Raw genomic sequence first — 230,686 nt, 5'->3', positions numbered from 1 at the left:
GTTCGACGAGGGCGCGGTCGAGCTGGCCCGGATGCAGAACGGCGGCTGCCACCCGGTCGAGGGCTGCTACGAGAAGGGCAAGAAGTTCCCGGGCGCCGACTTCCCGTATCTCGCGGCCAACGTGACCAGCGAGAAGACCGGCAAGCCGATCCTCAAGCCGTACACGGTCTGGAAGAAGAACGGCGTCAAGATCGGCTTCATCGGCGTGACCCTGGAGGGCACCCCGAACGTCGTGACCGCCTCCGGCGTCAAGGGCCTGAAGTTCCGCGACGAGATCGAGACGATCAACAAGTACGCCAAGGAGCTCGACCGGCAGGGCGTGAAGTCCATCGTCGCCCTGATCCACGAGGGCGGGATGCCGGCGACCAACGCGTACAACTACGACTGCGACTCCGCCGGTCCCGGCAGCGGTCTGTCCGGCCCGATCGTCGACATCGCCAAGGGCATCACGCCCAAGGTGGACGCGCTGGTCACCGGCCACACCCACCAGGCCTACGCCTGCACCATCCCGGACCCGGCGGGCAACCCGCGCATGGTCACCTCGGCGGCCTCCTACGGCAAGCTCTTCACCGAGACCACGCTCACCTACGACAAGCGGACCAAGGACATCGTCCGGACCGCCGTGAAGTCGCCGAAGTCGGTGAACCGCATCGTCCGCCGCGACCAGGCCAAGGCGCAGGACATCACCGACCTGATCGCCCGCTGGAACAAGCTGGCCGCGCCGATCGCGGGCCGCCCGCAGGGCTACGTCTCCGCCGACATCAACGGCCGCGGCTCCGAGGCGCCCGAGAAGCCGCTCGGCGACCTGATCGCGGACGCGCAGCTCGCCGGGCTCTCCCCGGCCGACAAGGGCGGCGCCCAGCTCGCCTTCATGAACCCGGGCGGTATCCGCTCCGACCTCGTCCACAAGGCGAGCGGCAGCGAGGGCGACGGGGTCGTCACCTACGGGGAGGCGTTCACCGTCCAGCCGTTCACCAACATGATGAACGTCGTCGACCTGACCGGCGCCCAGATCATCCAGGGCCTCCAGCAGCAGGTCAGCGGCGGCAACACGGCCTCCCCGAAGATCCTCCAGGTCTCCAAGGGCTTCACCTACACCCTCGACATGACCAAGACGGGCGCGGACCGCGTCCTCGTCGACACGGTCAAGCTGAACGGTGCCGCCCTCGACCCGGCGAAGACCTACCGCGTCGCCATGAACGAGTTCCTCGCGGGCGGCGGCGACGGCTTCGCGGCGCTCGGCCAGGGCAAGAACAAGCTGGTCGGCGCCTCCGACCTGGACGTCTTCGACGCCTACCTGTCCGCGAACTCGTCGGCGTCCGCCCCGCTCGCGCCGCCGACCGGCGGCCGGATCACGGTCGTGGGGAAGGTGACGGGCGAGTAATCCCGTCTTATACGTAGGTGGGGCGCCGGAGCGTTTCCGGCGCCCCACTTCGCCTTTAGGGGCGCGGGGCTGTGACATTTGCGGCTCCGCCGCGTGGGCGCGACCAGCCCCAGACGGCCCGCAGCCGAGAGACAAGCGCATCCAGCGGCGCGCTCACGCGTCCGGGGTGTCCGGCGGCGGGGTAGGGGCGCCCGGCAGGCGAATCGTGGCTACCGTGCCGTTGCCGTCCCCCGCCGCACCGAGCGTAATCGTGCCGCCCGCGCGCTGAACCGTACGGGCCACGATGGACAGACCGAGCCCCGAGCCCGGCAGCGAGCGAGCCGAGGGCGAGCGCCAGAACCGCTCGAAGACGTGCGGCAGTTCGTCGGCGGGGATGCCGGGGCCCTGGTCGCGCACGGTCAGCGTGCCCCGGTCGAGGGTGACCTCGACGGTGCCGTACGGCGGGCTGAACTTCACCGCGTTGTCCAGCACGTTGACGATCGCCCGCTCCAGGGAGGCCGCCTCGGCCCGTACGTACCAGGGGGCCAGCTCCGCCCTGATCTCCAGCTCGGGCCCGCGCAGCCGGGCGCGGTCGAGCGCGGCCCTGGCGATGTCGTGGAAGGCGACCACCTCAAGGGGCCCCTCGCGGACCGCGTCCGGCCGGGACAGCTCCTGCAAGTCGCCGATCAGCGCGGCGAGTTCGGTCATCTGGGCCTTGACCGACGCCATCAGCGCCTTGCGGTCGGCGGGCGGGATGGCCCGCCCGGTCTCCTCGCTCCTGGCCAGCAGCTCGATGTTCGTACGGAGCGAGGTGAGCGGGGTGCGCAGCTCGTGCCCCGCGTCCGCGATCAGCTGCGACTGCCGGTCGCGTGAGGAGGCGAGGGCGGCGGTCATCGCGTTGAAGGACCGGGACAGCCGGGCGATCTCGTCCTCGCCCTCGACCGGGATGCGGACGGTGAGGTCCTCGGTGCGGGCCACGTGCTCGACCGTGCCGGTCAGCTCGTCCACGGGACGCAGCCCCGTACGCGCGACCCAGAGTCCGGCGGCGCCCGCCCCGATGACTCCGATGCCGGAGACGATCAGCAGGACGATCGCCAGCTTGTTGAGCGGCGTCGTCACGTCGGACATCGGCACCGCGATGGAGACGGCGGCCCGGCTCTGTTGGCCGGGGCCGGTGATGCGGGCGGCCTTGGTGTAGACGCGGCGCTCGACCCCGGCGCTGTCCGTCGTGGTGTGCAGGACGTCGGGGCGCAGCCCGCTCGCGACCTCCACGTCCGAGCGCTCCACCCGGAGGTCGGCGGACCGGAGGTTGACGCACACCCTGCCGTCCGGGAAGACCACCTGGGTCAGCGGGGTGTTGCCCGGCAGTCGGATCGGCTCGGGGTTGGGGCTCTGGCAGGTCCGGATCAGGACGTTGGCGTACTCCTCGCTGGCCGAGCTCGCCGCCTGGTTGCGCAGCCGGTTGTCGAGCTGGCTGGTGAGCACCCCCTGGGTGATGAACCAGCACGCGGCGGCCACCGCGGCCACGGCCACCGTCACGGCCGTCGCGACCAGCAGCGCGAGCCGGGACCTGAGCGGCAGTTCACGGAACCACCGCAGCGCTCTTCTCACTCCGCGCCGCCCGAACGCAGGGCGTACCCCACCCCCCGCACCGTGTGCACCACGCGCGGCTCGCCGCCCGCCTCGGTCTTGCGGCGCAGATACATGACGTACACGTCGAGGGAGTTGGACGACGGCTCGAAGTCGAAGCCCCAGACCGCCTTGAGGATCTGCTCGCGGGTCAGCACCTGCCGGGGGTGGGCCAGGAACATCTCCAGGAGCGTGAACTCCGTACGCGTCAGCTCCACCACCCGCTCGCCCCGCGTCACCTCACGGGTCGCCAGGTCCATCCGCAGATCACCGAAAGTGAGGACGTTCTCGTCGGGCTGCTCGCCGCCCGCCGTCGCGGCGTACGAGCTGCGGCGCAGCAGCGCGCGGATCCGGGCGAACAGCTCGTCCAGCTCGAACGGCTTGACCAGGTAGTCGTCCGCGCCCGCGTCGAGCCCGGTGACGCGGTCACCGACCGTGTCGCGCGCGGTGAGCATCAGTACGGGGGTGGTGGACCCGGCGCCGCGCAGCCGCCGGGCGGCGGTGAGCCCGTCCATCCGGGGCATCTGGATGTCGAGGACGATCAGATCCGGCCGGTACGCCTCCGCCTTGGCCAGCGCGTCCAGACCGTCGACGGCGACCTCCGTCCCGTACCCCTCGAAGGCGAGGCTGCGCTGGAGCGCCTCCCGCACGGCGGGCTCGTCGTCGACGATCAGGATGCGCTGGATGTCGTCCTCGGCGGGTGCGGGGCTCATCGGTCTCGGGTCTTCCTCGGGGTGTGGTCCGGCGGTGGTTCGGCGTGGTTCGGCGTGGTCCGGGTCGGGTGCTGTCCAGCGTCGCATGCCGCGCCTGTGCCTGCCGTGAGGATCAGCTGTTGCTGCTGTTGCCGCCGTCGTTGCTGCCGCTGCCGGAGCGCAGGGAGGCGAGGTCGGCCTTGACGGTGTTGACCGGGATGGCGAACCCGAGCCCGACGCTGCCCGCCGAGGAGGAGGACTGGCTCGCGGAACTGGGGCTGTACATCGCGGAGTTGATGCCGATGATGTTGCCGTTCATGTCGATCAGCGCGCCGCCGGAGTTGCCCGGGTTGAGCGAGGCATCCGTCTGGATGGCCTTGTACGTGGTCTTCGACGAGCCGGTGTCGCCGTTGAACTGCTGCCCGCCGAACTCGAACGGCCAGCCGCCGCGCCCGCCGCCCTGCTGCCCCTGCCCCTGGCCTTGTCCCTGGCCCTGCTCCTTCGCGACGGTGACGTCGCGGTTGAGGGCGGAGACGATGCCGCTGGTGACGGTGCCGGTCAGGCCCTCGGGGGAGCCGATGGCGACGACCTGGTCGCCGACCTTGAGGTTGTCGGAGTTGCCGAGACTCGCGGGCTTGAGCCCGCCGGCGCCCTGCACCTTGATGAGCGCGAGGTCCTTGTCGGGGTCGGTGCCGACGACGCTCGCGGTGTACGTCTTGCCGTCGCTCATCCGGACCTTGACCTGGTCGGCCCCGGCGATCACGTGGTTGTTCGTGACGATCTCACCGCCTGAGGTGATGATCACCCCGGACCCGGTGGACTCGCCGGAGGCGGAGGTCGCGCTGATCTCCACGATGCTGGGCGAGACGGCCTGGGCCACGCCCGCGACGGTCCCGTTGGTGTTCTTGGCGGCGTTCGTCCCCACGATGCCGGGCGCGCTGGCGCTGGTGTCGCCCCCGGCCCACCGCTCCACGAGCGTGGCGGTCCCGCCGCCCACGGCCGCGGCGGCGAGCGCGACGGCGGCGAGGAGGCCGACGGAACGGCGGGCGCGGCGGTGGGAGGTGGGTGCGGGGGTGCCGGGTGCGCCGGTGTACCCAGGGTCACCGGGGATGCCCCCGTCGGCCCCGTTGCCGTTCGACGGCCAGATGGTGGTCCCGGGCCCGGCGTGCACGGGACGGCTCGGCTCGTACGGGGGCGGCGGGGGGTAGGCCCCGGACGCCTGCGGATACGGCTGCGGCTGCTTCGGCTGCTCCTCGGGGAAGGTCATGTGCATTACCTTCGCGGCGCTGGATGAGAGCCGTCTGAGTACGGGGTGAGAAGCCCGGCAGAAGGGTGTTTGCCCGAAATAAAGGTGCGCGGTGTGGCCCGGGCGGATGGGCCCCCACCCCGCCCCTTCCCTAAACCCTCCGGGGGTGTCCGGGGGTGGGGGAGGGGGAGGGTGGAGGGAGGTGGGTTTCCCCGGGGGCTCCGCCCCCTGCACCCCGGGCCGGGTCTGGCGTCCCTGTACCCCCTGGCGGGCCTGCGGCCCTGCACCCCCAGCGGGGCTGCGCCCCTCTGCATCTCCTCGCGGGGCCTGCGGCCCCTGTGCCCCGGGCCCCGTTCGTCTGCGGGTTGTCTGTGGCTGGTCGCGCAGTTCCCCGCGCCCCTAAAAAGCGGATGCCGCGCAGCGGCATTTAAGGGGCGCGGGGAACTGCGCGAGCAACCCAGCACGGTCCGCAGACAAACACCGGCCCAAGAAGGGGCGCGGGGAACTGCGCGACCAGCCCCCACCGGCCCGCAGACGAACCGGGGGTCCGGGGCGAAGCCCCGGGAAGGGGACGGTCGGCCGGTGCCGGGGAAGGGGGCTGGGGCGCAGCCACAGAGAGAGGGCGCGGCGCGAAGTGGGTGGTCTCGAACACGCGCGCGTCAGGGGATAGCCTCCGGCCATGCCCAATGGTCAGTGGTACCCGCCGGAATGGCCCGACCGCATCCGCGCCCTAGCCCACGGCGAACTCACCCCCGTGCAGCCCCGGCGCGCCGCCACCGTCATGTTGCTGCGCGGCGGGCCGCTCGCCGTGCACATGCTGCGCCGCCGCACCTCCATGGCCTTCGCCGGCGGTGCTTACGCCTACCCCGGCGGCGGCGTCGACCCCCGGGACGACGCCCGTCGGATCGGGTGGGCCGGGCCCACCCGGGAGACCTGGGCGGCCCGCCTGGGCGTGGGCGCGGACGACGCCCAGGCCATCGTCTGCGCGGCCGTCCGCGAGACGTACGAGGAGGCCGGAGTCCTCCTCGCCGGGCCCGACGCCGACAGCGTCGTGGGCGACACCACCGGCGACGACTGGGAGGCCGACCGCCAGGCCCTGGTCGCCCGCGACCTCTCCTTCGCCGAGTTCCTCGACCGCCGGGGCCTGGTCCTGCGCTCGGACCTGCTCGGCGCGTGGGCCCGCTGGATCACCCCCGAGTTCGAGCCCAAGCGGTACGACACCTGGTTCTTCGTCGCCGCGCTCCCCGAGGGCCAGCGCACCCGCAACGCCTCCACCGAGGCCGACCGGACGGTGTGGATCCGGCCCGCCGAGGCCACGGCCGGGTACGACGCGGGCGAGCTGCTCATGATGCCCCCGACCGTCTCGACCCTGCGCGCCCTCCTCCCGTACGCCACCCCCGCGGACGCCCTCGCCGCCTCGGCGGCCCACGACCTCACCCCCGTACTGGCGAAGGCGAGCCTCGGCGACGACGGTGAGATCGTGCTGAGCTGGCCCGGGCACGACGAGTTCACCAAGCGCGTCCGCACCGCCGGAGGCACTTCGTGACTCCTCCCGCCACCACGCCCCCGTTCCCCATGGAAGGTGCCCCCGCGTGACCGAAGCCGCGGCCCTCCCCGGCCAGCCCCGCGGCGGGGTGCTGTCCGGCCCCGCCACGACCCGTACCGTCAACGTCCTCGCGCCCAACCCCTCCGCGATGACCCTCGACGGCACCAACACCTGGATCGTCGCCGAGCCCGACTCCGACCTCGCCGTCGTCATCGACCCCGGACCGCTCGACGACGCCCACCTGCGGAACGTGGTCGCCACCACCGAGCGGATGGGCAAGCGGGTCGCCCTCACCCTGCTCACCCACGGCCACCCCGACCACGCCGAGGGCGCGGCCCGCTTCGCGGAGCTGACGCGTACGCACGTACGCGCGCTGGACCCGGCGTTGCGCCTCGGGGACGAGGGGCTCGGCGCCGGTGACGTGATCACCACCGGCGGCCTGGAGATGTGGGTGGTGCCCACCCCCGGCCACACCGCCGACTCCCTCTGCTTCCATCTCCCCGCCGACCGGGCCGTGCTGACGGGGGACACGGTCCTCGGGCGCGGCACCACCGTCGTGGCGCACCCCGACGGCCGCCTCGGTGACTACCTCGACTCACTGCGGCGGCTGCGCTCGCTCACGGTCGACGACGGCGTCCACACCGTGCTGCCCGGGCACGGCCCGGTCCTCGACGACGCGCAGGGTGCCATCGAGTTCTACCTCGCCCACCGCGCCCACCGGCTGGCCCAGGTGGAGACGGCGGTGGAGAACGGCTTCACCACGGCGGCGGACGTGGTGGGCCGCGTCTACGCGGACGTCGACCGCTCGCTGTGGCCGGCGGCCGAGCTCTCCGTACGAGCGCAGTTGGAGTATCTGAGCGAGCACGGGTTGATCTGACCGCTTGGGCCGATCACTCGACCTTGAGCCGATCACTCGACCCGGCCGCGTCGCCCGCTCGTAACTCGCCTTTTTCCACGGTGCACTTGTCAAGGAGCCGCGTGGTGTCTGCCACGTATCCACAGACTAGGACCGACCACTGACAACGGGGCCCGCCTCCCGAGGGAGGCGGGCCCCGTCACGTACGAACGCGCAGGTGAACGGCCGTATCAGCGCGAGCGCTTGGCGAGCCGCTCGACGTCGAGCAGGATCACCGCACGGGCTTCGAGGCGCAGCCAGCCGCGCTGCGCGAAGTCGGCGAGGGCCTTGTTCACCGTCTCGCGGGAGGCGCCGACCAGCTGGGCCAGCTCTTCCTGCGTCAGGTCGTGCACGACGTGGATGCCCTCCTCCGACTGCACGCCGAAGCGGCGCGACAGGTCGAGGAGCGCGCGGGCGACGCGGCCCGGGACGTCGGAGAAGACCAGGTCGGACATCTGGTCGTTGGTCTTGCGCAGTCGGCGGGCGACGGCGCGCAGCAGGGCGGTGGCCACCTCGGGCCGGGCGTTCAGCCAGGGCTGGAGGTCGCCGTGGCCCAGGCCCAGCAGCTTGACCTCGGTGAGCGCGGTCGCGGTGGCGGTGCGCGGGCCCGGGTCGAAGAGGGACAGCTCGCCGATGAGCTCGCCGGGGCCGAGGACCGCCAGCATGTTCTCGCGGCCGTCGGGGGAAGTGCGGTGGAGCTTGACCTTGCCCTCGGTGACCACGTAGAGGCGGTCGCCGGGGTCGCCCTCGTGGAAGAGGGCGTCGCCGCGGGCGAGCGTCACCTCACTCATCGAGGCGCGGAGCTCCGCGGCCTGCTCATCATCGAGCGCCGCGAAGAGCGGGGCGCGCCGCAGAACGTCGTCCACGAGTTCTCTCCTTGTCGACCGGTACAGGGGACCGTGCTGCCCATTTTGCCGGACGGGGTAAACAGTGCGATCAATCACACGGGTAATCACAAGGATGACGCACCGGAGCGCCGGACTGTGCGGCAGGGGGCCGTTTGGGGTGGTGATTCGCTGTGGCCGGAGCGGATGTCAGTGCGTGGCTTTAGGCTGGCCGGGTGTCCAATTCGCCGGTGAGAGCGCAGGCCAGGGGGGCCACAAGAGTGTCGGCAGGCAGTGATTCCGCTGTGGGCGAACAGCCCGCGAGTAAACCGAAAAAAGCCGCGAAAGAATCAAAATCGGCCAATCGGGCCGCGTCGGCGCCCGCGCCCGCTCCGGGCGCGTCGGCCACCCCGGGCGCGCCCGCGAAGGGCCCGGCCAGGGGGACCGCGGCCAAGGAAGCCGCGCCCGAGAAGGCGGTGAAGAAGACCGTGGCCAAGAAGGCAGCGGCCAAGAAGGCCGTGAAGGCCGCCGTGCCTGCGAAGGCGGCAGCCAAGAAGGCCCCGGCAAAGCCCGTGAAGGCCGAGAAGGCTGTGAAGACCGCCAAGGCCGCGAAGACCGCCCCCGCCCGGGCCGCCAAACCCGAGTCCCACCTCTCCATGGTCCGGCGCGCCCGCCGGATCAACCGCGAGCTGGCGGACGTGTATCCGTACGCCCACCCGGAGCTCGACTTCCGCAACCCCTTCGAGCTCCTGGTCGCGACCGTCCTGTCCGCCCAGACGACGGACCTGCGGGTCAACCAGACCACGCCCGCGCTGTTCGCCGCGTATCCGACCCCCGAGGACCTGGCCGAGGCCGACCCGGAGGCGGTCGAGCAGCTGATCCGGCCGACCGGGTTCTTCCGCGCCAAGACCAAGTCGATCATGGGGCTCGCCGCCGCCCTCCGCGACGACTTCGGAGGCAATGTCCCGGGCCGCCTCGACGACCTGGTGAAGCTCCCCGGAGTCGGCCGCAAGACGGCGAACGTGGTGCTCGGCAACGCCTTCGGCGTCCCCGGCATCACCGTCGACACGCACTTCGGGCGCCTGGTCCGCCGCTGGAAATGGACGGACGAGGAGGACCCGGTCAAGGTCGAGGCCGTCGTCGCCGAGATCTTCCCGAAGAGCGAGTGGACGATGCTCTCGCACCGCGTCGTCTTCCACGGCCGCCGCATCTGCCACTCCCGCAAGCCCGCCTGCGGCGCCTGCCCCATCGCCCCGCTCTGCCCGGCGTACGGAGAGGGCGAGACGGACCCGGAGAAGGCGAAGAAGCTCCTGAAGTACGAGAAGGGCGGCTTCCCGGGCCAGCGGCTCTCCCCGCCCCCGGACTACCCGGGGCTCCCGGCCCCGCCGCTGGGGGCCGGATGACGGATCGCGGATGACCGGACGGAACGAACGCGACCGTCCCGGACGTTGTGACCGGTGGACGACGGGGGTGCCTATGACGCACGCGAGTGACACCAGCAAGACGAGTGACACCAGCAGGACGTACGAGAGGTACGAGAGCGGTGCGGGCGGCGCGGCCGTGCCCGACGGCCACCGGGGCCAGGGCGGCGGCCCCCAGGGCCTCCACGGCCCCGCCGTGAGCCGTGACGGCCTGCCCGCGTGGCTCGACCCCGTCGCGCGCGCGGCCGACCGGATCGAGCCGCTCCAGCTCAGCCGGTTCCTGCCGCCCGAGAGCGGCGCCGGGCGCCAGTCCGCCGTGCTGATCCTCTTCGGTGACGGCCCGGCCGGGCCCGAGCTGCTGCTGATGGAGCGCGCCAGCCAGCTGCGCTCGCACGGCGGCCAGCCCTCCTTCCCGGGCGGCGCCCTCGACCCCGAGGACGGCGACCCGCAGACCACCGGCCCGCTGCGCGCCGCCCTGCGCGAGGCCGAGGAGGAGACCGGCCTCGACCCCGAAGGGGTACAGATCTTCGGCGTGCTGCCCCGGCTGTACATCCCGGTGAGCGGTTTCGTGGTGACCCCCGTCCTGGGCTGGTGGCGCGAGCCGACGGCCGTGCGGGCGGTGGACGCGGCGGAGACCGCCCGGGTCTTCACCGTCCCCGTGGCGGATCTCACGGACCCGGCCAACCGGGCCACCGCGGTCCATCCGCGGGGCCACGCAGGCCCGGCCTTTCTGGTCGAATCCGCCCTCGTGTGGGGCTTCACGGCCGGTGTGATCGACCGGTTGCTGCACTTCGCGGGCTGGGAGCGCCCCTGGGATCGCACCAGGCGGGTCCCGCTCGACTGGCACGCGTGACAGGGTGGGCCCGTGAACGTGCTGGACATCCTGTTGCTGGTCGCCGCCGTGTGGTTCGCGATCGTCGGCTACCGCCAGGGCTTCGTCGTCGGCATCCTGTCGGTGATCGGCTTCCTCGGCGGCGGTCTCATCGCCGTGTATCTGCTCCCGGTCATCTGGGACCAGCTGACCGACAAGCGTGACGTGTCGACCACCGCCGCGATCATCGCGGTCGTGGTCGTGATCGTCTGCGCCTCCGTGGGCCAGGCCTTCACCACACACCTGGGCAACAAACTGCGCCAGCACATCACCTGGTCGCCCGCGCGCGCCCTGGACGCCACGGGCGGCGCGCTGGTCAACGTCGTGGCGATGCTCCTGGTCGCCTGGCTGATCGGCACCGCGCTCTCCCCGCTGGCCGACCCCCAGTCGTCGAGCAGGGGCAACGCGCTGGGACGGGCGGTCAACGACTCCCAGATCCTGCACGGCGTCGACAAGGCGATGCCCAAGCAGGCGTACACCTGGTTCTCGGACTTCTCCTCCATGCTGGCGCAGAACGGGCTGCCGCAGGTCTTCGCCCCGTTCACCAACGAGTCGATCACCAAGGTCCCGCCGCCCGACCAGGCGCTGGCGACCAGCCCCGTGGCGGCCCAGGCCAAGCGCTCGATCGTCAAGGTCACCGGCACCGCGCCGAGCTGCGGCAAGCGCCTGGAGGGCACCGGCTTCGTCTTCGCCGAGCGCCGCGTGATGACCAACGCCCACGTAGTGGGCGGCGTGGAGGACCCGAAGATCCAGATAGGCGGTCAGGGGCGGACGTACGACGCGACGGTGGTGCTCTACGACTGGCGCCGCGACATCGCGGTCCTGGACGTGCCCGACCTGAAGGCCCCGGTGCTGCGCTTCTCCTCCCAGGAGGCGCACAGCGGCAGCGGCGCGATCGTCGCGGGCTTCCCCGAGGACCAGCCGTACGACGTGCGCGCCGCGCGCGTCCGCGGCCGGATCACCCCGCCGGGCCCGGACATCTACCACCGCGGCACGGTCACCCGCGAGGTCTACTCGCTGTTCACCACGGTCCGCCCGGGCAACTCCGGCGGCCCCCTCCTCACCCCCGACGGCAAGGTCTACGGAGTGGTCTTCGCCAAGTCCCTCGACGACCCGAACACCGGATACGCGCTGACGGCCGACGAGATCCGCGAGGACATCCAACTGGGCCGCACCGCCAACCAGCAGGTCGACAGCCAGCAGTGCGCCCTGTGACCGGAACCCCGCCCCGCTGACCCCCGACTCCCCGAGAGGCCGGAATGCGACTGACGATCCTCGGCGGCGGCGGTTTCCGCGTGCCGCTCGTGTACGGCGCCCTGCTGCGCGACCGCGCGCCCGGCCGGGTCACCGAGGTCACGCTGTACGACGTGGACGCGGCACGGCTCGCGGCCATCGCCAAGGTCCTCGCCGACCAGGCCCGCGACAGCGCGGACGCGCCCGTCGTACGGGCCACCACGGACCTCGACGAGGCCCTGCGCGGCGCCGACTTCGTCTTCTCCGCGATCCGCGTCGGGGGCCTGGCGGGCCGGGCGGCCGACGAGCGGATCGCGCTCGCCGAGGGCGTCCTGGGCCAGGAGACGGTCGGCGCGGGCGGCGTCGCGTACGGACTGCGGACCGTGCCCGTGGCCGACGCGATCGCCCGCCGGATCAAGGCGGTCGCCCCCGGTGCCTGGGTCATCAACTTCACCAACCCGGCCGGTCTCGTCACCGAGGCCATGGCCCGCCACCTGGGCGAACGGGTGATCGGCATCTGCGATTCGCCGGTCGGTCTGGCCCGCCGCGTGGCCCGTACGGTCGGCGCCGACCCCGACGCCGTACGGCTGGACTACGCGGGTCTGAACCACCTGGGCTGGCTGCACGGCCTCTACGAGGGCGAGGAGAACGTGCTGCCGCGCCTGTTCGCGGACGACGCGCTGCTGACCTCCTTCGAGGAGGGCAAGCTCTTCGGCGCCGACTGGCTGCGCTCGCTCGGCTCGGTGCCCAACGAGTATCTGCACTACTACTACTTCAACCGCGAGGCCGTGGCCGCGTACCGGCAGGCGGAACTCACGCGCGGCGCCTTCCTCCTGGACCAGCAGGCGCGCTTCTACGCGACCGTGGCGGACGGCGAGCAGGCGTGGGACGCCTGGGACCGCACCCGCGCCGAGCGCGAGGCCACGTACATGTCCGAGAACCGGGAGGTCTCGGGCGCGGGCGAGCGCGCCGCCGACGACCTGGAGTCGGGCGGGTACGAGAACGTCGCCCTGGCGCTGATGCGGGCCATCGCGCGCGACGAACCGGCGACGCTCATCCTCAACGTGCGCAACGGCGCCTCACTGCACGCCCTCGACGCCGAGGCGGTCGTCGAGATCCCGTGCCACGTCGACGCGTCAGGCCCGCGCCCGCTGCCCGTGACCCAGCTGACCGGCCACGAGGCGGGCCTGGTCAGCGCGGTGAAGGCGGTCGAGCGGTGTGTCCTGGAGGCCGCCGAGGCCGGCTCGGTGCGGGCGGCGGTGAAGGCCTTCGCCCTGCACCCGCTGGTCGACTCCGTCCAGGTCGCCCGAAGGCTCCTGGACGGCTACCGGGACGCCCACTCGGGCCTCGCGTATCTGCGCCCGTAATCGCGTACGTACGCCGTCCATGCGCGGCCCGTACTACGTACGCGAATGGCGCAGCCGTGCCGAGACCCAGCGGGCCCGGCGGCGGAGGATACGCGGAATACCGAGTTGGGGATCATGGCCCTGACCTTGCGGGCCGCCCCTCTCGTGCGAAATCGGCGCGGTGGCCGAGCGGCGGTTGCGTGCTGCGTCACCGTAGTCGTGCGTCCAGCCCATACCCCGACGTCTGCCCGTGCCCCAAGGTCGGTAACCGCGTCTCGGGCGGCCAATTGGCCTATGCGCCGGGCATTTGGCTGTTCGTCAGACAAGCGTTCCCGTCCGCTTGCCGGACGGGGTCGTAGGACCACCGGCCGAACTACCGGTCGGGCTCGGGATCCTTCAGCCAGTTCACCAGCTCCGCCGAGAACGCGGCCGGGTCCTCCTCGTGGGGGAAGTGGCCCAGACCGTCGAACAGCCGCCAGCGGTAGGGCGCTTCGACGTACTCGCCGGAGCCCGCAGCACTGCGGGTGCGCATCACCGGGTCGAGCGACCCGTGCAGATGCAGTGTCGGTACCCGTACCGGCCGCTTCATACGGCGGTTGAACTGGATGCCGTCGGGCCGGGCCATCGACCGCACCATCCAGCGGTACGGCTCGATCGAGCAGTGCGCGGTCGACGGGATGGTCATCGCCCGCCGGTAGACCTCCACGGCCTCGTCCTCCGGCGCCGCCGGACCCGACCACTCCCGCACCAGCCGCCCCACCAGCGCCGCGTCGTCCGCGACGAGCTGACGCTCCGGCAGCCACGGCCGCTGGAAGCCCCAGATGTAGGAACCGGCCCGCGACTGCGAGGGGTCGGAGAGCATCGCGGAGCGCCAGCGCCGGGGATGCGGCATCGACGACACGACGAGTCGGCGTACCAGCTTGGGCCGCATCACGGCCGCCGTCCACGCCAGATAGCCGCCCAGATCATGGCCGACCAGCGCCGCGTCGGGCTCGCCCAGTGACCGTACGACCCCGGTGATGTCCAGCGCGAGGTTGGCCGGATCGTAGCCCCGGGGCGTGCGGTCGCTGCCGCCGACGCCCCGCAGGTCCATCGCGACCGCCCGGAAACCGGCGTCGGCGAGCGCGGTCAGCTGGTGCCGCCACGTCCACCAGAACTGGGGAAAGCCGTGGAGCAGCAACACCAGCGGACCGTCACCCAGCTCCGCGATGTGGAAGCGCGCACCATTGGCCGCTACGTCCCTGTGTGTCCAGGGACCATCGATGCGGACAGGGCTGCCATTGCCGCCAGGGCTGCCCGTGGCGCCGGTACCGGTATCAGGTGCGGTCATGCAGACGAGCGTGCCACAGCCGGGGCCTGGTCCGTGACCGGGCGGGGATGCGGCTTGACGCCCCCGAGCACGGCGGCGGTCTGCTTGGCCGAGGCGATGGACTTCTCCGGCGGCTTGACCTTCTTGAACTTGGCCACGGCCAGCAGCCCGAGCAGGGCCGCGAGCAGCAGGAACGCGCCGCCCACGATCAGGAACGACCAGGCCAGGCCCAGCCCCAGGTTGTGGATCCCGTACGCCGCCGCGAAGCTCAGCACCGGCAGCGAGAACAGGACGAGCACGCCCGCGGTACCGATGGCGAGGCCACCGATCGCGCCGCGCTTGACGTCCTGGCGCAGCTCCGCCTTGGCGAGCGCGATCTCGTCGTGCACCAGCGCGGACATCTCGGCGGTCGCCGAGGCGACCAGCTGGCCGAGGCTGCGGTCGGCGCCGCCGGCGGCGGTGTTGCTGGGGTCGCTCATTCGCTGACTCCCTCTTCTCTTCTCCGGTCCCGTCATCTCCCGGCCCAGATGTCCTTCTCCGGCCCAGATGTCAGATCATGCCGGACGGCCGCCCTCGTCGCTCCCCGCCCCCGCCAGTTGCGCGAGGCGGCGGTGCTCGGCGGCCTTCTCGTCGTAGATGGCGGCCATCCGCAGGTGGTAGGCCGGATTGTGCTGTTCGTACACATCCGGGATGCCGTCGTGGTCCTCGTCGCGCTCCTCCTCCTCGACGAGCGCCTGGTACCGGCGTACGCGCAGCTTCAGCAGGACGGTCGCGCACACGGCTGCGATCAGCGAGCCCATGAGCACGGCGGCCTTGATCTCGTCCGCCAGCGCGCCCTCGCCGTCGAAGGCCAGCTCGCCGATGAGCAGCGAGACGGTGAAGCCGATCCCGGCGAGCGTGGCGACGGCGAAGACGTCCGGCCAGGCCAGGTCGTCGTTGAGCTCCGCCCGGGTGAACCGGGCCGCGCACCAGGTGCCGCCGAAGATGCCGACCGCCTTGCCGACCACCAGGCCGAGGACCACACCGAGCGTCTCGGGCTGGGTGAAGACGTCCGCGAGCGCCCCGCCGCTGACGCCGACACCGGCCGACATCAGCGCGAAGAGCGGCACGGCGAGCCCGGCGGAGAGCGGCCGCACCAGGTGCTCGATGTGCTCGCCGGGGGAGTGCTCCTCGCCCTCCTGGCGGGTGCAGCGCAGCATCAGGCCCATGGCGACGCCCGCGATGGTGGCGTGGACGCCGCTGTTGTACATCAGCCCCCAGATGACCAGCGCGAGCGGTACGTACACGTACCAGCCGCGCACGCCCTTGCGCAGCAGCAGCCAGAAGACCGCGAGGCCGACGACGGAGCCGCCGAGGGCGGCGAAGTCGATCTCCTTGGTGAAGAAGACGGCGATGATCAGAATGGCGAAGAGATCGTCGACGACGGCGAGCGTCAGCAGGAACGCGCGCAGGGCGGACGGCAGCGAGGTCCCGATGACCGCGAGCACGGCAAGGGCGAAGGCGATGTCGGTGGCCGTCGGCACGGCCCATCCGTCCATCGCGCCGCCGCCGACGGTGTTGACCAGCGCGTATACGAGCGCGGGCACGGCCATTCCGCAGATCGCGGCGATCACCGGCAGCGCGGCGGCCTTGGGGTCGCGCAGCTCACCGGCCACGAGCTCGCGCTTGAGCTCGATCCCGGCGACGAAGAAGAAGATCGCGAGGAGCCCGTCGGCGGCCCAGTGCTGGAGCGAGAGATCGAGCCCGAGGGCCTTGATGCCGACGTGGAACCCGCGTACGTCGGCGTAGCTGCCGCCAAGAGTGTTGGCCCAGATCAACGCCACGATCGCGGCCACGAGCAGCAGCACACCGCCGACGGTCTCGGCACGCAGCGCATCCGCGACGAAGTTCCGCTCGGGCAGGGAGAGCCGCCCGAGGAACTTCCGGTTGCTGCTGCTCTTGCTGCTGTCCTTGGGGGTTACGGGCGCGGCCACGGGGGACGACCTCCGGTCGGTTCGGCGGGCATGACAAAGCACGTTGCCGACCAGACTTCCCGGCGCACCTGGGTCCCTCTTGTCGCGCCATTGACGCGACTGAAGCGATCCTTACTTTACCTAAGTCTTTACCCGGGTGCGGTGGGATGATTCCGGTGATCGTCACTTTATGCGCAAGTGGGGCGGGGGGCGCGGGGGTGCGGGGTTCGTCTGCGGACCGGGCTGGGTTGCTCGCGCAGTTCCCCGCGCCCCTTAAGGCGGAAGGGGGCGCGGGCACATTCAGGCCCCGCCCTTCAGGGGCGCAGGGAACTGCGCGACCAGCCAGCAACGGTCCGCAGACGAACGGGGCCGGGGCTCAGGGGCCGCAGGCCCCGCTCGGGGGTCCGGGGGAAACCGCCCGAGGCCCGGCCACGTACAACCCGCAGCCGGGCCCCAAGCCCCCACTCAGTCCTCGCTGGAAGCGCTCGGCAGCTTCGTCTGGATCAGATCCATCACCGAAGAGTCCGTCAGCGTCGTGACGTCACCGAGCTCCCGGTTCTCCGCTACATCCCGCAGCAACCGTCGCATGATCTTCCCCGACCGGGTCTTCGGCAGCTCCGCCACCGGCAGAACCCGCTTCGGCTTGGCGATCGGCCCCAGCGTGGCGCCCACGTGCGCCCGCAGCTCGTCCACCAGCCCGTCCGACTCCGCCGCCGAACCCCGCAGGATCACGAACGCCACGATCGCCTGCCCGGTCGTCTCGTCGGCCGCGCCGACCACCGCCGCCTCGGCCACCGACGGGTGCGACACCAGCGCCGACTCGACCTCGGTCGTCGAGATGTTGTGCCCGGACACGAGCATCACGTCGTCGACGCGCCCGAGCAGCCAGATGTCCCCGTCCTCGTCCTTCTTCGCCCCGTCACCGGCGAAGTACTTGCCCTCGAACCGCGACCAGTACGTGTCGATGAACCGCTGGTCGTCGCCCCAGATCGTGCGCAGCATCGACGGCCACGGCTCGGTGAGGACGAGGTACCCGCCGCCCCCGTTCGGCACCTCGTGCGCCTCGTCGTCCACGACGGTCGCCGAGATGCCCGGCAGCGCCCGCTGCGCGGACCCGGGCTTGGTCTCCGTCACACCCGGCAGCGGCGAGATCATCATCGCGCCGGTCTCCGTCTGCCACCACGTGTCCACGATCGGGCACTTGTCCGCCCCGATGTGCTTGCGGTACCAGATCCACGCCTCGGGGTTGATGGGCTCGCCCACCGACCCCAGCACCCGCAGCGACGACAGGTCGAACTTCGCGGGGATGTCGTCGCCCCACTTCATGAACGTACGGATCGCCGTCGGCGCCGTGTAGAGGATCGTCACCCCGTACTTCTGGACGATCTCCCAGAACCGCCCCTGGTGCGGGGTGTCCGGCGTGCCCTCGTACATGACCTGTGTCGCACCGTTGGCCAGCGGCCCGTACACGATGTACGAGTGACCGGTCACCCAGCCGATGTCGGCGGTGCACCAGTACACATCGGTCTCGGGCTTGAGGTCGAAGACCGCGTGGTGCGTGTACGCGGCCTGCGTCAGATAGCCGCCGGAGGTGTGCAGGATGCCCTTCGGCTTACCCGTCGTCCCCGAGGTGTAGAGGATGAACAGCGGGTGCTCGGCGTCGAACGCCTGCGGGGTGTGCTCGGCCGACTGACGGCCGACGATGTCGTCCCACCAGACGTCCCGGCCCTCGGTGAAGGCGGTCTCCTGACCCGTACGCCGCACCACCAGGACGTGCTCGACCTGCGGGCACTTCGTCACGGCCTCGTCGATCGCGGGCTTGAGCGCGGACGGCTTGCCGCGCCGGTACCCGCCGTCCGCCGTGATGACCAGCTTCGCGTCGGCGTCCTGGATACGGGAGGCGACGGCGTCGGCCGAGAACCCGCCGAACACCACCGAGTGCGCCGCGCCGATACGGGCGCAGGCGAGCATCGCGACGGCCGCCTCGGGGATCATCGGCAGGTACACCGCGACCCGGTCACCGGCCCGGACGCCCAGCTCCGTAAGGGCGTTGGCGGCCCGCGAGACCTCGTCCTTCAGCTCCGCGTAGGTGATCGCGCGGCTGTCGCCGGGCTCGCCCTCGAAGTGAATGGCGACCCGGTCACCGTTCCCGGCCTCGACATGCCGGTCCACGCAGTTGTACGCGACGTTGAGCTGCCCGTCGGCGAACCACTTCGCGAACGGCGGGTTCGACCAGTCGAGCGTCTCGGTCGGTTCGGTGGCCCAGGTGAGGCGCCGGGCCTGCTCGGCCCAGAAGCCCAGCCTGTCCGCCTTGGCCTGCTCGTACGCCTCCGCCGTCACGTTGGCGGCGGCAGCCAGCTCGGCAGGAGGAGCGAACCGGCGCTCCTCCTTCAAGAGGTTGGCCAGGCTTTCGTTGCTCACGACATCTCCCTTTCCCAGGGCGTCCTATGTGCCTATGTGTCCCGGGCCATAGCTCATCAGGCCAATCGCCGGGTGACAAGAGTCTCCCGAAAATTGGTTTAGACCTGTAAAGGATCCGGGTCATCGGCGTGTCATCAGACGGTCTCACGGACAAGGTCCGCCCCGGGTTCAGGGATGCGCGGGAGGCGCGGCGCCGCACCACATCAGGTGGGGGACACCTCAAGGGCGGTGGGCCCCACCCCCTCGAACACCTCCTCGCAGTCGTCGGACGCCAGCAAGTACGCCTGGGCCTCGCCCACATGGAAGTACATCCCGTGCAGTGCCAGCGTGCCCTCGGCCAGCCGCCGCGCCACCGACTCGTGGCGCCTCAGGTGGTCCAGCTGCTGCACCACATTGGTGAGGCAGAGCTGCTCGACGGCGTCGGCGGGCAGCCGCCCGGAGATCCGCGCCCAGGCGTGCTTGCGGCTCGCCATCCGCTCCAGGCTGGGCGTCCCGTGCCGCAGCCACCGCTGCAGGGGCGTCTGCGGGGCGTCCGGCTTGCTGTTCAGCAGCGCCTGCATCGCCCCGCAGCCGGAGTGTCCGCAGACGGTGATGGACTCGACCCGCAGCACCTCGACCGCGTACTCGATCGCCGCCGCCACCGAGTCGTCGCCGCACTCCGCACCGGGCGGGGGCACCAGATTGCCGACGTTGCGCACGGTGAACAGATCGCCCGGGCCGCTCGACGTGATCATGCTGGTGACCAGCCGGGAGTCCGCGCAGGTGAGGAAGAGCTGGGACGGCTGCTGCCCCTCGCGCGCCAGCCGCGCCAGCTCGTCCCGCACCAGCGGCGCGGTGTTGCGCTGGAACGAGCTGAGCCCGCTGGCCAGTTGATGCCCGTGCCGCCTGGGCGCCGGCGCCTTGTCGTGGCAGTGGTGGTTGCGCCAGGGAGTCCAGGGCCGGCAGCAGCTCTGCGGGCTGGAGGCGGGCTCGGCGATCCGCCCGCCGGACCGGCCGGTGATCCGCACCTTGCCACCGTGCGCGGTGTGCGTGTCCTGCCAGCTCTGCAGTGCCTCGTACGCCGCGTGGTCCATGAACGAGCCGTCCAACTCCACGACGGTGCTCGCCCCTTGGGGAACCTGGTTCAGTGCCCGGGTCAGCCGTGGCACGGCGAGGAACGTCAACTGCCCGCGCGCCCGCACCAGATACGACAGGTCGTCCTGGCACTGCACCGTGATCCGGGTGCGCGCCACCCGGCGCAGCGCGACCGCGACGGCCACGGCGATCCCGATGACCACGCCCTGGAGCACCCCGAACAGGAGCACCCCGGCCACTGTCGCCACGTACACCAGGAACTCGCGGTGCTTGTGGACGTTGCGGATGTGGGCGAACGACACCATCTGGATGCCGACCATCATCACCAGCGCGGCCAGCGCCGCCAGCGGGATCCACTCCAGGACGGCCACGAGCAGCCCGGCGGCGAGCAGCACCCACACCCCGTGCAGCACGGTGGAGGCACGGCCGGTCGCCCCCGCCCGTACGTTGGCGCTGCCGCGCACCGCGCCGCCGGAGACCGGCATTCCGCCGAGCAGCCCGGAGACGGCGTTGGCGATGCCCTGTCCGCGCAACTCCCGGTCGAGGTCGGCCCGGGCGGGTGCGGCGGCCCCCGGCCGCTCGGCGGCCAGCTTGTCCATGGCGACGGCGGAGAGCAGCGACTCCAGACTGGCCACCAGCGTCACCGTGAGCACGGCGGCGACCAGCCCGGCCACCGGCCCGTGCGGCAGCTCCGGCAGGACGTGGGCGTCCCAGGAGGGCAGGTCGACCCGGGCGATGCCGGGCGCGGCCACGGCGGCCACACCGGTGGCGATCACCACACAGGCGAGCGCGGCCGGGATGCGGCGCAGCGCCTTTCCGACGCGTCCGGGGAGGCGGGGCCACGTCATGAGCACGGCGATGGTGAGTGCCCCGATGAGGGGTGCGGCAGGGCCGACCTTGGCCAGTTGGCCTGGGAGAGCTTGGGCGTTGTCCACGGCCGAGCTCTGTGGGGAGCCGCCCAGGACGATGTGGAGCTGGGCGAGCGCGATGGCGGCGCCGATGCCGGCGAGGGTGCCGTGCACGATGGCGGGGCTCACGGCGAGCGCGGAGCGCGCGGTCTTGAGTGAGCCGAGTGCGATCTGGAGCAGACCCGCGAGAACGGTGATGGCGCAGGTGGTGCGCCAGCCGTAACTCTGGATCAACTCGGCCGATACCACCGTGAGTCCGGCGGAGGGGCCACTGACAAGGAGCGGTGAGCCGCCGAGCAGCCCGGCGACGATGCCGCCGACTCCGGCGGCGATGAGGCCGGCTTCCAGCGGGGCGTCGATGGCGACGGCGAGGCCGAGCGACATCGGCACGGCGAGCAGGAAGACGGTGACGGATGCGGACAGATCGGCTCCGGCGATCCGGAAGCGGCGGCCTCCTTTCCTGGGCGGTGGGGCGTGCGAGTGCTGCTGACTGTCGGGGTGAGTGAGGGGCTGGGTGCGAGTGGGGACGCAGGCAGACATATTTCCCGTCTCCTCCGGGGCAGCGCGGTCGCGGATGTGGGGTCGCGGCCGTGGGTCACGGCGTGCAGCGGCGGGATTCTCAACTCTCGGTAAACGAATCGTAATGCAGAGTAAAGGTCAGCGCTTCGCATTTAGGGCAAATAGGTCAGCGATTCACTCTTGGTGGTGAATAAGCAGCTTTTCGTGCGGCCTGTCGCGCCCCCTTCCTTCATGCTGCGTGTCACTTTTGCGGCGATTTGATGACATTCAGTACGAGAGATCTTCGGATCTACTGATCTGCGAGGAAGAGGGTGGGCGGATGATGGCCGCCACGAAGAGGATCGCCACCGGGGCCGTCGTCGCCGCACTGGTCGCGGGCGCCGCCGGATGTTCGGTGGGCAACGGGACCAACGAGACCAAGGCGGCCGTGCCTGGCCCCGGAGCGGCCGGAGCCGCTGCCCCCAAGTCGGCCGTGCGCCTGATCGGCGACGGCTCCACCGCCTTCACCGGACTCCAGCCCCATCTGCTGAAGCCGCGCAAACTGGCGCCCGGTCAGCAGCCCCCGCAGTTCGTCGTGTTCTCCTGGGACGGTGCGGGAGAGGACAGTCAGCAGCTGTTCTCCCACTTCCGCGAGGTCGGCAAGAAGTACAACGCGACGATGACGTACTTCCTCAGCGGTGTGTACATGCTCCCGGAGGAGAAGCGCGAGCGGTACACCGCGCCCAAGCATTCGCCGGGCAGCAGTGACATCGGGTTCAACGACCTGAAGGGCATCAAGGACACGGTCACCCAGCTGCGATCTGCCTGGCAGGAGGGCAACGAGGTCGGCACCCACTTCAACGGCCACTTCTGCGGGAACGACGGCGGCGTCGGCACCTGGTCGGTGGACGAGTGGAAGAGCGAGATCGCCCAGGCCAAGTCGTTCGTGAAGAACTGGAAGTCGAACTCCGGGCTCACGGCGGAGGCACCGCTTCCGTTCGACTACGACAAGGAGCTCATCGGCGGCCGCACGCCCTGCCTGGAGGGCCGCAAGAACTTCGTGCAGGCGGCCGGCCAGCTCGGCTGGCGCTATGACACCAGCGGCGTCAACGACCAGGTGTGGCCGAAGAAGAACGACAACGGCGTCTGGGACCTGTCCATGCAGCTGGTACCGGTCCCGGGCCGCGCCTTCCAGACGCTGTCCATGGACTACAACTTCTACATGAACCAGTCGGGCGCCGTGACGGGCGACGCCGACCAGCACGAGTACTGGGGCAACCAGATGCGCGACGGCCTGCTCCAGGCCTTCGACCGCTCGTACAACGGCAACCGCGCGCCGCTGATCATCGGCAACCACTTCGAGTCCTGGAACGGCGGCACGTATATGCGGGCCATCGAGGACACGATCAAGATGGTCTGCGTCAAGCGCGAGGTGCACTGCGTGTCGTTCCGTCAGCTCGCCGACTGGCTGGACGCGCAGGACCCGTCGACACTCGACAAGTTCCGTCAGTTGAAGGTCGGAGAGGCCCCGAAGGGCGGCTGGACGGCCTTCCTGGCCGCCCAGCCCGCCGTGCCGGTCCAGCCGGTCAAGCCGCTCCCGCAGCCCGGCCTCAAGCAGGCCGCCGTGCGCTGACCCCTTCCGCGAGCCGCGCTCGCGAGATCAGCTCGGCTGCGGAACGGCGAGTTCCTCCCGCAGCACGAAGGCGGGGTCGACCTGGGCCGCCAGGTCGGCGCCCGTCTTCGCGTTCCCCCAGCTCTCCGCGTTCTTCAGATGGAAGTGGACCATCTGCCGGGTGTAGCGCTCCCAGTCGCGCGCCTCGTACGAGTCGTCCGCCGCGTCCTGCAGGGCCTGGAGGGCGAGCCGGTTGTCCGCCTCCAGGAGCTCGAAGCGCGGCGGGCGCCCCTTCTCCATCGCGCGCACCCAGTCGGAGTGGCCGACCGTGACCAGCAGGTCCTCGCCGACTTCGGCCCGCAGGAAGTCCAGGTCGTCCTGGCCCTGCACCTTGTTGCCGACGACCTTGAGGGCGACCCCGAAGTCCCGTGCGTACTCCTTGTACTGGCGGTAGACCGACACGCCCTTGAGGGTCGGCTCGGCCACCAGGAACGTCATGTCGAAGCGCGTGAACATGCCGGAGGCGAACGAGTCCGACCCGGCCGTCATGTCGACGACGACGTACTCGTCCGGCCCGTCCACCAGGTGGTTCAGACACAGCTCCACCGCCCCGACCTTCGAGTGGTAGCAGGCCACGCCCAGGTCGGACTCGTTGAACGGGCCGGTCGCCATCAGCCGGATATCCCCGTCGTCGAGCACCACCCGCCGCGCGCACGCCTCGTACACCGGATTCGACTCGCGGATCCGCAGCAGCCGGGAGCCCCGGCCCGGAGGTGTCGTCTTGATCATCGTCTCGGCGGAGGCGATCCGGGGGTTGGTGCCGCGCAGATAGTCCTTGATCATCGGCAGCTGCGCGCCCAGTGCGGGCAGCGCGGCGGCCTCCGCCTCGTCGAGCCCGAGCGCGGCCCCCAGGTGCTGGTTGATGTCGGCGTCGACCGCGAGCACGGCGGCCTCGTTGGCGGTGAGGTGGCGGATGAAGAGCGAGGACAACGTGGTCTTGCCGCTGCCGCCCTTGCCTACGAAAGCGATCTTCATGTTCACCAACGGTAATCGCGCGACAGCGCGATGTAGGGGTGGCGAGTGAAGAAGACCACTCGAAGGTGGGGTGTGGCCCGGGGGCGCGTAGCCTCCCTACTTATGAGTACGAACGCCTCGTCGGCCGCCGATCCGCTTGTCGCCCTTGGCTTGCTGCCGGGTGTCCCGGACGCCGTGGACTCCGTACGCAAAGCCGTCGACCGGGTCTACGGGCACCGGGTCATGCGGCGGCGCAGCAACGAGATCACCTCTGAGGCGGCGCTGCGCGGGGCGCGCGGCAGTGCGGCGCTCTCCGGCGCCGACTGGGCCCTTGAGGAGGTGCGGCGGCGCACCGACTTCGGTTCCGAGGCCGAGGCGCGCACGGTCGGCGCGGCCCTGCGGCTGACCGCCGAGGCGGGCCAGCTGCTCTCCATCTGGCGGCAGTCGCCGCTCCGGGTGCTCGCCCGGCTGCACCTGGTCGCGGCCGCCGACTCCGCCGACACGGTGGGGCGCCCCCGTCAGCACGGCGAGCCGGTGGACGAGCCGCTGATCGAGCTGCCGCTGCCGGACGCGGACGAGGTGGCGGGCCGCCTGGAGGGGCTCTCCCAGCTGATCATCGCGGGCTCATCGGCCCCGGCCCTGGTCACGGCTGCGGTGGTGCACGGTGAACTGCTCGCCCTGCGTCCGTTCGGCTCGTACAACGGACTTGTGGCGCGGGCCGCCGAGCGCATCGTGCTGATCGGCAGCGGCCTCGACCCCAAGTCGATCTGCCCGGCCGAGGTCGGCCATGCGGAGCAGGGGCGCGCGGCGTACGCGGCGGCGCTCGACGGCTATGCCTCGGGGACGCCGGAGGGCGTGGCGGCCTGGATCGCCCACTGCGGGCGCTCGATCGAGCTCGGAGTGCGGGAGTCGACGGCCGTCTGCGAGGCGCTTCAGCGCGGAGCGGCGTAGGCGGTACTGCGCTGGAAGGCGGGGCCGGAAGGCAAAGGCGCCGGAAAAGGGTTGCGGCGGTACCGGATCGGTACCGCCGCTGGCATGTTCACCGTGTTACCAAGCGTCCTCGAATGTTGCCCATCAGGTCGGGAACTTCTGCCCGTCACCTGGTGCGGCTGGCCCGTAATCGACGGGTCGACGTCGCGTGGGTGCTCGATGTTCATGCTCGGTCCGTGGGGCCGTGTTGCGTAGAAGGTGATCCTCTCGGATGTCCCAGGTCTCGCGGGCCGTTGCCTTATTTGTACTCCAGGCCGGGGTGAAGCGGAACCCCTGACTGCACTTCTTTACTTTTAGGTTCAAACAGGACAGAACGGTCAGTGCTGATCGGAGGGCCCTCGTGAGCGGTGCCTCTCGGTCAGCTCGCGGCCGCGGCGCGCCGCCGGCTCGCGTACCAGACGAGCCCGGCCGTGGCCGCCGCGGCGCCCACGGCCGCCGCCGCGACCAGTGCCGGGCGGGGCGGCATGGAGAGGGCGGGCAGCCGCTGCTTGAGCCGGACGGGTCGGTTGAAGACGAGAACCGGCCAATCTCGGATGGCCGCTTCGCGCCGGAGTGCCCGATCCGGGTTGACCGCGAAGGGATGGCCCACCGCCTCCAGCATGGGGACGTCGGTCGCCGAGTCGCTGTACGCGTAGCAGCGGGCCAGGTCGTAGCCCTCGGACGCGGCGAGCTCCTTGACGGCCTCCGCCTTGGTGGGGCCGTAGGCGTAGTACTCGATGTCGCCCGTGAAGCAGCCGTCGGGGCCCACGACCATCCGGGTGGCCACCACGCGGTCGGCCCCGAGGAGCTCGCCGATCGGCTCGACCACCTCGGCGCCCGAGGTCGAGACGATCACGACGTCACGGCCCGCGGTGTGGTGCTCCTCGATGAGGGAGGCGGCCTCGTCGTAGATGATCGGATCGATCAGATCGTGGAGCGTCTCGGCGACGATCTCCTTCACCTGCTGGACGTTCCAGCCCTTGCAGAGCGCCGACAGATACTCGCGCATCCGCTCGATCTGATCATGGTCAGCGCCGCCCGCGAGGAACACGAACTGTGCGTAGGCCGTACGCAGCACGGCCCGGCGGTTGATGAGTCCCCCTTGATAGAAGGACTTGCTGAACGTGAGAGTCGACGACTTGGCAATGACTGTCTTGTCCAAGTCGAAGAAGGCGGCGGTCCGCGGCAGGGAGTGGTTTTCCACGAGGGCGAGCATAGGCGCCCACCATTCGGCGTACGCTGGGGCGTGTGGGTTTGCCTGAGAAGGCTCTCGGGTACACCATGGAAGTCACGGATCGTTCGCGACCGTGCTAACCCGGTCCGGCTCCTCCCCCCCCCGAGTCGGCCGGAGAGACGACCCCCGCTCTCCCCCCCGGCGGGGGTCGTCGCATGTCCGGATGCATTTTCGGGCCTCGCACACGATCCTTCTCCCCTCCCTCGGGCCGCTTCGGCTCCTCCCTCTGCCTGTCCAGACTCGTCACGGAGCGTAATGGTTCCGGTGCGCTCTGGAAGTCACCGGTATAGGTGAACGGAATATTCACAACCGGCGAGTTGTCCACAGCTTTTGACCAAGATCCACTTAATTTCCGGAACCGCTCCACCGTGATTCCAGTTCGCGAGATCCGCGGACGCCAGGAATCGCAGTGAGAGGGGGCGGAGATCGTGGACGGACCCATGGCTTCCGACCGGTCGGCGGGTGCTCAGGGGCGGCGCGCGGGGCCGCTGATCGTCACCGAGGACGAGGCGTTGCTCGACGATCTGCTGCGGCTGTGCGCCGCCGCCGGAGCCGAGCCGGAGGTGCACCACTCGGTGCCCGAGCGCCGGTCCGGCTGGGAGAGCGCACCGCTGATCCTGGTCGGCGACGACGCGGCCGTCCGGGTGCGCGGCGCCGCGCGAAGGCGCGGAGTGCTGCTCGTCGGGCGGGACCAGGACGACCCGGGGGTGTGGCAGCGCGCGGTGGAGATCGGCGCCGACCACGTGCTGCGGCTGCCCGACGCGGAGCAGTGGCTGGTCGACCGGATCGCGGACGCCGCGGAGGGCGTGGGCCGCCAGGCGCTCACCGTCGGAGTCGTCGGCGGGCGGGGCGGAGCCGGTGCGTCGACGCTGGCCTGCGCCCTGGCGGTGACCGCGGCGAGGGCCGGTCGGCGCACCATGCTCATCGACGGCGACCCCTTGGGAGGCGGCCTCGACGTGCTGCTCGGGGGCGAACAGGCCGAGGGCAGACGGTGGCCGGATTTCGCCGCTTCGCGCGGCCGGGTCGCCGGGGGCGCGCTGGAGGAGTCGCTGCCGCATCTGCACGCGCTGCGCGTGCTCAGCTGGGACCGGGGCGACTCGGTGGCGATTCCGGCGGAGGCGATGCGGGCGGTCCTCGCGGCCGCGCGCAGACGCGGCGGCGTCGTGGTCGTCGACCTGCCCAGGCGCGTGGACGACGCGGTGGCGGAGGCGCTGGCCCAGCTCGACCTGGGGCTGCTGGTCGTCCCCGCCGAACTGCGGGCGGTCGCGGCGGCCAACCGGGTCGCCTCCTCGGTCGGCATGGTGCTGCGGGACCTGCGGGCGGTGGTGCGCGGTCCGTACGCGGCGGGGCTAGACGAGCAGTGGGTGGCGGCCGCCCTGGGACTCCCCCTGGCCGGTGAACTCCCGGTGGAGTACGGCCTGCTGGAGGCCCAGGAGAAGGGGTCCCCACCGGGCAGCGAAGTGCGCGGTCCCCTCTCCCGCTTCTGCACGGCCTTCTGGGAGCAGGCGCTGATGGGGGGTGCGGTCGCATGAGTACGGGTCACGCGCGTACGGGTCGCATGAGTGCGGGACGTGTGGATACGGGGCGCATGAGCGCGGGTGCGGGGATGCCTCCGGGTGGTGCGCCTCCCGGTGAGCCGGGTCCGGCCGGGGTTGCGCCGAGGCCGCTGCTCGACGCGGTGCGCCAACAGCTCGCGGAGAGCGGGGCCGAGCCCACCCCGGCCCGGGTCGCGGCGGCGCTGCGGGCCCAGGGCAGGCTCCTGGGGGACGCGGAAGTCCTGGGCGGCGCGGAGGAGTTGCGCTCCGAGCTGGTCGGCACGGGCCCGCTGGAGCCGCTGCTCGCCGATCCCGCGGTGACGGACGTCCTGGTGTCGGCCCCGGACCGGGTCTGGGTGGACCGGGGCGCCGGGCTCGAACTCACCGGGGTCCGTTTCAGCGACACGGCCGCGGTGCGCCGACTGGCCCAACGGCTGGCGGCGGTCGCCGGGCGGCGCCTCGACGACGCCCGGCCGTGGGTGGACGCCCGGTTGCCGGACGGGACCCGGATGCACGCGGTGCTGGCACCGGTCGCGGTCGGGGCGGACTGCCTGTCGCTGCGGGTGGTGCGGCCGAGGGCGTTCTCGCTGGACGAACTGGTCGCGGCCGGGACGGTGCCGCCGGGTGGCGACGGGGTGCTGCGGGCGCTGATCGGTGCCCGGGTCTCGTTCCTGGTGAGCGGTGGCACGGGCTCCGGCAAGACCACTCTTCCTATGTACCCCCGCTAGTGTTCCTGACCTTCCACCATGCACGCAAGCCGCAGCACGAAGCCCCTGCCAGCCGGAGACGCTGACAGGGGCCGATGGGGGCGGTTCAGGTGCAGGCAGGGTGCCGGGCGTTCGGCGGAAGTGCTGTCGGCACGACCCCCTGATACGGGGGCCCGATGTAACGGCAGTGCGGACAGATCCAGTGCCCAGCCTGCACCTGCATACCGCCTCCACAGTTCGGGCATTGCATGGGGACGTCACGTCCTCTCTGGTCGTGGGTAGTGCTCTGCGTTGAGCTGTTTCGTGAAGGCGACAGCGTCAGCCTGGTCGGCGAAGAACGCCGCTACCTGGTGCCCGTCGCGCTCAATATGGGCGAGGTGCCCATCAGGCGTGTGGATGACGTACCAACCGCGCGTGGGATGCTCCCGGGCCTCAAACATGGTGCCGGTGTACCACGTCTCGTCAGCGGTGCACACGGCGGTTCAGCGCCCGAAGCCCTTGTGTGCTTCGGCTGTGCTTGGCCAGGGCTCGGAGCTGGATCAGCTCCCTGTCGTTGGCGACGCGTACAGCCACGGCGCGCGTGTCCCAGCGAAGCCCTGAGGGGCGTTCCAGGGTCAGCCAGCCGCCTCGCTGCTCCTTCACCACTCCGACCATCTGACTGCCCCTGTCGAACACAGCCGTTCCGGCGTCCCACTCCGTCGCCTGTCTCATCACATCCGCCTCTTCTCACTGTCTCGCAAGCTGAGTACAACGTTCCGACAGGCCGCGTACGCTCACCAGTAGGGACGGCTGGACAACGCCAACTGTCCATGATCACAAGAGGGTTGGATGAATGACTGCCGAGACGGACGGCACGGACCCGGCCGACCCCACGTCGTCGGCGCTTGCGCACTTCGGGAACGAAGCACGGCTAGAGCGTGAAGCGCTGGGCATGTCCCGCGCAGACTTCGGCAAGCAAGCCACGTGCGGCTACGACCTGGTGGCCAAGGTCGAGAAAGGGCAGCGGGTACCGCCCCGCGAGTTCGCGGAAGCCTGTGATCGGGTGTTCCCCCACGCCAACGGGCGGTTCCTCCGACTGTGGCCGCTCGCCCTCAAACTGGCGTATCCAGCGTGGTTCCGTGGCTACGTCGAGTTGGAAGCCAAAGCAACGGTCGTGCGCATGTTTCAACCGCAGCTAGTACCGGGCCTCGTCCAGACGGAGGAGTACGCGCGGGCCGTACTTCGCACTAGCCGACCGACCAATCTTGAGGATCTGGTGACCGCGCGAGTGGAACGCCAACGCATCCTGACCCGTGACAACCCCGCCCGGCTGTGGCTTGTCCTCAATGAGGCTGTGTTGCGGAATCAGGTTGGCGATGCAGCAGTGATGCGGAATCAGCTCGTTCACCTACGGCGGCTTGCCGAGACTCCAACTCACCGTGTGCAGATCATCCGTGACAACGGCCACCACCACGGTTGGGCAAGCCCGTTCGGGCTCCTGTCGTTCAGTGACGGCGCCGATGTTGCGCATGTGGATGGCTTCCCCAAGGGGTACGTCCTTGCCGACTCAGACGACGTCGCAGCCACCCAGGATGCCTATGATCTGCTCAAAGCCATGGCTGCGCCGCCGAACGAGTCGCCTGAGCTGATCGACTCCATTTCGAAGGACTGTTACTCATGATCCACGCCGACATACCAGAGCACGACTGGACCAGCTCCAGCTACAGCCAGAACAACGGGGGCGAGTGTGTCGAGTGGGCGCCGACGTATGCCGCGTCGCATGGCGTCGTCCCCGTCCGTGACAGCAAGCTGACCAACAGCCCCGTTCTGCTGATCTCCCCCAGCGCCTTCGCCGGTCTGGTGTCCTACGCCAAGCGGTCGCGCTAGCCCAGCCTGTTGAGCCCTGTCGCCTCAGCCTCTCGGGGTGTCAGGGCTCACATGCGCCCGGACGCAGCGGGACGCTTCAGCAACCCCGAAACCCGTACGCGGGCCGTGCTGCCGTCACGTTCCGGTGCCCTAACTGGGCTTAATGGGGGCATTCCCCACCCCTTCACGGGGTCGTTTTCAGCCTGCCGCGTCGGCATACTCGCAGCTCAGCACCATTGGGGGCACGGAAAAAAGGTTCACACCCAGTGTGCGTACGTCGAGCTTGGGCCGGGATCGCTGGCGGGCATGGCGTCTGAACTTTCGCAGCGCCCTGCCCCCGGACGACGGAAGGACCGCCCACCACCAGGGGCAGACGGTCCCTCAGATCAGGTCGGTCACTCGGCGTCGCCAAGTGCCCGGTACATCGTCGCCCGGGACACCTTCAGCTCCTTCGCGATGGCCGTAACGCTCATCCCCTCGGCCTGAAGTGCCTGTGCCGCAGCGAGCTTGGCCGTGTTCATGACCGGCGGCCGTCCACCGTGGCGCCCGTTGCTGGCGGCCGTCTCCAGTCCTTCGAGGGTCTTCTCCCGGATGCCTTCCCGCTCCACTTCGGCGCCAACGGCCATGACCGCGAAGACGATGGCTCCGGCGCCGTGCGGGTCATGGATGCCCTGAAGGGGGCCCGACAGGATCTCCAGTTGGATGTCGTCCGTCTGAAGCGTGGCCCCCAGCGTCATGAGTTCCACGGCACCACGGGCGAGCCGCTTCATCTCCACCACGGTCAAGATCACCGGCTGATGGGGCGACGCGGCCTTGATATCCCGCGCCAGCGTCAGAGCCGCCTCAAACTCCGGACGCGTCTTGACCCGGGTCGAGATCTTCTCGGAGAACACCTTGGTGCACTCCGCGCGGGCCAGCATGTCCAACTGGGACTGAAGCTCTTGGGCGGCCGTGGAACAGCGCGCGTAGCCGATCCGTATCGGAGCGCCCGGCGTCGCCTCGGGGGCCACCACAGGGGCACCCACGGCCGTCCACGCCTTCCCTGGGGACCGATCAGCGGGAGTCTTCACCGTGAGCTCCGCCTTTAGCGACGGGACCAGCCCGAAACGGGCCGTGTGGTAACTCGTGGCGACCTTGCCCGAGCCGGTGCGGCACGGACTCCCAGCGGGTGCGGCGCACTTGGGGCAGCCGTGGCGCTCCGTCAGGTCTGCGGAGGAAGCGGCGTTCGCGGTGGTCGTCGTCATGATCAGACCGTCTCATAAAGGAGTCTCAGAATCCAGAGTCCGGCCAGATGTTCTGAGACGGATTTAGAGACGCCCGAGCAGGGGCGAAACGGACACCCCACGACTCACGCCCCGACCGTCTCACAAACCATCGATTGTGAGACGACCCGGAGGCGCCACCAGGAGTTACGGTCGCGCAAACAGCCCCGGTTGCGGCGCGGCACCCCCGAGGGTCACGCGCTCACCCTGTCCGCAGAAACACTCAGTTGAGCCATGCAACTGTTTTCTCTCCCACACGATCCCTTGGACTAGAGAAGGGGAGTACCCCCCTGGGCCCGCCAGCGTCCCGGCCCGCCAGACCCGTACACGGGGAGCAGACCAGCACCTGAACGGTCGGCAGCCGGTCGCACGCGGGGTCATCCCCCTGGGCGGCGCTCGCCAGGGTCATCCGCCGGGGTCGGCTGTGACCGAATGACCGTGACCGAGGGTGCTCGGGAAACCTCTAGACGCTACTGGTGGCTATGAATACTTTTCTTAGATCTTGGTCACTTGAGTCACTAGGGTCATAACCCCAGTTCGGAGAGTGTTTACGGGGGTGACCGAAGGATGGCCGAGTGACCGAACATGGTCATCAGCCACCCCTCGCGCCGTCTGACGTGGACTGTCAGGCGAAGATCCCCGGTCCCGCGTCGGCCCGACGGTCATCGGCAAGCTTCAGGCCGATCAGGGTCTTGGCCTTGCTGGTCCGCCCCCGTTGTAGCGTGCTGTCCCGCTCAATGAGCGCGGAGACCAGCGTCCGGGACGACTTGAACGGCGGGATGCCCTCCGCTTCAGCCCACCACTTGTATGCCTCCCAGATGTCGGCAATGGGCGTATCCGCCGCCGGATCGGCTACGAACGTGCCGGGGAAGAACCCGGCCAGCGGATCGGAGTCCTCCCGGTACTCCGCCGTGGCCTGCACCACGCTCGGCGTCTCGCCAAGTCCGTGGCTGTACCACTCCCGGGCCCCGCGCACGGCCCAGGCGAGGATGCCCGGGAACTCGCCGCGCAGCGTCTCATCAAGGGTGCTGTCCCGCTCGGCGGCGCTGAACTTGCGCTCGAAGGGGAGCAGCTTTACGCGCCGCCACGTGCCGTGGTCCTGCTCGCGCACCTCGGGCCGGTAGTTGGTAGCCAGCAGGATCAGCGCCTCGGGCTTGAAGCTGTACGGATCGCGGTACTTCGGGTTGACGCTCATCTCCTCCCCGCCGGTCGCGTTCTTGATAGCCGCCGCGTCCAGTACGGCGCCCCGGTTGGTCTCACTGGCCAGCGCGAGACGTGCCCCGCGCAGCAGTTCGGCATCCGCCCCGCCCCGCTTGTTCCCGGTGCTGGTGAACATGTCGAACGGCACCGTCGCGGCATGCTCGGCGAACAGGGCGCGCAGCGTGTTCAGGAACACGCTCTTGCCGTTGCTGCCCTCTCCGTAGAGCACCGCGAAGACCTGTTCCGAGGTGTGGCCGGTGATGCCGTACCCGATCAGCCGCTGTACGTAGGCGGGCAGTTCCGGGTCACCGGGGAAGACTTCGCCAAGGAAGCGCATCCAGCGCGGGCACAGTGCCGCCGGGTCGTACGCGGTTGCCACGCTGCGCGTGATCATGTGGTTCGGCTCGCCGGGGTGCAGCGTGCCCGTCCGCAGGTCCACCACGCCGTTCGCGCAGGCCAGCAAATCCGGGTTCTGGTCCCATCGCTGCCCGCTGGTGAGTACGCCGGGAAGCGTGCTGAGCATGTCCACCACGGCATCCCGGCGGGCCCTGGAGCCCAGCCCCTTGGCCGCCTTCTCGTCGCTGGTCTTCTCACGCACCCGGCGCAGGTAGTTCTGCGCCTCCTGCTTGATCGGCAGACCGTTCGGGCTGATCTGCCAGGCATGCGCCCCCACGGGAAACAGCGCCCATCCGGTGGCCCTGTCGAACCGGACGTTCGTGCCCAGGTCTTCAAAGAGCGCCTGTGCCAACTCGTCGTCGCTGTACCCGCCGGGGTCTTCGTTCGCTGCCTTGACCAGCGCCATGACGGCAGCGAGCTGTTCGGGAGACAGTGCAGGCGATGCGGTCATGCGCGGTTCTCCGGTATCAGGATGTACTTGCCGCCCGGGCCGCTCTGGCAATGCGCCACGCGGGGGCCGTAGTCCGGGTTGTCGGGATTACCGGCGCCATGCTGGTGGCGCGCCCCGCAGATAGGACAGGAGATCACCAGGTAGCCGGGGCCTAGCTTCGGGTTGGCCGGTGGGACGTAGCGGGCGGGAACCTCGGGGATGTCGGTCATGTCTTCCTTTTCGTTGGTCAAGCGGGCATCTCCTTCTGCCGTAGGTCGGTAGGTCGGTACTCAGGGCGCTGCTGTAGCGGGCGTGCCGGAGGACACCCCAACGCTGTCCCCGACCCTAGGCACCCCCACTGACAACACCCCCAAGAGCCGTACACGCTGCCAGGAACACCGAACGGCCCGCCACCGGGTTTCCCCAGTAACGGGCCGCGAACGGCGCTCAGACGGGCCTACAAGCCCTCTTGATATGCAATGTCGTCCAAGAGGTCCTGCCGGATCTCCTCATGCTGTTCCGGTGTCAAGGGAACAGGCCTAGCGGGCATGGCGGCTTCGTCCTCCAGTTCAGCCGCGATTGCCGCAAGTTCAGCGGCAGCCGGGTCTTCGTGCTCGCCAATGGCGAACGTCAAGCGTTCGTAGTCGAAGCGGGCCCCCGAGCGCTTCCCGCTCGTTACCGTGATGCGTGCTCCGGCGTCCAGCAACAACCGGCGCTTGCCCTCCGTCTCCTCGTTCCTCCACATGTCGGCGAAGGTGCGCCCGGTCGGCACCCAGTGAGTAGATGGCGGACGCAACGGCATGGCCTCAAGTTCCCGCCGCTCCTTGAGTAGCGAACGCATCATGTCGTTGTATTCGGCCTCATCGTCCTCGCCGTCATACAGCCCCGCGTCCCGGTCACGACGCAGCCGCTTGATGCTCTCGCGGACGCGCTCAAGGTCGGCCGTGTGGTCTTCCCCGGGGTCGGTTACCGGGGCTTTCACCTGCATGTGTCCGAGCCGCATGAGGAACTGTTCTTCGGCCCACTTGTCCAGCGTCTCAGCCTTCACCGTGACGGAGTGTCCAGCGCCACGCTCCTTGCAGCGGTAGACGCGAATGTGCCCGCCATTGGGTACCGGCTTCCCGTTGCTGGTCGCCTTCTTGCTTGATCCGTACATGGGGCGGTTGCACACAGTCCCGTCCCTGTTGACGCCTGCACAGTAGGCGACGCGTACCAGAAGGGACCCTGCGGCGCGGAGCATGGTTTCGGGGCGCTTCTTGGTCTTCATGACCTCTTGGAGTACGGCCCATGTCTCGTCGTCCACAAGGGCAGGGCGGTCCATGCGTGGGTGACCGTTGCGGTCAAGCACGGGGCGGCCCGTCCACTTCTCCCACTCGCCACCACCCTCATACGCGCTGCGCTTCTCGGTCGCTTTTGGGTCATGCATGGTGTACCCGCGCAAGTGCTCAGACCGGAGCATGGCCGCGATGTACTGGTGATCCCACCGCTTCCGCTTCTCGGGAATCGTGCCCGTCATCCGGTGCTTCTCGCGGTCGGATGGCGTGGCAATCTCGCGCTCATCAAGGTCGTTGGCCACGGCGTAGATAGACTCACCAGCGATCACCCGGCGCACGATCTCACGGACGATCGGACCAGTCTCCGGGCACTCATCCAGCACGAAGCCGGGACCGGTGGGGTTGGGGACTACTGCCCACCCGAAAGGAACGCGTCCGCCGTGCCAGCGCCCCTCATGGCGCAGATGAGACCGAGAGCCCTTGACGCGCTCCCTGATTGCTTCTGCCTCCATCTGCGCCGCGAACGCAAGAAGCATGATGATCAGCTCAGACACGAGCGACGTGGCGCGCATGTCCAGCTCCAGCGCCGTACCGCCCGGACCCTCGGCGAAGACGAGTAGCTTGCCGTTTTTCCTTGCCCAATCGCCCAGCTTGGCCATGTCCGCCATGGACCGAACGGCACGATCCAGCCGCCAAAACACGATGGCGTCGTAGTCGTCAGGCTGCGCAAGCCACTTGCCCAACTCAGGGCGGCTGAATGGGTCTACCCGAGACGCAGAAACGTCTAGGTCGGTCGCCTCACCGATCACCGTTGCGCCGTGAGCCTTTGCCCACAGTTGCCCAGCGCGACGCTGACGAGCCGGTGACGTGGTCGTGTCCGTCACATTGGACAGTCGGACCGCTATAAGTGCTCTCACCTGGAAATCTTCCCTCACCGCGTAGCGGTGGCACTTAGCTGGGGTAGCTAAGACGACCCTGCTGTCGACGCTCCTCGGCCTAGTGGGAGAGCGCGAGCGGATCGTCCTGGCGGAGGACTCGGCCGAGTTGAGGCCCGACCACCCTCATGTGGTGCGGCTGGAGTCACGGCCGGCCAACCAGGAGGGCGCGGGCCTGGTGACCCTGCGGGACCTGGTGCGCCAGGCTTTGCGCATGCGTCCGGACCGGCTGGTCGTGGGCGAGGTGCGAGGCGCCGAGGTCACCGACCTGCTGGCCGCGCTCAACACCGGCCACGAGGGCGGCTGCGGCACGGTGCACGCGAATACCGCTGCGGACGTCCCCGCCCGTCTGGAGGCCCTGGGCACGGCGGCCGGGCTCGACCGGGCGGCCCTGCACAGCCAGTTGGCGGCGGCGCTCTCGGTGGTGCTCCATCTCGTACGGGACAGGGCGGGGCGGCGCAGGGTCGCCGAGGTCCGGGTCCTCGAACGGGACGCGGCGGGGCTTGTGGTGGCCGTTCCGGCGCTGCGCTGGGGCATGGGCGGCTTCGTCCAGGAGCGTGGCTGGGAACGGCTGCGGGTGCTGCTCGGGGGTGCGTGGTGACGGCCTGGACGGCGTCGGGGTCACCCGGGCTGCTCACCCCGGCCTCGGCGGCGGCCGTGTGCGCGTTCGCGGCGGCCTGGCTCTCGGTGGGGCGGGAGCAGGGGCTGCGCAGGGCACGGCTGATCGTCGCGGGCGGAGCGGTGGAGCCCGAGGAGCCGCCGTGGGGGCGGCTCCGGGAGCGGCTGCGCGCCAAGGCAAGGCCGGAGTGGCTGTGCCTGCCGGTCGCGGTGGTCGTGGCGGTGCTTGCGGGCTCGGTGCTGCCGCTGGCCGCCGGGGCGGTGGCGGTACCGCTGGTGGGGCGGCGGCTGCGGGCCCGTGAGCGGGAGCGGGCGAAGTGGCGCCGGGGCGATGAAGTGGTCGCCTGGTGCGGGGCGGTCGCCGGGGAGCTGCGGGCGGGCCGCCAGCCCGGCCAGGCGCTGACGCTTGCCACCCGGGACACGGAGGCACTGGGCGGCGCTGAGCCGCGGGTGCTGGCGGCGGCACGGTTCGGCGGCGATGTGCCCGGGGCCCTGCGGGAAGCGGCCAGGGAACCGGGCGCGGAAGGGCTCGCGGGAGTGGCCGCGTGCTGGCAGGTGGCGGTCGACGGCGGCGCGGGCCTCGCGGCGGGCCTGGAGCGCCTGGAGGCGGCGCTGCGGGCCGAGCGGGACCAACGGGAGGAGCTGAGGGCCCAGTTGGCCGGGCCGCGCACGACGGCCGTGCTGCTGGCCCTGCTGCCGGTCCTCGGCCTCCTGCTCGGCACGGCGATGGGTGCGAGCCCCCTGCGCGTGCTGCTGCACACCCCCGCCGGGCTCGGCTGTCTGGCACTGGCCGGGGTGCTGGAGGCGGCGGGGCTGTACTGGACGGCGCGGATCACCCGGGCGGGGGAACGGCGGTGAGCGGGCAGCTCAGGTTTGGGGGCGCGGGTGGTGAAGCACCCCGAGATGTTTTCCACAGGCTGGGGGTGATGACGGCGATCGCGGCCCTCGTCCTGTGGACAGGGCTGGAGTTGGCCCGCCGGAGGAGAGAGCGGGCGGTGCGGCGGCGTGTGGTGGACCTGCTGGCGGGGATGGATGTGGCGGCGGGGGTGATGCCCGCGCGGCATGACGGGGCGAGGGCCTGGCTGGCGGGCACTTGGCCTCGGGACACCTGGTCGTCGGTCGCCCGGCTGTTGGGCGGTGGCACGGCGCGCGGGACGTTCGTACGGGCCTGGGCCGGGCCGCTGGGGGTGTTGGCCGCGGCATACGTACTGATCGGCGGGGTGCCAGGAGCTGTGGCGGGGCTGGCGGCGGCGTACGGGGCCAGGCGCTGGGCCCGTCGCCGGAAGCCACAGCGGGCGCGCCCCGGGGCCGAGGCGGTGGACCCGGAACTGCCGCTCGCGGCCGATCTGCTGGCGGCCTGCCTGTCGGCCGGAGCGGGACCGCGCGAGGCGGCCGGAGCCGTGGGGGAGTCGCTGGACGGTCCGGTCGGGCGGCGGCTGGCCCAGATCGCCGCCGAGCTGAGGCTGGGCGGCGAACCGGCCGAGGCGTGGGGGAGGTTGGGGGCGATACCGGGCGCGGCCGGGCTGGCCCGGTGCCTGGAGCGGGCCGCGTCCTCGGGGGCGCCCGCGGCGGGTCCGGTCGGACGGGTGGCCGAGCGCTGCCGGGCCGAGCGGGCCCGGACGACAGCGGCCCGGGCCCGGCGGGCGGGCGTCCTGATCACCGGGCCGCTGGGGCTCTGCTTCCTGCCCGCGTTCCTGGCCGCCGGGGTGGCGCCGGTGGTGATCGGACTGGCGGGCGGGCTGCTCAAGCACTGATACGCGGGCCGACAACACGGGCTTTCAACAGCTCGCTCAAACACACAACAGCTCGACAGAGCAACAGCTCAGCAGGGCAGTAGCTCAACAGCGGGACTCACACATGGGGGTTGGGATGAAGACATGGATGCGGTGCGTCGCACATCGGGTGCGCGTGCGCGGGGACGCCGGGATGACGACCAGCGAGTACGCGGTCGGAACGATCGCCGCGTGCGGCTTCGCGGCGGTGCTCTACAAGGTGGTGACGAGCGGGGCCGTCTCGTCGGCGCTTCAGTCGCTGGTGGAGAGGGCGCTCGATGCGCAGTTCTGAGGGCGGCGGATCCGGGCGGGGCCGTCGGCCCATAGGGCGGGGCTTCGGGGTTGGCCGGGCCGCTGACCGGGGCTTCGTGACGGCCGAGGCGGCCGTGGTGATCCCCACGCTGGCTGCGTTCGCCCTCGCCCTGCTGTGGGGGCTGATGGCGGCCGCCGCCCAGATCGAGTGCCTGGACGCGGCTCGGGCGGGGGCCCGGGCGGCCGCGCGGTCCGAGGCCGAGCAGGCGGTGCTGGCCGCCGCCCGCTCGGCGGCCCCGGCCGGGGCGCGGGTCGAGCTCCGGCGGGACGGCGACCTGTGGCGCGTACGCGTGGAGGCCCCGACCCCGGGACCCCGCGCACTCGCCCTGACGCTGAGCGGGGACGCGGCCGCGCTGGCGGAGGACACGGTGGGGGAGCCCATGGTGGGGGAGGAGCGGTGAGGCCGAGGTCGAGGATGCGTGGTGCTCTCGCGGAAGGCCTTCGCGCCCGAGACCGGCAACTTCGTGGAGGACGAGCGAGGGGGCTCGCGTCACGCGGTGGCTCGGCGGAGGGGCACGCGGCTCACGCCCGGGACCGGGGCTCGGCGTCCGTCTGGGTGGCGGTCGCCGCCTCCGCCCTCTGCGTCGTCTTCGCGGCCGTCCTCGCCCTCGGGCAGGCCGTGGCGGCCCGGCACCGGGCGGGCGGCGCGGCGGACATGGCCGCGCTGGCCGCGGCCGACCGGGCGCTGTGGGGGACGGCCGAGGCCTGTGCTGGGGCGGCCCGGGTCGCCGGGGCGCAGGGCGGCGAGGTGGTGCGGTGCACGGTGACCGGGGAGATCGCCGACGTGACCGTACGGGCGAGGTTCGGCCCGTACGCCCCGGAGGTCAGATCCCGGGCGGGCCCGGCGGCTCCTCCCGCGTACCGCTTCCCGCCGCAGCGCCCGGGGCGGGAGCAGCCCCACGGCCCTGAGCCGTGGGCTCCCCGGCCGTCGGTTCTGTCGGGGCTTCCGGGGCCGTCACCTCCGGCGCCCCACGCAGCAGTTCCGTGAGGAGGCGGACCGCGCCCCGTTTGTGGAGCGGGTCGTTGCCGTTGCCGCACTTGGGGGACTGGACGCAGGACGGGCAGCCCGCCTCGCACTCGCAGGAGGCGATGGCCTCGCGGGTCGCGGTCAGCCACTCCCGCGCGGTGTGGAAGGCGCGCTCCGCGAACCCGGCGCCGCCCGGGTGGCCGTCGTAGACGAAGACCGTCGGCAGCAGGGTGTCCGGGTGCAGCGGGATCGAGACGCCGCCGATGTCCCAGCGGTCGCACGTGGCGAAGAGCGGCAGCATGCCGATGGAGGCGTGCTCGGCGGCGTGCAGGGCGCCCCCGAGGATCTCCGGGGTGATCCGGGCGGCGTCGAGCTGGTCCTCGGTGACCGTCCACCACACGGCCCGGGTGCGCAGGGTGCGGGGCGGCAGGTCCAGCTTGGTCTCGCCGAGCACCTCGCCGGTGATGAGTTTGCGGCGCAGGAAGGAGACGACCTGGTTGGTGACCTCGACGGAGCCGTAGCAGAGGCGGCCGGCTCCCCAGGCGATCTCGGTGTCGGTTTCGAGTACGGAGATGGAGGTGGTGTCACGGGCGACGGTCGAATAGGGCGGGTTGGCCTCCTCGACGAGGGCGACCGAGCCGTCGGGGTCGTCCAGGTCCAGACGCTTCACCAGGTACGTACGGCCCTGGTGGAGGTGGACGGCGCCGTCGTGGACGGCGGTGTGGGCGGCGGACGCGTCGACCGTGCCGAGCAGCCGTCCCGTCGACGCCTCGACGATCTGGACCGGGCGTCCCCCTTCGCCTCGGATGTCGGTGAGGTCGGCGGCCCGCTCGCGGCGGGTCCAGTGCCAGCCCGACGCCCGGCGCCGGAGCAGCTTCGCGGCCTCCAGCTGCGGCATCAGTCCCGGGCTCGCCGGACCGAAGAGCTCCAGGTCGGCCTCGGTGAGCGGCAGCTCGGCGGCGGCCGCGCACAGGTGCGGGGCGAGGACGTAGGGGTTGTCCGGGTCGAGCACGGTCGACTCGACGGGCTGCTGGAACAGCGCCTCGGGGTGGTGGACGAGGTAGGTGTCCAGCGGGTCGTCCCGGGCGACCAGGATCGCCAGGGCGCCCTCGCCCGACCGCCCGGCCCGCCCTGCCTGCTGCCACAGCGAGGCCCGGGTGCCGGGATAGCCGGAGATGATCACGGCGTCCAGGCCCGACACGTCGATGCCGAGCTCCAGGGCGGAGGTGGCGGCGAGGCCGAGCAGCTCGCCGGAGTGCAGGGCCTGCTCCAGGGCCCGGCGCTCCTCGGGGAGGTAGCCGCCCCGGTAGGCGGCGACGCGGCGGGCGAGGGCGCGGTCCACCTCGTACAGCCGTTCCTGGGCGATGACGGCGACGAGCTCGGCGCCGCGCCGGGAGCGGACGAAGGCGACCGTGCGGACGCCCTGGACGGCCAGGGCGGTGAGGAGGTCGGCGGTCTCGGCGGTGGCGGTGCGGCGGACGGGGGCGCCCTTCTCGCCGTGGAGGTCGGTGAGCGGGGGCTCCCACAGGGCGAAGACCAGTTCGCCGCGCGGGGAGGCGTCGTCGGCGACCTCGACGACGGGCAGGCCGGTCAGCCGGTGGGCGGCCACGGACGGCTGCGCCGCGGTGGCGGAGGCGAGGAGGAAGACGGGGTTCGCGCCGTAGCGGGCGCACAGCCGGCGCAGGCGCCGCAGGACCTGGGCGACGTGGGAGCCGAAGACGCCCCGGTAGGTGTGGCACTCGTCGATGACGACATAGCGCAGCGCGCGCAGGAAGGAGGACCACCTGGGGTGGGCGGGGAGTATGCCCCGGTGCAGCATGTCCGGATTGGTGAGGACGTAGTTGGCGTACTGGCGCACCCATTCGCGTTCCTCGACCGGTGTGTCGCCGTCGTAGACGGCGGGCCGGATCGCGTTGCCCAGGGGCTGGGCGAGGGCCTTCACCGAGCAGCGCTGGTCGGCCGCCAGGGCCTTGGTGGGGGCCAGGTAGAGGGCGGTGGCGCCGCGTCCGTTCGGGGCCTCGGAGCCGTCCAGGAGCGCGCTGAGGACCGGGGCGAGGTAGGCCAGGGACTTGCCGGAGGCGGTTCCGGTGGCGATCACGACGGACTCGCCGTCCAGGGCGAGCTCGGCGGCGGCCGCCTGATGGGCCCAGGGGTGCTCCACGCCGGCCCGCTGAATGGCGTTGATCACTTCCGGGCGGATGCGGTGCGGCCAGACTGCATGGCGGCCCTCGCGCGGGGGCAAGTGCTCCGTATGAGTGATGCGCGCAGCCCGGTCCGCTCCCGAGGCGAGCCGGTGCAGGACCGTGCCGGGGTCGGGTCGTTCACCCGTGCCCTTGGCGGGTGTTCTGGGGCGGAGATTCCTGGCCATCGGCACCGAGTGTGTCACTGGCGTGACGGACAATGGTCCCAAGGCGTCGTGCATGGCTGCTGGTAAGTGATTGAATGCCATCGCGGCTGGCGATCCGTTCTCTGGCTCCGCCGGGGAGACTCAGGGGGCGGCCGCTCGATAGCAAGGTGCTGGAGGATCCGTGGACCTGTCCCTGTCGACTCGCAATGTGTCCGGCCCTGGTGGCGACCGTACGGTCGTCGAGGTCGGTGGCGAGATTGATGTGTATACCGCGCCCAAGCTGCGCGAGCAGTTGGTCGAGTTGGTGAACGACGGCAGCTACCACCTGGTTGTCGACATGGAGGGCGTGGACTTCCTCGACTCCACCGGCCTCGGCGTGCTCGTGGGCGGACTCAAGCGTGTCCGTGCCCACGAGGGCTCCCTGCGGCTGGTCTGCAACCAGGAGCGCATTCTGAAGATCTTCCGGATCACCGGGCTCACCAAGGTGTTCCCGATCCACGGCTCGGTCGACGAAGCCGTCAACGCCACTGACTGACGGCTCCGGAGGAAGGACAGGGGCACCGGGTTCCTCACGGCCCGGGGCCCCTGAGAAGCACGCCCGTACGTCCGAGGGGGATCGCATGGCCACCGTTGAACTCCGCTTCAGCGCCCAGCCCGAACACGTCCGGACGGCCCGCCTGGTGGCGGCCGCCGTGGCGCGCCGAGCCGGGGTGGACGAGGCGGTCCTCGACGAGGTCAGGCTCGCCGTCGGCGAGGCGTGCAGCCGCGCTGTGGGGCTGCACCGTGCGTACGGGGTGACGGCGCCGGTGCGCGTCGCGCTGACCGAGGAGGAGAAGGCGTTCTCCATCGAGGTCGGGGACGAGGTGCCCGGTCCGGGCTCCGGGGGTGCCGCGCCGGGTGTGCGCGGTGCCACGGCCGACGAGGAGCCGGACGACGGCGGGGAGGACGGGATGGGCCTCGCGGTCATCAGCGGCCTCGTCGACGACGTGGAGGTCACTTCGGACGAGTCCGGTGGTGTCATCCGGATGACCTGGCCGATCACCGGGGCGACCGCCGAGCCCTGACCGACCCGTCGACCCCTGCTGAACAGGCCCTGCTGAGCAGGGCCTTTTTCATTTTTGGCGATTATTCTCTAGATCATCGATCAGTCGTCAATGCTTTTGCCCCATTACCGCTTTCGGGGGCCTTTTCGTGGCGCGATCATTTGCTGAGTAGCAACTGAAGGTCAATTCCGCTAACCGCGCCCTGTTTTGATCGTGTTCCGCTCCCTACAATCCGTCCACATCTTGGGCTCTGAACGTCAAGGAGGACGAATGGCGGGGCTCTTCAACCCACAAGAACTCGATCACCCCACTTCACTCGCGGCCGCGGTTCTGACCGACGACAACCGGCTGATCGTGATCGTCATCGCGGCCGTGGCCCTCGCGGCCCTGGTCGTGGCCCAACTGCTGGTCCGCCAGGTGCTGGCGGCCGGTGAGGGCACCGACTCGATGAAGAAGATCGCGGCAGCCGTACAGGAAGGCGCGAATGCCTATCTGGCCCGGCAGCTGCGCACCCTCGGCGTCTTCGCCGTCGTGGTGTTCTTCCTGCTCTTCCTGCTGCCGGCCGACAACTGGTCGCAGCGCGCGGGCCGGTCTGCCTTCTTCCTGATCGGCGCGCTCTTCTCGGCGACGACCGGATACGTCGGCATGCGACTGGCCGTACGCGCGAATGTGCGCGTGGCGGCCGCTGCCCGCGAGGCGACCCCTGCGGAAGGCGAACCTGAAAAAGATCTCACGACTGTCTCGCACACAGCCATGAAGATCGCTTTCCGTACGGGCGGCGTGGTCGGCATGTTCACGGTGGGCCTCGGCCTGCTGGGTGCCTCCTGCGTCGTCCTGGTCTACGCCGCGGATGCCCCCAAGGTGCTGGAGGGCTTCGGCCTCGGCGCCGCGCTGATCGCCATGTTCATGCGTGTCGGCGGCGGCATCTTCACCAAGGCGGCGGACGTCGGCGCCGACCTCGTCGGCAAGGTGGAACAAGGTATTCCGGAGGACGACCCGAGGAACGCCGCCACCATCGCCGACAACGTCGGCGACAACGTCGGCGACTGCGCGGGCATGGCGGCGGACCTCTTCGAGTCCTACGCCGTGACCCTGGTCGCCGCACTGATCCTCGGCAAGGCGGCCTTCGGTGACTCGGGCCTCGCCTTCCCGCTGATCGTCCCGGCGATCGGCGTGGTCACCGCGATGATCGGCATCTTCGCGGTCGCCCCGCGGCGCGCCGACCGCAGCGGGATGTCCGCCATCAACCGCGGCTTCTTCATCTCCGCGGTGATCTCCCTCACCCTGGTGGCGGCGGCGGTCTACATCTATCTGCCGTCCACGTACGCCGAGTTGGACGGGGTCACCGACGCCGCCATCAAGGCGCACGACGGCGACCCGCGGATCCTGGCGCTGGTCGCGGTGGCCATCGGCATCGTGCTCGCCGCCGTCATCCAGCAGCTGACCGGGTACTTCACCGAGACCACCCGGCGTCCCGTCCGCGACATCGGCAAGTCGTCGCTCACGGGCCCTGCGACGGTCATCCTGGCCGGTATCTCCATCGGTCTGGAGTCCGCCGTCTACACGGCCCTGCTGATCGGTCTGAGCGTCTACGGGGCCTTCCTGCTCGGCGGTACGTCGATCATGCTCGCCCTGTTCGCGGTGGCGCTGGCCGGTACCGGTCTGCTCACCACGGTCGGCGTGATCGTCGCCATGGACACCTTCGGCCCGGTCTCCGACAACGCGCAGGGCATCGCCGAGATGTCCGGCGACGTCGAGGGCGCCGGTGCCCAGGTCCTCACCGACCTGGACGCCGTCGGCAACACCACCAAGGCCATCACCAAGGGCATCGCCATCGCCACCGCGGTCCTCGCGGCGGCGGCGCTCTACGGCTCGTACCGCGACGCCATCGCCACCGCGGTGAACGACGTGGGCGCCAAGTCCAGCGAGATGACCCTCAGCATGGACATCTCGCAGCCCAACAACCTGGTGGGCCTGATGCTGGGCGCGGCGGTCGTGTTCCTCTTCTCGGGCCTCGCGATCAACGCGGTGTCCCGGTCGGCGGGCGCGGTGGTCTTCGAGGTGCGGCGGCAGTTCCGCGAGCACCCCGGGATCATGGACTACAGCGAGCAGCCGGAGTACGGCCGAGTCGTCGACATCTGTACGAAGGACGCCCTCCGGGAGCTGGCGACCCCCGGCTTGCTCGCGGTGCTGGCGCCCATCGCGGTCGGCTTCACGTTCGGCGTCGGCGCGCTCGGCTCGTACCTGGCGGGCGCGATCGGCACCGGCACGCTGATGGCCGTCTTCCTCGCCAACTCCGGTGGCGCGTGGGACAACGCCAAGAAGATGGTCGAGGACGGCAACTTCGGCGGCAAGGGCAGTGAGGCCCATGCCGCCACCGTCATCGGCGACACGGTGGGCGACCCGTTCAAGGACACCGCGGGCCCGGCCATCAACCCGCTCCTGAAGGTGATGAACCTGGTGGCGCTGCTCATCGCGCCCGCGGTGGTCAAGTTCAGCTACGGGGCGGACGCCAGCCCCGGAGTGCGCGCGGTCGTCGCGGTGCTGGCCACGGCCGTCATCGTCGGCGCGGTGTACGTCTCCAAGCGCCGCGGAGTGGCGGTGGGTGACGAAGGGAACCACGAGATGACCGCCAAGTCGCCTGACCCTGCGGTCGTTTCCTAGCGGCAGTACGACAAGGACGGGCGGGCGGTGCGGATTGACGCACCGTCCGCCCGTCGCTGCGTGGTCGTGAGCCTTCTCTCCCTTGGTGCAAATGGCTCCAAAAGCGAGCAGATCCGGCGTAGGACACGCGGTTGTCGCCCACTTGGCGTGTATGTTCCGGGGCCGAGAGCCTTGGAAGGGACCGATCCGGTGAACAAGAAGCTTGCGGCCGCACTGTCCGGCGGCGCGGTACTGGTGCTCGCACTGTCGGGTTGCAGCAGCGACGACTCGGACAAGAAGGTGAAGGACTGGGCCAAGACCTTCTGCGACCAGGCCCAGCCGCAGATCAAGAAGATCACTGACGCCAACGCGGCCATCGAGAAGCAGACGGCCGACGAGAGCAAGCCGGTTGACGTCCAGAAGACGGACTCGGCTGCCTTCCAGCAGATCTCCGACGCGTACAAGTCGCTTGCCGACAGCCTCAACAAGGCCGGTGTCCCGCCCGTCAAGGACGGCGACAAGACCCAGCAGGAGGCCGCCAAGGAGCTGACGGCGTCCTCCGCCTCGTACGCCGACCTCAAGAAGAAGGTCGACGCACTCGACACCGGCGACCAGGCGAAGTTCGCCGACGGCCTCAAGGGCGTCGCCGACCAGCTGAACACCATCAGCAAGAGCAGCGACGACGCCCTCAAGAAGCTGGAGTCCGGCGACCTCGGCAAGGCGATGCAGACGCAGCCCGGCTGCCAGAAGCAGACCGCCTCCGCGCCCTCCTCGGCGTCGCCCGCGGCCGGCGGCGACGCCTCCGAGCAGGCGTCCCCCTCGGGCTCGGCCTCCCAGGGGGCGAAGCCCTCGGGGTCCGCGAAGCCTTCCGAGTCCGGCAAGCCCTCGGAGTCGGCGAAGCCGTCCGACTCGGCCAAGCCGTCGTCGTCGGCGAGCAGCGAGTAGCCCCTACTCCGTAGGGGCACCGCCGTCGCCGCGGACGCCCTCTCGTACGGCCCGGACCCCATGTGGGTGCCGGGCCGTGGGTGTTTGTCAGTGCCAGCCGCCACAATGGCCGGGTGAGTACGACCAGTGTTTCCGCCAGTCCGCCCGCCGGCCTGCCCGTGCCCGACCGCGCCGCCGCGCTCCGCGACGCCCTGCTCGCGGCCGACTTCACCGCCGACGGCCTGCTCGACCTGCTCGGCGCGCCCGCCTACGCCGCGCTGGCCCGCAGCGAGACCGTGCCCGCCCTGCGGGCCACCCGCGGCGGCTCGCCGCTCGACACGCTCGTACGGCTGTTCCTGCTCCAGCAGCCCGTCGCGTACGAGCACGCCAGAGCGGCCCTGCCGGGCGACGAGGCCCTGGAGGACGGCTGGCTCACCCGTACGGGTGCGGAGGTGTGCGCCGCGGTTGACGTGCGTCCGTACGGCGGCCCGGAGGGCCAGGACTGGTTCATCGTCTCCGACCTCGGCTGCGCGGTCGGCGGCGCGGGCGGGGCGAGCGGCCAGGGCCGCCAGGCAGACACAGCGATGGTCCTCGGGGTCGGCGGCGCGTCCACCACGCTCGCCGGGCTCACCGTCCGCACCCCGGTGGCCTCCGCCCTGGACCTCGGTACCGGCTCCGGCATCCAGGCGCTGCACGCGGCGCAGCACGCGACCCGGGTCACCGCCACCGACCTGAACCCGCGCGCGCTCGCCTTCACCCGCCTCACCCTCGCCCTGTCCGGCGCGCCCGAGGCGGAACTGCGCGAGGGCTCGCTCTACGAGCCGGTGGGCTCCGAGACGTACGACCTGATCGTGTCCAACCCGCCGTTCGTCATCTCGCCGGGCGCCCGGCTGACGTACCGGGACGGCGGCATGGGCGGGGACGATCTGTGCCGCACGCTCGTCCAGCAGGCGGGAGCCCGGCTGAACGAGGGGGGTTACGCGCAGTTCCTCGCCAACTGGCAGCACGTGGAGGGCGAGGAGTGGCAGGAGCGGCTGCGCTCCTGGGTGCCGCGCGGCTGCGACGCCTGGATCGTGCAGCGCGAGGTCCAGGACGTCACCCAGTACGCGGAGCTGTGGCTGCGGGACGCCGGGGACCACCGCACCGGCTCCGAGGCCTACGCGGAGCGGTACGGGGCGTGGCTCGACGAGTTCGAGGCGCGCAAGACCAAGGCGATCGGCTTCGGCTGGATCACGCTGTACAAGTCGGGGTCCGAGCAGCCGTCGGTCACCGTCGAGGAGTGGCCGCACCCGGTCGAGCAGCCGCTCGGCGAGGCCATCCGGGCCCACTTCGCCCGGCAGGAGTATCTGCGGACGCACGACGACGCGGCCCTGCTCGCCGACCGGTTCCGCCTCGCCGACGAGGTGGTGCAGGAGCAGGTCGGGCTGCCGGGCGCGGAGGACCCGGAGCACGTGGTGCTGCGGCAGAACCGGGGCATGCGCCGGGCCACCACCGTGGACACGGTCGGCGCGGGCTTCGCGGGCGTCTGCGACGGCCAGTTGGACGCGGGCCGGATCCTGGACGCCATCGCGCAGCTGATCGGCGAGGACCCGGTCCAGCTGCGCGACCGCACCCCGGAGTCGATCCGGATGCTCGTCGGCCAGGGCTTCCTGGAGCCGGTCGGCGAGTGACCCGTGTGCCCCGGAGCGGCCGCCGGGACGGCTGCGCGCGAAGGGGCCGCGTACGACAGGTGAGGTAGGGGCGCTCCCGCATGCGGCGGGGGCGCTCCGGCGGCGGATGTCGGGTGCGGGGAGAGAAAACAAGGGTGTGAATTCGGCCAACCGCGACGGGCACCACACCGCACGCCGCACCCGCTCACCTCGCCCGTCCCCGGGGACGCCCCCGCCCCAACACGCCCGTCCGGCCGTCGCTGGGCCGGATGGAGGTGCGGCCGTTCACCTGGAGTTCGCCGGGACTCCTCCCGCGAGTGCCAGGATCCGCGCCATGAACGGGATGGGTGGGGCGGAGGCCGGTCCGGCCGTGTTCGCGGGGACGGTTTTCGTACTGTTCGGGGGCGCGCTGCTGCTGTGGACGGGGGTGCGCGTGCGGCACCGGGTGCCGGTGGCGGACGGGGCGGGCCTCGTGGTCTCGGCGGCGCTGGCCGCCTTCTTCGGCGCGGTGTTCCTGCTCGCCGGGGTGTGGTGCTTCACACGCCTGTGAGCCCCGGCGATCTTGTGGCGCCGTGCCGGGCCGGTCGGGCTCGTGCCCAGGTCTCCGCTGGGACGAAACGCTTTTCAGAACGTTCTGGGACGGTCCAGGCGGCAGACTCGCCGTAAGTCGGGTTACCGTTCGAGTGGCCGCTGCGGGCTTTTGCTGTTTGACACGGGGGCGGGTTGTACCGTCACACTCCGCAGCGACCGTACAGCTCGTACGTGCCACCCGAGTGCCGACCGGAGAGAAGAGCGAAGTTGTCCCCGACCAGCGAGACCGCAAAGGGCGGCCGCCGACTCGTCATCGTCGAGTCTCCTGCCAAGGCGAAGACGATCAAGGGCTACCTGGGCCCCGGTTATGTCGTCGAGGCGAGTGTCGGGCACATCCGCGACCTCCCGAACGGCGCCGCCGAGGTGCCCGACAAGTACACCGGCGAGGTGCGCCGCCTCGGCGTGGACGTCGAACACGACTTCCAGCCCATCTATGTCGTCAACGCCGACAAGAAGGCCCAGGTCAGAAAGCTCAAGGAGCTCCTTGCCGAGTCCGACGAGCTCTTCCTCGCCACCGATGAGGACCGCGAGGGCGAGGCCATCGCGTGGCACCTGCAGGAAGTCCTGAAGCCCAAGGTCCCGGTCCACCGGATGGTCTTCCACGAGATCACCAAGGACGCCATCCGGGACGCCGTCGCCAACCCGCGCGAGCTCAACCAGCGCATGGTCGACGCCCAGGAGACCCGCCGCATCCTCGACCGCCTCTACGGCTACGAGGTCTCGCCGGTCCTGTGGAAGAAGGTCATGCCGAGGCTCTCGGCGGGCCGCGTCCAGTCGGTGGCGACCAGGCTCGTGGTGGAGCGGGAACGCGAGCGCATCGCTTTTCGTTCTGCTGAGTACTGGGACCTGACCGGGACGTTCTCCACCGGCCGGGCGGGCGACGCCTCCGACCCGTCCTCGCTGGTGGCACGGCTCGCGACGGTCGACGGCCGCCGAGTGGCACAGGGCCGCGACTTCGGTCCCGACGGACAACTGAAGAGCGACGTCCTCCACCTCGACGAGGCGAACGCCAGGGCTCTGGCGGCCGCCCTCGCCGACTCGGCCTTCGCCGTGCGCTCGGTGGAGTCCAAGCCGTACCGCCGCTCGCCGTACGCCCCGTTCCGTACGACGACGCTCCAGCAGGAGGCCTCCCGCAAGCTCGGCTTCGGGGCCAAGGCCACCATGCAGGTCGCCCAGAAGCTGTACGAGAACGGCTTCATCACCTATATGCGTACGGACTCCACCACGCTCTCCGAGACCGCGGTCTCGGCGGCCCGTGCGCAGGTCACGCAGTTGTACGGCGCGGACTACCTCCCGGAGAAGCCGCGTACGTACGCCGGGAAGGTCAAGAACGCGCAGGAGGCGCACGAGGCGATCCGCCCGTCGGGTGATCGTTTCCGCACTCCGGCGGAGACCGGTCTGACCGGTGACCAGTTCCGGCTCTACGAGCTGATCTGGAAGCGGACGGTCGCGTCCCAGATGAAGGACGCGGTCGGCAACTCCGTCACCGTGAAGATCGCGGGCCGGGCGAGCGACGGGCGGGACGCGGAGTTCACCGCGTCCGGCAAGACGATCACCTTCCACGGCTTCATGAAGGCCTACGTCGAGGGCGCGGACGACCCGAACGCGGAGCTGGACGACCGCGAGCGGCGGCTGCCCCAGGTCGCCGAGGGCGACGCGCTGTCGGCCGAGGAGATCACCGCGGACGGCCACGCGACCAAGCCGCCGGCCCGGTACACCGAGGCCTCGCTGGTCAAGGAGCTGGAAGAGCGCGAGATCGGCCGTCCGTCGACGTACGCGTCGATCATCGGCACGATCCTCGACCGCGGCTACGTCTTCAAGAAGGGCACGGCGCTGGTCCCGTCGTTCCTGAGCTTCGCCGTGGTCAACCTGCTGGAGAAGCACTTCGGCCGGCTCGTCGACTACGACTTCACCGCGCGCATGGAGGACGACCTCGACCGCATCGCGCGGGGCGAGGCCCAGTCGGTGCCGTGGCTGAAGCGCTTCTACTTCGGCGAGGGCGAGGCCGGTGCGGCCTCCGACGCCGGGAACGGCGACGGGGACCACCTCGGCGGTCTGAAGGAGCTGGTCACGGACCTCGGCGCGATCGACGCGCGCGAGATCTCCTCGTTCCCCGTGGGGAACGGGATCGTGCTGCGGGTCGGCCGCTACGGGCCGTACATCGAGCGCGGTGAGAAGGACGCCGAGGGCCACCAGCGCGCCGACGTGCCGGAGGACCTGGCACCCGACGAGCTGACGGTGGAGCACGCGGAGGAGCTGCTCGCCAAGCCGAGCGGCGACTTCGAGCTGGGCGCGGACCCGGTGAGCGGCAACCAGATCGTGGCGAAGGACGGCCGGTACGGGCCGTACGTGACCGAGATCCTGCCGGAGGGCACGCCGAAGACGGGCAAGAACGCGGTGAAGCCGCGGACGGCCTCGCTCTTCAAGTCGATGGCCCTGGACACGGTCACGCTCGACGACGCCCTGAAGCTGATGTCGCTGCCGCGCGTGGTGGGCGCCGACGCCGAGGGCGTCGAGATCACCGCGCAGAACGGGCGGTACGGGCCGTACCTGAAGAAGGGCACGGACTCGCGTTCGCTGGAGTCGGAGGACCAGCTCTTCTCCATCACCCTGGAGCAGGCGCTGGCGATCTACGCGCAGCCGAAGGCGCGCGGGCGTGCGGCCGCCAAGCCGCCGCTCAAGGAGCTGGGCACCGACCCGGTCAGCGAGCGGCCGGTCGTCGTGAAGGACGGGCGCTTCGGCCCGTACGTCACGGACGGCGAGACCAACGCGACCCTGCGGACCGGGGACAGCGTGGAGGACATCACGCCGGAGCGCGGCTACGAGCTCCTCGCGGAGAAGCGCGCCAAGGGTCCCGCCAAGAAGACGGCGAAGAAGGCCCCGGCCAAGAAGGCGCCCGCCAAGAAGACCGCGGCGAAGAAGACGGCCGCGAAGAAGACGGCGGCGACGGCGAAGAAGGCTCCGGCCAAGAAGGCTGCGGCGAAGAAGACTGCGGCGGCCGAGTAGACCGGGGGTGCGGCGGGTCCGGGGTGCGTAAGTGCCCCGGGCCGGGGTGCCGCTGTGCCCACCCGTGCCGCCCTAGCGGCACGATTGCCCACAGCTAGGTAGTAGGCCGCCCGTATGTTCGGGCGGGCCCTCGGGGATCTGGGTGCTCCGGATAGGCTGGGCGGATGACGCGAGCCGAGCATCCCCAGAGCTCCGAAGGCGCAGGGGGGACCCCCACGGTCGTGAGCCCCATCTCCGACGCCCTAGCCGCAGACTCACGCGAGCGTGCCGTACGGGCCCTGTTGCGCATCCCGCCGCTGCGGCGGCTGTGGAGCGCGCAGTTCGTCGGCGGGATCGGCGACGCCCTCGCCGTACTCGTCCTCCTGCTCCTCGCCCTGCAGGTTGCGGTCTCCGAGGACGCCCTCGGCGGCGGCTACCGGGGCGCGGCCTTCGCCGTGGCCGCGGTGCTCGGTGCCCGGGTCCTCGCGACGTTCCTGTTCGGGGCGGTGCTGCTCGGACCCGTGTCGGCGCTGACCGCGCCCAGCGGTCCGCTCGACCGGCGCTGGACCATGATCGGAGCGGACGGCGTACGTGCCGCGCTGCTGATCGTGGCGCCGCTGTGGATCGACTGGACCCCCGACAACGCACTGGTCTTCCTGCTGGCCACCGCCTTCGTGGCCGGGGTCGCCGAGCGGTTCTGGACGGTGTGCAAGGAGAGCGCGGCGCCCGCGCTGCTGCCCGCGCCCCCGCTGGAGGGCGCCGCCGTGCGCCCGCTGCCGGACCATCTGGACGCGCTGCGGCGCCTGTCGCTGCGTACGGCGTTCGCGTCCGTACCGGCGGCCGCCGCCGCCCTGCTGGTGGCCGCGCTCGTGAGCAAGGGCCTCGGCAAGGGCGTCGACTGGTTCTCGCTGCACCAGGCGGCGCTCGGCTCGTACGTGGCGGCCGGTCTGTTCGCCGCGTCCGTCTCCGTCCTGGCGATGCTCGAACTTCCGGACTCCCAGACTCCGCGCGCCCGCTCGCCGCTGGAGGGCCTGCGCAGGCCCTCGACCGGCGCCGGTCCCGACAAGGGGCGTACGGGCGCGGTTCCGCTGCTCGTGCTGGCCTGCGGGGCCGTCGCGGGCGCCATCGCGTCGGCGGCCGCCGTGGCCGTGCTGCACGCGGCGGACCTCGGCGGCGGGCCCGCGGCGTTCGCGCTGCTGGTCCTCGCGCTGGTCGGCGGTACGGGCGCGGGCATCCGCACCGCGCCCAAGGTCCTCCCGGTGCTCTCCCGGCGGCGGCTGCTCGCGCTCGCCATCGCCGTCACCGGTGTCGCGCTGCTCGCCATGGGCCTGGTGCCGGACACCGCGACGGTCCTGTTCATCGCGCTGCTCGCCGGTGTCGCCGCGGGTGTCGCCGCGAACAGCGGGCACACGCTGATCGACCAGGAGACCGAGGACCACCGCAGGGCCCGCACCACCGACCACCTCCAGGCGGTCGTACGGGTCGCGATCGGCCTCGGCGCGATCCTCGCCCCGCTGGTCGCCGCCGCCATCGGCCCGCACCGCCTCGCCGGTGACGGATTCGTCTTCGCGCACGGCGGCGCCGGCTTCACGCTGATGCTGGCCGGCGCGCTGCTGCTGCCGGTCGCCGCGGTCGTCCTGGCCAAGACCGACGACCGGCAGGGCGTGCCGCTGCGGCGCGATCTGCGGGACGCGGTGCGCGGCGCCGACCCGGTGCAGGCCCCGGCCCCGACCGGCTTCTTCATCGCGCTTGAGGGCGGTGACGGCGCCGGCAAGTCCACGCAGGCGCAGGCGCTGGCCGAGTGGATCAGGGCCAAGGGCCACGAGGTCGTGGTCACCCGTGAGCCGGGCGCGACCCCGATGGGCAAGCGGCTGCGCTCGATCCTGCTCGACGTCTCCAGCGCCGGGCTCTCCAACCGCGCGGAGGCCCTGCTGTACGCGGCGGACCGCGCCGAGCACATCGACTCGCTGGTCCGCCCCGCCCTGGAGCGCGGCGCGATCGTCATCTCGGATCGCTACATCGACTCGTCCGTCGCCTACCAGGGAGCCGGACGCGATCTGTCGCCGACCGAGATCGCCCGGATCAACCGCTGGGCGACCGGCGGTCTCGTACCGAACCTGACCGTGCTGCTCGACGTGGCGCCGGAGACCGCCCGGGAGCGGTTCACGGAGGCGCCGGACCGGCTGGAGTCGGAGCCGCCCGAGTTCCACGCGCGCGTGAGGGCGGGCTTCCTCACCCTCGCGGCCGCCGACCCGTCCCGATACCTGGTGGTGGACGCGGGCCAGGAGCCCGAGGCGGTCACCACGGTCGTACGTCACCGGCTCGACCAGATGCTGCCGCTCTCCGAGGCCGAGGTGAAGGCCCAGGAGGAGGCGCGCAAGGCGGCCGAGGAGGAGGCCCGGCGCAAGGCCGAGGAGGAGGCCGCGCGCAAGGCCGAGGAGGAGCGCCTGGAGCGCGAGCGCCAGGCACAGCTCGCCAAGCTGCGCGCCGAGGAGGAGGAGCGCAAGCGGCGCGAGCTGGAGGAGGCGCGCCGCCGCGAGGAGGAGCGCCAGGCGGAGGAGGCCCGGCTGCGGGCCGAGGAGGCCAGGCGCCTCGCCGAGGAGGAGCGCGCCCGGCGCGAGGCGGAGGCCAAGGCCGCCGCGGCCGAGCAGGAACGGCTGCGCAAGCAGGCGGAGGAGCAGGCCCGGCTGCGTGCCGAGGCCGAGGAGCGCCGGCTGGAGAAGCAGCGCAAGGCCGAGGAGGCGCTGCGGCGGGCGGAGGAGGCCCGCCGTCTCGCGGAGGCGGCGACTGCTGCCGCAGCGGCTGCGGCGACGGCTTCCCCTTCGGCCGCCACGGCTTCTCCCTCCGCCCCCATGGCTTCTCCTTCCGCCCCTGCCCAGGGTGCGGAGGACACTTCGGCCACGCGCGCGAGGCGGAAGCCCGAGGCGGAGTCGGCGTCCGAGGTGACGGTGCCCACGCCCGTCGTGAAGCCCGCTGCCCAGCCTGAGGTGAGCCCCAACGAGATCACCCAGGAAGTCCGGGTGCCGGGCACGGACGCCCCCGGCCGGGCCGAGCCCGGTCCGGCCGCTGCCGAAACCACGGTCCTGCCGCAGGTCCCGGCCGAGGCCGACGAGACGACGGTGCTGCCGCCCGTACGGGACGCGGACGAGACGACCGTGCTGCCGCCCGTACGGGAAGGGGCGCGGGAGGCCGACGAGACGACGGTGCTGCCGCCCGTGCGCGACGGGGCCGGGGAGAGCGCGGCGCACCTGCCGGTGCGGGACGCGGACCGGTTCCCGCCGGGGATCTTCCGGGACGAGCAGGACCAGCCCGAGCGGCCGAACGAGCGGACGCGGGAGCTGCCGCAGGTGAACCCCGAGCAGCTGGGCGCGGAGCCCGGGGCCGGAGCGGAGCCGAAGCGGGGCCGACGGCCCAGGCGGCGTTCGGACTGGGCCGAGGAGACCCCGCTGGACGACCTGCCCACGCTCGCCGACGAACTGCTCGGGCCGCACGCCGACGACGATGACGACCGCCGGGGCCGCCGCCGCTGACCTGCGGGAAAGCCGCGCCGGACGGGATTGTCCGACCCCTCCCTCACAATGGGGTCGTAGCGGGGACGTACGGGGCGGAACAGAGCGCGGAGGCGGTGACCCATGACGGTGTGGGACGACCTGGTCGGCCAGGACCGGGTGCAGGAGCAGCTGGCCGCTGCCGCGCGCGACGCCGACGCGCAGGTGACCGCGGTCTCGGCGGGCGAGCCCGTCGCGGACGCGTCGAAGATGACGCACGCGTGGCTGTTCACCGGGCCGCCCGGCTCGGGCCGGTCCACGGCCGCGCGCGCGTTCGCCGCCGCGCTCCAGTGCGTCAGCCCGGACCGGGCGCTGGGCGGGCAGCCCGGCTGCGGGTTCTGCGACGGCTGCCACACCACGCTGGTCGGCACGCACGCGGACGTGGAGATCGTCCGCACCGACCTGCTCTCCATCGGCGTCAAGGAGACCCGCGACCTCGTCCGGCGCGCCCAGCTGTCGCCCGCCGTCGGCCGCTGGCAGGTGATCGTCCTGGAGGACGCCGACCGGCTGACCGAGGGCGCGGGCAATGTGCTCCTGAAGGCCGTGGAGGAGCCCGCGCCGCGCACGGTGTGGCTGCTGTGCGCGCCGTCGCTGGAGGACGTGCTGCCGACGATCCGTTCGCGCTGCCGCCATCTGACGCTGCGCACGCCGCCGGTCGAGGCCGTTGCCGATGTGCTGATCCGCCGTGACGGCATCCCGCCGGAGACCGCGCTCGCCGCCGCCCGCGCCACCCAGGGCCACATCGGCCGGGCCCGCCGCCTGGCCACCGACGACCGCGCGCGCGCCCGCCGCGCCGCCGTGCTCAAGGTGCCGCTCCGGGTCGAGGACGTGGGCGGCTGCCTCAAGGCCGCCCAGGAGCTGGTCGACACGGCCGCCGAAGACGCCAAGGAGCTCGCGGAAGAGGTCGACGTCAAGGAGACCGAGGACCTGAAGGCGGCCCTCGGCGCCCAGGCCGGAGGCCGTATGCCGCGCGGCACCGCCGGGGCGATGAAGGAGCTGGAAGACCGCCAGAAGCGCCGCAAGACGCGTACGCAGCGGGACAGTCTGGACCTCGCCCTCACCGAGCTCACCGGCTTCTACCGCGACGTCCTGGCGCTCCAGCTCGGCTCCCGCATCGCGCTGGCGAACGAGGAGGTACGGGACGCGGTGGACCGCATCGCGCGCGGCTCCGCGCCCGAGGGCACCCTGCGCCGGATAGAGGCGGTCCTCGCCTGCCGCGAGGCTCTGGACCGCAATGTGGCGCCGCTGCTCGCGGTGGAGGCGATGACGTTGGCGCTGCGGGCGGGCTGAGACGACCGGGACGCCCCCCGGGGGGTCCCCCGGTCCTCCCGGTTGACCGCCTCACTCGTACGAGCCGTCGTCCGCCCGCCAACGGGGCACGTGCCGTCACTACCCGGTTACGCTCCGGGGATGGACTCCAGGCGCCTGCTCCGTTCCTCCGCCCTCGCCGTCGCGACCGCCGGGCTGCTCGCCTCCGGATGCTCGTCGGGCAGCTCGTCCACCACCGCGACGGCGTCCACCACATCGGCGGCGGGGGCCCAGCAGTCGGCCGCCCTGCGCACGTACTACCAGCAGAAGCTGACCTGGCGGGCGTGCGGCGTACCGGGCTTCGAGTGCTCCACCATGAAGGCGCCGCTGGACTACGACAAGCCGTCGGGCACCTCCGTCAACCTGGCGGTCGCCCGCAAGAAGGCCACCGGCCCGGGCAAGCGGATCGGGTCGCTCCTGGTCAACCCGGGCGGCCCGGGCGGCACGGCCGTCGGCTACCTCCAGCAGTACGCGGGCCTCGGCTACCCCGCCCCGGTCCGGGCCAGGTACGACATGGTGGCCGTCGACCCGCGCGGGGTGGCCCGCAGCGAGCCCGTCGAATGCCTGACGAGCGAGCAGATGGACGCGTACACCCAGGTCGACCAGACCCCGGACGACGCCGCCGAGAAGACGGCGCTCGCGACCTCGTTCAAGAACTTCGCGAAGGGCTGCGAGACCCGCTCCGGGAAGGTGCTGCCGCACGTCTCCACGGTCGAGGCGGCCCGTGACATGGACATCCTGCGGCAGCTGCTCGGCGACGAGAAGCTGCACTACGTGGGCGCCTCCTACGGCACGTTCCTGGGCGCGACCTACGCCGAGCTGTTCCCGGACCGCACCGGGCGGCTGGTCCTCGACGGCGCGATGGACCCGTCCCTGCCGGCCCTGGAGATGAACCGCGACCAGACGGCGGGCTTCGAGACGGCGTTCCAGTCGTTCGCGGCGGACTGCGTCACGCGCAAGGAGAAGGACTGTCCGCTGGGCACGAAGTCGGTGGCGGACGCCTCGGCGCAGCTCAAGAAGTTCTTCGCCGACCTCGACGCGAAGCCGGTCGACACCGGCGAGTCCCGCAAGCTGGGCGAGGCACTCGCCACGACCGGCGTGATCGCCGCGATGTACGACGAGACGACCTGGCCCGAGCTGCGCACCGGCCTCACGCGCGCGATGCACGGCGACGGCGGGGGCCTGCTGACCCTCGCCGACTCGTACTACGAGCGGGACGCGGAGGGGAAGTACGCCAACCTGATGTCCGCCAACGCGGCCGTGAACTGCCTCGACCTGCCCCCCGCCTTCTCCGGCCCCGACGCGGTCGCCGCCGCGCTCCCCTCCTTCGAGAAGGCCTCCCCGGTCTTCGGCGAGGGCTTCGCCTGGGCGGCCCTGAACTGCGCGTACTGGCCGGTCAGGGCCACCGGCACGCCGCACCGCATCGAGGCGAAGGGTGCGGCCCCGATCGTCGTGGTCGGCACCACCCGCGACCCGGCCACCCCCTACAAGTGGGCGAAGTCCCTCGCCTCCCAGCTGACCTCCGGCCGACTCCTCACGTACGAGGGCGACGGCCACACGGCGTACGGCCGGGGCAGCGACTGCATCGACACCGCGATCAACACGTACCTCCTGGAGGGCACGGCCCCGCCGGCCGACAAGAAGTGCACCTGAGCTGCGGGAGTCCCTCGAACAGGGGTGGTCAGGAGCACCCCCGGAAACTGTGTAGACTTGGCCGCGTTGCTGATCGCACCATGGTGCGGACGGCGTGCCGCCTTAGCTCAGTTGGCCAGAGCAACGCACTCGTAATGCGTAGGTCTCGGGTTCGAATCCCGAAGGCGGCTCAGAGAAACCCCAGGTCACATAGCCCGTGACCTGGGGTTTTCTGTTGCTCGGGCATGCAAAGCCACACGACGGGGACATCCCGGGGACAGCTTGCGTGAGCGATGCGTGAGCGGAGCGCCGCCAGGACCTACTTCTCGGGCTTCCGGCGCTTGGCCCTCTGCTTGGCCGTGGCCTGGGCTTTCGCCTTGTTCTTCGGCTTACCGGCGTCGCCCTCGCGAGTCTTCTTGGCCTTCGCCTTCTTCTCCGCCTTGCGGGCCGCCTTCTCCGCCTCGGCCTTGCGCTGAAGCGGGACCAGCTTCGCCGTCGCCTCGGCGGCGCTCTTGCCGACCTGGGGCAGGACGCTCTGGTAGATGTCCCGCGTGATGCGGGTGTCACTGTGCCCGAGTGTGTCCGACACGATCTTGATGTCGATGTCGGCGGCCAGCATGAGGGTGGCCGCGCCGTGGCGCAGGTCGTGCAACCGGATCGGCGGGAGGCCGGAGGCGGCGACGAGCCGCTCGAAGAGGTCGGTCACCTTGCCCGGGTGCAGCCAGGAGCCATCCTCCTGGGTGAAGACGTGGCCGGTCTCGACCCAGGCCGAGCCCCACTCATCGCGGTCCGCGTCCTGCTGTTCGCGGTGCCGCTTCAGGACGCTGACGGTGTCGTCGTCGAGTGCGACCACGCGGTAGCCGCTGTCCGTCTTCGGGTCGGATGCCTCGATCTCCCAGCCGTCCTGCACGAGCTGGGAGGAGACGGTGAGGGAGTGGGTGTCGAGGTTCGTCTCCGACCACGGCTGCCCACATGCCTCACCACGGCGCAGGCCGCGGAAGGCGATCAGGTGCCACATCGCGTACAGCCGGTCCTCGGCGACGAAGTCGAGGAAGGCGCCGGTCTGTTGGGGCGTCCAGACCATCACGGGCGACGGCTTCTCGCCCGTCTGCTCCCACTTGGCGACCCGCTCGTCCGTCCATACCAGGGCCTTCGGCTTGCGTACGGGATCGATCTCGACGTGGGCGGCCGGGTTGAACGTGATGACCTGCTGCCCGATCGCGTCGTTCAGGGCCGCACGGAGCGTGGCCTTGACGTGCAGACGCGTAGCGGGACCGGTGACGCGACGGAAGGGCGGCATCTCGTCGATCGCGGCCTTCATCGCCTTGCGTCGGGCTCGGTTCTCCGCGCCCTTCCACGGCATGGTCGCCAGCTCATCGATCGCTGCTCGCCGCTGAGTGTTCCCCTCCAGGATCTGGGCGTTGGTATCGCGGATGTCCGTGAACATCTCGCTGAGGTGGCTCACGCGCAGCCGGTCGAGACGCTGGTTCCCGATGCGCGGCTTGAGGTGCACGCGGATGTCGGTCTCGTAGCGGCTGATGCCCGACTTGCGTATGCGCTTGCCCGCCAGCCAGCGGTCCAGCCACTCGGACACGGTCAGGCTGCCGATGAGGTCCTGGCCGGCGTTGAGGCGCCGCCTCGTCTCCTCGACGTCGGGCAGGGGAGCCTTCTCGCTGCTGACTTCCGTCAGCATGGCGGCAATCAGTTCCGTGCCCTCGGGGTCGTCCGACTCGGCCAGGCCGAGGAGGGCGCGGACGTGGTCGAGGTCGGCCTGGGCCGCTTTGCGGCTGTCGTAGCCGCCGCGAGCGAAGGACCTGCGGCTGCCGTCCTCGCGCGGCGGCAGCTCCTGGCGTATGGAGTAGGTGCAGTGGTTCCTGCTGTTGCGCTTGGGGCAGGAGGTGCCGAGTTCCTTGCCGGTCCTCGGGTCGCGGCAGGAGCAGCGGCGGTAGGTGGACCCCTTCAAAGATCATTCTCCTCAGTGGTGTTGGCGTTGCTGCCGGGTTGTGGTGGGTCGACGTCGGCGAGTTCGGGGGGCAGGTAGGGGAGGAGGCCGCGGCCGCGGCGGATGAATGAGCGGGCTACGCGGAGGCGTTGCTTGGCCTTGTCGATGCGCTCCAGGCAGGTGGCCTGGTCGCGCAGGGCCTCCGTCCGTTCTGTGGCGCTGGTTGCCAGCTCGATGGCGTACTGCGCGTAGCTCTCACTGTCCATCGCGGAGCGTGCCTCGCCGAGGGCCTCGATGTGCTCGCGCTGGTAGCCGAGCATGTCGCGGTCGGCCAGAGAGCCGCTGTCCTGAGCGATGAACCAGCACATGGCCTCCCACGGAGCGGTGCGTTGCTCGTACGGGAGCCGCTGGACCTCGGCGACGTAACCGATCGGGTAGATGAGGCAGATCGGGTTCGTGCGCAGCGCCTTGGCCAGGACCATGACGTCGACCAGGGGCAGGTTGGCGCGGCGGCCGGATTCCATATTGGCGATGACGTTGCGGGGGATCGGGTGGCCGAGCTCCTCGCACCGGTCGGCGAGGTCCTGGGCGCTCATACGCAACTCCTTCCTTCGGCGTCGGACCTCGGCGGCCACGGTGGCCATGACGTGGTCGGTCCACTCGGGGACGTCGTCCTGGTCTTCGTCCTCGTATCCAGCATCGGAATCGCGTTGTGTCATGAGGACACATTAGCTTCGCCATCCTGGATTTAGTGGCCAGGAGCCGGGCGTGATCGTCACGTTCGCCGAGGGCTCAGTCGTGGATGGAGCGCGTATGCGTGAGAACGAACCCGCCGGCCGGGCGAAGGGAATGAGTCGCGAGGAGCTGCTGGAGCTCCCCGCCGCCGTTGACCTGGAGACCGGTAACCGGGCGCTGGGGCTGGGGCGGAGCAAGGGGTACGAGCTCGCCAAGCGCGGCCAGTACCCGTGCAAGGTGCTGCGGCTGGGCAACGCCTACCGGGTGGTGACCGCCGACCTGCTGAACCTGCTGGGCCTGGCCGCATGACCGCGCGCCCGCGTAGCAAACGGTTCTGCGCTGAGCTGACGCAGAAACGCTGGACTGTGGACAGACGTGGACGTACGGTCCGTGGTCCCTCGCTGTGGCCCAGTGCCCGCGAGAAGAAGGGGGAGAGCCTCCGGCGGTGCAACGCCGGAGGCCCCGGCAACTCCCCTGCACGGCTTGATCTGAACCCATACCAACCCGGCGGCCAGGGCGTGCGAGCCCGCCACCGCCAGACGAGGAGCTGCCCAGTGCAACCCACCAACCCCGAGTCCTATTCCACCCCCGCCCAGGGGATCTGGCCCGCAACGGCCGTCCCCGGCCAGCCCGGCGCCCATCTGCGTGCCGCGCAGGCAGGCAACGCCGATCCGGACCTGGGCGACGACGCGGTCGCTCGCAGCGCCGACGAGGCGGATGCGCCGAGCGGGCTGGAGGCGATAGCCGATGCGGAGCCGACGGTCGGCTCGAAGCTGCTGGACGAACTGCGTGCGCAGATCTCCCAGTTCGTCATCCCGCCCTCATCGGAGGCGCTGGACGCGATCACCTTGTGGGTGGCGGCGACGCATCTGCAGCCCGCGTGGCAGCACGCCCCGCGCCTGGCGGTGGTGGGGCCAGCGAAGCGCTGCGGCAAGTCGCGGCTGCTGGACGTGCTGACCGAGACGGTCCACGATCCGATGCTGACCATCAACACCACACCGGCGGCGATCTTCCGCTCGATAGACGAGGGCAATCCGCCCACGCTCCTGGTGGACGAGGCGGACACCATCTTCGGCACGCCGAAGCAGGCGGAGAGGAACGAGGAGACGCGGGGCCTGCTGAATGCCGGTCACCAGCGGGGCCGGTACGTGACCCGGGTCGTCGGCAACGACCACACCCCGCACAAGTTCGCCACCTTCGCCATGGCAGCCATCGCGGGGATCGGCGACCTGCCCGACACGGTCATGGACCGGGCGGTAGTGATTCGCATGCGGCGCCGGGCCGAAGGCGAGAAGGTCAAGCCGTTCCGATCGCGGCGCGACATCCCGGCTCTGCATGATCTGCGCGACCGTATCCACGCGTGGGCCGGGCCGCTGCTGGATGAGGCCGCGGACCTGGAGCCGGACATGCCGGTCGAGGACCGCGCTGCCGACACTTGGGAGCCCCTGGTCATCGTCGCCGACCTGGCTGGCGGGCGCTGGCCCCGCTTGGCGCGGGTCGCGTGTGCGCGGATGGTCGCCGCCGAAGCGGCGGCGGAGGAGGACCACCCCAGTGGTGCGCGGATCCTGGCCGACATCCGCCGGGTCTTCGTCGCTCAGCGCGAGGTGGACAGCCTGTCCACCGAAGACCTGCTCCACCACCTGCGCCAGGACCCCGAAAGCCCGTGGGCGGAGTGGGGGCGTGGCGGGCTGACCGCCCGTGAGCTGGGCAGGATGCTGCGCGAGTTCGGCATCAAATCCGGCAACGTCCGCATGGCCGACCGGACACAGCGCAAGGGCTACATGCGCAACAAGTTCCTCGACGCCTGGCGGCGCTACTGCCCCACCGTCCACCCAGTGGACACCCCGCCTGTTCCCTCAGGGAACACCCGGCCTGCTGCCCTCGGCGAGGGCTGAGCCCCTTCCCCTGGTTGCCGTACTTGCCGTCCCTGCCGTGATCTCGCAGGTCACACGGCATAGCGGCAAGACTGCAGCCGGGGTCAAGACGGCAACGCGATCACGACATGCGTGCCGCACTCCCAGACGCTGCCTGCATCCGTCTTGTGCCGTCCTCCGCCGTCCTGCCGTATCGCCGCAGGTCACAGCCCTGCCCGCCAGGACGGAAGGCACAACGCCACCGTCCTGGCCGGACACGGCCGCCCCACGCGGGGGCTTCGGCATGACGAGCGGCCGGAGCCCCCTCGCGGCAGGCCATGACGCCGGGAGCGCCGCCAAGACGGAAGACCCACGCCGCTGCCGTACCCGCTCTGACCTGCGATTGCAACGGCAAGACGGCCAAGACGCACCACACCACCACCCAAGGAGTACGCCGCTTGACCCTCCACTTCCTCCCCCGACCACCACACCACCCTTCACCGGGCGACCGGCGTGACGAAGGACGTCCCGCGATGGCCAGGCACGATGCTGAGCGGTACGCGCTCCTCGCGGCGGGAGTCGTCATCGTGGTCCTGACCGCCGGTGCGTTCTGGCTCTCCTACGCGCACTTGGCCGAGGTCGCCGGCCAGCACGGGCTGGCCGGTTCACCAGCCCGCCGCTGGGCCTGGCCCGCCACCCTGGACGCGTTCATCGTCGCGGGCGAACTGCTCATGCTCCGCGCGGGCCTGCGCCGCGTCACCGACAGGTGGGCCATCGCCGTGACGGCCATCGGGTCACTCGGCTCCATCGCACTGAACGCGGCCGGGGTCAGCGGCGCGGGCAATATCAGTGAGGTGCCGTGGCTCGACTACGTGGTCGCCGCGGTTCCCCCGACCGCCGCGATGCTGGCCTTCGCCGTCCTGATGCGCCAGATCCACCAGCTCGTCGACCACCCCGCCGCCCGCCCGGATCCCGCACCCCGCGAGGTGCGGGAAGGCTCCGGTCAGACGCTAGATCCGGCGACCGCCACCGTCCACACCGTCGAGCCGTCGGCCGAGCGCGCCCAGCCCAAGGAGCCGCCACCCGCCGCATCCGTCCAGGCGCCGGAACCGTCTTCCGAGGTTTCGGAGAGCAAGCCGCGCGGTGGCCGCCCGCCCAAAGCAACGATCGAGGAGCTTGCGCAGATCGGCCGGACCGCCGCCTTCGAGCACCGCAGGCTGACCCGGAGCCTGCTGCGAAAGGCCGTCAAGACGAGGGAACTGACGATCAGCAGCGATCGGCAGACCGAGGTGATGGAGATCCTCCGGCCGGAACTCGAAGCCGCCGGGATCACCGTTTCCACCAGGGGCTGACGGCCCGCACCGGGTGACCGGAACCCTTCCGGTCACCCGGTCACTGTCCCGCGCGACGCCTACTTGTCCACACCTGTGGACAGGGCGGTGGCCGCCTCCTCGCCCAGGCCACGGTCCCCGCCATCTACCTGCCCCCAGCCCTGTCCGGAGAACCACCCATGACGCACGACCCGCACCACCCTGAAGACGCCCCCGACGAGCCGTTGCCGCTGACGAAGTCCCCGACGCTGAAGGAGCGCTGGCGCCGCGCGTTCGGACGGGCTGCCCCTGGCGGAGCCAGTAGTACCCCGAGTCTGACTCAAGGCCGGACTTCGGGGATCTCCGCCCCGGGGGTGGCGGAGACGGCCCAGCACCAGGGGGCGCCGGACCAGCAGGTCGGGGCCGAGGGCAGCCCCGACCCGGACGAACTCCACGCCGACCAGCGCGAGATCCTGCGCCCAGCCCACGCCTCCGAGACCGCCGCCGGCGAGCCCGCCGTGAAGAGCGTCCAGCCCACGATCCGCCGGTACACCGGCGACAAGCGAGCAGAACGCGTCGGTCCCCTGCGCTTCACCCCCGACGAGCTTGTCGGCGTCCAGAAGGCCGCCGCCGAGCACGGCTACAAGGGCGACTCCGGCTTTGCCGCCGACGTCATCCTTGCCTTCGTCACCGGCCGGTTCACCGCCAACCTGCCGTTGTCCGAGGAGCGCCGCCGCACCCACATGTTCCGCGCTCAGGTCCTGCGCCAGCTCAACCGCATCGGCGTCAACATCAACCAGATCGCCCGCGCCCTCAACAGCGACCTCACCCCACCCGACATACGCCAGGACCTCGATGAACTCCACCACCTGCTGGAGCTGATCGCCGAGGCCCTGCGAGAGCCCGCCGACCCGACGGAGGTCTGACCGGAATGATCGCCGCCATCAAGGCACCCGGGGCCAACACCCGCGGGCTGCTCTCCTACCTCTACGGCCGTGGAACCCACGACGAACACTTCGATCCGCACATCGTCGCCGCCTTCGCGATGCTCGGTATGCCCGACCCCGGGCGCGACGAGAACGCCACCCTGACCGAGCTCGGCCACTACCTGGATGAGCCCGTACGGTTGCGCAACAGCGAGTTCGGCCAGCCGGTCACCGGCCACGTCTGGCACTGCCCCGTCCGCGCAGCCCCCGAAGACCGCTACCTCTCCGATGCCGAGTGGGGCGAGATCGCGCAGCGCATCGTCGAAGCCGCCGGCATCGCCCCGCCCGGCGACGACCTGGCCTGCCGGTGGATCGCCGTACGCCACGCGGATGACCACATCCACATCCTCGCCACCACCGTCCGCGAAGACGGCCGCCGCCCCAAACTCCACAACAGCGGGACCCGCGTCGGCGACGAGTGCCGCGAGATCGAAAAGGACTACGGGCTCAGGCAGTTGAAGAAGGGCGACGGCACAGCTGCCCGACGCCCCACCCAGGCCGAGATGCACAAGGCGAAGCGCCTCGGCTGGGAACAGACCAGCCAGCAGTGGCTCGAAGAACGCATCCGCGCCGCCATCCCGCACGTCACCGACACCGAGGAACTGCTCACCTACCTTGAAGCCGACGGCGTCCTGGTGAAGGCCAAGCGCGGCCCCTCCGGGGATCTCCTCGGCTACGCCGTCGGCCGTCCCGGCGACGTCAAGAAGGGCGGCGAGCAGATCTTCAAGGCGGGCGGGAAGGTCGCCCCCGACCTCTCCCTGCCCAAGCTGAAGGCTCGCCTGGAAACCAGTACGCCAGAGGAGCACCCCACCGCCCGCCGCACCTGGCCCACCACCCCCTGGCACCAGGCCACCGACGCCCTGGACACCCTCCACACCCAGCTCACCGACACCAGCACGGGCGACGGAGCAGACGCGCGGGCCCAGGCCCACATCACCGCCCTCGGCGAACTGATCGAGGCAGCAGCACAGAAGTCTCCAGTGCACTTGCGTGCCGAACTCGCCGCCGCATCCAAGGCGTTCTTCCGCGCCCAGCGATCCCAGATCCGGGCCGAGGACCGAGCAGCCGACGCCGTACGCGTCGTCGCCCGCGACATCATCCACACCGCCACCGGTCCGGAGGGCAGCGTGCTGGCCGCTCTGCTCGCCGCCCTCGTCTGGGCGACCATCCTGTCCAGGCGCTGGCACGAGGCAAAGGAGCACGCCCACCAGGCCGACGCCGCGCACCAGACTCTCCAGTACCTCCAGGCCGCCGCCGACCAGGCTCTCGCCCCCGCGCTCGTCGCCTTGGAGCGTCGCCGGCCGAAGGAAGAGGCCCGCCGCATCCTGGCCAGTGACGTCCGTGCTGCCGTCCCCGACCACGCCGACCGCATCCTTGCCGACCCCGCCTGGCCCGCCCTGGCCGCCGTCCTCGCCGACGCCGAGGCCGGCGGCCACCAACCCCACCAGCTCCTCAAGGAGGCCGCCGCCACGCGTGAACTGACCACCGCCCGCCAGCCCGCCCGCGTCCTGATCACCCGCATCCAGCACACCAGCCGCAACCCCGCACCCAACCGCCGCGCCGAAGCCGCCCGCCGACGCTCGACCACGTGGACACCAACTGCAGGCAGTACGCCGCCACCCGCACCGCAGCCGACCACCGCTTCCACTAATCCAGGGCGCGACAGCCACCCCCGGCGGTAGCGAGCAGCAGGCAAGTGGGGCCCTGGGTTAACCGCAGGGCACCCCACCGTCGTCATCCAGCCGAGGTGTTTACCCGCAGAGCGGCGTCCAGGTGCTGCCGTACTGGCTCGTAGAGCCCGTATGGCACGTAGCTGGGGATATCGGCGAGTGTCACTCAGGCGAGCTCGTCCAGCTCGTCGGTGACCCCGACGTAGGCCGTACCGCTGACAACTGGTACTGCCCCCCTCTCCCTGGAGAGGGGGGCAGTACCAGCTCAGAGGGCCCCGCGCTACTGTCTGCGGCGCCCCGGTGTCAGCGGCCGCCGCCCACGAGGAAGGGGCCCTGGCCGAATTGGCGGGGCTCCTCGTTGTCCGAGGCGTTACGCGGTGAACTCTCCGCGCTTGGTGGCGGCCGCGAACAGACCACCGGGGTGGCCGCACCGGACGTCATCCCCGCATTTGCAGGGGTACCGTTTCGGTAACTGGCGAATTCCGGAACGGAGTTGGTTCAACCATGCCGTACGAACTGGAGGAGCAGGAAGCCATCGGCCGCCGCATCAAGCGGCGCCGCCTGGGCCTGGGCAAAACCCAGGCCGACGTGGCGGCGGCCCTCGGGAAGACGCAGGGCTGGCTCTCCCGGGTGGAGGGCGGCCGGATCGAGCTGGACCGCGCCGCGCTGATCAACCAGTTCGCGGCCGTGCTGCACTGCCACCCCAACGATCTTCTGGGCAGGCCCTACGTAGGGACGGTAGAAGAGAACCGGTGGCAGATCGCGGCGGCAGCAGTCCTTCGGGAACTGCGCCGGTACGACCTCACGCCTGTTTTCGACGGCGTTCCCCGCGGCTCTGGCGAGCTCTGGGACTGGGTACGCCGTCTGCACCGTCTGGGAGACGCGGCGGCGCACGGGGCGGCGCTGAAGGAGCTGCCCGATCTGTTCCGTGAGGCGCGTGCGCTGGCCGAGGTGTCCACGGGCCATGAGCGGGAGGAGGCGTTCGCCGTCTACGCGGTGTGCTGCAAGGCCACCCACAGTGCCGGCCACGCCCTGGGGCACCCCGAGCTGATCGCCATGGCCACCGAGCGCGCTGCCTGGTCGGCACAGCTGTCCGGCGATCCGCTGATGCCCGCGATGGCGAGTTACCTACGGGCGTGGGACATGTGGGCCACTGCCGACTGGGACGACTCCACCGCCGTCCTCGACCGGGCGCTGGCCGACTTCGAGCGGGAGACGGACCGGGGGGACCAGCTCGCGCTGCGCATGTGGGGAGGGCTCCACCTGCGCGCTGCCGTAGCGACGGCCCGCAACAGCGATCCGCAGGAGTCCACGCACCGTATCCGCCTGGCCAGGGAGGCGGCGGAGCGCGTCGAGGCGTACGAGGGGCCCTTGGTGTTCGACCGGCAGTGGGTCAGGTTCTCCAGCGGGAACGTCACGATCCACGGCGTCGCGGTCGCGGTGGAGGCGGGGGACCACGTACGGGCCCTGGAGCTCAACGCCGAGGCCGACCAGGAGCAGATCCGCGAGCTGCCGAACTCCCGGCGCGGCCACCACCATATGGACCTGGCCCGGGCCTGGCTGTGGAACGGCTACCGGGAGCAGGCCCTCGACGAGCTGCTGAAGGCCGAGCGGCTGGCGCCCCAGCTGATCCGCAACCACCCCATGGCGAGGTCCACGCTGCGGCAGATCGTGTACGCGGAACGGGCCGCGACGCGGGAGAAGCTGCGGGGCATGTCGAGCCGATTCCACCTGGATGACCAGACGGTATTCCCCTGATGCATATTGACCGCCCGGCGCGTTCGTACCGTCCCTGGCATGACGGTACGACGACGCACAGCCCAACAGTCCGCCCAGCGACGTGAGGTGGCCGATGCCGGATGGATTCCCAGGCGCGGTGACCTGGCCTACGACAAGGCCACCGACCGCACCGGCGTGATCGTGGCACTCCCCGAGGACACCGGCGCTCCCGTCTACCACCTGCGCCCCCGGCGCGGCGGCGACGGCTGGCCGGCACGCCTGGATGACCTTCAGCCCCGCGGGGACACCATCGACGACCAGGGCCTGACCACCGACGAGGCCGGCCGTCCGCCGCTCGACGGGCCGCAGGGGGTGCCGCAGTGAGTGCGCCCGCACAGGGACGGCGAGACGGCGTGGACGGCCCGGAGTACGTAGTGGACACCGCGAACGGCAACAGGGTCGGGGTGGTGGAGGAGCGTTACGAAGCGAGCGTGTTCCTGCGACCGCCGGGCGGCGGGACCCAGTGGGCCACGGCGCCGGAGTTCCTGCGCCACCTCACCCGCGAAGAGCTCGCGCAGGCGCGGGTGCTCGACACCCCGGTGGGGGGTGGGCGCTGATGTGGGCACTGCCGGTAGGAGTGCCCACGGGGCCGGAGTACGACTCCGTGCCCGTCAGCGACGTGGACCCGGGCTACGGCCTGGAGCCGGTCGGCGCACCGGGGTGCGACCTCTGCGCCGCGTGGCTTGCTGAGCGTGAGGTGGCCCGCCAGGACCGGGAGCACCGGCGGGTGCGGCAGGCGGACGCGGAGCTCGGCCGCCACCCGGGCCACCAGGGGTGGCCCGGTGGGGAGGTGTTCCGGTGAGCGTTCGGAGCATCCTGCGGGGGGTGGTCTACCGGCTGCTGCGGCATCCGGACAGCGAGGTGACACTAACGGCTCGCTGCATGTCCGGCGACGGCTGCGGGTGGGAGCTGGAGGCGACCGGCGACCTGGGCGCCGGGGGTGTCGCGATCATGTCGCACACCGCCCGGACGGGTCATGCGATCTTCACGCGCAGGCTGGAAGACATGGCGTGCGTCGTGTTGGCCAGCCTCCAGGAACAGGACCGGCGAGTCGCGGTCAACCGGCTGGAGCGGGCCGTCGGGCCGTGTGAAGCGGACATCGGAACCGAGCACGCGCGGGCCGAGACGTGAAGCGGCACAGCGAGGCCCTGGCGGTGACGGCGTGGCCCGCTGCATCGTGATCACTGCGCGCCCCGATGACCTCGGATACCACCATGAGGTGGTGCGTGATGCCTGGTCCGGCCGCTGTGTCACCCTGCGCTGCCCCGGGGCGCGTTGCTGGCGGCTCGTGTACGTCGACAGCAGCGACCGCATACCCGCCCATGACCGGGGCCACCGGCCTCATGGCCTGTGCGAGCTGTCCGGCATGCGGGTCATCGACCGCGCTCGCCCCGACTCCCGTTCCCTGGTGAGGTCACGCTGCATGGGTGCGTGATCCGTCCCGGCCAGGGAGCGAGTTCACCTCCCGTTCTGGCGCACGGTTGAGGTCCGTTCCGCCGGGACGGGGGCAGGGCCCACCTTGGGGACCCAGCGGGGACCCGGTCCCCGGGGGGCAGTTCGGCACAACCCGTGTGTTGATACCGAAGGAGGCCCATGATGGGCAGGGACGAAGTGAACGGTTATGACGTGGCGGGCGAGGAGATCATCACCCCGGCCGAGCCGCCGCAGGAGCCCGAAGGCGAGACCGGAGATGACGAAAGGTAGCGGCGACGGGAGCGCCCGCGCGACGGCCCGGAAGTTCTTGAAGCGCGATCTGCCGGAGAACTCCGAGCTCTCCTGGCTGTGCCAGATCCACCAGGACCCGGATGCCATGAAACTGGTACTGCGCACGGGCTACATGTGCCTGCACTGCCAGCGTGAGCGTTCTCGCTCCTGATCCCGTGCCGCTGCCAGGCTCCCTCCCGGCGGCACGGTTCCCGGCCCCGGTCGGCGCTCTCCCCCGAGCGCCGGCAGGGGCTCTCCGCAGCGGGATGGAGCTCGGGGCGGCGTTCCGTCACCGGCCACACGCCAGCCACCCGCCCCGAGCCCCGTCACCCTACCGACCGGCCTGCCGGGCCCCCTCTGTCGGGTAACAGGTCGTGGTCGGCTCAGTAGCTTTGCCCTGTCACTGGTGAAGCTGCGCCTCACCTGTGACGGGTGCGTGAGGCGTCGGGGCCGCTCAGCGGTATCGACTGGCCTGGCGCCGCCGGGAGGGAGCCGTCACATCGGGTACGGCCCCGGCCCCTGCTCCCGGGGTTTCGTCCCAGGCTCGGATCTTGGCCGAGACCCGTTCCAGACGTGCATCACCGGGACGCGTGGTGAGGTAGAACAGGCCCTCGTAGGGGCGGCGGTCGTCGCCACCCCAGCGGACGGTGCCTTCGGTGTCGGCGATGATGTCGTGGATGGTCTGCTGCTGGAGTGCGGTGAATCCGCCGCGTGCGCCGGGCGGGTAGGAGCCCGGACGGATGACGATGGCGGTGCCGGACGCCTGGTTGGACTCCGGGAGCCTGCTGTCGCGGACCGCCGACGGTGCGACCCAGCCTTCGACCGGGTTCGGTTCGCCGTGCAGGCCGAGTGTGTCCACCTCGTAGTGGAAGCGGCGGATCACATGCAGCAGAACGGCTTCGGTAGCTCCCATGCGCACGGAGACCTTCAGGCCCGTTCCCGCCACGTGGCGGGTGACGATGTCTCCGCCGTCATCAGCAGCCTTCTGCATCTCCCACCCGTTGGCGGACGGCCGACCGGTGAGCAGGCGGCGTTGCCGGGCTTCAGCGCGGCGAAGAGCCTCTTTGAGTTCGTCGTTCCTGAGGGACTGCGGCGCGGCGACGGCCGAGGTGGCGAGGAGTCCGGTGGAGAGGAGGCTTGTGGCGGCGGTGATCCCGGCCGTAGCAGTGAGAGCGTTTCTGCGGGTTATGCCGGTGGGGCTCAACAGATCAGCCTTTCTTCCGTGTTGTCGTGCGCTGCTTGTAGTGGAGAACAGCGGCCGTGAGGGCGCCGGCGAGCGCGAGGAGCAGCAGGGTGGCGACGGACGGGTTGATGTAGCCGGGGATGACGACGGAGTAGTCGTGGCCGTTCGATGCCTCGCACACGAGGCGGAGTGGGATGAAGTCGCCTCTGCGGCCGACCAGGGTCGGCGTTCCCGCAGGGCGGTGCAGCTCGCACGCCTCGGCCTGTTCCTGGTCTTCGAGGAAGACGACGTGGAGACATCCCCAGAGGTACACGGCGAGTGCCGCGGCGGCCGCAAGCAACGACGCGTCCCGCCATGCGGTGATCGGGGTGTACTGTCGCCGGGTTTCTCGTGCGAGCCGTGAGGCCAGGTAGCCGATCAGGCTGATGAGGATCGCCGCGCCGACGAGCAGGATGGTGAACAAGGCTGTGTTGTTGTGCCCTTGCCACGGGTTGGATGCCATGATCATGGCATATCAGGACTCGCGGATGATGCGGTTGTACTTCTCGAAGATTGCGTAGAGGGGCATTCTCAGCTTCGCGTCGGCGACGGCCTGGTCACCGAAGCCTTGGTAGCGGCGGAGGATTTCGAAGGTCTCGGTGTCGGTGTAGTCGAGATCGGAACGGCGCATGGGGGCTTCGGCGTGGTCGCCCGGCTTGCCGTCGGCCGCCCAGATGTGCATGTGGGGGACGGTGGTCAGGTTGAACACGTTGTCCTGGTTGACCTTCTGCCACATCGTCCACCGGTCGTCGTCGGAGGTGGGATTGAGGATATCGCCTTCCAGGAGCCCCGCGCCGATGGAGTTGTTCCGCGCCAGGATGCCGGTGCGCCCGGAGATCTTGGCGATGCCTGTGCTGCTGTCGACCAGCTGCTCGATTTTCGGCAGGTCCTTGGCCCAGTCCGGGAGGTGCCCGGTGTGGTACACCACCACCCCCGCGTCCTCGGCCACGTCCTTGTTGCTGTAGTGGCAGAACTCCCAGAACGCCGACGTCTGGATGAGCGCCTTACGCATCCGGTACCGGCGCGATGCCGAGGAGATAGCCGCGTCGTGACTCATGATCGTTTCGAGGCACTGCTGACGGGTGTAGACGTAGCCCGTTCCCCCGGGCCTGCCGATCGACGCCATGTAGTCGTCGACTTCCTTCAGCAGCGCGGCCCAATAGCCCATGTTGAAGCCGATGTCGAGCTTCTGCGACGGAGGGGGGTAGAAGGCGCCCTGCCCGGTGTCGCGTCCGGAGGCGATGTTGTTGTCGATCTCGATCTTGCCGTCGCCGGAGCCGATGGTCTTGGTGACGATCTGGTCGAAGGCCCAGTTGTCCGGCATCGTGTAGCCGAGGTTGCCGGAGAAGCCGGACGACATGTCGGAGACGAAGCTGGTGTCCGCGTAGCCGGCCGCGGAGATGCGGGAGCACGCGTTGCGCGGGCCGTAGACCCCAACCTTGTAGGGGCTGCCCAGCTTGACCATCTGATCCTTGACGCTACGGAAATACGGCAGGATGTACGAGGTGACCTCGTCGTCGACCGCGTCGTAGTCGACCGCAAAATAGATGCGCGTGCCGGGCTTGAACCCGTGCTCCTCCGCCTTGAACGCCGCGTTCATGCAGTCCGCGACTCCCTGCGCCACGCTGTAGTAGTCCACCGAGCGTGCCCACGTCTGGTAGATCGGGAAACAGCGCAGCCCGTACAGCTGGAGGGTCGCGAGCTCGCCCGGCTGGATCTCCTTCTCCGGCAGACTCGTGGTGGAGGGGTTGTACAGGTAGCGGCCGATGTACTTGTAGCCGGCGTCCTTCAGGGCCTGCGCCCGGGCAGGGGTGATCTTGGTGATGCCATCACAAGCCGCGCCCTGACGAGTCTGGTCGCCGTAGGAGACCAGCAAGGAGGACCACGTCCGGAAGTCGGCCTGGCCGTTGACGGCGAGGTTCATGAACGCCTGGAACGCGGTGACGCTGTCAGCGAGTGAGGAGGTGAACGAGGCCGAGAAGTCAACCTGGCGCTTGTTGAGCACCATGGCTGCGGTGAATAGCTCGACCCACACCCCGGAAGAGCCGGTGGACAGTGTGTGATTCTTCAGGCCGGCCTGGGTACCAGGTCCGAAAGCCCCGTTCGCAACGCCGTCGGCCATGCCCAGCTCGTACTGGATGGCCAGCAGCATCGACTTCGCGACGTCGCGGGAGTGATGGCCGTCACAGGGGATGATGTAGTAGTCCTTGCGCTGGACGTACTGGCCGTTCAGCCATTGCTGGATGGAGCGGATCGTCTCGGAGCCGCTGTTGACGGAGACATAGGCGTCCATGTTCAGCAGGCCCTTGAACACCTTGGGCGTCAGGTCGCTGTCGGGAAAGGGGCCCGCCACCCCCATGTCCGTCTTCAGCTTGATCATCGCTGCCTGGACACGTGTGCCGTACTTGCCGTCGATGTCCCCACCGTCATAGCCCTTGCAGTACATCGCGGACTGGATGATCCGGCAGAAGTTTTCCGACGGCATGGTGGAGGCATTGAGCTTCGGGTACTTCGATATGAGGGCCGTGAGGGTGGTGGGGCCGAAGCTGTTCGACTGGGGAGCTATGCCGAGCTCCAGCTGGAGGGCTCGGGTGAGGGCGAACATCGTGTTCCAGCCCGTCCTCCCGTCCTCGGTCACCGTCATCCCGATCCGTTGCCCGTAGACAGAGTTCACGAACTTCTGTGCACGGAGCACCATTTCATCAGCCACAACAATCCTCTTCCTTGGTGAACGCGGGCATGCTCGGCCTCCGATCAGCGGTGGAGGCGGCAACAATGTGGGCCGGAGCAGCCGGTGCGGAGATCTTGTGTCGGGTGTGGTCACCGGGGCGAGATCCCGCAGGGGGCCAGGTCCCTCGAAGTGCCGCTTCGACGACCAGTTCGTGGGCGGACACTGCGGCTGGGGTCAGTGATAGATGTCGATGACGATGCGGCTGGGGGACGTGAGAGTGGAGACCTTGTAGCGCGAGTAGTCGCCAAGGGAGAGGCCGAACGTCGTGTGGCCTTCGAATCCGCCCGTCATCTGGATGCCTTTGAGTGACGGCAGGGAAACGGGCTGCACGGTAGGTGTGGTGTAGGCGTATCCGTCAGCGGGGCTGATGTCGAGCAGGAGGTAGTTCTTGGCGGTGATCGCCAGGTGCTTGAACTCCCCGGTGCCTCCGGGGCTGTAGGTCCCGTCAGGGGAGACCTCGGCATGCACGGCGGTCGGCAGGGTGTCCCGGCTGACGTCGAAGACGAGGCGGTCGTAGTCCGGGTGGCCGCCGGTGCGCGCATCCAGGATGCACATGTTGTCGCCGGACGGGGTGCTCGGGGCAGCGGCTTGGGCGGGGCCGACGGCCACCAAAGCGACGACGGCCACCGCGGAGAGCAAGGCGGAGGCTGCGCGGGCAGCACGTAAGACAGGCATCGCGATTCCTTCTGTTCGGTGGAGTGGGCAGACGGGGGCCGGGGGGAGAAACTGGACCTCCCCCCCGGCCGTCTTCGGGGGTGTTACTTGCCCGCGAGACCCAGGTTGATCCCGTCACGCAAGTTGGACGGCGCTTGGGCCAGGTCACTTCCGTACCGCACGCACAGCGACCGCGCCTTCGTCGCCTGCGGGTTGGTGGAGCAGTTCGCCTTCTGGTATCCGCTGAAGGCGCGCGCTGTGACCTGTGCCTGCTCCCGCAAGGTATGGAAGCCCTTGCTTCCCTCGATCTCCTTGAGAGCCGCCTGGGCAATGGTCTGGAGGGACTCGCCCGCCTTGCGGCAGGTGTCGGTGAACAGTCTCTTGTCGGCCGGTGCGCAGGGAGAGTTGGTGCCCTCGCCGTACCGGGTGAAGTAGCTGTCGAGCTGCTGGCTGATGGCGCTCTGCACCTGCTCAGCCTTCTTGCCCGCCTCGGAGATGGGCGTATCCGCAGTGATACCGGGCGCGTCAGTGGGACGCGCCGGCGAAGAGGCCGAGGGCCGCGGCGTGGACGACTCGCAGCCGGTGACGGCCAGCGCCATCAAAGAGAGAACGATCGCGGTGATGGCGGGCCGCACTGGGGGTATGCGCCGTGGACACACGGTCTCTTTCACCTGCCGGACTAGTGCACTGTGGAGAGCTGGAGGGACGCACGGCGTACGAGTTCGCCGAACGACTTGCTGTCCGCGGCGAGGGCCTTGCTGTTCTGCGCGATGAGCTGCCGCTGCATCCTTGATTCGACAGTGAACCATGTGCCGACCAGGTTCGAGGAGTCCTTGCACCGCACGTCCGTCTGGGCCACCGTGATCTCGGCGCGGCTGGGCGAAGAGCCCTGGATGGTGTCGAGCGGGTCCAGCGGCGTCTTGTAGGTGTAGCCGCTGCGTGCCATACAGGCAGACCAGCGGGTGAACGCCGCCTTCACCAGGGGGTTCTCCTGCGAGCGGACGAAGCTCGTGTTGTTGATTTTTTCTGCGATCTGCTGCCGGGCCTCTACCTTGAGCTTCCGCTGGGCCTCCCCGGCACAGCCGCCGGACGGGATCTTCTGACCAGCGAACGCGGCCCCGGCCCTGACACCAAGCGCCGGGTCCTGATCACCGATGAACACCCTGTTCTCCGCCTCGGACATCGGCTTGCGCCCGGCAGCGACGGCGGCACGGGGAGCCACGCTCGCAGGCAGGTGGTACCCGTCCCTGCCAGCACCGGCCAGGTCGGAGATGCCGTACCGGCGCCCCCTGTTGGCGCCGTTCTCCTGTGAGTCGAGCGCCTTCTGGCTGATCGCAGGAGGCTGGTACTGGAAGCCGAACCGTGCCATGCAGTCCTGCACGAACTCGGCTGACGCCTTGGCGATCCGCGCATCCTCACCGGCCTTGGGCAGGTACGTCTCGATGGGGAGGGCCGGCATACGGCTGCTGGCGATTCTCGCAACGTCCGCGTCGGTGCTCTGCTCGGTCACCCCCAGGGACGGCTGCGCCGCGTCGTGGGAGTCATGTCCGGATCCAGAGGACGCCCAGCTGGTGGTGGCGATAAGGCAGGCCGCCGCCGCGGGTATGAGGACTAAGCTGCGTGCGAATCTCACGAATTACTCCTTTGTAGCGGGCAATAACGTTCCCGAGCCGGACTGGCAAATGGAGCCAATACGCGGAAACGCCGGTCGAAAGGAAGGGCTTCTAGTGTCGTGTGATTACGTCACCGTTATCTCTGTGGCCCGTAACGCCGCTGGTCAGCGGGCCTGCTGAGATGTCATGCGGAGTATGCGATCAGGAACACGCGACACTAGCCCCCGAGGACCATCTGCTGGGAGGCGTTCTCGTTGTATGTGGCGTTGAGGTTTCCGTACCACTTGGCGGAGCCCTGGTAGCCGTAATACGGGAACGAGTCCCAGGTCCCTCCCCATCCGCTCTTGAAGTACACCCGCACTACATAGTCGGAGTAGTTGTAGGCCGAGGCCGCCGCATTCTTGACCGGCTTGTTCTGGCCGTCCCGGCCGTCTGCTTCGAAGTAGTAGCGAGCGCACCCCCGGGAGGAACAGTTGGTGAGGTCTACGTCGTAATTATCGACGCTTCCGAAGATGCAGCGTTTTGAGCCCGTGTTGTTCGAGTGGTAGTAGAGGCCGAGGCCGGGCCAGGAGACGCCGCGTCCGCACGTGACCTTGGTGCCGTCCGGCGGGGGCGCAGCGATTGCAGGCGTGGACACTGCCCCGGCTAACCCGAGACTGGCGACAGCAACGGTGAGGAATCTACGCAGGTTCATTTCACTCCTACTCTGGACATTGGCCGGATGGCGTCACGTGAACGCGGTGCCAGCGTCCGGCATGCCCTCGATCGTGAACGCAACTTGTGGCGCGTCATGGCGTTGGCGCTACGAATGCACGATCGCGGTGATCCGGACATTCTTCGCATTCACCTTGACCGCGTGGCGGGGTGAACCCGGCCGGTTACGAATACTTGTACGAATCGGCTGGCTCCGCACCCCCTCCCGCCTCGACTGGCCCATTTCAGCCCTGGTACGGCGCATTCCCCCATGACCGAGGGCAGGAATCAGACTTTTACCAGCCTGATCGGCCCGCGAGATGGATTGACGAGGAACTATTTGCTATTTTCCCTGGCTCCCGGAGGGCCTCCGAGCCCCGGCCCGTCGGCTGCTCATCGCAGGACGCAGGATTCCGCAGGAAGCCCTGCGTACCGAACTCCTCCTCGACGTCCCCCTGCTCTGCGAGGGCGCCGCCCAGCGCTACTACCGAGTCGGCTACCAGCTTGTCTGCGAGGCTGACCCGCACGGCCATGCCGCCTGGATGATGCGCGCCCTCGCCCACCAGGCCCTCAGCCTCAAACAGCCCCATCACTGCGTCGGCCTCGCCGAAACTGCCCTCGCCCAGGGCATCGGCCACATCGACGGCCAGACCGAGGCCCTGCTGCACATCACTCACGCCCACGCCTATGTGGCTACTGACGAGAAGCCCGCTGCCGCACGCGCCCTGTTCGCCGCAGAAGACGCCCTTCTGCGCGAGGACGGCCCGCAGTCGAGCTACTCCCGCGTCAGCGGCCCGGCGGCCGGCACCGTGGCCAGCCACACCGCCCGCACCTTGACCGATCTCGCCGATCACGTCGGCACCGAACAGCAGCACCGCGATGCCCTGGTCCGCTGGGACCCCGTGAAGTACAAGCGCGTCCATGCCCTGACCTACGCCGATCTCGGCGACAGCATCGCCGCCCAGGCTCGCGCCGTCATGAAGGTTCGAGCGTTGGTTTCGGAAACCGGAGAGACGACGGGCGGCGGGGAAGAATCCCACCAGCGTGAGGAGCTTCCGGGTCGAGTAGGTGGGCCAGCCGTTGATGGGTGGATGATGGAGAACGCGGCGATGTTGGCCAGCGCGAGCGAATGGATCTATGGGCCGACCACCCGGCTCTACGGCTGCCCTGAAGATGCTGGACTGGACAGTTGCGTCCCCCGCCCGGATCGTAGGCGGGGGACGCAACTGTGCTTTGATTTAAACGGCCTGGGAACCAATGACTCGCAGGTGAGCACCCTTCTGGGAAGCAACCAACTTGGCCAGGGCATTCACGGACTCCTGGAGTTCGATGATCTCCCGGACTAGTTCTTCATCGGCAATATCTGCCAGAGGTGACTCGCTGACAGCGGCGATGCTCTTTGCTGTGCTGGTTAGCGCTTTGCGGACGCGTGCCCGTTGCTCTTCTGCCAGCGCCTTCGGGTCAGCCTCGATAGTTGCGGTCACGAGTTGTTGGACGGCCTCGTACGCCTCAGCGACCGACATGCCAGGATTTTCGTCACCTGGCCGCTCGACGCTTGTGAGGTGACGTTTTGCTTCGGCTTGGAGGTCAGTCGGGGCTTCGATGATCTGGCCGGAAGGAGTCTTCAGCTTCCCCTCCTCTGCGATGCGGCGCACATACTCAAGCTGGTCGGCCTTCTTCGTTTCGTTGGACACGGCCTTCTTGAGGTGGGGGACTTCAGCCACGGTCCTAGCCATCGCAGTTTGGAGTTCCGGGTCGTCCTCCATTCGATCCACGAGTGCTTTTCGAGCAGCTTCAGCCGTCTTGGGATCGCCAAGGATCGCAGTGCGCATGGCGGCTGGGTTCTTGGCCACCTTCATCGCTTCGGTATAGCTGGTCCCCGCAACCTCCGCCTGCTGTGCGATGCTCTCGCGACGGTCTGTAGTCTGTTCGTACTTGGTGAAGTACTCGGCCCACAACTCCGGGGCAGGCAGATCAATGCTCTGACCAGGGCTCAGTTCTTGGAAGGTCGGGACCGTACCTGCTGCCGCTGCGCGCTCCCATGCTCGGTAGAAGCGCATCACGCGTGCTGCGGTCGTACCAGCCATGAGTGCGAACCGTTTGGCTGGCACCTTCTCGAAGGGCTCGCATCGCTGCTCGTTCTCCGCCGACTGGCCAGCGGCCCCCGGCTTAACGCTGCGGGCAACCATGAGGCCGAATAGCCATCCTCCGGAGCGCGCGTACGCGCCGAATTCGTGTGCATCCGTTTCGACAGGGCCTAGTCCGTTGGCTCGGCGCACGGTATCCCGGAGTGCCTCGAACGGGACCCCGATCTCTCGCGCAACCAAGCTGAGAGTCTCGCTATCGTCTCCGATCACCCGCACGATCTCGACGAGTGTCTGTCCTAGCCCTGCAGTAGGTGCTGTCGTGACGAACGACTCGAACGTGGCGTGCTCAACCTCCTCCCCTCGGGGAGTTGTGAACTGGCGCCACGACTCTTCTTCCAGGACTCTGCGGATCAGGCTGGGGGCCGTCCCCAGTCCGTTCAGCGTCGAGCGCAGGGAAGAGCTGAGAGAGTTGACCAGGACGGCATTGCCGTCGGAAGTGTTCATTGCTTCTCCTTCAGCCACCGATCCAAAAGCGCGATGCGCTTGAGGAGCGAGTCCATCGTGGCAGTCTTGGTGGTGTCGCCGAAGTGCCTGTTCATTTCGGCATGGATGTGCTCGTGAGGTTTGTTGATGGCAATGGAGTATTTCCCGACCTTGCGCTTCAAGAGCCGTCGCACCTCATGCTTGCGGTCAGCCAACGGCGTTTGACTGCGAGTGGCTGTCTGTTGGCCGGGAACTGAGGGAGACGTGGCGCCTGCGGTGCGGAGGAGAAGAGCTACATACTCGGGTGTCGTGCCTCGGGGGGCCGCCCCGGCCTTGTTCATGACGCTCTTGGCGAAGACCATTTCTTCGGGGGTGATGGATTCGCCACTCGCGATGGTCGTGTGATGGATCGCTTGTGAAGACCCGACGGTCTCGAAAGCGGGTACCAGAGTGAGCGGCTCGTCAGACTCACCGCCATCCCCATCCTGGATCTCGCGGACGCGCTTCTCTTCGTCGGCAAGAACCGCGTCGACAGTCTTCTCGATGTCCTGAGCGTAGTTGAGAAGCGGCTGGATCGAAGGAATGAACAGACGAGCCGTCGTCTCGTCTTCCTCTCCGCGCATACGCACGAAACGACCAGCGACCTGGATGAAGAACATCTGGGTTCGAATGCGGGAAGCGTAGACGCCCACGGCCAGACGGGGGATGTCCACTCCTTCAGCGACCATCTGGACCGCTACGATCCACCGGCTATCGCTGTCGGTGAAGTCCTTGATGACCTGTGATGCCTCAGGTTCGTCCGAGACCGCGATAGCAGGCCGCTCTCCGGAGATCTGCTGGAGGATGTCGGCGTACGCCCTGGCCGCGCTTTGGTCGAAAGCGACAACTAGCCCTCCAGCATCCGGAGTGTCGATCCGAGCCTGAGTCAGAGCGGCATCGGCCTCGCGGAGTACAGAAGGAATCCATTCCCCGTTGGGATCTAGAGCGGCCTTCAGGGCCGGCGGCACTGTTGTCTCGTCGGTGTCGACGAGCGCAACCGAGGTAACGGACAGCTCCCCGGACCTGCGCCACTTCGACTCACCGTCCATCGCCGGGAATACGGCAGGTCGCACCACGCCGCCGTCCGCCAGAGCCATGCCGTAGTCGTAGTTGTAGCCGGGTACCGCGCGTCTGTCCGTGTACTCCACGAACGGGATGGGCGTGCCGTCCGTGCGGAACGGAGTGCCCGACAGCAGCAGGCGACGTTCGGCTACCTCGAACGCCTGCTTCAGCGCGGGGCCCCACTTCTGATCGTCGCCCTCGCCAGCATGGTGGATCTCATCGAAGACCACCAACGTCCGCCTGCCGGAGCACAGCTTGCGCCACAGGAGGGGCTCGCTCGCCACAGCGTGATAGGTGACCACGACGCCGTCGAAGTCGGAACCAACAACCCCGTTTGCGTTGACGAACCGGTGATCGAGCTGGATGCCCTTCCTGCTGGCAGCCTGGGACCACTGGCGACGGAGATGCGCTGTAGGGGCAACGACGACCATCTTGTCGATCGCGTTCTGGGACATCAGGTCCTCGGCGATGGTCAGCGCGAACGTGGTCTTGCCCGCTCCAGGCGTCGCCACCACCAGGAAGTTGTTGCCAGCGCCACCGTTTCGACTGTGGTAGCGCTCGCGCGCCTCCTGTTGCCATTCACGCAGGCCAAACGCATCTGCCATGGAGCCCGATCCCTTCTTCAGATTGCAGTCCGGGCAGAGAGCCTGCCCGTTGGTTACATCAGTAGGGCCTCCACCGGACCACGAGTTCACATGGTCACCGTGCCAGCCTGGAAGCAACTCGTCGCCACACGCCACGCATCGCCCGCCTGTTGCTAGGAATAGGGCGACACGCTCTGCACTGTTGAACCTGCGCCGCCGATCACGAGGGACATCAGATGCTTCCTTCATAACCACGCAGGCTATCCGGCAGGTCTGACAACAGAGCTCGGATCACGGCAAACTGGCTGATCATCAGCCAGTACGTGCATGTGTCTGATCGGGAGTGCTCGCCGAGGCGCCTCGACCTCATGGTCCGTGAGCGCGTCGGCAGTCTGGTGCCGATGGAGGTTCTCAGCTGAGGCGGGGCAACTCTCTCGGGAGAGCGGCCGCTGCGTGAGCGCTGCGTGAGCGGACGGGACAGCACCCGTTGGATTGAGTGTCACGTCGGCGAGGCCGACAAGTCTCTGACCAGGTAAAACCGGATCGAGCGTGATCACGGATCACCGCCCGTCATGATCTTGCAGGCCCTCGTAATGCGTAGGTCTCGGGTTCGAATCCCGAAGGCGGCTCAGATAAAGCCCGGCTCAGACACTGTCTGAGCCGGGCTTTTCTGGTTTCCGGCGACAGCGGCTGATGACCGGGCGATTCCAGCCCGGGGCGGTGGGCTGCGTTGACCCGTCGACCGCTGCCCCGGGTGAAGCTCAGGAGACCTGTGGGTGGTGCCAGGCGCGGTACTCCTCGCGCACGTACGCGCGGAAGTCCTCGGCGCCGGCCAGCTCCGCTCCCCGGAAGGTGAGCGAACCGTGCTCGGCGTCGTACTCGGCCAGGTCCTCCGCAGCCCGGACAGCCGTGGTGATGGCCTCGGTGGCAACTAAGGGCGTCGCGGTGGCGGTCTCGTGGAGCGCGATGCGGTCCAGGGCGGCGGCCCTGCGGAGCCGGAACTCGCGGTCCGCCTCCGGGCCGGTCGGCCGACTGGTGGCCCGCTGGGCGATCCACGTGATCTCGGCTCCCACCTCGGGAGCGTTCGCGTACGCGGCGTCGGGTCCGCTCGGTTCGTTGATCATCGGGCGTCCTCCGCGGTTCTGTTCGGTGGGACTCGTGGCGTCCACGGGGGCGGGGTCGGACAGGCCCTAGCGGGTCGTCAGTGGTGCGGCGTTCTTGCCGCCCGCCGCCACGAGGAGGCCCCGGAGGTCGCCACCCAGCGCGGCCACCCGGCGCTCCATCGCGTCCCAGGAGTCGCTGTCGATGGCCATCAGGGCGGCGACGGCGATCGACACCTCACCGCGCTCCAACGCGGAGACGGCGTCGCGGAGGCCACCGACCGCCATCAGGGTGGGGCGCTCGGACTTGGCCGAATTCAGCTCGTCCATGTGATGTCTCCCTCGTTCACGGTCAGTTGATGGAACCGGCTATGGCGCTTTTGGAGGCGGCCATGATGACGCGACTCCCTCCGGGGTCAGCGGGTGCCTTCGTGGTGGAGGCGGGTGAAGGTGTTGCAGAGGCGACGCCGGACGCGGATCCGCTTGGCGCAACTCCTTAAGAGGTCTTGTCCTCAGGTCCTCTTGATGAGTTTCCAGGAGTGTGGCGGACGGCTCTCGACTCGTCAAGACCTCTTGATGACTCGTATGCTGATCGAGGTCGTACGACGGGAACGGTGAGTACGGTGGCAAAGGTCTACGAGCGGATCGCGGATGAGCTCAGGGAGTCCATCCGGGCGGGTCAGCTGGCTCCGGGGGACCAACTGCCCACGGAGGCAAAGCTTTCCGAGCGATTCGGGCGAAGCGTGCCGACGATCCGGGAGGCGCTACGCCTCCTGAGGGATGAAGGACTGGTCGAGAAGCAGCACGGCCGCGGCAACTTCGTACGTCGCCCGCGCACGACGGTGGTGCGCTCGAACGTCCGCCACCAGTGGGAGAAGGACCGGGCTCGCCAACCGGAGCCCAAGCGGTTGCAGACGGGCGCCACGGAGCACGACACCGGGCTGACGGTCGACGACCTCGTCTTCTACGCGTCGTACCGCGAGGCGAAGGCGGACGCGGAGTTGGCGGAAGCCCTCGGAGTCCCAGAGGGAACGCTTCTCCTTCAGCGCACCTACCGGACCCGGTACAGCGCCGAAACGGCGCCGTTCAACCTCGTGACGTCGTATCTCATCCACGATCTCGTCGCGGGCAACCCGGCCTTGCTGGACGAGACCAAGGAGCCGTGGCCCGGCGGCACCATGAACCAGCTCTTCACCATCGGCATCGAGCTGGGACGCATAGAGGAGCGAGTCACCGCGCGCCCGCCGACGCCGGAAGAGGCGGAGGAGCTTGAGCTCCCGCCCGGGACGGCGGTCGTGCTGCTCCGGAAGACCTCGTACGACATCGACGACCGGCCTGTGGAGGTCTCGTACGTCACGGTGCCCGGCGATCGCACGGAAATGATCTTCAATACTCCACTGGAAAGGTGGTGACGCCGTGCCCCGGCGCATCATCGTCGTGACCGCTGTGCACCCGCCGTCCGCCACGTTCCTGTCCGAGGCGTACAAGTCGCTCTGCGACCAGGAGCTCCCGGACGGCTGGGAGTGGCACTGGGTCATTCGCGAGGACGGCCGCAGCGAGGACGTCGCCCCGCACGTCCCCAGCGACCCGCGTGTGACGTTCCGGCAGGGCCGCGCCGGCGGTCCCGGTGTGGCACGGACGATGGCGCTGGCGGACGCGGACGGCGACTACGTCAAGATCCTCGACGCCGACGACCAGCTCGCCCCCGGCGCGCTCGCCCGTGACCTGGCCGTTCTCGAATCCGACCGCAGCATCGGCTGGGCGACGTCCCGGGTGCTCGACCTCCTGCCCGACGGTTCGACCCTCGGCTTCGACCAGGACCCGGAAGGCGGGCCGATCGAGCGCGGTGAGGTGCTGCGCCACTGGCAGGAGCACAGCTACCGCGCGCAGGTGCACCCGGCGACCCTCTTCGTACGCCGTGATCTCCTCGTCGCGCTCGGCGGGTGGATGGCGCTTCCGGCCTCGGAGGACACGGGTCTGCTGCTCGCGCTGGACGCCGTCAGTCGCGGGTACTTCACGCGCGAGGTCGGGCTCATCTACCGCAAGTGGGAAGGGCAGTCGACCAGCCAGGCGGCCCACACGGACACCACGGAGCGCGATGCGCGCATGGCGGTGGTGGAGGCCAGGGCGACGGCCCTGTCGCACTTCCAGTGGCACTTCCCGACGACGGACTGACCAGCGCTACGGATTGACCGGCGCTTCGTCCGATGGCGGAGAGGGCTTTGGCTGATCCGGGGATGCCCGCCGACGAGCTGATCGGTCTGGGAACGCAGCTCGCTCAGTCGCCGCGCGACACGCTTCGGGTGGCTGTGAGCCGCCCCGACCTGGTCAGGGGAGGCTCTCGGCGTCGACGCGGGAGAAGACCAGGTCGCTCTCCGAGTCGACCGGCGCGCGCCACCGAATCGGCACCGAGGCGGGGCCGCTGAGGGCGGCGGGGTAGGACTCCGGGGCGTAGTCGTTGGTCAGACGGTACGTGTGAAAGCCGTGCTCGTGCATGGTGGCCAGCAGCTCGGTGACGTCGTCGCCGAGCTGCCGCATGCGGTCGGGGGTCACCTCGACGGTGATCTCCGCGTCGGGCCGGAGCTTGCCGAGGATGGGGGCCAGGCCCCGTACGACGCTTCCTTCCGCACCCTCGACGTCGATCTTGATCACGCGAGCGTTGGCGATCTCCTGCGGGGCAAGGATCTCGGGCAGGGGGTGCGACTCGATCTCGAACGTGGACTCTGCCGGGCCCTCGTACGGGACGGTGCTCGTCGCGCCCATGTTCCGCGAGCTGGCCAGGATGAACTTCAGCATCTGATTTCGGTCGGAGACCGCGGAGTTGACCGCGCGGATGTTGCCGCAGCCGTTCAGCCGGGCGTGCTGGAGCACCCGGCGATGGAACGTGGGGGAGGCCTCTACGGCCACCACGCGACCCGCCCCACCGACAAGGCGTGAGGCGAGCACGCTGTAGTAACCAATATTGGAGCCGACGTCTATGAAGGTGTCCCCGGGACGCAGTCGACGCCCCAACCACCGCGTCATGTGCGGTTCCCAGATGCCGTACATGTACAGGTACCGCTGGATCAGGTCCGTCGTGTCGACGGCGAAGCGCGCGCCGAAGCGGGTGCGGACCACGCGTTGCCGGGGGTGATCTCGCAGGCGTGGGTTCAGGTAGTGCGCAGAGAGCGGAGCCTTGCCGAGTGCTGTGGGGGCGTGGCGCAGGTAGCCGCGCCCCACCGTGACCAGAGCCTCTGACACGGGATTGCTCATGCGTCCACCTCTCCGCGGGTCTCACCTGAACCGTAACTCTGGGAGTGTGTATGCCCCCAGCGCCCGACTGTGGCGCAACGAGCCCGTGCCCTCGGTGCGTTGCAACGCCCTTCGCGGTGTGCTCCGCCGCGCTGCGATGACCTCTCGGCGCCGTGGGTTCGCTCGGATCCGCCAGCAGCCCGCGAACCGCAGAGACTGCGTCACGCGCGGCACAGCCTCTGCCAACGGCCAGAGCCCGCTGATCCCTCCACGCCATGGAGCGGAGCCGCAATCGCTACCAGCTCCTGACCAGGTGGGACGACAAGAAGATCGACGCTTACGCCGACTACGTCGACGCGGTGAAGGCGAAGATTGCCATGGCCGTCCGGCTCTACGAGTTCAGGGAGGGCATGCGCCAGGAGGAGAGAACGGAGCGCGAGCTCCGCGACGACCTGGCGGATGCCTCGCTCACCTGGGGGCGCAGCTTCGAGCGGGTCATGTTGCTCGGTGGGGACGATGCGATCGAGGCGGCGCACGAGCTGAACGTCGTCCTCGCGGAGATCAACCTGACCGGATTCAAGGGCTGCACTGGTTTGTTGGCGCTGGACCTGTCACCCTGCGGCACAACCGTTGCCCGGGGCTAACAACGGGTGCTTATTTGATCACTGCGGTCTGGGATGACAGGGAGATGGCGATGAGCGAACCCGCCGGCACTGAGCAACTGGCCACCTCGCAGCGCGAGATCGGTTCGACGTCCGAGGCGGCTTTCAGGGAGAAGCACGCTGCACGTGCCCGTAGGGCCTTGGACCGTGCCGCGGCTGCGTGTGCCTACGCCGGCATCGAGGAGCGCGATGCCCGAGCGGTGCCCAGGGAACCCGCCGAGAAGGTCGCCAACGCCCTCCGCCTGTCTGCTCAGGTTCTCGGGGAGCTGGCCCACAGCCCCCTGGATCCGGCAGCAGACGCACGCTGCGCAAGGAACGCCGCCGCTGCCGCCGCTGTTGCTGCTCAGATCGCCCGAGACCACGGTGGCGCCACTGAACTCTCCGTCGCAGCCTATCGAGCAGCCCTGAAGGCATCGCAATCCGCCATGCAGGCGGCGGGGAGCGAGGGAATGGGCAGGAACGAGGCACTGAACGCGAAAGCGGATACGGCGGAGGCGGATGCCTTTCTCGCCGCCAAGGCGGCAGGCTGGCTCTAGAAGCTGGCCGCAAGCCGGCCGGCGTCGCTGGGCAAGGTCGCGACCCGGCGACCCGGCGGCCCGGACAGCCCGCAGCCCACGAACCCCATTTCCAGCGGAGCGCTCAGTAGTAGTCCTCGTGCTTCCGGTCCCGCCCCGTAGGGGTCAGTTCGGTGCGTTCGAACTGCACCGTGTAGTCGTAGTCGTCCACCATGACCGCGTAGGCGGGGGGGACCGCCGGGTCGCGGGGTTCCGTGATGCCGAGGATCGCGCCGAGGCGGCCCGCCAGTTCCGGGCGGCGGGGGGAGTGGGTGATGCGTACTTCGGCGTAGAAGTGGAACGCGTCCCCTTGGGGCTGTTCGGTCTGTTCCATGGCGGTCAATCCGTTTCCTGCTGTCTCGGCGGCTGTGGCGCCATCCACTGTCTCAGTTGGCTCACTGGGGCTCACTTGTGGGTGATCTCGCCGTCCAGGGATACGTTCAAGTGGCTGCCGTCGCGGCTCAGCCAGCCGAGCTGGGCCCGGCCCTTCTTGCTCAGCTGTACGTCCCACTCGAACGGCTGGCCAGCCGTGCGCGACGGGCCCTTGATCCACTCGTTACCGAAGCGGTCGATGTAGCCCTTCCGCGTTCCCCGGGGCAGGCCCGAGTTCACGTTGACGTCCTGCGACGGTACGAACCGGATGCGGCCGGAGGTCGGCAGCTGGGCCTCCTTGATGAGGCCCTTCACGCCCGTCCGGGGCTTCGACGTCGGTACCGGCTCGTCGCACGTCTGAAGCCCCAGCGGGTCGATCACCGACAGCGGGGTGTCGACGTATCCGTGGTGGTTCGGCGCCGGATCGAGGCCGAGGGGGTCGGCCGACAGATAGCGGGCCGTCTCCGGGTCGTAGTAGCGGAAGTAGTTGTAGTGGAGGCCGGTTTCGGGGTCGGCGTACTGGCCCGGGAAGCGCAGGGGGCAATCGGCCGAGGCCTCGTTCGGGGCGGTGGAGTGGCGGGCGCCCCACAGGACGTGGTGGTGCTGCCACGCCAACTCGCCGTCGGGGGCGACCAGTTCGGTGGGGGTGCCCGCCGTGTCGGTGATGACCGCGTGGAAGCGGATCGTGCGGTCGGCCGTGGTGTCCTCGGCAAGCGACGCCAGGAGGGACGTACCTCCGGTACGGACGAGGGGGCGGTGGCCGGTCTGGGTCAGGGGGGTGTGGGTACCGGGGGCGTAGTCCCAGGCGGTGACCCGGCCGTCGGGGGCCGTCTGCTCGGCGAGGCGGGTGTCGTCCCAGGTGAAGTCGGTGCGGTCGGCCGTCGAGCCGTCGTCGAGCAGCCGGTACTTGGCTATGCGGCGGCCCATCGGGTCGTACGCGTAGTGCCAGCACTCCCCGGCGGGGGTCACCGCCCCGGTGAGGCGGTCCTCGGGGCTCCAGGTGTAGGTCCAGCTCCGGCGCTGCCCGTTGAGGAGCTTGCGCGTGCGGCGGACCAGGCGGCCCTGGGCATCGTGCTCGTACGTCGTGCTCCCGGACCGGCGGATCAGGGTGCCCTCGAACTCGCGCTCGTCAGTGGCGTCGGCACCCACATCGGCACCGGCGGCGGGCGCGGCCGCACGCGTCAGGTTGCCCGCCGTGTCGTACGCGTACGCCTCGGTCCAGCCGCGCGCCCGGACGCCGGTGACCCGCCCGGCCGGGCTCGTGGTGAACCTCCTCGTCCCCGAGCTCAGGTCGCGGATCTCGGTCAGGTGGCCGTCGGCGCGGTAGGCGTACGTACGGTGCTGGAGGAGGCGGTCGGCCAGGTCCGAGCGCGCGGTGAGGGACTGGGCGGCGAGGCGGCCCCCGGCGTCCCAGTCCTGGTGCAGGGTGACCCCGTCGCCGATGCGGCGCGACGTCTCCCGGCCCGCCGCGTCGTACGCGAACGTCAACGTGCCCGCGTCCGAGGCCAGTTCGACCGCTCGACCGGTCGGGTCGTACGACCAGCGCGAGACCAGCCCCGACGGGGTGGTGCGGCCGACGAGCCGCTCGCCCGCGTCGTACTCGTACGTCGTGGTGCGGCCGTTCACCGTCTCGGCCGTCACCCGGCCGAGCGCGTCCCGGACGAGGGTGACCTCCGCGTCGGCGTTGACCGCGCGGATCAGGTGGCCCGCCGGGTCATAGGCGTAGGTCGTGGTCCCGTCCGCCGCCTTGGTCCCGTCCGCGGTCGTCGTCCCGTCGGCCTGGGCGCGCTGTTCGGTGATCCGGCCGAGCGGGTCCCGCGTGAAGTGCAGGGATTCCCCCGCTCCGTTGGTACGCGAGACCAGTTCGCCCGCCGCGTTGTACGTGTAGGTGAGGGTGCGGCCGTTGAAGTCGGTCTCCGCGGTCGGGCGGCCCGCGTCGTCGTAGGTGTAGCTCCAGGTCAGGCCCTGTGCGTTGGTGACGCCCGTGAGTCTGCGCTCGGTGTCGTGCGTGAAGGTGTACGTGGTGCCCTCGGCGGTCGTGCGGGTGGCCGGGACGTCGAACGGGGCGGCGGTGCGGCGGGTGGTGTGGCCCGCCCGGTCGGTGTGGGTGAGGGGGTTGCCTTCGGCGTCCCAGGTCCACGACTCCGCCGTGCCGTCGGGGTGCTCGCGCCGGGCGGGCCTGCCCTCCGTGGTCCAGGTGGTGCGGGTGGTGTGGCCGAGGGGGTCGGTCACCTCGGTCGGGCGGCCGAAGGGGTCGCGGCGGACGGTCGTGGTGCGGCCGAGTTCATCGGTGATCGCGGCGGGGAGGCCGGCCAGGTCCGGGGTGATGTGCCGCGTGCCGCCGAGGGCGTCGGTGACGGCGGTCAGGTGGCCCGACTCGTCGTAGGTGTGGGTGGTCCGCGCGTCCAGCGGGTCGGTCGTGGTGAGGAGGTTGCCGAGGTCGTCGTACGTGTGGCGCCAGGTGGCCCCGCCCGGTTCGACCACCTCGACGGCCTGGCCGAGCCCGTTGTAGGCGGCGCGGGCCACCGAGCCGTCGGGCAGGGTGAGTTCGGTGAGGTTGCCGTGGTCGTCGTACGCGTACCGGGTCGTGCGACCGAGCGGATCGGTGCTGGTGAGGGGATTGTCGCCGCGGTCGTCCCACTGCGTGCGCGTGGTGTGGCCCAGCGCGTCGGTCTCCTCGACGACCAGGCCCTCCGCGTTGTAGCGGTGGCTGGAGGCGTGCCCCAGCGAGTCGGTGTACGTCGTCGTCCGGGCCGCCTCGTCGTACGCGAGCGTCCCGGACAGGATGCCGTCGACGCCGTCGGTACGTACGACCCGGCCCCGTGCGTCGTACACGTAGGAGAACCACGTGCCGTTGCGGTCCGTCCAGCGGGTCATGCGGCCCTGGTCGTCGTACGCGAACGTCAAGGGTTTGCCGGAGGAGTTGATCACCTCGGTGAGGTTGCCCGCCCCGTCGTACCCGTAGCGCATCACCACGGTGCCCGCGTCCGCGGGGAGTCGGCCGGTGTAGCGGTCGGGGGCCCGGTCGAGCAGGCGCAGGGCGGTGATGCGCGGGCCGTGGGAGTCGACGGCGAGGTAGTAGCCGCCGGAGTGGCGGATGCCCTCGGGGACGCCGCCCGCGTTGCGCTCGACGTCGACGCGCGCGCCGTTGCGGTCCTGCCAGGCGTCGATGGGCAGGTGGAAGACGCCGGGGGTGGCGGAGTTCAGCGGGGTGCTGAAGGAGCGGACCACGCCGGTGACCGGGTCGGTGATCGTCATCGCGCCGTCCGGCTTGCCGTCCCACTCCAGCGGCCAGCGCGGGCCCTTGACCGGCAGTACCGGCTCGCCGGGAGTCGGCACCGGGTAGACCAGGCGCATGCCGTCCGCGCCCGCGAAGACGACGCCCTCGCCGTCGATCTGGACGCATTCGTCCAGGGTGGAGATCCAGGTCGGGCCGAAGCACACCCCGCCCCGGTAGGAGGACAGATGGGTGCGCTCGAAGACGAACGGCAGCGAGGCGGGCAGCGACAGGTCGGTCTGCGACATCAGCATCGCCCCGGTCGCCACGTCGATCGGCTCGCCCACGCACCGGGTGCGCTCGCAGTTGCGGGCGGCGGGCCCGAGTTCCACCAGGTCGGGGCGGAGCGAAGGCGGGCGCAGCATGAACGGCGTCGGGTTGGTGAACGCGCCCTCGACCCCCGCCTTCAGGACGCCGCTCCCGGCGCCCAGCGCGCCGCCGTAGATCATGCCGTCCTTGGCGGCCTGGTTGACCTCGTCCAGGCTGAAACCGTCCTGCAGGCCCGTGGCGATCTTCAGCGGCTGGGCCACGGCCAGGTCGACGGTGACCGACTCGATGCCGCCGAAGGCGGCCGCCACCAGCGTGCCCGCCGCGATCTCCGCCACCGTGGTGGAGACCGCGACGCCGAGCGTGGCGCCCATCTCGATGATCACGTCGGCGGCCGCCACCGCCGCGCCCGAGGCCAGGCCCGCGGTGAAGAAGGCCAGCGCGATCCCGCCCGCGATCACCACCGCGTCGATGCCGATCTGCGTCCACAGCTTGGTGATCGCGTCGTCCACCGCGTCCGCGAACTTCTCCAGGGCGTCCGCCATGTTCCGCGAGGACTTCGCCAGATCGCTGAGCCAGCCCGCGTCCTTGCCCTTGGCGTACCGCTCCCAGAAGGTGGTGAAGGTCGCGATCGCCTCACCCTGGTTGTTGTGGATGAGCGAGCTCGCCGTGTTGTTCACGGGGGTGCGTACGTCGTCGACCGCGTCCGCGAAGTCCCGCCAGGCCTTCGCCGCGTGCCGCAGGGTGCCCGAGTTCGCGTCCGGCCACCACATGCCCAGCTTGAGCAGGATCTTCTTGGCCTCGTCCTCGACGCTCACTCGGCACCGCCCTGAGGCCCGTCCTGAGGCTTGTCCTGCGGCTTCACCTTGGCGAACATCCCGGCGATCAACTCGTCGTTGTCCACGTGCCCGTCGGACATGTCGATCATGGCTTCGTGGATGCTCGTCAGCCCGAGCACCAGGATCCCGGCACCGCGCTCGATCGCCTTCTGCTGCGGCTCGTACGCGTCCCCGAACGCCTTGCCCTGTTCGTCGTCGCCCCACGGCTTGCCGAAGCCGTCCAGCGCCTTGACCAGGTTCGTCAGCGCGGTGCTCAGGTTCTTCGCCTGTTCGTGGAAGACCGGTGCCGACAGCTTCAGATCAGCCGTCTTGATGTCCAGAACCTTGCCGTCGTCGCCCACCGGCACCTTCCCCCGTCGTTCCCGCACGCGCCCTTGTCCTCCGCGCATGCCGTTCCTTGACCGTAGGAGGCAGGCGTCATGAGATCGCAAAGCGGAGGTCGTGGGTACGTAACGAAAGGCCAGGTCGGCTGAGTTCCGACCTGGCCTTTACGGGTGAAAATACGCTCGCTCGGGTGAAGAGACGCGATGTGACGTAACGTCAGTCGATGCCCTGCGCGAAGGAGAACACGCCGTACGGGTCGTACTTCGACTTGACGTAGGACAGGCGGTCGTAGTTCTCGCCGTAGTACGCCGTGCGCCAGTCCGTCAGGGCCGGGTCGATGAAGTTCTGGTAGGACTCGCCCTTCGAGATCGGGTCCACCGCGGTGAAGCCGTTGTCGACGAAGCGCTGGCCGGAGGCGAGTTCGTCGCCGGAGAGGATCCCGAAGGCGAACGTGTAGTACGACATCAGCAGCGTGCTGTCGCGGTGGACGTACGCCGTCGAGGTGCGCGAGACCTTGTTGGCGGCGCCGCCGAGCGCCATGATCTCGAACTTGTGGAAGTGGCCGGCCGTGCGCTCGGTGTCGAAGACACTCACCAGACGGGCCCACTCGGTCTCCGAGGGCGACCGGCTCAGCAGACGGCCGCGGCCCAGGACGTGGCCGAACGGGGAGAGCTTGCCGTTCTCCGGGTCCCAGGTGTTGTTGTGGCACTGCTGCTGCGAGTACGTGCCGCAGCCGAAGATCTTCATCATCGCGGACTTGTAGGTGTCCGTGTAGACGTTCTGCTGGATCGGGGCCGCGCCCGTCAGGGCGATCAGGCGGGCGATCTCGGTGTCGAACTCCGCGCGCGTGCCGATCGAGGTGACGAGCAGCGTCACCAGCGGGGCGTTGCCCGCCGCAGAGTCGAACAGGTCGATGTTGGAGCGGCTGCCGAACGTGGTCGGGGCGGTCTCCAGCCACTGGGTGAGGCCGTGCATCGCGCCGACCGCGTGGTCGTAGCTGAACAGCAGCTCGGCCACGTTGAGGTTCGGGACGGCGGTCGGGGTGACCGTGTACTGGGTCACGATGCCGAAGTTGCCGCCGCCGCCACCGCGGATCGCCCAGTACAGGTCCGGGTTGGAGGTCGGGGACGCGGTGACCTGGCGGCCGCTGGCCAGGACGACCTTCGCCGAGGTCACCTTGTCCGCGCCGAGCCCGTGCTGGCGGGTGAGCAGGCCGACGCCGCCGCCCTGGAGGAAGCCGCCGAGCGCGACGGTCGGGAACATGCCGCCCGGGATGGCCAGGCCGCTCGCGCCGAGGCCGTTGACGACGTCGACCAGCTGCGTACCGCCGCCGACGAGCGCCGTGACGGAGCCCGCCGACACCGCGTTCAGCTTCGAGACGTCGATGATCAGGCCCTCGGTGGTCGAGTAGCCGCCGCCGCTGTGGCCGCCGCTGCGGGCCGTCACCGGGATGTCGTGGTACTGGGCGAAGATCAGGCTGGTCGTCACGTCGTTGGCGTTCGCCGCGTACACGACGGCCTGCGGATTGGTGAGGCTGTACTGGCCGTACTCGACGGTCTTGGCCGCCGCGTACGAGGAGTCGGACGGCAGCACCAGCCGGCCCGTCAGATTCGCGCGCAGCCGGTCCCACTGGCCGGCCGTCGTGGCGGTGGCCGTGGTGAACCCCGACAGGGACAGGGCCGCGGCCCCGGCTCCCGCCATCCCGATGAACGATCTGCGTGTGATCATGCCTTGCTCTCCCCTGTAGGCCTCGTTGAGCGCCGAGCGGACGGAATCCTGCCACGGAATCCGGCCGACGGGTGGGGCAGTTGGCCAGTACGGCGTGACCTCGACTGCCACTCAAGTCCCGCTGGAGCTGGGCATGTTGAGGATCCGGAGCGTCTGCCACCGCGTTCAAGTGTGGAGCTTGACGTGGCCTGCGGGCCTGTCCGCGACCCACCGGATAGGCCCTAGGCTGAACCCATAGCGACCACGTACAGGGCGGGTGTTCATGGCGGACGCATGGGTCAATTCCGCGGAGCGGATCGGTGCCGACCTCCATGTGGAACTGGCCGGATCCGGCAGCCGGCGGGCCGCGCTCATCCGCGCGCTGCGCTCCGCCGTCCAGGACGGGCGGCTCGCCCCCGGCACCCGGCTGCCCCCGTACCGCTCGCTCGCCGCCGACCTGGGCCTCGCCCGCAACACCGTCGCCGACGCGTACGCCGAGCTCGTCGCCGAAGGATGGCTGACCGCACGGCAGGGCTCGGGCACCCGGGTCGCGCCGCGCGCCGAGCCCGTACGGGCCGCCCGGGTGCCCAAAAAGGTGCCGCGCCGGGCCGCCGCCCCGGCGCACAACCTGATGCAGGGCCAGCCGGACGCCGGATCGTTTCCGCGGAGCGCCTGGCTGTCGGCCGCCCGCCGCGCGCTCAACGCGGCGCCCAACGAGGCGTTCGGACCGGGCGATCCACAGGGCCGCGTCGAGCTGCGCCGGGCGCTCGCCGGGTATCTGGCGCGGGTGCGGGGCGTACGGACCACGCCCGACCGCATCGTGATCTGCTCCGGCTTCGCGCACGCCCTGCGGCTGCTCTTCGGCGGCCAGGTGCTGCGCGGCCCGCTCGCCGTGGAGTCGTACGGACTCGCCTTCCACCGCTCCCTGCTCGCGGCGGAGGGCGTACGGACCGTGCCGGTCGGGCTCGACGAGCAGGGCGCGACGGTGGCGGAGCTGACGGAGCGGGCGGCGCTCAAGGGCGTACGGGCCGCGCTGCTCACGCCCGCCCACCAGTTCCCGACCGGCGGCCCGCTGCACCCGGAGCGCCGCGCCGCCGTCGTCGACTGGGCGCGCGCCCGGGGCCGGGTGATCCTGGAGGACGACTACGACGGCGAGTTCCGCTACGACCGCGAGCCGGTCGGCGCGGTGCAGGGGCTCGACCCCGAGCGGGTCGTCTACATCGGCTCGGTCAGCAAGAGCCTGTCCCCGGCGGTGCGGCTCGGCTGGATGGTGCTGCCCGAGCAGCTCGTCGACCCGGTGCTCGCGGCCAAGGGCCAGCGCGAGGCGTGGGCGAGCGTCCTGGACCAGCTGACCCTCGCGGACCTGATCGAGAGCGGCGGGTACGACCGGCACGTGCGGCGGATGCGGCAGCGCTACCGGGGCCGCCGCGACCAGCTCCTCGCCGCTCTCGACGAGCACGCCCCGCACATCACGGCGGCCGGGATCGCGGCCGGGCTGCACGCCGTGCTGCGGCTGCCGCCGGGCACCGAGCGGGCGGCCCTGAAGGCCGCGGCCTGGCAGGGCATCGCGCTCGACGGACTCGCCGGCTACCGCCATCCGGACGCGACCATGCCGGGCCAGGACGGCCTGGTCGTCGGCTATGCGACCCCGCCCGACCACGCCTATCAGGCGGCCCTGGAGGCCCTGTGCCGGGCGCTGCCACCGGCGCCGTGACGTCGGGGACCTCAGAGCGGGGACTTTAGGGTGGAGGGCAGCCTGGCGATCATGAGGGGGAGTGGCTGACGTGGCCGAAGTGACGGAACTGGTCGGTGAGTTCGACGGGGAGCGGATCAGCTGCGCGGTGGCCGGGCCCGACGGAGTGTTCCCCTCCGTCACGGTCGTCCTGCTGCACGGCGCCGGAATCGGCGACAAGGCGCGCCTCGCGGAGCTGGGGGAGGACTTCCGCTCCCGTGGCCACCGCGTCCTCGCCCTCGACTTCTCCGGGCACGGCGCCTCCAGCGGCGACCTCGCGGAGCTGAGCCTGGAGCGCCGCTTCCGGCAGGCGCGCGAGGCGATCGACGCGTACGTTCCGCCTGGTCAGAGCCTGGTCCTGACCGGTTTCAGCATGAGCGGCCAGACCGTGGCGGACTTGGCCGCGCACTACGGCTCGCGGGTCGCGGGCATCGGGCTGTGCGCGCCCGCCGTGTACGCGGACGCGGCCTGGTCCGAGCCGTTCGGGGCCGAGCCGGGAGCGCCGGGGACCCCGCCGGGGGCGCCCGTCTCGCGCTTCACCGAGATCCTCCGTACGCCCGACAGCTGGCGCGGCTCGCGCGCCCTGGACGTCTTCCGGGCACTGCGCACCCGCGTGGTCCTGGCCGTACCCGAAGTGGACGAGATCATTCCGTACGCCGTCACGGAGGCGGTGGCGCAGGCGCTGGCCGAAGGGAACGAGCCCCGCTTCACCCGGCTGGAGTTCGAGGGCGCGCACCACCGGCTCGGGATGTGGTTCAAGGAGCACCCGGCCGAGCGCGGAAGGTTCGTGGACGCGGTCCTGGACGACCTGGGCGCGGACGGCTGGGAGCTGACCCGCCGCTGGGTCGAGAAGTCACTGCCGGAGGGCGAGCGGGTACGGGACGCGGTGGCGCTGCGGGGCGGGTGGACTTCGCAGATGCGGCTGGTCCGTACGGAGGGAGTCGACGACGTACGTACGGAGGGTGGCGACGGCGCTGAGGTCTTGCGTACGGAATCAGCCACTTCCGTACGCGAGTTGGTCCTGCGCTCCTTCGCCAAGCCCTTCTACCGGCGGCACGCGGCGGGCCTCCTCGCGCGCGAGGCCGCGGTGCTCGGGCTGCTGGCCGGGACGGGCGTGCCCGCGCCCGCGCTCGTGGCGGCCGACTCGCAGGGCGAGCACTGCGACCATCCCTCGCTGCTGATGACCCGCCTGGACGGCGCGGTCCGGCTCGACGAGGTCGAGCTGGAGCGGCGGATCGGGCTGCTCGCAGGGCAGTTGCTGGACATCCACCGCGTCCCGGTGGCGGAGGCCGAGCGGCCCCGGGAGTACGAGCCCTGGACCTCCGCCGACCGGGTGCGCGTCCCGGCGGACACCCGGCGGCCCGAGGTCTGGCGCCGGGCGGTCGACGTCATCCGGCAGCCGCCGCCCCCGTACGAGGGGTGCTTCCTGCACCGGGACTTCCACCCGGGGAACGTGCTGTTCAGCGGCGCGGGCGACGAGCTGCGGATCAGCGGGGTCGTCGACTGGGTGGAGACGTCGTGGGGCCCGGCCGCGCTCGACGTGGCGCACTGCTCGACGGCGCTCGCGCTGCTGCACGGGGCCGGGGCCGCCCGGGAGTTCGTGGCGCGGTACACCGCCGGGGGCGGGCGGCTGGAGGCCGGGCTGCTCCACTGGCAGCTCCTGGACGCGCTGGCGTACGCGCCGGACGCCGAGAAGGTCGCGGGGCCGTGGCGGGAGCTCGGACGCACGGACCTGACGCCCGAGCTGCTGACCTGGCGGCTGGAGGAGTACATCGCGTCGCTGCTCGACGAGGAGTCCGACTGAGGCGCGCCAGGACGCTTGAGCGGCCCAAGGGTTGTACGCGTTCGTAAAATTGGCGCAAAATCGCCGGAGCGGTCAGTGGGCGATCGACGTCGCCGAACAGGCGTGTACCGAGGGCCGAAGAGGCGTCCGTAGGGCGGACGCGGACAGGACGAGGGCCCCGGGCACTCACCTGGGATGCCCGAGGACCTCTCTGTCCTTCGGATCCGTTCCGGCGGCGACACTCCCCCGAGCGTGGTCGTCCACCGAGCACCGGCGGTCCGGATCCGATGGAAAGATCTAATCAGCGCCCACCAACAGATCGCTAACATGTGGCCAACGGTCAACGGGGCAGCCGGTGGACGGGCAGTGAGGGAAGCCGGTGGAGGTCGGGGTGTGCGTGCGATTCGGCCTGCTCGGCCCGCTGACCGTGGGGGGCGGGCCCGTCGGCGGCGGCAAGGTCCGGTCACTGCTCGCCGCCCTTCTGATGCGGCCCGGCCGGGTCGTCCCCAGTGACGATCTGAAGCTGGCGCTGTGGGGCGACGAGCCGCCCGCCTCCGCCACCGCGTCGCTGCACAACCACGTCGCCCGGCTGCGGCGGCTGCTCGACTCCGAGGACCGGGTACGGGCCGTGCCGCCCGGATACGTGCTGCGGGTCGACCCGGGCGAGCTCGACACCCAGGTCTTCGAGGCCCACGCGCGCGTGGCGCTCGCCGCGCACCACCGGGGCGACTGGCCGGTGGTGGCCGAGGAGACCGCCGGCGCCCTCGCGCTGTGGCGCGGCGCGCCGCTCGGCGGGCTCTACGACCCGGCCGACGGCGAGCCCGCGCTCGTCCAGCGGCTCGGCGAGACCCGGCTGCTCGTCCTGGAGTGGAAGTACGAGGCGGAGCTGCGGCTCGGCCGCCATGAGGGGATCGGACCGGAACTGGCGGCGCTGACCGGTGAGTTCCCGCTGCGCGAGGCCTTTCACCGGCAGCTGATGCTGGTGCTGCACCGCACCGGGCGCCAGGCGGAGGCGCTCGCCGTGCACCAGCGGCTGCGCCGCACCCTGGTCGAGGAGCTGGGCGTCGACCCGGGGCCCGCCGTCCAGGAGGCGCACCGGGAGATCCTGCGGGAGCCCGCGCCGCGCGCCGAGCTGCCCGCCCCGGCCCAACTGCCGCCCGGGCCCGCGCATTTCACCGGGCGAGACGAGGTGGTGGCGGAGCTATGGGCCGCCCTGACCCAGCGGCGTCGGCAGCCGGAGGCGTCCGCGTCCCCGAGCGCTCCTGCGGGCACCCCGGTCGCCCCCGCACGGGCGGGCCGCATACCCGCGCCGCCCGCGTCCGCCGCCCGGCACGAGGGCGCGCCCGCCGCTCCCCTCGCCGTGATCACCGGCATGGCCGGGGTCGGCAAGAGCGCGCTCGCCGTCCATGTGGCGCACGCCCTGCGCGAGGAGTTCCCGGACGGGCAGCTGTACCTGAACCTGCGCGGCGCGACCCCGGGCCTGCCCCCGCTCCCGCCGATCCAGGCGCTCGCCGCGCTGCTCAACGCGCTGGGCGTCGACTCCCGCAACGTCCCCGACACGCCGGACGCGGCCGCCGCGCTGCTGCGCTCCCGGCTCGCCCCGACCCGTACGCTCCTCGTCCTCGACGACGCGGCCTCCGCCGCCCAGGTGCGGCCGCTGCTGCCCGCCGGGGACGGCTGCGCGGTGGTCGTGACCAGCCGGTCGCCGCTGGCCGCGCTCGACGGCGCCACCCGCTTCCCGCTCGCCCCGATGACGGCCGACGAGAGCCTCGGCCTGCTGCGGGCGATCTCCGGGCGCCAACTGGCCGACGGCGCGGCCCGGCTGGTCGAGCTCTGCGGTCGGCTGCCGCTGGCGCTGCGGGTCGCGGCCGCCCGGCTCGCCGCCTGCCGCGCGCTCAGCCCCGACGCGCTCGCCGGACTCCTCGACGCCGAGGACGGGCGCCTGGACCACCTGGAGTACGACGACCTGAGCGTGCGCCGCTCGCTCGCCGTCGCGCTCGGCGCCCTCGACCCGGACGCGGCGCTCGCACTGCGCCGCCTGGGATCGCTCGACCTGCCCGCGTACGAAGTCCCCGTCGTCGCCCGGCTGATGGGCCTGCCCGAGCAGCGGGCGGGGGCCGCGCTCGACCGCCTCGTCGAGGTGGCGCTCCTGGAGGAGATCTCGTACGGGCGGTACGCGCCGCACGACCTGGTGCGCGACTTCGCCCGTGAGCTGGCCGCCCAGGACGACGGGCGGGAGGCGGCCGTCGAGCGCGGGCTGCGCTGGTACGCCGAGGCCGCCCGGCAGAGCGGCCTGGCCCTGTCCCCGCCCGATCGCGAGGGCCCCGCGCGCGTGCCCGAGCCCATCGGGGACGCCGCGCCCTTCCCGGACACCGCCGCCGCGCTGGCCTGGGGGGACCGCGAACTGCCCGCCGTGGTGACGCTCACCGAGCGGTACGCGCGCAGCTCACCGACCGTGTTCCTGCTGGTCAGGGCGTACTTCAGCCATCTCCAGTACCGGGGCAAGTACGGCGCGCTGCGCCACCTCAACCGGTTCGTCCTGAGCGCCGCCCGGGCGAGCGGCGACCGGGTCGCGCAGGCGCACGCCATCGGGGACCTCGCCGGGGCGCACTTCCTGGCCAGCCGCATCGAGGAGGCGCTGGCCCTCAACGACGAGGCGATCGCGCTCTGGCAGGAGCTCGGGGAGCGGGGCCGCACCCAGCGCACCCTCGCCAACCGCGGCATGCTCCTGGAGCGCCTCGGCCGGCACGCCGAGGCCGCCGAGCCGCTGGAGCGGAGCCTGGCCCTGACCCGCGAGCTCGACGACGCCTACGGCGAGGCGATCATCCTCAGCCACCTCGGCAACCTGCACGAGCACACCGACGCGCGCGTGGCCATCGCCTACCACGAGCGCAGCCTCGCGGCCGGCTGCCGCATCGGCAGCGAGCTCCTGGCGCACACCGCGCACTGCAACATCGGGTACGCGCACCTCACCTTGGGTGAATGGGCCGCCGCCGTCGGCCACTTCGAGCGGGCGCTGTGCATCCTCGGCGAGCAGGGCGACTGGCACGGGCGCTCCCAGTCCTGGGTCGGCCTGGTCCGGGTCCTGGGCGAACTGGGGCGCACCGACGAGGCGTACGCCGCCTGCGAGGACCTGCTCGACCAGGCCGTCGAGCGGTGCGACGCGTACAGCGAGGGGCTGGGCAGGCGTGAGTACGGCCGCCTGGAGCGGTCGCGCGGACGTGTCGCGCAGGCGCGGGTCCAGTGGGAGCTGGCGCTGACGGCCCTGGACGGCGGCGACCCGAAGGCGTACGCGGAGGTGGCCGAGCTGCTGGCGGGGCTGGACGCGGAGCCGGACGCGGAGTCGAACGCGGGGGAGAGTGCGGGGCCGTGTTTGCGGGAGGACGGGGAGGGGCGGGTCCCGGCGGAAGTCGGGTGAAACATTCCCGGGCCCCCGTCGCGTCAATGAGGTGTAGGGGAGGTCAAGGGGTCGGGGGAGAGCATGAGAAAGCTGGGGCAGCCGAGGCAGCCGAAACAAGCGCGCACGGATGAGTTCCTGGAGTTCGCGTCGGGCCGAGCGAACCACCTCTTCCGCGCCGCGTGCCTGCTGACCAGCGGCGACACTCATCTCGCCGAGGACCTGGTGCAGGAGACGCTGGGCCGGATGTATGCGCTGTGGGGCCGGATCTCCCGGATCGACAACCCCGCGGGATACGCGCAGACGATCCTCGTGCGCACGTTCCTCACCCACCGGCGACGACGCTCGGCCGACGAACGGCCCATAGGGGAACTGCCGGACCGCCCCGTGACCACGGACGGGGACCCGGCGCTGCGGCTCGCGCTGCTCGACGCGCTCGCCCGGCTCGCGCCCAAGGACCGCGCTGTGGTGGTCCTGCGGTACTGGGAGGACCGCAGCGTCGAGGAGACGGCGGAGGCGATGCGGGTCAGCTCGGCCGCGGTCCGCACCCGCTCGGTGCGCGCGCTGGCGAAACTGCGCGAACACCTGGGCGGCAGCCTGGCGGAACTCGCGGCGCTCTGACCACGCACCACGAGCCAGGCACCACGAACGACGCACCACGAACGACGCACCACGAACAACGCACCACCGACCACTGAACACGAAGCGAGGAGTGGGGTTTCACCATGCCTTTTGAAGACCAGCTCGGTGACGCGATGCGCAGCACCGGCGACGGCTTCGTCCCGCAGGACAGCCGCGCGCTGCTCGACGGCGCCCTGATCAGCGGCCGCCGCCGACTGGCCCGGCGCCGGGCCGCCACGGTGACCGGCAGTGTGGTGGCGCTGGCCGCGGTGGGTCTCGGCGGCGCCTGGGCGGGCGGGCTGGTCGACGGCTCCTCCGGCGGCTCGGGGGGTTCCGGCGGCGCGTCCGCGTCCGTGGCGGCACCGCCCAAGCCGACGCTCCCGGACGGGGTGTCGGTCACCGCCGAGCAGATGATCAAGAACCTGATCGCGCTCCTCCCACAAGGGAAGACCAGTGACGAGCAGGGCAGTGGCGCGGGTCAGTTGGGCGACAAGTTCAAGACGCCGACCGCGTCGGTCGTCTTCGACGACGGCAAGGGCAAGGGCTCGATCGGCATCTCGCTGAGCACGATCGATCCGGCGGGCCAGAGCGCCACCGGGTATGTGACCTGCCCGTCGAAGGCGATCACGGACTACGACCACTGCGCGGCCCAAGTGCTGTCCGACGGCTCGCGGTTCATGTTCTTCCAGGGGTACGAGTACCCGGACCGTCGCGAGGAGACGAAGAACTGGCGGGCCACGCTGATCACTCCGAAGGGCGTGCTGGTCGACGCGACCGAGTACAACGCGCCCGCCGAGAAGGGCGCCGAGATAAGCCGCGTGGACCCGCCGCTGACCGGAGCGCAGATGAAGACGCTGGTCACGGCCGAGGTGTGGAAGACGACCATGGCGGGTGCGAAGGTGCCGCGTCCGGAGTCGGTGCCCCGGGGCGAGCCGAGCGGGGCCTCGATGCAGCGCGAGCTGGTCGCCTCCCTGCCGAAGGGACTCAAGGTCGTCGACCAGGGCAACCAGGGTGGCTACGCGTTCGCGGTGGTGGACGACGGCAAGGGCAAGAGCCTGGTCGGCATCAACGTCCAGCCCGGGATGGGAGACGTGCCGCTGCAGGGCACGGTGTCGACGCTGCCCAACGGCACTCGGGTCGGCGAGGAGCAGCGGCCAGGGGAGAAGGGCGGCGCGGGCGTGGTGTGGTGGACGGTCGACACGATCCGCGAGAACGGCCTTCGGGTGGTCATCAGCGCGTTCAACACGGGTAACCAGAACGCGCCCGCTACCCGGGCCACTCCGGCGCTGACTATGTCGCAGCTGAAGGGGATTGCGCTGGATGCGAAGTGGGAGGGGCTTGGCTAGGTGCGGTGAGTCGGGTGCGGGCCGGTGGGGGCTGGTCGCGCAGTTCCCCGCGCCCCTAAGGGGCGCCGCCCCTGCGGGGCGCCTTGCCCAGCTCCCTATTTCGCCTCCGAGTACCGCTCCACCACCGTCGTCGTGAACGGGAACCTCACCGGGGTCTGGCCGAAGGCGATGCGGCCGGCCAGTTCGCCCGCCGTGCGGATCGCCTTCACGACCTGGGGGGCCTCGTCCTCGGGGCAGTGCACGATGACCTCGTCGTGCTGGAAGAAGACCAGCTCGGCCCGCATCCCGGCGGCGGAGAGCTCCTGGCGCAGCGCGGCGAGCAGCAGCAGGGCCCAGTCGGCGGCGCTGCCCTGGACGACGAAGTTGCGGGTGAAGCGGCCCCGGGCGCGGGCGTTGGTGGACGCGTATCCGGGGGTGAACTCGCCGTCCGGGGAGGAGAGTTCGGCGCCGCCGTCCTGGGGGAGACCCGCCTCGCCGTCGTCGTCCGCTCCGGCCGCCGGCGGGCTGGTCCGGCCGAGCCAGGTCCGTACGAGACGGCCCTCTTCGCCCGCCTTCGCGGCGTCGTCGACATAGGCCACGGCCCGGGGGAAGCGGCGGCGAAGGGCGGCGAGGTTCTTGAGGCCGTCGCCGGACGTCTGCCCGTAGATCGCGCCGAGCAGCGCGAGCTTCGCGTGGTCGCGGTCGCCGGAGAAGGCGCGGTCGGACAGGGAGGTGTAGAGGTCGCCGTCGTGCCCGGCCACCTCCATCAGCCCCGGGTCGCGGGAGATCGCGGCGAGGACGCGCGGCTCCATCTGGTCGGCGTCGGCCACCACCAGGCGCCAGCCCTCATCGGCCACCACCGCCTGCCGGATGACCTTGGGGATCTGGAGCGCGCCCCCGCCGTTGGTGGTCCAGCGGCCGCTGACCGTGCCTCCCGGGGTGTACTCGGGGCGGAAGCGGCCGTCGCGCACCCAGTCGTGCAGCCAGCTCCAGCCGTGCGCGGTCCAGATCCGGTACAACTTCTTGTAGGCGACCAGCGGTGCCACGGCCGGGTGGTCGATCTCCTCCAGGGCCCAGCGGCGCGTGGAGGTGATCCGGATGCCCGCCTCGGCGAACGCCTTGATGACGTCGGCGGGCAGATCGGGCCGGACCCGGCGGCCGAACGCGGCCGACACCTCGTCGGCGAGCTCGGCCAGGCGGCGGGGCTCGCCGCCGCCCGCGTACCGCTCGCCGAGCAGGTCGGTCAGCAGGGCGCGGTGGACGTCCGCGCGCCAGGGCAGGCCCGCCCGGTTCATCTCGGCGGCCACCAGCATCCCGGCGGACTCGGAGGCGGTGAGTAGTCGCATCCGGCCGGGGTGCTCGGCCTTCTCGTGCCGCCGCTGCTGCTCCGCGTACACCTCGACCAGGGCTTCGAGGGGCAGGGCGGTGCCGCTCGGCGGCTCGAAGAGGGGGGACTGGCGGCCGGGGTCGGCGGCGCGGGCGGGCGGGTCCGCCGGTACCGGCAGGTGGTGCAGCCGGGCCCAGGCGGCCGCGGCCGAGCGCGGCTCGCCGAGGCGGCCCTCGTGGCCGAGGAGGAGCAGCTCGGCGGCCTCGATGTCGTAGCACCGCTCGACGCGGACGCCGGCGGCGAGCAGGCGCGGGTAGACGTCGGCGGTGGAGCGCCACACCCAGCGCCCCACGCCCGGCCGGGCCCGGACCGCCGCGGCCAGATCGGGCTCGTGCGCCACGGGCCCTTCGGGCAGCCCGTCCCGTCCGAGGGCGACGAGCCGCGCGCCGCCGTCCTCGGTGGGGTCCACTGCCCACTTTTCGTCCACGAGTGCGAGTGTGGCACCGGCCACTGACAACGGCGTTCCGCGGCGCCGGGCGGTGCTGAGCGCCCCGCTGGAAGTGCGGCATTCGACTATGGGCCGTCTGTGGCTGGTCGCGCAGTTCCCCGCGCCCCTTTGGGGCACGTGTTTGGGGCACGGGGCGCCGCACCGGACTTCCGTAAGACCGCTTAGCGAACGGGCGCCGCCCCCGCCACGGCCCCGACCGCCTCCGCGTACACCTCCAGCGGGTCGAGCGGTGCGCGGCCGAGGAGGTCGTGCAGCTCGCCCGTGTCCGGGGTGGCGAGGAAGCCGCCGGCGATCGCCGAGTACGTGCCGACCAGCATCGGCACCTGGAAGCCCAGCGCCCCGGACGCGGAGATCCGCTCGCGCGCCTCGGCCAGCGTCTCCGGCTCGTACGCCGTCCCGGTCGCGGCGGCCAGCTCGGCGCCGCCGAGGGCGCGGGGACCGGCCAGTTCGTAGACCCGGCCCGCGTGCGGTGCGGGGGCGAGGGCGACGCGGGCCGCGATCTCGGCCAGGTCGGCGCGGGCCACCGCCGCGAGGCGGCCGTCGGCCAGCGGCGCGGTGAGGCGGCCGTCGGCGCCGGGGGCGGCGAGGAAGGCGAGGAGCTCGGCGTAGAGCCCGTTGCGCAGGACCGTCCACTTCAAAGAAGTGGACGCGCTCAGACGGCGCTCGGTCCAGCGGTGGGCGAGGGCGTACGCAAGGTGGTCGCCCGCGCCGGTGAGGCTGGTGTAGACGAGGTGACGCACTCCCGCCTGTTCGGCTGCCGAGATCGCGGCCTCGTGGCGGGCGATGACGGTGTCGTCCTCGCCGTAACCGGCGGAGATCAGCAGCAGGGTGTCGACCCCGGCGAACGCCTCGGGCAGGGAGCCGGGGTCGTCGAAGTCGACGCGCCGGGCGCCGGGCAGCGGCGCGCGCGTGCCGAGCACGACGTCGTCGCGGCCCGCGAGGCGCTCGGCGACGAGTTGGCCGAGACCGCCGGAGACACCGGTGACGAGCAGCATGGAGGACCCCCAAGGGATGAACGCGCACAGGGTTCTGTTCGCGGTTGTGTTCGACAACTGCGACCATCGTCTGCGGTCCGGCACGCGCGCGTAAGGAGGCACTTCGATGTCAGTGGGGCACACGGAGGTAACCACCCCCGAGGGCCGGCGGGTGATCACCGACCCCGTGATCAGCTGCGAGACCCCGCAGGACGAGTGCGGGGTGCGCGATGTGCTCGACCGGCTCGGAGACAAGTGGTCGGTGTACGTGGTGGTCGAACTCGCCGCGGGCGTCAAGCGGTTCCGCCAGCTCCAGCGTGCCGTACCCGGCATCTCGCAGCGGATGCTGACGCTGACCCTGCGGCGCCTGGAGCGCGACGGTCTGGTGGACCGGACGGTGTACCCGACGGTGCCCGCACAGGTCGAGTACGAGCTGACCGCGATGGGCCACAGCCTCACCCACCTGGTCAAGGCGCTCGCGGACTGGTCGATCGGCCACCGGGACGCGATCGCCCGGGCCCGCCGCGACTGGGACGAGGCGCAGTGACGACGGTCGAGCGGGCGCTGGCCGCCGCGCTGTACGCCGAGTCCGACGCGGACCTGGACACCGGCGCGTCGCTGCTGGCCGCGGACCCGTCCGCCGACGCCGAGCTCGCCCTGCGCGGGCAGGAGCTGATCGGGCGGGCGTGGGAGCGGGGGTGGCAGCCGGCCGATGTCGTACGGATGGTCCGGCGCGAGCTGGCGGAGCCGCACGTACGGCTGGCCGTGGAGCTCGTGCTCGTACAGCTGAAGCGGTACGAGCGGCTGCCGGCGCGGTGGGCGGAGCAGGCCGAGGGGCTCGCGGACGCCGTCCAGAGCGCGGGCGACCGGTCGGAGGACCGCTTCACGCGCGCGACGCTGGTCCTTGAGCTGTACCGGCTGCTGCTGCGGCTGCCCGCGATCGAGCCGGTGGGGCCGCTGCCGGGCACGCCCGTGCACCTGCCGCCGGTGCACGGCGAGCCGAAGGCGCTGACGCGGATCCGGGCGCTGCTCGCCAAGGCGGAGGCGACGGAGTTCCCGGACGAGGCGGAGGCGCTGAGCGCCAAGGCGCAGGAGCTGATGGCGCTGCACAGCATCGACGAGGCGGTGCTGGCGGCAGGCGGCCACCGGGGCGACGCGCCGGGGGCGTGCCGGATCGGGGTGGACGCGCCGTACGAGACGTCCAAGGCGATCCTGCTCGACGCGGTCGCCTCGGCGAACCACTGCCGGGCGGTGTGGAACGGGGAGTTCGGCTTCTCGACGGTGGTGGGCTTCGAGGCCGACCTGGAGGCGGTCGAGCTGCTCTACACGTCGCTGCTGGTGCAGGGGACCGCGGCGATGACGCGGGCGGAGGCGGCGCAGCGGGCGGGCGGACGTAAGCGGACCAAGACGTTCCGCCAGTCTTTCCTGCTGGCGTACGCGAACCGGCTGGGCGACCTCCTGTCGGCGACGGCCCGCCAGGTGGAGTCGACGGCGTCCACCGCGCTGCTGCCGGTGCTCGCCACGCGCGCGGTGGCGGTCGCGGGGCGGGCGGAGGAGATGTTTCCGCGGACGGTACGGACGCGGGTGCGGGGGGCGACGGACGCGGCGGGTTGGCAGGACGGCACGACGGCGGCGAACCGGGCCCACCACGGCCCGGGCCGCCCGGGGCTGCCGGGCTGACCCGATGTGCCGGGGCTGCGCCCCCGACCCCGTTGCGGGGCCTGCGGCCCCTGCACCCCGCTTCGTTCGTCTGCGGGCCGTGCTGGGTCGCTCGCGCAGTTCCCCGCGCCCCTTACGGGCGCTGGTCGCTCCCCCAAGTTCTCGGCTTCGCTCGAACAGGGGGGACCCCCATCGCGGCGGAGCCGCAAATGTCACAGCCCCGCGCCCGTGAAAATGCCGCTGCGCGGCATCCCCTGGGCGCCCCGGAGGGGCGCTTCCAGGGGCGCGGGGAACTGCGCGAGCAACCACCGACGGTCCGCAGACGAACACCGGGCTGATAAGGGGCGCAGCCCCTGGGGAAGCGCGTTCACCTTGGGGGATCGATACGCTCGGCCCCATGAGCTGGCTCCGCGCCCTGAAAGAGACCGCGCGGGCGGGGCTGAGCGTCGAGCGGCGACGGCTCGAACCCGCCGTCGCCCTGCGCGGCGCCGCCGGACTCGCCCTCGTCGTCGGCGTCAGCCTCGTCACCCTCGGCCCCACCGCCGCCGTGAGCTCCGCGTTCGGCGCGTTCCAGGCCGCCATCGCCACCTTCCAGCGCAGCTGGCGCCCCCGCCCGGCCCTGGCGCTCGCGTCCGGCGCCAGCCTCGCCCTCTCCACCTTCCTCGGCTACCTCGTCGGCGCCCACTCCCCGTTCTTCCTGGCCCTGCTCGCCGCCTGGACGTTCGCCTCCGGACTCGCCTGGGCCGTAGGCCCCACCGCCGGGATCATCGCCTCCTCCAACGTGGCGATCATGCTGGTCACCGTCACCCTGCCCACCTCGATCGCGACCGCCGCCGGGCACGCCGCGATGATCGCCGCGGGCGGCGTCGTCCAGGCGGCCCTCGTCGTCCTCGTCCCGATCCGCCGCTGGGGCGCCCAGCGCGACGCGCTCGCCGACGCGCTGGCGGCCGAGGCCGACTACGCCCGCCGCCTCCGGCAGGACCCGCGCGCCGCCTTCGACCCGGAGCCCCTGATGACCGCCCGGCTCGCCGCCGCCGTCACCCCCCGCGAGGCCCGCCGCCGCCCGGCGGAGCTGCACGGATCCCGGGGCGTGGCCGAGCGCATCCGGCCGGTCCTCGCCTCGCTCGCGGACCCCGCGCTCGGCGTGCCGGAGGAGGGACCCGAGCGCGACCGGGTGCGCGAACTGCTCGGCGCCGCCGCCTCTGTGCTCGACGCGGCCGCCCGCGCGATCCGGCACGGCGAGGCCGTACGCATCCCGGCGCCCGCCGAGGCCGCCCTCAAGACGCCCGACACCGGCGCGATCCTCACCGGCCCCGCCTTCCGCACCGCCACCCGCCTGATCGCGCTCCTCGGCGACGTCGTGGAGACGGCCGAGGGCACCGGCGGCGACGGGTCCGAGCCGCTGCTGCGGCCTACCCTGCCCCGGCTCGTCCCGCTCGCCCTGCGCACCATGCGCACCGAGCTCGGCCGCCGCGACTCCCCGGTCTTCCGGCACGCCGCCCGGGTCTGCGCGGTCGCCGCCGCCGGGTACCTCCTGGGCAAGGCCCTCCCGCTCGGCCACGGCTACTGGGCGCCGATGGCCTCCGTCATGGTGATGCGCCCGGACTTCTCCCAGACGTACTCCCGCGCGGTCGCCCGCTTCGGCGGCACCCTGGTCGGCGTCGCCCTCGCCACCGGCCTGGTCCAGCTCACCCACCCAGGCCCCGGCCTCTCGGCCGCGCTTGCGGTGCTCTGCGCGTTCCTGATGTACCTGCTGATGCGTACGGGATACGCGGCGGCCAGCGCGTGCACCTCCGCGTACGTGGTCTTCCTGCTCGGCACCGGCGGCCTCCAGTGGACCCAGACCGTCCCCGACCGGGTGCTGCTCACCCTGCTCGGCGGGGTGCTGGCGATGGCCGCGTACGCCCTCTACCCGGCCTGGGAGACGCCCCGGCTGCGCACCCGGCTCGCGGACTGGCTGGCCGCCTGCGGGCGGTACGCGGCGGCCGTCGCCGACCGGTACGCCGACCCCGCCGCGCCCGCCGACGAGGTGCGCCGGGCGCTGCTCGCCACCCGCGCGGCCCGGGTCGCCTGGCAGGAGGCGCTGGACCGGGCCACCCACGAGCCGGTGCGCCACCGGGGGCTGTCGCGGGCCGCCGCCGAAGGGGCCGGGCACGCGGTGGGGCAGCTCGGCCGGATCGCGATGCTGATGGAGGCGCACGTCCCCGAGCGCGGCGCGGCCCCGGTCCCGGCCGCCGCCGCGTTCGCGGGGGCGCTGCGCGGGGCCACCGAGCGGGGTGCGAAGGCGGTGCGGGAGCGGCGGGTGCCGCAGTGGGGCGAGGTGGAGAAGGCGCTGGCCGTGTGGGACGGCGAGGGGGCGCCCGACCGGGTCGTGCGCAAGGGCGCGGGGCTGCTGCTCCACTCCCTGGAGGAGCTCTCGGACGCGCTCGCCCCGCCCGCCCCGCCGATGGCGGTCAAGGACGCCGGTCCGACGCCCTGAGGGACAGGTCAGGGCGTCGGCAGGCCCGCCGTCGGGATGCCCGTCGGCAGCTTCCCGTCCAGCTCCGACTTGGTGAAGGTGTCGGTCTTGCCGCCCTCCCACTTCACCGTGAGGGTCTTGCCGTCCGCGCTCAGCGACGGCATGCCCGCCGACCGGTCGGTGTTGCCGTCCGCGCACTTGAGCGCGATCATCGCCATGCCGTTGTCGCTGACCGTGCCGCTGCACGTGTGTTCGCCGCCGAGCGCCACGGTCGTACCGCTGATCACGAGGGCGGTGGGCCTGCCCTGGAGGACGGCCGCCCAGGCTCCGGCGATGTCCTTGGCGGCCACCTTGCCGCTGCCGCTGCTGCCGTTTCCGCCGCCGCTCGCGCTCGGGCTCGCGCTCTGCCCGCCGCCGCCGGTGTTCTTGTCCTTGGGCTTGTCGCCGCCGTCCGAGCTGGAGCACCCGGCCAGGGCGAGACAAGCGGCGAGGGCCACGGCGCCCGCCCCGGTACGTACATGCCTGCGCACTGCGAAATCCCCTTGCTTCGACGGTTTCCGGACGCGCCAAGCTACCAGCGCGTGAACCAGGGGGGCGCGGGACGCGTCTATACCCAGTGGACGAGGAGTCCAACCCGGTGGAATGCCTGTAACGGCCCGAGTACCGCGCGTGCACGTGCATATGCTCATGCAGGCGCACATGAACACGGCTATGATCCGGGGCAGTTGACCTTTCACAGATGCACGTCTGCACATCCCCCGGGAGCGACCTTGCACCACGCGTACAACGGCATGGCGGCAACGGAGCTTCAGGGTGTCGTCTGGCAGAAGAGCAGGCACAGCAACTCCCAAGGGACCTGCGTGGAGTTCGCCCGGTTGCCGGGAGGAAGGGTTGCCGTCCGCAACTCGACGTTTCCGGACGGGCCCGCGCTGGTCTACACACGGGCGGAGATCGAGGCGATGCTGCTCGGCGTCAAGGACGGCGAGTTCGACCACCTGATCACCGACTGACCGATCACCGACTGACCGATCACCGACTGGCTGACACCGGCCGAGCCCGCTGTACCCCGATACGCGAACGGGCCCCCATCCGGGGGCCCTTGTGTCGTACGGGTGGAAAGTGCGGCTGGGAAGCGCCTGGTCAGTCGGCCGGCTGGAGGCGGAACAAGGCCCAGACCACCTTGCCGCTCAGCGTGCCCGTGAGCGGGTGCCAGCCCCAGGAGTCGCTGAACGAGTCCACCAGGAACAGACCGCGCCCCGACTCCGCGTCGCAGTCGTCGGACCCGGGCGAGGACGGGCTGTCCACACTGGGGTCGCGCACCGCGCACACCAGCCGGCTGGTCCACCGCATCAGGTGCAGCCGCACGGGCGGCGCGTCCGACTCGCGGGCGGTGTCGGCGGGCAGCGCGTGGCGCAGGGCGTTGGTGACAAGCTCCGAGACGACCAGGGCCACTTCGTCGAAGCGCTCCGACAGCTCCCACTGGCCGAGCGTCTTCTTGGTGAACTGCCTGGCGCCGCGCACGGCTTCATAGCGGGCGGGCAGCGCACAGGAGGCGGAACTGGCCACGGCGGAGGGGTCGATGGGCGGGAGGGCCTGCCTTAAAGGCTCCAACGGCTCCAGCATGGTCGATCCATTCGTCCCCATGCGAGGCACTCCCGGGATTCGCGGCCGTGGCGGTACAGGCGAACGTGGCGTACAGCAGAACAGAACGCAGGACACAGCAGGACACAAGACGAGCACGCAGGTGCGCGGGGACCATGGTTCCGAATGCCCGCTCCTGATGCAAGGGCAGATGCACGTGCACGTGCCAGACCTGTCCAACCCCGTGGTGATTGTTGCTCATTTCTTCCCGAGGCCGATTTCGGAGCTTGACCATTTCCGTAATCGATTGAGTACGGGGTGAAGCGTTTTGGTGGCAGACTGCCGTGCACCGTCGGTTGGGGAGGGACAGCGAAGTGACCGCAGGAGAGTCGAGCGGGTCGGTGGTCCGGCGCATTCTGCTGGGCTCACAGCTCAGGCGCCTGCGCGAGTCCCGGGGCATCACCCGCGAGGCCGCCGGGTATTCGATCAGGGCGTCCGAGTCGAAGATCAGTCGTATGGAGTTGGGGCGGGTGAGCTTCAAGGCAAGGGATGTCGAAGACCTGCTGACGCTCTACGGGGTCACCGACGATGCCGAGCGCGCGTCGCTCCTGGGGTTGGCCAAAGAGGCCAACATCGCGGGCTGGTGGCACAGTTACGGCGATGTGCTGCCCGGCTGGTTCCAGACGTACATCGGTCTGGAGGGCGCGGCCTCCCTCATCCGGATCTATGAAGTCCAGTTCGTCCACGGCCTGTTGCAGACCGAGGCGTACGCCCACGCCGTCGTCAGGCGCGGCATGCCCAACGGGTCCAACGCCGAGATCGACCGCCGCGTGGCGCTGCGCCTGGAGCGCCAGAAGGCCCTCGTCTCCGAACGCGCGCCGAGGTTCCACGCCGTCCTGGACGAAGCGGCGCTGCGCCGCCCGTACGGCGAACGGGACGTGATGCGCGGTCAGTTGAAGCACCTCATCGAGGTGTCCGAGCAGCCGAACGTGACACTCCAGGTGATGCCGTTCAGCTTCGGCGGACACGCCGGCGAGAGCGGGGCCTTCACCCTGCTGCGCTTCCCGGAGTCCGACCTCTCCGACATCGTCTATCTGGAGCAGCTCACCAGCTCCCTCTACCTGGACAAGCCGGAGGAGGTCGCCCAGTACGACAGGGCGATGGAACGGCTCCAGAAGGACAGTCCGGGCCCGGAGGAAAGCCGCGATCTTCTCCGTGGACTACTCCAACTCATCTGATACGTCAGTACGATGACGTCACATCAGGGTTGTGTACCAGAAGCGGGGGACACAGTGGACGCGACGACGAACACGTTCGCGACGGACACGGTGGCGGCGCAGTGGCAGCAGTAAGGGATGGCATGTCCTTCTTCACCGACCTGGCCCACCAGTACATCGACGGCGAGTGGCGCACCGGCAGCGGGTCGTGGGACATCATCGACTTCGATCCGTACAACGGGGAGAAGCTCGCCGCCATCACGGTCGCCACGGTGGACGAGGTCGACGAGGCCTATCGCGCGGCCGAGCGCGCCCAGGTCGGCTGGGGTGAGACCAACCCGTACAGCCGAAGACTGGTCTTCGAGCGCGCGCTGCGGATCACCGAGGAACGCGAGCCGGAGATCATCGAGGCGATCGTCGCCGAGCTGGGCGGCACCCGCCTGAAGGCCGGGTACGAGGTGCACCTCGCCAAGGAGTTCCTGCGCGAGGCGATACAGCTGGCGATACGGCCGGAGGGCCGGATCCTGCCCTCGCCCGTCGACGGCAAGGAGAACCGCGTCTACCGGCTGCCGGTCGGCGTGGTCGGGGTGATCAGCCCCTTCAACTTCCCCTTCCTGGTGACGCTGAAGTCGGTCGCACCGGCCCTGGCGCTCGGCAACGCCGTCGTCATCAAGCCGAACCAGAACGCGCCGGTGGTCGGCGGCGGCCTCATCGCCAAGATCTTCGAGGACGCGGGCCTGCCGGCCGGGCTGCTGAACGTGCTGGTCACGGACATAGCCGAGATAGGCGACGCGCTGATAGAGCACCCAGTGCCCAAGGTGATCTCGTTCGCTGGCTCCGACCGCACCGGCCGCCATGTGGCCGCCGTCGCGGGCAGCCACTTCAAGCGGGCCATCCTGGAGCTGAGCGGCAACAGCGCGCTGGTGGTCCTGGACGACGCGGACATCGACTACGCGGTCGAGGCGGCGGTTTTCAGCCGTTTTGTCTACCAGGGGCAGGTCTGTATGGCCGCCAACCGGGTCCTGGTGGACCGGAGCATCGAGCAGAAGTTCACCGAGAAGTTCTGTGCGCGGGTGGCGGCCCTGAAAACCGGCGACCCGGCGGACCCGGCCACCGACATCGGCCCGGTGATCAACAACTTCCAGGCGGACGCGCTGACTTCGCTGGTCGACCAGGCCCTGGCCGAGGGCGCCACCGCGCTGGTACGGGGCCGCACGCGCGGCAGCCTCGTCGAGCCGACGGTCCTGACCGGACTGCCCGAGGACTCCCCGCTGCTGCGGCAGGAGATCTTCGGCCCGGTGGTGCTGCTGCTCTCCTTCGACGGCGAGGAGGAGGCGGTACGGATGGCCAACGACAGCCCGTACGGACTGAGCGGCGCCGTACACACCGCCAACGTGGAGCGGGGCGTGCGGTTCGCCAAGCGGATCGTCACCGGGATGATCCACGTCAACGACTCGACCATCCAGGACGAGCCGCTGGTGGCGTTCGGCGGCGAGAAGTACTCGGGGCTCGGGCGGCTGAACGGGGACTCGACGATCGAGGCGTTCACCACCCAGAAGTGGATCTCCGTGCAGCACGGGAGGAGCCTCTTCCCGTTCTGAGCGACGAGCTGGTTGCTCTCGCGAACGGGCGAGGTCATAGGCTGAGCCGCATGTCAGCGATCCGTCTCCTCGTGCTCGGCGCGATCCGCCAGCACGGCCGGGCGCACGGCTACCAGGTCCGCAACGACCTGGAGTACTGGGGCGCCCACGAGTGGTCCAACGCCAAGCCCGGCTCGATCTACCACGCCCTCAAACAGATGGCGAAGGAGGGCGTGCTGCACGCCCACGAGATCGCGCCGAGCACGGCGGGCGGTCCGCCGCGCACCGAGTACGAGCTGACGGACGCGGGCTTCGAGGAGTATCTGAAGCTGCTGCGCGCGGCGCTGACCTCGTACGACCAGAAGATGGACATGCTCTCGGCGGCGATCGGCTTCATGGTCGACCTGCCGCGCACGGAGGTGGTGGCGCTGCTGCGCGACCGCCTGGAGCGGCTGGCGGCGTGGCGCACCAGGGTGACGGAGCACTACACCCCCGAGCAGGGCCCCGAGTCCCTCGGCCACATCGGCGAGATCATGAACATGTGGGTCCACTCGGCGGACGGCGAGGCGGAGTGGACGGGCGGCCTGATCGCGAGGATCGAGGCGGGCGCGTACACGTTCGCGGGCGAGGGAGCACCGTTCGTGGCGGTGCTGGCGGACGGCGAGGAGAACCCGTACGCGGAGAACTAAAGGTGCTGCCGAGCGCCCCGAAGGGGCGCGGGGAACTGCGCGAGCAACCACGCACGATCCGCAGTCGAACACAGCGCCCAGCGAAAACGGCGCTCCCCCCGCCCCCCTCAGTGGTGGAACGCCGTAGCCACAGACGCATCCCGCCCGAGCGGCCCGGACTGCCGACGCAGCTCGGGCAGAAGCCGCCCCAGATCCTCCACCAGCATCGCCGCCAGATCCGACGAGAACCCGTTCCGGCACACCACCCGCAGCACGGACAGATCCTCCCGGTGCGGCGGGAACGTATACGCGGGCACCAGCCACCCCTTCTCCCGCAGTCGCCGCGAGACGTCGAACACGTCGAACCGCTTCACCTCCGGCGCCGTCGTGAACGCGAACACCGGCAACTCGTTCCCCCGCGTGAGCAGCTGGAAGTCACCGAGCGCCTCGACGTGCTCGGCGAGCGCCCGCGCCACGTCCCGGGTGGTCTGCTGCACCGCCCGGAACCCCTCCCGCCCCAGCCGCAGGAACGTGTAGTACTGGGCCACGACCTGCGCCCCCGGCCGCGAGAAGTTCAGCGCGAACGTGGGCATGTCGCCGCCCAGGTAGTTCACCCGGAAGACCAGCTCCTCCGGGAGCTCCTGCGCCGAGCGCCACAGGGCCCACCCCACGCCCGGGTACACCAGCCCGTACTTGTGCCCGGACGTGTTGATCGACGCGACCCTGGGCAGCCGGAAGTCCCACACCAGGTCCTCGTCGAGGAAGGGCGCCACCATCGCCCCCGACGCGCCGTCCACATGGACCGGCACGTCGAACCCCGTACGCTCCTGCAACGCGTCGAGCGCCGCGCAGAGTTCCGCGATCGGCTCGTACGATCCGTCGAAGGTCGAGCCGAGGATCCCGACCACGCCGATCGTGTTCTCGTCGCACAGCTCGGCCGCCGCCGAGGGGTCGAGGTGGAAGCGGTCGCCCTCCATCGGGACCTGGCGCGCCTCGACCTCCCAGAAGTTGCAGAACTTCTCCCAGCAGACCTGGACGTTCACGCCCATCACCAGGTTCGGCACCGCGTCCCGCCCGGGGTAGCGGTCCGCGTTCCGCTTCGCCCAGCGCCGCTTGAGCGCCATCCCGGCGAGCATGCACGCCTCGCTCGACCCCGTCGTCGAGCAGCCCACCGCCCCGGCCGGGTCGGGCGCGTGCCACAGGTCGGCGAGCATCGCCACACAGCGCCGCTCCAGCTCGGCGGTGCGCGGGTACTCGTCCTTGTCGATCATGTTCTTGTCCCGGCACTCCGCCATCAGCACCCCGGCCTGCGGCTCCATCCAGGTGGTGACGAAGGTGGCCAGGTTGAGCCGGGAGTTGCCGTCCAGCATCAGTTCGTCGTGGACGAGCTGGTACGCCGTGGCGGGGGCCAGCGGCCGGTCCGGCAGCCGGTGCCGGGGCGGCGCCGACGTCATGGAGCCGACCGGGTCGGCCTCCCCGTAGAACGGGTTGAGGGCGAGCCGCCCGTACTCCTTCTCGTACTCCTGCGCCTTCTTGTTGGCGCCCGGGTGCAGTGCCACGGCCCGTCCCCTTCTCAGAGCTTCGTGATCACGACCGCCGTTCCGTACGCGCAGACCTCCGTCCCGACGTCGGCCGCCTCGGTGACGTGTGCACCTACTCACCTACATGAGCAGCAGCTAGACGGCTGCCTGATGAGAGGGGCAACGCGTGGAAGAGATTGATCTCTACCTCCGGAAGTCCAAGATCGTGCGAGACGAGGACGCGCGGGACCTGACTTCCATTAAGACACAGGAAGAGCTAGGACGCGCTTGGGCAGACCGGAACGACTACCGCGTGCGAGAGGTGTGGATTGACAACCTCTCAGCATGGTCGGATGTCGAGCGTCCAAAGTTCGACAAGGCGCTAGGTGCAATCATGCTCGGAGAGGTGAAGGCGCTTTGGTGTTTCGCGCTGGACCGGTTTACGCGAAAGGGCGTGGACGATATCGGGCCGATCCTCGGGCGGGCGCGAGTCCTCTTCGACTACGAGGGGCTGGACAGCTCCAACGAGCGAGACCGGCGCTGGATTATTGACCGTGCGGAACAGGCTCGGGAGTATTCCAACCGGCTGTCGTACAACATCAAGACCACTAAGAGCAGTCAGCAGCGGGCTGGTAAGTGGCTTGGGCGGGCGCCTTTTGGACTGGAGATCGCCGACCCAAAGACGCGGAAGCTCAAGCACTCCGACAAGTGGGGGGTTGTGTATGAGATCTTCGAACAGCTCGCAGAAGGAATGAGTGGGCGCGGTCTGTGTATTCACTTCAACGAGGAATTGCCTGAACGAATCCCGTCTCCGGGTGGCGGATTCTGGCAGTCGTCCACGATTTCGCGCATCATCCACAACCCTGTGTATGAGGGCTGGCAGGTAACGAACCAACGCGGGCTCCCCGGGCCCGACACGATCTTTCGGACTCCTGACGGACATCGGGTGTCGGTGTTCGAAGAGGGTTACAAGCCCATTCCGAGGGAACTGGCGGAAAAAGCCAGAGCAGCGATGCGGGGGCACTTCCCGCTACAGATGCGCAAGACTCCCAACAACATGACCCGCACGGACAGCGGGTTGATCGTTCCGGAGCATGCTTCTGAGGCAGCCTCGGGGCCGATACATCCCCGCGCCGGTAAACCCAAGACAGTACACGTGCTTACGGGACTGACACGGTGCCACGGGTGCGCGGGCGCATTGCCGAGTGAGGGGCGTAGCCATGTCTGCTCGCACCACAAGATTGGCAAGCCGTGCCCCGAGCCGACTTCGGCTATGCGTACCTCCCTTGAAACGCACGTGCGCACTAAGTGGATTGAGCGGCTGTGCTCGGCGGAAGACTCGGACCCATTGCTGGTCAAGGTTGCTCAGCGATACGCAATGCTAAAGCATCCCGATGACAACTCGGCGGCCAATGAGGCAGTCGCGGAACTCAAGGCAGCTGAGGCGGGTATTGAGCGGATTGCCCAGCAGATGCGGGACGGATTCTTTGAACCGCCGTTTGATGCACACCTTCCCCAGCTTCAAGAAGAGGCTCGGGCGGCACTGATCATCGCTAAGGCGAAAGTTGCCAAGTTGACTCCGAAGGAAACCGATATTGGATTTCTTCGGGATCGGGACGAGGCGGGTGAAGCCTGGGACGATGCTGACCGGGATCTACGGCGGCAACTGGTACGGCTTGCCGTGTCCCGAATATGGGTGAAGAAAGCCCCGGGACATCGACGAGGGTTCGATGGTGACAGCCGAGTGATCATCACGTTCCACGGTGACCCTGAGTACTGGCCGGAACATGTCCCCAAGCCTCAGCGGAAGACGTTCACCCGCACCGCCTGACGGCCCGCAGGGTGCCCCAGCCCGCCCGTAACGAGCTGGGGCGCTCACAGGGTCCCAGACGGCCGTACAGCTACAGGGCCCCGGCAGACCACATACGGCCCGCAAACGGCCGCACGCGTCCCCCAAGCGGCGGATAGGCTCGCCCTACCCCGCACTGACATAGACGTGCGGGTCAGGGGCGGCGCATGTCACGACTCACGAGCCGAGAATGCAGTACACCCGCCCCGACCAGCCCCGGTAGCCCTCTCGGCCGCCGGGGCTTTCCTGTGCCCGCAGACGGCCGCCTAAGAGCCTCGCGAAGACGGCTGAAGGGGAAACGTCAACAGGGTCGTGGGAAGCCGCCAGCAGGGCACACAGGAGCCCGAAGGGTGGTGGGGAGACATCAGATGCGGCCGGACGGCGCCAAGGGACGGCGTTGAGGGTGGTTGAGTGTTGGAAGTGTATGTATGAACAGCACTTCACACTCCCATTAGGAAACTCTTATGGCTAAGCCGGATCTGGCTCAGTCACGTGCACTCGACACCGGACGTCACTTCCGGCGCTGAGGGGGTTTCGACCTTCCCTCTTACTTAGGTGTGGCCAGCTAAGGCCGTATGCCTAAAGAAGTGAGAGACCGTGGAAGTCCGTACCGCCGTTCAGCCAAGTCCGTTGTCCGCAAGTCCACTAGATATCGCGATCGAGCGCCTGCTACGGGATGTACTGGCCGCAATCCGTGCGGGTGGCGTTGAGGGCCCGGACGGGTCTCCGCATCCGCTGATCGGTCTCGTGGGCCCGCTAATCGGTGCCGTGAAGACAGCGCGGACAACCGAGTACCACCGGCGTTCTGGCGGGGAGCGTCGTGGCTAAGACGGAGGTTCTTACTCGGTCTGTACCGGCGCCGGTCACACTCCGATCTCGGACGCTTTCCGGCTACGCGATCCGATTCAACGAACTGTCTGGGAACCTTGGGGGATTCCGCGAGATCATCAAGCCCGATGCATGGAACCCCGTAGGCACGCCGGATGTGGTTGCCACCTTCAACCACAACAACGATCAAATCCTTGGCCGGACGAAGGCGGGAACACTTCGGCTGATGAGGGACGCTCAGGGAATCCGGTATGAGATCGACATCCCGGATACGAGCACAGGCCGTGACGTTGCTGAGCTTGTAAGGCGTGGGGATGTCCGAGGCGCGTCGTTCACATTCCGCGTGAACCCCGGCGGCGCTTCGACTGCCGATTCACCGGACCGGGAAACCGGTCTGCCGATTCGCATCATCACATCCATGAGCGTGTTCGAACTCGGCCCGGTTCTGAATCCGGCCTATCCGACGACTACCGCCAATGCGCGGTCCAACAACAAGAATGAGGTACGAACCCTGACCACCAACGTCTCTGACAGCATGAAGAAGCAGCAAGCTGTTCGCGTGTTCGGTCACAGCTACGGGGATCTTCAGTCCCGTAGGGGCGATTGGTTTGACCTGAATGCCAATGGTGACATTGAGGCGCCGATACTGCTGTCTGCCGCTGGCAGGGGCTCACGGCTAATTGAGCGTGTACAGGCTTTCCAGTTCAGCGGACATCATGGGTATGTGCCCGTCACCCCAAAGATCACAGCCCGCATTCAGGGTCGGCGCAGCGAGCAAGCCCCGATTCCCGTGCCGATTCCGATTCCGCACGTGACTACGGTGAAGCCATCTGTGATCGTCAAAGCCGACAACGATGACCTTGTTGATATTCCGGCGACCGCTAAGGCGCTTGAATCGGCGCTTCTCGCGGCCGTTGGCGCGCGCATTGATGACGTGATCGTAAACGGCGCTTCGGACGAGGACGCGAAGGTACCCGGCATGCTTGAAGCTGGCACCACGACCCAGGTAGCCAGCCTCAGCTACGACGTGCTGGTTGATACTGTCTCGCGCGTTGAAGAGTCCGGGGGCAGTGCGGATACGATCCTTGGCAATCCTGCGACAACTGCCGCTATCCGCAAGGGTGTTGAAGGTGCTCGGCTGGCTCAACTGCCTACGCTCATAAGCCTTCCGCCGCTTGCGGACGGAACTGCGATTCTGCCCACGGGTACAGCCATCGTCGCGGATCTCGGCAGCGTTGCCGTGGCTCTGCGCGACAAGCCGGAAGTTACCCTGTCCGAGCATGAGACGGACGCGTTCTTCACTGATTCGACCCTATTTCGGGGCCGTGCTCGAATCTCCGGCGTAACGCTGGCCGACCCGGGGCGGGTCCAGATCCTCAAGGTCAAGACCAGTGGTTGAGGCATGCCTATGTGGCGTCTGCCGGAACTGCCGGAAGTCCGCGCGAGAACGGCGTGAACGACTCGGTGCAGAACTCATCGAGCGACTACTGAACAAGACGCAGACCACCGAATATGCGGGCAAAGTGCCATGCGCACTGGGCATGTGCGCCCCGGATTTCTTCCACGCGCCGAATACTGTTGAGATATTCGATGCGCTGCGGTTTCTAGCCGACGGGATAAACATCCATTCCCGAGCGTCCAGTGGAATCACGGTGGCCTGTCGCCCGTGTCTGAATTCCTTGAATAGGCGAGTACTACTGAACGAGGACTCGCGCGGCTGGACGAGTATGACGTGAACGAATCTCGGAGCGGGAGGGGTGACCGGGGAAAAAGTTCCCAACCTTGCGTGCTGGCGATCCCGGTCCCAGCAGAAAACACACGTCCGTCCCGGACAGGCAATCGCAGAGTGTCCGCTAACCAGAAAGGGACCATTTGAAGCGACGATGCCAGCACAAACCATGTGGAGCTGATCTACCGGCATCCGCCGACCCTCGTACTCGGTACTGCTCTGAGGCACACCGCAAAGCGGCTTCCCGCGCCCGCCAGGCAGCCGACCGTACGACCCCGGCGAGTCCAGTAGACGCCCCTGAGAGTGCCCCTGAGCGGTACGACGAGTTGCGGGCGGTGTGGTCGGCGCTGATCGCCCAGATCGCCCGTGACGGGGTTCTCGTGGCCGGTAGCGCCGGTGCACCTGTGGCCCACCCGGGACTCCGATTCCTGGCCCAACTCGACAACGCCTTGTCCGCGCACGAGAGGGCAACTGAGGCGGGCGACAAGGACCCGCTTGAAGTCATGCAAGCAGCGGCACGGGCAGCAATTGAGGAGCACCGGCATGGGTGAGTACTGGGGCGAGACAATTGCTGACCAAAAGCGCCGATGGGCCGACAGCTTGCCAGCCATCAGCGACGAACTACGGGAACTTGCTTGCCTGTTGGGGGACGAGAGCTACAAGACGGTCAAGGCTCATAAGGTGTGGCCCCTGTTCGAGGCGCTGTTCCGCGCTGAGACTGGCACCGATCCTGACCATGAGGCACTGAACATGATCTGTAACTGTCCAGTGCACTTCTGAACCTGCCCCCGGTTGGCTGGCCCCTCGTCGGGTCAGTCGCCGGGGGCTTTCGCCGTGTCTGGGCGCGCAAGTAATCGTGGACATCAGTACGTCAAAGTGGTTCACATACGGACGGGAGGAAGCCCCGCCACTCGAAAGGGAGAGCAACGGGGCCGGTAGGGGATGGAGTCAGTTCTTGAGGCTGTCCACGAACGCCTGCCAAGCGGCCGACGAGGGGGCGAGCTGGGGGCCGTTGGGGCGCTTTGAGTCGCGGACCGGCACGGCGTTGGGAGTGGCGGACGTGGGGGCCCACTCCACGCACTCGGCCCCCTGGCCATTGCTATACGTGCTCTTCACCCAGACCGGAACAGTCGGGGTTGAGAGGGCGTCAGGCTTCAGTTTCATCTTCATACTCTTTCAGGTACTTACGCATCAGGACCAAGCTCGCTCCGCTATCAAGAGCCCTCTCCCGTGCAATGTCGAACAGCGTCGTAAGCTCCAGAACCTCGGCCGGGTCTTCGATCGATGTTCCGGACGCAAAGGACTCGACGTAGGCGAAGGTCAGCCCGTCCCGGAGGGTGAGCAAGCTCAAGCTACCGCCCAGCAACGGGTGTACTCCATGCTTGAAGGGCAGCACTTGAACCCTCACGTTGCTGTTGGCTTCAATCGTGTCCGCTATGTGGCGAATCTGCTCCGACATGATCGCCGGGCCTCCGATGGGGCGCCGAAAGGCAGCCTCGTCCACGATGGCCCAGTAGAACGGCGGAGTCTTAGTTTCTAGAACTGCACGACGATGCATGCGCTTTGCGACCAACAGAGCAACCTTTTCAGCGTCCTTCCCCGGCATGGACTCCTTGAAGAGGGCCGAGGTGTACGTCTCGATCTGTAGGAGTCCCGGGATTACGCTGCTGTTGAAGGTCTGAATTCGGGCGGCGCGGGTTTCAACGTCCAAGACCTTCTGGCCGTACGTTGGAACCTCGCCCGACATCACCACCACGAGCAGTTCGGCCATGAGCCCATCCAGCTCGTAGAACTCATCCAGTGCCTCGGCGAGCTGAACGGACGGTAGCTGTTCACCTCGTTCAACTCGACTCAGATAGGTGTGCGGGTAGCCCACCTTTTCCCCCAGCAAGCGGAGCGACAGCCCAGAATTCCTTCGGGCCCGTGCTGCGCGACTGGCTAGCAGTGCTGCGGGTGTGGCGGGTTTCGCGTCGTCTGGCTCCAGTTCCATGCCGCGCCCTCCCCTCTCAACGTCCCAACGGCCTGTCCACTAAAGGTAGTTGGTTACAGGGTGGCGGTGTACACGCCGCGAGAACCACGCAAGCCTTGTCCCATCGGCGCTCCGCCAGGCAGCTCGTGACGAGGGGGCCGTGTGATGACCAAGCGGTACGACGAGGGCACCGTTGTGCGAGTCGGAGGCGGACGCCTCGGGCGCGTCCAGGAGTACAAAGACGGCCGGGTGATCCTGCGGGGCGTCGGCCGCCAGGACGAGGCATGGCACGCCGACCCGAAGGACCTTGAGCCTGTCGACGAGGTGGCTATGGCCGATGCCAACACCCGTAGCTGGGGGAGGACTTGAGGTGTCACACGCTTCCGTCCTTCCACCCCCACACTCACCACACCAAGAGGACCTGAACCATGCCCATGAACATGCAGGAATGGCGCGACAGCACCGCCACTGCCGACGACGCGGCCAACGTATTCCGCAGCCTGTTGCAGATGGTGGGCGCGCCGGACCGGACGATCAACAGCATCCGGGGTGCGGCTACCCATCGGGGTGCGGCTGTGGTGTACGTGGGCCACTTGCCCGCTGACGTGGTGGAGCGCCTGGCCGAGCGCGTGCGATTGGCAGTAACGCCGTGAGCTTCTTAAAGGATCTCTGCCTCGCCGCTGGCGGTGCACTCATGCTGATGATGATCAGCGGAACCACAGGCGCGTATGTCGCCATGGCATTCGCGTCCCGCTGACACCCCGAACCCCCGCGCGGAGTCACGAGCAAGAACCCGACCGCGCGGTATGGCCCGACCCATGGCGTCGGCTCGTTCGCGGGCGCTGTCGGGCCAGCGACGGGCCCCCCGGCCGTATTCCCACCCCACGGCACGGTCGGGGACCCGTTGTCCCACAGATTCTGCCCCTGCCAAGCCCGACCCACCTGATTGCCTCGGGACCCACGGCAGGGGCGGGTAAGCCCCCGTTCCTTGAGGGAGCGGACGGTACAACCCGGCTTCACCAGAACGCCGGACACCCATCCAAGGAAAGAGGCAGCATGAGGGCACAGCTAGGAACCTTATGGAACGGCAACGGCAACGGGGACGACGACAACCAGGGCAACAGCCCCGGCGACCCCGGCAACCCCGTCCCGTCGCCTGAAGACGACCCCACTACTCCCCCCGAGTAGATCAATTGGAGGGGCTATGCACGACGACAAGACCGCTCTTGACACCGCGCGGCGTATCGCCGAAGACGAGTGGTTGGAAACTGCCGATCCGAGGGACGTGGCCAAGTGCCCCGTTCACAGCGGGGTTTACATGGTGAGGATGCCCGCCTACGGGCCGGTGCAGTGGTTCAAGTGTCGTCTGTGTGGGCCGGGTGTGAAGCATCGTCGCCCGCCCGTGTAATCGCCCCGCCTAACGCCTCGCCTCCCTACCTTCCACCGTGGCAGAGGGGCGGGGCTCTTTCATGTCTGCGTTCAACAGTGCCGGACAAGTGCGGGTGAGGCTGTACCCCGAGGTCAGGTAGGGGGCATAGAGGATGACGGGCTGAGGTCTGGTGTGCATCACCCCAGGTCAGCTACCATGCGTATGTGCGCATGTGGCCTCGGTGACGTCGAACCGCATCATGAGGACGGCGTTCGCCCCACGCGCGCGTGCCTGCTCGACGAGGCGCTCCATCGCCTGGTTCCGGGTCTGCACGAGCGTCTTCGTCAGCCCCTTCAGCTCGCCGCCGATCATGGACTTCAGCCCGGCGCCGATCTGGCTGCCCAGGTGGCGCGAGCGGACGGTCAGGCCGAAGACCTCGCCGATGACCTGCTGGACCTGATAGCCGGGGACGTCGTTCGTCGTCACGACCAGTACGTCGGACTGCGCGCCCTGCCCGCCGCCGTATTCCTCGATGCCCATCGCGCCCACCTCCTGGAGGATCCTGGGACCCAGCTTCGTACCCGCCCGGGCACAGCGCATCCCCAGGAACCCGGTGGAACCTGGACCGGGCCGAACGCGTTGATAGCTTTGGCCCCGTCAACGCGCGCTTACGCGCCCCCTTGCCCCCACCCCTGACCCAGGAGCCCGGAACCCGTGACCAACCTCGCACTCGGTCCGAGCTGGCTGGACCCCGACCAGCTGCTGTCGTCCTTCGGCCTGACCGGTCTGCTGGTGATCGTCTTCGCCGAGTCCGGCCTGCTCATCGGCTTCTTCCTGCCGGGCGACTCGCTCCTGTTCACCACCGGTCTGCTGGTCACCGCCGACAAGATCGACACCCCGCTGTGGCTGGTCTGCCTACTGGTCGTGGCCGCTGCCGTGATCGGCGACCAGGTGGGCTACCTCTTCGGCCGCAAGGTCGGACCCTCGCTCTTCAACCGGCCGGACTCCAAGCTCTTCAAGCAGGAGAACGTGGAGAAGGCCCACGAGTTCTTCGAGAAGTACGGACCGAAGTCGCTGGTCCTCGCCCGGTTCGTGCCGATCGTGCGGACGTTCACGCCGATCATCGCGGGCGTGAGCCGGATGAACTACCGCTCGTTCATCACGTACAACGTGATCGGTGGCACGCTGTGGGGCGCGGGCGTCACCCTGCTCGGCGCGGCGCTCGGCAACGTCGAGTTCGTGCACAAGAACATCGAGCTGATGCTGGTCGCGATCGTGCTCGTCTCGGTGGTCCCGATCGCGATCGAGTTCCTGCGGGCCCGCTCCAAGGCGAAGAAGGCGGGCCCGGGCGCGTCCGGCCCGTCGGGTCCGGCCACCCCCCAGCCCCCGCAGCGCAGGCGCCACGCCAAGCGCTAGGCGCTCCGCGCTGCCCGGTCTTCGGCTGCGGGACGGTGGGGGCTGGTCGCGCAGTTCCCCGCGCCCCTGAAGAGGCAACACGCCCCTGCAGGGCGCCACAGGCTCTGGCTAGAACCCCCGCGTCCTCTTCGCCGCCTTACGGGCCGCCCCCGGCGCCTTGAGGAACATCCGGGACACCTCGCTCCCGAGGTTCACCCCGATCGCGATGGCCATCGCCAGCGCCGCCGCCTTGGCGATGTTGGCGAGCCCCTGGTCCCGGTGGTTCTGGGCGATCGCGAGCACGCCGAAGTACGTGGCGCTACCCGGCAGCAGCGGCCCGATCGCCGCCGTCACGTACGGCAGCGCCGAGGTGTTGCGGTAGCGCGCGACCAACTGCCCGAACAGGCCGACAAGACCCGCCGCCACCGCCGTCGCCATGATGGGTGAGCCCTTCGCGGTGACCGCGATCGACGCGTAGATCACCCAGGCGATCCCGCCGTTCACCGTCGCGATCCACACGGTGGACCGTTCCTGCTGGAGCAGGACGGCGAAGGTCAGGCACAGCGCCATCGAGGCCAGGGTCTGCACGACGGGCCGCTCGATGGGGCTCAGCGCCCCCTCCGGGTTCAGCTTGGCGTCGACCTGGAGCCCCCCGTACAGCACGGTGAGCACGCCGATCACAATCGCCACGAAGAAGTACGTGACCTCAAGCAGGCGGGCCGACGCGGTGATGTAGAAGCCGGTCAGGCCGTCTTGCACGGCGGCTACCAGCGCCCGCCCCGGGATCAGGGCGAAGAGCCCACCGGTGATCACCGCCGAGGGCCGCAGGTCCCAGCCGAGGAGGCTGAGCGCCACGCCCATCGCGGCGGGCGGCATCGCCGCCACCACGAACTGGTAGAACTCGGGCAGTCCGCGCGCCGCGCAGAGCCAGGCCAGCCGGTCGCCGAGGATGGCGCCGGCCGCGGCCACCAGGAACACCGTGACGCCGCCGCCCACCAGCACCGAGGCCGCCCCGGCGAGCCCGCCCGCGGCCATGGTGAGGACCCAGCCGGGGTACGGGTGCCGGTTGCGGCGGATCTCCGCGAGCCGGCGGTAGGCCTCTTCGAGGGTGACGTCGTGGTCGGGGCTGGTCATGTCCGTGACGAGCCGGTGCACGGCCGCCAGACGCGTGTAGTCGGTGCCCCGGCGGCGTACCGTCCGGTTCGCCGTGACCGGGTCGTCCACCAGCGACGGCTGGTGGGTGATGGAGAGCAGGGTGAAGGTCACCGTCGGCTCGCAGCGGTCCAGGCCGTAACTGCGGCAGATCGCGAACATCGCCGCCTCGACGTCCTCCGCGCCCTCGCCGCCCGCCAGCAGCAGCTCGCCGATGCGCAGCGTCAGGTCGAGCACGCGCGGCACGGCGGGCCCGGCCTCGTCGGCCTTCGGGGCCGTCTCCGGCACTGGCCGCTCACCTACCGGCATCCGCAGCATGGTGCGCATCCGGTCCTGCCAGGGCGCGTCCTTGGAGAGCCGCACCAGCGGCAGCCCGGCCGTGGTGACCGTCGCGGCCGGAGCCTCGCGGGCCGAGTAGGTGCGGGGCGGCGCGAAGGCGGAGGCGGGCTGTTCGACGGCCGGCTCGGGCTCCGGCACCCCGGCCGGCAGCGCGAACTCGGAGGTCGGCGCGTCCTCCTCGGGGGGCCCGGGCTGCTCCACCCCGTCGGGAGCCGCGAAGGCACTGCGCGCCTCGTCCGAGGGCGGCTTGCGCTCCTCCGGCTCCTGCTGCTCAGCCACCCCTTACCTCCCTCCGGTCCCTTCCGTACGCATACGTGTGCCCAGTATGTGGGCGATCATCAAGTCGTACGACAACGGGCGGCGCACCCCGGAAGGTGCACCGCCCGTCGTCGTACGGGGTGAGAACGCGTCAGTGCGCGCCGCCCTGCGCCTCAAGGCGCTTGTAGGAGGCCTTGATCTCTTCCTCGGCCTCGGCGCGGCCGACCCAGTTGGCGCCCTCGACGGACTTGCCGGGCTCCAGGTCCTTGTAGACCTCGAAGAAGTGCTGGATCTCCAGGCGGTCGAACTCCGACACGTGGTGGATGTCGCGCAGGTGCTCGACGCGCGGGTCGGACGCCGGCACGCAGAGCAGCTTGTCGTCGCCGCCCGCCTCGTCGGTCATACGGAACATGCCGATGGCGCGGCAGCGGATCAGGCAGCCCGGGAAGGTCGGCTCGTCCAGGATGACCAGCGCGTCCAGCGGGTCGCCGTCCTCGCCGAGGGTGTTCTCGACGAAGCCGTAGTCCGCCGGGTAGCTGGTCGAGGTGAAGAGCCGACGGTCCAGGCGGATCCGGCCGGTCTCGTGGTCCACCTCGTACTTGTTCCGCGAACCCTTCGGGATCTCGATGGTGACGTCGAACTCCACGGGTGGCTCTCCTCAGTGATCAGCACATGCTTGGGACGGTTCCTGCGCCCCCCGGGCCGGGCCCGGGACACTCAGCCGGACGGGGCCGCCGGTGCTGACCCGGAGTGCCATGTTCGCGGCAAGACGCAGTTCTGGTGATTAAGTGTCCCTCACGCAGGTGTGTGATCGCGAAAGGGGCTGGTCCTCGGTGCCGGGACCCAAGACTTGGCAGGTCATGGCGGGTGCGGCCGCGGTCGGCCTGGCGGTGGCGGCCGGAGCGGTGGCCACGGCCGGTCCCTGGGACTCCGGTCAGCGTACGGCCGAGCGCGACCGGGCAGCGGCCGCTCGTCGGACAGGTGGCGCACATCACCTGGGCGCGCCCCCCGCACCGGCGCCCGCGCCCAGCGCAAGGGGCGTGCTCGCCGCGCTGAGCGCCCCCGCGAACGCCCCCGCGGACACCGCGCTCGACCAGGTCCTCGGCCCCCTGCTCGCCGCGCCCGGCCTCGGCCCGCAGCCCGCCGCCGCCGTGTACGACACGGCCACCGGCAAGCAGCTTTACGGGCAGCGCGCGGACACCGCCATGACGCCCGCCTCCACCGTCAAGATCGCCACCGCCGTCGCCGCCCTGTCGGCGCTCGGCCCCGACCACCGCATCCCCACCACCGTCGTCGCCCCCGCCACCGGCAACCTGCTCACCCTCGTCGGCGGCGGCGACCCCACCCTCGGCAAGGACGGCCTGCGCGCCCTGGCCGACGCCACCGCCCGCGCCCTGCGCACCCGGGGCTTCACCGACGCGGCCCTCACGTACGACCTCTCCCGCTACCGCGGCCCCGAGCTGCACCCCATCGGCCCCAACGAGAACATCGCGCCCGTCGTCGCCCTCATGACCGACGAGGGACGCACCGACGGCAGCGACAGCGGGCCCGCCCCGCGCACCGGGGACCCGGCGGGCGACACCGCCCGTACGTTCGCCTCGCTGCTGCGCGAGCGCGGCATCACCCTCACGGGCGCGCCCGGGCCCGGAAAGGCCCCGCAGGGCGCCACCGAGCTCGCCCGCACCCTCTCCGCGCCGCTCTCGGACCTGGTCGAGCGGATGCTGACCAACAGCGACAACGACCTCGCCGAGGCGCTCGCCCGCCAGACCGCCACCGCCGCCGGGATCCCCGCCGACTTCGACGGGGCCGCCAAGGCCGTCGCCGACCGGCTCGCCGCGCTCGGCCTGCCCCAGACCGCCGGCGCCCGGTTCGCCGACGGCAGCGGCCTCAGCCGCGACGACCGGGTCAGCGCCCAGCTCCTGACCCTGCTGCTCGCCCGCGCCGCCGACCCCGCCCACCCGGAGCTGCGCCCCGTCCTCACCGGCCTGCCGGTCGCCGGGTTCACCGGCACCCTGCGCGGCCGCTACGGGGCCGCCTCCTCGGGCACCGGCCTCGTCCGCGCCAAGACCGGCACCCTCTCCGGCGTCAACACGCTCGCGGGCACCGTCGTGGACGCCGACGGCCACCTGCTCACCTTCGCCTTCCTCGCCGCCGACACCCCCGGCCCCGACCCGGCCCAGCACGCCCTCGACAAGCTCGCCGAGCAACTCGCCCGCTGCGGCTGCCACACCGCGCGCCCCGCCTCGTAACCGCCAGGCTTCAACCCTCCTCCTCTGGAGGAGGGGACAACGTACGGTTGACGCATGACAGGCATCGGTGGTGCTGCTTCTGCTGGGATGGTCGACTGGAACCTCGCGGTGGCGACCGCGACCCGACTGGTGAGGCCGGGCCCCGACGTGAGCCGGGACGAGGCGCGCGCCGTCGTCGCCGAGCTGCGTCGGCACGCCAAGGCCTCGGAGGAACACGTACGGGCGTTCACCCGGATGATCCCGGAGAGCGTGCGGCCCGCCGACACACCCGTCCTCGTGGTCGACCGCGCGGGCTGGGTCAAGGCCAACGTGGCCGGATTCCGGGAACTCCTGAAGCCGCTGCTCGACAAGATGCAGGAGCGCCGGGGCAGCAGCCCGGGCGGCGCCGTGCTCGGCGCGGTCGGCGGCAAGGTCACCGGCGTGGAGCTCGGGATGCTGCTCAGCTTCCTGTCCTCGCGCGTCCTCGGGCAGTACGAGACGTTCGCGCCCCCCACCCGCGAGCTCCCGGCCGGGGAGAACGGCGGCGGCCGCCTCCTCCTGGTCGCCCCCAACATCGTCCACGTGGAGCGCGAGCTCGACGTCGACCCGCACGACTTCCGGCTCTGGGTGTGCCTGCACGAGGAGACCCACCGCACCCAGTTCACCGGCGTGCCCTGGCTGCGCGACCACCTGGAGGGCGAAATCCAGTCATTCCTCGGCGAGACCGACGTCGACCCGATGACCGTCCTTGAGCGGCTGCGCGAGGCCGCCCAGTCGCTCAGCGGAAGCCGCCCCGAGGGCGAGGAGGGCGACAGCGGCCGCTCCCTGGTCGAGCTGGTGCAGACCCCCGCCCAGCGCGAGATCCTCAGCCGCCTCACCGCCGTGATGTCGCTGCTCGAAGGCCACGCGGACTTCGTGATGGACGGCGTCGGGCCGCAGGTCGTGCCCTCGGTGGCCGAGATCCGCGAGAAGTTCCAGCAGCGCCGCGCCAAGGGCGCCTCCCGCCTCGACCTCGCCCTGCGCAAACTGCTCGGCCTGGACGCGAAGCTGCGCCAGTACCGCGACGGCGAGCGGTTCGTACGGGCCGTCGTCGACCAGGTCGGCATGGACGGCTTCAACCGGGTGTGGACCTCGCCCAACACGCTCCCCACCAAGGCGGAGATCGCCAAACCGGCGGACTGGGTCGCGCGGGTGCACCGCAGGACGGAGGGCTGACCCCGCGAGCGCCGACCGCACCCACGTACCCGGGGCCCACACGTGTCCCCCGGAAATGCGCAGGATCACCCATCCGAGGGACCGTAGGGCATGGGTAGGCGTGCAATGCTCGGGTATCGGCTCGGTTCTGTCACCATCTACGCACTCTGTGTGACCGATCTTTTCCCTCGTCCCGAGGCACCCCCCAACTTCACCGAAGGGCACCGGACATGGGTCCCCATCCTGCGGTCGCGGCGATACGCCTGGCGGTCCGCCGCGTACTCCACGACGTACTGCACGACGCGCTCGTCCTCAGCGACGGCCGCACCCCACCCCCCGACTCCACCCCCCGCGACACCGCGCGCGAGGGCGACGCCCCCGGCCCCCTGGTCCTCGTCGCCTGCTCGGGCGGTGCCGACTCCATGGCGCTCGCCTCCGCCCTCGCCTTCGAATCCCGCAAGCTCTCCGTCCGCGCCGGCGCCGTCACCGTCGACCACGGCCTGCAGCCCGGCTCCGACCAGCGCGCCGCCGAGGTCGCCGCCCGGCTCACCGCGATGGGGCTCGACCCGGTCGAGGCCGTCGCCGTGAAGGTGGGCCGCGACGGCGGCCCCGAAGCCGCCGCCCGGGACGCCCGCTACGCCGCCCTGGACGCCGCCGCCGAGCGCCACGGCGCCGCCGCGATCCTGCTCGGCCACACCCGCGACGACCAGGCGGAGACGGTCCTGCTCGGCCTCGCCCGCGGCTCCGGCACCCGCTCCCTGTCCGGCATGGCCGCCGTCTCCGGCAGCCACGGCCGCTACCGCCGCCCCTTCCTCCAGATCGACCGGCACACCGCCCGCAAGGCCTGCCTGGTCCAGTCGCTGCCCGTCTGGGACGACCCGCACAACGCCGACCCCGCCTACACCCGCTCCCGGCTGCGCCACGAAGGGCTGCCCGCCCTGGAGAAGGCCCTCGGCAAGGGCGTCGTGGAGGCCCTGGCGCGCACCGCCGAGCTCTCCCGCGACGACGCCGACGCCCTGGACGCCTGGGCCGCCGAGGCCGACCCGTCCGTACGGGACGAGGCCGGCGAGCTGCTGTGCGGAAAGCTCTACGCGCTGCCCGCCGCGGTCCGCCGCCGGGTGCTGCGCAAGGCCCTCATCCACGCCGGTTCCCCCGCCGGCTCGCTCTTCGCCCGCCACGTCGAGGAGGTCGACCGCCTCATCACGAGCTGGCGCGGCCAGCGGGCCATCAGCCTCCCCGGGCGCGTCGAGGCACGTCGGCAGGGTGGCAGACTGGTCATCCGGCAGAGCTGAGCTCACGTACGTACAACGAAAGTGGCCCGGGTGAACGAGAAGGACATGGGCACCGACCTCCAGTCGGTGCTCATCACCAAGGAAGAGATCGACGCCAAGCTGGCCGAGCTGGCCGCGAAGATCGACGCGGAGTACGCGGGCAAGGACCTCCTGATCGTCGGCGTCCTCAAGGGTGCCGTGATGGTCATGGCGGACCTGGCGCGCGCGCTGTCCACCCCGGTCACCATGGACTGGATGGCCGTCTCCTCCTACGGCGCGGGCACCCAGTCCTCCGGCGTCGTCCGCATCCTCAAGGACCTCGACACCGACATCAAGGGCAAGCACGTCCTGATCGTCGAGGACATCATCGACTCCGGCCTCACGCTGTCCTGGCTGCTCTCCAACCTCGGATCCCGCGAGCCCGCCTCTCTCGAGGTCTGCACGCTGCTCCGTAAGCCTGACGCCGCGAAGGTCGCGATCGACGTGAAGTGGATCGGATTCGACATTCCGAATGAATTCGTCGTCGGATACGGTCTCGACTACGCCGAGAAGTACCGCAATCTCCCCTTTGTCGGGACCCTCGCTCCGCACGTCTACGGCGGCTGAGCCGGGAACCCGGTCGGGAACCCAGAGCCCCCTTCCCGCGTTGGAGTTGGGGAAGGCGGGTTTGCCAGCCGTCCCTTGCGGCCGCGGGTGACAATGCTGGGGTACCGTCCGAAGAACACTCTTTACTCACAGCAGCATTTACCTACGGGCAGGAGGGACGGGGCGTTCTCGCTCCGTATGGATGGACGTGAAGCGATACTTCCGTGGGCCGGTCATGTGGATCGTGCTGGCCGTCCTCGCCGTGGTCGTGTTGATGCAGGTCGTCGGCTCGTCGGGCGGCTACAAGACGGTGGACACCTCTGAGGTCGTCCAGGCGATCGACAAGAACCAGGTAGACCAAGCCAAGATCACCACCGGCGACGAGTCGGTCATCAAGGTCGATCTCAAGGACGGCCAGAAGGTCAAGGGCGCCGGCAAGATCCAGGCGAGCTACATCGGCGACGCCCAGGGCACCAGCCTGGCCAACAAGCTGCAGGGCAAGTTCGACAGCGGAGACCTCACCAAGGGCTACACGGTCTCCCCCTCGAAGCAGAACCCGATCGTGGGGATCCTGCTCTCGCTGCTCCCCTTCGTCCTCATCGTCGTCGTCTTCCTGTTCCTGATGAACCAGATGCAGGGCGGCGGCTCCCGGGTCATGAACTTCGGGAAGTCCAAGGCCAAGCTCATCACCAAGGACACCCCGAAGACGACGTTCGCCGACGTGGCGGGCGCGGACGAGGCCGTCGAGGAGCTCCACGAGATCAAGGAGTTCCTCCAGGAGCCGGCGAAGTTCCAGGCCGTCGGCGCCAAGATCCCCAAGGGCGTGCTGCTCTACGGCCCGCCCGGCACCGGCAAGACCCTCCTCGCGCGCGCCGTCGCGGGCGAGGCCGGCGTCCCCTTCTACTCGATCTCCGGCTCCGACTTCGTCGAGATGTTCGTCGGCGTCGGCGCCTCCCGCGTCCGCGACCTCTTCGAGCAGGCCAAGGCGAACGCCCCGGCGATCGTCTTCGTCGACGAGATCGACGCCGTCGGCCGGCACCGCGGCGCGGGCCTCGGCGGCGGCCACGACGAGCGCGAGCAGACGCTCAACCAGCTGCTCGTCGAGATGGACGGCTTCGACGTCAAGGGCGGCGTCATCCTGATCGCCGCCACCAACCGGCCCGACATCCTCGACCCGGCCCTCCTGCGCCCCGGCCGCTTCGACCGCCAGATCGCGGTCGACCGCCCGGACATGCAGGGCCGTCTGGAGATCCTCAAGGTCCACCAGAAGGGCAAGCCGGTCGCCCCGGACGTCGACCTCGCGGCCGTCGCCCGGCGCACCCCCGGCTTCACCGGCGCCGACCTGTCGAACGTGCTGAACGAAGCGGCGCTCCTCACGGCGCGCAGCAACCAGAAGCTGATCGACAACAACATGCTGGACGAGGCGATCGACCGCGTCGTGGCGGGCCCGCAGAAGCGGACCCGGATCATGTCCGACAAGGAGAAGAAGATCACCGCGTACCACGAGGGCGGACACGCCCTGGTCGCGGCCGCTTCCCCGAACTCGGACCCGGTCCACAAGATCACGATCCTGTCGCGCGGCCGGGCCCTCGGCTACACGATGGTCCTGCCGGACGAGGACAAGTACTCGACCACGCGCAACGAGATGCTCGACCAGCTCGCCTACATGCTGGGCGGGCGCGCGGCCGAGGAGCTCGTCTTCCACGACCCGACCACGGGCGCGGCGAACGACATCGAGAAGGCCACGGCCACCGCCCGCGCGATGGTCACGCAGTACGGCATGACCGAGCGGCTCGGCGCGATCAAGTTCGGCGGCGACAACACGGAGCCGTTCCTGGGCCGTGAGATGGCGCACCAGCGCGACTACTCGGAAGAGGTCGCGGCGCTCGTCGACGAAGAGGTCAAGAAGCTCATCGAGACGGCGCACAACGAGGCCTGGGAGATCCTCGTCGAGAACCGCGACGTCCTCGACAACCTGGTCCTCCAGCTCCTGGAGAAGGAGACGCTGGGCAAGGAGCAGATCGCCGAGATCTTCGCCCCCATCGTCCGGCGCCCCGCGCGCCCGGCCTGGACGGGCTCGTCGCGGCGTACGCCGTCGACCCGCCCCCCGGTCCTGTCGCCCAGGGAACTGGCCCTGACCAACGGCGTTTCCACCGCCAACGGCGCGGCACCGACCGACTCGGTCCCGGCCGAGCAGCTCCCGGGCGTGGAAGACCGCCCCGAGAGCTGACCTCCGGTTCCTCGGACCCGGAATGCACGCCGCGCCCCCCAGGTTTTAGCCTGTGGGGGCGCGGCGCTGTCGTACGCCCAAGCACACGAACGAGGAACGAGGCACAGATGACCGACCCGGTGACGCTGGACGGCGAGGGCCCCATCGGCGAATTCGACGAGAAGCGCGCCGAGGCCGCCGTGCGCGAACTCCTCATCGCGGTCGGCGAGGACCCGGACCGGGAGGGGCTGCGGGAGACTCCGGGGCGGGTTGCTCGGGCTTATCGGGAGATATTCGCGGGCCTGTGGCAGAAGCCCCAGGACGTGCTCACCACGACGTTCGACCTCGGACACGACGAGATGGTCCTCGTGAAGGACATCGAAGTCATGAGCAGCTGTGAACATCATCTGGTCCCGTTCGTGGGCGTGGCCCACGTCGGGTACATCCCGTCGGCGGACGGGAAGATCACCGGCCTGTCGAAGCTGGCCCGGCTGGTCGATGTGTTCGCCCGCCGCCCCCAGGTCCAGGAGCGCCTGACCACGCAGATCGCGGACTCCCTGATGGAGATCCTGGAGCCGCGCGGGGTCATCGTCGTCGTGGAGTGCGAGCACATGTGCATGACCATGCGCGGGGTGCGCAAGCCCGGGGCCAAGACGATCACCTCGGCGGTCCGCGGCCAGCTGCGCGACCCCGCGACGCGCGCGGAGGCGATGAGCCTCATCATGGCGCGCTAGCGCTCCGCCGGACGTGCCACGGCCCCGCACCCCTCATGGGGTGCGGGGCCGTGGCACGTCCTCACCCCGCCGGCGCCGTCCCCTCGTCCTCGTCGTCCGGGAGTTTGCAGACTCGTTCCAGGAAGAACGCCGCCGCTACCACCGCGATGCCGGCCGCTACCGAGAAGCCCGCGTAGATCGCCTGGTCGCGGCGGGCCGGGATGTCCAGGGAGCCCAGGAGGAAGACGCCCGTGCCGCCGTACATCCCCGAGACCAGGGCGGCCACCAGGGCGCTGGACTGGCCGAAGACCACGGCGCGGGCCGCCATCAGGGGCTCCACGCCCTTCGCGCCGGGGCGGCGCTCGCGCTGGGCGCGCAGGCGGGAGCGGATGGACAGGGCCGTGGCGAGGAGGATGACCGCGATCACGGCCAGCACGATCGGCGCGGCCAGCGGGACTCTCGGCAGGGTGCCCAGGGAGTCCCACAGCCGGGCCCCTGCCCAGGAGAGCACTCCGGCGACGGCGAAGAGTCCCGCCAGTACGCCCAGCCTCAGTTGTTTCACCGAAGAGTGCCCTTCGTTCGGAACCTACTCGCCGTCAGCAGCCTAACGACTACTCGGGCAGGCGGAGTTCCAGGTCGGGGCGCGGCAGCACGCCTTCGCGGCCGATCGCGGCGAGCAGCGCGGCGACCGGGCCGCGGCCGGGCAGCTGGGCCTCCGGGTCCACGTCGTGCCAGGGGGCGAGGACGAACGCCCGCTCGTGGGCGCGCGGGTGGGGCAGCGTCAGGACCGGGTCGTCCACGATGAGATCGGCGTAGGCAACGATGTCGACGTCGATCGTGCGCGGGCCCCAGCGCTCCTCGCGGACCCGGTCGAAGGCCTCTTCGATGGCCTGGCCGCGTTCGAGGAGGGAGGTCGGGGGGAGCGTCGTCTTCACTACGACCACGGCGTTGAAGTACGAGGGCTGGGAGCCCGGGGCGACGCCCCACGGCTCCGTCTCGTACACCGGGGAGACCGCCTTGACCCGCAGGCCCGGCGTGTCCTCCAGCGCGTCGATCGCGCCCTGGAGCGTCTCCAGGCGGTTGCCGAGGTTGGAGCCGAGGGAGATCACGGCCCGTTTCGGGTTGGAGAGGGTGACGTCGGCCGCGTCCACCTGCTCGACCACGGAGGCGGGCACCGGCTGCACGGTCGGGTCGCTCTGCGGGCTCTCGTGGGAGAACACAGTCATACTCGGCTCCGGGTGATGGTGATGGTCACGTCGTCGAAGGGGACGGTGATCGGCGCGTCCGGCTTGTGGACGCACACCTCCACCTGCTGGACCCCCGCGTGCTTCAGGCACTGCTGGGCGATGCGCTCGGCCAGCGTCTCGATCAGGTCGACCGGCTCGCCCTGGACGACGTCCACGACTTCCTCGGCCACCACTCCGTAGTGCACGGTCTTCGCCAGGTCGTCGTCGGCCGCCGCGGGGCGGGTGTCGAGGCCGAGCACCAGGTCCACGATGAAGGTCTGGCCCTCTTCGCGCTCCCGGGGGAAGACGCCATGGTGCCCGCGGGCCTTGAGGCCGCGCAGCGCGACACGATCCACGCGAATCACTCCTGCTGTCGTTGGTCGGGTCGGGCACCCGCCGCGTGCGGGCGGCTCGATACCCACCATCGAATCTACCTGCGGGCACTGACAACGCTCGCCCACGGGGGCTATGGACAGACGGCGTCAGGACTGGTACCCGCCCCTACCCCGAGCCCCCTGTTTCAATCCTGGTAATCCCCGTCTTCAACCAGCGGAAGCCCCGGCTTCAGCTCTCGGAACCCTCGTCGTCGCCCGTTTCGGCCAGGACGGGGGAGCCGTGGTGGGACCAGAGCTTCCAGCCCTCGGGTGTGCGGCGGAACACATTCGTGGCGACCACCAGCTGGCCCACCAGCGGTCCGAGCTCGCCGCTCTCCTGGGCGGGGCCGCCGCTGAGGATGTTCTCGGTGCAGGTGACCAGGGCGGTGTCGGTGAGGACGACGACCTTCACATCGGTGAGGAAGAACTGGATGTAGTCCGTGTTCGCCATGATCAGCGCGTACGAGCGGAGCACCTCGCCGCGGCCGGAGAGGACCGGCCAGCCGGGATGGACGCAGGAGATCGAGGTGTCCCCGGCGTCGGTGGCGCTCAGCCAGAGCTCGGAGAGCTCGTCGAAGTCGCCGCGCTCCAGCGTCTCGTAGAACGCGGTGTTGGCCAGTTCGACGGCCTCGACGTCGGTGCGGGCCGTCACGCGGTTCCCTCGGCGGGCCGGGCCGGGCCGCCCGACGCTCCTTCGACGGCGCGCGCGACGCGTACGGCGTCGGCGGTGGCGCGGACCTCGTGGACCCGGACCGCCCAGGCGCCCTCGTGGGCGGCGATGGCGGAGACGGCGGCGGTGGCGGCGTCCCGCTCGCGGGCGGGGGGCGGGCCTGAGCCGTCCCCGGCGAGTACGTGGCCCAGGAACCGCTTGCGGGAGGCGGCGACGAGCAGGGGGCGGCCCAGGGCGCGCAGCTCGGCCAGGTGGGCGACGAGCGCCAGGTCGTGTTCGGCCTGCTTGGCGAAGCCGAGGCCGGGGTCGAGGACGATCCGCTCGGGGGCGATGCCGCCGGCGACGACGGCCTCCACGCGCGCGTGGAGCTCGGCGACGACTTCGGCGACCACGTCCGCGTACACCGCGCGGCTGTTCATGTCCTGGCTGAAGCCGCGCCAGTGCATGACGACGAAGGGGGCTTCGGTGGCGGCCACCACGGGGATCATGTGGGGGTCGGCGAGGCCGCCGCTGACGTCGTTGACCAGCAACGCGCCCGCGGCGACGGCCTGTTCGGCGACGGTGGCGCGCATGGTGTCGACGGAGACGGTGACGCCTTCGGAGGCGAGGCCGCGCACCACGGGGACGACCCGGCGCAGCTCCTCGTCCTCGTCGACGCGGGAGGCGCCGGGGCGGGTGGACTCGCCGCCGACGTCCACCAGGTCGGCGCCCTCGGCGACGAGGTCGAGGCCGTGCTTGACGGCGGCGGCGGTGTCGAACCAGCGGCCGCCGTCGGAGAAGGAGTCGGGCGTGACGTTGACCACGCCCATGACCGCACAGCGGTCCCATTCGGGCAGCCCGGTCACCGTGCCCCGTCGGCGCAACGTACTCATACGTCCAGCGTAGGCGTCAGCCGGTGGTCCTCGGACCAGACGTCGGCGGGACCCCGGCGGGACCCCGGCCGGACCTCAGCCGAGGGCCCGCGGGCCCTGGCCCGGGCGGGCGGCGGGGCCGGCGAACAGGCGCCGCAGCAGTTCGTGGAGGGCGCCGCGGTCGGCGCCGTCCAGGGCGTCCAGGGCGCTGTGGGTGCCGTGCATGCCCGCCCGGATCGATTCGACGGTGCGGAGGCCGTCGTCGGTGAGCAGGACGTTCTTGACGCGGCGGTCGGTGGGGCTGGGTTCGCGGCGGACCAGGCCTCTGGTTTCGAGGCGGTCCACGATGCCGGTGATGTTGGAGGCGTCGCAGTGGAGCGTGGTGGCGAGGGAGCGCATCGCGGCGGGGCCCCGGCGCAGCACGGTGAGGGCCTTGGCCTGGCTGGCGGTGAGGCCGGCCTCGGCGGCGGACGCGGTGAAGTCGCCGTAGTAGTCCGCCAGGGAGTCCCAGAGGGCGTCCATGAGCGCGTCGTTCGTGACGGCGTCGGTCACGGCGGCCGGGCGGCTGGTTCCAGACATGACGCCACCTTACCGCGAGAAACTTGACGATCTCAACCTTTGAGGTTTACCGTCAGTCTAGTTGCTTGGGGTAATCAAGCACTTGAGGTAGTCAAGTATCGGCGACCTCAAGCGACCCCTCCCTACGGACTCCTACGGAAGAAACCGTGACTCCCACACATCACGTGGCGCCCACGCGCCCCACCGGCGGCCCCGCGCTCGTCCTGGTCCTCGGGCTGGCCGCCATGGTCGTCTCGATGATGCAGACCCTGGTCGTGCCGATCCTCGGCATCATCCAGAACGACCTCGGCACCTCCACCGCCAACGTCAGCTGGGTCACCACCGCGACCCTCCTCTCCGCCGCCGTCTTCACCCCGCTGCTCGGCCGCTTCGGCGACATGCACGGCAAGAAGCCCACGCTCATAGGCGTCCTGGTGCTGATGGTCGCGGGCTCGGTCCTCGCGGCCACCACCAGCTCGCTGCTCTGGCTGATCATCGGCCGCGTCATGCAGGGCGCCGCCACCGCGATCTTCCCGCTGGCCCTCTCGGTCCTGCGCGAGGAGATCCGCCCGGAGAAGCTGCACGGCGCGATGGCGCTGGTCAGCGGCACCCTGGCGTTCGGCAGCGGCCTCGCCCTGGTGGGCGCGGGCCTGCTGACCCAGGGCGACAACCCCGACTACCACCGCGTCTTCTGGCTGGCCGCCGTGCTCGCCGTCGTCGCCCTGGTCGCCGTCGTCGCGGGCGTCCCGGCCTCGCGCCACAAGCCCGGCGGGCGCACCGACTGGCTGGGCGCCGGCACGCTGGCGGCCCTCCTGGTCCTCCTGCTGCTGCCGATCTCGCAGGGCCACGAGTGGGGCTGGACCTCGGCCCGCACCCTCGGCCTGTTCGTCGCGGCCGTCGTCATGGCCGGGGTCTGGGTCCTGGTCGAGCGCAAGGTCAAGGAGCCCATGGTGGACATGAAGATGTTCGCCCACCGCCCGGTGCTCTTCACCAACCTGGCCGGTCTGCTGCTCGGCTTCGCGATGTTCTCGCAGTTCATCGGTGTCTCGTACCTGGTGCAGATGCCGGAGAAGGTCACCGGTTACGGCTTCACCGCGTCGGTGCTGCGCGCCTCCGTCGAGTACCTGCTGCCCACCACGATCATGTCGCTGCTCGCGGCCCAGATCGGCGGCATGCTGGTCCGCCGCATCGGCGCCCGCTTCACGCTGACCGCCGGTGCCGCGTTCGGTGTCCTCGGCTTCGCCTGGCTGACCGGCGCGCACGACTCCAGCGCCTCGGTGATCATGGCCGGCATGGTGATCGGTGTCGCCATCAGCTTCGGTTACGCGGCGATGCCCGCGCTGATCGTGGCGAGCGTCCCGCACCACCAGACGGGTATCGCCAACGGCATCAACTCGATCTCGCGGTCGGTCGGCAGCGCGATCGCCAGTGCGGTGATCACGTCGCTGCTCGCCTCCAAGACGATCGAGCACCTGCCCGCCGGGGTGCCGGCGCTGCCGCAGGAGAGCCAGTTCACGCTGAGCTTCGCGCTCGCGGGGGCCGCGTTCCTGCTGGTCGTGGTGGTTGCTCTGGTCGGGCTGCACTCCGACCGGCGGTCGGCTGAGCCGGAGCAGCCGGAGGCTGCTGTGACCGAGAAGGCTGCGGAGACCGCCTCCGCGTAACGCGAAAGGAGGCCCGGGGATTTTCCCCGGGCCCCTTTTTTCGGACCTCTACCAGCTGCGGACCGTAGGGGTTGCTCGCGCAGTTCCCCGCGCCCCTTAAACGGGCGCTACGCCGCCCGTACCGCTCTCTCGCCCTCCGTTGCCGTCAGGTGGGCGCACGGGCGCTGGCGGTGGGCTCGGCTGAAGCGGGTGAACGGGCGTGGCAGGGCGAGGTTCACGAAGCCCTCCGCCTGCATCACCGCGAAGCCGATGCGCGGCAGGTCGCCGTGGGCCCGGTAGACCATGAAGCGCGGCTCCCAGCGTGGCTGGAACTTTGCGTTGAACTTGTACAGCGACTCAATCTGGAACCAGCGGGACAGGAAGACCAGCAGCCCGCGCCAGAGCCGCAGCACCGGCCCGGCGCCGATCTTCTCGCCGCGCGCGAGGGCCGAGCGGAACATCGCGAAGTTCAGGGAGACGTGTTCGATGCCGATCTTGGGCGCCGCCTGGAGCGCGGCGACGATCAGCAGCTCGTTCATACCCGGGTCGGCGGAGCGGTCGCGGCGCATCAGCTCCAGCGACATTCCGTCGGTTCCCCAGGGGACGAAGTGAATCATCGCCTTGAGGTCGCCGTACGGGCCCGGCTCGCCCGAGCCGTCGTCGGCCTTGTGGGCGGTGGCGATCACGCAGTCGCCGTCGCCCGGGTCGCCGATCCGCCCCAGCGCCATGGAGAAGCCGCGCTCGGTGTCGGTGCCGCGCCAGTCCTCGGCGGCCCGCCGGACCCGCTCCAGCTCGCCTACGGAGAGATCACGGACGCGCCGTACGCGGGTTTCGTAGCCATTGCGCTCGATGCGCTTGACCATCTGGCGTACGTTCCGCATGGCGCGTCCGGAAAGGGAGAAATCCGCGGCGTCCACCACCGCCTCGTCGCCCAGTTCCAGGGCGTCGAGCCCGGTCTCGCGGGTCCACACCTCGCCGCCCGTCTCCGAGCAGCCGACCACGGCCGGGGTCCAGGAGTGGGCCTTGGCCTCGTCCATGAACCGCTCGATGGCGCCGGGCCAGGCCTCTACGTCGCCGATCGGGTCGCCCGAGGCGAGCATCACACCGGAGACCACCCGGTAGGTGACGGCCGCCTTGCCGCTGGGGGAGAAGACGACCGCCTTGTCGCGGCGGAGCGCGAAGTGGCCGAGCGAGTCGCGGGCGCCGTGCTTGGCGAGCAGGTCGCGCAGCTGGCGCTCGTCGTCCTCGGTGAGCCGGGCGGCCGGGTGCTCGGGGCGGAAGGCCAGGTAGATCGTGGTGATCGCGGTCAGCAGGCCGAGCGCGCCCAGCGAATAGGCGACGGTCCAGCTGGTGTCGCCCGCGTACTCGACGGGTCCCTCGAAGCCGAACAGGCCGTACATCACGTGCTGGATGCGGTCGGCGATCGACGGGTTGCCGACGACCCGGCCCGGGTGGACCGAGACGATCACCAGGCCCAGGCCCAGCGAACCGGAGCCGAGCAGGATGAAGTTGGCCAGCGCCTTCCAGCGGCTGCGCGGGTCGGGCAGCGCGGTGAACTCGCTGCGGTGCCTGACCAGCAGTACCAGCAGGGCGATCGAGATCAGTACGCCGACGACCGAGTGCCGGTAGAGGAACTGGGCCACCGCGCCGATCGGCAGCAGGGCGACCGCGGCCCGCCAGGCCCGCCGCTTGCGCCGCTTCAGGCCGTGCGCCAGGAGCAGCAGCAGGACGCCGGTGCTGAGGGCCAGGGCCGCCGCGAAGGGGCCCGTCGTACCCGGCAGGACCTCGGTGACGGCGTGCATCCGGCTGGCGCGGAAGCGCGGGAAGATGCCGGCGGCGATGTTGAGCAGGCCGACGAACGTCGCGGCCGTGCCGACCAGTGAAGGTACCGTCTCGGGGCGCGGTCCGCGGAGGACTTTGCGCGCACCGGCCGGAACCGAACCCTTTTTGTCCCCATCTATCCTGACAGACATCGCTTCCCGTGACTCCGCGAGAGATTCTGTTGTCCGCCACAGTGACAAGGTCGCCGCTGTGTTCCGGACAATTTGCGCCCTCTAGGACGGCACTTCCCGGGGGCGGGTTCCCTCGGTCTCAGGAAAATCTCAGTCAGAAAGTTTCGACGACTCATGGGTCTCACGAGCAACAAGGTTCTGGCGCTCGCCGTCGTACTGGCGGTGGTGCTGTTCGCGCTCACCATCTGGCTCTGGCCGAAGCTGGCCAAGCGCAGCTGGCGAGCCGTCCTGGGCCGGATCGGCCTGCTCCTCGGCACTCAGCTGATGCTCTTCGCCTCGGTGGGCCTCGCGGCCAACAACTCCTTCCTCTTCTACGGCTCGTGGGCGGACCTGTTCGGCCAGGAGAACGGCATGGGCGTGGTCGTCGACCACTCCGCCGGAAGCAAGGACATCAAGGTCACGGGGAAGCAGAAGCCCGACACTCCCGGTGCCGGGAACCCCGCCGCGGGGGGTGAGATCCAGAAGGTGGTCGTCCAGGGCCAGCGCTCCAAAATAGCCAGCCCCGCCTACGTCTATCTGCCCCCCGAGTACTTCCAGAAGAAGTACGAGAACCAGAAGTTCCCGGCCGCCGTGGTGCTCACCGGCTACCCGGGCACCGCGGAGAACCTGATCAAGGGGCTGAGGTACCCGAAGACGGCGTGGGCGCAGGTCAAGCAGAAGAAGGCGCAGCCGATGATCCTCGTGATGATGCGCCCGACCGTGGCGCCGCCGCGGGACACCGAGTGCGTGGACATTCCGGGCGGCCCGCAGACCGAGACCTTCTTCGCCAAGGATCTGCCCAAGGCCGTCTCCCAGACCTACCGGGTCGGCACCAAGCCGCAGAACTGGGGCTTCATCGGGAACTCGACCGGCGGCTACTGCGCGCTGAAGATCGGCATCCACCACCCGGAGACCTTCGGCGCCAGCGCCGGTCTCTCGGCGTACTACAAGGCCGCCAGCGACCCGACCACCGGTGATCTCTTCCACGGCGACAAGGCCGCGAAGAATCGTTCCAACCTGCTGTGGTCGCTCGACCACGTGGCTCCGGCCAAGTCGTCGTTCCTGGTCACCAGCTCCAAGTCGGGCGAGGACAACCTCAAGCCGACGCTGAAGTTCATCGAGAAGGTGAAGTCGCCCGCGCGCGTCTCGTCGATCACGCTCGACAGCGGCGGGCACAACTTCAACACCTGGCGGCGGGAGATCCCGCCGGTCCTGGAGTGGATCAGCGGCCGCCTCAGCGCGAACTGATCGATTCCACTTCCACTTCCGTACGGGGGACGGCCTGGGCGTCCGCGTCGATCGAGCGGCGCAGCGCCTCGTGCAGCCTGGCCGGGGTGAGCACGCCCAGGAAGCGGCCCGTCCCCTCGTGGTCGATGACCGCGATCCACCCCGCGTCGTGCTGGAGCATCGTCGCGAAGGCCTGCTTGAGGGAGGCGCCGAGCGGCAGCCAGGCCTCCATGCGGCGGGCGTGCTCGCGCACGGTCGCCTTGCGGGCCCCTTCGCCGGCCTGTGCGGCCTTCTCGGCGGAGATCCAGCCGTGCAGGTCCCCAGAGGCGTCCAGGACGACCGCCCAGGGGGCGCCGAGGTCGCGGGGGAGCGGGTCGTCGAGCCGCACCACCGGCGGCTGCTCCAGGTCGCTCTCCTCGATGGGCGTCACCGAGAGGCGCTTCAGGCCCCGGTCGGCGCCGACGAAGTCCGCGACATACGGGGTCGCCGGGGTGCCGAGGACGGCCGCCGGGGCGTCCAGCTGCTCGATGCGCCCCTGCCCGTACACCGCGATGCGGTCGCCGAGGCGGACCGCCTCCTCGATGTCGTGGGTGACGAACAGCACGGTCTTGCGGACCTGCGACTGGAGCTTGAGGAACTCGTTCTGCAGCCGCTCGCGCACCACCGGGTCGACCGCGCCGAACGGCTCGTCCATCAAGAGCACCGGCGGGTCGGCCGCCAACGCCCGTGCCACGCCCACCCGTTGGCGCTGGCCGCCGGAGAGCTGCTCGGGGTAGCGCGCCCCGTGGACCTTGGGGTCGAGGCCGACCAGGTCGAGCAGTTCGGCCGCGCGCTCACGGGCCTTGGCGCGCTTGACGCCGAGCAGGTGCGGGACGGTCGCGGTGTTCTCCAGGACCGTCTTGTGCGGGAAGAGCCCGACCTGCTGGATGACATAGCCGATACGGCGCCGCAGTTGGACCGGATCGACAGTGGATATGTCCTCGCCGTCCAGGAATATCCGGCCCTCGGTGGGCTCGATCAGCCGGTTCACCATCTTCATCGTGGTGGTCTTGCCGCAGCCGGACGGCCCGACGAGCGTGACCAGTTCCCCCTCGGCGACTTCGAAGGAGAGGTCGTCGACGGCGGTGGTGCCGTCGGCGTACCGCTTGGTGACGTGCTCGAATCGGATCATGGTTCCCCATTGTCGCCGGTGGTGACCGTGGCTGTGTGAACCCCATGTTGCCGCTCTGTGTGTGATTGCGGGGATCCCCCCACCGGCCCTCGGCGATTGTCAGTGGTGGGGGTTAGGGTCGCCAGACAGACGTTCGACAGGGGGACTCATGGGAACCGGCGGGGGAGGTGGGGCACGGTGAGCGCGCAGAACTGCCTGGTGCGCAACGACTGGATCTGCTGGGAGTACGTGCGCTCCCGCAGCCACGAACTGACCGACGCCACGGTCCAGCACGTCTGGATCACGGTGGTCTCGGTGCTGATCGGGCTGCTGATCGCCTTTCCGCTGGCGCTGCTCGCGCGCGGCCGTAAAGCGGTCGCGGGCGCCGTCCTGACCCTGACGACCGTGCTCTACACGGTGCCGTCGCTGGCGATGTTCTCGCTGCTGCTCCCGGTGTTCGGGCTCTCCGCGTCGCTGGTCGTCACCGGCCTGGTGCTCTATTCGCTGACGATCCTCGTACGGAACATCCTGGCCGGCCTCGAAGCCGTCCCCTCCGAAGTCCGCGAGGCGGCACGGGGGATGGGGTACGGGAGGATACGGCTGCTGTTCGAGGTCGAGCTGCCGCTGGCGCTGCCCGCGCTGCTGGCCGGCGTGCGCATCGCGACGGTGTCGACGGTGGCGCTGACCACGGTCGGCTCGGTGGTCGGCAAGGGCGGCCTGGGCAACCTCATAGGCGACGGCGTGCAGTCCACGTTCAAGGCGCAGGTGCTCACCGCCTCGGTGCTGTGCGTGCTGCTCGCGCTCGTGGCGGACCTGCTGCTGCTCGGCCTCCAGCGCCTGCTCACTCCGTGGACACGGATACGGACGAGGGCGGGGGCGCGCTGATGGGGGTCATGGCCGACGCCTGGACCTGGCTGACGACGGGGTCCAACTGGTCGGGCGACGACGGCGCCTGGCACCGCCTGGCCGAGCACGCGTACGTGAGCGGCGTCTCGCTCCTGGTGGCCTGCGCGATCGCGCTGCCGCTGGCGCTGTGGCTCGGGCACATCGGGCGGGGCGGGGCGCTCGCGGTCAACATCTCCAACGTGGGCCGGGCGGTGCCCGTCTTCGCGGTGCTGGCCCTGCTGATGCTCACCCCGCTGCGCAAGGAGGGGTACCTGCCGACGATCATCGCGCTCGTGCTCTTCGCGGTGCCGCCGCTGCTGACCAACGCGTACGTGGGCATGCGCGAGGTGGACCGGTCGGTGGTGGAGGCCGCGCGCGGGATGGGGATGTCGGGCGGCCAGCTGTTCGCCCGGGTCGAGCTGCCGCTCGCCTACCCGCTGATCATGATCGGGGTGCGGTCGGCCGCGGTGCAGGTGGTGGCGACGGCGACGATCGCCTCCATGGTGGGCCTCGGGGGCCTCGGCCGGATCATCACGGCCGGGTTCGCCACGTACAACACACCGCAGGTGGTCGCGGGGGCGATCCTCGCCGCGCTGCTCGCGTTGCTGGTCGAGGGCGTGCTGGTGGTGGCCGACCGGCTGTTCAGCCCGCTGCGCCACCGCCGCGCGCAGGGCACGACCCCGTAACTCCCTTTCGCAATCGCCGACTCTCGGATGGTGGACGTTCATGAGCAAGATCCTGCGCACGGCCGGTGCGGTACTGGGCACGCTGGCGCTGGCCGGTTCGCTGGCCGCGTGCGGCGGCGACAGCCTGGAGAAGGACAAGGACAAGGGCAGCAGTGGCGGCGCGAGCAGCGGCGGGGGCGGCAAGAAGGGCTCGCTCACCGTCGGCGCCGCCGGCTTCACCGAGTCCGCCGTCCTCGCCGAGCTGTACGCCCAGGTCCTGCGCGACGCCGGATACGGCACCTCGGTCACCACGGTGAAGAACCGCGAGCTGTATGAACCCGCCCTGGAGAAGGGCGAGATCGACGTCGTTCCGGAATACGCGGCTACGCTTACCGAATTCCTCAACGCCAAGGTGAACGGCGCCAAGGCGAAGGACAAGCCGCTCGCCTCCAGCGACGCGGCGGCGACGGTCGCCGAGCTCACCAAGCTCGCCGCCCCGCGCGGTCTCAAGGTGCTCCCGGCGGGCGCTGCGGTCGACCAGAACGCGTTCGCGGTGACCAAGGAATTCGCCGCCGAGAACAACCTCAAGACCCTTTCGGATCTGGGCAAGTCGAAGGTCAAGGTCAAGATCGCGGCGGGCGACGAGTGCACCGTCCGCCCCTTCTGCGCCCCGGGCCTGAAGTCCAAGTACGGCATCGAGGTCGGCGGGATCGACCCCAAGGGCGTCGGCACCCCGCAGGCCAAGCAGGCGGTCAAGGACGGCGTCGACCAGCTGGTGCTGACCACCACGACCGACGCCACCCTGGACCAGTACGGCCTGGTGCTCCTGGAGGACGACAAGAAGCTCCAGAACGCGGACAACGTCCTTCCCGTGGTCAATGCGAAGGAAGCGGGCGCCCCGGAGATAGCCGACGCGCTCGCCAAGCTCACCAACGCGCTGACGACCGGTGATCTCGTCGAACTGAACCGCAAGGTGGACGCCGAGCGGGCGAAGGCGGCCGACGTCGCGAAGGACTATCTCCAGTCGAAGGGACTGATCAAGAAGTAGCGAAAACGGGGGCCGGGAGATCGGCTCGGAGATCCGCCCGGAGAAGGGCTCGGGGAACGGCTCGCAGAAGGCGGTTGCGAGAAGATTCGGGAGATTGGCGGGCTGGGGCTCCATTGGGCGTCTACGCACGGTAAATTTCAGGCCATGCCACGTGGACGCCACCGCCATTCCCCTCCTCTGCACAGGCTCCTCTCGCCGTCGGCCGTCGCCGGCGCCGCTGTCTTCTGCGCCGGTGGCGCCTGGCTGTTCGATCAGCCCCTGGCCCTGCGGAGCCTGGCCGCGGCCGCCGCGGTGGCCGCCGTCACCGGCTCGGTGCTGATGCGCGGCTGGGACCGGGCGGCCGGTCGCCGGGTCGCCGAGCTGACCCGCTCGCGCGCCGCCGACCAGTGGCGCACCGAGGAGCGGATCGCCGAACTGGAGGCGGACCTGGAGGAGTCGCGCGAGCTGCGCGGGCGCCTGGACGCCAAGCTCCGTGCCAAGCGCATGGAGCTGGCCGGGCTGCGCGGCGAACACGCGGCCCTGCTGCGGCGGTACGCGACGGCGGAGACCGAGCGGGCCACCGCCCTGGAGGGCCGCCGCCAGCTCGCCCTGGAGGCCAACGCCCCCAAGGCGCTGCCCGCCGCGGCCAGTACGCCGACGCCGGCCGCCTACGCGGCTGCCTCCAAGGCGCTGGAGAACCTGCCGTACGTACGCCGTGCGCAGGAGGCGCGCAGCGCGGCGGCGGAGGCGGCCAAGGCTCCGGCCCCGAAGGGTGTGCGTCCGTCGCCCGCCCCGGCTTCCCCGGCGGACCGGGAGGCGGACGAGCCGCAGGGGAAGCGCTCGGCGGCCGCCGGGAGCGGGGAGCACGTCCGCCCGTCGTCCGCCGCCCTTCCCGCGCTGCCCGCGGCCCCGAAGCCGGTCGCGGCGGCGGTGGTTCCGTACGTCGCCCGCCCTGCCGTACGGCCCGAGGGCAGCTTCGACTTCTTCGGCACCGCGGCCGAGAAGAAGGCGGTCGAGGCCGCGATAGAGGCGGCCGCGGAGGAGGACCTGGCCGACGTGGTCGGCGAGGAGGTCCTGGCCGAGCGGCCGCACACCGGCCCCGAGCGGGTCGTGGGCAAGGTCATCGACCTGACCGCGCACGACGAGACGGAGCAGCTGGACGTGGCGGTGCTGCGGACGGCGATCTCGTAGCGCGTGGACGGTATGACGGAAAGGGCCCCGGCGCTTGCTTGATGCGCCGGGGCCCTTTCGTATGTCTGGGGGCTACTTGTCGATGTCGCCGACGACGAAGAAGAGTGAGCCCAGGATCGCGACCATGTCGGCGACCAGCGTGCCCGGGAGGAGCTCGGTGAGGGCCTGGATGTTGTTGTACGAGGCCGAGCGGAGCTTGAGCCGGTACGGGGTCTTCTCGCCCTTGCTGACCAGGTAGTACCCGTTGATGCCCAGCGGGTTCTCGGTCCAGGCGTAGGTGTGGCCCTCGGGGGCCTTCAGGACCTTGGGGAGGCGCTGGTTGATCGGGCCGGGCGGCAGCTCGGCGAGCCGGTCGAGGCAGGCGTCGGCGAGTTCGAGGGCGTTGTGGGTCTGCTCAAGCAGCACCTCGAAGCGGGCCAGACAGTCGCCCTCGGTGCGGGTGACGACCCGCAGGGTGTCCTGGAGTTCGCCGTACGCGAGGTACGGCTCGTCGCGGCGCAGGTCGAAGTCGACGCCGGAGCCGCGGGCGATGGGGCCGCTGACGCCGTACGCGTGCACGGCCTCCTGGGACAGGACGCCGACGCCGCGGGTGCGGCCGCGGAAGATCTCGTTGCCGAGGACGAGCCGGTCGTACACGTCCATCCGCGAGTTGGCGGCGGCGACGGCCTCCCGGACGCGGCCCAGCCAGCCGAGCGGCAGGTCCTCCTTGAGGCCGCCGACGCGGTTGAACATGTAGTGCATACGCCCGCCGGAGACCTCCTCCATCACGTGCTGGAGCTCTTCGCGCTCGCGGAAGGCGTGGAAGATCGGGGTGATGCCGCCCAGTTCGAGGGGGTACGAGCCGAGGAACATCAGGTGGTTGAGCGCGCGGTTCAGCTCGGCGAGGAGCGTGCGGGTCCAGACGGCGCGCTCGGGGACCTCCATGCCGAGCATGCGCTCGACGGCCATGACGACGCCGAGCTCGTTGGAGAAGGCGGAGAGCCAGTCGTGGCGGTTGGCGAGCATGACGATCTGGCGGTAGTCGCGCGCCTCGAACAGCTTCTCGGCGCCGCGGTGCATGTACCCGACGACCGGTTCGGCGTGCTGGATGCGCTCGCCGTCGAGGACGAGGCGGAGGCGGAGCACGCCGTGGGTGGAGGGGTGCTGGGGGCCGATGTTGAGCACCATGTCGGTGCTCTCCGCCGCGCCGCCGATGCCGACCGTGGTCTCCGTCATGGGCGACAGTATCCCCGGCGGGGGGTGCGTTCCCCCACCCCGCCCCTTCCCTAAACCCTCCGGGGGTGGGGGTGGGCTGGGGTAGGTGGGTCTCCCCGGGGCTGCGCCCCCGGACCCCTGGGCGGGGCCTGCGGCCCCTGCACCCCGCTTTCGGGGCTGCGCCCCGGACCCGTTCGTCTGCAGGTCGTCTTGGGCTGGTCGCGCAGTTCCCCGCGCCCCTGAGATGCGCCCCTGCGGGGCGCCCCAGGGGATTGCCGCGGAGCGGCATTTGAGGGGCGCGGGGAACTGCGCGACCAGCCCCCACCCGCCCGCAGGCAAAGTCACACCCGCTCGCGCAGCCACAGGAAGTCGCCGAGTCCGCCCCGGGCCGTCAGCTCCGCCGCCTCCCCCGCCCGGGACAGCGCCCGTACGTACGCCGTCGGGTCCGTCGACGCCAGGGACAGGGGCGGGCGGGTGGCCGTGAGGCCTAGGGCGGTGAGGGCCTCGCGTTGGGGGAGCAGGTCGCCCGACGGGCCCGCGCACGCGTCCAGGGCCACGTGGGACGTGATGTCGCACGTGCCGTCGGGGACGGGCGGCACCTCGCGCCCGCCCCGGAAGCCCGTGAGCGTGCCGTACCGCGGGCGCTCGGACGCCACGTGGGCGTAGTCCACCGCCACGGCCAGGCCCGCCGACAACGTGCCGACCGCCCCCGCCCACGCCGCGTCCCGCGTGCGGCCGATCTCCGCCCGCTCCCCGGGCTCCCGCAGCGGCCACCACCGCTCCAGCCAGCGCGCGTCCTCGCCGGAGACGGGTGCGCCGAGGCGTTCGGTGCCGTCGGGGCGGACCAGGACCTCGCGCGGGACGCCGTCCGCGTCGGCCTCGGCCACGTCCGCCGGGACGTTGTCCAGCCACTCGTTGGCGAACAGGAGGCCCCGGACACCGGTGGGGGGATCGGCGAGCCATGTCACGCGGCCGTCCAACCCCGGCGGACGCGCCGCGCGCTCCACCGCGTACGCCCGTACGGGGAATCCGGCGGGCAGCGCGGCCAGTACGCCCGTCACGAGCTCCCCGCGCCCCGCGCCCATGTCGACGAACGCGACCTCGCCGCCCCCGAGCTCCCCCGCCACCTCCTCCAGGAGCCGCGCCACCGCCCGGGCGAAGAGCGGTGAGGCGTGGACGGAGGTACGGAAGTGGCCCGCGGGGCCCTCGGGGCGGAGGTAGAAGCCGCCGGGGCCGTACAGGGCCCGTTCGGTCGCCGCCCGCCAGCCGGACCAGGGCTGAGAAGCCTCCGCCGCGTCATCGCTCACCTCGTGATTCACAGCAGAAGGCTAGGCTCCCTCCACCTTGGGGAGTACGCCCCGGCGACCCGGATCGACCCTCCGGTTGACCCTTGCACCGATCCGACATCCCTACGCTGGGTTACGTGCAGCGCCTCTACGACTTCATCCGCAGACACCCGACCGCGGTCGACACCCTCTGGGCCGTCTTCCTCCTCGGGATCTCCGGCATGTCGCTCGTCTCCGGCGGCGTCGGCCACGGCTCGACGGCGGCGTCCCTACTGATCGCGATCGGACTGAGCGTCGTCGTGGCGCTGCGCCGCCGCGCACCCGAGAAGATGGTTCTGCTCGCGGCCGGAATGGGGCTGGTCCAGCTCGCCCTGAACGTCAGTCCGAACGTGTCGGACTTCGCCATGCTGGTCGCCATCTACACGGCCGCCGCCGTCGGCGAGCGCTGGGCCTCGCGGTTCGCCCTGGTGGGCTCGCTGCTCGCGGCCGTGATCGCGATGTGGCGCTGGCCCGACTACAGCGACAACGGCGACAGCAGCGGCATGAGCCCGGGGCAGACCGTCTTCTTCGTCGTCGTGATGACCGTCCCGTTCATCCTCGCCTGGGTCCTCGGCGACTCGATGCGCACCCGCCGGGCGTACTTCGCCCAGCTTGAGGAGCGCGCTGCCCGCCTGGAGAAGGAGCGCGAGGCGCAGGCCAAGGTCGCCGTCGCCGCCGAGCGCGCCCGGATCGCCCGCGAGCTGCACGACGTCGTCGCGCACAACGTCTCGGTGATGGTGGTCCAGGCGGACGGCGCCGCGTACGTGATGGACAGCGCGCCCGACCAGGCGAAGATCGCCCTGGAGACCATCTCGATGACCGGCCGCCAGGCGCTCGCCGAGATGCGCCGCCTGCTCGGCGTGCTGCGCACGGGCGAGCACCGGGAGGCGGGGGAGTACGTGCCGCAGCCGGACGTCGAGCAGATCGAGGAGCTGGTCGAGCAGGTGCGTACGGCCGGGCTCACCGTGGACTTCAAGATCGAGGGCACCCCGCGCCCGCTGCCCAGCGGCGTCGAGCTCACCGCGTACCGGATCGTGCAGGAGGCGCTGACCAACACGCGCAAGCACGGCGGCCCGGAGGCGGGCGCCAGCGTCCGCCTGGTCTACTTCGACGACGGGCTCGGCCTGCTGGTCGAGGACGACGGGCGCGGCGCGGCGCACGAGATGTACGAGGACGGCGGCGCCGACGGCCAGGGGCACGGTCTGATCGGCATGCGCGAGCGCGTCGGCATGGTCGGCGGCACCCTGGACGCGGGGCCGCGGCCGGGCGGCGGCTTCCGCATCAGCGCCCTGCTGCCGCTGAAACCCGCCCACTAGGTTTCCCGTACGCCTGAATTTTCGTACGTCGTGATGGAAGAGGGACCGATGACGATCCGCGTGATGCTCGTCGACGACCAGGTGCTGCTGCGCACCGGCTTCCGGATGGTGCTCGCCGCCCAGCCGGACATGGAGGTCGTCGCGGAGGCGGGCGACGGCGTGGAGGCGATCGAGATCCTCCGCGCGACCGCCGTGGACGTGGTGCTGATGGACGTGCGCATGCCGCGGCTCGACGGGGTGGAGGCGACGCGCCGGATCTGCTCGGCCGAGACGCACCCCAAGGTGCTGATCCTGACCACCTTCGACCTGGACGAGTACGCGTTCTCCGGTCTGAAGGCGGGCGCCAGCGGCTTCATGCTGAAGGACGTGCCGCCGGGCGAACTGCTGGGCGCCATCCGCTCGGTGCACAGCGGCGACGCGGTCGTGGCGCCGTCCACCACCCGGCGCCTGCTCGACCGGTTCGCCCCGATGCTGCCGACGACCGGCAAGGAGCAGGGCCCCGGCGGCGCCATGGACAAGCTGACCGAGCGCGAGCGCGAGGTCATGCTGCTGGTCGCGCAGGGCCTCTCGAATGGCGAGATCGCGGCGCGTCTGGTCCTCTCGGAGGCCACCGTGAAGACCCATGTCGGCCGGATCCTGACGAAGCTGGGGCTGCGGGACCGGGTGCAGGTGGTCGTCCTCGCGTACGAGTCGGGGCTGGTGCGGGCCGGAGGGCTCTAGTCCGCTCGTCCTGCGCGGCCCTCAGTCGCCGCGCAGGACCAGTGCGAGCAGCCCCGGGAAGCGCTCGTCGAACTCCTCGCGGCGCAGGCGGTTGACCCGCTTGGGCCCGTCGTCGCGCTGCTCGACCAGCCCGGCCGCGCGCAGCACCGAGAAGTGGTGGCTCAGCGCCGCCTTGCGTACGGGCACGTCGAACGAGCCGCAGCTGCGCGTCCACTCCCGCGATACGGCGAGCTCGCGCACCAGCTGGAGGCGGACCGGGTCGCCGAGCGCGTCCAGGGCCGTGATCAGGGGGACCTTGTCGGGGTGCGTGTGTTCGGGTGCCGCGCGATGGGTCATCGGTGTCCTTCCTCCTGGCCGGGCCCGGCGGTGCGCCCTTGCCGACTGTTCGATGAGGGTCGTACACTCCCGAGTGTTCGACTTTCATTGAACACTTTAGGTGCCGAGGGGGACCCACGTCATGCGTGCGATTCAGGTCAGCGAGCTGGGCGGTCCGGAAGTGCTGCGGCTGGTGGAGACCGAGGTGCCCCGCCCCGGTCCCGGTGAGGTCGCCGTCGACGTCGCCTGGGCCGGGGTCAACTTCGCCGAGGTGAAGGCCCGTTCGGAGGGCTACCGGGTGCGGTCGCTCCCGTTCGTGCCGGGTCTTGAGGTCTCCGGGCGCGTACGGGAGCTCGGCGCGGGCGTCGAAGGGCTCGTGGTCGGGCAGGAGGTCGCGGCGATGGCCGAGGGCGGCGGCTACGCGGACGTCGCCGTCGTCGCGGCCGCCGCCGTCTTCCCGGTGCCCGAGGGTGTCGGTCTGCGCACCGCCGCCACGCTCCCCACGGTCCTGCCGACCGCGCACGCCCTCGTCCACGAGGTGGGGCGGCTGCAGCCCGGCGAGAGCGTCCTGGTCCAGGGCGCGGCGGGCGGCGTCGGCACGGTCGTCGGCCAGATCGCCCGGCTCGCGGGCGCGGGCGCCGTCTACGGCGTGGTGTCCAGCGAGGCCAAGGCCGCGTACGCGCGCGAGCACGGGTACGACGACGCGTTCCTCACCGGCTCCTTCGCCCAGGACGTGCGCCGGGCGACCGGCGGCCGGGGCGTGGACCTCGTCCTGGACCCGGTCGGCGGCGAGACGCTGCGTCAGGGGCTGGACGCGCTGGCCCTGTTCGGGCGGCTGGTCTCGTACGGGAACGCGGGCGGCGGGGCCCCGTGGCACGTCGGCCAGCCCGAGCTCTACCCCGGCGCCCGCTCGGTCGCGGGCTTCTCGATCCTGAGCCTCGCGTCCGCCGCGCCGGAGGCGCTGCGCGAGCTGGCGGGGCGGGCGTTCGCGCTCGCGGCGGACGGCCGGGTCGAGCTGCCGGTCACCGCCGAGTTCCCCCTGGAACGGGCCGCGGAGGCCCACCGCCTGATGGAGGGCCGCACGTCGACGGGGAAGCTGCTGCTGCGGGTTGGTGGCTGAGGGGTGGGTCGGTGTTTGTCTGTGGGTCGTGGTGGGCTGGTCGCGCAGTTCCCCGCGCCCCTGAAAGCGCCCCTGCGGGGCGCCCAGGGGATTGCCGCGCAGCGGCATCTTCAGGGGCGCGGGGAACTGCGCGACCAGCCGTATACGGTCTGCAGACGAAGGGGGGGTTAGGGGCGCGGGGAACTGCGCGAGCAACCCACCACCGGCCCGCAGACAAACCAGCGACCCCCGGTCTCAGCGAAGTACCCCCTCCAAGAAGTCGCTCCCCAGCCGGGCCACCACAGCCACATCCAGCTGATGCAGCACATACCGCCCACGCCGCTGCGTCGTCAGCAGCCCCGCCTTCTTCAGCACAGAAAGATGGCGGGACACCTCCGGCGCACTGATTCCGTACGCGTCGGCCAGCTCGCTCGTCGTGTACGCACCCCGCGCCAGACTGCGGCACAGCCGCATCCGCATCGGGTGCGCGACCGCCTCCAGGCGTGCCTTCACCACGTCGACGGGCGCCGCGCCGCCCAACTCGCCCGTCGGGACCGGGTACTGGACGACCGGCTGCCAGCCCGGCGCGTGCAGCGCGAACAGGTGCGGCCAGCCGAACGCGGTGGGGATGAACGTCAGGCCCGTGCCCGCCGCGCTCGTACGCCCGTGGGTCAGCTTGTCCACGACGACGCGGCTGCCCCGCTCGTCCTGTTCCAGGGCGACGGCGGGGGAGACCGCCGCGACCGCCTCCGCCAGGCCCTTGCGCTTCAGGAGCTCCGTCTTGTGCCGGGCGTCGGCGGCCAGCTGGACCCGGACGCGCTGCCAGGTCTCCCCGAAGAACGCGGCGTCGCAGTCCTCGAACAGCCTCCGTATCCACGCGCGCGCCCCCGGCGGGTCCAGCAGCATCCGCTTCACGAAGGCGGCCTGGCGGGGGCCGCGCGCGGCGGCGAGGTCCAGGGCGCGGTCCCGCATCCGCGCGTCGACCAGCGGGGACGGCGCCCCCGCGTTGTAGAGGCTCGCGCAGGAGATCTCCAGCGCCGCCGCCACGTACTTCTCGTCGTCCATCCGGTCGAGGTCGTCCAGCTCCTCGGCCAGCGTCTCGCGGGGGCGCGGCGGCAGCAGGATGTCCGAGCGGGTGGACCGCCACAGGAAGTCCGCCTCGTGCAGCCGGTCGGCCAGCTCCGGCTTGAGCCCGGCCGCCGTGGTGGTGGTCCAGCCGTGCAGCCGGGCGTGGTGCGCGGGCTCGGAGAGCGCGTGCAGGGCGGCGCCCAGCTCGGCCAGCGGAGAGGGCCCGAAGACGATCCGCTCCTGCGGGAGTCCCGTGATGTCGATGCACACGCTCATGCGCCCATGGTGCACCGCCCCACTGACAGCGCCCCCGTCATTTGACGCCCCTGGTCAATCGGCGCGACGGACGGCCGCGACCGGCGCAGCCTGGATGCATGGACGCCATCCAGCAGCACATGCTCGACACCTACCGCGCGGCCCGGCTCCAGGAGCCGCCGCCCCCGCTGCCGGGCACGCACGACGTGCGCACCCTGCGCGAAATCCGTGACTACCGGCGCTTCGAAGCGGTCCTCTCCGGCCGTCTCGCGGACGGCCGGCTGCGCGCCGCCCTGGCCCGCCTCGTCGCCCCGCTCCGGCACCGCCCGCCGGCCTGCCGCTGACCGCCCCCGGGCCGCCGCGGTCACCCCGCGCTGACCTGGCCCAGCCTCCGTACGAACTCCGCCACCGCGTCCCGTACGTCCTCCGCCGACCACCGCAGGCCCGGCCCCGCCACCGTCATCTCCGTGTACGAGAGCCCGGGCGGGCCCGCGGGCGCCGGGAACCAGCGGCGGAAGAGGGCCACACCGGTCTCCTCGGCCTGGCCGACCGCGGCCTCGGTCAGGGCGTCCGCCCCGTACGGCAGCCACACGTGGAACTGGTGGGTGTGCGGGACCTCCGGGTTGACCCGGAACCACGCCACGCCCGCCTTGGCGAACCCGTCCGCCAGCGCCTGAGCCACCACGCGCGCGTGGGCGACGTACGACGGCAGCTCGGGCAGCACCCGGTCGAGCCCGACCAGCGCGGACAGGGCCGCCGGGTACTGCTGGAAGAGCTGGCCCCCGTAGCGGTGGCGCCAGGTCCGCGCCTCCTCGATCAAGGACTCCGGACCGACCAGGGCCGCGCCCGACATGCCCTCCAGCGTCTTGTAGTACGACACGTAGACGCTGTCCGCGAGCCGCGCGATCTCGTCGAGCGGGCGGCCGAAGTGCACGGCGCACTCCCACAGCCGAGCGCCGTCGAAGTGCACCACCGCGTCCCGCTCCCGGGCCGCCTCCACCACGGCGGTCAGCTCCTCCCAGGTGGGCAGGGTGAACCCGGCGTCGCGCAGCGGCAGCTCCAGCATCAGCGCGCCGAACGGCTCCTCGAAGTCCCGTACCTCCTCGGCCGTGGGCAGCCGGGGCGCGGTCGTCGGGTGGACCGTGCGCAGCCCGCTCACCGCGCCGAAGGCGCGCCGCTCGTGCACCTCGGGGTGGGCCAGCGGGTGCAGCGCCACCGTGCTGTCGCCGGTGCGCCCGGCCCAGCAGCGCAGGGCGACCTGCTGGGCCATGGTGCCGGTCGGGAAGTAGGCGGCCGCCGGGAAGCCGAGCAGGTCGGCGGTGCGCCGCTCCAGCTCGGCGACCGGCCCGTCGCCGTAGAAGTCCGGCACCTCGGCCATGTCGTACACCGCGTGCGCGTCGGCCGCCAGCGCCGTCAGCCGCTCGCCCATGCCGGTGTCGCCCGGCGCCCGCCACAGGGTCCGCTCCGCGTTGCGCCAGGCCGCCAGCCTGCGCACTCGCTCCTCCTGCTCGGACCGGCCGTTCTCGGCCACCTCGTTCGTCATGATCAGATCATCGCCCACAGCCTGTGGACAGCCACGGAGGTCTGTCGAAACCTGGGCGTAGCATGACGGGGAAATCGTCCGGTACCCCTCGCGGACTGGAACGGAAGGCCCCCGCCGCGTGAACGCACAACCAGAAACCCGCCCAGCCCGCCTCACCGTCGGAGTCGTCGGTGCCGGCCGGGTCGGCCCCGCCCTCGCCGCCTCGCTGAAGCTCGCCGGGCACCGCCCGGTGGCGGTCTCCGGCGTGTCGGACGCCTCCGTGCGCCGGGCCGCCGCCCTGCTGCCGGACGTGCCCCTGGTGCCGCCCGCCGAGGTGCTGGCCGCCGCCGACCTGGTGCTGCTCACCGTCCCCGACGACGCCCTGCCGGGCCTGGTGGAGGGCCTCGCCGAGACCGGCGCGATCCGCCCCGGCCAACTGCTCGTGCACACCTCCGGGCGGTACGGGACGGACGTGCTCGCGCCCGCCACGCGCGCGGGGGCGCTGCCGCTGGCCCTGCACCCCGCGATGACGTTCACCGGGACCGGCGTCGACGTCCAGCGCCTGGCCGGCTGCTCGTTCGGCGTCACCGCGCCCGAGGAGCTGCGGCTCGCCGCGGAGGCGCTGGTCATCGAGATGGGCGGCGAGCCGGAGTGGATCGAGGAGCAGAACCGGCCGCTCTACCACGCGGCCCTCGCCCTCGGCGCGAACCACCTGGTCACCCTGGTGGCCCAGTCCATGGAGCTGCTGCGCCTCGCGGGCGTCGCCGCCCCCGACCGGATGCTCGGCCCGCTCCTGGGCGCGGCGCTCGACAACGCACTGCGCTCCGGCGACGCGGCCCTGACCGGCCCCGTCGCGCGCGGGGACGCGGGCACGGTCGCGGCGCACATCGCCGAGCTGCGCAAGCACGCCCCCGGCGCCGTCGCCGGATACCTCGCCATGGCCCGTACGACCGCCGACCGGGCGCTGGCCCACGGCCTGCTGAAGCCCGAGCTCGCCGAGGACCTGCTGGGCGTGCTCGCGGACGGAGAGAACCGATGACCCTTCTGGTCCGCACCGCCGCCGAGCTGGCAGCCCTGGAGCGCACCGGCCGCCGCGCCGTCGTCATGACCATGGGCGCCCTGCACGAGGGGCACGCCACCCTGGTGCGCACCGCGCGCGAGAGCGTCGGCCCCGGCGGCCAGGTCGTCGTCACGGTCTTCGTCAACCCGCTGCAGTTCGGCGCGGGCGAGGACCTCGACCGCTATCCGCGCACCCTGGACGCCGACGTCGAGCTGGCCGGACAGGCGGGCGCAGACGCGGTGTTCGCGCCCTCCGTGGACGAGGTCTACCCCGGCGGCGAGCCGCAGGTGCGCATCACCGCGGGCCCCATGGGCGAGCGGCTCGAAGGCGCCTCGCGCCCCGGCCACTTCGACGGCATGCTCACCGTCGTCGCCAAGCTGCTCCACCTCACCGCCCCCGACCTGGCGCTGTTCGGGCAGAAGGACGCCCAGCAGCTCGCCCTGATCCGGCGCATGGCGCGCGACCTGAACTTCCCCGTGGAGATCGTCGGCGTGCCCACGGTCCGCGAGGCCGACGGGCTCGCCCTCTCCAGCCGCAACCGCTACCTCTCGGCGGCCGACCGCACCACCGCGCTCGCGCTGTCGCGCGCGCTGTTCGCGGCCCGCGACCGGCTGACCGCCGAGCACGCGCTCCACGCGCGCGCCGCGGCCACCCACGCCTCCTCCGGGCGCGCCCTGGCGCTCTCCCGGATCGGCGAGGCCCGCGCGGCCGCCGACGCGTACGCGGTGGAGGCGGCGGGCCCGTCCCCCGCGGTCGTGCGCGCCGCCGCCCAGAGCGTCCTGGACGAGGCCGCCGAGGCGGAGCCGCCGCTGGCCCTGGACTACCTGGCGCTGGTCGACCCGGCGACGTTCGACGAGGCCGGGGACGGCTTCGCCGGTGAGGCGGTCCTCGCGATCGCCGCGCGCGTCGGCACCACCCGCCTGATCGACAACATCCCGCTGAACTTCGGAGCCCCCGCATGACCAGGACGACCGACGGTCCGGCCCGGACCGGCATACGACTGGACGCGCCCGCCCCCGGCTGGGCCATCGACGCGGACGTGGTGGTCGTCGGCTCGGGCGTGGCGGGCCTCACCGCGGCCCTGCGCTGCACCGCCGCCGGCCTCACCACCGTGGTGGTGACCAAGGCGCGCCTCGACGACGGCTCCACGCGCTGGGCGCAGGGCGGCATCGCGGCGGCCCTCGGCGAGGGCGACACCCCCGAACAGCACCTGGACGACACCCTGGTGGCGGGCGCGGGCCTGTGCGACGAGACCGCGGTGCGCACCCTGGTCACCGAGGGCCCGGACGCGGTGCGGCGGCTGATCGCCACCGGCGCCCACTTCGACACCGACGACTCCGGCGCCATCTCGCTGACCCGCGAGGGTGGCCACCACCGCCGCCGCATCGCCCACGCGGGCGGCGACGCCACCGGCGCCGAGATCTCGCGCGCGCTGGTCGAGGCCGTCCGCGAGCGGGCCGTGCGGACCATCGAGAACGCGCTCGTACTGGACCTGCTGAGGGACGACGACGGGCGGACGGCGGGCATCACCCTGCACGTCATGGGCGAGGGCCAGCACGACGGCGTGGGGGCCGTCCACGCCCCCGCCGTGGTGCTCGCCACCGGAGGCATGGGCCAGGTCTTCTCGGCCACCACCAACCCGGCGGTCTCCACCGGCGACGGCGTCGCCCTGGCACTGCGGGCCGGCGCCGAGATCTCCGACCTGGAGTTCGTCCAGTTCCACCCGACCGTGCTCTTCCTCGGCGCCGACTCCGAGGGCCAGCAGCCGCTGGTCTCCGAGGCGGTACGGGGAGAGGGCGCCCACCTCGTCGACGCCTCCGGCACCCGCTTCATGCTCGGGCAGCACGAACTGGCCGAGCTGGCGCCGCGCGACATCGTGGCCAAGGCGATCACCCGCCAGATGCAGGCCCACGGCACCGAGCACATGTACCTGGACGCGCGGCACTTCGGCGCCGAGATGTGGGAGCAGCGCTTCCCCACTATCCTCGCCGCCTGCCGCGCCCACGGCATCGACCCGGTCACCGAGCCCATCCCGGTCGCCCCGGCCGCCCACTACGCCTCCGGGGGCGTGCGCACCGACCTGCACGGCCGCACCACGGTCCCGGGCCTGTACGCGTGCGGCGAGGTCGCCTGCACCGGCGTCCACGGCGCCAACCGGCTCGCCTCCAACTCCCTCCTTGAGGGCCTGGTCTTCGCCGAGCGCATCGCGGCGGACATCGCGGCGGGCGGCCACGCGCGCGTGGAAAGCGCCCCCGAGGACGCCCCCGAGGACAGCTCCACCTGCCCGCTGCTCGTCCCCGAGGCCCGCATCCAGATCCAGCGGATCATGACCAACGGCGCGGGCGTGCTGCGCTCCGCCGACAGCCTCGCCGGGGCCGCCGCCCGCCTGGAGGCGATCCGGGCCGACGCCGACGGGGCCGACGAGCGCAAGGCCGCCGAGCCCGGCGTGGACGCGTGGGAGACCACCAACCTGCTGCTCGTCGCGCGCGTGCTGGTCGCCGCCGCGGCCGCCCGCGAGGAGACCCGCGGCTGCCACTGGCGCGAGGACCGGCCCGACCGGGACGACCAGGACTGGCGCCGCCACCTCGTCGTACGGGTGACGCCGGACCGTACGCTCGACGTCCGCCGTACCGATTCCGCAGACTTCCCCCCGACAGTCGCCGACGCCCCCAGGGAGCCGTAACCGTGAGCACCCCCGACGAACACCGTCCCGAGCCGGTGGACGTACCGCTGATCCAGATCGGCGTCCCCGCGAGCGGAGGCGGCTGCGGCGACGACTGCGGCTGCGGCGACGAGGACGTGTACGAGTGCGGCCTCGACCCCACGCTGGCCGCGCTGCTCGCCGAGGCGGGCCTGGACCCCGTCCAGGTCGAGGACATCGCGCACGTCGCCATCGAGGAGGACCTCGACGGCGGCGTGGACGTGACGACCGCGGCGACCGTCCCCGAGGACGCCGTCGCCACCGGCGACTTCACCGCGCGCGAGGCCGGTACGGTCGCGGGCCTGCGGGTCGCCGAGGCGATCCTGTCGATCGTGTGCACCGAGGAGTTCGAGGTCGAGCGGCACGTCGCCGACGGCGACCGCGTCGAGGCGGGCCAGAAGCTGCTGAGCGTCACCACGCGCACCCGCGACCTGCTCACCGCCGAGCGCAGCGCGCTCAACCTGCTGTGCCGCCTGTCCGGCATCGCGACCGCCACGCGCGCGTGGGCGGACGCCCTGGAGGGCACGAGCGCGAAGGTGCGCGACACCCGCAAGACGACGCCGGGGCTGCGCGCCCTGGAGAAGTACGCGGTGCGCTGCGGCGGCGGCGTCAACCACCGCATGTCGCTCTCCGACGCGGCGCTGGTCAAGGACAACCACGTGGTGGCCGCGGGCGGCGTCGCCGAGGCCTTCAAGGCCGTACGGGAGACGTTCCCGGAGGTGGCGATCGAGGTCGAGGTCGACACGCTCGACCAGGTCACCGAGGTCCTGGAGGCGGGCGCGGACCTGATCCTGCTGGACAACTTCACGCCGGAGCAGACCGCGCGCGCGGTGGAGACCGTGGCCGGCCGGGCGTTCCTGGAGTCCTCGGGCCGCCTCACCCTTGAGACCGCGGCGGCGTACGCGGCGACGGGCGTCGACTACCTGGCGGTCGGCGCGCTCACCCACTCCTCGCCGATCCTCGACATCGGGCTCGATCTGCGCGAGGCGGCGTAACCGATGCTGCTGACGATCGACGTAGGCAACACGCACACGGTCCTCGGCCTGTTCGACGGCGAGGAGGTCGTCGAGCACTGGCGCATCTCCACCGACCCGCGCCGCACCGCGGACGAGATGGCGGTCCTGCTCAACGGTCTGATGGGCATGCACCCGCTGCTCGGGGCGGAGCTGGGCGACAACATCGAGGGCATCGCGATCTGCTCGACGGTGCCGTCGGTGCTGCACGAGCTGCGCGAGGTGACGCGCCGCTACTACGGCGACGTCCCGGCGGTCCTGGTCGAGCCCGGCATCAAGACCGGCGTCCCGATCCTGATGGACAACCCCAAGGAGGTCGGCGCGGACCGCATCATCAACGCGGTCGCGGCGGTCGAGCTGTACGGGGGCCCGGCGATCGTCGTCGACTTCGGCACGGCGACGACGTTCGACGCGGTGAGCGCGCGCGGCGAGTACGCGGGCGGGGTGATCGCCCCCGGCATCGAGATCTCGGTCGAGGCGCTCGGGGTCAAGGGCGCGCAGCTCCGCAAGATCGAACTGGCCCGGCCTCGGGCGGTGATCGGCAAGAACACGGTCGAGGCGATGCAGGCGGGGATCGTGTACGGGTTCGCCGGGCAGGTCGACGGGGTCGTGACCCGGATGGCCCGCGAGCTGGTGGGCCCCGGGGGCGACCCGGCCGACGTCACGGTGATCGCCACGGGCGGCCTGGCCCCGATGGTCCTGGGCGAGGCGCACGTGATCGACGAACACGAGCCGTGGCTGACGCTGATCGGCTTGCGCCTGGTGTACGAACGCAACATCTCCCGCATGTAGCTCAGCCCCCACCCTGTTCGTCTGCGGACCGTGCTGGGTCGCTCGCGCAGTTCCCCGCGCCCCTAACCACCTGGGGGCGCGGGGAACTGCGCGACCAGCCCCCACCGGCTCGCAGCCGACGAACCAAGCCGCCCGGCTGAGGCCACGCGGCGGAGCCGCAAATGTCGCAGCAGGGAAGGGGCGGGGTGGGGAATTCAACTCGCCCGGCGAAACCCCATTAAACGGATTTTGTCCATTTACGACGTATTGTCGGGTCATGCCCACGCCCTACGGATCCCGCGGCGGAATGGCGTTCAGCGCAGACGAGCTGCGTGTGCTCAGACGTGCTCTCGCCGTCGCCCTCCACCCTGCCCCCCTCGCGGACGCGGACGTCCACGACTGCCTACGGCTAGCCGGCTCCGTGGACGAGGCCGTCCGCGAGGCGAACCGGCTGCACGCCTTCCTGCTGGCCGATCTCGCCCGCTACCGCACCGCCCTGCCCGGCTCCGCCCGGGGCTATCTGGAGCTCCTCCAGGACGCCCTGGCGGCCGGTTACGCCCCGACCCCGGACGACCTGGCCGCACTGCGCGGGCTGCGCGCGCTCCCCGTGGCCGCCGCCCTGCTCGAACGGTGCCGGCGCCTGGCCGAGCACTCCGTACGGGCGCGGCTCGCCGCCGTGACCCCGGGCCCGCGCACCCGGCTCCTCGCCCTGCCGGGCGGGCGCGCCGCCGCGCAGGATCCGAAGCCGCAGTCCCGCCCCCAGCCCAAGTCCGAGCCCGCGCCCGCCCGGCCGCAGCCCAAGGCACCCCGCCCGGACCGGCCCGTCCCCACCCCGGGCGAGGTGTTCCCGCCGCGCCGCAAGCCCCTGCCCCCGCCCGCCGCCCGCGCCGCCGGGTAGCTACTCTGGTCGGCATGGACTACGTTTCCGCGCTCCTTCCCCCCGTGGTGATGGCCGTCTTCTTCATCGGGCTCATCGTGACGATCGTCAAGAGCCAGGGCGGCCCCAACAAGGGCAAGGAGGACGCGGCCGTGGACGCCGCGCTCGCCCGCACCGAGGCCGCCCGGCAGCGGCCGACCACCGGCCAGGTCTGACCGCGACAGGACCTGCGGCCCTTCCCGGCCGCAGGGCGCGTTTCACGCGTCAAGGGCGCGCGACCCATATCAGGGGCGCGCGCTCTTTTTGCTGTTCACCACCGTAAATAACCAGCCATTCAGGACATCTCCCACTATGGTGCAGATGTGCCTCGCCAATTGGGAGAGCTGGAAGACGCCGTCATGACGCGCGTCTGGCAGTGGAACCGTCCGGTCACCGTCCGGGAAGTCCTGGAAGACCTTCAGCAGGAACGGTCCATCGCGTACACGACCGTGATGACCGTAATGGACAATCTCCATCAGAAGGGCTGGGTACGCCGGGAAGTCGACGGACGTGCCTATCGATATACGGCGGTCTCCACCCGGGCCGCCTACGCGGCCGCACTGATGAACGAAGCGTGGTCGCAGAGTGACAACCCCGCCGCCGCACTGGTCGCCTTCTTCGGCATGATGTCGCCCGAGCAGCGCGAGTCCCTGCGCGATGCCGTACGGATGGTGGGACCGCCCGAGGACAACCCGGATCCGGCCGATCCGGAAGAGAGCGCACAACCCGCGGAACCCGATGAACCCCGTGGGACCGCCGCCGACGCGGGGCGATAGCGTCCGGTCATGTCTTATGCCCCAGCAAATGCCGTCACCGTCCGCCGGGCCAGGACCAGCGATGTCCCGGCGGTCCGCCGCCTTCTCGACGCGTACGTCGGTGCGGGGATCCTGCTCGACAAAGCGACCGTGACGCTTTACGAGGACATCCAGGAGTTCTGGGTCGCGGAACGCGACTCCGATGCCCGGGTGGTCGGCTGCGGCGCGCTGCACGTGATGTGGGAAGACCTCGCCGAAGTGCGTACTCTCGCGGTGGACCGCGAGTTCAAGGGCGCCGGAGTGGGGCATCTGGTGCTCGACAAGCTGCTCGGGACCGCCCGCTGGCTCGGGGTGCGCAGGGTTTTCTGTCTCACCTTCGAAGTGGACTTCTTCGCGAAGCACGGCTTCACCGAGATCGGGGAGACTCCGGTCGACACAGATGTCTACAGCGAGCTGCTGCGCTCGTATGACGAGGGTGTCGCCGAGTTCCTGGGTCTCGAACGAGTGAAGCCGAACACCTTGGGCAACAGCCGGATGCTTCTGCACCTGTGATCGCGGGAACCCGGGGGAACCCGGCAGAGCCCTATGTCCGAATCGCGTACGTTTCCCGCTGTGCAAGGCCCCTGAACCTCTGCCGGGGGTTTGTGTTTTCCAGGCAAAAGCGGTTTCCTTTCCGCGTACTGCATTTTCGATGAAAGGAAATCCGGTGGCACAGAAGGTTCAGGTCCTTCTTGTCGATGACCTCGACGGCGGCGAGGCGGACGAGACCGTGACGTTCGCTCTCGACGGCAAGACCTACGAGATCGACCTCACCACCGCCAACGCGGACAAGCTGCGGGGTCTGCTCGACCCGTACACCAAGAGCGGTCGGCGCACCGGTGGCCGCGCGGCCGGCGGCCGGGGCAAGGCCCGTGGCGCTGCGACGGGCAGCCAGGACACCGCCCAGATCCGCAAGTGGGCCAAGGAGCAGGGCTACAACGTGAACGACCGCGGACGCGTCCCGGCCGATATCCGCGAGGCCTACGAGAAGGCGAACGGCTGAGTTCCCGCGTTACCCGACCTCTTCGCGCCGGCCCTGTGAGGGGCGAGCGCGGAGCCGGTTACCGATTTCGTGGGGAACAAGCGGGCCCGGTGGCATTCCGTCGCCGCCGCGTCCACCAGCCGGACGAGGTCGGGGGTGCCTCCACCGACCCCGCCGCCCTTCGGTCCGGCGAATCCGGTGAAAGCCGGAAGGGATGCTTCTACCTCGCACCCCGGCTCGGGAGGCCGCAGCCACACGGCGGTCTCCCGCGAGCCGTCCCGGCCGGGCGGCACGCCCCAGCCGGGCGGCACGGGAGCGGTGATCCGGCCGTCGGCGCCGACGGCCGTCAGGTCCAGGCCGACCCCGCCCCACTCCAGCCAGTCGAGCAGCCCCGGCAGCTCCTCCGCGCTGCCCGCGGCCACCAGGAACCGCATCCGGCGCCCCACGAGGGCGACCGGGCCCGTGCTCCCGAACCGGCCGAGCAGGGCGGCACCGGCGGGCGCCGGGAGGTCGAGCACGTCGAAGCGCAGCCCCGTCAGGAGCCGCACCGGCGGTCCCGCCTCCACGGCCCAGCCGAGCTCCCGCTCGTACCACTGGGCGAGCGGCCGGCCGAGCGGGGCGCGGGGTGGGGGCACGGTGAGGGCCATGACCGGAGCAACTCCTGAAACGTCCTGGAGTTACGCAGAGTTTCCGGACGAATGCGTTCCGTAGGCGGATCGGGGGCGCGCAGAAGCATTCGGCGGCGCAAGTGTGTTCGCCCGTAGCTGAGGGAACCAGGGCGCGCCGCATGGACTGTCAGTGCTTACGGGTAAGACATTCCTAGTGGGGAGGGGCGAGAAGCTCGCCGGGCCGTCTCGCGTTCGCCATCGGCGTACTGGAGACAGGGGTATCTGCCTGGCCTGCGGGAACATCGTCTCGCACCATCGAGTTGGAGCAGTTGTCGACAGTTCGGCAGCAAGTTTCCCCGCCTGGGCGGGGGTGATCGGGTCGGATGTCGGCAGTTGGAATGAGCTGTCCCGTCCCACGGGACTAGCATGCGGAAGGACAGGGAGGGGACCGACCCCTTACTGCCCGACCGCTCTGAGGAGCGATTAACGATGTTCGAGAGGTTCACCGACCGCGCGCGGCGGGTTGTCGTCCTGGCTCAGGAAGAAGCCCGGATGCTCAACCACAACTACATCGGCACCGAGCACATTCTCCTGGGCCTGATCCACGAGGGTGAGGGTGTCGCCGCTAAGGCCCTGGAGAGCCTCGGGATTTCTCTTGAGGCGGTCCGTCAGCAGGTGGAGGAGATCATCGGTCAGGGCCAGCAGGCCCCGTCCGGTCACATCCCCTTCACACCGCGTGCCAAGAAGGTCCTGGAGCTGTCGCTCCGCGAGGCCCTCCAGCTCGGCCACAACTACATCGGCACCGAGCACATCCTGCTCGGCCTGATCCGCGAGGGAGAGGGCGTCGCCGCCCAGGTCCTCGTGAAGCTGGGCGCCGATCTCAACCGGGTCCGGCAGCAGGTCATCCAGCTGCTCTCCGGCTACCAGGGCAAGGAAGCCGCCACCGCGGGCGGCCCGGCCGAGGGCACGCCTTCGACCTCCCTCGTCCTCGACCAGTTCGGCCGGAACCTCACCCAGGCCGCTCGTGAGTCCAAGCTCGACCCGGTCATCGGGCGCGAGAAGGAGATCGAGCGGGTCATGCAGGTGCTGTCCCGCCGCACCAAGAACAACCCGGTCCTGATCGGTGAGCCCGGCGTCGGCAAGACCGCCGTCGTCGAAGGCCTCGCCCAGGCCATCGTCAAGGGCGAGGTGCCCGAGACCCTCAAGGACAAGCACCTCTACACCCTGGACCTCGGCGCGCTGGTCGCCGGCTCCCGCTACCGCGGTGACTTCGAGGAGCGCCTGAAGAAGGTCCTCAAGGAGATCCGCACCCGCGGCGACATCATCCTGTTCATCGACGAGCTGCACACGCTCGTGGGTGCGGGTGCCGCCGAGGGCGCCATCGACGCGGCTTCGATCCTGAAGCCGATGCTGGCCCGCGGTGAGCTCCAGACCATCGGCGCCACCACGCTCGACGAGTACCGCAAGCACCTGGAGAAGGACGCCGCCCTCGAGCGCCGCTTCCAGCCCATCCAGGTCGCCGAGCCGTCGCTGCCGCACACCATCGAGATCCTCAAGGGTCTGCGCGACCGGTACGAGGCCCACCACCGCGTGTCCATCACGGACGAGGCGCTGGTCCAGGCCGCGACGCTGGCCGACCGGTACATCTCGGACCGCTTCCTGCCGGACAAGGCGATCGACCTGATCGACGAGGCCGGCTCCCGGATGCGCATCCGCCGGATGACCGCGCCGCCGGACCTCCGCGAGTTCGACGAGAAGATCGCGGGCGTGCGCCGCGACAAGGAGTCGGCCATCGACTCCCAGGACTTCGAGAAGGCGGCCTCTCTCCGCGACAAGGAGAAGCAGCTGCTCGCCGCGAAGGCCAAGCGCGAGAAGGAGTGGAAGGCCGGCGACATGGACGTCGTCGCCGAGGTCGACGGCGAGCTGATCGCCGAGGTCCTCGCGACCGCGACCGGCATTCCCGTCTTCAAGCTGACGGAGGAGGAGTCCTCCCGTCTGCTGCGCATGGAGGACGAGCTCCACAAGCGCGTCATCGGTCAGAAGGACGCCATCAAGGCGCTCTCCCAGGCGATCCGGCGCACCCGTGCGGGTCTGAAGGACCCGAAGCGCCCCGGTGGCTCGTTCATCTTCGCCGGCCCGTCCGGCGTCGGTAAGACCGAGCTCTCCAAGACGCTCGCCGAATTCCTCTTCGGCGACGAGGACGCGCTGATCTCCCTCGACATGTCGGAGTTCAGCGAGAAGCACACGGTCTCGCGCCTCTTCGGTTCCCCGCCCGGATACGTGGGTTACGAAGAGGGCGGCCAGCTGACCGAGAAGGTCCGCCGGAAGCCGTTCTCCGTCGTCCTCTTCGACGAGGTCGAAAAGGCCCACCCGGACATCTTCAATTCCCTGCTCCAGATCCTGGAGGACGGTCGTCTGACCGACTCCCAGGGCCGGGTCGTCGACTTCAAGAACACGGTCATCATCATGACCACGAACCTCGGCACCCGGGACATCTCCAAGGGCTTCAACCTGGGCTTCGCCGCCCAGGGCGATGTGAAGACCGGCTACGAGCGGATGAAGGCCAAGGTCAACGAGGAGCTGAAGCAGCACTTCCGCCCCGAGTTCCTGAACCGTGTCGACGACACGGTGGTCTTCCACCAGCTCACCGAGGAAGACATCATCCAGATCGTCGACCTCATGATCGCCAAGGTGGACGAGCGCCTGAAGGACCGCGACATGGGCATCGAGCTCAGCGCGGACGCGAAGTCGCTCCTGGCGAAGAAGGGCTACGACCCGATCATGGGTGCGCGCCCGCTGCGCCGCACCATCCAGCGCGAGATCGAGGACATCCTCTCGGAGAAGATCCTCTTCGGCGAGCTGCGCCCGGGCCACATCGTGGTCGTCGACACGGAGGGCGAGGGCGAGGCGAAGAAGTTCACCTTCCGCGGCGAGGAGAAGTCGGCCCTGCCGGACGTCCCGCCGATCGAGCAGGCGGCCGGCGGCGCCGGCCCGAACCTGAGCAAGGAGGCGTAGCCTCCGCGGGCTCGCTTCGAGGGGCTGCCCCGGCTGTACGCAGAGGTTTTGCGTACGGGCCGGGGCAGCCCCTTTTCGTGCGTACGGTCAGAGGGGCCGGCCGTTCACGGTGACGGTCACTCCGGGCAGGGTGCGGAGGTTTTTGCGCTCTTCACGGCTCAGCTGCGGTCTGGTCAAGGACGTGAGTCTCAGCGTCTCCAGCGCGGGGAACACCCGGGGCAGGTGCCGGTAATCGACGACGGTGTTCGACACGTCCAGACGGACTGTGCGGATCTGCGGGCAAGGTGGGCCACTGAGGAGCTCCCGCGGAATGCCCACCTTGAGGTCCAAAGAAGTGAGCCTCGGCATTCTCGCCACCTGAGCGAGGAGGCCGGCCGGGTCCGATGCCCCCTGCACCGAAAAGTGCGACAGCCCCTGCCATGCATCCAGCCCGCTCGGATCTCCCATCACGCCCATGTGCAGGTGCCTGACTCCGGTATGCACCGATACCGCTGCCAGGCCATCGGCCCCCATCCCGCCGAGATAGAGGGATTCGAGGGCTGTGAGCCCCGTAAGAGCGGAGAAATCCTCAAGGACGGAGCAGCGGTCGACGGCCAGTCGGCGAAGTCCATGGACACCATGGAGGAAGGAAAGACTGGACAGGGCATCGTTGGACACCACGCTTACGGTGCGGAGCGACAGGTTGTCCAGAGGGCCCGCCAGTTCCTCGGCGGTGAAGTCGCCCACGATGACCGCCTCTTGGACGGCAGGGAGAGCTCGGAGCTCGTCCAGCTGGTCTTTCGATGTGACACGCAACGGGATGTCTGCCCATGAGATCTGCGAGAGCACCTCGCGCGCGTATGCGGCGGTGGGGTAGCGATCCCATGTGCTGGCGAACTGATCCGCCGCCCTATGGCCGTGAGAGGCCCAGGCGCGTGCGTAGGGGATGGCCTCGGCTCCGCCGATCCTGCTGATCAGCGCGGCAATACCGCCCGCCCCGGATGAATCGATCCCGAGGTCATCCGGCATGGGCAACTGCGTGAGCAGGGCAGGACCGAGACGGGACAGCAAAGCGATCGTGTGTGAGCCCGTCGGCGGCAACAGGGCTGCAATGCTCCGTTTCACCCGTTCACTGGTCTGCTCATCGAGCCACGCCGCGTGCTGAGCGCAGAGCGCGGCCAGTACATGGACCTCGGGGGCTCGTTTTCCCCCCGCCTTCAGTAACCCATTGACCAGTTCCGGCAGTTGACCCCGTCCGCAATGCCCCGCCGCCAGCAGGATCACGTCCTGCCACTGTTCCTCCGTGGCGTGCTGGACCAACTCCTTGATGTGGTCGTCCTCCACCAGTTCCTTCGCCGCCAGGAAGTCCTGGAACGTGCGGTGTGTGAACTGGTAGACGTCGCTGCCGCGTTCCTGGAGCAGGCCGCTGCGGTTGAGGAGGTGGCGCAGGACCAACTCCGGGGTGCCCTGTTCCCGTACGCGCGGCATTCCCGGCAGGGCCCGCAGGATCCGGAGCCTGGCCTGTTCCGCCGTGAACTCCGTCTGCCCCTCCCGCACCAGCCACACCGCGATCCGCTGGAGGAGCTGCGTGGACTCCTCCACCGTGAGGGTGATCCGCTCCGGCGCGCCCACCTTGCGGCGCTCGTCGCGGTTGCCGAGGAGCATGCGCAGGGCCGACTGGTACAGGTCCCAGCGGGTCTTCGGCAGGAAGCCCTGCCGTAGGCGGTGCAGGGCGCAGATGACCGCGCAGAGCAGGGGCGTACGGGCGAGGGCGGCCAGTGCCGCGTTGGTGCGGAACTGGTGGGCGAGGTCCCGCTCCAGCTCGTCGAGCGGCTCGTGCGGGTCGCTGTCAAGCCGGGCCGCCCGGTGCCAGGCGGCCACGAACGCCTGGATGTCCTCGTCCCGCATCGGCAGCAGCCGCAGCTCCTCGAACGCGGCGCGCCGCAGCCACCCCGGCTCCACCGCGAGCGGGCGTACGGTCGCCACGCACCGCACCTGCGGATAGCGCTCCAGGAGGTTGGAGAGCCAGCGGTGGGCCTCCTCCCGGTCGTCCTGGGGGACCTCGTCGAGCCCGTCCACGAGCAGCATCGCCCGCCCGGTCTTCAGGACCCGCGCCGCCCAGCCGTCCGGCGCGTCGTCGACCACCAGCCGTGCGGCGTACGGGAGTTCGCTGGGCTTCGGGTAGGCGCCGCCCTGGGCGCGCAGGGTGCGCAGCGGCACGACGAACGGCACCAGGCCGTTCAGATCGGCCAGTTGGGGCCCGAGCGTGCCCGCCGCCGCGTGCGCGGCCAGCCACCACACCAGGGTCGTCTTGCCCGCGCCCGCCTCGCCCCGCAGCAGGACGCGCGGACGGGAGGCGAGCAGCGCGTCGATGCGCTGGGGCGCCCCGGCATCCGGAAGGCCGGGCGTTCCGGGCCCCTTCGCCTGTGCCTCCAGGCTCAGATACGCCGTGTCCAGGTCCCACTCCGCGTCGTGCCGGTTCAGCTCGTCGAGCCCGAAGATCCGGGTGCGGCGGTACTGGGCGCGCAGAGCCTTCGCGTACTCCTCCTCGTACGCGATGTCGTCCCCGTACTCGGCGGTGACTTCCGGCAGTGGCGTCACAGGCGCGTCGTGGTCGGCGCACCATGTGGTGAAACCGTCGTTCGCCACGAGGGCCGCCACCGGTACGCACTCCACGCGCCGGTGTCCGCGCCCCCTCGGCACCTCCTTGACCAGGCCGACCACCGTGCCGCCCGCGAACACGGGCGCGCCGGAGAGCCCGGCGAGCGGGGAGGTGCCGTCGCGCCGCTCGGTCGCGGGCGGGCGGTCGAACTCGAAGGTCAGCTTCTGGCGGAGGCGGCCCGCGACGGGCAGGACGGTCCCGGTGAGCTGGTCGAGTTCCAGCCGGCCGCCGTCGTACCGCTGGACGTCCGGGAAGCCGATGATCTCGCAGTAGGGGAGCGGGCGTTCGGTGGCGACCGCGCCGAGCCGGGCACCGGCGAGCTGCGCGATCTGCCGCCAACCCGAGCCGGACGACAGCAGGGCGGCGTCGAGATCCGCGTCCTGCCAGACCACGTGGCACGTGGTCTTCCCGCGCAGCCAGGGGACCGCGACGGTCACCTCGGCGTCGAGCCCGAGATGCGCACAGGTCAGCACCAGCCCGGAGCCGATCAGCACCCCCGTGCCCTGCATGGCACCGAACACGGCCACGACGTGCCGGGAGCCCTGGAAGTCGCTCATCACGCGGTCACCTCCACCCCACCGGCGAACACCTTGACGCCTTCCGGAAGTTGTTCCCTCCCGATCACAGAATGGGCGGACTGGACGTGGATCTGGAGCAGCGTCGGCGGGGCCGCGAGCCGGCTCACGTCGTAGTCCTGCTGGTACGCCCAGAGGTTCAGGACGTGCAGGCGCGGGAAGAGGTCCGCGAGGCGGGCGAGGACGGCCGGTGGCACGTGATCGACCAGGAACACCTGGAACACGGACGGCAGGGAGAGCCTCGCGGGGGCGGCGGCCAGTGACGCGCCCGTCGTCTGCAGGGCGCGCAGACGGGGGACACGGGCCACTTCCGCCCACTCCCCGGCGTCCTGGGGGCTGCTCCACGGCCCGAGGTACAGCCCGGTCAGGGCCGGGGTGGCGGCGGCCAGGCCCCACAGGCCGCCCGCCGCCGCCCCGCTGATGTCGAGCGCCTCCAGCGGGGCCGTCGCCGGGAGCGCGTCCGACGACCAGCTCAGCCCGTCGCCGGTCAGGGTGAGTGAGCGGAGGTGGCGCAGCGAGCTGAGGGTGCTGAGGTCCGCGTTGCCGATGCCGCTCAGCGAGAGGTCCGTCAGCGGCTTGTCGTGCAGGTCCGAGAGGTCCGTCAACCGGGGGCAGTCGTGCACGCTCAGGTCCGTGAGCGGGTGCGGGCCCGCCAGGAACGACAGGTCCTCCAGGGCCGGGTTCTCCCGCAGCCGCACCCGCGTGAGCGAGGCCTCGGCCGCGTACACCCGCAGGGCCTCCGACGAGACGTCGCCGCGCGTTTCCAGCTGCGGCCGGGTGCCGAGTGCCCGCAGGGCGCGCAGCTGCTCGTCGGAGGTGACGGTGAAGAGGATGTCCTCGGGGTCGATTCCGGCGATGACCTCGTCGGCGTACTGCCGGGTGTCGAACCGGCCCCAGGACCAGACGAGCTGGGCCCTCACCCGCCGGGCCGGGTGGCGGCCGAAGCGGGCCAGGAATCCGATCGCGCGCTCCGACTCCACGTACGACGCGGCGGTGACGACCGCCTCGGCCGTGTACTTGTCCAGCCCCTCCGGCCCCGGCAGCAGGTCCAGGATCATCGGGCCCGCCGCCGCGAGCGCCCGCGCGGCCACCAGGTCGCGCGGCGGGATCAGCGCGGCCGTGCGCCGCTCGACCTCGGCCCGCACCTCGGCGGCGAGTTCGGGCGCGTGCTCCAGGCAGGTGGCCGCGAGCAGGTGGACGCGGGTGCGTACGGCGGTGTCGGCGTGCTCGTCTCCGTACCGCAGCAGCTCCCCGAACAGCTCCACGCGCTCGCGCGGGCGCGCGTGGGCGACGGCCATGCGGATGACGTCCTCCCACTGGTCGTCGGCGGAGTGCGCGACGAGCAGGCCGAGGTCGCCGGCCTCCACGGCCGCCCGTGCGCCCAGGTAGTCCTGGAAGGTGCGGTGGATGAAGTCGACGGTCCCGGGGGCGGGTTCGCGCAGCAGGCCGCTGCGGTGCAGGAAGTGCTCGAAGACGGCCCGCGCGTCGCCGAGCTCGGCCAGCTCCGGTACGGAGGGGAGCAGCTCCGCGATGACCGTCTCGGCGCGGGTGCGGTCCATCTCGGTGCGGCCGTTGCGGATCAGCCAGTACGCGAGCTGCTGGAGCAGCTGGATCTGCGGCTCCTGGCGGCGCTCGGGCACCCGCATGTCGCGCTCGCGGTCGCGGCGGATCAGCAGCATGGAGAGCGCCGCGTCGTACAGGTCCTTGCGGCCGTACGGCAGGAAGCCGCGCCGGTCGCGGTGGAGGGCGCAGATCAGGCCGCACATCAGCGGGTTGGTGGCCAGGCGCCCGAGGTCCGGCTTGGCGCGCACGGCTTCGAGGAGCTGGCTCTCGTACGCGGTGAGCTCGCCGTCGTCGTCCGCCCCGGCCCGCGCCGCCGTGTGCCAGCGCCGGACGAACGCGGCCACGTCCGCCGGGCCCATCGGGCAGAGCGTGAGCTCGGTGAAGTCCTCGTCGCCGAGCCAGTCCTCGCCCACCGCCGAGGGGCGCGAGGTGACCAGCCAGTGGTTGCCGGGGTAGGCCTCGATCAGATCGCTCAGCCAGCCCCGGGTGTGGGCGCGTTCGGCGTCCGGGATCTCGTCGATGCCGTCGACCAGGAGCAGACCGCGCCCGTCCTCCAGGACCCTGGACTCCCAGCCGGGCGGCTGCTCGCCCGCCAGCGGGGAGCCGACGGCGGCCAGGAAGTCCTTGGGCGCGGGCAGCCGTGCCCCGTGGCGGGTGAGGGTGCGCAGCGGCAGGACGTAGGGGATGCGGTCGTAGAGGTACGCGGTCCCGTGGTCGAGGTCGTCGCGCGCGGCGGACAGGGCGAGCCACTGGACGAGCGTGGTCTTGCCGGAACCGGCCTCGCCGCGCAGCAGTACGCGCTCGTGGTCGGCGAGTACGCGGTCGGCGGGGCGGGGAGCGAAGTCCTCCCCGGCGCTCACGGCGCCCGGCACCGGCGCGCGCTCATCGCGGGTGCGCCACGGCCTGGCGGCGCGCCCCACCACCTCCAGCCTCAGATACGCGGTGTCCAGGGGCCACTTGCGCGGCGAGTTGGCGAGATCGATCCCGTAGATCGTCAACTTGCCGTGCTTCTTCGCCAGATGCGCGAGATAGCGCGCCTCGAACTTCCCGTCCTCCGCGTCCGGGCGGGGCGTCCGCGCGATCAACTCATCCATACGGGCGATGAGTTCGCTCTGCCGACGGCTCTGCTCGACGAGGGTGGCGGCCACGAAGGTGGAGCGCTGGGTGAAGAAGTTCAGGATGTGCAGACAGGCGGTGTCGAGGAGGCGTTCGTAGAAGTGGGTGGCGTCGGCGGAGAGGTGGCGCTCGGGGTGGTCGCCCGCGCGGCGCAGCTCGCGGGCGAGTTCCCGATGGCCCAGGGCGACCGCCTCGGCGTCGCTGAGGGTGAGCTCGCCCAGTGCGTGGAGGGTCCGGGCGAGCGCGTCGGCCACGGCCCGCTCCTCGTCCGCCGGGATGGGCCGCTCGCCGGACCGCAGGGCGGCCCTGACCAGCTTGGCGGCGAGGGCGCGCAGATCCGCCTGCCCGAGCGTGCGCTTCTCGCCCCGGAAGGAGACGTACGACGAGATCCGGACCGGTTGCTCGGCCAGACCGGCACCGGCCGGTTCGGCGGCGAACAGCTTGCGGATCAGCGGGGTGATGGCGGCGGACGCGACTTTGGCGGTGAGGAGTCCGGGTTCCACGACGCGCCAGCGTAGCCGTGGTCACGGGACCTTGGTCCCGAAAAGGAAGGACTTAGGTCCCGCCGGACGGGGCCGAGCGGTGACAAGGCGCACAAGCCCCCGGCCCTCTACTACGACAGATAGCAGCACATGACCCGTGCCCGGGCCGAATTCCGCCGGTGATCGTTACGGCTTTCGTTAGTAGATGGGCGTTTTGGGTCTAAGTGGGAGTGCGGGTTACCAAGGGGTGCAGCCCGGCGCGCCGCTCGTGTGCCGGGCCTGCTTCTGCCCCTGTCGTCCACCCGGAGGATGTCCCCGCATGTCCCAGCGCTCCGTTTCCCGCACTTCCCGCCCGACCGTCCTCCGCCTGTGCGCCGCCGCCGTGGGCGCGGGCATGGGAGCGACGGCCCTGCTGGGTGCCGGAACGGCCGTCGCCGCCGACAAGGCGGGGACCCCGGCGCTGGCCGGTGCGGCCGCTTCCGTCGCCGCGCAGGCCGACGCGCAGGCCAAGGCGGCGGCGCAGGCCGGGAAGGCGGCGGCCAAGAAGACCGTGGCGTGGGTGGACCCGGTGGACACGTACAAGCTCAGCGCCACCTTCGGCACCGGCGGCTCGATGTGGGCGCACAAGCACTCCGGCCAGGACTTCGCGGTGCCGGTCGGCACCCCGGTCAAGGCCGTGCACGCGGGCACGGTCGTCAAGGCCGGCCCCAACGGCGGCGGCGACGGCCCGGCGTACGGCAACGCCGTCGTGATCCGGCACGCCGACCACACGTACTCGCAGTACGCGCACCTGTCGCGGATCGACGTCCGCATCGGGCAGACGATCTCCACCGACCAGCGGATCGCGCTCTCCGGCAACACCGGCAACTCCAGCGGCCCGCACCTGCACTTCGAGATCCGCACGACGGCGAACTACGGCTCGGCGGTCAACCCGGTGGCGTTCCTCCGCACGGCGGGCGTCACGGTCTGACGACCGTAACCGGGGGCTAGCGCCCGCCTCCGTGGGCCTGGGTAACAAGATCGATGGCGACTTCGAGGATGGCCTTGCGCTTCTCCTCGGGGTCGCCTTCGAGGTCCTTGAGGGCGTGCATGCCGACGTGCATGGAGAAGAGCGCGGTGAAGCAGCGGATCTGGTCGGTCAGGGGCGCGTCCGGGTCCTTGATCAGCTCGACCATCGCGAGGACGCGGTCCTTGAAGTTCTCCCCGATGGACAGCTCGCGGACGGTGGCCTGGTTCTCCTGCATGAAGCGGAAGAGCGGGGCGGCGCCGGTCAGAGCGTCGCTGTAACGTCGCAGAACCTCGATCTTGGATTCCAAGGTCTGAGGCTGAGTCCGACCCCATTCCAGAAGTTCATCCATCGGCCGGGTGAGGTCCTCAAACAAACTCACCAGGATGTCTTCCTTGGTTTTGAAGTGGTAGTAGAGCGCCGCCTTGGTGACGTCGAGCCGCTCCGCGATCTCGCGCAGCGAGGTCTTCTCGTACCCCTGCTCGCCGAAGAGCTCCAGGGCCACATCCTGGATGCGCTGGCGGGTGTTGCCTCTGGCCATCGAGCTCTCCTGAAAACTTACTTGACGCCCGGCTAGTAAGGGGTCTACTTTCCCCAGTGTAGTAACTAGCCGGGCGGCAAGTAAGTGTGGGGCGGGGAGTGGGAGAGATGGCACAACAAATCCAGCCGGAGGCTAATGCGGCCGCGGCTCCAGAGGCGGGGCCGAAGCAGCGCAGCACCCGTGTGGTCCTGCTGGCCCTGATGATCGCGATGCTCCTCGCGATGCTCGACAACATGATCGTCGGTACCGCGATGCCCACCATCGTCGGCGACCTGGGCGGCATGGCCCATCTGTCCTGGGTGGTCACCGCGTACACCCTGGCCACCGCCGCCTCGACGCCCATCTGGGGCAAGCTCGGCGACATGTACGGCCGCAAGGGCGCCTTCCTCAGCTCCATAGTCGTCTTCCTGGCGGGCTCCGCGCTCAGCGGCATGGCCCAGGGCATGGGCCAGCTGATCGGCTTCCGGGCGATCCAGGGCCTGGGCGCCGGCGGTCTGATCGTCGGGGTCATGGCGATCATCGGCGAACTGATCCCGCCCCGCGAGCGGGGCAAGTACCAGGGCATGATGGCCGGCGTCATGGGCATCGCCATGATCGGCGGCCCGCTGGTCGGCGGCTCCATCACCGATCACCTCGGCTGGCGCTGGTCCTTCTACATCAACCTGCCCCTCGGCGCGGTCGCGCTCGCGATGGTGACGGCCGTCCTGCACCTCCCGAAGAAGAAGTCCAAGCCGAAGATCGACTACCTCGGTACGGTGCTGCTGACCATCGGGATCACCGCGATCGTGCTGGTCACCACGTGGGGCGGGACGGAGTACGCCTGGGGTTCGGCCCGGATCATGGAGCTGATCGCGCTGGGCGTCGCGGCCCTGGTCGGCTTCTTCTTCGTCGAGACGAAGGCGGCGGAGCCGATCGTGCCGCTGCACATCTTCCGCAGCCGCAACTTCTCGCTGATGGCGACGATCGCGTTCATCACGGGGTTCGTGATGTTCGGCGCGGTGTTGTTCCTCCCCCTCTACCAGCAGTCGGTGCAGGGAGCCTCGGCCACGAACTCAGGCCTGCTCCTCCTCCCGATGCTGCTCTCGATGACGGTCGTCTCGCTCTTCGCGGGCCGGGTCACGACGTCCACGGGCCGCTACAAGGCGTTCCCGATCGTCGGCAGCATCCTCATGGTGACGGGCCTCTACCTCCTCTCCACGATGGACACGGGCACCACGCGGCTGACCTCCGGCCTGTACATGGCGATCCTCGGCGCGGGCATGGGCTGCCTGCTCCAGATCACCATGCTGGTGGCGCAGAACAGCGTCGAGATGAAGGACATCGGCGTCGGCTCCTCGACGAGCACGCTGGCCCGTACGCTCGGCTCCTCCTTCGGTGTGGCCATCATGGGCGCGCTCTTCAACAGCCGGGTCCAGGACGAGATGACCGCGCGGGGCGGGGCCGGGGTCACCCAGCAGTCCGCCCAGCTCGACGCGGCGAGCCTGGCGAAGCTGCCGGTGCCGCTGCGGGAGGCGTACCAGCACGCGGTGTCGTCCGGCACGCACGGGGCGTTCGTCCTCGGTGCGGCGGTCGCGCTCGGCGCGGTGGTGGCTTCGCTGTTCGTGAAGGAGGTGCCGCTGCGGGGGGCCGGGCCGAAGCCTTCGGATGCGGCCCTGGCCGACGCTTCCGCCCCGGCGGAGGTGGCTGACGGCCCGGCCCCGGCCGAGCCGGCTGCGGCGCCGACGGTACGCCAACGCGTCTGACCCGCTCCCCCGCCCGAAGGCCCCCGGACCCTGTCCCCCGGAGGCCTTCGTGGTGCCCGGGGGGTTGATTCCCCCACCCCGCCCCTTCCCGAAAGCCCTGGGCGGGCGGCCGGGGGGTGGGAGGGAGGCCTACTGGGGGCTCCGCCCCCAGACCCGAGCGGGGGCTCCGCCCCCTGCACCCCTGGTGGGGGCTGCGCCCGCTGGGGGTGGGGGGCTACCGGGGTGGGTGGGCTTACGGGGACCTCGCCCCCAGATCCCCCGGCGGGGCTGCGCCCCTGTACCCCTCCTGGAGCGGGTGGGCGCTACCGGGGCGGGTCGGCCTTACGGGAGCTTCGCCCCCCCGGACCCCCGGCCTGGCCTCCGGCCCCTGCCCCCTGCCCCCCGCTTCGGGGCTTCGCCCCGGCCCCGTTCGTCTGCGGGTCGTCTGTGGCTGGTCGCGCAGTTCCCCGCGCCCCTGAGGGGCGGGGCCTGCGGCCCCTGCCCCCCCGCCATGGGCCTCGCCCCAGGCCGGGGGCGAGGTGAGGTAGGGGAGGGGGGTATCCGGGGTTGAGCCCCAGGCGGCTTCGCCAGCCCGGGGTCTCGACTGCGGGGGGTCGCTGGCACGGTCGTGGGTGGGGGTGTGGAGGGGTGTCCCCGCAAGGAGGAGCGCATGAGTGGCCGAAGGCGTGTGGGGGCCGAGCGCGCGACGAAAGAGGAGATACCCCTCCGCACCCCCACCCACCCCACCACCGGACGGGCGCCACCCCCACCGGACCCCAGCATTGCGCCGCAGGCACCGGTCGGAGCCACCCGGCACCGCCAGGCACCGGTCGGAGCCACCCGGCACCGACCACCGACCCCCCTACCCCTGCGGCGGCAGAATCGGGAAGCTCCCCGTCGCCGTCGGGGCGTGTTCCGGGAGCCACAGGACCGCGATCGCGCCGCCCGGCGCCGACGGGGAACCCGCCGCGTTGCGGAACGTCAGGCGCGCGCCCAGTACCCGAGCCTGGCCCGCCGCGATCGTCAGGCCCAGGCCGTGGCCGTGGCCCGCCCGGTCGCTGCTGCCCGTGCGGAACCGGCTCGGCCCCTCCCGCAGCAGCGCCTCCGGGAACCCGGGCCCGTGGTCGCGGATGCGCACCACACGCCCCTCCACGGTGACCTCCACCGGCCCCTTCCCGTGCTTCGCCGCGTTCCCCAGCAGATTCCCCAGGATCCGCTCAAGCCGACGCGGATCCGTGTTCACCCAGGACTCGTGGACGACCCGTACGGCCACCTCCGGATCCAGCACCGCCACCCGCCGGCTCACGAACTCCCCGAGCGCGATCTCCTGGAGCTCCGCCCGCTCGGACGCGCTGTCCAGCCGCGCGACCTCCAGCACGTCCTCCACCAGCGTCCGCATCGCCTGAGCCCGGTTCCGTACCAGCTCAGTAGGACGCCCCGGCGGCAGCAGCTCGGCCGCGGTCAGCAGCCCCGTCACCGGCGTACGCAACTCGTGCGCGATGTCCGCCGTGACCCGGCGCTCCGCCTCCAGCCGCTCCTGCAGCGCGTCCGTCAGCGCGTCGACCGCCCGAGCCAGCTCGTCGGTCTCGTCGCGCACGACCCCGCCGATCGCGTCCCGTACGCGTACGTCCGTATGCCCCTCGGCCACCTTCGTCGCCGCCGCCGCGGCCTTCCGCAGCCGCCGCGAGATCTGCCCGCCGATCAGGATGCCGAGCGCGCACCCGCCGAACACGACCGCGACAGACCCGATGACCAGGGCCCGGTCCAGGTCGGAGATGACGTTCGAGCTGCGGTCGGTGAACGTGCTGTGCAGCGACAGGACGTCGCCGTTGCCGACCGGCACGGCCGCCCAGATGTCGGGCACGCCGTTCTTGCCCTCCGCCACGGACGTGGCCTTGCGGCCCCGGTCCGTCTTGGCCTTCAGATCGGCCGGCAGCGCCGGGTCGTTGAGCTTCGCGCCGAACCGCGTCTGCTTGCTCGTCTCGTAGATGCGCTGCGCGAACAGCACGCGGTCGAGCTGGAGGTCGCGCGCGTTGTCGAGCATCGAGACCCGGGCCGCGTTGTGCACGACGAGGCTGAGCGCGATCACGGTCAGCGCACCGACCGCGGTGATGGCGATGCTGATCTTCCAGCGGACCCCCGTCCGCAGGGTGGGCCGCCTCACGCGCCCCTCACCCACACTGCACTCACACCCGCACCCGAAACCGACCCCGCACCCGAAACCGACCCCGTACCCCAACCCGAAACCGACCCCGCGCTCACGCCCGTGCCCACGCCCGCGCTCACGCCTTCAGTTTGTAGCCGAAGCCACGCACGGTCTCGATCCGGTCCTGCCCGATCTTCGTACGCAGCCGCTGTACATGGACGTCCACCACGCGCGTGTCACCGCCCCACCCGTAGTCCCACACCCGCTCAAGGAGCTTGTCGCGGGAGAGGACGGTACCGGGCGCCGAGGAGAACTCCAGGAGCAGCCGCATCTCGGTAGGCGTCAGGGCGACCGTCTCACCGCCCTTGCGGACCTCCATGCCCTCGGTGTCGACCTCCAGGTCACCGAAGGCGAGCACCCCGCGCTCCGGCTCCCCGTCCGTGTCGGCCGCGCCCGCGCCGGGCCCGCCCGCGTGCCCGAAGCGCCGCAGCACGGCACGGATGCGGGCGACCAGCACGGCCCCGTCGAACGGCTTGGTCACGTAGTCGTCCGCGCCCGCCTCCAGGCCGAGCACCACGTCGATCGAGTCCGCGCGCGCGGACAGCATGATCACGGGGACGGTCGACTCGTCGCGGATGCGGCGGCACAGGCTCACGCCGTCCAGACCCGGCAGCATCACGTCGAGCAGCGCGATGTCCGGCTGGTCGGCGCGGAACGCCTCCAGGCCGGAGAGCCCGTCGGGCATGGCGGTCACGGTGAAGCCGTCGCGCTCCAGCGCGAGCTGGGTGGCTTCACGGATGACGTCGTCGTCCTCGACGAACAGGACATGGGTCTCGGCCATCGTGCTGCTCTCAGTTCCTCGGCGTGCGCTTCTTACGTACGTACAGATGCGGCTCAAAAGCGGTCAGGGCGGTCAAGGGTGATCGTGACCGGGAAGGCCCGGTCACGGCGAGGCCGGTACCGGCGCCTCGGTGCCCTCGTCGTTGCCGACCGCCTTGCTGAAGTCGTTCTCCACCTGGTCGTGCTTGGTGAACTTCGTACCCGACCAGCGGTAGGTCGTCACGATCTCACTGGAGGCGAACGCCGGCTTGTCGCCCTTGGCGTACATCTGCCGGGTCACCACCAGGTCGCCCCGGTCGATCTCCGCGTAGACGGGCGCCTCCTCGGAGGTGAAGACATTGTCGTACGAGGACCCGTCCTCGCGGTACACATACGAGCCGAGTCCCACGGCGTCTCCGCAGGTCATCACGTTCACCACGACGTCCTGCCCGGTGGCGCCGGTCATATGGCCGTAGGAGACGTCGATCGGGTACTCGTCCTTCACACAGGGCTTCAGATCCGCCTTGACGCGCTCGCTGACCTTGGGGTCGGCCTTGAGCAGCCGGACGGCGTTGACCTTCTTGAAGGGCGCCTCGGGGGTCGCGGTCGGCGTCGGCGAGGCGTGGGAGGCGACCTTGTCGGTGTGCGCCTCGCCCTCGTCGCGCGTCCCCGTGCCGCCCGTCGAGCATCCCGCCGCGAGCAGGCCGAAGGCGGCGAGCCCGGCCATAGCCGTGGTTCCCGCCGCCAGTACGCCCCCTCTGCCCCTGCCTAGGCCGCGCACCGCTCCCGCCCCTTTTCGTCGCGCTCCTCGCGGCCGACCCGGCGGTCGGCCTGACGGCCCACCCGGCCGTCGCGTCCTTCAGCGTTGCCGAGAGCGTGGAAGTCCAGCTCGCGGCTCTCCAGCTCCTGCCGGAGCCGGGCCAGTGCCCGGTGCAGCGTGCTCTTGACGGTACCCGCCGACATCCCGAGGGCCGCGGCGGTCTCCTCCGTGCTCATCTGCTCCCAGTGTCGCAGCACCACGACGCTGCGCTGCTTGGGCGCCAGGACTTTCAGTACGTCCATGAGGAGCGCGCGGTCGGCGCGCTGCTCGGAGCCGTCCTCGATGCGCGCGTCCGGCAGCTGCTCGGTGGGCACCTCTTCGAGCTTGCGGGCGCGCCACCACTCGGTCCGCGTGTTGATCATCACGCGGCGCAGGTACGCGTCGGCGAGCGCCTTGTCGGCGATGCCGTCCCAGCGGCCGTACGTACGGGCCAGGGCGGTCTGCAGCAGGTCCTGTGCGTCGACCGGGTCCGGAACGAGCCGCCGGGCGCTGCGCAGCAGGGCCTCCTGCCGGGTGCGTACGTACTCTTCGAACTCGAGCACCTCGCCGTGCGCCATACCCAACCGCCTCCGTCCCCGTGACTTTCCCTGCCTGTCCCACTTACCTGACTGAAGCTACGGAGCCGTTGTCACGGGCCTGTGCGGAGCAGCCGTCGGGGGGCGCACGGAGAGCCATCGGTTGTGTAACAGCGGAGGTTTGGCCCGTGTTTTCACGGGGTACGGGCGTGTCCTCGCGGTGACGCAGAGCGATCCGAAAGAGGTGCGGCCCCGGTCAACAGGGGCCGCCGGAGGGGAAGTTCGGTCAGGTCAGCGGCAGCCGGTACACGCCGCCCGCGAGCGGCTCCACCAGCCCGTCCGCGACGAGGCCGTCAAGCGCGCGGGCCCGCTGCACCGGCTCGTGCCACACCGCGTCCAGCGCGGCCTGCGGTACGGGATCGACCGCCTCCCGCAGCACCGCGAGCAGCTTGCCGCGCACCTGGCGGTCGGTCCCGGCGTAGGTCTGGCCGCGGCGCGGCGGACCGTCGTGCGCGGGCTTCCCCGCCACGTGCCAGGCGCAGCGCGCGGCGATCGGACAGCGCCCGCAGTCCTCGTTCCTGGCCGTGCACACTAGCGCGCCCAGCTCCATCGAGGCGGCCGCCCAGCGGGCCGCGCGGGCCTCGTCGTCGGGCAGCAGCGCGCGGGCCAGGCGCCGCTCGGCGGCGGTGGTGGCGTTCGGCGGGTACTGGACGCCGGTGACGGCCCGCGCGAAGACCCGGCGCACGTTGGTGTCCAGGACCGCGTGGCGCTGCCCGTACGCGAAGGAGGCCACCGCGGCGGCCGTGTACTCGCCGATGCCGGGCAGCGAGAGCAGCTGTCCGTGGTCGCGCGGCACGTCGCCGCCGTGCCGTTCCGTTATCGCCACGGCGGCTCCGTGCAGCCGCAGCGCGCGGCGCGGGTAGCCGAGCCGCCCCCAGGCGCGCACGGCCTCGCCCGGCGCGTCGGCGGCCAGGTCGGCCGGGCGCGGCCAGCGGGCCAGCCACTGCTCGTACACCGGGAGCACCCGGCTCACGGGCGTCTGCTGGAGCATGAACTCGCTGACCATCACCCCCCAGGCACCGGCCTCGGGGCGGCGCCAGGGCAGGTCGCGCGCGTGCTGGTCGAACCACCCGAGGACGGGGGTGTGGAGAGCGTCGGGGGAGACCGTGTCGGGGTCGGTCGTCGGCATCGTCGTCATGGCACCCCCGATCCTGGCACGGAACGGGGGTGCGACGGGCACGGCGGGCCGCTCAGCGGCGGGCGTGCAGCGGCGCGCCCGGACCGGTCAGCCAGAGGGCCGCGCCGTTGCCGCTGGCCCGCATCGACTCGACCAGCGAGCGCACCGGGCGGGTGCCGGCCTTGGTGACGAGGAACGCGACGGCCGTGCCGAGCAGCAGGCCCACCGCCACGTCGTGCGGGTAGTGCACGCCCACGTACACCCGCGAGAAGGCCATGAGCAGCGCCATCGGCACGGTCAGCGCCCAGATGCGCGGCCAGGCCAGCGCGAGCGCGACGGCCGCGCCGCCCGCGATGGTGGCGTGGTTGGAGGGGAACGACCAGTCGCCGTTGGCCGGGCAGGTGATCAGGGAAGCGGCGGCGCCCTTGACCGCGCGGCACGGGCGCTCCTCGTCCACCAGCGACTTGATCACCTCGCTGGCGATGTACGCGGCGGCGGTCGCCAGCGGCGCGAGCAGCGCCAGGGCCATCGCCGTCGAACCGGCCCGGCGCGCCCGCCACCAGCAGACGACGAACAGCACGCCGAACAGGATCAGCCCCACCTCCGTCCAGAGCTCGACGAGGTGCTGCAGCCACGAGGGGTTGTCGTGGGCGAAGTCGGTGATGTCGCGGTAGAGATCGCTATCCATGGTGACGGACAGTATGGAACATCGCCTTCCGGAATGATGATCCGGAAAAGTTGCGGAGGGCGAGCGGCGGGTGGGGCGGGAGTTGGTGCGGAACTCTCGTAGAGTTTCGCCCGTGGGATCTCTGCGCAATCCGGTCGGGCCGCTTCCCTCCTCCATCTACTGGCGACGGAGGGCAGTCGCGCTGTCCCTGCTCGCGCTGCTCGTGGTGGTGATCCTATGGGCCGTCAGTTCCGGTGGCGGGGGCGGCAGTACGGGCAGCTCCAACGACAAGGGCGCCCACCCGGCTCCCTCGATCACACCGGGGCCGGGGAGCTCTGGTCCGGCGATCAGTACGGCGCCGGGCGGCCGTGACGAGTCCCCGGGCGGCTCCGGCTCGTCGTCTTCCTCCTCCGGCGGCGGTACGGGCGGGTCGTCGTCCTCCGGCGGCGCCGGCAACGGGGGCGCGGACGGCGGGGGTTCGTCCTCCGGAGGCGGCGCGGGCGCCGTCGGCGGCGGCTCCTCCGAGGGCGGTACGGCGCGGCAGGTGCCCGCGGGGTCCTCGCTGCCGGTCTGCGCGCCGGGTCAGCTGAAGCTGACGGTCCGGAGCCTGAAGAACGAGTACGCGCCCGGGGAGAAGCCGCGGGTCGAGATCTCCGTCCAGAACACGGCGTCCTCCACCTGCAAGGCGGACCTCGGGCCCAAGGGGGCGGTGCTCGTGGTGACGGGCTCCGGCGACAGCAAGGTGTGGGCGTCGGACGACTGTCCCAGCGGGTCGGGGAGCGTGCTGTTCGAGGTGCCGGGCAATGCGACGGTCACGCATGTGGTGGCGTGGGACCGGACGCGGAGCGCGGCGCGCTGCGCTACGCCGCCGCCGGGCGGGCCGGCCCCCGGCACGTACCTCTTCGAGGTCCAGGCCACGGGCCTGCCGGTGGCCCGGGCCCCATTCTCCTTGACGAAGGACTAGCCCCCGGGGCTCCGCCCCCGGACCCCGTTCGTCTGCGGACCGTGCTGGGTTGCTCGCGCAGTTCCCCGCGCCCCTTGAATGCCGCTGCGCGGCATCCCCTGGGCGCCCCGCAGGGGCGCCTTTAGGGGCGCGGGGAACTGCGCGACCAGCCACAGACGGCCCGCAGACGAAGCCACGTCCTCGCTAGACGTATCGCTCCAGGATCGACGACTCCGCCAAGCGCGACAGCCCCTCGCGGACGCTGCGCGCACGCGCCTCGCCGACGCCGTCCACCGTCTGGAGGTCGTCCACCGACGCGGCCAGCAGCTTCTGGAGGCCGCCGAAGTGCTCCACCAGGCGTTCGATGATCGCGCCGGGGAGGCGGGGGACCTTGGCCAGGAGGCGGTAGCCGCGGGGGGAGACCGCGGAGTCCAGCGTCTCGGGGGAGCCGCTGTAGCCCAACGCCCGCGCCACTATGGGCAGTTCAAGCAGCTCCGCGTGGGTGAGCTCGTTCAGCTCCGTCAGCGCCTCCGGCACCGTGCGGGAGCGCTTCGCCGTGGGCTCGGGCACGTAGTCCCGCACCACCAGCTCCCGCTCGGGCTCGACGCCCGCGATCAGCTCGTCCAGCTGGAGCGAGAGCAGCCGCCCGTCCGTGCCCAACTCCACCACGTACTCGGCGATCTCCGTGGCGATGCGTCTCACCATCTCCAGACGCTGGGCCACCGCCGTGACGTCCCGGACCGTCACCAGGTCCTCGATCTCCAGCGCGGAGAGCGTGCCCGCCACCTCGTCCAGGCGCAGCTTGTACCGCTCCAGCGTCGCCAGCGCCTGGTTCGCGCGCGAGAGGATCGCCGCCGACTCCTCCAGGACCCGGCGCTCCCCGTCCACGTACAGCGCGATCAGGCGCATGGACTGGGAGACCGAGACGACCGGGAAGTTGCACTGCTTGGAGACCCGGTCCGCCGTGCGGTGGCGGGTGCCGGTCTCCTCCGTGGGGATGCCCGCGTCCGGGACCAGCTGCACCCCGGCCCGGTGGATCTTGGTGATGTCCTTGTCCAGGACCAGCGCGCCGTCCAGCTTGCACAGCTCGCGCAGCCGCGTCGCGGTGAACTCCACGTCCAGGACGAACCCGCCCGTGCACATGGAGTCGACCGTCTTGTCGAGGCCGAGGACGATCAGGCCGCCCGTGTTGCCCCGGAGGATGCGCTCCAGGCCGTCGCGGAGTGCGGTGCCGGGCGCGACGGCGCTCAGCGCGGCACGCATCAGCGCTTCGTTGCCGGAGCCTGTGCCGGACTTGCCGGTTCCCGCTGCCCGGTCGTTGGCTGCCACTGCACTCCTCCGGTCGCAGACGTTCGACGGCAAAGTCTACCGGCGCTCCTCCTCCCCCCGTGGGGCCTCCGTGCGACGCCCGCGCGGCAGCACCCGCAGGGCGTCCCCCATGTCGGCGACTTCCGTGACCTTCATACCGGCCGGGACCTTGCCCGGGTCGGACGGCACCAGTGCGTGCGTGAAGCCCAGGCGGTGGGCCTCGGCGAGCCGGCGCTGGACGCCCGTCACCCGTCTGACCTCGCCCGCGAGCCCCACCTCGCCGATCGCCACCAGGTTCTTCGGCAACGGGGTGTCGCTCGCCGCCGAGGCCAGCGCGAGGGCGATCGCCAGGTCGGCAGCGGGCTCGGAGAGCTTCACACCGCCGACCGTCGCGCTGTAGATGTCGCGCTTGCCCAGCGCGGTGATCCGCCCGCGCTGCTCCAGGACCGCCAGCATCATCGAGACCCGGGAGGTCTCCAGGCCCGACGTGGTGCGGCGGGGCGAGGGGATCTGGGAGTCGACGGTGAGCGCCTGGACCTCGGCCACCAGGGGCCTGCGGCCCTCCAGAGTCACCGTCAGACACGTGCCCGGCACCGGCTCGTCGCGCCGGGTGAGGAACAGGCCCGACGGGTCGGCCAGGCCCGTGATCCCCTCGTCGTGCAGCTCGAAGCAGCCGACCTCGTCCGTCGCCCCGTACCGGTTCTTCACGCCGCGCACCAGCCGCAGGCGCGCGTGCCGGTCGCCCTCGAAGGACAGCACGACGTCCACCAGGTGCTCCAGGAGGCGGGGGCCCGCGATCGCGCCGTCCTTGGTGACATGGCCGACCAGGAGCGTCGCCATCCCGCGCTCCTTGGAGGCGCGGATCAGCGCGCCCGCCACCTCGCGCACCTGCGCCATGCCGCCGGGCGCGCCGTCGATCTCCGGGGAGGCCACGGTCTGTACGGAGTCGAGGACGAGCAGGGACGGCTTGACCGCGTCCAGATGGCCCAGCACCGCCGAGAGGTCCGTCTCGGCCGCCAGATACAGGTGGTCGTTGAGCGCGTTGATCCGGTCGGCGCGCAGCCGGACCTGGCTCGCCGACTCCTCGCCCGTCACATAGAGGGTGCGGTGCTCCTCCTTGGCCGCCTTCGCCGCCACGTCGAGGAGCAGCGTGGACTTGCCGACGCCCGGCTCGCCCGCGAGCAGCACCACCGCGCCCGGGACGAGCCCGCCGCCCAGGACGCGGTCCAGCTCGTCGACGCCGGTCGAGCGCGCGGTGGCCTGGCGGGCGTCCACCTGGCCGATCGGCAGCGCGGCGGCGGAGACCCGGCCCGCCGACGTGGTGCGCACAGCGGGCGCGCCGTACTCCTCGACCGTCCCCCACGCCTGGCACTCGGGGCAGCGGCCGAGCCACTTGGCGGTCGTCCAGCCGCATTCGGTGCAGCGGTAGGACGGCCGGTCCTTCGCGGATTTCGTACGGGTAGCCATGACGTCACCGTAGCGGCGGCCACTGACAGCGCCGCCGGGCGGATGGTCCTCGGGGGTCGGCCGGTGGCATATCCACGGCCGAAGGCCGTTCCCCCACAAGGAGGAAGGCAACGTTCCGCGCCGGGGAAGGCAAGCTTCCGCGACGGAAGACCGGGTTCCTGTCCCCTTTTGAGGGATACCTTCACCCGTAAGGAGTAAATGTGCTCAAGCGGCACGAAGGACCCGGGATCCTGCGCCTACCTTCGCCGGGTGAAGAGCAGCGGTCCGGATCACCCCACGCACACCACCGGCGCACACCGGGCGCAGCACCGCGCGCCGGGGACGTTGGCCCAGCGCCCGCCGGCGCGTTACGAGGCGTATCTCGACGGCCTGTTCACGTACTGCCTGTCCGTGCTCTGCGACCACGAGGAGGCCGTCCACGTCCTCGGTGACGTCCTCGCCGTCTCCGAGCGGCAGCACGCGCGCTGCCCCGACACCGAGGCCGAGCGCAAGGCGTGGCTGTACGCATTGGCGCGCTGGTCCTGTCTGCGCAAGCTCGCCGAGCGCAAACGCTCCCGCAAGGGCGCCCACACCGGCCGCCCGCAGGCGTGCGAGCAGAGCGCCGGGGCCCCGGTCGCCCCCGAGGAGGCCGAGCGGCGGCAGCGCGAACTGGCCCTGCTCGCCTGGCCCGAGGCCGCCGGAACCACACCCGAGCAGCGCGAGGCCCTCGAACTCGCCGTCCGCCACCAGCTGGGCCCCCGCGAGGTCGCCTCCGTCCTCGGCATGAGCTACCCGGCCGCCCGCGAACTGCTCGCCGCCGGCGCCTGCGAGGTCGAGCGGACCCGGGCCGCGCTCGCCGTCGTCGAGACCGGCGGCTGCCCGTCGGTCGCCCGGCTCACCGGCGATCACCAGGTGCTGCTCTCGGCGGCCCTGCGCCGCGAGCTGGTCCGGCACGTCGACGACTGCCCGCGCTGCCGCCGCGCCGCCGAGCGCGCCGGGGCCGCCGGGCCCTGGCCGGGCTCCTCGGTCACCCCGGCCGCGCTGCCGCTGGCCGAGGCGCCGCGCGCGGCCGCGTACGCGGCGATGCTCCACGTGCCCAGGACCCGCGGCGGCGCGCCCCGCTTCGACCGGTCCGGCTTCCCGATGGACCCCAAGGACCGCGCCGCCCGCCGCGACCGGCTACGCGCGCGTGCCGTGACGACCACGGTGGTGGCCACGGTCGTCGCCGCGCCCGCCTTCGCGCTCTGGGCCGCCTACCGCGGCGCCCCCGCGACCGGAGAGTCGCACGACGGCGCCAAGATCACCGCCAGCGAGGCCGACAGCTCCGGCGGCGAGGGGCTCCCGTACGAGCGCTACCAGAACGCGGGCAACGCCCGCACCGACCCCGACCCCCGCTCCACGGCGGGCGGCCGCACCCCCGCCGACGTCTCCGTGGAGGTCGTCAGCCCCGGTTCCGCCAGCCCGACGAGCCCTGGCGACCTCACCGTCTCGGCCCGCTCGCAGGGCGGCGTCACCGTCCTCACGCTCACCGCCACGGGCGACGGGCCGGTGCACTGGTCGCTGTGGACGAACGCGCCCTGGCTCGTCTTCAGCAGCACGGGCGGGACACTGGACGCGGGCGGAAACGTATCCGTGTACGTGTCGGTCAACCACGCGCGCGAACCGCGCGGCCCGTGGTCGGCCCAGGTGGGCGTGCGGCCCTCGGGCGCGGTCGTGCGGATCACCGGGACCGGGCAGGGGACGCGGGCCATCCCGCCCGCCTCGCCCGCCCCCGGCACGCCGTCCTCGCCGGAGCCGACCCCGCCCACGACCCCGACGACACCCACGACGCCGCCCGCGTCCCCGACGCCGACCAGCCCGTCGCCCACGCCGACCTCGGAGTCGCCGACCCCGACGGCCCCGACCTCGCCGCCGGACACCCCGAGCGACACGGCGTCGTCGCCGCAGCCCTCATGAGTCCGTCAGCCGTCGTGAGCGCCCCGCCGGTCCGGCCGTCAGCGGGCCGGGTCCGCCGGGTGCGGTGCCACCAGCGGCAGCGAGGACGCCAGGCGCGCCTCGCACAGGCCCACGAGCACGCCGTACGCCTTCTTGCCCATCAGCTCGGTCAGCTCCGGCCGGTAGGTCACATAGACCGGCTCGCCCGCGCCGTGCGCCGAGGTCGCCGAGGTGCACCACCAGTGCAGGTCGTGGCCGCCCGGCCCCCAGCCGCGCCGGTCGTACTCACCGATCGAGATCTGCAGCACGCGCGTCTCGTCCGGCCGGTCGATCCAGTCGTACGTACGCCGCACCGGCAGCTGCCAGCAGACGTCCGGCTTGGTCTCCAGCGGCTCCTTGCCCTCCTTGAGGGCCAGGATGTGCAGCGAGCAGCCCGCGCCGCCCGCGAAACCGGGCCGGTTCTGGAAGATGCAGGAACCTTCCCACCTGCGGGTCTGCCGCTCGCCGTCCTCGTCGAGCTGGACCCAGCCGCTCTGCGAGCCCTCGTCGTGGAACTGCCACAGCTCCGGCGTGAGCCGCGCCACGTGCTCCGCCACGCGCTTCTCGTCGTCCTCGTCCGAGAAGTGCGCGCCGAGCGTGCAGCAGCCGTCGTCGGCGCGGCCCGCCTGGATGCCCTGGCAGCCGCTGCCGAAGACGCAGGTCCACCGCGAGGTCAGCCAGGTCAGGTCGCAGCGGAAGACCTGTTCGTCGTCGGCGGGGTCCGGGAACTCGACCCACGCGCGCGGGAAGTCGACCCCCTGCTCGTCGGCCCGCTGCTTGGGAGTCTTGGGGGCCTTGGCTTTGCCCGGCTTCGCCTTTTTCGTCTTTGGCACGGGACAAGCGTATGTCCGCAACCGCAGTAGCGTTCAGCCCATGAGACTCGGAGTCCTCGATGTGGGGTCGAATACGGTTCACCTGCTGGTGGTGGACGCGCACGCCGGTGCCGCGCCGCTGCCCGCGTACTCGCACAAGGCCGAGCTGAGGCTCGCCGAGCTCCTCGACGAGGACGGTGCGATCGGACCGGAAGGCGTCGACCGGTTGGTGGCCACGGTCAGCGGCGCGCTGATCGCGGCCGAGGACAAGGGCGTCGAGGAAATGCTCCCGTTCGCCACCTCGGCGGTGCGCGAGGCCAGCAACGCGGACCTGGTGATCGCCCGGGTCAAGGAGGAGACCGGCGTCGACCTCGGGGTCCTCTCCGGCGAGGAGGAGGCCCGCCTCACCTTCCTGGCGGCCCGCCGCTGGTACGGCTGGTCCGCGGGCAAACTGCTGCTCCTGGACATCGGCGGCGGCTCCCTGGAGGTCGCGTACGGGATCGACGAGGAGCCCGACGCGGCCGTGTCGCTGCCGCTGGGCGCCGGCCGGCTCACCGCGGCCTGGCTGCCGGGCGACCCGCCGGACCCCTCCGACGTACGGGCGCTGCGCCGCCACGTACGCGCGCAGATCGCCCGTACGGTCGGCGAGTTCACCCGCTCCGGCTCTCCGGACCACGTGGTCGCCACCTCCAAGACCTTCAAGCAGCTCGCCAGGATCGCGGGCGCCGCCCGCTCCACCGAGGGCGTGTACGTCCAGCGCACCCTGAGCCGGAAGGCGCTGGAGGAGTGGGTGCCCAAGCTCGCCGCGATGACCACCGAGCAGCGCACCACGCTGCCCGGCGTCTCCGAGGGCCGGGCGCGCCAGCTGCTCGCGGGGGCGCTGGTGGCCGAGGGGGCGATGGACCTGTTCGAGGTGGAGGAGCTGGAGATCTGCCCGTGGGCGCTGCGCGAGGGCGTGATCCTGCGCCACCTCGACCAGCTGCCGGTGGGATGACGACGGCGGCGGGGGCGACGGGTTCCGGCCACCTGGACGGTCCCCTCGCGGCCCCTCTTGTGGGTGCCCTTACGCTGTCTCCGTGGCAGAACCAGTAGTGCGCATCCCGGATGCGAAGGTCGCCCTGTCGACGGCTTCGGTCTATCCGGAGTCGACGGCGACGGCCTTCGAGATCGCCGCGCGCCTGGGGTACGACGGCGTCGAGGTCATGGTCTGGACCGACCCGGTCAGCCAGGACATCGACGCCCTGCGCCGCCTGTCGGACTACCACCAGGTGCCGATCCTGGCCGTTCACGCCCCCTGTCTGCTGATCACCCAGCGGGTCTGGTCGACCGACCCCTGGGTGAAGCTGCAACGCGCCAGAGCCGCGGCCGAGAAGCTGGGCGCCTCCACCGTGGTGGTGCACCCGCCGTTCCGCTGGCAGCGCCAGTACGCCCGCGACTTCGTCTCCGGCATCTGGCGGATGGCGGACGAGACGGACGTACGGTTCGCCGTCGAGAACATGTACCCGTGGCGCTACCGCGACCGGGAGATGCTCGCGTACGCACCCGACTGGGACGTCACCAAAGACGACTACCGGCACTTCACGGTCGACCTCTCGCACGCCGCGACCGCCCGCACCGACGCGATGGCGCTCGTCGACCGCATGGGCGACCGGCTCGCCCACGTCCACCTCGCCGACGGCAAGGGCTCGGCCAAGGACGAGCACCTGGTGCCCGGCCGGGGCAGCCAGCCGTGCGCCGAGCTCCTGGAGGGCCTGGCCCGCACCGGCTTCGACGGGCACGTCGTCATCGAGGTCAACACCCGCCGGGCCATGTCCGCGGCCGAACGCGAGGCCGACCTCGCGGAAGCCCTCGCCTTCACCCGGCTGCACCTCGCCTCGAAGGTGCGCCGGTGACCGGCACCGCGTCCGCCCCGCGCCGGGGGCGGGGCCGCCCGTCGCGCGCCGAGGCCGAGAGCGGGCCCGGCGCCCGCGAGCGGATCCTGAAGGCGGCCCGCGCGGAGTTCGCCCAGCGCGGCTACGACAAGACGTCCGTACGCGGCATCGCCAAGGCGGCCGGGGTGGACGCGGCCCTCGTCCACCACTACTTCGACACCAAGGACGGGGTGTTCGAGGCGGCGGTCGAGCTGACCCTGGAGCCGGTCCAGCTGGTCCCGGCGGTGGTCGGCGCCGGCGCCTCCCTCGACGGCGTCGGCGAACGCATGGCCCGCTACTTCATCGAGGTCTGGGAGAACCCCGCCACGCGCGCGCAGCTCCTCGCGCTGTTCCGCTCGGCCCTGACCCACGAGGCGGCGGCGAAGGTCCTGCGCACGTTCGTGCTGCGCCGCGTCCTGGAACGGGTGGCGGCGGACCTGAACGTCCCCGACCCCCGCTTCCGCGTGGAACTGGCGGCGTCACACCTGGTGGGCATCGCGGTCCTGCGCTACGTCCTCAAGGTCGAACCCCTGGCGTCGACGGACCCGGAGCAGATCATCGAGATGGTGGCACCGACGCTGCAGAGGTACTTGACGGACGAGGGCTGACCCCGGCCCCTTCCCCACCTCCCCTCCCGTTGTGGGCAGGCGTTCCGCACGGCGTGGGGGTCCCCCCTGCTCCTTAAGAGCTTTGGGGGAGGGTGGGCACAACGGACCACGGTCCGCAGACGAACGGGGGTCCGGGGCGAAGCCCCGCCAGGTGCCCGGGCCGCCCGGATGCCGAGCCATCCGTCCCGCCATCCGGACGCCCTGTCCAGATCTTGGATCCGGAGCGTACGCTCGAAGACAGCCCCATCTGTCTGAGAAGGACGCTAAGGAGCAAGCGAAATGCCCGAGCTGAGGTCCCGCACCGTCACCCACGGCCGCAACATGGCCGGCGCCCGCGCCCTGATGCGCGCCTCGGGCGTAGCCGGCGCGGACATCGGCAAGCCGATCATCGCCGTGGCGAACAGCTTCACCGAGTTCGTCCCCGGCCACACCCACCTCGCCCCCGTCGGCCGCATCGTCTCCGACGCGATCCTGGCCGCCGGCGCCGTCCCCCGCGAGTTCAACACCATCGCGGTCGACGACGGCATCGCGATGGGCCACGGCGGCATGCTCTACAGCCTGCCCTCCCGCGACCTGATCGCGGACAGCGTGGAGTACATGGTCGAGGCCCACTGCGCCGACGCCCTGATCTGCATCTCCAACTGCGACAAGATCACCCCGGGCATGCTGATGGCCGCGATGCGCCTCAACATCCCCACCGTCTTCGTCTCCGGCGGCCCGATGGAGGCCGGCCAGGCCACCCTCGTCGACGGCACCGTCCGCAAGCTCGACCTGATCAACGCGATCAGCGACGCGGTCAACGAGAACGTCTCCGACGAGGACATCCTCCGTATCGAGGAGAACGCCTGCCCCACCTGCGGCAGCTGTTCCGGCATGTTCACCGCCAACTCGATGAACTGCCTGACCGAGGCCATGGGCCTGAGCCTGCCCGGCAACGGCTCGGTCCTCGCCACCCACACCGCCCGCCGCGCCCTGTACGAGAACGCGGCCCGTACGGTCGTCGACATCACCAAGCGGTACTACGAGGACGACGACGCCTCCGTCCTCCCGCGCAGCATCGCCACGCGCGCGGCGTTCGAGAACGCGATGGCGCTCGACATCGCCATGGGCGGCTCCACCAACACGATCCTGCACCTGCTCGCCGCCGCCCAGGAGGCCGAGCTCGACTACGACCTGAAGGACATCGACGCGGTGTCCCGCCGGGTCCCGTGCCTGGCCAAGGTCGCGCCCAACGTCGCGCCCACCACCACGTACTACATGGAGGACGTGCACCGCGCGGGCGGCATCCCCGCCATCCTCGGCGAGCTCTACCGCGCGGGCCTGCTCAACGAGGACGTCCACACCGTCCACTCCCGCTCCATCAAGGAGTGGCTGGACGCGTGGGACGTGCGCGGCGGCTCCGCGACGCCCGAGGCCGTCGAGCTGTGGCACGCGGCGCCCGGCTGCGAGCGCTCGGCGACCGCGTTCTCCCAGTCCAAGCGCTGGGACACGCTCGACACGGACGCCGCGAACGGCTGCATCCGCGACGCCGCGCACGCGTACTCGCGGGACGGCGGCCTGGCCGTCCTCAAGGGCAACCTCGCCGAGGACGGCTGCGTCGTGAAGACGGCCGGCGTCGACGAGTCCATCTGGACGTTCGAGGGCCCGGCGGTCGTCTGCGAGTCGCAGGACGAGGCCGTCGACAAGATCCTCCGCAAGGAGGTCAAGGAGGGCGACGTCGTCGTCATCCGCTACGAGGGCCCCAAGGGCGGCCCCGGCATGCAGGAGATGCTCTACCCGACGTCGTTCCTCAAGGGCCGCGGCCTCGGCAAGTCCTGCGCGCTGGTCACGGACGGCCGCTTCTCCGGCGGCACCTCGGGTCTCTCCATCGGCCACGCCTCGCCCGAGGCGGCGTCCGGCGGCACGATCGCCCTGGTCGAGAACGGCGACCGCATCCGCATCGACATCCCCACCCGTACGATCGAACTCCTCGTCCCCGCCGCTGAACTGACGGCCCGTCGCGAAGCGCTGAACGGGGTGTACGCCCCGAAGTCCCGCGAACGCAAGGTCTCGGCGGCCCTGCGGGCGTACGCGGCGATGGCCACGAGCGCGGACAAGGGCGCGGTGCGGGACGTCTCCAAGCTGGGCTGACGCCCGACTGGCCCCGCCCCGGCCCCCTTGTTTGTCTGCGGGTGGGTGGGGGCTGGTCGCGCAGTTCCCCGCGCCCCTAAAAATGCCGCTGCGTGGCAATCCCCTGGGGGCGCCCCGCAGGGGCGCTTCCAGGGGAGGCGCGGGGAACTGCGCGACCAGCCCAGCACGGCCCGCACCAGCCCATCTCAGCGACCCGCCAGGGACCCCGCCCCCACCCCGAACACCGACCCATCCGGCGCACTCCCGTACACCACGGCCCCCGCCGGCACCGGCGACGCCAGGCTCGCCGTGAACGTGTCGCGGCCGGAGGCCATGCGCGGGGCCGTCTGCCCGACCAGCACCCCCCGCCCCGCATCCACGGCCAGCAACCGCCCGTCCGAAGCGGTGACGTACACGCGTCCCCCGCCCGCGACGGGCCGCGACGCACGCGCCGCCCCCGTCTCAAGGCGCCAGAGCTGCGCCCCGCGCCCCGCGTCCACCGCGAGCAGCGACCCGCCCGCCCCGAACACGTACACCGTGGAGCCGTCGTCGCCGACCGTCGCCTGCGCCTGGTCGGCGGGGGCGGGCAGCGGCGTACGGCGTACGGCCCGGGTCGCCGTGTCCAGGCGTACGACCGCCGTCGTGAAGCTGTCGGCGTCCGCCGCGAGCAGGGCGAGCGCCCCGCCCGCCACCCCGACGGGCCCCAGCGAGCCCGGCAGCCGCTTGGTCCACAGCACCTTGCCGGTGTCCGGCGCGACGGCGGTGACCAGCGAGGTCGCCGCGTCCTCGGCCACCGACACGGCGTACAGCGCCGTACCGCCGGGCGCCGCCACCCACTGCGCCGTCGCGGCGGCGGGCCGCCCGTGCCAGCGCTCCTTGCCGGTCGCGCTGTCGAGGCAGCGCACCTCGCCGCTGTCGGCGGCGAACACGACGGACGTGTCGCCGATGGCGAGCGCCGCGTGCGCCGGGACCGGGCGGGACCAGCGCCTGGCACCGGTCGCCGGGTCGAGCGCTTCGAGGCGTCCCGCGCCCGGCGGCGCCACGAGGACGAGCCCGCCGGAGACGCGCGGCTGCCCGTCGTCGGCCACCCGCCCGGCCGCGCCCTTGGCCTTCACCGACCACAGCACGCGTCCGTTCGCCGGATCGAGCCGGGCCGCCGTGACGCCGGGGGCCGCGCAGTACAACGCCCCGCCCGCCCCGGCGAGCGAGCAGGCCGGGGTGCGGTTGCCGCCCCCGCCGCCCGCGAGCGGCACGGCCCAGGGCGTGAACGCGTCCGCACGGCGGGCCACTTGACCGGTCGGCGGGGCGCTGCCACCGTCCCCACCCGCTCCCATCCGTACACCCAGCACCCCACCCACGACCACGGCCACCAGGGCGGCACCGGCTGCGGCCCACCGCAGCGTCCGGCGCGCCCGCCGGGGAGCGGCGGACGGCTCGGCGGCGGCCCGCTTGTGCGTGGGCACATCGGAGGAGGAGGACCCCTCCTCCTCCTCGCCCGGCCAGGGCCGCCCCGGCACCTTCTCGACCGGGTTGCGGAACCGCTGGGTCGGGATGAAGGCCTCGGTCCCGTACGCCGCCGAGCGCAGCTCCGCCATCAGCTCGTCCGGCGTGGGCCGGTCCTCGGGCTTCTTGGCGAGACAGCTCCGCAGCAGCGGTACGAGATCGTCCGGAACCCCGGTCAGATCGGGCTCGTTGTGGACGACCTGATACGCCACGATGTAGTGGCTCTCGGAGTCGAACGGCCCGTTCCCGGTCGCCGCGTGCACCAGAACGGCACCCATCGCGAAGACGTCGGCGGCGGGCCCGACCTCGCGCGGCGACTGGAACTGCTCCGGCGCCATGAACGGCGGCGTGCCGATGAGCTTCCCGGTCTCGGTGCGCAGATCGCTGTCGTACGGGCGTGAGATGCCGAAGTCGATGACCTTGGGCCCGTCGGTGGCGAGCAGGACGTTGCTGGGCTTGAGGTCGCGGTGCACGACCCCGGCGCGGTGGATGTCGCGCAGGGCCTCGGCGAGCCCGGCGCCTAGCCGCCGCACCTGCGAGGGCGCGAGCGGCCCGTTCCGCTTCACTTCCTCGGCGAGGGTCGGCCCGGGGATGTAGAGCGTGGCCATCCAGGGCCGCGCGGCCGCCGGGTCGGCGTCGACGACGGACGCGGTGAAGGCCCCGCTCACCCGCCGCGCGGCCGACACCTCCTGCCGGAACCGCGCTCTGAACTCGGGGTCCTTGGCGTGCTGGGCGTGGACGACCTTGACGGCCAGGCGCAGGCCGGAGGCGGACGCGGCCAGATGGACCACGCCCATGCCGCCGGAGCCGAGCGTCGACTCCAGCAGGTACTGCCCGGCGTACTCCGGATGCTCCGCTTCTGGGCCCGGCCCCGTGCTGCGCAGCGGCGGCATCGCCCACCCCCGTGTGTTCGTCCCCGAGCGCGACGCTCGGAGCCTAGTCGATGATGCGTGCGAGACCCGAGGGGCTTGCTAGCCTGCGGGTCGCGTACGCGGCGTACGCACGGTGACGGTGATGGGGGAGGTCCGGGGATGACTGCGGAAGAGCTCGCGGGCATAGAGGCCGAGGCGACGACGAAGCGGTACCCGGTGGCGCCGGGCGTCCGGGTGAACGTCCGCAGCGGCCCGGGCACGGGATACCCGGTGGTCAAGGTGCTGCCCGCCGGGGTGAGCGTCCCGATCAACTGCCAGTGCCCCGGCACGACGGTCTCCGGCCCGTACGGGACGACCAACATCTGGGACAACATCGCCAACGGGCAGTACGTGTCGGACGCGTACGTGAAGACGGGCAGCGACGGTTACGTGGCGGTCCGCTGCGGCTGAAGCCGGTGCTCGTGGCCGGGGGATAATCAAGCCCATGAGCGACGAGAACGGCAAAGGCGTGGGCACCGGCGGGGGCGGCCCCGAGCCCGAGCCCATCCGCTTCTTCGGCACGACGTGGGTCGACCACGGCAAGGGCTACGGGCTGCGCCGCGCCGGGGTGGCGATCGGCGCCCTGGCCGCGGCGGTGGCGGCGTGCTTCGTGCTGCGTTTCGCGTACGAGGGCCTGCAGATCGCGGACACCGGCAGCTTCGTGACCGTCCTGGTCGTGGTGATGTTCGCGGTGTGCAGCGCGATGGCGTTCCGCAAGACCTGGGAGGGCTTCAGCGCGCGCCCCACGGACCCGGAGCGGGAACGCTCCCTCCAGGGCCTGAAGGCGATCGGCTTCGTGGGCTCCCTCCTGGCGTACGCCTTCCGAGCGCTCCGGGAAGCCCCCGGCGAAACGCTCCACCGCAAGGAGTACGAGGAGGCGCGGGCGCGCTGGGAACGCCGCAGGGCCACCCCGTCGGCCCGCAAGCGCCCCAAGCGCAAGTAGCTGCCCGGACCCTCGGCCCCCAGCACCCGCGTTACGGGGGGCTCCGCCCCCGACCCCGAGGTCTGCCCACCCACCCACCCGCCCGTCACTGAGGGATCCGCCCCCAGCCCCTGCGTTCGTCTGCGAGCCGACGGGGGGCTGATCGCGCAGTTCCCCGCGCCCCTTTTCGGCCCGGTGTTTGTCTGCGGACCGTGGATGGCTGGTCGCGTAGTTCCCCGCGCCCCTGAGGGGGCTGGCGGTGCGTCGTTCGTCTGCGGGTCGGTGGGGGCCGTTCGCGCAGTTCCCCGCGCCCCTAACGGGGCACGGCACCTCCAGCGCCCTGGCGTTCGAGGAGCGGGGTACCCCCAAGGGGCGCGGGGAACTGCGCGACCAGCCACAGCCGACCCGCAGACGAACGGGCCTCGGGCGCCAAGGCCGCCGCACCCCCACCCACCCCAGGGCAGAGTCCCGCTACCCACCCCGGGGCGAAGCCCTGTAGCGGGGCGCAGGGGCCGCAGGCCCCGCTCGGGGGGCTGGGGGCGTAGCCCCCAGTAGTCGCCCTCCCACCACCTCCACCCCCACCCGGCCGCCCGCCCAGGGCTTTAGGGAAGGGGCGGGGTGGGGAAACGAACCCCCCACTCACCGGCGCCCAGATCCTTGACCCCCACCCCCTCCGCGCGCATTATTCAACACATGATGAATTATGAGCCCAAGGACCCGGCCACCCCGCCGAACAACCGCCCCCCAGACCACCCCACCCCCCGCCCTGACCGCCACCGCCCTGACAGTCACCCGCGGCCCCACCCCCGTACTCCAAGACCTCCACTTCACCGCCCCCCCGAGCCCGCATCACCGGCCTCCTGGGCCCCTCCGGCTGCGGAAAATCGACCCTGATGCGCTCGATCGTCGGCACCCAGGCCAACGTCGAAGGCACCCTCACCGTCCTCGGCCACCCCGCCGGCACCCCGGCCCTGCGCCCCCTCATCGGGTACGTCACGCAAGAACCGTCCGTGTACGACGACTTGACGGTACGTCAGAACCTGGACTACTTCGCCGCCGTACTCCACCCCGGCCGAACCCACCGCGAAACCCGCGCCGCCACCGTCGAACGAGCAATCGCGGACGTCGCCCTCACCCCCCACGCCGACGCCCTCGCGGGCCGCCTCTCCGGCGGCCAGCGCAGCCGCGTCTCGCTCGCCGTCGCCCTGCTCGGCACCCCGGAGCTGCTCGTCCTCGACGAGCCGACCGTCGGCCTCGACCCCGTACTGCGCCGCGACCTGTGGAACCTCTTCCACGCCATCGCCGCCGACCGCGGCACCACGATCCTGGTCTCCTCGCACGTCATGGACGAGGCCGAGCGCTGCCACAACCTGCTCCTGATGCGGGAGGGCCGGATCCTCGCCGAGGACACCCCAGCCGCCCTCCGCGCCCGCACCGGCGCGGCCACCGTCGAGGAAGCCTTCCTCACCCTCGTGGACGAGGCGGACCTCAACGACGTCACCGCTCGCCCCGAGAAAGAGACAACCCGGTGAACACCTCCGCGATCACCCCCGCCCGCACCCTCGCCACCACCACCCGAGTCCTGCGCCAGCTCCGCCACGACCCCCGCACCATCGCCCTGATGCTCCTCGTCCCGGTCGTGATGATCACCCTGCTGCGGTACGTGTTCGACGCCTCGCCCCGCACCTTCGACAGCATCGGCGCGTCCCTGCTCGGCATCTTCCCGCTGATCACGATGTTCCTGGTGACCTCGATCGCCACCCTGCGCGAACGCACCTCGGGCACCCTCGAACGCCTCCTCGCCATGCCGCTCGGCAAGGGCGACCTCATCGCGGGCTACGCCCTCGCCTTCGGCCTGCTCGCCATCGTCCAGTCCGCCCTGGCCACCGGCCTCTCCGTGTGGCTCCTGGGCCTGGACGTCCTGGGCTCCCCGTGGCTGCTCCTGCTGGTGGCCCTGCTCGACGCGCTCCTGGGCACGGCCCTCGGCCTGTTCGTCTCGGCCTTCGCGGCCTCCGAGTACCAGGCGGTCCAGTTCATGCCGGCCGTGATCTTCCCCCAGCTGCTGCTCTGCGGCCTGTTCACCCCGCGCGAGTCCATGCAGCCCGCCCTGCGCGCCGTCTCCGACGTCCTGCCCATGTCGTACGCGGTCGACGCGATGACCCAGATCCTCCACCACGCCGACCCGACCACGGCGTTCCTGCGCGACACCCTGATCGTCGCCGCCTGCGCGCTCCTGGTCCTGGCCCTGGGCGCGGCGACACTCCGCCGCCGCACGGCGTGAAGCACGTACGACAAGCACGTACGACAAGCACCTACGACAAAACAGCGCGGCACCCCGTACCGCTCCTCGGACACCCCACCCTCCACACCCCGCACGGTGCGAGGATGACGACGAAGGACCCGCACCACGGAGAGACCCCGCACCACCCGGAGGGTGACCGCATGACCCACACCGTCGCAGTCCTCGGCACCGGCAAGATCGGCGAAGCCCTCCTGAGCGGGATGATCCGCGCCGGCTGGAACCCCGCGAACCTCCTGGTCACCGCCCGCCGCCCGGAACGCGCCGAGGAACTCCGCACCCGCTACGGCGTCGAGTCCGTCACCAACGCCGACGCGGCCAAGCGCGCCGACACCCTGATCCTCGCCGTGAAGCCCCAGGACATGGGCCGCCTCCTCGACGAGCTCAGCCCGCACGTCACCCCCGACCGCCTGGTCATCAGCGCCGCCGCCGGCATCCCCACCGCGTTCATCGAGGAACGGCTCGCGCCGAACACCCCGGTCGTCCGCGTCATGCCGAACACCCCCGTCCTCGTCGACGAGGGCATGTCCGTCATCAGCGCCGGCAGCCACGCGACCCCGACCCACCTCGCCCACACCGAGGAGATCTTCGGCGGCGTCGGCAAGACCCTGCGCGTCCCCGAGTCCCAGCAGGACGCGGCCACCGCACTCTCCGGCTCGGGCCCCGCGTACTTCTACTACCTGGTCGAGGCGATGACCGACGCCGGCATCCTGCTCGGTCTGCCGCGCGCCCAGGCCCACGACCTGATCGTGCAGGCGGCCATCGGCGCCGCCGTGATGCTCCGCGACAGCGGCGAACACCCGGTCAAGCTCCGCGAGGCCGTCACCTCACCGGCGGGCACGACGATCAGCGCGATCCGCGAACTGGAGAACCACGGCGTACGGGCCGCCCTGATCGCCGCCCTGGAAGCCGCCCGCGACCGCAGCCGAGAGCTGGCCTCGGGCAACGGCTGAGCCACCCCTCTATTGATCCCGCCGCCACCGCACGGAGGCGACGGCGGCCCCTCCGCCCACCAGCAGGACGGACGTCCCCACCACCAGCGCGGCGGCCCCGACGGGCTGGCTTTCGGCCACCTCACGGGCGGCCCGCAGGGGATCGCCGGGGGCTTCGACAGCCTCCGCGCCCACGACGCGATACGTGCGTTCCACTCCGTACGAACCTGTCTCACCCCGCACAGCCGCGTTCCGGGCGAGCGGCGTCCGTACGGAATGGAGCTGCTCCGCGTACAGACACGAGTCCCGAAGCAGCCGTTCCAGCCGATCCGCCTCGGCCCGCGACGCCTCGTCCGTGCACCGCCGCAGCCGGTCGATCTCGTCGCGCGTCTCACGGTTGACGGCATCGACCATGCGCACACGGACGCGCGCGACCCGCTCGTCGCCGTCGACGGCGTACGCGGTCACGGCCCCGACCACGCTCGCGGCGCTCAGGACGGCGGTGACCCCGACAACTCCGGCGACCCGGACAAGACTCCTCATGCAGACCAAACTAGGCGCGGACCCACCCGCCCCAGATCGGCCGTCCTGCCACCCCTCCCTCGGCCGAAAGAACCAGCCAAACGGCCCCCGGGTCGGGGTTGACACGCCCTTGACCCGTACGTAGTGTTCTCCGAGTTGTCCGATGTGAGCGCCGACTCCGGTCGGTCCCCGGACAGCCATTCCGCACCAACCACTTGATCCGAACGGCGATCACGCCGTTTCGTTTTTCGTGCGCTTTTGCGAAATGAGGAATCGCGTTCGAAAGGACGCGGTCCCCGATTGGTATCGGGGACCGGGATTCCGCTAGAGTCTCACTCGTCGGAACGGCCCAACAGCCGGGAAGACAAAACGACTTGACCCGGGAGACCGGAAATCGGAACCGCGAGGATCTGATAGAGTCGGAGCCGCCGGAAAGGGAAACGCGAAAGCGGGAACCTGGAAAGCGCCGAGGAAGTCGGACCGGGAAACGGTCTGATAGAGTCGGAAACGAAGGAAGCGCCCGGAGGGCCCGGAAACGGGAACAAAGGAAGCGTCCGTACCTTGAGAACTCAACAGCGTGCCAAAAGTCAACGCCAGATTGACAACCCCGGCCCATCCCTTGTGGTGGGTTGGAGGTTCCTTTGAAAAGTCCTGCCGGTCCTTGTGACGGGCAGGCAATTACACAGCGAGGACGCTGAGGACAACCGGCCATATTCCGGCCTGGTTGTTCCGCTCTTTCGTGTGTGCGCACCGGATGACCGGTACACATTCATGGAGAGTTTGATCCTGGCTCAGGACGAACGCTGGCGGCGTGCTTAACACATGCAAGTCGAACGATGAAGCCTTTCGGGGTGGATTAGTGGCGAACGGGTGAGTAACACGTGGGCAATCTGCCCTTCACTCTGGGACAAGCCCTGGAAACGGGGTCTAATACCGGATACGACCCGCCGAGGCATCTCGGTGGGTGGAAAGCTCCGGCGGTGAAGGATGAGCCCGCGGCCTATCAGCTTGTTGGTGGGGTGATGGCCTACCAAGGCGACGACGGGTAGCCGGCCTGAGAGGGCGACCGGCCACACTGGGACTGAGACACGGCCCAGACTCCTACGGGAGGCAGCAGTGGGGAATATTGCACAATGGGCGAAAGCCTGATGCAGCGACGCCGCGTGAGGGATGACGGCCTTCGGGTTGTAAACCTCTTTCAGCAGGGAAGAAGCGCAAGTGACGGTACCTGCAGAAGAAGCGCCGGCTAACTACGTGCCAGCAGCCGCGGTAATACGTAGGGCGCAAGCGTTGTCCGGAATTATTGGGCGTAAAGAGCTCGTAGGCGGCTTGTCACGTCGGATGTGAAAGCCCGGGGCTTAACCCCGGGTCTGCATTCGATACGGGCTAGCTAGAGTGTGGTAGGGGAGATCGGAATTCCTGGTGTAGCGGTGAAATGCGCAGATATCAGGAGGAACACCGGTGGCGAAGGCGGATCTCTGGGCCATTACTGACGCTGAGGAGCGAAAGCGTGGGGAGCGAACAGGATTAGATACCCTGGTAGTCCACGCCGTAAACGTTGGGAACTAGGTGTTGGCGACATTCCACGTCGTCGGTGCCGCAGCTAACGCATTAAGTTCCCCGCCTGGGGAGTACGGCCGCAAGGCTAAAACTCAAAGGAATTGACGGGGGCCCGCACAAGCAGCGGAGCATGTGGCTTAATTCGACGCAACGCGAAGAACCTTACCAAGGCTTGACATATACCGGAAACGGCCAGAGATGGTCGCCCCCTTGTGGTCGGTATACAGGTGGTGCATGGCTGTCGTCAGCTCGTGTCGTGAGATGTTGGGTTAAGTCCCGCAACGAGCGCAACCCTTGTTCTGTGTTGCCAGCATGCCCTTCGGGGTGATGGGGACTCACAGGAGACTGCCGGGGTCAACTCGGAGGAAGGTGGGGACGACGTCAAGTCATCATGCCCCTTATGTCTTGGGCTGCACACGTGCTACAATGGCCGGTACAATGAGCTGCGATGCCGTGAGGCGGAGCGAATCTCAAAAAGCCGGTCTCAGTTCGGATTGGGGTCTGCAACTCGACCCCATGAAGTCGGAGTTGCTAGTAATCGCAGATCAGCATTGCTGCGGTGAATACGTTCCCGGGCCTTGTACACACCGCCCGTCACGTCACGAAAGTCGGTAACACCCGAAGCCGGTGGCCCAACCCCCTTGCGGGGAGGGAGCTGTCGAAGGTGGGACTGGCGATTGGGACGAAGTCGTAACAAGGTAGCCGTACCGGAAGGTGCGGCTGGATCACCTCCTTTCTAAGGAGCACAGTACCGATTGCAGGCAAATGTTCTGCACGGTCAGCTCATGGGTGGAACGTTGACTATTCGGCACTTTCAGAAGGTTTTCCCTAGTACTGCTTCGGCGTGGAACGTGGAAACTCATCTGGAAGGGCCGGGCACGCTGTTGGGTGTCTGAAGGCACGGGCATAGCCCGCTTGTACTTCAGTCGCCGGCCCCAGTGCACTCACCACATGGTTGGTGGGGTGATGGGTGGCTGGTCGTTGTTTGAGAACTGCACAGTGGACGCGAGCATCTGTGGCCAAGTTTTTAAGGGCGCACGGTGGATGCCTTGGCACCAGGAACCGATGAAGGACGTGGGAGGCCACGATAGTCCCCGGGGAGCCGTCAACCAGGCTTTGATCCGGGGGTTTCCGAATGGGGAAACCCGGCAGTCGTCATGGGCTGTCACCCATGCCTGAACACATAGGGCATGTGGAGGGAACGAGGGGAAGTGAAACATCTCAGTACCCTCAGGAAGAGAAAACAACCGTGATTCCGGGAGTAGTGGCGAGCGAAACCGGATGAGGCCAAACCTACGACGTGTGATACCCGGCAGGGGTTGCGTCGTGGGGGTTGTGGGATCTCTTTGCTGTCGTCTGCCGGCGACAGGACGAGTCAGAAACCGTATGAATAGGCGAAGGACATGCGAAAGGTCCGGCGTAGAGGGTAAGACCCCCGTAGCTGAAATTCATGCGGCTCGTTTAAGAGACACCCAAGTAGCACGGGGCCCGAGAAATCCCGTGTGAATCTGGCGGGACCACCCGTTAAGCCTAAATATTCCCTGGTGACCGATAGCGGATAGTACCGTGAGGGAATGGTGAAAAGTACCGCGGGAGCGGAGTGAAATAGTACCTGAAACCGTGTGCCTACAAGCCGTGGGAGCGTCGCGCATCGAGCTTGCTCGGTGCGTCGTGACTGCGTGCCTTTTGAAGAATGAGCCTGCGAGTTAGCGGTGTGTAGCGAGGTTAACCCGTGTGGGGAAGCCGTAGCGAAAGCGAGTCCGAACAGGGCGTTTGAGTTGCACGCTCTAGACCCGAAGCGGAGTGATCTAGCCATGGGCAGGTTGAAGCGGAGGTAAGACTTCGTGGAGGACCGAACCCACCAGGGTTGAAAACCTGGGGGATGACCTGTGGTTAGGGGTGAAAGGCCAATCAAACTCCGTGATAGCTGGTTCTCCCCGAAATGCATTTAGGTGCAGCGTCGTGTGTTTCTTGCCGGAGGTAGAGCACTGGATAGGCGATGGGCCCTACCGGGTTACTGACCTTAGCCAAACTCCGAATGCCGGTAAGTGAGAGCGCGGCAGTGAGACTGTGGGGGATAAGCTCCATGGTCGAGAGGGAAACAGCCCAGAGCATCGACTAAGGCCCCTAAGCGTACGCTAAGTGGGAAAGGATGTGGAGTCGCAGAGACAACCAGGAGGTTGGCTTAGAAGCAGCCACCCTTGAAAGAGTGCGTAATAGCTCACTGGTCAAGTGATTCCGCGCCGACAATGTAGCGGGGCTCAAGCGTACCGCCGAAGTCGTGTCATTGCAGCAATTAAGCCCCAACGGGTGCTGTGATGGGTAGGGGAGCGTCGTGTGCCGGGTGAAGCCGCAGCGGAAGCTAGTGGTGGACGGTTCACGAGTGAGAATGCAGGCATGAGTAGCGATACACACGTGAGAAACGTGTGCGCCGATTGACTAAGGGTTCCTGGGTCAAGCTGATCTGCCCAGGGTAAGTCGGGACCTAAGGCGAGGCCGACAGGCGTAGTCGATGGACAACCGGTTGATATTCCGGTACCCGCTTTGAAACGCCCAATATCGAATCAGGCGATGCTAAGTCCGTGAAGCCGTTCCGGACCCTTCGGGGAAAGGAAAGTGGTGGAGCCGACGGACCAGACTTGTAGTAGGTAAGCGATGGGGTGACGCAGGAAGGTAGTCCAGCCCGGGCGGTGGTTGTCCCGGGGTAAGGGTGTAGGGCGTTGTCCAGGCAAATCCGGACAGCATGAAGCCTGAGACCTGATGCCGAGCCGATTGTGGTGAAGTGGATGATCCTATGCTGTCGAGAAAAGCCTCTAGCGAGTTTCATGGCGGCCCGTACCCTAAACCGACTCAGGTGGTCAGGTAGAGAATACCGAGGCGTTCGGGTGAACTATGGTTAAGGAACTCGGCAAAATGCCCCCGTAACTTCGGGAGAAGGGGGGCCATCACCGGTGATCGGATTTACTCCGTGAGCTGGGGGTGGCCGCAGAGACCAGCGAGAAGCGACTGTTTACTAAAAACACAGGTCCGTGCGAAGCCGTAAGGCGATGTATACGGACTGACGCCTGCCCGGTGCTGGAACGTTAAGGGGACCGGTTAGCTCCATTTCGGTGGGGCGAAGCTGAGAACTTAAGCGCCAGTAAACGGCGGTGGTAACTATAACCATCCTAAGGTAGCGAAATTCCTTGTCGGGTAAGTTCCGACCTGCACGAATGGCGTAACGACTTCTCGACTGTCTCAACCATAGGCCCGGTGAAATTGCACTACGAGTAAAGATGCTCGTTTCGCGCAGCAGGACGGAAAGACCCCGGGACCTTTACTACAGTTTGATATTGGTGTTCGGTTCGGCTTGTGTAGGATAGGTGGGAGACTGTGAACTCTGGACGCCAGTTCAGGGGGAGTCGTCGTTGAAATACCACTCTGGTCGTGCTGGATGTCTAACCTGGGTCCGTGATCCGGATCAGGGACAGTGTCTGATGGGTAGTTTAACTGGGGCGGTTGCCTCCTAAAGAGTAACGGAGGCGCCCAAAGGTTCCCTCAGCCTGGTTGGCAATCAGGTGTTGAGTGTAAGTGCACAAGGGAGCTTGACTGTGAGACCGACGGGTCGAGCAGGGACGAAAGTCGGGACTAGTGATCCGGCGGTGGCTTGTGGAAGCGCCGTCGCTCAACGGATAAAAGGTACCCCGGGGATAACAGGCTGATCTTCCCCAAGAGTCCATATCGACGGGATGGTTTGGCACCTCGATGTCGGCTCGTCGCATCCTGGGGCTGGAGTCGGTCCCAAGGGTTGGGCTGTTCGCCCATTAAAGCGGTACGCGAGCTGGGTTTAGAACGTCGTGAGACAGTTCGGTCCCTATCCGCTGTGCGCGTAGGAGTCTTGAGAAGGGCTGTCCCTAGTACGAGAGGACCGGGACGGACGAACCTCTGGTGTGCCAGTTGTCCTGCCAAGGGCATGGCTGGTTGGCTACGTTCGGAAAGGATAACCGCTGAAAGCATCTAAGCGGGAAGCCTGCTTCGAGATGAGGGCTCCCACCACCTTCGAGTGGGTAAGGCTCCCAGTAGACGACTGGGTTGATAGGCCAGATGTGGAAGCCTCGTAAGGGGTGGAGCTGACTGGTACTAATAGGCCGAGGGCTTGTCCTCAGTTGCTCGCGTCCACTGTGTTAGTTCTGAAATAACGAACGGCCGTGTTGTTGCCCGGTTTCGTTAATTTCATAGTGTTTCGGTGGTCATAGCGTTAGGGAAACGCCCGGTTACATTCCGAACCCGGAAGCTAAGCCTTTCAGCGCCGATGGTACTGCAGGGGGGACCCTGTGGGAGAGTAGGACACCGCCGAACAAATTTTGGGAAAAGCCCCGTACCGGTTACCGGTACGGGGCTTTTCTGCGTTTACCGGCGTTTAGGGTCGAGCCATGCGCTATGACCTCATCATCTTCGACAACGACGGCGTGCTCGTCGACAGCGAGCCGATCTCGAACACCATCCTCGCGGAGTACCTCACCGAGCTGGGCTTCCCCACCTCGTACGAGGAATCCATCCGCGACTACATGGGCTCCGCCATGCACCGCATCCACGACCTGATCCAGGAGCGGACCGGGCAGATGCTGCCCGCCGACTTCGACGACGCCTTTCACGCCCGTGTCTTCGCCGCCTTCGAGCGGGAGCTCCAGCCGGTGGCCGGGGCCGCCGACGTGCTCGCGAAGCTGGTGGCGGACGGGGTGCCGTACTGCGTCGCCTCGTCCGGGAGCCACGAGCGGATCCGGGTCGGGCACCGCACGACCGGGCTCGACGAGTGGTTCGAGGAGGAGTGGGTGTTCTCCTCGCAGGACGTCGGGCGCGGGAAGCCGGCGCCGGACCTGTTCCTGTACGCCGCCGAGCGCATGGGCGTCGCGCCGGAGCGGTGTGCCGTCGTCGAGGACAGCCCGCTCGGGGTGCAGGCCGCGCTGGCCGCCGGGATGGACGTCTACGGGTTCACCGCCATGACGCCCGAGGAGCGGCTCCAGGGCGCCACGGCCCTCTTCTCCGACATGGCACAGCTGCGCGAATTGCTCGGGTGACCTGTCTACCCAGGAGTAGCTTGCGGGCCTAAGCTCTGCGGCCATGACAGACGTACGCCTGCGGAGGGGCCGGGCGTCCCTCGCGCTCAGCTTCTGTGCGCAGGGCATCGCCTTCGCCCTCCTGGTGACCCGCATCCCCGCGATCCAGGACCGGTACGGGATATCCGACGGCCTGTTGCCGGCGTTCCTCGCCGGCGTGCCGATCCTGGCCGGGGTCGGCAGCGTCACCACCGAGCACCTGGTGAAGCGGGTGGCGCCCAGTGTGGCGCTGCGGTGGGTGCAGCCGCTCGTGCTGCTCTCGCTGCTCGGGGTCGCGGCCGGGGACCGGATGTGGCAGGCGGCCGTCTCGCTCGGGGTGTTCGGGCTGGCCGTCGGCGGGCTCGACGCGTGCATGAACATGCTGGGGATCAGCCTCCAGCGCGCGTACGGGCGCAGCATCATCCTGGGCTTCCACGCCGCGTTCAGCCTCGGCGGGATCGTGGGCGCCTCGCTCGCGTGGGTGGGGGCGCACTGGGACCTGTCGCTGCTCGTCTCGTATCTGCCGGTCGTCCTCGTGCTGCTGCCGCTGTGTCTGGTGGGGAGCCGGGGGTACGTGGACGGGGAGCCGGCCGCCGGCGCCCCGGAAGCCGGCTCCGGAGGCGACGCGGCGGGCGGCAAGCCCGTCGCCTTTCGGCTGCTGCTGCCGCTCTGCCTGGTGATGGCCTTCGCCTACATCGGCGACTCGACCGTCTCCAACTGGAGCGCGAAGTACCTCCAGGACGTGCTCGGCAGCTCCGAGCAGCTGTCGACCGTCCCGTACAACGTCTACATGGTCACCACCCTGCTGGGGCGGGCGGCCGGTGACCACGGTGTGCGGCGGTTCGGGGCCGTGGCCGTGGTGCGGGCCGGGGCCGTGCTCGCGAGCGCCGGGTTCGCGGTGGTCGCGGTGGCGCCGGGGCCGTGGGTGGGGATGCTCGGGTTCACCATGCTGGGGTTCGGGCTGTGCGTGATCGTGCCGCAGACGTACGCGGCGGCGGGGCGGCTGTTCCCGAATGCCTCGGACGCGGCGATCGCGCGGCTCAACGTCTTCAACTACGTGGGCTACCTCTTCGGGTCGCCGCTGGTCGGCGGGGTCGGCGGCGCGTGGAGCTATCGCGGCGCCATGCTCATACCGATGGTGCTCGTCCTGCTGACGCTCGTGTACGCCCGGTCGTTCGGCGCGGAGGGCGCCCGATACGGTGGCGGGCATGAGCGGCCGCACACTGTTGATGTGGGATGACGCCGTCACGGCGTACGACTTCGGACCGAGCCATCCGATGGATCCGGTACGGCTCTCGCTGACCATGGGGTTGGTGCGGGCGTACGGGCTGGACAAGGCGGTCGACGTGGTGGCCGCGCCGCCGGCGGGGGACTCGACGCTGCGGCTCGTCCACCGCGAGGACTATGTGGCGGCGGTACGGGCCGCCTCGGCGGATCCGGGCGCCGCGGACCAGGCGTACGGGCTCGGGACCGTGGACGACCCCGCGTTCGCCGGAATGCACGAGGCGTCCGCGCTGATCGCCGGGCAGTCCGTGGGGGCCGCCGAGGCGGTGTGGCGAGGGGACGCGGCGCACGCGGTGAACTTCGCGGGCGGGCTGCACCACGCGATGCCGGGCGGGGCGGCGGGGTTCTGCGTCTACAACGACGCGGCGCTCGCGATCGCGCGGCTCCTTGAGCTGGGGGCGGAGCGGGTCGCGTACGTGGATGTGGACGTGCACCACGGGGACGGGGTGCAGACGGCGTTCTGGGACGACCCCAGGGTGCTGACGATCTCGCTCCACGAGCACCCCCGGCTGCTGTTCCCCGGGACGGGGTGGCCGGAGGAGACGGATGCCGACGGGACGGCCGTCAACGTGGCGCTGCCGGCCGGGACCGGGGACGAGGGGTGGCTGCGGGCGTTCCACTCCGTGGTGCCGGAGCTGCTGGCCGAGTTCCGCCCCCAGGTGCTGGTGACGCAGCACGGCGCGGACACGCACTTCGAGGATCCGCTGGCGCATCTGGCGGTCTCGCTGGACGCCCAGCGGGCCGTGCAGGAGGCCTGCCACGCGCTGGCGCACGAGCATGTGGCGGGCGGGAAGTGGGTGGCCCTCGGGGGCGGTGGGTACGCGGTGGTGGACGTGGTGCCGCGTTCGTGGACGCATCTGGTGGGGGTGGCGGGGCATGCGCCGGTTCCGCCCGCGTCGGTGATCCCTTCGTCCTGGCGGGACGAAGTGTTCGCCCGTACGCGGCAGTTGGGGCCGGGGCGGATGACGGATGGGCGGGTGGTGCGGTGGCGTGACTGGGAGTCGGGGTATGACCCGGCGGATCGCCTGGACCAGGCGATTCTGGCGACTCGGCGGGCGGTTTATCCGTTGCGGGGGTTGTTGGCGTAGGGGGGATTCCCCACCCCGCCCCTTCCCGAAAGCCCTGGCGGGCGGCCTGTTTCGTCGGCTGCGGGCCGTGCTGGGTTGCTCGCGCAGTTCCCCGCGCCCCTTTGAATGCCGCTGCGCGGCCAGTCCCCACTCACCCCTCCGTTACGCCAACTGTGCGGTCTCCGGACCGATTCGGCCCCCCGAAGCCCCGACTGCGAGAGCATCGTCCCCGTGTTGAGTACCGGAGCGCTGCGGGCGCATCTGTTGGCCGCGCGGCTGGCCGGGCCTGTGGCCACCTCGCGGGAGGAGAGCCTGCGCAGCTATCGGCTGTTCGCGGCCCGGGATCCGCGGGTCACGCTCGGGCTCGACCCCGAATGGGGGTGGAACGAGCGGGACCTGCTGCGGCTCATGGCGGACAAGTGCGGGGTGAGTCCGGATCCGGCGCACGTGTCGGGGCCCGACGTCATCGACCCGGAGCGGACGCTCGCGGGGCTCGACGCGCTGGCCGCCAGGATCCAGGACGTGGCCGCGCGGCGCGGCGCCGTACTCTTCGGAACCGGGCATCCGCACCGGCTGCTCGCCTTCTACGCCGCCCTCGCGGACGCTTTGTCGGCGGCCGGATGTGATGTCCTCACCCCCGCGCAGGGGCGATGTGTCGACATAACGACCCGGTTCGGGGTACGTACGTACAACCTTGACTACGTACGAGGAGTCGCGCTGGTGCGGGAACCCGGCGCACGGGGTCCCGGCAGTGCGACCGGCGCACACACCCATTCACCGCTGCCGGTTCGGGTCGCCCTGGGGGCTGCGGCGGGCCTCCGGGGGCGGCTGCCGGACCTGGTCGTGGGAGATCACGGATGGGTCTGCGGAGCAGGTCAGCTGGGTATCGAGGCGGTCGGCCTGGCCGATACGGACGATCCCGCGCTGTTCGTCGGAGAGGCCGAGGGGCGGGTGTCCGTAGCCGTTCCGCTTGATGACGCTGTGCGGTCTGATTACTACCGGCCGCTTACTCGCTATGTACTCAATCGAGCGTGTCTGTCACAGTAGGCGGCCGTTGGCAGCTCCTCTTCCCCACTCGCACCACCCGCCCCTAGTCTGGGGAGTGAGCGCACAGCGACGAAGAGTCACCGGAGGGGAAGCCGGTGCGCGTCGGGTGCGGAAGGTACAGGTGGGTCATGGCTGCTGATCAGAGGCCTCTGAACGAGGTCGTGTTCCTCACCGTGGCGGAAGTCGCCTCGGTGATGCGAGTGTCGAAGATGACCGTGTACCGCTTGGTGCACAGCGGTCATCTGCCGGCGATCCGGGTGGGCAGGTCGTTCAGGGTCCCGGAACAGGCGGTTCACGAGTACCTCCGAGACTCCTATGTGGGGGTGGAGACAGCCTGACGGTGCCCTCGGTTACGACCTCTGCGCTCGGGCGGGTAGGCTAGCCCCTCGTAGGTCGTGTGGGCCCAGACGCCCCGCACCGAGTGAAGAGAAGTGAGCGAGGGTAGTCGTGGGCTCTGTTATCAAGAAGCGGCGCAAGCGGATGGCTAAGAAGAAGCACCGCAAGCTGCTCAAGCGCACCCGCGTTCAGCGTCGCAACAAGAAGTAAGCGACAGCTGTACGTGAACTCGCAGCCCTTCCGCCGTCCTGGTGGGAGGGCTGCGGTGCGTTTACCGGCCGCATATCCCGCACGCCCTTTCGGGGGCCGAGCAGAATCCGCTGGGGGCTTTTCGGCGCCGAATTCCCGGCCATGCGCGACGACGCGGTCATCACCGGGCAACATCCAGCCGCTACGGTGGCGCCAAGGGTGCACCTCAGGCCAAAGGAAGGCGCTGATCTTGGGGAAGGTCGTGCTCGTCACCGGAGTGGCCCGGCAGCTCGGAGGCCGTCTCGTACGGCGCATCCAGCGTGATCCGGAAGTGGACCGGGTGATCGGCGTGGACGCCGTGCCGCCCGGCCACCATCTGGGCGGAGCCGATTTCGTACGGGCGGACATACGGCAGCCCGCCATCGCCCGTGTGCTGGCCGAGCACGCCGTGGACACCGTCGTGCACATGGACGTGACCGGCACGCCGCTGGGCGCCGGCGGGCGGACGTCCGTGAAGGAAACGAACGTCATCGGCACCATGCAGCTGCTCGGCGCGTGCCAGAAGTCGCCGTCGGTGCGGCGCCTGGTGGTGAAGTCGAGTACCAGCGTGTACGGGTCGGCGCCGCGCGATCCGGCCGTCTTCACCGAGACGACCCCGCCGAAGTCGCTGCCGAGCGGCGGCTTCGCGAAGGACGCCGTAGAGGTCGAGGGGTACGTACGCGGCTTCGCGCGGCGCCGGCCCGACGTGGCGGTGTGCGTGCTGCGGTTCGCGAACATCCTGGGGCCGGGCGCGGACTCGCCGCTCGCCGAGTACTTCTCGCTGCCGGTGCTGCCGACCGTGTTCGGCTACGACCCCCGGCTCCAGTTCGTCCACGAGGACGACGTCATCGACGTGCTGCGCATCGCCGCGCACGAGCCCCGGCGCGGGACGCTCAACAGCGGCACCTTCAACGTGGCCGGGGAGGGCGTCCTGCTGCTGTCGCAGTGCTCGCGGCGCCTGGGCAGGCCGACGGTGCCGGTGCTGCTCCCGGCGGTCCGCTGGGTGGGCTCGGCGCTGCGCTCGGTGGGCGTGAGCGACTTCTCGCCCGAGCAGATCAGGCTGCTCACCCACGGCAGGGTGGTGAGCACCGTGCAGATGCGTCAGACGCTGGGCTTCGAGCCGAAGTACACGACGGCGGGGGCGTTCGCCGACTTCGCGCGCAGCCGGGGCCCGGGGCTGCTGCCGCCGGACGTCCTGGCGAGGGCCGTGGACGGGGTGGCGGCGCTGCCCTTCCGGCCGTTCGCCAAGGGCGCCGCGGGCGCCGCTCCGGCCACCTCCACCTTGTCCACTCCCGGCGCGGAATGAGGAGCTCAACCACGATGGCGGACGCCAAGGTCATTCCGTTCGACGACGACCGCTCGCGCGGCGGTGCGCAGCGCCCGGGGCGCCGCCGCTCCGGCGGGCGGCGGGGTACGGCCCCGGAGGCGGCCCCCGCCCCGGTGAGCGCCCTGCCGGGCCAGCAGACCGTCTCCCAGGACCCGGAGGGCGGCCGGGGGCCGCAGGGGGCCGCTGAGGACCTCGCCGCGCCCGGTGCTTCCGGTGGCGGCGAGGAGGTGCGGGAGCGGCCGGGCGGCGGCTGGGACCGGCGGGTCGCGGGCGGGCTCGCGTTCCTGCGGCGGCGGATCACCGGTGACTACGAGGTCGACGAGTTCGGCTACGACAAGGAGCTCACCGACCAGGTCCTGATGTCCCTGATCCGCCCCTTCTACGAGAAGTACTTCCGGGTGGAGGTGAAGGGCGTCGAGAACATCCCGGCCGAGGGCGGGGCGCTGGTCGTCGCCAACCACTCCGGGACGCTGCCGCTGGACGGGCTGATGATGCAGGTGGCCGTGCACGACCACCATCCGGCGGGGCGGCATCTGCGGCTGCTCGCGGCGGACCTGGTGTTCATGCTGCCGGTCGTCAACGAGCTGGCCCGCAAGGCCGGGCACACCCTGGCCTGCGCGGAGGACGCCCAGGCGCTCCTGGAGCGGGGCGAGGTCGTCGGGGTGATGCCGGAGGGCTTCAAGGGCATCGGGAAGCCGTTCGGCGAGCGGTACAAGCTCCAGCGGTTCGGGCGGGGCGGGTTCGTGTCGACCGCGCTGCGGGCCGGGACGCCGATCGTGCCGTGCTCGATCGTCGGGGCCGAGGAGATCTACCCGATGATCGGCAACTCCAGGACGCTGGCCCGGCTGCTCGGTTTCCCGTACTTCCCGATCACGCCCACGTTCCCGTGGCTGGGGCCCGCCGGTCTTGTGCCGCTGCCGACGAAGTGGACGATCCAGTTCGGCGAGCCGATCCCGACCGACGGGTATCCGCCGGAGGCGGCGGAGGACCCGATGCTGATGTTCAACCTGACGGACCAGGTGCGGGAGCAGATCCAGCACACGCTGTACAAGCTGTTGGTGCAGCGGCGGTCGGTCTTTTTCTGACCCGTGCTGTTCTTCTGTGGGGCGCCGGTGGTGACCGGCGCCCCACACCCGTACCGAACGCGTCGGGTTACTTCGGCGCGTCCTCGCCCTCGATGCCCAGGCCCGGGAGCAGGCCGGGCAGGAGCGGGGGCAGGGTGACGTCCGGGACCGGCGGCTTGGCCGGGGTGGTGCCGGACGTCGGCGGGGCGCTCTTCGACGGAGGGGTGAGGAGGCCGCCGGTGCTGCCGCCGAGCAGGCCCTCGTTCGGCTTGGTGCCCGGGGCGGAGGGCTGCGGCTTGGCGCCGCTTCCCGCCGTGCCGTGCGCCGGGGCCGAGGAGGCGGGGGCCGGACGGGCCGTGTGGCTCGTCTCGCTCTGGTGCGATGTGTCCGTCCGCCCATGGGTCTTCGTCTTGGGCGCCGGGAGCATCGAACGCAGCGGCTCGACTTCTTGGTCTATGGCGACGAAGACGGAGGTGACCTGGTCGCCGACGTCGGTGAGCTGGGCGGGGAGCTTGTCGCGCAGCTTGCTCCAGCTGTCGCGGTGCGCCGAGGCGAACGACGACAGGGCGGCGATGGGGCCGAGCGAGCCGTCCTTGGCATACGCGGCGTGGAGGAGGCGGTGGCCTTCGGTCACGTCGTGCTGCATGCCGCTGAGCGCGCGGCGGACCTCGCTCAGCTGTTCGTGGTCGAGGTCGCCGGCGCGGCCGCGCTCCATCAGGCGGCGGGCCTCGCTGAGCCGGGTGGAGGCCTGGTCGAGGTAGATCCTGCCGCGGTCGGCGTCGTCGTCCGCCAGATTGAGCTTGAGGTCCTCCATGCCGCGCTTCAGCCCGTACAGCGAGTCACCGGGGAGGGCGTCGGAGCTGGCGGCGGCTACGCCGCTGAACGCGCCCGCGGCCACACCGATGCTGAGGCCGCCCGCAGCGATGCCCTTCGACCAGCGGGAGCGGGGGCGCAATTTCCGGAGCGGGGTCGCCCGGTGGGCTCCCCGGCCGGTCCGCTGCTCGGGCACCAGAGGGTCGGCGGCGCCACCCGAAGCGAACATCTGCTCCATGGCGGCCACGAGCAGCGCCCGCTGCTCCACCTTCACCTGCGGGTCCAGCTCCGGTTTCGGCAGTTCGCCGAGGACGGTCGCCAGGGTCAACAGGTCGGCTTCCGCCGCCTGTTCGGCCGTGGCGGCCGGGGTGGCGGGTGGCTGCTGGGCCGCCGAGGCTTCTTCCAGGGCCTGGGCGAAGGCGTTCGCCCGCCGGTGCGCCGATACGTTCGCGATCACTGGCGGCACCTCCTCTCGTCATCACGGTCGACTCCCCAAGGGGCCTGGAAGGTTGCACGCCTTGAGCACATCCACACGATCGAGTGAGCGGCCGTGGACATGGCGTGACCACAGGGAGCCTGCATCCGGCACAACGACGGACGCGGCACTTGGGTTACGGACGAAGGATGATCGGACCACACTGTGACCGGGGCACTGCTGAGCGCTCACCGAAGGTGAGTCGAGGGCCTCGATGCGGGCCTCGAAGAGGGGCCGCCGCCCCGTTGGACGGGGAGCGGCTCAGCGGGCGTCTTCGGGGAGGAGCCGGGCGAGGGTGCGCACGGCGCGGTACTGGAGGGTCTTGATGGCGCCCTCGTTCTTGCCCATGACGCGGGCGGTCTCGGCGACCGAGAGGCCCTGGAGGAAGCGCAGGGTGACGCACTCCTGCTGCTGCGGATTGAGCTTCCGTACGGCTTCGAGGAGCGCGGCGTTGGAGAGGGACTCCAGGACGGAGTCCTCGGGCGAGCGCTCCACTTCATTGGCGTCGAGCATTTCGCCGGTGGTCACTTCCAGGCGGAAACGGCTCGACTTGAAGTGGTCCGCGACCAGGTTGCGCGCGATCGTGACCAGCCAGGCGCCGAAGTCGCGGCCCTGCCAGGTGAAGGTGGAGATCCGGCGCAGGGCGCGCAGGAAGGTCTCGCTGGTGAGGTCCTCGGCGGTGGCCTTGCCGCCGACGCGGTAGTAGATGTACCGGTACACCGTGTCGCTGTACTGGTCGTACAGCCGTCCGAAGGCGTCGGCCTCGCCCGCCTGGGCGCGCTCGACGAGGTCCATCATGCGGGCGCTGTCGCTGTCCGCGCTGGGGCGGCGGGCGGTCGGCGTCGCGGACGTGCCCGTGCTGCGGCCGCCGCTCCGTCTTCCGACCGCGGCACCGCCGTCTGCCAGCGCGTAGCAGGCACCGACGGGTGAGGCGGTGGCGAAGGCGGGGGCGAAGGCGTACGCGGTGGGGACGAAGCCGCGCAGACGGTCGACGACCGCTGCGCGCAGCGTAGCCAGGCCCGAGGCGTCAACCCCGACGTGTGGGTACACGGGACTCCCAGAGGCAGAGCTTCCATCACGTGCAGTGCGGGACCGTTCACCCGCCGTGGCGATGTGTGGGTTCCGGTATGCGTCTGAGGAGAATAACGCTTCGTGCAGGGAGCGCTACACCCAGTTGCTCAAATCGTCGATTCCGTCGCTTCTGTTACGTCTATGGGGCGGATTGGGTTGCGGAGTGTGAGCGGGTGGTGGCGGGGTGGTGATCGATGTTGATCGGTTGGGGGGTGTGATGTGGCCGAGTGGGGGGTGGGGGACTGGTGGGGGTTCCCTGCGGGTAGGCAGTCCCGGATCGGGTCGCCCCACCCCGCCCCTTCCCCTAAACCCTCCGGGGGTGGGTGGGGGTTGAGGTGGTCTCCCGGGGGCTGCGCCCCCGGACCCCCCTTGTTTGTCTGCGGGCCGTGCTGGGCTGGTCGCGCAGTTCCCCGCGCCCCTGGAAGCGCCCCTCCGGGGCGCCCCGGGGATGTCGCGCAGCGGCATTTTTAGGGGTGCGGGGAACTGCGCGACCAGCGGCCCGCAGGCGAAACGCGACCGTCTCAGCGTCTGCGGCGATGCAGGGCCACCGCCGCCGCCGTGCCGCCCGCCAGGGCGCCGACCCCGGCCGCCGCCGGGATGCCGACCTTCGCCGCCTTCCGGCCCGTGCGGTAGTCCCGCAGGCGCCACTCCCTCGTCCGCGCGTGCTTGCGCAGCTTCGCGTCGGGGTTGATGGCGTAGGGGTGGCCCACCAGGGACAGCATGGGGATGTCGTTGTGGGAGTCGCTGTACGCCGCGCAGCGCGTGAGGTCCAGGCCCTCCGCCGCCGCCAGGGCGCGTACCGCCTCCGCCTTGGCGGGGCCGTGCAGCGGCTCGCCCACCAGACGGCCGGTGTACACGCCGCCCACGGACTCCGCGACCGTGCCGAGCGCGCCCGTCAGACCGAGCCGGCGGGCGATGATCGTCGCGGTCTCCACCGGTGCGGCCGTCACCAGCCACACCTTCTGGCCCGCGTCCAGGTGCGCCTGGGCCAGCGCGCGCGTGCCGGGCCAGATGCGGTCCGCCATGTACTCGTCGTAGATCTCCTCGCCGATGGTCATCAGCTCGGAGACGCGATGGCCCTTGACAATGGACAGGGCGCTCTCGCGCGCGTCCTGCATGTGCTCGGGGTCCTCGACCCCGGCGAGCCGGAACCACGCCTGCTGCCAGGCGAACCGCGCCAGATCGCGGCGCTGGAAGAACTTCCGCTTGTACAGGCCCCGCCCGAAGTGGAAGATCGCCGCGCCCTGCATCACCGTGTTGTCGAGGTCGAAGAAAGCTGCCGCCAGGTCGTCCCCGACCACCGGGAATTCCGGCTCGGAGGGCGATGTGGAATCCGTTTCGGCTTTCCTTCTGGCTTCCGCTTCCGCCAGTTCCGCCAGCTCCTGCTCGGACTTGCGGGCTGCCTCGGCTGCGGCCTCGCCGGCCAGCACGCTGCGGGCTGTCGCCGAGCGCCTACGAGGGGTGAGCCATCCCAGTACGGCCATGTCGTGAGCATAGCCAGTCTGTTCGGTCCCGCCCGACACGCCGGGATGCGAGGGTGTGAACTCTCCGAGGCGGGACTGTTAATCGGGCGGAGCGGCAGAAACCCCGCTTATGGGGTGGGCCGCTTTCGCGTGGGCGGAGAATGGATCCATGAGTCCTCTCTTTCGGCGGGGGAAGTCCCCGCAGAGCCCCGACCGGGCCGACCGGTCCGCCCCGCCGCTCGTCACGCTCATCGGCAAGCCCGGCTGCCATCTGTGCGACGACGCCCGCGCCGTCGTCGAGCGCGTGTGCGCCGAGACCGGTGCGGTGTGGGAGGAGAAGGACATCACCCAGGACGAGGCGCTGCACCGCGAGTACTGGGAGCAGATTCCGGTCGTCCTCGTCGACGGCGCGCAGCACACCTTCTGGCGCGTGGACCCCGCGCGGCTCAGGAGTGCGCTGGGCGCGTGAGGCGGGTGGGGCGGCCGTGCCCGCCCGTGCGACCGCGGCCCCGTGATCGAGTGGGTGATCAGCGGTAGTTGTGGTTACCATCGAGGTCGTTTTGTCTGCGTTCGGGGGTGGCATCGTGGAGAGGTGTGTACGGTTTTGCCCCCTTCGGGTTCTCAACGGGCCGACTTCCCTGTCGGTTCCCGGAAATCGGCGCCGGTTCGCGTGAGCCCGGTCACTTTGCTCGGACAAAGCGGACACCATCTTTGTGCACGCGTTCACAAAGACATAGCCTGCATTCGACGGGGCGGTCCTGGGACACATGGCCGCCTGCCTCGCTCATCCCGCAGGAGCACCGTGGCAACTGGCCGAACTCACCGACCGGCGACCCGTAGCCGAGGAATCCCCGAGGCCACCGTCGCCAGGCTTCCGCTGTATCTGCGTGCGCTGACCGGACTCTCGGAGCGCTCCGTACCCACGGTCTCCTCCGAGGAGCTGGCCGCGGCCGCGGGGGTCAACTCCGCGAAGCTGCGCAAGGACTTCTCGTACCTCGGCTCGTACGGGACCAGGGGCGTCGGCTACGACGTCGAGTACCTCGTCTACCAGATCTCCCGCGAGCTCGGCCTCACCCAGGACTGGCCCGTCGTCATCGTCGGCATCGGAAACCTCGGCGCGGCCCTCGCCAACTACGGCGGGTTCGCCTCCCGCGGCTTCCGGGTCGCCGCGCTGATCGACGCGGACCCCGCGATGGCGGGCAAGCCCGTCGCCGGGATCCCGGTGCGGCACTCCGACGACCTGGAGAAGATCATCAGCGAGAACGGGGTCTCCATCGGCGTCATCGCGACGCCGGCGGGTGCCGCGCAGCCGGTCTGCGACCGCCTCGTCGCCGCCGGGGTCACCTCCATCCTGAACTTCGCGCCGACGGTCCTGTCGGTGCCCGAGGGCGTCGACGTACGCAAGGTCGACCTCTCCATCGAGCTGCAGATCCTCGCCTTCCACGAGCAGCGCAAGGCCGGTGAGGACGCGGCCGCGGCCGAGGCCGCCGACGTCGCGCCGCCCGTGGTGCGCGGCGGCGCTGCCGTGGACCGGAAGGGACCCGACGGGGACATGCCCGCCGTGATGCCGGCATGAGCCTCCTGGTCGTCGGCCTCAGCCACCGCAGCGCCCCCGTCAGCATCCTGGAGCGGGCGTCCCTCTCCGCGGACACGCAGGTCAAGCTGCTGCAGGACACCCTGGCCGCGGAGCCCGCCGCCGAGGCGGCGGTCCTGGCCACCTGCAACCGGATCGAGCTGTACGCGGACGTGGACAAGTTCCACGCGGGCGTCGCCGAGCTCTCCACGCTGCTCGCCCAGCACAGCGGCGTCGGTCTGGAGGAGCTCACTCCGTATCTCTATGTGCACTACGAGGACCGGGCCGTCCACCACCTCTTCTCGGTGGCGTGCGGGCTGGACTCCATGGTCGTGGGCGAGGGCCAGATCCTCGGCCAGATCAAGGACACCCTGGCGCTCGGGCAGGAGCTCCACACCGCCGGGCGGCTCCTCAACGACCTGTTCCAGCAGGCCCTGCGGGTCGGCAAGCGCGCCCACAGCGAGACCGGCATCGACCGGGCCGGGCAGTCCCTGGTCACCTTCGGCCTGGAGCAGCTGGCCGTCGGCGTCCCGGTGGAGGGCTGGGCCAAGGACAAGCGCGCCCTGGTGATCGGCGCGGGCTCGATGTCCTCGCTGGCCGCGGCGACGCTGGCGCGCGCCGGAGTGTGCGAGGTGATCGTCGCCAACCGCACGCCCGCCCGCGCCGAGCGCCTGGTCGAGATCCTCAACGAGTCGGGCACGGCCGCCCGCGCCGTGGCGATGGCCGATGTCGCACGCGAGCTGACACGAGTCGACGTGGCGGTTTCCTGTACGGGTGCGACCGGTCTGGTCCTGACGGCTCAGGCCGTCGGCGACGCGGTCGGCGCCCCGGTCGCCGCCGCGCCCGCGAGCCACGCTCCGGCCGCCGCCCCCGAGGGCTGCCCCGTCGACTTCGCCGCCGCGGCCGATGCCGTACGCGAACAGCGCGTCGACGCCGACTCCCTTGAGCTGCACGGCAGTTGGGCCGACAACGCCACCGGCGCCCGGCCCGCCGCGCGCCAGCGCATCCCCGCGCAGACCGGCCCGGTCCGGCTCGCGCTGCTCGACCTCGCCATGCCGCGCGACATCGACGCCGCCGTCCACCGCATCCCCGGTGTGCGCCTCGTCGACATCGAGTCGCTCGCCGAGGCCTCGGCCGACGCGCCGATGGCCGCCGACGTCGACCAGGTGCGCTCGATCGTCTCCGACGAGGTCGCGGCCTTCGGCGCCGCCCAGCGCGCCGCGCACATCACGCCGACCGTGGTCGCGCTGCGCGCCATGGCCGCCGACGTGGTGGCCGGCGAGGTGGCGCGCCTGGAGGGGCGGCTGCCCGACCTGGACGAGAAGCAGCGCGCCGAGGTCACCCAGACCGTGCGCCGCGTCGTCGACAAGCTCCTGCACGCGCCGACCGTGCGGATCAAGCAGCTGGCGGCCGAGCCCGGCGGCGCCGGGTACGCGGACGCGCTGCGCACACTCTTCGACCTCGACCCGGAGACGGTCGCCGCCGTGTCGCGGGCCGATCTGAACGACGTCGACGTCAAGAACCGAGACGCGAAGAACCGAGGGCGGTCATGACCCAGAAAGCACTGAGGCTGGGGACCAGGCGCAGCATGCTCGCCATGGCCCAGTCCGGCCAGGTGGCCGACGCCGTACGGCGGTTGACCGGGCGTCCGGTCGAGCTGGTGGAGATCACCACGTACGGCGACACCTCGCGCGAGCACCTGGCGCAGATCGGCGGCACGGGCGTCTTCGTGACCGCGCTGCGCGACGCGCTGCTGCGCGGCGACGTCGACTTCGCCGTGCACTCGCTCAAGGACCTGCCGACCGCGCAGCCCGACGACCTCGTGCTCGCCGCCGTGCCGGTCCGCGAGGACCCGCGCGACGTGCTCGTGGCGCGCGACGGGCTGACCCTGACCGAGCTGGCCGCCGCCGCGGAGGGCCGTCCGGTCCGCATAGGCACCGGCTCGCCCCGGCGCATGTCGCAGCTGAACGCGTACGCGCGCAGCCACGGCGTGGCCGTCGAAACCGTGCCGATCCGGGGGAACATCGACACCCGGATCGGATTCGCGCACAGCGGTGAACTCGACGCGGTGGTACTCGCCGCGGCCGGGCTCAACCGCATCGGCAGGATCGGCGAGGTGACCGACTTCCTTCCGGTCGACACCATGCTGCCCGCCCCCGGCCAGGGGGCACTGGCGATCGAGTGCACGGCAGCCGATGCCGACCTCACCGCCGCGCTCGCCGAGCTCGACGACCCGTACACCCGGGTCGCCGTGACCGCCGAGCGGTCCCTGCTCGCCGCCCTGGAGGCCGGCTGTTCCGCACCCGTGGGTGCCTACGCCGACCTGCTGGCCGACGGACAGGTTGTTCATGAGATGCGCCTGCGCGGCGTCGTCGGTACCACCGACGGCTCGACGCTGGTGCAGTTGTCCATCACCGGTCCCGTACCTGCGTCGCACGACGAAGCCGTGGCGCTCGGTCGCGAACTCGCGGTCGAGATGCTTGCCAAGGGTGCGGCCGGTCTTATGGGGGAGCGAGCACTTTGAGCCCCACCAACTCCTCGAACCTTCCCGCCGTCTCCGCGCACGGGTGCGTCACCTTCCTCGGTGCCGGCCCAGGGGACCCGGGACTGCTGACGCTCCGCGCCGTGGAAGCGCTGGCGTCGGCCGATGTCCTGATCGCCGAGCCGGCTGTGCTCGACGTGGTTCGCGCGCATGCGCGGGCAGGTGTGGACACGCCTCAGCTGACGGTAGTTGACGAGACGTCAGCCACCGCAGGAGTCCCCGTGTTGCGGGACGCGGCCAATCTTGTCATGGAGGCCGCGCGCTCCGGCAGGCGGGTCGTCCGTGCCGTCTCCGGCGACCCCGGGCTCGACGGCAGCGCGGGCGACGAGATGCTCGCCTGCGCCGCGGAGGGCATCCCCTTCGAGGTCGTGCCCGGTGTGGCGACGGCGGTGGGCGTACCCGCGTACGCCGGTGTCCCGCTCAGCGACACCTCGGGCGGCGCCGATGTGCGCTTCGTCGACGCGCGCGGCGCGGACGGCCGCTGCTGGACCGAGGTCGGCGCGAGCGACGGCACGGTCGTCGTCTCCGCGACCCTGGAGACGGTGGCCGCGGCGGCGGGCGAACTCGTCGCGGCGGGCCGCAAGCCCGACACGCCGATGACGGTGACGATCGCCGGTACGACCACGCGCCAGCGCACCTGGAACGCGACGCTCGGCACGGTCGCCCAGGTCCTCAAGCAGGCGAAGGTGCTGCCGTCGCCGGACGGCCACCAGCCCGTCATAGCCGTGGTCGGTGAGCGCACCGCCGCCGCCCAGCGCGACCGGCTGTCGTGGTTCGAGTCCAAGCCGCTCTTCGGGTGGCGGGTGCTCGTACCGCGTACGAAGGAGCAGGCGGCGTCGCTCTCCGACCAGCTGCGTTCGTACGGCGCGGTGCCGCACGAGGTGCCGACCATCGCCGTCGAGCCGCCGCGCACGCCGCAGCAGATGGAGCGGGCGGTCAAGGGCCTGGTGACGGGCCGCTACGAGTGGATCGCCTTCACCTCGGTGAACGCGGTCAAGGCCGTGCGCGAGAAGTTCGAGGAGTACGGGCTCGACGCGCGCGCGTTCGCGGGCATCAAGGTCGCGGCGGTCGGCGAGCAGACGGCGGCGGCGCTGGTGGAGTTCGGCGTCAAGCCGGACCTCGTGCCGAGCGGCGAGCAGTCGGCGGCGGGCCTGCTTGAGGACTGGCCGCCCTACGACCCGGTCTTCGACCCGATCGACCGGGTCTTCCTCCCCCGTGCCGACATCGCCACCGAGACGCTGGTGGCGGGGCTCATCGAGCTGGGCTGGGAGGTGGACGACGTCACGGCGTACCGCACCGTGCGCGCGTCGCCGCCGCCGGCCGACACCCGTGAGGCGATCAAGGGCGGTGGCTTCGACGCGGTGCTCTTCACGTCGTCGTCGACCGTGCGGAACCTGGTCGGGATCGCGGGCAAGCCGCACAACGTGACCGTGATCGCGTGCATCGGGCCGGCCACGGCCAAGACGGCCGAGGAGCACGGGCTGCGGGTGGACGTGATGGCTCCCGAGCCGTCGGTGCTGAAGCTGGCGGAGGCGTTGGCGGAGTTCGGGGCGGCCCGCCGCGCGGCGGCGGTGGAGGCGGGCGAACACGTGACGCGCCCGAGCGAGCGTCGGCCGGGGGCGCGGCGCCGTCGTACCACCTGAGCCCGTGGGCGGCCCGGGGGCGCAGCCCCCGGACCCTCCGGGCGGGCTTCGCCCCGGCCCCCGTTCGCCTGCGGGCCGTCTGTGGCTGGTCGCGCCCACGCGGCGGAGCCGCAAATGTCACAGCCCCGCGCCCCTAGGCAGTTAGGGGCGCGGGGAACTGCGCGCTCAGCCCCCACCGGCCTGCGGCCGACGAACAAGCCGCCCGGCTGAGGGCTTTCGGGAAGGGGCGGGGTGGGGCAAAAACCCCCGGTGCCACCGGCGTAGCGTAGGTGCATGACCTACGGATCCTTCCCCGGTGCCCGCCCCCGGCGGCTCCGCACCACCCCCGCCATGCGCCGCATGGTCGCCGAGACCCGGCTGCACCCCGCCGACCTGATCCTCCCCGCGTTCGTACGCGAGGGCATCACGGAACCCGTCCCCATCCAGGCCATGCCCGGCGTCGTCCAGCACACGCTCGACACCCTGCGCAAGGCCGCCGTGGAGGCCGTCGAGGCCGGGGTCGCCGGGATCATGCTCTTCGGCGTGCCGGAGGACGAGAAGAAGGACGCCGCCGGGACCGCCGGCACCGACCCGGACGGCATCCTCCAGGTCGCCATCCGCGCCGTGAAGGCGGAGGTCGGGGACGACCTCGTCGTCATGTCCGACCTCTGCCTCGACGAGTACACCGACCACGGCCACTGCGGCGTCCTCGACGCGGACGGGCGCGTCGACAACGACGCCACCCTGGAGCGGTACGCCGAGATGGCCCAGGTCCAGGCCGACGCCGGCGTCCACGTCGTCGGCCCCAGCGGCATGATGGACGGTCAGGTCGGGGTCATCCGCGACGCCCTCGACCAGACCGGCCACGAGGACGTCTCCATCCTCGCCTACACCGCCAAGTACTCCTCCGCCTTCTACGGGCCCTTCCGGGAGGCCGTCGGCTCCTCCCTCCGGGGCGACCGGAAGACGTACCAGCAGGACCCCGCCAACGTCCGCGAGTCCCTGCGCGAGCTCGCGCTCGACCTCGACGAGGGCGCCGACATGGTCATGGTGAAGCCCGCGGGCCCCTACCTCGACATCCTCGCCAAGGTCGCCGAGTCCGTGGACGTGCCTGTCGCCGCTTACCAGATCAGCGGCGAGTACGCCATGGTCGAGGCCGCCGCCGAGAAGGGCTGGATCGACCGCGACAGGGCGATCCTGGAGACTCTGACGGGAATCAAGCGGGCCGGTGCCAACTTGATCCTTACGTACTGGGCGACGGAGGTCGCCCGCGGGTTGTAGGACGATGGGGGTCCAGCGGTGGCGGAACAGGCGTTAGACGTACGGGACTTCGACGACGTCGTCGACTTCATCACGCCCGTCGACAACGTTTTCGTGCGCGCCCATCTCGGGGTGCCGGACCTCGACCTCGACTCCTGGTCCCTGTCCGTCGAAGGGCTCGTCGAGCGGCCGTTCCAGCTGCGGCTCGACGAGGTCCTCGCCCTGCCCGCCCGCCGGTTCACCGCTTTCCACGAGTGCTTCGGCAACCCGTTCCAGCCGGACGTGCCGACCCGGGCCGTGGCCAACCTGGTGTGGACCGGGTTCGACCTCTCCGCGCTCCTCGACCGGGCCGTGCCGCTCGCCTCCGCGCGGCACGTCTGGTTCGAGGGCGCGGACACCGGGGCGTTCGACGGCGAGGACGGCCTCTCGTACGTGAAGGACCTGCCCCTGGAGACCGCCCGGCGGGACGTCTTCCTCGCGTACGAGATGAACGGCGAGCCGCTCACCGTGCGGCACGGGCATCCGCTGCGGACCGTCGTGCCCCGGATGTTCGGCACGAACTCGGTGAAGTGGCTGACCCGGATCATCCTGGCCGACGAACGGCCGGACCACATGTTCACCACGCGCTTCTACACCCGCGTCCATCCCGGCGAGCAGACCGCCCGGCCGGTGCGTTCCGTGGATGTGGGAAGCAAGATCCTCAGCCCCCGGAATGGCGATCAACTGCCGGGGGAGTGCGTGGAGTTGGTCGGGCGGGCCTGGAGTACGGGTGAAGTCGTCGCCGTTGACGTGAGTGTCGATGAGGGGCCCTGGCGGCCCGCCGTCCTCGAACCCCTCGGGGCCGATCCCGCCTGGCAGCCCTTCACCCTCGACCTGCGGCTCCCGCCCGGCCGCCACCGCATCCGCGCCCGCGCCACCGACCGCGACGGGCGCGTCCAGCCGCCGCCCGGTGTGCGCAACTCGATCCACGAGGTCACGGTCACCGTCGGCGGCGGGGTCACCGGCGGGGGAGCGGGAGCGTGACCGGCCGTCCGGACGGGTGGCCCGTGTGCGGGCTCAGCTCCGTCACCGCGAGCGTGGTCGCGGTGGACGCGTAGAGGTACGTGCCCCGGGGGTGCACCGCGATCCCCGTGCAGTGCGGGGCCGTGAAGTCCGGCAGCTGCTCGGGCGCGGTGTCCGGGGCGAGGAGGCCGTCGGGCGCCAGGGCGGTCCGGTACACCGCTCCCGTCTCCCCTTCGGCGAAGTAGAGGCAGCTGGCCGCCGGGTGGACCGTGAGCGGGCCCGGGGCGGGGAGCACCTGCCGGGTCAGCGACGGCCCGTCGGAGTCGGCCCTGCCATCCGCGTCCAGCGCGAAGACGTTCAGGGCACGCGCCTGGGGATCGCTGACGTAGAGGTGGGTGCCGGCCGGGTGGACGGCCAGGCCCTTGCGGAAGGGGGCTGTGCCGCGTACCCAGAGCGTCGTCGTGCCGCCGTCGTCGGGCCTGCCGTCCTCGCTCAGTGGTACGCACGAGACGGCCGCCTTCTCGTCCCGGTTGGCCACGTAGAGGAGCGGGCGGGACGGGTGCGCCGCCACCGTCCCGCCCGGCTCGGCCACGGTCGGTGTGAACACCTGCCAGCCGACGCCGCGCGTGGGCCTGCCGGTGGCGTCCAGGGCGTGCCACAGCAGCCGTTCGGCCGCCGGGTCGGTGACGTACAGGCGGGCGCCCGTGCCGTCCGCCGCCAGTCCGTACGGCCTGATTCCCGGGGTCCACTCGGCCGGGGCCTCCGGGCGGCCGTCCTCGCCCAGCGGGACGCGCAGGATGCCGTGCGGCTCGCCCACGTACAGCCACGTCCCCTCGGGGTGGACGTGGAGCTCCGCCCGGACGTCTCCGTCCCACTCTTCCTCGGCCCGGTTCACTTGCTCTCCCGACGTGGTCGTGTGGCTGTTCCGCCTGTGTCGTCACAGAGGTAGCGAGTCCGGTACGGGCTCGGCGGGCAGCCGCGCAGCGGGGTCACCCGGGCGGGTGCGTACCGGGCGGCTGGTTCTTCGTCTGCGGACCGTGCTGGGTTGCTCGCGCAGTTCCCCGCGCCCCTGAATGCGCCCCTTCGGGGCGCCCAGGGGATTGCCGCGCAGCGGCATTTAAGGGGCGCGGGGAACTGCGCGACCAGCCCCCACCGGGCCGCAGATGAGTAAGCGCTTCCCCGACCAAAAGGCGGACCGGCATGTGTACGCGGCACGGAAGTGCGTACGCTGCCTGGCTAGTTGGATGTCCTACTAAAACGACTGGGGGCCGCCCATGACCGTCGCCGCCGCACCACCCGCCCTCGCCGCGCGCGCCGCCTCCGTGGGCTCCTCGCCCGTACGGGAGATTCTGGCGCTCACCGCGCGGCCCGAGGTCATCTCGTTCGCGGGCGGGCTGCCCGCGCCGGAGCTGTTCGACGTGGAGGGCATGCGTGCGGCGTTCGACGCCGTCCTCGCGGACGAGGGGCGGGCGGCGCTGCAGTACTCGACGACCGAGGGCGACCCGGGGCTGCGGGCCGCCACCGCCGCGCGGCTCACCGCGCGCGGACTGCCCACCGGGGCCGGGCAGTTGCTCGTCACCACCGGGTCGCAGCAGGGCCTCACCCTGCTCGCGGCGGCGCTCGTCGAGCCCGGGGACACCGTCCTCGTCGAGGATCCCTGCTACCTCGCCGCGTTGCAGGCCTTCGGGTTCGCGGGCGCCCGGATCGTCGCCGTGCCCTCGGACGCCGACGGGCCCGACCCCGCCGCCCTCGACGAACTCGTCGCCCGGGAGCGGCCGAAGCTCTTCTACTCGGTGCCCACCTTCCAGAACCCGACCGGGCGCACCATGACCGCCGAGCGGCGCCGCGCCGTCGCCGAGGTCGCCGTCCGGCGCGGGCTGTGGGTGGTCGAGGACGACCCGTACGGGGAGTTGCGCTACGAGGGCGAGAGCGTGCCGTGGATCTCCTCGTACGAGGGCGCCGCCGACCGGACCGTGCTGCTCGGCAGCTACTCGAAGATCATGGCGCCGGGGCTGCGCCTCGGCTGGCTGCGGGCGCCCGAGGCGCTGCTGCGGGCCTGCGCGGTGGCCAAGCAGGCCGCCGATCTGCACACCCCGACCGTCAACCAGCTGGCAGCCGCCCGCTATCTGGCCGACCGGGACCTGGACGCGCACGTCGCCAAGGTCCGGGCGGCGTACGGCGAGCGGCGGGACGCCATGCTCGCCTCTCTCGCGGACGCGCTGCCCGAGGGCTCCTCGTGGAACCGGCCCGAGGGCGGCATGTTCCTGTGGGCCACCCTGCCGCAGGGAAGCGACGCGACCGCCTCCCTGAAGGAGGCGGTCGCTCATGACGTGGCGTACGTGCCCGGCGCCCCCTTCTTCGCGGGGACGCCCGACCCGGCCGCGCTGCGGCTGTGCTTCGTCACCTCGGCGCCGGACGAGATCGCGGAGGGGCTGCGGCGGCTGGGGCGGGCGCTGCGGGGCTGACGGGGTCGGTTACCAGGCGCTGATCGCGCTCATGTCCGACTGCCAGTAGGTGGCCATGGCCTGGGCGTCGACGACGCCGACCGGCTTGGCCAGCGAGGCGTAGGCCGAGCGGCCGACGGACTCCATGCCGACCGCGCCGCGGAAGTACACGACGACCTGGCTGGTCATGTACGGGTCGGTGCCGTCGGGCTCGCCCTGGGTGCGGATCATCGCGTACGCGGACTGGCCCGGGGCGAGCGTGACCACCGACTGCGGGATGGTGTCCTTGTCGACCGGGATCGGCGACTGGGCGTTGGAGAACTTGACCGCCGGGGCGTCGTAGGCGTTGCAGGTCGTCTTGCCGGTGTTGGTCGCGGTCAGCAGGACGTGGTTGATCGGGCGGGAGACCGGGGTCGCG

193 protein-coding genes, 1 tRNA gene, 3 rRNA genes and 5 pseudogenes (2 of these 202 only partly in view) are annotated in these 230,686 nt (G+C 70.7%); 124 read left to right on the top strand and 78 right to left on the bottom strand.

All coding sequences use genetic code 11. From position 1 onward, the window contains the following. Positions 1-1,384: the 3' portion of a bifunctional metallophosphatase/5'-nucleotidase gene (locus QIY60_RS11635; protein ID WP_283142346.1), read on the top strand. 464 nt of this gene lie to the left of the window's left edge; 1,384 of the gene's 1,848 nt are visible here — the last part of the coding sequence; its start codon lies beyond the left edge, outside the window; the stop codon is at positions 1,382-1,384. Between the two features lie 153 nt (positions 1,385-1,537). On the opposite strand, the gene QIY60_RS11630 is transcribed toward QIY60_RS11635, so the two are convergent. The 3 genes from QIY60_RS11630 to QIY60_RS11620 form a co-directional block, all read right to left on the bottom strand. Further along, the gene (locus QIY60_RS11630) at positions 1,538-2,974 is read right to left on the bottom strand and encodes a HAMP domain-containing sensor histidine kinase (RefSeq protein WP_283142345.1); all 1,437 of its coding nucleotides are present in this window, start codon (positions 2,972-2,974) and stop codon (positions 1,538-1,540) included. Beyond that, positions 2,971-3,705 (bottom strand): response regulator transcription factor, encoded by a 735-nt coding sequence (locus tag QIY60_RS11625; protein WP_283142344.1) that lies wholly within the window; start codon positions 3,703-3,705, stop codon positions 2,971-2,973. The genes QIY60_RS11630 and QIY60_RS11625 overlap by 4 nt, the downstream gene beginning before the upstream one ends. A 112-nt stretch (positions 3,706-3,817) precedes the next feature. Beyond that, positions 3,818-4,951 carry a trypsin-like peptidase domain-containing protein gene (locus tag QIY60_RS11620; RefSeq protein ID WP_283142343.1) on the bottom strand — a complete coding sequence of 378 codons (1,134 nt, stop codon included), beginning with the start codon at positions 4,949-4,951 and terminating at the stop codon, positions 3,818-3,820. A 658-nt stretch (positions 4,952-5,609) separates the two neighbouring features. On the opposite strand from QIY60_RS11620, the gene QIY60_RS11615 reads away from it, so the two are divergent. Further along, entirely contained in the window at positions 5,610-6,476 is an 867-nt protein-coding gene (locus tag QIY60_RS11615) for an NUDIX hydrolase (protein ID WP_283142342.1), read from the top strand. Between the two features lie 46 nt (positions 6,477-6,522). After that, the gene (locus QIY60_RS11610; protein ID WP_283142341.1) at positions 6,523-7,353 is read left to right on the top strand and encodes an MBL fold metallo-hydrolase; all 831 of its coding nucleotides are present in this window, start codon (positions 6,523-6,525) and stop codon (positions 7,351-7,353) included. Between the two features lie 209 nt (positions 7,354-7,562). On the opposite strand, the gene QIY60_RS11605 is transcribed toward QIY60_RS11610, so the two are convergent. Continuing rightward, positions 7,563-8,237, bottom strand: coding sequence for a Crp/Fnr family transcriptional regulator (locus QIY60_RS11605; protein WP_017947815.1), 675 nt, complete (start codon positions 8,235-8,237; stop codon positions 7,563-7,565). 548 nt (positions 8,238-8,785) lie between these two features. Between QIY60_RS11605 and nth the strand changes: the two genes are divergently transcribed. The 4 genes from nth to QIY60_RS11585 all read left to right on the top strand — a co-directional run bounded on the left by nth (position 8,786) and on the right by QIY60_RS11585 (position 13,087). Next, positions 8,786-9,598 carry an endonuclease III gene (gene nth, locus QIY60_RS11600; RefSeq protein WP_349253986.1) on the top strand — a complete coding sequence of 271 codons (813 nt, stop codon included), beginning with the start codon at positions 8,786-8,788 and terminating at the stop codon, positions 9,596-9,598. A 73-nt stretch (positions 9,599-9,671) separates the two neighbouring features. Then, positions 9,672-10,469, top strand: a complete 798-nt coding sequence (locus QIY60_RS11595; protein WP_283142340.1) for a CoA pyrophosphatase — start codon at positions 9,672-9,674, stop codon at positions 10,467-10,469. Positions 10,470-10,481: 12 nt separating this feature from the next. After that, on the top strand, positions 10,482-11,702 hold the full coding sequence (locus tag QIY60_RS11590) for a MarP family serine protease (protein ID WP_283142339.1): 1,221 nt from the start codon (positions 10,482-10,484) through the stop codon (positions 11,700-11,702). Positions 11,703-11,746: 44 nt separating this feature from the next. Next, positions 11,747-13,087: a 6-phospho-beta-glucosidase gene (locus QIY60_RS11585; protein WP_283142338.1), complete on the top strand. Its 1,341-nt coding sequence runs from the start codon at positions 11,747-11,749 to the stop codon at positions 13,085-13,087. Between the two features lie 33 nt (positions 13,088-13,120). Here QIY60_RS11585 and QIY60_RS11580 read toward each other — a convergent pair whose 3' ends face one another. The 6 genes from QIY60_RS11580 to QIY60_RS11555 all read right to left on the bottom strand — a co-directional run bounded on the left by QIY60_RS11580 (position 13,121) and on the right by QIY60_RS11555 (position 21,270). After that, entirely contained in the window at positions 13,121-13,300 is a 180-nt protein-coding gene (locus QIY60_RS11580) for a hypothetical protein (protein WP_079126084.1), read from the bottom strand. 139 nt (positions 13,301-13,439) lie between these two features. Beyond that, positions 13,440-14,396 (bottom strand): alpha/beta hydrolase, encoded by a 957-nt coding sequence (locus tag QIY60_RS11575; protein WP_283142337.1) that lies wholly within the window; start codon positions 14,394-14,396, stop codon positions 13,440-13,442. Then, positions 14,393-14,854, bottom strand: coding sequence for a phage holin family protein (locus QIY60_RS11570; RefSeq protein WP_283142336.1), 462 nt, complete (start codon positions 14,852-14,854; stop codon positions 14,393-14,395). Before QIY60_RS11570 ends, QIY60_RS11575 begins: the two co-directional genes overlap by 4 nt. A 75-nt stretch (positions 14,855-14,929) precedes the next feature. Next, positions 14,930-16,348 (bottom strand): Na+/H+ antiporter NhaA, encoded by a 1,419-nt coding sequence (gene nhaA, locus QIY60_RS11565; RefSeq protein ID WP_283142335.1) that lies wholly within the window; start codon positions 16,346-16,348, stop codon positions 14,930-14,932. A gap of 444 nt (positions 16,349-16,792) precedes the next feature. Further along, positions 16,793-18,748, bottom strand: a complete 1,956-nt coding sequence (gene acs / locus QIY60_RS11560) for an acetate--CoA ligase (protein ID WP_283142334.1) — start codon at positions 18,746-18,748, stop codon at positions 16,793-16,795. 203 nt (positions 18,749-18,951) lie between these two features. Next, a complete protein-coding gene (locus QIY60_RS11555) occupies positions 18,952-21,270 on the bottom strand; it encodes a bifunctional SulP family inorganic anion transporter/carbonic anhydrase (RefSeq protein ID WP_283142333.1) in 2,319 nt (772 codons plus the stop codon). A gap of 298 nt (positions 21,271-21,568) precedes the next feature. Between QIY60_RS11555 and QIY60_RS11550 the strand changes: the two genes are divergently transcribed. Beyond that, positions 21,569-22,861: a hypothetical protein gene (locus tag QIY60_RS11550; protein ID WP_283142332.1), complete on the top strand. Its 1,293-nt coding sequence runs from the start codon at positions 21,569-21,571 to the stop codon at positions 22,859-22,861. Between the two features lie 27 nt (positions 22,862-22,888). Here QIY60_RS11550 and QIY60_RS11545 read toward each other — a convergent pair whose 3' ends face one another. After that, on the bottom strand, positions 22,889-23,875 hold the full coding sequence (locus tag QIY60_RS11545; protein ID WP_283142331.1) for an ATP-binding protein: 987 nt from the start codon (positions 23,873-23,875) through the stop codon (positions 22,889-22,891). A 102-nt stretch (positions 23,876-23,977) separates the two neighbouring features. On the opposite strand from QIY60_RS11545, the gene QIY60_RS11540 reads away from it, so the two are divergent. After that, a complete protein-coding gene (locus QIY60_RS11540; RefSeq protein WP_283142330.1) occupies positions 23,978-24,805 on the top strand; it encodes an oxidoreductase in 828 nt (275 codons plus the stop codon). Between the two features lie 397 nt (positions 24,806-25,202). Here QIY60_RS11540 and QIY60_RS11535 read toward each other — a convergent pair whose 3' ends face one another. After that, on the bottom strand, positions 25,203-26,039 hold the full coding sequence (locus QIY60_RS11535; RefSeq protein ID WP_283142329.1) for an HAD-IB family hydrolase: 837 nt from the start codon (positions 26,037-26,039) through the stop codon (positions 25,203-25,205). A 458-nt stretch (positions 26,040-26,497) separates the two neighbouring features. Between QIY60_RS11535 and ssd the strand changes: the two genes are divergently transcribed. From ssd to QIY60_RS11515, 4 genes and pseudogenes are all read left to right on the top strand, one after another. Then, the gene (gene ssd / locus QIY60_RS11530; protein WP_266982063.1) at positions 26,498-27,589 is read left to right on the top strand and encodes a septum site-determining protein Ssd; all 1,092 of its coding nucleotides are present in this window, start codon (positions 26,498-26,500) and stop codon (positions 27,587-27,589) included. Positions 27,590-27,663: 74 nt separating this feature from the next. Continuing rightward, positions 27,664-28,302: pseudogene (locus QIY60_RS11525) on the top strand (ATPase, T2SS/T4P/T4SS family); the annotation flags it as partial. Positions 28,303-29,131: 829 nt separating this feature from the next. Next, a complete protein-coding gene (locus tag QIY60_RS11520) occupies positions 29,132-29,959 on the top strand; it encodes a helix-turn-helix transcriptional regulator (protein ID WP_283142328.1) in 828 nt (275 codons plus the stop codon). Then, a complete protein-coding gene (locus QIY60_RS11515) occupies positions 29,956-30,165 on the top strand; it encodes a DUF397 domain-containing protein (RefSeq protein WP_283142327.1) in 210 nt (69 codons plus the stop codon). Before QIY60_RS11520 ends, QIY60_RS11515 begins: the two co-directional genes overlap by 4 nt. A 374-nt stretch (positions 30,166-30,539) precedes the next feature. Here QIY60_RS11515 and QIY60_RS11510 read toward each other — a convergent pair whose 3' ends face one another. The 4 genes from QIY60_RS11510 to QIY60_RS11495 form a co-directional block, all read right to left on the bottom strand. Next, positions 30,540-31,388, bottom strand: coding sequence for a recombinase family protein (locus tag QIY60_RS11510; RefSeq protein ID WP_283142326.1), 849 nt, complete (start codon positions 31,386-31,388; stop codon positions 30,540-30,542). A 643-nt stretch (positions 31,389-32,031) separates the two neighbouring features. Next, positions 32,032-33,453 (bottom strand): DNA primase family protein, encoded by a 1,422-nt coding sequence (locus QIY60_RS11505; protein ID WP_283142325.1) that lies wholly within the window; start codon positions 33,451-33,453, stop codon positions 32,032-32,034. Then, entirely contained in the window at positions 33,450-33,683 is a 234-nt protein-coding gene (locus QIY60_RS11500; RefSeq protein ID WP_283142324.1) for a hypothetical protein, read from the bottom strand. Before QIY60_RS11500 ends, QIY60_RS11505 begins: the two co-directional genes overlap by 4 nt. A gap of 206 nt (positions 33,684-33,889) precedes the next feature. Next, entirely contained in the window at positions 33,890-35,590 is a 1,701-nt protein-coding gene (locus tag QIY60_RS11495) for a recombinase family protein (RefSeq protein ID WP_283142323.1), read from the bottom strand. Between QIY60_RS11495 and QIY60_RS11490 the strand changes: the two are divergent. The 6 genes and pseudogenes from QIY60_RS11490 to QIY60_RS11465 form a co-directional block, all read left to right on the top strand. Beyond that, positions 35,568-36,242, top strand: a pseudogene (locus QIY60_RS11490) (ATPase, T2SS/T4P/T4SS family); the annotation flags it as partial. The gene QIY60_RS11495 and the pseudogene QIY60_RS11490 overlap by 23 nt on opposite strands. Before the next feature lie 29 nt (positions 36,243-36,271). Further along, positions 36,272-37,117 (top strand): type II secretion system F family protein, encoded by an 846-nt coding sequence (locus QIY60_RS11485; protein ID WP_283145899.1) that lies wholly within the window; start codon positions 36,272-36,274, stop codon positions 37,115-37,117. A 68-nt stretch (positions 37,118-37,185) separates the two neighbouring features. Then, positions 37,186-38,013 (top strand): type II secretion system F family protein, encoded by an 828-nt coding sequence (locus tag QIY60_RS11480; RefSeq protein WP_283142322.1) that lies wholly within the window; start codon positions 37,186-37,188, stop codon positions 38,011-38,013. A 103-nt stretch (positions 38,014-38,116) separates the two neighbouring features. After that, entirely contained in the window at positions 38,117-38,323 is a 207-nt protein-coding gene (locus QIY60_RS11475) for a DUF4244 domain-containing protein (RefSeq protein ID WP_283142321.1), read from the top strand. Beyond that, a complete protein-coding gene (locus tag QIY60_RS11470) occupies positions 38,310-38,744 on the top strand; it encodes a TadE family type IV pilus minor pilin (protein WP_283142320.1) in 435 nt (144 codons plus the stop codon). Before QIY60_RS11475 ends, QIY60_RS11470 begins: the two co-directional genes overlap by 14 nt. A gap of 155 nt (positions 38,745-38,899) precedes the next feature. Continuing rightward, positions 38,900-39,196, top strand: a pseudogene (locus tag QIY60_RS11465) (Rv3654c family TadE-like protein); the annotation flags it as partial. Here QIY60_RS11465 and QIY60_RS11460 read toward each other — a convergent pair. Continuing rightward, positions 39,168-41,759 (bottom strand): DEAD/DEAH box helicase, encoded by a 2,592-nt coding sequence (locus QIY60_RS11460; RefSeq protein ID WP_283142319.1) that lies wholly within the window; start codon positions 41,757-41,759, stop codon positions 39,168-39,170. The pseudogene QIY60_RS11465 and the gene QIY60_RS11460 sit on opposite strands and share 29 nt — an antisense overlap. A gap of 79 nt (positions 41,760-41,838) precedes the next feature. Here QIY60_RS11460 and QIY60_RS11455 point away from each other — a divergent pair, with 79 nt between their 5' ends. From QIY60_RS11455 to QIY60_RS11405, 11 genes are all read left to right on the top strand, one after another. Then, positions 41,839-42,192, top strand: a complete 354-nt coding sequence (locus QIY60_RS11455; RefSeq protein ID WP_053728100.1) for an STAS domain-containing protein — start codon at positions 41,839-41,841, stop codon at positions 42,190-42,192. Between the two features lie 85 nt (positions 42,193-42,277). Beyond that, a complete protein-coding gene (locus QIY60_RS11450) occupies positions 42,278-42,721 on the top strand; it encodes an ATP-binding protein (RefSeq protein ID WP_190092620.1) in 444 nt (147 codons plus the stop codon). 249 nt (positions 42,722-42,970) lie between these two features. Next, positions 42,971-45,364, top strand: coding sequence for a sodium-translocating pyrophosphatase (locus tag QIY60_RS11445; RefSeq protein WP_283142318.1), 2,394 nt, complete (start codon positions 42,971-42,973; stop codon positions 45,362-45,364). Between the two features lie 189 nt (positions 45,365-45,553). Then, entirely contained in the window at positions 45,554-46,288 is a 735-nt protein-coding gene (locus QIY60_RS11440) for a small secreted protein (protein WP_283142317.1), read from the top strand. Positions 46,289-46,401: 113 nt separating this feature from the next. Continuing rightward, positions 46,402-47,937, top strand: coding sequence for a methyltransferase (locus QIY60_RS11435; protein WP_283142316.1), 1,536 nt, complete (start codon positions 46,402-46,404; stop codon positions 47,935-47,937). Between the two features lie 313 nt (positions 47,938-48,250). Then, entirely contained in the window at positions 48,251-48,466 is a 216-nt protein-coding gene (locus QIY60_RS11430) for a hypothetical protein (RefSeq protein WP_283142315.1), read from the top strand. A 248-nt stretch (positions 48,467-48,714) separates the two neighbouring features. Continuing rightward, positions 48,715-51,513: a type I DNA topoisomerase gene (topA, locus tag QIY60_RS11425; protein WP_283142314.1), complete on the top strand. Its 2,799-nt coding sequence runs from the start codon at positions 48,715-48,717 to the stop codon at positions 51,511-51,513. Positions 51,514-51,677: 164 nt separating this feature from the next. Further along, positions 51,678-55,022: a dTMP kinase gene (tmk, locus tag QIY60_RS11420; RefSeq protein WP_283142313.1), complete on the top strand. Its 3,345-nt coding sequence runs from the start codon at positions 51,678-51,680 to the stop codon at positions 55,020-55,022. 102 nt (positions 55,023-55,124) lie between these two features. Beyond that, positions 55,125-56,330 (top strand): DNA polymerase III subunit delta', encoded by a 1,206-nt coding sequence (locus QIY60_RS11415; RefSeq protein WP_283142312.1) that lies wholly within the window; start codon positions 55,125-55,127, stop codon positions 56,328-56,330. Between the two features lie 120 nt (positions 56,331-56,450). Continuing rightward, entirely contained in the window at positions 56,451-58,001 is a 1,551-nt protein-coding gene (locus QIY60_RS11410; RefSeq protein ID WP_283142311.1) for an alpha/beta hydrolase, read from the top strand. Positions 58,002-58,097: 96 nt separating this feature from the next. Next, positions 58,098-58,171 (top strand) — tRNA-Thr (locus QIY60_RS11405). Between the two features lie 128 nt (positions 58,172-58,299). On the opposite strand, the gene QIY60_RS11400 is transcribed toward QIY60_RS11405, so the two are convergent. Further along, positions 58,300-59,943 carry a site-specific integrase gene (locus QIY60_RS11400; protein ID WP_283142310.1) on the bottom strand — a complete coding sequence of 548 codons (1,644 nt, stop codon included), beginning with the start codon at positions 59,941-59,943 and terminating at the stop codon, positions 58,300-58,302. After that, entirely contained in the window at positions 59,940-60,641 is a 702-nt protein-coding gene (locus QIY60_RS11395) for a helix-turn-helix transcriptional regulator (protein ID WP_283142309.1), read from the bottom strand. The genes QIY60_RS11400 and QIY60_RS11395 overlap by 4 nt, the downstream gene beginning before the upstream one ends. 94 nt (positions 60,642-60,735) lie before the next feature. Here QIY60_RS11395 and QIY60_RS11390 point away from each other — a divergent pair, with 94 nt between their 5' ends. The 11 genes from QIY60_RS11390 (at position 60,736) to QIY60_RS11340 (ending at position 70,131) form a co-directional block, all read left to right on the top strand. Continuing rightward, positions 60,736-60,966, top strand: coding sequence for a hypothetical protein (locus tag QIY60_RS11390; protein WP_283142308.1), 231 nt, complete (start codon positions 60,736-60,738; stop codon positions 60,964-60,966). A gap of 245 nt (positions 60,967-61,211) precedes the next feature. Further along, positions 61,212-62,552, top strand: a complete 1,341-nt coding sequence (locus QIY60_RS11385) for a DUF3631 domain-containing protein (protein ID WP_283142307.1) — start codon at positions 61,212-61,214, stop codon at positions 62,550-62,552. Between the two features lie 491 nt (positions 62,553-63,043). After that, entirely contained in the window at positions 63,044-63,862 is an 819-nt protein-coding gene (locus tag QIY60_RS11380) for a DUF2637 domain-containing protein (protein WP_283142306.1), read from the top strand. Between the two features lie 158 nt (positions 63,863-64,020). Further along, positions 64,021-64,746 carry a MobC family plasmid mobilization relaxosome protein gene (locus QIY60_RS11375; protein WP_283142305.1) on the top strand — a complete coding sequence of 242 codons (726 nt, stop codon included), beginning with the start codon at positions 64,021-64,023 and terminating at the stop codon, positions 64,744-64,746. A 5-nt stretch (positions 64,747-64,751) separates the two neighbouring features. After that, positions 64,752-66,488 (top strand): relaxase/mobilization nuclease domain-containing protein, encoded by a 1,737-nt coding sequence (locus QIY60_RS11370; RefSeq protein ID WP_283142304.1) that lies wholly within the window; start codon positions 64,752-64,754, stop codon positions 66,486-66,488. Positions 66,489-66,980: 492 nt separating this feature from the next. Next, positions 66,981-68,234 carry a helix-turn-helix transcriptional regulator gene (locus tag QIY60_RS11365; protein WP_283142303.1) on the top strand — a complete coding sequence of 418 codons (1,254 nt, stop codon included), beginning with the start codon at positions 66,981-66,983 and terminating at the stop codon, positions 68,232-68,234. Between the two features lie 39 nt (positions 68,235-68,273). Continuing rightward, complete coding sequence (locus QIY60_RS11360; RefSeq protein ID WP_283142302.1) at positions 68,274-68,579, top strand: hypothetical protein; 306 nt, start codon at positions 68,274-68,276, stop codon at positions 68,577-68,579. A 29-nt stretch (positions 68,580-68,608) separates the two neighbouring features. Next, on the top strand, positions 68,609-68,812 hold the full coding sequence (locus QIY60_RS11355) for a hypothetical protein (protein WP_283142301.1): 204 nt from the start codon (positions 68,609-68,611) through the stop codon (positions 68,810-68,812). Then, the gene (locus tag QIY60_RS11350) at positions 68,812-69,057 is read left to right on the top strand and encodes a hypothetical protein (protein WP_283142300.1); all 246 of its coding nucleotides are present in this window, start codon (positions 68,812-68,814) and stop codon (positions 69,055-69,057) included. Before QIY60_RS11355 ends, QIY60_RS11350 begins: the two co-directional genes overlap by 1 nt. Further along, a complete protein-coding gene (locus QIY60_RS11345; RefSeq protein ID WP_283142299.1) occupies positions 69,054-69,386 on the top strand; it encodes a hypothetical protein in 333 nt (110 codons plus the stop codon). Before QIY60_RS11350 ends, QIY60_RS11345 begins: the two co-directional genes overlap by 4 nt. A 559-nt stretch (positions 69,387-69,945) precedes the next feature. Further along, positions 69,946-70,131, top strand: a complete 186-nt coding sequence (locus QIY60_RS11340; protein ID WP_283142298.1) for a hypothetical protein — start codon at positions 69,946-69,948, stop codon at positions 70,129-70,131. Between the two features lie 282 nt (positions 70,132-70,413). On the opposite strand, the gene QIY60_RS11335 is transcribed toward QIY60_RS11340, so the two are convergent. The 7 genes from QIY60_RS11335 to QIY60_RS11305 all read right to left on the bottom strand — a co-directional run bounded on the left by QIY60_RS11335 (position 70,414) and on the right by QIY60_RS11305 (position 76,816). Continuing rightward, positions 70,414-71,163 (bottom strand): hypothetical protein, encoded by a 750-nt coding sequence (locus tag QIY60_RS11335; RefSeq protein WP_283142297.1) that lies wholly within the window; start codon positions 71,161-71,163, stop codon positions 70,414-70,416. 4 nt (positions 71,164-71,167) lie between these two features. Then, positions 71,168-71,644: a hypothetical protein gene (locus QIY60_RS11330; protein ID WP_283142296.1), complete on the bottom strand. Its 477-nt coding sequence runs from the start codon at positions 71,642-71,644 to the stop codon at positions 71,168-71,170. A gap of 12 nt (positions 71,645-71,656) precedes the next feature. After that, positions 71,657-73,891: a glycoside hydrolase domain-containing protein gene (locus QIY60_RS11325; RefSeq protein ID WP_283142295.1), complete on the bottom strand. Its 2,235-nt coding sequence runs from the start codon at positions 73,889-73,891 to the stop codon at positions 71,657-71,659. Between the two features lie 195 nt (positions 73,892-74,086). After that, a complete protein-coding gene (locus QIY60_RS11320; RefSeq protein ID WP_283142294.1) occupies positions 74,087-74,587 on the bottom strand; it encodes a hypothetical protein in 501 nt (166 codons plus the stop codon). Between the two features lie 83 nt (positions 74,588-74,670). Further along, on the bottom strand, positions 74,671-75,201 hold the full coding sequence (locus QIY60_RS11315; protein WP_283142293.1) for a hypothetical protein: 531 nt from the start codon (positions 75,199-75,201) through the stop codon (positions 74,671-74,673). A 44-nt stretch (positions 75,202-75,245) separates the two neighbouring features. Then, positions 75,246-76,199: a hypothetical protein gene (locus QIY60_RS11310; protein WP_283142292.1), complete on the bottom strand. Its 954-nt coding sequence runs from the start codon at positions 76,197-76,199 to the stop codon at positions 75,246-75,248. A 197-nt stretch (positions 76,200-76,396) separates the two neighbouring features. Continuing rightward, entirely contained in the window at positions 76,397-76,816 is a 420-nt protein-coding gene (locus tag QIY60_RS11305; RefSeq protein WP_283142291.1) for a hypothetical protein, read from the bottom strand. Positions 76,817-77,336: 520 nt separating this feature from the next. Here QIY60_RS11305 and QIY60_RS11300 point away from each other — a divergent pair. Beyond that, positions 77,337-77,846, top strand: a pseudogene (locus QIY60_RS11300) (tetratricopeptide repeat protein); the annotation flags it as partial. 264 nt (positions 77,847-78,110) lie between these two features. On the opposite strand, the gene QIY60_RS11295 reads toward QIY60_RS11300, so the two are convergent. From QIY60_RS11295 to QIY60_RS11280, 4 genes are all read right to left on the bottom strand, one after another. Next, complete coding sequence (locus QIY60_RS11295; RefSeq protein ID WP_283142290.1) at positions 78,111-79,463, bottom strand: hypothetical protein; 1,353 nt, start codon at positions 79,461-79,463, stop codon at positions 78,111-78,113. Next, positions 79,460-81,148 (bottom strand): DEAD/DEAH box helicase family protein, encoded by a 1,689-nt coding sequence (locus QIY60_RS11290; RefSeq protein WP_283142289.1) that lies wholly within the window; start codon positions 81,146-81,148, stop codon positions 79,460-79,462. Before QIY60_RS11290 ends, QIY60_RS11295 begins: the two co-directional genes overlap by 4 nt. 740 nt (positions 81,149-81,888) lie before the next feature. Further along, positions 81,889-82,251 carry a hypothetical protein gene (locus QIY60_RS11285; protein ID WP_283142288.1) on the bottom strand — a complete coding sequence of 121 codons (363 nt, stop codon included), beginning with the start codon at positions 82,249-82,251 and terminating at the stop codon, positions 81,889-81,891. 66 nt (positions 82,252-82,317) lie between these two features. Beyond that, positions 82,318-82,557, bottom strand: a complete 240-nt coding sequence (locus QIY60_RS11280) for a hypothetical protein (RefSeq protein WP_283142287.1) — start codon at positions 82,555-82,557, stop codon at positions 82,318-82,320. 293 nt (positions 82,558-82,850) lie between these two features. Here QIY60_RS11280 and QIY60_RS11275 point away from each other — a divergent pair, with 293 nt between their 5' ends. Both QIY60_RS11275 and QIY60_RS11270 read left to right on the top strand, forming a co-directional pair. Then, positions 82,851-83,639 (top strand): GntR family transcriptional regulator, encoded by a 789-nt coding sequence (locus tag QIY60_RS11275; RefSeq protein ID WP_283142286.1) that lies wholly within the window; start codon positions 82,851-82,853, stop codon positions 83,637-83,639. Positions 83,640-83,643: 4 nt separating this feature from the next. Further along, complete coding sequence (locus QIY60_RS11270; protein WP_283142285.1) at positions 83,644-84,402, top strand: glycosyltransferase family 2 protein; 759 nt, start codon at positions 83,644-83,646, stop codon at positions 84,400-84,402. A gap of 153 nt (positions 84,403-84,555) precedes the next feature. Here QIY60_RS11270 and QIY60_RS11265 read toward each other — a convergent pair whose 3' ends face one another. Continuing rightward, positions 84,556-85,479 carry an FkbM family methyltransferase gene (locus QIY60_RS11265; protein WP_283142284.1) on the bottom strand — a complete coding sequence of 308 codons (924 nt, stop codon included), beginning with the start codon at positions 85,477-85,479 and terminating at the stop codon, positions 84,556-84,558. 254 nt (positions 85,480-85,733) lie between these two features. On the opposite strand from QIY60_RS11265, the gene QIY60_RS11260 reads away from it, so the two are divergent. Both QIY60_RS11260 and QIY60_RS11255 read left to right on the top strand, forming a co-directional pair. Then, positions 85,734-86,102, top strand: coding sequence for a hypothetical protein (locus QIY60_RS11260; protein WP_283142283.1), 369 nt, complete (start codon positions 85,734-85,736; stop codon positions 86,100-86,102). 50 nt (positions 86,103-86,152) lie between these two features. Beyond that, complete coding sequence (locus QIY60_RS11255; RefSeq protein WP_283142282.1) at positions 86,153-86,656, top strand: hypothetical protein; 504 nt, start codon at positions 86,153-86,155, stop codon at positions 86,654-86,656. 103 nt (positions 86,657-86,759) lie between these two features. Here the strand turns inward: QIY60_RS11255 and QIY60_RS11250 are convergent, their stop codons facing one another. The 4 genes from QIY60_RS11250 to QIY60_RS11235 form a co-directional block, all read right to left on the bottom strand. Beyond that, positions 86,760-87,008, bottom strand: coding sequence for a hypothetical protein (locus QIY60_RS11250; protein WP_283142281.1), 249 nt, complete (start codon positions 87,006-87,008; stop codon positions 86,760-86,762). 71 nt (positions 87,009-87,079) lie between these two features. After that, positions 87,080-91,408, bottom strand: a complete 4,329-nt coding sequence (locus QIY60_RS11245; RefSeq protein WP_283142280.1) for a polymorphic toxin type 17 domain-containing protein — start codon at positions 91,406-91,408, stop codon at positions 87,080-87,082. Continuing rightward, positions 91,405-91,797 carry a hypothetical protein gene (locus tag QIY60_RS11240; protein ID WP_283142279.1) on the bottom strand — a complete coding sequence of 131 codons (393 nt, stop codon included), beginning with the start codon at positions 91,795-91,797 and terminating at the stop codon, positions 91,405-91,407. Before QIY60_RS11240 ends, QIY60_RS11245 begins: the two co-directional genes overlap by 4 nt. Before the next feature lie 172 nt (positions 91,798-91,969). Further along, positions 91,970-93,481, bottom strand: a complete 1,512-nt coding sequence (locus QIY60_RS11235; RefSeq protein WP_283142278.1) for an FAD-binding protein — start codon at positions 93,479-93,481, stop codon at positions 91,970-91,972. Between the two features lie 262 nt (positions 93,482-93,743). Here QIY60_RS11235 and QIY60_RS11230 point away from each other — a divergent pair, with 262 nt between their 5' ends. The 5 genes from QIY60_RS11230 to QIY60_RS11210 all read left to right on the top strand — a co-directional run bounded on the left by QIY60_RS11230 (position 93,744) and on the right by QIY60_RS11210 (position 102,339). After that, positions 93,744-95,174 carry a PLP-dependent aminotransferase family protein gene (locus QIY60_RS11230; RefSeq protein ID WP_283142277.1) on the top strand — a complete coding sequence of 477 codons (1,431 nt, stop codon included), beginning with the start codon at positions 93,744-93,746 and terminating at the stop codon, positions 95,172-95,174. A 127-nt stretch (positions 95,175-95,301) separates the two neighbouring features. Then, positions 95,302-96,996: an alpha/beta fold hydrolase gene (locus QIY60_RS11225; protein WP_283145898.1), complete on the top strand. Its 1,695-nt coding sequence runs from the start codon at positions 95,302-95,304 to the stop codon at positions 96,994-96,996. 370 nt (positions 96,997-97,366) lie between these two features. Continuing rightward, a complete protein-coding gene (locus QIY60_RS11220; RefSeq protein WP_349253913.1) occupies positions 97,367-100,393 on the top strand; it encodes a BTAD domain-containing putative transcriptional regulator in 3,027 nt (1,008 codons plus the stop codon). A 63-nt stretch (positions 100,394-100,456) separates the two neighbouring features. Continuing rightward, positions 100,457-100,993, top strand: coding sequence for a SigE family RNA polymerase sigma factor (locus QIY60_RS11215; protein ID WP_283142276.1), 537 nt, complete (start codon positions 100,457-100,459; stop codon positions 100,991-100,993). Between the two features lie 104 nt (positions 100,994-101,097). Then, positions 101,098-102,339, top strand: coding sequence for a hypothetical protein (locus QIY60_RS11210; RefSeq protein WP_283142275.1), 1,242 nt, complete (start codon positions 101,098-101,100; stop codon positions 102,337-102,339). Positions 102,340-102,434: 95 nt separating this feature from the next. On the opposite strand, the gene QIY60_RS11205 is transcribed toward QIY60_RS11210, so the two are convergent. Further along, positions 102,435-104,132, bottom strand: coding sequence for a bifunctional 3'-5' exonuclease/DNA polymerase (locus tag QIY60_RS11205; protein ID WP_283142274.1), 1,698 nt, complete (start codon positions 104,130-104,132; stop codon positions 102,435-102,437). A 182-nt stretch (positions 104,133-104,314) separates the two neighbouring features. Beyond that, positions 104,315-105,148, bottom strand: coding sequence for an NAD(P)H-binding protein (locus tag QIY60_RS11200; protein ID WP_283142273.1), 834 nt, complete (start codon positions 105,146-105,148; stop codon positions 104,315-104,317). Positions 105,149-105,254: 106 nt separating this feature from the next. Here QIY60_RS11200 and QIY60_RS11195 point away from each other — a divergent pair, with 106 nt between their 5' ends. The 3 genes from QIY60_RS11195 (at position 105,255) to QIY60_RS11185 (ending at position 109,265) form a co-directional block, all read left to right on the top strand. Continuing rightward, the gene (locus QIY60_RS11195; protein WP_283142272.1) at positions 105,255-105,674 is read left to right on the top strand and encodes a helix-turn-helix domain-containing protein; all 420 of its coding nucleotides are present in this window, start codon (positions 105,255-105,257) and stop codon (positions 105,672-105,674) included. After that, entirely contained in the window at positions 105,671-106,807 is a 1,137-nt protein-coding gene (locus tag QIY60_RS11190; RefSeq protein ID WP_283142271.1) for a DUF2786 domain-containing protein, read from the top strand. The genes QIY60_RS11195 and QIY60_RS11190 overlap by 4 nt, the downstream gene beginning before the upstream one ends. 376 nt (positions 106,808-107,183) lie before the next feature. After that, positions 107,184-109,265 carry an FUSC family protein gene (locus tag QIY60_RS11185; RefSeq protein WP_283142270.1) on the top strand — a complete coding sequence of 694 codons (2,082 nt, stop codon included), beginning with the start codon at positions 107,184-107,186 and terminating at the stop codon, positions 109,263-109,265. Positions 109,266-109,273: 8 nt separating this feature from the next. Here the strand turns inward: QIY60_RS11185 and QIY60_RS11180 are convergent, their stop codons facing one another. Next, positions 109,274-109,774 (bottom strand): hypothetical protein, encoded by a 501-nt coding sequence (locus tag QIY60_RS11180; protein WP_283142269.1) that lies wholly within the window; start codon positions 109,772-109,774, stop codon positions 109,274-109,276. A 240-nt stretch (positions 109,775-110,014) separates the two neighbouring features. Here QIY60_RS11180 and QIY60_RS11175 point away from each other — a divergent pair, with 240 nt between their 5' ends. Beyond that, entirely contained in the window at positions 110,015-110,254 is a 240-nt protein-coding gene (locus tag QIY60_RS11175; protein WP_180357232.1) for a DUF397 domain-containing protein, read from the top strand. A gap of 130 nt (positions 110,255-110,384) precedes the next feature. Here the strand turns inward: QIY60_RS11175 and QIY60_RS11170 are convergent, their stop codons facing one another. Continuing rightward, positions 110,385-110,888 (bottom strand): ATP-binding protein, encoded by a 504-nt coding sequence (locus QIY60_RS11170; RefSeq protein WP_283142268.1) that lies wholly within the window; start codon positions 110,886-110,888, stop codon positions 110,385-110,387. Positions 110,889-111,199: 311 nt separating this feature from the next. Between QIY60_RS11170 and QIY60_RS11165 the strand changes: the two genes are divergently transcribed. The 3 genes from QIY60_RS11165 (at position 111,200) to QIY60_RS11155 (ending at position 114,311) form a co-directional block, all read left to right on the top strand. Next, positions 111,200-112,063, top strand: coding sequence for a helix-turn-helix transcriptional regulator (locus QIY60_RS11165; RefSeq protein ID WP_101389393.1), 864 nt, complete (start codon positions 111,200-111,202; stop codon positions 112,061-112,063). Positions 112,064-112,185: 122 nt separating this feature from the next. After that, positions 112,186-113,643, top strand: coding sequence for an aldehyde dehydrogenase family protein (locus QIY60_RS11160; protein WP_283142267.1), 1,458 nt, complete (start codon positions 112,186-112,188; stop codon positions 113,641-113,643). Positions 113,644-113,693: 50 nt separating this feature from the next. After that, on the top strand, positions 113,694-114,311 hold the full coding sequence (locus QIY60_RS11155) for a PadR family transcriptional regulator (RefSeq protein ID WP_283142266.1): 618 nt from the start codon (positions 113,694-113,696) through the stop codon (positions 114,309-114,311). Between the two features lie 107 nt (positions 114,312-114,418). On the opposite strand, the gene QIY60_RS11150 is transcribed toward QIY60_RS11155, so the two are convergent. Beyond that, a complete protein-coding gene (locus tag QIY60_RS11150) occupies positions 114,419-115,849 on the bottom strand; it encodes a glutamate decarboxylase (RefSeq protein ID WP_283142265.1) in 1,431 nt (476 codons plus the stop codon). A 148-nt stretch (positions 115,850-115,997) separates the two neighbouring features. Here QIY60_RS11150 and QIY60_RS11145 point away from each other — a divergent pair, with 148 nt between their 5' ends. The 3 genes from QIY60_RS11145 (at position 115,998) to QIY60_RS11135 (ending at position 120,996) form a co-directional block, all read left to right on the top strand. Then, the gene (locus QIY60_RS11145) at positions 115,998-117,641 is read left to right on the top strand and encodes a recombinase family protein (RefSeq protein WP_283142264.1); all 1,644 of its coding nucleotides are present in this window, start codon (positions 115,998-116,000) and stop codon (positions 117,639-117,641) included. Between the two features lie 838 nt (positions 117,642-118,479). Further along, a complete protein-coding gene (locus QIY60_RS11140) occupies positions 118,480-119,886 on the top strand; it encodes an HK97 family phage prohead protease (RefSeq protein WP_283142263.1) in 1,407 nt (468 codons plus the stop codon). An 873-nt stretch (positions 119,887-120,759) separates the two neighbouring features. After that, positions 120,760-120,996, top strand: coding sequence for a hypothetical protein (locus tag QIY60_RS11135; RefSeq protein WP_283142262.1), 237 nt, complete (start codon positions 120,760-120,762; stop codon positions 120,994-120,996). Between the two features lie 168 nt (positions 120,997-121,164). On the opposite strand, the gene QIY60_RS11130 is transcribed toward QIY60_RS11135, so the two are convergent. After that, the gene (locus QIY60_RS11130; protein ID WP_349253912.1) at positions 121,165-121,332 is read right to left on the bottom strand and encodes a DUF397 domain-containing protein; all 168 of its coding nucleotides are present in this window, start codon (positions 121,330-121,332) and stop codon (positions 121,165-121,167) included. 31 nt (positions 121,333-121,363) lie between these two features. Continuing rightward, positions 121,364-122,206: a helix-turn-helix transcriptional regulator gene (locus QIY60_RS11125; RefSeq protein WP_283142260.1), complete on the bottom strand. Its 843-nt coding sequence runs from the start codon at positions 122,204-122,206 to the stop codon at positions 121,364-121,366. A gap of 141 nt (positions 122,207-122,347) precedes the next feature. On the opposite strand from QIY60_RS11125, the gene QIY60_RS11120 reads away from it, so the two are divergent. From QIY60_RS11120 to QIY60_RS11110, 3 genes are all read left to right on the top strand, one after another. Next, entirely contained in the window at positions 122,348-122,554 is a 207-nt protein-coding gene (locus tag QIY60_RS11120) for a hypothetical protein (protein WP_283142259.1), read from the top strand. A gap of 59 nt (positions 122,555-122,613) precedes the next feature. Beyond that, positions 122,614-122,838: a hypothetical protein gene (locus QIY60_RS11115; RefSeq protein WP_283142258.1), complete on the top strand. Its 225-nt coding sequence runs from the start codon at positions 122,614-122,616 to the stop codon at positions 122,836-122,838. A gap of 403 nt (positions 122,839-123,241) precedes the next feature. Continuing rightward, positions 123,242-123,373 carry a hypothetical protein gene (locus tag QIY60_RS11110; protein WP_283142257.1) on the top strand — a complete coding sequence of 44 codons (132 nt, stop codon included), beginning with the start codon at positions 123,242-123,244 and terminating at the stop codon, positions 123,371-123,373. A 388-nt stretch (positions 123,374-123,761) separates the two neighbouring features. On the opposite strand, the gene QIY60_RS11105 is transcribed toward QIY60_RS11110, so the two are convergent. Continuing rightward, the gene (locus QIY60_RS11105; RefSeq protein WP_283142256.1) at positions 123,762-124,094 is read right to left on the bottom strand and encodes a YbjQ family protein; all 333 of its coding nucleotides are present in this window, start codon (positions 124,092-124,094) and stop codon (positions 123,762-123,764) included. 174 nt (positions 124,095-124,268) lie between these two features. On the opposite strand from QIY60_RS11105, the gene QIY60_RS11100 reads away from it, so the two are divergent. Further along, the gene (locus QIY60_RS11100; protein ID WP_283142255.1) at positions 124,269-124,970 is read left to right on the top strand and encodes a VTT domain-containing protein; all 702 of its coding nucleotides are present in this window, start codon (positions 124,269-124,271) and stop codon (positions 124,968-124,970) included. A gap of 108 nt (positions 124,971-125,078) precedes the next feature. On the opposite strand, the gene QIY60_RS11095 is transcribed toward QIY60_RS11100, so the two are convergent. Then, positions 125,079-126,719, bottom strand: a complete 1,641-nt coding sequence (locus tag QIY60_RS11095; protein WP_283142254.1) for a threonine/serine exporter family protein — start codon at positions 126,717-126,719, stop codon at positions 125,079-125,081. Between the two features lie 130 nt (positions 126,720-126,849). After that, entirely contained in the window at positions 126,850-127,344 is a 495-nt protein-coding gene (locus tag QIY60_RS11090; protein ID WP_101389400.1) for an inorganic diphosphatase, read from the bottom strand. A 214-nt stretch (positions 127,345-127,558) separates the two neighbouring features. Between QIY60_RS11090 and dacB the strand changes: the two genes are divergently transcribed. The 6 genes from dacB (at position 127,559) to folE (ending at position 134,919) form a co-directional block, all read left to right on the top strand. Next, on the top strand, positions 127,559-128,947 hold the full coding sequence (dacB, locus tag QIY60_RS11085) for a D-alanyl-D-alanine carboxypeptidase/D-alanyl-D-alanine-endopeptidase (protein WP_283145896.1): 1,389 nt from the start codon (positions 127,559-127,561) through the stop codon (positions 128,945-128,947). A gap of 54 nt (positions 128,948-129,001) precedes the next feature. Further along, positions 129,002-130,141, top strand: a complete 1,140-nt coding sequence (locus QIY60_RS11080) for a zinc-dependent metalloprotease (RefSeq protein ID WP_283142253.1) — start codon at positions 129,002-129,004, stop codon at positions 130,139-130,141. A gap of 209 nt (positions 130,142-130,350) precedes the next feature. After that, positions 130,351-131,412: a tRNA lysidine(34) synthetase TilS gene (gene tilS / locus QIY60_RS11075; protein ID WP_283142252.1), complete on the top strand. Its 1,062-nt coding sequence runs from the start codon at positions 130,351-130,353 to the stop codon at positions 131,410-131,412. A gap of 45 nt (positions 131,413-131,457) precedes the next feature. After that, positions 131,458-131,997: a hypoxanthine phosphoribosyltransferase gene (gene hpt / locus QIY60_RS11070; RefSeq protein ID WP_067161225.1), complete on the top strand. Its 540-nt coding sequence runs from the start codon at positions 131,458-131,460 to the stop codon at positions 131,995-131,997. Positions 131,998-132,178: 181 nt separating this feature from the next. Next, positions 132,179-134,206: an ATP-dependent zinc metalloprotease FtsH gene (gene ftsH / locus QIY60_RS11065; RefSeq protein ID WP_283142251.1), complete on the top strand. Its 2,028-nt coding sequence runs from the start codon at positions 132,179-132,181 to the stop codon at positions 134,204-134,206. 107 nt (positions 134,207-134,313) lie between these two features. Further along, complete coding sequence (gene folE, locus QIY60_RS11060; RefSeq protein WP_283142250.1) at positions 134,314-134,919, top strand: GTP cyclohydrolase I FolE; 606 nt, start codon at positions 134,314-134,316, stop codon at positions 134,917-134,919. Between the two features lie 61 nt (positions 134,920-134,980). On the opposite strand, the gene QIY60_RS11055 is transcribed toward folE, so the two are convergent. The 6 genes from QIY60_RS11055 to QIY60_RS11030 form a co-directional block, all read right to left on the bottom strand. Continuing rightward, positions 134,981-135,460, bottom strand: coding sequence for a DUF3180 domain-containing protein (locus tag QIY60_RS11055; RefSeq protein WP_283142249.1), 480 nt, complete (start codon positions 135,458-135,460; stop codon positions 134,981-134,983). Between the two features lie 49 nt (positions 135,461-135,509). After that, on the bottom strand, positions 135,510-136,124 hold the full coding sequence (gene folK / locus QIY60_RS11050) for a 2-amino-4-hydroxy-6-hydroxymethyldihydropteridine diphosphokinase (RefSeq protein WP_283142248.1): 615 nt from the start codon (positions 136,122-136,124) through the stop codon (positions 135,510-135,512). Next, on the bottom strand, positions 136,121-136,480 hold the full coding sequence (gene folB / locus QIY60_RS11045; protein WP_101389407.1) for a dihydroneopterin aldolase: 360 nt from the start codon (positions 136,478-136,480) through the stop codon (positions 136,121-136,123). The genes folK and folB overlap by 4 nt, the downstream gene beginning before the upstream one ends. Positions 136,481-136,688: 208 nt before the next feature. Further along, on the bottom strand, positions 136,689-137,150 hold the full coding sequence (locus QIY60_RS11040) for a nuclear transport factor 2 family protein (protein WP_283142247.1): 462 nt from the start codon (positions 137,148-137,150) through the stop codon (positions 136,689-136,691). Then, entirely contained in the window at positions 137,147-138,040 is an 894-nt protein-coding gene (gene folP / locus QIY60_RS11035) for a dihydropteroate synthase (protein ID WP_283142246.1), read from the bottom strand. Before folP ends, QIY60_RS11040 begins: the two co-directional genes overlap by 4 nt. 75 nt (positions 138,041-138,115) lie before the next feature. Then, entirely contained in the window at positions 138,116-138,541 is a 426-nt protein-coding gene (locus tag QIY60_RS11030; protein ID WP_283145895.1) for a MarR family transcriptional regulator, read from the bottom strand. A gap of 221 nt (positions 138,542-138,762) precedes the next feature. Here QIY60_RS11030 and QIY60_RS11025 point away from each other — a divergent pair, with 221 nt between their 5' ends. Next, positions 138,763-140,238, top strand: a complete 1,476-nt coding sequence (locus QIY60_RS11025; RefSeq protein WP_283145894.1) for an MFS transporter — start codon at positions 138,763-138,765, stop codon at positions 140,236-140,238. Positions 140,239-140,345: 107 nt separating this feature from the next. On the opposite strand, the gene QIY60_RS11020 is transcribed toward QIY60_RS11025, so the two are convergent. Next, positions 140,346-142,190, bottom strand: coding sequence for a phosphatidylglycerol lysyltransferase domain-containing protein (locus QIY60_RS11020; protein WP_283142245.1), 1,845 nt, complete (start codon positions 142,188-142,190; stop codon positions 140,346-140,348). A gap of 153 nt (positions 142,191-142,343) precedes the next feature. Between QIY60_RS11020 and QIY60_RS11015 the strand changes: the two genes are divergently transcribed. Then, on the top strand, positions 142,344-143,456 hold the full coding sequence (locus tag QIY60_RS11015) for an alpha/beta hydrolase-fold protein (protein WP_283142244.1): 1,113 nt from the start codon (positions 142,344-142,346) through the stop codon (positions 143,454-143,456). Here the strand turns inward: QIY60_RS11015 and QIY60_RS11010 are convergent. Next, the gene (locus tag QIY60_RS11010) at positions 143,443-144,606 is read right to left on the bottom strand and encodes a betaine/proline/choline family ABC transporter ATP-binding protein (protein ID WP_283142243.1); all 1,164 of its coding nucleotides are present in this window, start codon (positions 144,604-144,606) and stop codon (positions 143,443-143,445) included. The two genes, QIY60_RS11015 and QIY60_RS11010, sit on opposite strands and share 14 nt — an antisense overlap. A gap of 177 nt (positions 144,607-144,783) precedes the next feature. Here QIY60_RS11010 and QIY60_RS11005 point away from each other — a divergent pair, with 177 nt between their 5' ends. The 4 genes from QIY60_RS11005 to QIY60_RS10990 all read left to right on the top strand — a co-directional run bounded on the left by QIY60_RS11005 (position 144,784) and on the right by QIY60_RS10990 (position 148,353). Beyond that, positions 144,784-145,470: an ABC transporter permease gene (locus QIY60_RS11005; RefSeq protein ID WP_283142242.1), complete on the top strand. Its 687-nt coding sequence runs from the start codon at positions 144,784-144,786 to the stop codon at positions 145,468-145,470. Beyond that, positions 145,470-146,156 carry an ABC transporter permease gene (locus QIY60_RS11000; protein WP_190092652.1) on the top strand — a complete coding sequence of 229 codons (687 nt, stop codon included), beginning with the start codon at positions 145,470-145,472 and terminating at the stop codon, positions 146,154-146,156. The genes QIY60_RS11005 and QIY60_RS11000 overlap by 1 nt, the downstream gene beginning before the upstream one ends. A 40-nt stretch (positions 146,157-146,196) precedes the next feature. Next, positions 146,197-147,183, top strand: coding sequence for an ABC transporter substrate-binding protein (locus QIY60_RS10995; protein ID WP_283142241.1), 987 nt, complete (start codon positions 146,197-146,199; stop codon positions 147,181-147,183). Positions 147,184-147,327: 144 nt separating this feature from the next. Beyond that, positions 147,328-148,353, top strand: coding sequence for a hypothetical protein (locus QIY60_RS10990; protein ID WP_283142240.1), 1,026 nt, complete (start codon positions 147,328-147,330; stop codon positions 148,351-148,353). Positions 148,354-148,425: 72 nt separating this feature from the next. Here QIY60_RS10990 and QIY60_RS10985 read toward each other — a convergent pair whose 3' ends face one another. Beyond that, on the bottom strand, positions 148,426-149,568 hold the full coding sequence (locus QIY60_RS10985) for an NADH-quinone oxidoreductase subunit D (protein ID WP_101389417.1): 1,143 nt from the start codon (positions 149,566-149,568) through the stop codon (positions 148,426-148,428). 320 nt (positions 149,569-149,888) lie between these two features. Then, positions 149,889-150,866, bottom strand: a complete 978-nt coding sequence (locus QIY60_RS10980; RefSeq protein ID WP_283142239.1) for an SAM-dependent methyltransferase — start codon at positions 150,864-150,866, stop codon at positions 149,889-149,891. Between the two features lie 104 nt (positions 150,867-150,970). On the opposite strand from QIY60_RS10980, the gene QIY60_RS10975 reads away from it, so the two are divergent. Continuing rightward, positions 150,971-152,188 carry a sensor histidine kinase gene (locus QIY60_RS10975; RefSeq protein WP_283142238.1) on the top strand — a complete coding sequence of 406 codons (1,218 nt, stop codon included), beginning with the start codon at positions 150,971-150,973 and terminating at the stop codon, positions 152,186-152,188. A gap of 48 nt (positions 152,189-152,236) precedes the next feature. After that, positions 152,237-152,908, top strand: coding sequence for a response regulator transcription factor (locus tag QIY60_RS10970; RefSeq protein WP_283142237.1), 672 nt, complete (start codon positions 152,237-152,239; stop codon positions 152,906-152,908). A 21-nt stretch (positions 152,909-152,929) separates the two neighbouring features. Here the strand turns inward: QIY60_RS10970 and QIY60_RS10965 are convergent, their stop codons facing one another. Continuing rightward, positions 152,930-153,244, bottom strand: a complete 315-nt coding sequence (locus QIY60_RS10965; protein WP_283142236.1) for an ArsR family transcriptional regulator — start codon at positions 153,242-153,244, stop codon at positions 152,930-152,932. A 121-nt stretch (positions 153,245-153,365) separates the two neighbouring features. Here QIY60_RS10965 and QIY60_RS10960 point away from each other — a divergent pair, with 121 nt between their 5' ends. Continuing rightward, positions 153,366-154,343, top strand: a complete 978-nt coding sequence (locus QIY60_RS10960) for a zinc-binding dehydrogenase (RefSeq protein ID WP_283142235.1) — start codon at positions 153,366-153,368, stop codon at positions 154,341-154,343. Positions 154,344-154,577: 234 nt separating this feature from the next. Here the strand turns inward: QIY60_RS10960 and QIY60_RS10955 are convergent, their stop codons facing one another. Continuing rightward, positions 154,578-155,666: a DUF5937 family protein gene (locus tag QIY60_RS10955; RefSeq protein WP_283142234.1), complete on the bottom strand. Its 1,089-nt coding sequence runs from the start codon at positions 155,664-155,666 to the stop codon at positions 154,578-154,580. Positions 155,667-155,764: 98 nt separating this feature from the next. Between QIY60_RS10955 and QIY60_RS10950 the strand changes: the two genes are divergently transcribed. Further along, a complete protein-coding gene (locus QIY60_RS10950) occupies positions 155,765-155,989 on the top strand; it encodes a hypothetical protein (RefSeq protein WP_283142233.1) in 225 nt (74 codons plus the stop codon). Between the two features lie 20 nt (positions 155,990-156,009). On the opposite strand, the gene QIY60_RS10945 is transcribed toward QIY60_RS10950, so the two are convergent. Further along, positions 156,010-157,188 (bottom strand): beta-eliminating lyase-related protein, encoded by a 1,179-nt coding sequence (locus QIY60_RS10945; protein ID WP_283142232.1) that lies wholly within the window; start codon positions 157,186-157,188, stop codon positions 156,010-156,012. 118 nt (positions 157,189-157,306) lie between these two features. Here QIY60_RS10945 and QIY60_RS10940 point away from each other — a divergent pair, with 118 nt between their 5' ends. From QIY60_RS10940 to QIY60_RS10895, 10 genes are all read left to right on the top strand, one after another. Next, a complete protein-coding gene (locus QIY60_RS10940) occupies positions 157,307-158,206 on the top strand; it encodes a DUF2520 domain-containing protein (RefSeq protein ID WP_283142231.1) in 900 nt (299 codons plus the stop codon). Then, complete coding sequence (gene panC / locus QIY60_RS10935; protein WP_283142230.1) at positions 158,203-159,189, top strand: pantoate--beta-alanine ligase; 987 nt, start codon at positions 158,203-158,205, stop codon at positions 159,187-159,189. The genes QIY60_RS10940 and panC overlap by 4 nt, the downstream gene beginning before the upstream one ends. Then, positions 159,186-160,910 (top strand): L-aspartate oxidase, encoded by a 1,725-nt coding sequence (locus tag QIY60_RS10930; RefSeq protein WP_283142229.1) that lies wholly within the window; start codon positions 159,186-159,188, stop codon positions 160,908-160,910. The genes panC and QIY60_RS10930 overlap by 4 nt, the downstream gene beginning before the upstream one ends. A 2-nt stretch (positions 160,911-160,912) precedes the next feature. Next, positions 160,913-161,923 carry a carboxylating nicotinate-nucleotide diphosphorylase gene (gene nadC / locus QIY60_RS10925; RefSeq protein ID WP_283142228.1) on the top strand — a complete coding sequence of 337 codons (1,011 nt, stop codon included), beginning with the start codon at positions 160,913-160,915 and terminating at the stop codon, positions 161,921-161,923. Between the two features lie 3 nt (positions 161,924-161,926). Beyond that, positions 161,927-162,733, top strand: coding sequence for a type III pantothenate kinase (locus QIY60_RS10920; protein ID WP_101389428.1), 807 nt, complete (start codon positions 161,927-161,929; stop codon positions 162,731-162,733). 286 nt (positions 162,734-163,019) lie between these two features. After that, the gene (locus tag QIY60_RS10915) at positions 163,020-163,610 is read left to right on the top strand and encodes a hypothetical protein (RefSeq protein ID WP_283145893.1); all 591 of its coding nucleotides are present in this window, start codon (positions 163,020-163,022) and stop codon (positions 163,608-163,610) included. Positions 163,611-163,624: 14 nt separating this feature from the next. Then, positions 163,625-163,804: a hypothetical protein gene (locus QIY60_RS10910; RefSeq protein WP_283142227.1), complete on the top strand. Its 180-nt coding sequence runs from the start codon at positions 163,625-163,627 to the stop codon at positions 163,802-163,804. 147 nt (positions 163,805-163,951) lie between these two features. Continuing rightward, on the top strand, positions 163,952-164,404 hold the full coding sequence (locus tag QIY60_RS10905) for a BlaI/MecI/CopY family transcriptional regulator (protein ID WP_283142226.1): 453 nt from the start codon (positions 163,952-163,954) through the stop codon (positions 164,402-164,404). A 9-nt stretch (positions 164,405-164,413) separates the two neighbouring features. Continuing rightward, positions 164,414-164,935, top strand: coding sequence for an amino-acid N-acetyltransferase (locus tag QIY60_RS10900; RefSeq protein ID WP_190092558.1), 522 nt, complete (start codon positions 164,414-164,416; stop codon positions 164,933-164,935). A gap of 154 nt (positions 164,936-165,089) precedes the next feature. Further along, complete coding sequence (locus tag QIY60_RS10895; protein WP_101389433.1) at positions 165,090-165,425, top strand: Lsr2 family protein; 336 nt, start codon at positions 165,090-165,092, stop codon at positions 165,423-165,425. On the opposite strand, the gene QIY60_RS10890 is transcribed toward QIY60_RS10895, so the two are convergent. Continuing rightward, a complete protein-coding gene (locus QIY60_RS10890; RefSeq protein WP_283142225.1) occupies positions 165,404-166,051 on the bottom strand; it encodes an SCO3374 family protein in 648 nt (215 codons plus the stop codon). The genes QIY60_RS10895 and QIY60_RS10890 overlap by 22 nt on opposite strands. A 450-nt stretch (positions 166,052-166,501) precedes the next feature. Between QIY60_RS10890 and QIY60_RS10885 the strand changes: the two genes are divergently transcribed. Continuing rightward, on the top strand, positions 166,502-169,027 hold the full coding sequence (locus QIY60_RS10885) for an ATP-dependent Clp protease ATP-binding subunit (protein ID WP_283142224.1): 2,526 nt from the start codon (positions 166,502-166,504) through the stop codon (positions 169,025-169,027). Positions 169,028-169,114: 87 nt separating this feature from the next. Here the strand turns inward: QIY60_RS10885 and QIY60_RS10880 are convergent, their stop codons facing one another. Together QIY60_RS10880 and QIY60_RS10875 are read right to left on the bottom strand one after the other, a co-directional pair. Then, complete coding sequence (locus QIY60_RS10880; RefSeq protein ID WP_283142223.1) at positions 169,115-172,225, bottom strand: serine protease; 3,111 nt, start codon at positions 172,223-172,225, stop codon at positions 169,115-169,117. After that, positions 172,225-175,425, bottom strand: a complete 3,201-nt coding sequence (locus QIY60_RS10875) for an NACHT domain-containing protein (protein WP_283142222.1) — start codon at positions 175,423-175,425, stop codon at positions 172,225-172,227. The genes QIY60_RS10880 and QIY60_RS10875 overlap by 1 nt, the downstream gene beginning before the upstream one ends. Positions 175,426-175,723: 298 nt before the next feature. On the opposite strand from QIY60_RS10875, the gene QIY60_RS10870 reads away from it, so the two are divergent. Then, positions 175,724-176,374, top strand: coding sequence for a M23 family metallopeptidase (locus QIY60_RS10870; protein WP_283142221.1), 651 nt, complete (start codon positions 175,724-175,726; stop codon positions 176,372-176,374). Between the two features lie 16 nt (positions 176,375-176,390). Here QIY60_RS10870 and QIY60_RS10865 read toward each other — a convergent pair whose 3' ends face one another. Continuing rightward, positions 176,391-176,951, bottom strand: a complete 561-nt coding sequence (locus tag QIY60_RS10865) for a TetR/AcrR family transcriptional regulator (protein WP_283142220.1) — start codon at positions 176,949-176,951, stop codon at positions 176,391-176,393. A 107-nt stretch (positions 176,952-177,058) separates the two neighbouring features. Between QIY60_RS10865 and QIY60_RS10860 the strand changes: the two genes are divergently transcribed. Next, positions 177,059-178,693 (top strand): MDR family MFS transporter, encoded by a 1,635-nt coding sequence (locus tag QIY60_RS10860; protein ID WP_283142219.1) that lies wholly within the window; start codon positions 177,059-177,061, stop codon positions 178,691-178,693. Positions 178,694-179,534: 841 nt separating this feature from the next. On the opposite strand, the gene cseC is transcribed toward QIY60_RS10860, so the two are convergent. From cseC to QIY60_RS10830, 6 genes are all read right to left on the bottom strand, one after another. Beyond that, complete coding sequence (cseC, locus tag QIY60_RS10855) at positions 179,535-180,836, bottom strand: two-component system sensor histidine kinase CseC (protein WP_283142218.1); 1,302 nt, start codon at positions 180,834-180,836, stop codon at positions 179,535-179,537. A 118-nt stretch (positions 180,837-180,954) separates the two neighbouring features. Continuing rightward, positions 180,955-181,659: a two-component system response regulator CseB gene (cseB, locus tag QIY60_RS10850; RefSeq protein ID WP_283142217.1), complete on the bottom strand. Its 705-nt coding sequence runs from the start codon at positions 181,657-181,659 to the stop codon at positions 180,955-180,957. 102 nt (positions 181,660-181,761) lie between these two features. After that, on the bottom strand, positions 181,762-182,364 hold the full coding sequence (locus QIY60_RS10845) for a hypothetical protein (RefSeq protein ID WP_283142216.1): 603 nt from the start codon (positions 182,362-182,364) through the stop codon (positions 181,762-181,764). 41 nt (positions 182,365-182,405) lie between these two features. Beyond that, entirely contained in the window at positions 182,406-183,014 is a 609-nt protein-coding gene (locus QIY60_RS10840; protein WP_283142215.1) for a SigE family RNA polymerase sigma factor, read from the bottom strand. Between the two features lie 244 nt (positions 183,015-183,258). After that, positions 183,259-184,161: an A/G-specific adenine glycosylase gene (locus QIY60_RS10835; RefSeq protein WP_283145892.1), complete on the bottom strand. Its 903-nt coding sequence runs from the start codon at positions 184,159-184,161 to the stop codon at positions 183,259-183,261. A 61-nt stretch (positions 184,162-184,222) separates the two neighbouring features. Next, the gene (locus QIY60_RS10830; protein ID WP_283142214.1) at positions 184,223-184,837 is read right to left on the bottom strand and encodes a phosphatase PAP2 family protein; all 615 of its coding nucleotides are present in this window, start codon (positions 184,835-184,837) and stop codon (positions 184,223-184,225) included. 112 nt (positions 184,838-184,949) lie between these two features. Between QIY60_RS10830 and QIY60_RS10825 the strand changes: the two genes are divergently transcribed. Then, a complete protein-coding gene (locus QIY60_RS10825) occupies positions 184,950-185,780 on the top strand; it encodes a hypothetical protein (RefSeq protein WP_283142213.1) in 831 nt (276 codons plus the stop codon). Positions 185,781-185,963: 183 nt separating this feature from the next. On the opposite strand, the gene disA is transcribed toward QIY60_RS10825, so the two are convergent. Beyond that, entirely contained in the window at positions 185,964-187,088 is a 1,125-nt protein-coding gene (disA, locus tag QIY60_RS10820; RefSeq protein WP_283142212.1) for a DNA integrity scanning diadenylate cyclase DisA, read from the bottom strand. 36 nt (positions 187,089-187,124) lie between these two features. Then, positions 187,125-188,534 carry a DNA repair protein RadA gene (gene radA, locus QIY60_RS10815; RefSeq protein ID WP_283142211.1) on the bottom strand — a complete coding sequence of 470 codons (1,410 nt, stop codon included), beginning with the start codon at positions 188,532-188,534 and terminating at the stop codon, positions 187,125-187,127. Positions 188,535-188,732: 198 nt separating this feature from the next. Here radA and QIY60_RS10810 point away from each other — a divergent pair, with 198 nt between their 5' ends. After that, complete coding sequence (locus QIY60_RS10810) at positions 188,733-190,469, top strand: sigma-70 family RNA polymerase sigma factor (RefSeq protein WP_283142210.1); 1,737 nt, start codon at positions 188,733-188,735, stop codon at positions 190,467-190,469. A 38-nt stretch (positions 190,470-190,507) separates the two neighbouring features. Here the strand turns inward: QIY60_RS10810 and QIY60_RS10805 are convergent, their stop codons facing one another. Continuing rightward, positions 190,508-191,320, bottom strand: a complete 813-nt coding sequence (locus QIY60_RS10805) for a hypothetical protein (RefSeq protein ID WP_283142209.1) — start codon at positions 191,318-191,320, stop codon at positions 190,508-190,510. 40 nt (positions 191,321-191,360) lie between these two features. Between QIY60_RS10805 and QIY60_RS10800 the strand changes: the two genes are divergently transcribed. From QIY60_RS10800 to ilvD, 4 genes are all read left to right on the top strand, one after another. Continuing rightward, positions 191,361-192,293 carry a Ppx/GppA phosphatase family protein gene (locus QIY60_RS10800; RefSeq protein WP_283142208.1) on the top strand — a complete coding sequence of 311 codons (933 nt, stop codon included), beginning with the start codon at positions 191,361-191,363 and terminating at the stop codon, positions 192,291-192,293. A gap of 82 nt (positions 192,294-192,375) precedes the next feature. Further along, entirely contained in the window at positions 192,376-193,191 is an 816-nt protein-coding gene (locus QIY60_RS10795; protein ID WP_283142207.1) for a sugar phosphate isomerase/epimerase, read from the top strand. Beyond that, positions 193,188-193,817, top strand: a complete 630-nt coding sequence (locus tag QIY60_RS10790; RefSeq protein ID WP_283142206.1) for a TetR family transcriptional regulator — start codon at positions 193,188-193,190, stop codon at positions 193,815-193,817. Before QIY60_RS10795 ends, QIY60_RS10790 begins: the two co-directional genes overlap by 4 nt. 279 nt (positions 193,818-194,096) lie before the next feature. Next, the gene (gene ilvD / locus QIY60_RS10785) at positions 194,097-195,947 is read left to right on the top strand and encodes a dihydroxy-acid dehydratase (protein WP_283142205.1); all 1,851 of its coding nucleotides are present in this window, start codon (positions 194,097-194,099) and stop codon (positions 195,945-195,947) included. Positions 195,948-196,132: 185 nt separating this feature from the next. On the opposite strand, the gene QIY60_RS10780 is transcribed toward ilvD, so the two are convergent. Further along, positions 196,133-198,322, bottom strand: a complete 2,190-nt coding sequence (locus tag QIY60_RS10780; protein WP_283142204.1) for a serine/threonine-protein kinase — start codon at positions 198,320-198,322, stop codon at positions 196,133-196,135. 138 nt (positions 198,323-198,460) lie between these two features. On the opposite strand from QIY60_RS10780, the gene QIY60_RS10775 reads away from it, so the two are divergent. From QIY60_RS10775 to proC, 5 genes and pseudogenes are all read left to right on the top strand, one after another. After that, positions 198,461-198,751, top strand: a complete 291-nt coding sequence (locus tag QIY60_RS10775) for a peptidase (RefSeq protein ID WP_283142203.1) — start codon at positions 198,461-198,463, stop codon at positions 198,749-198,751. Positions 198,752-198,785: 34 nt separating this feature from the next. Continuing rightward, on the top strand, positions 198,786-199,283 hold the full coding sequence (locus QIY60_RS10770) for an EamA/RhaT family transporter (protein WP_283142202.1): 498 nt from the start codon (positions 198,786-198,788) through the stop codon (positions 199,281-199,283). Positions 199,284-199,965: 682 nt separating this feature from the next. Continuing rightward, positions 199,966-200,794: pseudogene (locus QIY60_RS10765) on the top strand (ABC transporter ATP-binding protein). After that, complete coding sequence (locus QIY60_RS10760) at positions 200,791-201,543, top strand: ABC transporter permease (protein ID WP_283142201.1); 753 nt, start codon at positions 200,791-200,793, stop codon at positions 201,541-201,543. Before QIY60_RS10765 ends, QIY60_RS10760 begins: the two are co-directional and overlap by 4 nt. A gap of 161 nt (positions 201,544-201,704) precedes the next feature. Further along, on the top strand, positions 201,705-202,514 hold the full coding sequence (gene proC / locus QIY60_RS10755) for a pyrroline-5-carboxylate reductase (RefSeq protein ID WP_283145891.1): 810 nt from the start codon (positions 201,705-201,707) through the stop codon (positions 202,512-202,514). Between the two features lie 9 nt (positions 202,515-202,523). On the opposite strand, the gene QIY60_RS10750 is transcribed toward proC, so the two are convergent. After that, positions 202,524-203,036: a hypothetical protein gene (locus QIY60_RS10750; RefSeq protein WP_283142200.1), complete on the bottom strand. Its 513-nt coding sequence runs from the start codon at positions 203,034-203,036 to the stop codon at positions 202,524-202,526. 747 nt (positions 203,037-203,783) lie between these two features. On the opposite strand from QIY60_RS10750, the gene QIY60_RS10745 reads away from it, so the two are divergent. The 11 genes from QIY60_RS10745 (at position 203,784) to QIY60_RS10695 (ending at position 216,024) form a co-directional block, all read left to right on the top strand. Continuing rightward, positions 203,784-205,311, top strand: a 16S ribosomal RNA gene (locus tag QIY60_RS10745). Positions 205,312-205,592: 281 nt separating this feature from the next. Continuing rightward, positions 205,593-208,718 (top strand): 23S ribosomal RNA (locus QIY60_RS10740). A 78-nt stretch (positions 208,719-208,796) separates the two neighbouring features. Then, positions 208,797-208,913 (top strand): 5S ribosomal RNA (gene rrf, locus QIY60_RS10735). Together the 16S, 23S and 5S rRNA genes form the textbook arrangement of a ribosomal RNA operon. Before the next feature lie 74 nt (positions 208,914-208,987). Beyond that, the gene (locus QIY60_RS10730; RefSeq protein WP_283142199.1) at positions 208,988-209,632 is read left to right on the top strand and encodes an HAD family hydrolase; all 645 of its coding nucleotides are present in this window, start codon (positions 208,988-208,990) and stop codon (positions 209,630-209,632) included. 43 nt (positions 209,633-209,675) lie between these two features. Next, positions 209,676-210,890, top strand: coding sequence for an MFS transporter (locus QIY60_RS10725; protein WP_283142198.1), 1,215 nt, complete (start codon positions 209,676-209,678; stop codon positions 210,888-210,890). Then, positions 210,859-212,022: an acetoin utilization protein AcuC gene (locus tag QIY60_RS10720; RefSeq protein ID WP_283142197.1), complete on the top strand. Its 1,164-nt coding sequence runs from the start codon at positions 210,859-210,861 to the stop codon at positions 212,020-212,022. Before QIY60_RS10725 ends, QIY60_RS10720 begins: the two co-directional genes overlap by 32 nt. Before the next feature lie 210 nt (positions 212,023-212,232). Then, positions 212,233-213,048 carry a phosphatase gene (locus QIY60_RS10715; RefSeq protein ID WP_283142196.1) on the top strand — a complete coding sequence of 272 codons (816 nt, stop codon included), beginning with the start codon at positions 212,233-212,235 and terminating at the stop codon, positions 213,046-213,048. Positions 213,049-213,176: 128 nt separating this feature from the next. Next, positions 213,177-213,386 (top strand): helix-turn-helix domain-containing protein, encoded by a 210-nt coding sequence (locus QIY60_RS10710; RefSeq protein WP_283142195.1) that lies wholly within the window; start codon positions 213,177-213,179, stop codon positions 213,384-213,386. A gap of 109 nt (positions 213,387-213,495) precedes the next feature. Continuing rightward, positions 213,496-213,594: an AURKAIP1/COX24 domain-containing protein gene (locus tag QIY60_RS10705; protein WP_003948845.1), complete on the top strand. Its 99-nt coding sequence runs from the start codon at positions 213,496-213,498 to the stop codon at positions 213,592-213,594. Between the two features lie 229 nt (positions 213,595-213,823). Beyond that, positions 213,824-214,918, top strand: coding sequence for an NAD-dependent epimerase/dehydratase family protein (locus QIY60_RS10700; protein ID WP_283142194.1), 1,095 nt, complete (start codon positions 213,824-213,826; stop codon positions 214,916-214,918). Between the two features lie 14 nt (positions 214,919-214,932). Beyond that, entirely contained in the window at positions 214,933-216,024 is a 1,092-nt protein-coding gene (locus tag QIY60_RS10695) for a lysophospholipid acyltransferase family protein (RefSeq protein ID WP_283142193.1), read from the top strand. A gap of 67 nt (positions 216,025-216,091) precedes the next feature. Here QIY60_RS10695 and QIY60_RS10690 read toward each other — a convergent pair whose 3' ends face one another. From QIY60_RS10690 to QIY60_RS10680, 3 genes are all read right to left on the bottom strand, one after another. Next, positions 216,092-217,273, bottom strand: coding sequence for a DUF5667 domain-containing protein (locus QIY60_RS10690; RefSeq protein WP_283142192.1), 1,182 nt, complete (start codon positions 217,271-217,273; stop codon positions 216,092-216,094). Positions 217,274-217,552: 279 nt separating this feature from the next. Then, on the bottom strand, positions 217,553-218,341 hold the full coding sequence (locus QIY60_RS10685; RefSeq protein ID WP_283142191.1) for an ECF subfamily RNA polymerase sigma factor, BldN family: 789 nt from the start codon (positions 218,339-218,341) through the stop codon (positions 217,553-217,555). 542 nt (positions 218,342-218,883) lie between these two features. Continuing rightward, complete coding sequence (locus QIY60_RS10680; RefSeq protein ID WP_283142190.1) at positions 218,884-219,846, bottom strand: HAD-IB family hydrolase; 963 nt, start codon at positions 219,844-219,846, stop codon at positions 218,884-218,886. Positions 219,847-219,994: 148 nt separating this feature from the next. Between QIY60_RS10680 and QIY60_RS10675 the strand changes: the two genes are divergently transcribed. From QIY60_RS10675 to QIY60_RS10645, 7 genes are all read left to right on the top strand, one after another. Beyond that, a complete protein-coding gene (locus QIY60_RS10675; protein WP_283142189.1) occupies positions 219,995-220,294 on the top strand; it encodes a glutaredoxin family protein in 300 nt (99 codons plus the stop codon). Positions 220,295-220,627: 333 nt separating this feature from the next. Then, a complete protein-coding gene (locus QIY60_RS10670; RefSeq protein WP_283142188.1) occupies positions 220,628-221,401 on the top strand; it encodes a redox-sensing transcriptional repressor Rex in 774 nt (257 codons plus the stop codon). Next, the gene (locus QIY60_RS10665; protein WP_283142187.1) at positions 221,398-222,951 is read left to right on the top strand and encodes a glutamyl-tRNA reductase; all 1,554 of its coding nucleotides are present in this window, start codon (positions 221,398-221,400) and stop codon (positions 222,949-222,951) included. Before QIY60_RS10670 ends, QIY60_RS10665 begins: the two co-directional genes overlap by 4 nt. Further along, positions 222,948-223,922, top strand: coding sequence for a hydroxymethylbilane synthase (gene hemC, locus QIY60_RS10660; protein WP_283142186.1), 975 nt, complete (start codon positions 222,948-222,950; stop codon positions 223,920-223,922). The genes QIY60_RS10665 and hemC overlap by 4 nt, the downstream gene beginning before the upstream one ends. Continuing rightward, positions 223,919-225,583 (top strand): uroporphyrinogen-III synthase, encoded by a 1,665-nt coding sequence (locus tag QIY60_RS10655; RefSeq protein WP_283142185.1) that lies wholly within the window; start codon positions 223,919-223,921, stop codon positions 225,581-225,583. Before hemC ends, QIY60_RS10655 begins: the two co-directional genes overlap by 4 nt. Before the next feature lie 273 nt (positions 225,584-225,856). Next, positions 225,857-226,843: a porphobilinogen synthase gene (hemB, locus tag QIY60_RS10650; RefSeq protein WP_283142184.1), complete on the top strand. Its 987-nt coding sequence runs from the start codon at positions 225,857-225,859 to the stop codon at positions 226,841-226,843. Positions 226,844-226,861: 18 nt separating this feature from the next. Continuing rightward, positions 226,862-227,845, top strand: a complete 984-nt coding sequence (locus tag QIY60_RS10645) for a molybdopterin-dependent oxidoreductase (protein WP_283142183.1) — start codon at positions 226,862-226,864, stop codon at positions 227,843-227,845. Here QIY60_RS10645 and QIY60_RS10640 read toward each other — a convergent pair. Continuing rightward, a complete protein-coding gene (locus QIY60_RS10640) occupies positions 227,820-228,719 on the bottom strand; it encodes a hypothetical protein (RefSeq protein WP_283142182.1) in 900 nt (299 codons plus the stop codon). The two genes, QIY60_RS10645 and QIY60_RS10640, sit on opposite strands and share 26 nt — an antisense overlap. A gap of 379 nt (positions 228,720-229,098) precedes the next feature. On the opposite strand from QIY60_RS10640, the gene QIY60_RS10635 reads away from it, so the two are divergent. Next, positions 229,099-230,289: a PLP-dependent aminotransferase family protein gene (locus QIY60_RS10635; RefSeq protein WP_283142181.1), complete on the top strand. Its 1,191-nt coding sequence runs from the start codon at positions 229,099-229,101 to the stop codon at positions 230,287-230,289. Positions 230,290-230,298: 9 nt separating this feature from the next. Here the strand turns inward: QIY60_RS10635 and QIY60_RS10630 are convergent, their stop codons facing one another. Next, positions 230,299-230,686, bottom strand: partial view of a DUF4232 domain-containing protein gene (locus tag QIY60_RS10630; protein WP_283142180.1) — the 3' portion only. The gene runs 386 nt beyond the window's last position; the window shows 388 of its 774 coding nt (coding positions 387-774); its start codon lies beyond the right edge, outside the window — the gene reads right to left on this strand; its stop codon occupies positions 230,299-230,301.

It is taken from the genome of Streptomyces sp. BPTC-684 (assembly GCF_030028635.1).
Lineage (GTDB): Bacteria > Actinomycetota > Actinomycetes > Streptomycetales > Streptomycetaceae > Streptomyces > Streptomyces noboritoensis.
Note: the sequence above shows the minus strand (reverse complement) of the source record. Positions and strands in the feature narration are given on the sequence as shown.

What these genes read in the sequence shown, in the direction of transcription:
- QIY60_RS11250 (WP_283142281.1), bottom strand. Translation starts at nt 87,008, where the DNA reads ATGGAACAGACCGAACAGCCCCAAGGGGACGCGTTCCACTTCTACGCC.
- QIY60_RS10665 (WP_283142187.1), top strand. Translation starts at nt 221,398, where the DNA reads ATGAGCCTCCTGGTCGTCGGCCTCAGCCACCGCAGCGCCCCCGTCAGC.
- QIY60_RS11475 (WP_283142321.1), top strand. Translation starts at nt 38,117, where the DNA reads ATGGGGGTTGGGATGAAGACATGGATGCGGTGCGTCGCACATCGGGTG.
- QIY60_RS10860 (WP_283142219.1), top strand. Translation starts at nt 177,059, where the DNA reads ATGGCACAACAAATCCAGCCGGAGGCTAATGCGGCCGCGGCTCCAGAG.
- QIY60_RS10810 (WP_283142210.1), top strand. Translation starts at nt 188,733, where the DNA reads ATGTGCTCAAGCGGCACGAAGGACCCGGGATCCTGCGCCTACCTTCGC.
- QIY60_RS10720 (WP_283142197.1), top strand. Translation starts at nt 210,859, where the DNA reads ATGAGCGGCCGCACACTGTTGATGTGGGATGACGCCGTCACGGCGTAC.
- QIY60_RS10865 (WP_283142220.1), bottom strand. Translation starts at nt 176,951, where the DNA reads ATGGCCAGAGGCAACACCCGCCAGCGCATCCAGGATGTGGCCCTGGAG.
- QIY60_RS11230 (WP_283142277.1), top strand. Translation starts at nt 93,744, where the DNA reads ATGGCGGACGCATGGGTCAATTCCGCGGAGCGGATCGGTGCCGACCTC.
- panC (WP_283142230.1), top strand. Translation starts at nt 158,203, where the DNA reads ATGACCCTTCTGGTCCGCACCGCCGCCGAGCTGGCAGCCCTGGAGCGC.
- QIY60_RS10710 (WP_283142195.1), top strand. Translation starts at nt 213,177, where the DNA reads ATGGCTGCTGATCAGAGGCCTCTGAACGAGGTCGTGTTCCTCACCGTG.
- QIY60_RS11580 (WP_079126084.1), bottom strand. Translation starts at nt 13,300, where the DNA reads ATGGGCTGGACGCACGACTACGGTGACGCAGCACGCAACCGCCGCTCG.
- QIY60_RS11200 (WP_283142273.1), bottom strand. Translation starts at nt 105,148, where the DNA reads ATGCTGCTCGTCACCGGTGTCTCCGGCGGTCTCGGCCAACTCGTCGCC.
- QIY60_RS10955 (WP_283142234.1), bottom strand. Translation starts at nt 155,666, where the DNA reads ATGAGCGTGTGCATCGACATCACGGGACTCCCGCAGGAGCGGATCGTC.
- QIY60_RS10910 (WP_283142227.1), top strand. Translation starts at nt 163,625, where the DNA reads ATGGACTACGTTTCCGCGCTCCTTCCCCCCGTGGTGATGGCCGTCTTC.
- QIY60_RS10770 (WP_283142202.1), top strand. Translation starts at nt 198,786, where the DNA reads ATGAGCGACGAGAACGGCAAAGGCGTGGGCACCGGCGGGGGCGGCCCC.
- QIY60_RS11480 (WP_283142322.1), top strand. Translation starts at nt 37,186, where the DNA reads ATGACGGCGATCGCGGCCCTCGTCCTGTGGACAGGGCTGGAGTTGGCC.
- hemC (WP_283142186.1), top strand. Translation starts at nt 222,948, where the DNA reads ATGACCCAGAAAGCACTGAGGCTGGGGACCAGGCGCAGCATGCTCGCC.
- QIY60_RS10845 (WP_283142216.1), bottom strand. Translation starts at nt 182,364, where the DNA reads ATGGCCGGGCTCGCCGCCTTCGGCCTGCTCGCGGCGGGATGCTCGACG.
- QIY60_RS10675 (WP_283142189.1), top strand. Translation starts at nt 219,995, where the DNA reads ATGAGTCCTCTCTTTCGGCGGGGGAAGTCCCCGCAGAGCCCCGACCGG.
- QIY60_RS11570 (WP_283142336.1), bottom strand. Translation starts at nt 14,854, where the DNA reads ATGAGCGACCCCAGCAACACCGCCGCCGGCGGCGCCGACCGCAGCCTC.
- QIY60_RS10990 (WP_283142240.1), top strand. Translation starts at nt 147,328, where the DNA reads ATGCCACGTGGACGCCACCGCCATTCCCCTCCTCTGCACAGGCTCCTC.
- QIY60_RS11380 (WP_283142306.1), top strand. Translation starts at nt 63,044, where the DNA reads ATGGCCAGGCACGATGCTGAGCGGTACGCGCTCCTCGCGGCGGGAGTC.
- QIY60_RS11470 (WP_283142320.1), top strand. Translation starts at nt 38,310, where the DNA reads ATGCGCAGTTCTGAGGGCGGCGGATCCGGGCGGGGCCGTCGGCCCATA.
- QIY60_RS11535 (WP_283142329.1), bottom strand. Translation starts at nt 26,039, where the DNA reads ATGCTCGCCCTCGTGGAAAACCACTCCCTGCCGCGGACCGCCGCCTTC.
- QIY60_RS11285 (WP_283142288.1), bottom strand. Translation starts at nt 82,251, where the DNA reads ATGATCAACGAACCGAGCGGACCCGACGCCGCGTACGCGAACGCTCCC.
- QIY60_RS11110 (WP_283142257.1), top strand. Translation starts at nt 123,242, where the DNA reads ATGAGGGCACAGCTAGGAACCTTATGGAACGGCAACGGCAACGGGGAC.
- QIY60_RS11000 (WP_190092652.1), top strand. Translation starts at nt 145,470, where the DNA reads ATGGGGGTCATGGCCGACGCCTGGACCTGGCTGACGACGGGGTCCAAC.
- QIY60_RS11155 (WP_283142266.1), top strand. Translation starts at nt 113,694, where the DNA reads ATGTCAGCGATCCGTCTCCTCGTGCTCGGCGCGATCCGCCAGCACGGC.
- QIY60_RS11370 (WP_283142304.1), top strand. Translation starts at nt 64,752, where the DNA reads ATGATCGCCGCCATCAAGGCACCCGGGGCCAACACCCGCGGGCTGCTC.
- QIY60_RS11260 (WP_283142283.1), top strand. Translation starts at nt 85,734, where the DNA reads ATGGAGCGGAGCCGCAATCGCTACCAGCTCCTGACCAGGTGGGACGAC.
- QIY60_RS10830 (WP_283142214.1), bottom strand. Translation starts at nt 184,837, where the DNA reads ATGGATAGCGATCTCTACCGCGACATCACCGACTTCGCCCACGACAAC.
- QIY60_RS10750 (WP_283142200.1), bottom strand. Translation starts at nt 203,036, where the DNA reads ATGAGGAGTCTTGTCCGGGTCGCCGGAGTTGTCGGGGTCACCGCCGTC.
- QIY60_RS10900 (WP_190092558.1), top strand. Translation starts at nt 164,414, where the DNA reads ATGTCTTATGCCCCAGCAAATGCCGTCACCGTCCGCCGGGCCAGGACC.
- cseB (WP_283142217.1), bottom strand. Translation starts at nt 181,659, where the DNA reads ATGGCCGAGACCCATGTCCTGTTCGTCGAGGACGACGACGTCATCCGT.
- ftsH (WP_283142251.1), top strand. Translation starts at nt 132,179, where the DNA reads ATGGACGTGAAGCGATACTTCCGTGGGCCGGTCATGTGGATCGTGCTG.
- QIY60_RS10950 (WP_283142233.1), top strand. Translation starts at nt 155,765, where the DNA reads ATGGACGCCATCCAGCAGCACATGCTCGACACCTACCGCGCGGCCCGG.
- QIY60_RS10880 (WP_283142223.1), bottom strand. Translation starts at nt 172,225, where the DNA reads ATGAGCGACTTCCAGGGCTCCCGGCACGTCGTGGCCGTGTTCGGTGCC.
- QIY60_RS10915 (WP_283145893.1), top strand. Translation starts at nt 163,020, where the DNA reads ATGGCGTTCAGCGCAGACGAGCTGCGTGTGCTCAGACGTGCTCTCGCC.
- QIY60_RS11290 (WP_283142289.1), bottom strand. Translation starts at nt 81,148, where the DNA reads ATGGCAGATGCGTTTGGCCTGCGTGAATGGCAACAGGAGGCGCGCGAG.
- QIY60_RS11540 (WP_283142330.1), top strand. Translation starts at nt 23,978, where the DNA reads ATGAGTACGAACGCCTCGTCGGCCGCCGATCCGCTTGTCGCCCTTGGC.
- QIY60_RS11615 (WP_283142342.1), top strand. Translation starts at nt 5,610, where the DNA reads ATGCCCAATGGTCAGTGGTACCCGCCGGAATGGCCCGACCGCATCCGC.
- QIY60_RS11160 (WP_283142267.1), top strand. Translation starts at nt 112,186, where the DNA reads ATGTCCTTCTTCACCGACCTGGCCCACCAGTACATCGACGGCGAGTGG.
- QIY60_RS10730 (WP_283142199.1), top strand. Translation starts at nt 208,988, where the DNA reads ATGCGCTATGACCTCATCATCTTCGACAACGACGGCGTGCTCGTCGAC.
- QIY60_RS11135 (WP_283142262.1), top strand. Translation starts at nt 120,760, where the DNA reads ATGGGTGAGTACTGGGGCGAGACAATTGCTGACCAAAAGCGCCGATGG.
- QIY60_RS10840 (WP_283142215.1), bottom strand. Translation starts at nt 183,014, where the DNA reads ATGGCGCACGGCGAGGTGCTCGAGTTCGAAGAGTACGTACGCACCCGG.
- QIY60_RS11595 (WP_283142340.1), top strand. Translation starts at nt 9,672, where the DNA reads ATGACGCACGCGAGTGACACCAGCAAGACGAGTGACACCAGCAGGACG.
- QIY60_RS11280 (WP_283142287.1), bottom strand. Translation starts at nt 82,557, where the DNA reads ATGGACGAGCTGAATTCGGCCAAGTCCGAGCGCCCCACCCTGATGGCG.
- QIY60_RS11185 (WP_283142270.1), top strand. Translation starts at nt 107,184, where the DNA reads ATGAGCTGGCTCCGCGCCCTGAAAGAGACCGCGCGGGCGGGGCTGAGC.
- QIY60_RS11255 (WP_283142282.1), top strand. Translation starts at nt 86,153, where the DNA reads ATGAGCGAACCCGCCGGCACTGAGCAACTGGCCACCTCGCAGCGCGAG.
- QIY60_RS11010 (WP_283142243.1), bottom strand. Translation starts at nt 144,606, where the DNA reads ATGATCCGATTCGAGCACGTCACCAAGCGGTACGCCGACGGCACCACC.
- QIY60_RS10870 (WP_283142221.1), top strand. Translation starts at nt 175,724, where the DNA reads ATGTCCCAGCGCTCCGTTTCCCGCACTTCCCGCCCGACCGTCCTCCGC.
- QIY60_RS11445 (WP_283142318.1), top strand. Translation starts at nt 42,971, where the DNA reads ATGGCGGGGCTCTTCAACCCACAAGAACTCGATCACCCCACTTCACTC.
- QIY60_RS10800 (WP_283142208.1), top strand. Translation starts at nt 191,361, where the DNA reads ATGAGACTCGGAGTCCTCGATGTGGGGTCGAATACGGTTCACCTGCTG.
- QIY60_RS10725 (WP_283142198.1), top strand. Translation starts at nt 209,676, where the DNA reads ATGACAGACGTACGCCTGCGGAGGGGCCGGGCGTCCCTCGCGCTCAGC.
- QIY60_RS11585 (WP_283142338.1), top strand. Translation starts at nt 11,747, where the DNA reads ATGCGACTGACGATCCTCGGCGGCGGCGGTTTCCGCGTGCCGCTCGTG.
- radA (WP_283142211.1), bottom strand. Translation starts at nt 188,534, where the DNA reads ATGGCTACCCGTACGAAATCCGCGAAGGACCGGCCGTCCTACCGCTGC.
- QIY60_RS11350 (WP_283142300.1), top strand. Translation starts at nt 68,812, where the DNA reads ATGTGGGCACTGCCGGTAGGAGTGCCCACGGGGCCGGAGTACGACTCC.
- QIY60_RS11365 (WP_283142303.1), top strand. Translation starts at nt 66,981, where the DNA reads ATGCCGTACGAACTGGAGGAGCAGGAAGCCATCGGCCGCCGCATCAAG.
- QIY60_RS11575 (WP_283142337.1), bottom strand. Translation starts at nt 14,396, where the DNA reads ATGACCGCACCTGATACCGGTACCGGCGCCACGGGCAGCCCTGGCGGC.
- QIY60_RS10965 (WP_283142236.1), bottom strand. Translation starts at nt 153,244, where the DNA reads ATGACCCATCGCGCGGCACCCGAACACACGCACCCCGACAAGGTCCCC.
- QIY60_RS11320 (WP_283142294.1), bottom strand. Translation starts at nt 74,587, where the DNA reads ATGCCTGTCTTACGTGCTGCCCGCGCAGCCTCCGCCTTGCTCTCCGCG.
- tmk (WP_283142313.1), top strand. Translation starts at nt 51,678, where the DNA reads ATGACGCGAGCCGAGCATCCCCAGAGCTCCGAAGGCGCAGGGGGGACC.
- QIY60_RS11020 (WP_283142245.1), bottom strand. Translation starts at nt 142,190, where the DNA reads ATGTCTGTCAGGATAGATGGGGACAAAAAGGGTTCGGTTCCGGCCGGT.
- tilS (WP_283142252.1), top strand. Translation starts at nt 130,351, where the DNA reads ATGGGTCCCCATCCTGCGGTCGCGGCGATACGCCTGGCGGTCCGCCGC.
- QIY60_RS10775 (WP_283142203.1), top strand. Translation starts at nt 198,461, where the DNA reads ATGACTGCGGAAGAGCTCGCGGGCATAGAGGCCGAGGCGACGACGAAG.
- QIY60_RS10920 (WP_101389428.1), top strand. Translation starts at nt 161,927, where the DNA reads ATGCTGCTGACGATCGACGTAGGCAACACGCACACGGTCCTCGGCCTG.
- QIY60_RS11520 (WP_283142328.1), top strand. Translation starts at nt 29,132, where the DNA reads ATGACTGCCGAGACGGACGGCACGGACCCGGCCGACCCCACGTCGTCG.
- QIY60_RS11390 (WP_283142308.1), top strand. Translation starts at nt 60,736, where the DNA reads ATGCGTGAGAACGAACCCGCCGGCCGGGCGAAGGGAATGAGTCGCGAG.
- QIY60_RS11215 (WP_283142276.1), top strand. Translation starts at nt 100,457, where the DNA reads ATGAGAAAGCTGGGGCAGCCGAGGCAGCCGAAACAAGCGCGCACGGAT.
- QIY60_RS11115 (WP_283142258.1), top strand. Translation starts at nt 122,614, where the DNA reads ATGCCCATGAACATGCAGGAATGGCGCGACAGCACCGCCACTGCCGAC.
- QIY60_RS11235 (WP_283142278.1), bottom strand. Translation starts at nt 93,481, where the DNA reads ATGATCACACGCAGATCGTTCATCGGGATGGCGGGAGCCGGGGCCGCG.
- QIY60_RS11430 (WP_283142315.1), top strand. Translation starts at nt 48,251, where the DNA reads ATGAACGGGATGGGTGGGGCGGAGGCCGGTCCGGCCGTGTTCGCGGGG.
- QIY60_RS10885 (WP_283142224.1), top strand. Translation starts at nt 166,502, where the DNA reads ATGTTCGAGAGGTTCACCGACCGCGCGCGGCGGGTTGTCGTCCTGGCT.
- QIY60_RS11170 (WP_283142268.1), bottom strand. Translation starts at nt 110,888, where the DNA reads ATGGGGACGAATGGATCGACCATGCTGGAGCCGTTGGAGCCTTTAAGG.
- QIY60_RS10680 (WP_283142190.1), bottom strand. Translation starts at nt 219,846, where the DNA reads ATGGCCGTACTGGGATGGCTCACCCCTCGTAGGCGCTCGGCGACAGCC.
- QIY60_RS10945 (WP_283142232.1), bottom strand. Translation starts at nt 157,188, where the DNA reads ATGACGAACGAGGTGGCCGAGAACGGCCGGTCCGAGCAGGAGGAGCGA.
- QIY60_RS10985 (WP_101389417.1), bottom strand. Translation starts at nt 149,568, where the DNA reads ATGACGGAGACCACGGTCGGCATCGGCGGCGCGGCGGAGAGCACCGAC.
- QIY60_RS10835 (WP_283145892.1), bottom strand. Translation starts at nt 184,161, where the DNA reads ATGCCGACGACCGACCCCGACACGGTCTCCCCCGACGCTCTCCACACC.
- QIY60_RS11265 (WP_283142284.1), bottom strand. Translation starts at nt 85,479, where the DNA reads ATGAGCAATCCCGTGTCAGAGGCTCTGGTCACGGTGGGGCGCGGCTAC.
- proC (WP_283145891.1), top strand. Translation starts at nt 201,705, where the DNA reads ATGACCCACACCGTCGCAGTCCTCGGCACCGGCAAGATCGGCGAAGCC.
- QIY60_RS11030 (WP_283145895.1), bottom strand. Translation starts at nt 138,541, where the DNA reads ATGGACGCCCTCTGGGACTCCCTGGCGGACTACTACGGCGACTTCACC.
- QIY60_RS11620 (WP_283142343.1), bottom strand. Translation starts at nt 4,951, where the DNA reads ATGACCTTCCCCGAGGAGCAGCCGAAGCAGCCGCAGCCGTATCCGCAG.
- QIY60_RS11410 (WP_283142311.1), top strand. Translation starts at nt 56,451, where the DNA reads ATGGACTCCAGGCGCCTGCTCCGTTCCTCCGCCCTCGCCGTCGCGACC.
- QIY60_RS10960 (WP_283142235.1), top strand. Translation starts at nt 153,366, where the DNA reads ATGCGTGCGATTCAGGTCAGCGAGCTGGGCGGTCCGGAAGTGCTGCGG.
- QIY60_RS11375 (WP_283142305.1), top strand. Translation starts at nt 64,021, where the DNA reads ATGACGCACGACCCGCACCACCCTGAAGACGCCCCCGACGAGCCGTTG.
- folK (WP_283142248.1), bottom strand. Translation starts at nt 136,124, where the DNA reads ATGACTGTGTTCTCCCACGAGAGCCCGCAGAGCGACCCGACCGTGCAG.
- QIY60_RS11295 (WP_283142290.1), bottom strand. Translation starts at nt 79,463, where the DNA reads ATGAACACTTCCGACGGCAATGCCGTCCTGGTCAACTCTCTCAGCTCT.
- hpt (WP_067161225.1), top strand. Translation starts at nt 131,458, where the DNA reads ATGGGCACCGACCTCCAGTCGGTGCTCATCACCAAGGAAGAGATCGAC.
- QIY60_RS11210 (WP_283142275.1), top strand. Translation starts at nt 101,098, where the DNA reads ATGCCTTTTGAAGACCAGCTCGGTGACGCGATGCGCAGCACCGGCGAC.
- QIY60_RS11545 (WP_283142331.1), bottom strand. Translation starts at nt 23,875, where the DNA reads ATGAAGATCGCTTTCGTAGGCAAGGGCGGCAGCGGCAAGACCACGTTG.
- hemB (WP_283142184.1), top strand. Translation starts at nt 225,857, where the DNA reads ATGACCTACGGATCCTTCCCCGGTGCCCGCCCCCGGCGGCTCCGCACC.
- ssd (WP_266982063.1), top strand. Translation starts at nt 26,498, where the DNA reads ATGGCTTCCGACCGGTCGGCGGGTGCTCAGGGGCGGCGCGCGGGGCCG.
- QIY60_RS11015 (WP_283142244.1), top strand. Translation starts at nt 142,344, where the DNA reads ATGGGTCTCACGAGCAACAAGGTTCTGGCGCTCGCCGTCGTACTGGCG.
- folE (WP_283142250.1), top strand. Translation starts at nt 134,314, where the DNA reads ATGACCGACCCGGTGACGCTGGACGGCGAGGGCCCCATCGGCGAATTC.
- QIY60_RS11125 (WP_283142260.1), bottom strand. Translation starts at nt 122,206, where the DNA reads ATGGAACTGGAGCCAGACGACGCGAAACCCGCCACACCCGCAGCACTG.
- QIY60_RS10930 (WP_283142229.1), top strand. Translation starts at nt 159,186, where the DNA reads ATGACCAGGACGACCGACGGTCCGGCCCGGACCGGCATACGACTGGAC.
- QIY60_RS10780 (WP_283142204.1), bottom strand. Translation starts at nt 198,322, where the DNA reads ATGCCGCCGCTGCGCAGCACGGGGCCGGGCCCAGAAGCGGAGCATCCG.
- QIY60_RS11510 (WP_283142326.1), bottom strand. Translation starts at nt 31,388, where the DNA reads ATGACGACGACCACCGCGAACGCCGCTTCCTCCGCAGACCTGACGGAG.
- QIY60_RS10890 (WP_283142225.1), bottom strand. Translation starts at nt 166,051, where the DNA reads ATGGCCCTCACCGTGCCCCCACCCCGCGCCCCGCTCGGCCGGCCGCTC.
- QIY60_RS11340 (WP_283142298.1), top strand. Translation starts at nt 69,946, where the DNA reads ATGACGAAAGGTAGCGGCGACGGGAGCGCCCGCGCGACGGCCCGGAAG.
- QIY60_RS11080 (WP_283142253.1), top strand. Translation starts at nt 129,002, where the DNA reads ATGACAGGCATCGGTGGTGCTGCTTCTGCTGGGATGGTCGACTGGAAC.
- QIY60_RS11450 (WP_190092620.1), top strand. Translation starts at nt 42,278, where the DNA reads ATGGCCACCGTTGAACTCCGCTTCAGCGCCCAGCCCGAACACGTCCGG.
- QIY60_RS10635 (WP_283142181.1), top strand. Translation starts at nt 229,099, where the DNA reads ATGACCGTCGCCGCCGCACCACCCGCCCTCGCCGCGCGCGCCGCCTCC.
- QIY60_RS10995 (WP_283142241.1), top strand. Translation starts at nt 146,197, where the DNA reads ATGAGCAAGATCCTGCGCACGGCCGGTGCGGTACTGGGCACGCTGGCG.
- QIY60_RS11460 (WP_283142319.1), bottom strand. Translation starts at nt 41,759, where the DNA reads ATGGCATTCAATCACTTACCAGCAGCCATGCACGACGCCTTGGGACCA.
- QIY60_RS10970 (WP_283142237.1), top strand. Translation starts at nt 152,237, where the DNA reads ATGACGATCCGCGTGATGCTCGTCGACGACCAGGTGCTGCTGCGCACC.
- QIY60_RS11195 (WP_283142272.1), top strand. Translation starts at nt 105,255, where the DNA reads ATGTCAGTGGGGCACACGGAGGTAACCACCCCCGAGGGCCGGCGGGTG.
- QIY60_RS11360 (WP_283142302.1), top strand. Translation starts at nt 68,274, where the DNA reads ATGACGGTACGACGACGCACAGCCCAACAGTCCGCCCAGCGACGTGAG.
- QIY60_RS11330 (WP_283142296.1), bottom strand. Translation starts at nt 71,644, where the DNA reads ATGGCATCCAACCCGTGGCAAGGGCACAACAACACAGCCTTGTTCACC.
- QIY60_RS11550 (WP_283142332.1), top strand. Translation starts at nt 21,569, where the DNA reads ATGATGGCCGCCACGAAGAGGATCGCCACCGGGGCCGTCGTCGCCGCA.
- QIY60_RS11555 (WP_283142333.1), bottom strand. Translation starts at nt 21,270, where the DNA reads ATGTCTGCCTGCGTCCCCACTCGCACCCAGCCCCTCACTCACCCCGAC.
- QIY60_RS11505 (WP_283142325.1), bottom strand. Translation starts at nt 33,453, where the DNA reads ATGACCGCATCGCCTGCACTGTCTCCCGAACAGCTCGCTGCCGTCATG.
- ilvD (WP_283142205.1), top strand. Translation starts at nt 194,097, where the DNA reads ATGCCCGAGCTGAGGTCCCGCACCGTCACCCACGGCCGCAACATGGCC.
- folP (WP_283142246.1), bottom strand. Translation starts at nt 138,040, where the DNA reads ATGAGTACGTTGCGCCGACGGGGCACGGTGACCGGGCTGCCCGAATGG.
- dacB (WP_283145896.1), top strand. Translation starts at nt 127,559, where the DNA reads ATGGCGGGTGCGGCCGCGGTCGGCCTGGCGGTGGCGGCCGGAGCGGTG.
- QIY60_RS11625 (WP_283142344.1), bottom strand. Translation starts at nt 3,705, where the DNA reads ATGAGCCCCGCACCCGCCGAGGACGACATCCAGCGCATCCTGATCGTC.
- QIY60_RS10695 (WP_283142193.1), top strand. Translation starts at nt 214,933, where the DNA reads ATGGCGGACGCCAAGGTCATTCCGTTCGACGACGACCGCTCGCGCGGC.
- QIY60_RS11415 (WP_283142312.1), top strand. Translation starts at nt 55,125, where the DNA reads ATGACGGTGTGGGACGACCTGGTCGGCCAGGACCGGGTGCAGGAGCAG.
- QIY60_RS11105 (WP_283142256.1), bottom strand. Translation starts at nt 124,094, where the DNA reads ATGGGCATCGAGGAATACGGCGGCGGGCAGGGCGCGCAGTCCGACGTA.
- QIY60_RS11515 (WP_283142327.1), top strand. Translation starts at nt 29,956, where the DNA reads ATGATCCACGCCGACATACCAGAGCACGACTGGACCAGCTCCAGCTAC.
- QIY60_RS11395 (WP_283142309.1), bottom strand. Translation starts at nt 60,641, where the DNA reads ATGACACAACGCGATTCCGATGCTGGATACGAGGACGAAGACCAGGAC.